Origin of the sequence: Hafnia psychrotolerans, from assembly GCF_014639435.1 — a bacterium.
GTDB classification, from domain to species: Bacteria; Pseudomonadota; Gammaproteobacteria; order Enterobacterales; family Enterobacteriaceae; genus Ewingella; species Ewingella psychrotolerans.
Window position 1 is genome coordinate 1 of sequence record NZ_BMFZ01000008.1, and the last position, 230,686, is coordinate 230,686.

Annotated in this window: 218 protein-coding genes, 1 tRNA gene, 2 other RNA genes, 2 pseudogenes and 1 other annotated feature (1 of these 224 cut by a window edge); of the genes and pseudogenes, 99 read left to right on the forward strand and 124 right to left on the reverse strand. The window is 49.9% G+C overall.

Going from position 1 to position 230,686, the window contains the following annotated elements; genetic code table 11:
- Together IEV89_RS14550 and IEV89_RS14555 are read left to right on the forward strand one after the other, a co-directional pair.
- A partial coding sequence (locus IEV89_RS14550; protein WP_188471404.1) for an integrase core domain-containing protein occupies positions 1-108 on the forward strand: 108 nt, incomplete at its 5' end.
- 255 nt (positions 109-363) lie between these two features.
- Entirely contained in the window at positions 364-687 is a 324-nt protein-coding gene (locus tag IEV89_RS14555) for a colicin V synthesis protein (RefSeq protein WP_188474256.1), read from the forward strand.
- Between the two features lie 387 nt (positions 688-1,074).
- Here IEV89_RS14555 and IEV89_RS14560 read toward each other — a convergent pair whose 3' ends face one another.
- The 12 genes from IEV89_RS14560 to IEV89_RS14615 form a co-directional block, all read right to left on the reverse strand.
- A complete protein-coding gene (locus IEV89_RS14560) occupies positions 1,075-1,506 on the reverse strand; it encodes a DcrB-related protein (protein ID WP_188474257.1) in 432 nt (143 codons plus the stop codon).
- A 49-nt stretch (positions 1,507-1,555) separates the two neighbouring features.
- On the reverse strand, positions 1,556-3,709 hold the full coding sequence (locus IEV89_RS14565) for a peptidase domain-containing ABC transporter (RefSeq protein WP_188474258.1): 2,154 nt from the start codon (positions 3,707-3,709) through the stop codon (positions 1,556-1,558).
- Between the two features lie 25 nt (positions 3,710-3,734).
- Positions 3,735-4,994 carry an HlyD family secretion protein gene (locus IEV89_RS14570; RefSeq protein ID WP_188474259.1) on the reverse strand — a complete coding sequence of 420 codons (1,260 nt, stop codon included), beginning with the start codon at positions 4,992-4,994 and terminating at the stop codon, positions 3,735-3,737.
- A gap of 15 nt (positions 4,995-5,009) precedes the next feature.
- Positions 5,010-6,329 (reverse strand): TolC family outer membrane protein, encoded by a 1,320-nt coding sequence (locus IEV89_RS14575; RefSeq protein ID WP_188474260.1) that lies wholly within the window; start codon positions 6,327-6,329, stop codon positions 5,010-5,012.
- A gap of 15 nt (positions 6,330-6,344) precedes the next feature.
- Positions 6,345-6,992 carry a helix-turn-helix transcriptional regulator gene (locus IEV89_RS14580; RefSeq protein ID WP_188474261.1) on the reverse strand — a complete coding sequence of 216 codons (648 nt, stop codon included), beginning with the start codon at positions 6,990-6,992 and terminating at the stop codon, positions 6,345-6,347.
- A 105-nt stretch (positions 6,993-7,097) separates the two neighbouring features.
- Positions 7,098-7,826: a fimbria/pilus periplasmic chaperone gene (locus IEV89_RS14585; protein WP_229746487.1), complete on the reverse strand. Its 729-nt coding sequence runs from the start codon at positions 7,824-7,826 to the stop codon at positions 7,098-7,100.
- Positions 7,792-9,138 carry a fimbrial usher protein StbD gene (stbD, locus tag IEV89_RS14590; RefSeq protein WP_188474262.1) on the reverse strand — a complete coding sequence of 449 codons (1,347 nt, stop codon included), beginning with the start codon at positions 9,136-9,138 and terminating at the stop codon, positions 7,792-7,794. The genes IEV89_RS14585 and stbD overlap by 35 nt, the downstream gene beginning before the upstream one ends.
- An 8-nt stretch (positions 9,139-9,146) precedes the next feature.
- Complete coding sequence (locus IEV89_RS14595; RefSeq protein ID WP_188474263.1) at positions 9,147-11,735, reverse strand: fimbrial outer membrane usher protein; 2,589 nt, start codon at positions 11,733-11,735, stop codon at positions 9,147-9,149.
- Positions 11,713-12,438: a fimbria/pilus periplasmic chaperone gene (locus tag IEV89_RS14600; protein WP_188474264.1), complete on the reverse strand. Its 726-nt coding sequence runs from the start codon at positions 12,436-12,438 to the stop codon at positions 11,713-11,715. The genes IEV89_RS14595 and IEV89_RS14600 overlap by 23 nt, the downstream gene beginning before the upstream one ends.
- Positions 12,439-12,557: 119 nt before the next feature.
- Positions 12,558-13,103, reverse strand: coding sequence for a fimbrial protein (locus IEV89_RS14605; protein ID WP_188474265.1), 546 nt, complete (start codon positions 13,101-13,103; stop codon positions 12,558-12,560).
- Between the two features lie 766 nt (positions 13,104-13,869).
- Positions 13,870-13,946 (reverse strand) — tRNA-Arg (locus IEV89_RS14610).
- Between the two features lie 146 nt (positions 13,947-14,092).
- The gene (locus IEV89_RS14615) at positions 14,093-15,004 is read right to left on the reverse strand and encodes an L-lactate dehydrogenase (protein ID WP_188474266.1); all 912 of its coding nucleotides are present in this window, start codon (positions 15,002-15,004) and stop codon (positions 14,093-14,095) included.
- A 178-nt stretch (positions 15,005-15,182) separates the two neighbouring features.
- Between IEV89_RS14615 and folD the strand changes: the two genes are divergently transcribed.
- Both folD and ybcJ read left to right on the forward strand, forming a co-directional pair.
- The gene (gene folD / locus IEV89_RS14620) at positions 15,183-16,049 is read left to right on the forward strand and encodes a bifunctional methylenetetrahydrofolate dehydrogenase/methenyltetrahydrofolate cyclohydrolase FolD (RefSeq protein WP_188474267.1); all 867 of its coding nucleotides are present in this window, start codon (positions 15,183-15,185) and stop codon (positions 16,047-16,049) included.
- A gap of 28 nt (positions 16,050-16,077) precedes the next feature.
- The gene (ybcJ, locus tag IEV89_RS14625) at positions 16,078-16,299 is read left to right on the forward strand and encodes a ribosome-associated protein YbcJ (protein WP_140470623.1); all 222 of its coding nucleotides are present in this window, start codon (positions 16,078-16,080) and stop codon (positions 16,297-16,299) included.
- An 82-nt stretch (positions 16,300-16,381) separates the two neighbouring features.
- Here the strand turns inward: ybcJ and cysS are convergent, their stop codons facing one another.
- Positions 16,382-17,773, reverse strand: a complete 1,392-nt coding sequence (gene cysS / locus IEV89_RS14630; RefSeq protein ID WP_188474268.1) for a cysteine--tRNA ligase — start codon at positions 17,771-17,773, stop codon at positions 16,382-16,384.
- A 194-nt stretch (positions 17,774-17,967) separates the two neighbouring features.
- Between cysS and ppiB the strand changes: the two genes are divergently transcribed.
- From ppiB to purK, 4 genes are all read left to right on the forward strand, one after another.
- Positions 17,968-18,462 carry a peptidylprolyl isomerase B gene (gene ppiB, locus IEV89_RS14635; RefSeq protein WP_188474269.1) on the forward strand — a complete coding sequence of 165 codons (495 nt, stop codon included), beginning with the start codon at positions 17,968-17,970 and terminating at the stop codon, positions 18,460-18,462.
- A gap of 10 nt (positions 18,463-18,472) precedes the next feature.
- Positions 18,473-19,195: a UDP-2,3-diacylglucosamine diphosphatase gene (locus IEV89_RS14640; protein WP_188474270.1), complete on the forward strand. Its 723-nt coding sequence runs from the start codon at positions 18,473-18,475 to the stop codon at positions 19,193-19,195.
- Between the two features lie 157 nt (positions 19,196-19,352).
- Positions 19,353-19,862, forward strand: a complete 510-nt coding sequence (gene purE, locus IEV89_RS14645) for a 5-(carboxyamino)imidazole ribonucleotide mutase (protein WP_188474271.1) — start codon at positions 19,353-19,355, stop codon at positions 19,860-19,862.
- Complete coding sequence (purK, locus tag IEV89_RS14650; RefSeq protein WP_188474272.1) at positions 19,859-20,926, forward strand: 5-(carboxyamino)imidazole ribonucleotide synthase; 1,068 nt, start codon at positions 19,859-19,861, stop codon at positions 20,924-20,926. The genes purE and purK overlap by 4 nt, the downstream gene beginning before the upstream one ends.
- Positions 20,927-21,104: 178 nt before the next feature.
- On the opposite strand, the gene ybbP is transcribed toward purK, so the two are convergent.
- Positions 21,105-23,537, reverse strand: coding sequence for a putative ABC transporter permease subunit YbbP (gene ybbP / locus IEV89_RS14655; RefSeq protein ID WP_188474471.1), 2,433 nt, complete (start codon positions 23,535-23,537; stop codon positions 21,105-21,107).
- Positions 23,534-24,220: a putative ABC transporter ATP-binding protein YbbA gene (gene ybbA / locus IEV89_RS14660; RefSeq protein WP_188474273.1), complete on the reverse strand. Its 687-nt coding sequence runs from the start codon at positions 24,218-24,220 to the stop codon at positions 23,534-23,536. The genes ybbP and ybbA overlap by 4 nt, the downstream gene beginning before the upstream one ends.
- On the opposite strand from ybbA, the gene tesA reads away from it, so the two are divergent.
- The 5 genes from tesA (at position 24,191) to IEV89_RS14685 (ending at position 28,197) form a co-directional block, all read left to right on the forward strand.
- Positions 24,191-24,862, forward strand: a complete 672-nt coding sequence (gene tesA, locus IEV89_RS14665; protein ID WP_188474470.1) for a multifunctional acyl-CoA thioesterase I/protease I/lysophospholipase L1 — start codon at positions 24,191-24,193, stop codon at positions 24,860-24,862. The two genes, ybbA and tesA, sit on opposite strands and share 30 nt — an antisense overlap.
- A 28-nt stretch (positions 24,863-24,890) precedes the next feature.
- Positions 24,891-25,667: an SDR family oxidoreductase gene (locus IEV89_RS14670; protein ID WP_188474274.1), complete on the forward strand. Its 777-nt coding sequence runs from the start codon at positions 24,891-24,893 to the stop codon at positions 25,665-25,667.
- A gap of 93 nt (positions 25,668-25,760) precedes the next feature.
- On the forward strand, positions 25,761-26,618 hold the full coding sequence (locus IEV89_RS14675; RefSeq protein ID WP_188474275.1) for a co-chaperone YbbN: 858 nt from the start codon (positions 25,761-25,763) through the stop codon (positions 26,616-26,618).
- Between the two features lie 215 nt (positions 26,619-26,833).
- The gene (locus IEV89_RS14680; protein ID WP_188474276.1) at positions 26,834-27,742 is read left to right on the forward strand and encodes an SPFH domain-containing protein; all 909 of its coding nucleotides are present in this window, start codon (positions 26,834-26,836) and stop codon (positions 27,740-27,742) included.
- Entirely contained in the window at positions 27,742-28,197 is a 456-nt protein-coding gene (locus IEV89_RS14685) for an NfeD family protein (protein WP_188474277.1), read from the forward strand. Before IEV89_RS14680 ends, IEV89_RS14685 begins: the two co-directional genes overlap by 1 nt.
- 283 nt (positions 28,198-28,480) lie before the next feature.
- Here IEV89_RS14685 and IEV89_RS14690 read toward each other — a convergent pair whose 3' ends face one another.
- From IEV89_RS14690 to IEV89_RS14710, 5 genes are all read right to left on the reverse strand, one after another.
- Positions 28,481-28,894 (reverse strand): PaaI family thioesterase, encoded by a 414-nt coding sequence (locus IEV89_RS14690; protein WP_188474278.1) that lies wholly within the window; start codon positions 28,892-28,894, stop codon positions 28,481-28,483.
- 141 nt (positions 28,895-29,035) lie between these two features.
- Positions 29,036-29,506: a NifB/NifX family molybdenum-iron cluster-binding protein gene (locus IEV89_RS14695; protein ID WP_188474279.1), complete on the reverse strand. Its 471-nt coding sequence runs from the start codon at positions 29,504-29,506 to the stop codon at positions 29,036-29,038.
- Positions 29,481-29,801: a DUF134 domain-containing protein gene (locus IEV89_RS14700; RefSeq protein ID WP_188474280.1), complete on the reverse strand. Its 321-nt coding sequence runs from the start codon at positions 29,799-29,801 to the stop codon at positions 29,481-29,483. The genes IEV89_RS14695 and IEV89_RS14700 overlap by 26 nt, the downstream gene beginning before the upstream one ends.
- Before the next feature lie 654 nt (positions 29,802-30,455).
- Positions 30,456-30,887: a Cu(I)-responsive transcriptional regulator gene (gene cueR, locus IEV89_RS14705; RefSeq protein ID WP_188474281.1), complete on the reverse strand. Its 432-nt coding sequence runs from the start codon at positions 30,885-30,887 to the stop codon at positions 30,456-30,458.
- 141 nt (positions 30,888-31,028) lie between these two features.
- Complete coding sequence (locus tag IEV89_RS14710; protein ID WP_229746488.1) at positions 31,029-31,634, reverse strand: ATP-dependent Clp protease proteolytic subunit; 606 nt, start codon at positions 31,632-31,634, stop codon at positions 31,029-31,031.
- Positions 31,635-31,966: 332 nt separating this feature from the next.
- On the opposite strand from IEV89_RS14710, the gene IEV89_RS14715 reads away from it, so the two are divergent.
- From IEV89_RS14715 to IEV89_RS14730, 4 genes are all read left to right on the forward strand, one after another.
- Positions 31,967-32,167, forward strand: coding sequence for a cation transporter (locus IEV89_RS14715; protein WP_188474283.1), 201 nt, complete (start codon positions 31,967-31,969; stop codon positions 32,165-32,167).
- A 124-nt stretch (positions 32,168-32,291) separates the two neighbouring features.
- Positions 32,292-33,095, forward strand: a complete 804-nt coding sequence (locus IEV89_RS14720; protein WP_188474284.1) for a TraB/GumN family protein — start codon at positions 32,292-32,294, stop codon at positions 33,093-33,095.
- A 363-nt stretch (positions 33,096-33,458) separates the two neighbouring features.
- On the forward strand, positions 33,459-33,938 hold the full coding sequence (gene ybaK, locus IEV89_RS14725; protein WP_188474285.1) for a Cys-tRNA(Pro)/Cys-tRNA(Cys) deacylase YbaK: 480 nt from the start codon (positions 33,459-33,461) through the stop codon (positions 33,936-33,938).
- A gap of 62 nt (positions 33,939-34,000) precedes the next feature.
- On the forward strand, positions 34,001-35,218 hold the full coding sequence (locus tag IEV89_RS14730; protein ID WP_188474286.1) for an MFS transporter: 1,218 nt from the start codon (positions 34,001-34,003) through the stop codon (positions 35,216-35,218).
- A gap of 181 nt (positions 35,219-35,399) precedes the next feature.
- Here the strand turns inward: IEV89_RS14730 and IEV89_RS14735 are convergent, their stop codons facing one another.
- The 7 genes from IEV89_RS14735 to IEV89_RS14765 form a co-directional block, all read right to left on the reverse strand.
- Positions 35,400-36,719 (reverse strand): inosine/guanosine kinase, encoded by a 1,320-nt coding sequence (locus tag IEV89_RS14735; protein WP_188474287.1) that lies wholly within the window; start codon positions 36,717-36,719, stop codon positions 35,400-35,402.
- Between the two features lie 44 nt (positions 36,720-36,763).
- Positions 36,764-37,726 carry a ferrochelatase gene (hemH, locus tag IEV89_RS14740; protein ID WP_188474288.1) on the reverse strand — a complete coding sequence of 321 codons (963 nt, stop codon included), beginning with the start codon at positions 37,724-37,726 and terminating at the stop codon, positions 36,764-36,766.
- A 233-nt stretch (positions 37,727-37,959) separates the two neighbouring features.
- Positions 37,960-38,604 (reverse strand): adenylate kinase, encoded by a 645-nt coding sequence (gene adk, locus IEV89_RS14745; protein WP_195826135.1) that lies wholly within the window; start codon positions 38,602-38,604, stop codon positions 37,960-37,962.
- Between the two features lie 103 nt (positions 38,605-38,707).
- On the reverse strand, positions 38,708-39,592 hold the full coding sequence (locus IEV89_RS14750) for a DMT family transporter (RefSeq protein WP_188474290.1): 885 nt from the start codon (positions 39,590-39,592) through the stop codon (positions 38,708-38,710).
- Positions 39,589-40,470 (reverse strand): DUF6024 family protein, encoded by an 882-nt coding sequence (locus tag IEV89_RS14755; RefSeq protein WP_188474291.1) that lies wholly within the window; start codon positions 40,468-40,470, stop codon positions 39,589-39,591. The genes IEV89_RS14750 and IEV89_RS14755 overlap by 4 nt, the downstream gene beginning before the upstream one ends.
- Positions 40,470-40,868, reverse strand: coding sequence for an NUDIX hydrolase (locus tag IEV89_RS14760; protein WP_188474292.1), 399 nt, complete (start codon positions 40,866-40,868; stop codon positions 40,470-40,472). Before IEV89_RS14760 ends, IEV89_RS14755 begins: the two co-directional genes overlap by 1 nt.
- Before the next feature lie 14 nt (positions 40,869-40,882).
- The gene (locus tag IEV89_RS14765; RefSeq protein WP_188474472.1) at positions 40,883-41,554 is read right to left on the reverse strand and encodes a hypothetical protein; all 672 of its coding nucleotides are present in this window, start codon (positions 41,552-41,554) and stop codon (positions 40,883-40,885) included.
- Positions 41,555-41,816: 262 nt separating this feature from the next.
- Between IEV89_RS14765 and IEV89_RS14770 the strand changes: the two genes are divergently transcribed.
- Complete coding sequence (locus tag IEV89_RS14770) at positions 41,817-42,689, forward strand: LysR substrate-binding domain-containing protein (RefSeq protein ID WP_188474293.1); 873 nt, start codon at positions 41,817-41,819, stop codon at positions 42,687-42,689.
- Between the two features lie 62 nt (positions 42,690-42,751).
- On the opposite strand, the gene htpG is transcribed toward IEV89_RS14770, so the two are convergent.
- The 4 genes from htpG to dnaX all read right to left on the reverse strand — a co-directional run bounded on the left by htpG (position 42,752) and on the right by dnaX (position 47,736).
- Complete coding sequence (gene htpG, locus IEV89_RS14775; RefSeq protein ID WP_188474473.1) at positions 42,752-44,620, reverse strand: molecular chaperone HtpG; 1,869 nt, start codon at positions 44,618-44,620, stop codon at positions 42,752-42,754.
- A 195-nt stretch (positions 44,621-44,815) separates the two neighbouring features.
- A complete protein-coding gene (gene recR / locus IEV89_RS14780; protein WP_188474294.1) occupies positions 44,816-45,421 on the reverse strand; it encodes a recombination mediator RecR in 606 nt (201 codons plus the stop codon).
- Positions 45,421-45,750 (reverse strand): YbaB/EbfC family nucleoid-associated protein, encoded by a 330-nt coding sequence (locus tag IEV89_RS14785; RefSeq protein WP_188474295.1) that lies wholly within the window; start codon positions 45,748-45,750, stop codon positions 45,421-45,423. The genes recR and IEV89_RS14785 overlap by 1 nt, the downstream gene beginning before the upstream one ends.
- Before the next feature lie 42 nt (positions 45,751-45,792).
- Complete coding sequence (gene dnaX, locus IEV89_RS14790) at positions 45,793-47,736, reverse strand: DNA polymerase III subunit gamma/tau (protein WP_188474296.1); 1,944 nt, start codon at positions 47,734-47,736, stop codon at positions 45,793-45,795.
- Positions 46,402-46,466: a sequence feature (DnaX frameshifting element), on the reverse strand. (Overlaps the previous gene by 65 nt.)
- Positions 47,737-48,056: 320 nt before the next feature.
- On the opposite strand from dnaX, the gene IEV89_RS14795 reads away from it, so the two are divergent.
- Positions 48,057-50,120: an alpha-amylase gene (locus IEV89_RS14795; protein ID WP_188474297.1), complete on the forward strand. Its 2,064-nt coding sequence runs from the start codon at positions 48,057-48,059 to the stop codon at positions 50,118-50,120.
- A gap of 49 nt (positions 50,121-50,169) precedes the next feature.
- On the opposite strand, the gene apt is transcribed toward IEV89_RS14795, so the two are convergent.
- Together apt and IEV89_RS14805 are read right to left on the reverse strand one after the other, a co-directional pair.
- Positions 50,170-50,721: an adenine phosphoribosyltransferase gene (gene apt, locus IEV89_RS14800; protein WP_188474298.1), complete on the reverse strand. Its 552-nt coding sequence runs from the start codon at positions 50,719-50,721 to the stop codon at positions 50,170-50,172.
- A 184-nt stretch (positions 50,722-50,905) separates the two neighbouring features.
- Complete coding sequence (locus IEV89_RS14805; RefSeq protein WP_188474299.1) at positions 50,906-51,274, reverse strand: DUF454 family protein; 369 nt, start codon at positions 51,272-51,274, stop codon at positions 50,906-50,908.
- A 143-nt stretch (positions 51,275-51,417) separates the two neighbouring features.
- Between IEV89_RS14805 and priC the strand changes: the two genes are divergently transcribed.
- Both priC and rsmS read left to right on the forward strand, forming a co-directional pair.
- Positions 51,418-51,954 (forward strand): primosomal replication protein PriC, encoded by a 537-nt coding sequence (priC, locus tag IEV89_RS14810; protein ID WP_188474300.1) that lies wholly within the window; start codon positions 51,418-51,420, stop codon positions 51,952-51,954.
- Between the two features lie 232 nt (positions 51,955-52,186).
- Positions 52,187-52,360 (forward strand): pleiotropic regulatory protein RsmS, encoded by a 174-nt coding sequence (gene rsmS, locus IEV89_RS14815; RefSeq protein WP_188474301.1) that lies wholly within the window; start codon positions 52,187-52,189, stop codon positions 52,358-52,360.
- Positions 52,361-52,444: 84 nt separating this feature from the next.
- Here rsmS and mscK read toward each other — a convergent pair whose 3' ends face one another.
- Complete coding sequence (gene mscK, locus IEV89_RS14820) at positions 52,445-55,855, reverse strand: mechanosensitive channel MscK (protein WP_188474302.1); 3,411 nt, start codon at positions 55,853-55,855, stop codon at positions 52,445-52,447.
- Positions 55,856-55,990: 135 nt separating this feature from the next.
- Complete coding sequence (acrR, locus tag IEV89_RS14825; protein ID WP_188474303.1) at positions 55,991-56,638, reverse strand: multidrug efflux transporter transcriptional repressor AcrR; 648 nt, start codon at positions 56,636-56,638, stop codon at positions 55,991-55,993.
- 141 nt (positions 56,639-56,779) lie between these two features.
- Between acrR and IEV89_RS14830 the strand changes: the two genes are divergently transcribed.
- From IEV89_RS14830 to ykgO, 4 genes are all read left to right on the forward strand, one after another.
- Entirely contained in the window at positions 56,780-57,970 is a 1,191-nt protein-coding gene (locus IEV89_RS14830) for an efflux RND transporter periplasmic adaptor subunit (protein ID WP_188474304.1), read from the forward strand.
- A gap of 17 nt (positions 57,971-57,987) precedes the next feature.
- Complete coding sequence (acrB, locus tag IEV89_RS14835; RefSeq protein ID WP_188474305.1) at positions 57,988-61,140, forward strand: multidrug efflux RND transporter permease subunit AcrB; 3,153 nt, start codon at positions 57,988-57,990, stop codon at positions 61,138-61,140.
- Between the two features lie 122 nt (positions 61,141-61,262).
- Positions 61,263-61,520: a type B 50S ribosomal protein L31 gene (locus IEV89_RS14840; protein WP_188474306.1), complete on the forward strand. Its 258-nt coding sequence runs from the start codon at positions 61,263-61,265 to the stop codon at positions 61,518-61,520.
- 21 nt (positions 61,521-61,541) lie between these two features.
- On the forward strand, positions 61,542-61,682 hold the full coding sequence (gene ykgO, locus IEV89_RS14845) for a type B 50S ribosomal protein L36 (protein WP_188474307.1): 141 nt from the start codon (positions 61,542-61,544) through the stop codon (positions 61,680-61,682).
- A 129-nt stretch (positions 61,683-61,811) separates the two neighbouring features.
- Here the strand turns inward: ykgO and IEV89_RS14850 are convergent, their stop codons facing one another.
- Genes IEV89_RS14850 through IEV89_RS14860 form a run of 3 tightly spaced genes read right to left on the reverse strand, consistent with a single transcriptional unit; the run spans position 61,812 to position 64,310 of the window.
- Positions 61,812-62,690: a metal ABC transporter substrate-binding protein gene (locus IEV89_RS14850; protein ID WP_188474308.1), complete on the reverse strand. Its 879-nt coding sequence runs from the start codon at positions 62,688-62,690 to the stop codon at positions 61,812-61,814.
- A 25-nt stretch (positions 62,691-62,715) separates the two neighbouring features.
- Positions 62,716-63,573, reverse strand: coding sequence for a metal ABC transporter permease (locus IEV89_RS14855; RefSeq protein WP_188474309.1), 858 nt, complete (start codon positions 63,571-63,573; stop codon positions 62,716-62,718).
- Positions 63,570-64,310 (reverse strand): metal ABC transporter ATP-binding protein, encoded by a 741-nt coding sequence (locus IEV89_RS14860; RefSeq protein WP_188474310.1) that lies wholly within the window; start codon positions 64,308-64,310, stop codon positions 63,570-63,572. Before IEV89_RS14860 ends, IEV89_RS14855 begins: the two co-directional genes overlap by 4 nt.
- A 271-nt stretch (positions 64,311-64,581) precedes the next feature.
- On the opposite strand from IEV89_RS14860, the gene IEV89_RS14865 reads away from it, so the two are divergent.
- From IEV89_RS14865 to IEV89_RS14875, 3 genes are all read left to right on the forward strand, one after another.
- The gene (locus IEV89_RS14865) at positions 64,582-64,851 is read left to right on the forward strand and encodes a hypothetical protein (protein WP_188474311.1); all 270 of its coding nucleotides are present in this window, start codon (positions 64,582-64,584) and stop codon (positions 64,849-64,851) included.
- A 447-nt stretch (positions 64,852-65,298) separates the two neighbouring features.
- Positions 65,299-65,667, forward strand: a complete 369-nt coding sequence (gene tomB / locus IEV89_RS14870; RefSeq protein ID WP_188474312.1) for an Hha toxicity modulator TomB — start codon at positions 65,299-65,301, stop codon at positions 65,665-65,667.
- Between the two features lie 47 nt (positions 65,668-65,714).
- On the forward strand, positions 65,715-65,918 hold the full coding sequence (locus IEV89_RS14875; RefSeq protein WP_188474474.1) for an HHA domain-containing protein: 204 nt from the start codon (positions 65,715-65,717) through the stop codon (positions 65,916-65,918).
- A gap of 415 nt (positions 65,919-66,333) precedes the next feature.
- On the opposite strand, the gene ffs is transcribed toward IEV89_RS14875, so the two are convergent.
- An RNA gene (gene ffs, locus IEV89_RS14880) (signal recognition particle sRNA small type) lies at positions 66,334-66,430 on the reverse strand.
- 207 nt (positions 66,431-66,637) lie between these two features.
- Between ffs and IEV89_RS14885 the strand changes: the two genes are divergently transcribed.
- Positions 66,638-66,952, forward strand: a complete 315-nt coding sequence (locus IEV89_RS14885; RefSeq protein ID WP_188474313.1) for an MGMT family protein — start codon at positions 66,638-66,640, stop codon at positions 66,950-66,952.
- 59 nt (positions 66,953-67,011) lie between these two features.
- Here IEV89_RS14885 and IEV89_RS14890 read toward each other — a convergent pair whose 3' ends face one another.
- Positions 67,012-67,602 (reverse strand): YbaY family lipoprotein, encoded by a 591-nt coding sequence (locus IEV89_RS14890; RefSeq protein WP_188474314.1) that lies wholly within the window; start codon positions 67,600-67,602, stop codon positions 67,012-67,014.
- A 252-nt stretch (positions 67,603-67,854) separates the two neighbouring features.
- Between IEV89_RS14890 and tesB the strand changes: the two genes are divergently transcribed.
- Complete coding sequence (gene tesB, locus IEV89_RS14895; protein WP_188474315.1) at positions 67,855-68,721, forward strand: acyl-CoA thioesterase II; 867 nt, start codon at positions 67,855-67,857, stop codon at positions 68,719-68,721.
- A gap of 109 nt (positions 68,722-68,830) precedes the next feature.
- Here the strand turns inward: tesB and amtB are convergent, their stop codons facing one another.
- The 5 genes from amtB to IEV89_RS14920 all read right to left on the reverse strand — a co-directional run bounded on the left by amtB (position 68,831) and on the right by IEV89_RS14920 (position 75,076).
- Positions 68,831-70,120: an ammonium transporter AmtB gene (amtB, locus tag IEV89_RS14900; RefSeq protein WP_188474316.1), complete on the reverse strand. Its 1,290-nt coding sequence runs from the start codon at positions 70,118-70,120 to the stop codon at positions 68,831-68,833.
- Positions 70,121-70,186: 66 nt separating this feature from the next.
- Complete coding sequence (gene glnK, locus IEV89_RS14905; protein ID WP_009639071.1) at positions 70,187-70,525, reverse strand: P-II family nitrogen regulator; 339 nt, start codon at positions 70,523-70,525, stop codon at positions 70,187-70,189.
- A 339-nt stretch (positions 70,526-70,864) separates the two neighbouring features.
- Positions 70,865-72,649 (reverse strand): SmdB family multidrug efflux ABC transporter permease/ATP-binding protein, encoded by a 1,785-nt coding sequence (locus IEV89_RS14910; protein WP_188474317.1) that lies wholly within the window; start codon positions 72,647-72,649, stop codon positions 70,865-70,867.
- Entirely contained in the window at positions 72,642-74,429 is a 1,788-nt protein-coding gene (locus tag IEV89_RS14915) for a SmdA family multidrug ABC transporter permease/ATP-binding protein (protein ID WP_188474318.1), read from the reverse strand. The genes IEV89_RS14910 and IEV89_RS14915 overlap by 8 nt, the downstream gene beginning before the upstream one ends.
- 191 nt (positions 74,430-74,620) lie before the next feature.
- Positions 74,621-75,076 carry an Lrp/AsnC family transcriptional regulator gene (locus IEV89_RS14920; RefSeq protein WP_188474319.1) on the reverse strand — a complete coding sequence of 152 codons (456 nt, stop codon included), beginning with the start codon at positions 75,074-75,076 and terminating at the stop codon, positions 74,621-74,623.
- Positions 75,077-75,196: 120 nt separating this feature from the next.
- Here IEV89_RS14920 and IEV89_RS14925 point away from each other — a divergent pair, with 120 nt between their 5' ends.
- Positions 75,197-76,240, forward strand: a complete 1,044-nt coding sequence (locus IEV89_RS14925) for a PLP-dependent cysteine synthase family protein (RefSeq protein ID WP_188474320.1) — start codon at positions 75,197-75,199, stop codon at positions 76,238-76,240.
- A 67-nt stretch (positions 76,241-76,307) separates the two neighbouring features.
- Here the strand turns inward: IEV89_RS14925 and IEV89_RS14930 are convergent, their stop codons facing one another.
- Together IEV89_RS14930 and cof are read right to left on the reverse strand one after the other, a co-directional pair.
- Complete coding sequence (locus tag IEV89_RS14930) at positions 76,308-77,417, reverse strand: YdcF family protein (protein ID WP_188474321.1); 1,110 nt, start codon at positions 77,415-77,417, stop codon at positions 76,308-76,310.
- A gap of 175 nt (positions 77,418-77,592) precedes the next feature.
- Positions 77,593-78,411, reverse strand: coding sequence for an HMP-PP phosphatase (cof, locus tag IEV89_RS14935; protein WP_188474475.1), 819 nt, complete (start codon positions 78,409-78,411; stop codon positions 77,593-77,595).
- A 233-nt stretch (positions 78,412-78,644) separates the two neighbouring features.
- Here cof and IEV89_RS14940 point away from each other — a divergent pair, with 233 nt between their 5' ends.
- Both IEV89_RS14940 and queC read left to right on the forward strand, forming a co-directional pair.
- The gene (locus IEV89_RS14940; protein WP_188474322.1) at positions 78,645-80,345 is read left to right on the forward strand and encodes an SgrR family transcriptional regulator; all 1,701 of its coding nucleotides are present in this window, start codon (positions 78,645-78,647) and stop codon (positions 80,343-80,345) included.
- Between the two features lie 89 nt (positions 80,346-80,434).
- A complete protein-coding gene (queC, locus tag IEV89_RS14945; RefSeq protein ID WP_188474323.1) occupies positions 80,435-81,133 on the forward strand; it encodes a 7-cyano-7-deazaguanine synthase QueC in 699 nt (232 codons plus the stop codon).
- Between the two features lie 87 nt (positions 81,134-81,220).
- On the opposite strand, the gene IEV89_RS14950 is transcribed toward queC, so the two are convergent.
- From IEV89_RS14950 to bolA, 9 genes are all read right to left on the reverse strand, one after another.
- On the reverse strand, positions 81,221-81,622 hold the full coding sequence (locus tag IEV89_RS14950) for a YbgC/FadM family acyl-CoA thioesterase (RefSeq protein WP_188474324.1): 402 nt from the start codon (positions 81,620-81,622) through the stop codon (positions 81,221-81,223).
- A 121-nt stretch (positions 81,623-81,743) separates the two neighbouring features.
- A complete protein-coding gene (locus IEV89_RS14955; RefSeq protein ID WP_188474325.1) occupies positions 81,744-82,130 on the reverse strand; it encodes a ComEA family DNA-binding protein in 387 nt (128 codons plus the stop codon).
- Positions 82,131-82,267: 137 nt separating this feature from the next.
- A complete protein-coding gene (gene ppiD, locus IEV89_RS14960; protein ID WP_188474326.1) occupies positions 82,268-84,148 on the reverse strand; it encodes a peptidylprolyl isomerase in 1,881 nt (626 codons plus the stop codon).
- Positions 84,149-84,317: 169 nt separating this feature from the next.
- Positions 84,318-84,593, reverse strand: coding sequence for a nucleoid-associated protein HU-beta (gene hupB / locus IEV89_RS14965; protein WP_140470871.1), 276 nt, complete (start codon positions 84,591-84,593; stop codon positions 84,318-84,320).
- A gap of 216 nt (positions 84,594-84,809) precedes the next feature.
- A complete protein-coding gene (gene lon / locus IEV89_RS14970; RefSeq protein ID WP_188474327.1) occupies positions 84,810-87,164 on the reverse strand; it encodes an endopeptidase La in 2,355 nt (784 codons plus the stop codon).
- A gap of 193 nt (positions 87,165-87,357) precedes the next feature.
- Positions 87,358-88,632, reverse strand: coding sequence for an ATP-dependent protease ATP-binding subunit ClpX (clpX, locus tag IEV89_RS14975; protein WP_188474328.1), 1,275 nt, complete (start codon positions 88,630-88,632; stop codon positions 87,358-87,360).
- A 194-nt stretch (positions 88,633-88,826) separates the two neighbouring features.
- Positions 88,827-89,450, reverse strand: a complete 624-nt coding sequence (clpP, locus tag IEV89_RS14980) for an ATP-dependent Clp endopeptidase proteolytic subunit ClpP (protein WP_188474329.1) — start codon at positions 89,448-89,450, stop codon at positions 88,827-88,829.
- A gap of 430 nt (positions 89,451-89,880) precedes the next feature.
- Positions 89,881-91,185 (reverse strand): trigger factor, encoded by a 1,305-nt coding sequence (gene tig / locus IEV89_RS14985; RefSeq protein ID WP_188474330.1) that lies wholly within the window; start codon positions 91,183-91,185, stop codon positions 89,881-89,883.
- Positions 91,186-91,634: 449 nt separating this feature from the next.
- Positions 91,635-91,949 (reverse strand): transcriptional regulator BolA, encoded by a 315-nt coding sequence (gene bolA, locus IEV89_RS14990; protein WP_188474331.1) that lies wholly within the window; start codon positions 91,947-91,949, stop codon positions 91,635-91,637.
- A 357-nt stretch (positions 91,950-92,306) separates the two neighbouring features.
- On the opposite strand from bolA, the gene IEV89_RS14995 reads away from it, so the two are divergent.
- From IEV89_RS14995 to IEV89_RS15030, 8 genes are all read left to right on the forward strand, one after another.
- Positions 92,307-92,885: a lipoprotein gene (locus tag IEV89_RS14995; RefSeq protein WP_188474332.1), complete on the forward strand. Its 579-nt coding sequence runs from the start codon at positions 92,307-92,309 to the stop codon at positions 92,883-92,885.
- A 172-nt stretch (positions 92,886-93,057) separates the two neighbouring features.
- The gene (ampG, locus tag IEV89_RS15000; protein ID WP_188474333.1) at positions 93,058-94,536 is read left to right on the forward strand and encodes a muropeptide MFS transporter AmpG; all 1,479 of its coding nucleotides are present in this window, start codon (positions 93,058-93,060) and stop codon (positions 94,534-94,536) included.
- Positions 94,537-95,090: 554 nt separating this feature from the next.
- Positions 95,091-96,044, forward strand: a complete 954-nt coding sequence (cyoA, locus tag IEV89_RS15005; protein WP_188474334.1) for a cytochrome o ubiquinol oxidase subunit II — start codon at positions 95,091-95,093, stop codon at positions 96,042-96,044.
- Positions 96,045-96,047: 3 nt separating this feature from the next.
- Positions 96,048-98,039 carry a cytochrome o ubiquinol oxidase subunit I gene (gene cyoB, locus IEV89_RS15010; RefSeq protein ID WP_188474335.1) on the forward strand — a complete coding sequence of 664 codons (1,992 nt, stop codon included), beginning with the start codon at positions 96,048-96,050 and terminating at the stop codon, positions 98,037-98,039.
- Entirely contained in the window at positions 98,029-98,646 is a 618-nt protein-coding gene (locus IEV89_RS15015; RefSeq protein WP_188474336.1) for a cytochrome o ubiquinol oxidase subunit III, read from the forward strand. The genes cyoB and IEV89_RS15015 overlap by 11 nt, the downstream gene beginning before the upstream one ends.
- Positions 98,643-98,975: a cytochrome o ubiquinol oxidase subunit IV gene (locus tag IEV89_RS15020; protein ID WP_188474337.1), complete on the forward strand. Its 333-nt coding sequence runs from the start codon at positions 98,643-98,645 to the stop codon at positions 98,973-98,975. The genes IEV89_RS15015 and IEV89_RS15020 overlap by 4 nt, the downstream gene beginning before the upstream one ends.
- An 18-nt stretch (positions 98,976-98,993) precedes the next feature.
- Positions 98,994-99,878 (forward strand): heme o synthase, encoded by an 885-nt coding sequence (gene cyoE / locus IEV89_RS15025; RefSeq protein ID WP_188474476.1) that lies wholly within the window; start codon positions 98,994-98,996, stop codon positions 99,876-99,878.
- A 189-nt stretch (positions 99,879-100,067) separates the two neighbouring features.
- A complete protein-coding gene (locus tag IEV89_RS15030; RefSeq protein WP_188474338.1) occupies positions 100,068-101,432 on the forward strand; it encodes an MFS transporter in 1,365 nt (454 codons plus the stop codon).
- A 67-nt stretch (positions 101,433-101,499) separates the two neighbouring features.
- On the opposite strand, the gene IEV89_RS15035 is transcribed toward IEV89_RS15030, so the two are convergent.
- Positions 101,500-101,991, reverse strand: coding sequence for a YajQ family cyclic di-GMP-binding protein (locus tag IEV89_RS15035; RefSeq protein WP_188474339.1), 492 nt, complete (start codon positions 101,989-101,991; stop codon positions 101,500-101,502).
- A gap of 259 nt (positions 101,992-102,250) precedes the next feature.
- On the opposite strand from IEV89_RS15035, the gene panE reads away from it, so the two are divergent.
- Both panE and yajL read left to right on the forward strand, forming a co-directional pair.
- Complete coding sequence (gene panE, locus IEV89_RS15040) at positions 102,251-103,162, forward strand: 2-dehydropantoate 2-reductase (RefSeq protein WP_188474340.1); 912 nt, start codon at positions 102,251-102,253, stop codon at positions 103,160-103,162.
- Positions 103,125-103,730, forward strand: coding sequence for a protein deglycase YajL (gene yajL, locus IEV89_RS15045; protein WP_188474341.1), 606 nt, complete (start codon positions 103,125-103,127; stop codon positions 103,728-103,730). The genes panE and yajL overlap by 38 nt, the downstream gene beginning before the upstream one ends.
- A gap of 41 nt (positions 103,731-103,771) precedes the next feature.
- Here the strand turns inward: yajL and IEV89_RS15050 are convergent, their stop codons facing one another.
- The gene (locus tag IEV89_RS15050; RefSeq protein ID WP_188474342.1) at positions 103,772-104,341 is read right to left on the reverse strand and encodes a DUF3251 domain-containing protein; all 570 of its coding nucleotides are present in this window, start codon (positions 104,339-104,341) and stop codon (positions 103,772-103,774) included.
- 204 nt (positions 104,342-104,545) lie between these two features.
- Between IEV89_RS15050 and nrdR the strand changes: the two genes are divergently transcribed.
- From nrdR to pgpA, 6 genes are all read left to right on the forward strand, one after another.
- A complete protein-coding gene (nrdR, locus tag IEV89_RS15055) occupies positions 104,546-104,995 on the forward strand; it encodes a transcriptional regulator NrdR (protein WP_188474343.1) in 450 nt (149 codons plus the stop codon).
- An 8-nt stretch (positions 104,996-105,003) separates the two neighbouring features.
- Complete coding sequence (gene ribD / locus IEV89_RS15060; RefSeq protein WP_188474344.1) at positions 105,004-106,128, forward strand: bifunctional diaminohydroxyphosphoribosylaminopyrimidine deaminase/5-amino-6-(5-phosphoribosylamino)uracil reductase RibD; 1,125 nt, start codon at positions 105,004-105,006, stop codon at positions 106,126-106,128.
- Positions 106,129-106,309: 181 nt separating this feature from the next.
- Positions 106,310-106,780, forward strand: a complete 471-nt coding sequence (gene ribH / locus IEV89_RS15065; protein WP_188474345.1) for a 6,7-dimethyl-8-ribityllumazine synthase — start codon at positions 106,310-106,312, stop codon at positions 106,778-106,780.
- Between the two features lie 20 nt (positions 106,781-106,800).
- Positions 106,801-107,217, forward strand: coding sequence for a transcription antitermination factor NusB (nusB, locus tag IEV89_RS15070; RefSeq protein WP_188474346.1), 417 nt, complete (start codon positions 106,801-106,803; stop codon positions 107,215-107,217).
- 192 nt (positions 107,218-107,409) lie between these two features.
- A complete protein-coding gene (thiL, locus tag IEV89_RS15075; RefSeq protein ID WP_188474347.1) occupies positions 107,410-108,396 on the forward strand; it encodes a thiamine-phosphate kinase in 987 nt (328 codons plus the stop codon).
- 77 nt (positions 108,397-108,473) lie between these two features.
- Positions 108,474-108,968: a phosphatidylglycerophosphatase A gene (gene pgpA / locus IEV89_RS15080; protein ID WP_188474477.1), complete on the forward strand. Its 495-nt coding sequence runs from the start codon at positions 108,474-108,476 to the stop codon at positions 108,966-108,968.
- Positions 108,969-109,045: 77 nt separating this feature from the next.
- On the opposite strand, the gene IEV89_RS15085 is transcribed toward pgpA, so the two are convergent.
- The 4 genes from IEV89_RS15085 to xseB all read right to left on the reverse strand — a co-directional run bounded on the left by IEV89_RS15085 (position 109,046) and on the right by xseB (position 113,241).
- A complete protein-coding gene (locus IEV89_RS15085; RefSeq protein ID WP_188474348.1) occupies positions 109,046-110,020 on the reverse strand; it encodes an aldo/keto reductase in 975 nt (324 codons plus the stop codon).
- Positions 110,021-110,180: 160 nt separating this feature from the next.
- Positions 110,181-112,043, reverse strand: a complete 1,863-nt coding sequence (dxs, locus tag IEV89_RS15090; RefSeq protein ID WP_188474349.1) for a 1-deoxy-D-xylulose-5-phosphate synthase — start codon at positions 112,041-112,043, stop codon at positions 110,181-110,183.
- A gap of 19 nt (positions 112,044-112,062) precedes the next feature.
- A complete protein-coding gene (gene ispA / locus IEV89_RS15095; RefSeq protein WP_188474350.1) occupies positions 112,063-112,992 on the reverse strand; it encodes a (2E,6E)-farnesyl diphosphate synthase in 930 nt (309 codons plus the stop codon).
- Between the two features lie 6 nt (positions 112,993-112,998).
- The gene (xseB, locus tag IEV89_RS15100; protein WP_188474351.1) at positions 112,999-113,241 is read right to left on the reverse strand and encodes an exodeoxyribonuclease VII small subunit; all 243 of its coding nucleotides are present in this window, start codon (positions 113,239-113,241) and stop codon (positions 112,999-113,001) included.
- Positions 113,242-113,540: 299 nt separating this feature from the next.
- Between xseB and thiI the strand changes: the two genes are divergently transcribed.
- A complete protein-coding gene (thiI, locus tag IEV89_RS15105; RefSeq protein WP_188474352.1) occupies positions 113,541-114,989 on the forward strand; it encodes a tRNA uracil 4-sulfurtransferase ThiI in 1,449 nt (482 codons plus the stop codon).
- Positions 114,990-115,073: 84 nt separating this feature from the next.
- On the opposite strand, the gene secF is transcribed toward thiI, so the two are convergent.
- The 5 genes from secF to queA form a co-directional block, all read right to left on the reverse strand.
- Positions 115,074-115,985: a protein translocase subunit SecF gene (gene secF / locus IEV89_RS15110; protein ID WP_229746495.1), complete on the reverse strand. Its 912-nt coding sequence runs from the start codon at positions 115,983-115,985 to the stop codon at positions 115,074-115,076.
- Between the two features lie 70 nt (positions 115,986-116,055).
- Positions 116,056-117,903, reverse strand: a complete 1,848-nt coding sequence (gene secD / locus IEV89_RS15115) for a protein translocase subunit SecD (protein ID WP_188474354.1) — start codon at positions 117,901-117,903, stop codon at positions 116,056-116,058.
- Between the two features lie 27 nt (positions 117,904-117,930).
- Positions 117,931-118,263 (reverse strand): preprotein translocase subunit YajC, encoded by a 333-nt coding sequence (gene yajC / locus IEV89_RS15120; RefSeq protein ID WP_140470712.1) that lies wholly within the window; start codon positions 118,261-118,263, stop codon positions 117,931-117,933.
- A 122-nt stretch (positions 118,264-118,385) separates the two neighbouring features.
- Complete coding sequence (tgt, locus tag IEV89_RS15125) at positions 118,386-119,510, reverse strand: tRNA guanosine(34) transglycosylase Tgt (protein ID WP_188474355.1); 1,125 nt, start codon at positions 119,508-119,510, stop codon at positions 118,386-118,388.
- 100 nt (positions 119,511-119,610) lie between these two features.
- Entirely contained in the window at positions 119,611-120,681 is a 1,071-nt protein-coding gene (queA, locus tag IEV89_RS15130; RefSeq protein WP_188474356.1) for a tRNA preQ1(34) S-adenosylmethionine ribosyltransferase-isomerase QueA, read from the reverse strand.
- Positions 120,682-120,816: 135 nt separating this feature from the next.
- Here queA and IEV89_RS15135 point away from each other — a divergent pair, with 135 nt between their 5' ends.
- From IEV89_RS15135 to ggt, 3 genes are all read left to right on the forward strand, one after another.
- Positions 120,817-121,398, forward strand: a complete 582-nt coding sequence (locus IEV89_RS15135) for an ACP phosphodiesterase (RefSeq protein ID WP_188474357.1) — start codon at positions 120,817-120,819, stop codon at positions 121,396-121,398.
- A gap of 207 nt (positions 121,399-121,605) precedes the next feature.
- On the forward strand, positions 121,606-122,208 hold the full coding sequence (locus IEV89_RS15140) for a peroxiredoxin C (protein WP_188474358.1): 603 nt from the start codon (positions 121,606-121,608) through the stop codon (positions 122,206-122,208).
- A gap of 299 nt (positions 122,209-122,507) precedes the next feature.
- Positions 122,508-124,271 carry a gamma-glutamyltransferase gene (ggt, locus tag IEV89_RS15145; RefSeq protein WP_188474359.1) on the forward strand — a complete coding sequence of 588 codons (1,764 nt, stop codon included), beginning with the start codon at positions 122,508-122,510 and terminating at the stop codon, positions 124,269-124,271.
- Positions 124,272-124,525: 254 nt separating this feature from the next.
- On the opposite strand, the gene proY is transcribed toward ggt, so the two are convergent.
- The 5 genes from proY to phoB form a co-directional block, all read right to left on the reverse strand.
- Positions 124,526-125,950 (reverse strand): proline-specific permease ProY, encoded by a 1,425-nt coding sequence (proY, locus tag IEV89_RS15150; protein ID WP_188474360.1) that lies wholly within the window; start codon positions 125,948-125,950, stop codon positions 124,526-124,528.
- Positions 125,951-126,097: 147 nt separating this feature from the next.
- Positions 126,098-127,417 carry a branched-chain amino acid transport system II carrier protein gene (gene brnQ, locus IEV89_RS15155; protein WP_188474361.1) on the reverse strand — a complete coding sequence of 440 codons (1,320 nt, stop codon included), beginning with the start codon at positions 127,415-127,417 and terminating at the stop codon, positions 126,098-126,100.
- 448 nt (positions 127,418-127,865) lie between these two features.
- Positions 127,866-128,969 (reverse strand): cobalamin-independent methionine synthase II family protein, encoded by a 1,104-nt coding sequence (locus IEV89_RS15160; RefSeq protein WP_188474362.1) that lies wholly within the window; start codon positions 128,967-128,969, stop codon positions 127,866-127,868.
- A 233-nt stretch (positions 128,970-129,202) separates the two neighbouring features.
- Complete coding sequence (gene phoR / locus IEV89_RS15165; protein ID WP_188474363.1) at positions 129,203-130,528, reverse strand: phosphate regulon sensor histidine kinase PhoR; 1,326 nt, start codon at positions 130,526-130,528, stop codon at positions 129,203-129,205.
- 22 nt (positions 130,529-130,550) lie between these two features.
- Positions 130,551-131,240, reverse strand: a complete 690-nt coding sequence (gene phoB, locus IEV89_RS15170) for a phosphate response regulator transcription factor PhoB (RefSeq protein WP_188474364.1) — start codon at positions 131,238-131,240, stop codon at positions 130,551-130,553.
- 239 nt (positions 131,241-131,479) lie between these two features.
- On the opposite strand from phoB, the gene sbcD reads away from it, so the two are divergent.
- Both sbcD and sbcC read left to right on the forward strand, forming a co-directional pair.
- Positions 131,480-132,718 (forward strand): exonuclease subunit SbcD, encoded by a 1,239-nt coding sequence (gene sbcD / locus IEV89_RS15175; protein WP_188474365.1) that lies wholly within the window; start codon positions 131,480-131,482, stop codon positions 132,716-132,718.
- Positions 132,715-135,960 (forward strand): exonuclease subunit SbcC, encoded by a 3,246-nt coding sequence (gene sbcC / locus IEV89_RS15180; RefSeq protein WP_188474366.1) that lies wholly within the window; start codon positions 132,715-132,717, stop codon positions 135,958-135,960. The genes sbcD and sbcC overlap by 4 nt, the downstream gene beginning before the upstream one ends.
- A gap of 6 nt (positions 135,961-135,966) precedes the next feature.
- Here sbcC and qhpR read toward each other — a convergent pair whose 3' ends face one another.
- Together qhpR and IEV89_RS15190 are read right to left on the reverse strand one after the other, a co-directional pair.
- Positions 135,967-137,061, reverse strand: coding sequence for an AraC-like transcriptional regulator QhpR (gene qhpR, locus IEV89_RS15185; RefSeq protein ID WP_188474367.1), 1,095 nt, complete (start codon positions 137,059-137,061; stop codon positions 135,967-135,969).
- Positions 137,062-137,210: 149 nt separating this feature from the next.
- On the reverse strand, positions 137,211-138,221 hold the full coding sequence (locus tag IEV89_RS15190; protein WP_188474368.1) for a phosphotransferase enzyme family protein: 1,011 nt from the start codon (positions 138,219-138,221) through the stop codon (positions 137,211-137,213).
- Positions 138,222-138,488: 267 nt separating this feature from the next.
- On the opposite strand from IEV89_RS15190, the gene IEV89_RS15195 reads away from it, so the two are divergent.
- Together IEV89_RS15195 and eat are read left to right on the forward strand one after the other, a co-directional pair.
- Positions 138,489-139,802, forward strand: a complete 1,314-nt coding sequence (locus IEV89_RS15195) for an aspartate aminotransferase family protein (RefSeq protein WP_188474369.1) — start codon at positions 138,489-138,491, stop codon at positions 139,800-139,802.
- Positions 139,803-139,834: 32 nt separating this feature from the next.
- Complete coding sequence (gene eat / locus IEV89_RS15200) at positions 139,835-141,199, forward strand: ethanolamine permease (RefSeq protein ID WP_188474478.1); 1,365 nt, start codon at positions 139,835-139,837, stop codon at positions 141,197-141,199.
- Between the two features lie 66 nt (positions 141,200-141,265).
- On the opposite strand, the gene mak is transcribed toward eat, so the two are convergent.
- The gene (gene mak, locus IEV89_RS15205; RefSeq protein ID WP_188474370.1) at positions 141,266-142,186 is read right to left on the reverse strand and encodes a fructokinase; all 921 of its coding nucleotides are present in this window, start codon (positions 142,184-142,186) and stop codon (positions 141,266-141,268) included.
- 176 nt (positions 142,187-142,362) lie between these two features.
- On the opposite strand from mak, the gene rdgC reads away from it, so the two are divergent.
- Positions 142,363-143,277, forward strand: a complete 915-nt coding sequence (rdgC, locus tag IEV89_RS15210; protein ID WP_188474371.1) for a recombination-associated protein RdgC — start codon at positions 142,363-142,365, stop codon at positions 143,275-143,277.
- Between the two features lie 94 nt (positions 143,278-143,371).
- Here the strand turns inward: rdgC and ppnP are convergent, their stop codons facing one another.
- The 9 genes from ppnP to IEV89_RS15255 form a co-directional block, all read right to left on the reverse strand.
- Positions 143,372-143,665 carry a pyrimidine/purine nucleoside phosphorylase gene (gene ppnP, locus IEV89_RS15215; RefSeq protein WP_188474372.1) on the reverse strand — a complete coding sequence of 98 codons (294 nt, stop codon included), beginning with the start codon at positions 143,663-143,665 and terminating at the stop codon, positions 143,372-143,374.
- A 241-nt stretch (positions 143,666-143,906) separates the two neighbouring features.
- Positions 143,907-144,584 (reverse strand): AroM family protein, encoded by a 678-nt coding sequence (locus IEV89_RS15220; RefSeq protein WP_188474373.1) that lies wholly within the window; start codon positions 144,582-144,584, stop codon positions 143,907-143,909.
- A gap of 5 nt (positions 144,585-144,589) precedes the next feature.
- A complete protein-coding gene (locus IEV89_RS15225) occupies positions 144,590-145,519 on the reverse strand; it encodes a DUF1177 domain-containing protein (protein WP_188474374.1) in 930 nt (309 codons plus the stop codon).
- Between the two features lie 165 nt (positions 145,520-145,684).
- Positions 145,685-147,265 carry an OPT/YSL family transporter gene (locus IEV89_RS15230; protein WP_188474375.1) on the reverse strand — a complete coding sequence of 527 codons (1,581 nt, stop codon included), beginning with the start codon at positions 147,263-147,265 and terminating at the stop codon, positions 145,685-145,687.
- Between the two features lie 95 nt (positions 147,266-147,360).
- A complete protein-coding gene (locus IEV89_RS15235) occupies positions 147,361-148,125 on the reverse strand; it encodes an IclR family transcriptional regulator (protein ID WP_188474376.1) in 765 nt (254 codons plus the stop codon).
- Between the two features lie 494 nt (positions 148,126-148,619).
- Positions 148,620-148,811, reverse strand: coding sequence for a YaiA family protein (locus IEV89_RS15240; RefSeq protein WP_188474377.1), 192 nt, complete (start codon positions 148,809-148,811; stop codon positions 148,620-148,622).
- Between the two features lie 159 nt (positions 148,812-148,970).
- Positions 148,971-149,495: a shikimate kinase AroL gene (gene aroL / locus IEV89_RS15245; RefSeq protein WP_188474378.1), complete on the reverse strand. Its 525-nt coding sequence runs from the start codon at positions 149,493-149,495 to the stop codon at positions 148,971-148,973.
- Between the two features lie 269 nt (positions 149,496-149,764).
- Positions 149,765-150,343, reverse strand: a complete 579-nt coding sequence (locus IEV89_RS15250; protein ID WP_188474379.1) for a class I SAM-dependent methyltransferase — start codon at positions 150,341-150,343, stop codon at positions 149,765-149,767.
- 285 nt (positions 150,344-150,628) lie between these two features.
- Positions 150,629-150,904, reverse strand: coding sequence for a YdgH/BhsA/McbA family protein (locus tag IEV89_RS15255; protein ID WP_188474380.1), 276 nt, complete (start codon positions 150,902-150,904; stop codon positions 150,629-150,631).
- Between the two features lie 320 nt (positions 150,905-151,224).
- Between IEV89_RS15255 and IEV89_RS15260 the strand changes: the two genes are divergently transcribed.
- The gene (locus tag IEV89_RS15260) at positions 151,225-152,145 is read left to right on the forward strand and encodes a DUF808 domain-containing protein (RefSeq protein WP_188474381.1); all 921 of its coding nucleotides are present in this window, start codon (positions 151,225-151,227) and stop codon (positions 152,143-152,145) included.
- 48 nt (positions 152,146-152,193) lie between these two features.
- Here the strand turns inward: IEV89_RS15260 and IEV89_RS15265 are convergent, their stop codons facing one another.
- Positions 152,194-152,964 (reverse strand): class I SAM-dependent methyltransferase, encoded by a 771-nt coding sequence (locus IEV89_RS15265; protein WP_188474382.1) that lies wholly within the window; start codon positions 152,962-152,964, stop codon positions 152,194-152,196.
- Between the two features lie 137 nt (positions 152,965-153,101).
- On the opposite strand from IEV89_RS15265, the gene IEV89_RS15270 reads away from it, so the two are divergent.
- From IEV89_RS15270 to sseA, 3 genes are all read left to right on the forward strand, one after another.
- Positions 153,102-153,893 carry a helix-turn-helix transcriptional regulator gene (locus IEV89_RS15270; RefSeq protein ID WP_188474383.1) on the forward strand — a complete coding sequence of 264 codons (792 nt, stop codon included), beginning with the start codon at positions 153,102-153,104 and terminating at the stop codon, positions 153,891-153,893.
- Between the two features lie 80 nt (positions 153,894-153,973).
- Positions 153,974-154,531 (forward strand): GNAT family N-acetyltransferase, encoded by a 558-nt coding sequence (locus IEV89_RS15275; RefSeq protein WP_229746489.1) that lies wholly within the window; start codon positions 153,974-153,976, stop codon positions 154,529-154,531.
- A 53-nt stretch (positions 154,532-154,584) separates the two neighbouring features.
- Positions 154,585-155,430 carry a 3-mercaptopyruvate sulfurtransferase gene (gene sseA / locus IEV89_RS15280; RefSeq protein ID WP_188474384.1) on the forward strand — a complete coding sequence of 282 codons (846 nt, stop codon included), beginning with the start codon at positions 154,585-154,587 and terminating at the stop codon, positions 155,428-155,430.
- Between the two features lie 82 nt (positions 155,431-155,512).
- Here the strand turns inward: sseA and agp are convergent, their stop codons facing one another.
- The 3 genes from agp to purL form a co-directional block, all read right to left on the reverse strand.
- Positions 155,513-156,808 carry a bifunctional glucose-1-phosphatase/inositol phosphatase gene (agp, locus tag IEV89_RS15285; protein ID WP_188474385.1) on the reverse strand — a complete coding sequence of 432 codons (1,296 nt, stop codon included), beginning with the start codon at positions 156,806-156,808 and terminating at the stop codon, positions 155,513-155,515.
- Between the two features lie 164 nt (positions 156,809-156,972).
- Positions 156,973-157,572, reverse strand: coding sequence for a lipid IV(A) palmitoyltransferase PagP (pagP, locus tag IEV89_RS15290; RefSeq protein ID WP_229746490.1), 600 nt, complete (start codon positions 157,570-157,572; stop codon positions 156,973-156,975).
- Positions 157,573-157,849: 277 nt separating this feature from the next.
- Entirely contained in the window at positions 157,850-161,743 is a 3,894-nt protein-coding gene (purL, locus tag IEV89_RS15295; RefSeq protein WP_188474481.1) for a phosphoribosylformylglycinamidine synthase, read from the reverse strand.
- Positions 161,744-162,019: 276 nt separating this feature from the next.
- Between purL and mltF the strand changes: the two genes are divergently transcribed.
- The gene (mltF, locus tag IEV89_RS15300; protein WP_188474386.1) at positions 162,020-163,486 is read left to right on the forward strand and encodes a membrane-bound lytic murein transglycosylase MltF; all 1,467 of its coding nucleotides are present in this window, start codon (positions 162,020-162,022) and stop codon (positions 163,484-163,486) included.
- A gap of 2 nt (positions 163,487-163,488) precedes the next feature.
- On the opposite strand, the gene tadA is transcribed toward mltF, so the two are convergent.
- The 4 genes from tadA to murQ all read right to left on the reverse strand — a co-directional run bounded on the left by tadA (position 163,489) and on the right by murQ (position 167,059).
- On the reverse strand, positions 163,489-164,007 hold the full coding sequence (gene tadA, locus IEV89_RS15305) for a tRNA adenosine(34) deaminase TadA (RefSeq protein WP_188474387.1): 519 nt from the start codon (positions 164,005-164,007) through the stop codon (positions 163,489-163,491).
- Between the two features lie 113 nt (positions 164,008-164,120).
- Entirely contained in the window at positions 164,121-164,759 is a 639-nt protein-coding gene (yfhb, locus tag IEV89_RS15310) for a phosphatidylglycerophosphatase C (protein ID WP_188474388.1), read from the reverse strand.
- Positions 164,760-164,763: 4 nt separating this feature from the next.
- Positions 164,764-166,128: a PTS transporter subunit EIIC gene (locus tag IEV89_RS15315; RefSeq protein ID WP_188474482.1), complete on the reverse strand. Its 1,365-nt coding sequence runs from the start codon at positions 166,126-166,128 to the stop codon at positions 164,764-164,766.
- 37 nt (positions 166,129-166,165) lie between these two features.
- Positions 166,166-167,059 (reverse strand): N-acetylmuramic acid 6-phosphate etherase, encoded by an 894-nt coding sequence (gene murQ, locus IEV89_RS15320; RefSeq protein WP_188474389.1) that lies wholly within the window; start codon positions 167,057-167,059, stop codon positions 166,166-166,168.
- 144 nt (positions 167,060-167,203) lie between these two features.
- On the opposite strand from murQ, the gene IEV89_RS15325 reads away from it, so the two are divergent.
- Both IEV89_RS15325 and IEV89_RS15330 read left to right on the forward strand, forming a co-directional pair.
- Positions 167,204-168,052 (forward strand): MurR/RpiR family transcriptional regulator, encoded by an 849-nt coding sequence (locus IEV89_RS15325; protein WP_188474390.1) that lies wholly within the window; start codon positions 167,204-167,206, stop codon positions 168,050-168,052.
- A 100-nt stretch (positions 168,053-168,152) separates the two neighbouring features.
- Positions 168,153-168,407 carry a YfhL family 4Fe-4S dicluster ferredoxin gene (locus IEV89_RS15330; RefSeq protein ID WP_188474391.1) on the forward strand — a complete coding sequence of 85 codons (255 nt, stop codon included), beginning with the start codon at positions 168,153-168,155 and terminating at the stop codon, positions 168,405-168,407.
- A 21-nt stretch (positions 168,408-168,428) separates the two neighbouring features.
- Here the strand turns inward: IEV89_RS15330 and acpS are convergent, their stop codons facing one another.
- The 7 genes from acpS to lepA form a co-directional block, all read right to left on the reverse strand.
- The gene (gene acpS / locus IEV89_RS15335; RefSeq protein ID WP_188474392.1) at positions 168,429-168,809 is read right to left on the reverse strand and encodes a holo-ACP synthase; all 381 of its coding nucleotides are present in this window, start codon (positions 168,807-168,809) and stop codon (positions 168,429-168,431) included.
- Positions 168,809-169,540, reverse strand: a complete 732-nt coding sequence (gene pdxJ / locus IEV89_RS15340) for a pyridoxine 5'-phosphate synthase (RefSeq protein WP_188474393.1) — start codon at positions 169,538-169,540, stop codon at positions 168,809-168,811. The genes acpS and pdxJ overlap by 1 nt, the downstream gene beginning before the upstream one ends.
- A 103-nt stretch (positions 169,541-169,643) precedes the next feature.
- Positions 169,644-170,372 carry a DNA repair protein RecO gene (gene recO, locus IEV89_RS15345; protein WP_188474394.1) on the reverse strand — a complete coding sequence of 243 codons (729 nt, stop codon included), beginning with the start codon at positions 170,370-170,372 and terminating at the stop codon, positions 169,644-169,646.
- Positions 170,373-170,383: 11 nt separating this feature from the next.
- Complete coding sequence (gene era / locus IEV89_RS15350) at positions 170,384-171,289, reverse strand: GTPase Era (RefSeq protein WP_188474395.1); 906 nt, start codon at positions 171,287-171,289, stop codon at positions 170,384-170,386.
- A complete protein-coding gene (gene rnc / locus IEV89_RS15355) occupies positions 171,286-171,966 on the reverse strand; it encodes a ribonuclease III (RefSeq protein WP_188474396.1) in 681 nt (226 codons plus the stop codon). Before rnc ends, era begins: the two co-directional genes overlap by 4 nt.
- Positions 171,967-172,185: 219 nt before the next feature.
- Positions 172,186-173,163 carry a signal peptidase I gene (lepB, locus tag IEV89_RS15360; RefSeq protein ID WP_188474397.1) on the reverse strand — a complete coding sequence of 326 codons (978 nt, stop codon included), beginning with the start codon at positions 173,161-173,163 and terminating at the stop codon, positions 172,186-172,188.
- A gap of 26 nt (positions 173,164-173,189) precedes the next feature.
- A complete protein-coding gene (gene lepA / locus IEV89_RS15365) occupies positions 173,190-174,989 on the reverse strand; it encodes a translation elongation factor 4 (RefSeq protein WP_188474398.1) in 1,800 nt (599 codons plus the stop codon).
- A gap of 394 nt (positions 174,990-175,383) precedes the next feature.
- Here lepA and IEV89_RS15370 point away from each other — a divergent pair, with 394 nt between their 5' ends.
- Entirely contained in the window at positions 175,384-176,205 is an 822-nt protein-coding gene (locus IEV89_RS15370) for a DUF6585 family protein (protein WP_188474399.1), read from the forward strand.
- A gap of 68 nt (positions 176,206-176,273) precedes the next feature.
- Here IEV89_RS15370 and rseC read toward each other — a convergent pair whose 3' ends face one another.
- Genes rseC through rpoE form a run of 4 tightly spaced genes read right to left on the reverse strand, consistent with a single transcriptional unit; the run spans position 176,274 to position 178,981 of the window.
- Positions 176,274-176,753 carry a SoxR-reducing system protein RseC gene (gene rseC / locus IEV89_RS15375; protein ID WP_188474400.1) on the reverse strand — a complete coding sequence of 160 codons (480 nt, stop codon included), beginning with the start codon at positions 176,751-176,753 and terminating at the stop codon, positions 176,274-176,276.
- A 21-nt stretch (positions 176,754-176,774) separates the two neighbouring features.
- Complete coding sequence (gene rseB / locus IEV89_RS15380; protein ID WP_188474401.1) at positions 176,775-177,725, reverse strand: sigma-E factor regulatory protein RseB; 951 nt, start codon at positions 177,723-177,725, stop codon at positions 176,775-176,777.
- Positions 177,725-178,375: an anti-sigma-E factor RseA gene (gene rseA / locus IEV89_RS15385; RefSeq protein WP_188474402.1), complete on the reverse strand. Its 651-nt coding sequence runs from the start codon at positions 178,373-178,375 to the stop codon at positions 177,725-177,727. Before rseA ends, rseB begins: the two co-directional genes overlap by 1 nt.
- A gap of 30 nt (positions 178,376-178,405) precedes the next feature.
- Complete coding sequence (gene rpoE, locus IEV89_RS15390; RefSeq protein ID WP_188474483.1) at positions 178,406-178,981, reverse strand: RNA polymerase sigma factor RpoE; 576 nt, start codon at positions 178,979-178,981, stop codon at positions 178,406-178,408.
- Between the two features lie 214 nt (positions 178,982-179,195).
- Here rpoE and nadB point away from each other — a divergent pair, with 214 nt between their 5' ends.
- Positions 179,196-180,797, forward strand: a complete 1,602-nt coding sequence (gene nadB, locus IEV89_RS15395) for an L-aspartate oxidase (protein ID WP_188474403.1) — start codon at positions 179,196-179,198, stop codon at positions 180,795-180,797.
- A 48-nt stretch (positions 180,798-180,845) separates the two neighbouring features.
- Here the strand turns inward: nadB and trmN are convergent, their stop codons facing one another.
- Complete coding sequence (gene trmN / locus IEV89_RS15400; RefSeq protein ID WP_188474484.1) at positions 180,846-181,613, reverse strand: tRNA(1)(Val) (adenine(37)-N(6))-methyltransferase TrmN; 768 nt, start codon at positions 181,611-181,613, stop codon at positions 180,846-180,848.
- 136 nt (positions 181,614-181,749) lie between these two features.
- Here trmN and srmB point away from each other — a divergent pair, with 136 nt between their 5' ends.
- Complete coding sequence (srmB, locus tag IEV89_RS15405) at positions 181,750-183,081, forward strand: ATP-dependent RNA helicase SrmB (RefSeq protein ID WP_188474404.1); 1,332 nt, start codon at positions 181,750-181,752, stop codon at positions 183,079-183,081.
- Between the two features lie 74 nt (positions 183,082-183,155).
- On the opposite strand, the gene grcA is transcribed toward srmB, so the two are convergent.
- Positions 183,156-183,539: an autonomous glycyl radical cofactor GrcA gene (gene grcA / locus IEV89_RS15410; protein WP_188474405.1), complete on the reverse strand. Its 384-nt coding sequence runs from the start codon at positions 183,537-183,539 to the stop codon at positions 183,156-183,158.
- Positions 183,540-183,887: 348 nt separating this feature from the next.
- Between grcA and ung the strand changes: the two genes are divergently transcribed.
- On the forward strand, positions 183,888-184,568 hold the full coding sequence (ung, locus tag IEV89_RS15415) for a uracil-DNA glycosylase (protein WP_188474406.1): 681 nt from the start codon (positions 183,888-183,890) through the stop codon (positions 184,566-184,568).
- 49 nt (positions 184,569-184,617) lie between these two features.
- Here the strand turns inward: ung and grpE are convergent, their stop codons facing one another.
- Entirely contained in the window at positions 184,618-185,205 is a 588-nt protein-coding gene (gene grpE, locus IEV89_RS15420; RefSeq protein WP_188474407.1) for a nucleotide exchange factor GrpE, read from the reverse strand.
- Positions 185,206-185,341: 136 nt separating this feature from the next.
- Here grpE and nadK point away from each other — a divergent pair, with 136 nt between their 5' ends.
- The 3 genes from nadK to bamE all read left to right on the forward strand — a co-directional run bounded on the left by nadK (position 185,342) and on the right by bamE (position 188,453).
- Positions 185,342-186,220: an NAD(+) kinase gene (gene nadK, locus IEV89_RS15425; RefSeq protein ID WP_188474408.1), complete on the forward strand. Its 879-nt coding sequence runs from the start codon at positions 185,342-185,344 to the stop codon at positions 186,218-186,220.
- Between the two features lie 114 nt (positions 186,221-186,334).
- Positions 186,335-187,996 (forward strand): DNA repair protein RecN, encoded by a 1,662-nt coding sequence (gene recN / locus IEV89_RS15430; RefSeq protein WP_188474409.1) that lies wholly within the window; start codon positions 186,335-186,337, stop codon positions 187,994-187,996.
- A gap of 112 nt (positions 187,997-188,108) precedes the next feature.
- A complete protein-coding gene (gene bamE, locus IEV89_RS15435; RefSeq protein WP_188474485.1) occupies positions 188,109-188,453 on the forward strand; it encodes an outer membrane protein assembly factor BamE in 345 nt (114 codons plus the stop codon).
- 78 nt (positions 188,454-188,531) lie between these two features.
- On the opposite strand, the gene IEV89_RS15440 is transcribed toward bamE, so the two are convergent.
- Positions 188,532-188,816, reverse strand: a complete 285-nt coding sequence (locus IEV89_RS15440) for an RnfH family protein (RefSeq protein WP_188474410.1) — start codon at positions 188,814-188,816, stop codon at positions 188,532-188,534.
- The gene (locus tag IEV89_RS15445; protein WP_188474411.1) at positions 188,809-189,243 is read right to left on the reverse strand and encodes a type II toxin-antitoxin system RatA family toxin; all 435 of its coding nucleotides are present in this window, start codon (positions 189,241-189,243) and stop codon (positions 188,809-188,811) included. The genes IEV89_RS15440 and IEV89_RS15445 overlap by 8 nt, the downstream gene beginning before the upstream one ends.
- A gap of 157 nt (positions 189,244-189,400) precedes the next feature.
- On the opposite strand from IEV89_RS15445, the gene smpB reads away from it, so the two are divergent.
- The 4 genes from smpB (at position 189,401) to IEV89_RS15465 (ending at position 194,909) form a co-directional block, all read left to right on the forward strand.
- Positions 189,401-189,883: an SsrA-binding protein SmpB gene (gene smpB / locus IEV89_RS15450; RefSeq protein ID WP_188474412.1), complete on the forward strand. Its 483-nt coding sequence runs from the start codon at positions 189,401-189,403 to the stop codon at positions 189,881-189,883.
- Between the two features lie 49 nt (positions 189,884-189,932).
- Positions 189,933-190,295: a transfer-messenger RNA gene (gene ssrA, locus IEV89_RS15455) on the forward strand.
- 193 nt (positions 190,296-190,488) lie between these two features.
- The gene (locus tag IEV89_RS15460; protein ID WP_188474413.1) at positions 190,489-191,688 is read left to right on the forward strand and encodes an integrase domain-containing protein; all 1,200 of its coding nucleotides are present in this window, start codon (positions 190,489-190,491) and stop codon (positions 191,686-191,688) included.
- On the forward strand, positions 191,688-194,909 hold the full coding sequence (locus tag IEV89_RS15465) for a P-loop NTPase fold protein (RefSeq protein ID WP_188474414.1): 3,222 nt from the start codon (positions 191,688-191,690) through the stop codon (positions 194,907-194,909). The genes IEV89_RS15460 and IEV89_RS15465 overlap by 1 nt, the downstream gene beginning before the upstream one ends.
- A 334-nt stretch (positions 194,910-195,243) precedes the next feature.
- Here the strand turns inward: IEV89_RS15465 and IEV89_RS15470 are convergent, their stop codons facing one another.
- Together IEV89_RS15470 and sid are read right to left on the reverse strand one after the other, a co-directional pair.
- Complete coding sequence (locus IEV89_RS15470) at positions 195,244-195,414, reverse strand: ogr/Delta-like zinc finger family protein (RefSeq protein WP_188474415.1); 171 nt, start codon at positions 195,412-195,414, stop codon at positions 195,244-195,246.
- Between the two features lie 7 nt (positions 195,415-195,421).
- Positions 195,422-196,141 carry a capsid size-determining scaffold Sid gene (gene sid, locus IEV89_RS15475; RefSeq protein ID WP_188474416.1) on the reverse strand — a complete coding sequence of 240 codons (720 nt, stop codon included), beginning with the start codon at positions 196,139-196,141 and terminating at the stop codon, positions 195,422-195,424.
- Positions 196,142-196,675: 534 nt separating this feature from the next.
- Between sid and IEV89_RS15480 the strand changes: the two genes are divergently transcribed.
- The 6 genes from IEV89_RS15480 to IEV89_RS15505 are packed head-to-tail and all read left to right on the forward strand — an operon-like array spanning position 196,676 to position 200,638.
- On the forward strand, positions 196,676-196,936 hold the full coding sequence (locus IEV89_RS15480) for a helix-turn-helix transcriptional regulator (RefSeq protein ID WP_188474417.1): 261 nt from the start codon (positions 196,676-196,678) through the stop codon (positions 196,934-196,936).
- Positions 196,933-197,163 (forward strand): hypothetical protein, encoded by a 231-nt coding sequence (locus IEV89_RS15485; protein ID WP_188474418.1) that lies wholly within the window; start codon positions 196,933-196,935, stop codon positions 197,161-197,163. The genes IEV89_RS15480 and IEV89_RS15485 overlap by 4 nt, the downstream gene beginning before the upstream one ends.
- 13 nt (positions 197,164-197,176) lie before the next feature.
- Positions 197,177-197,701, forward strand: coding sequence for a host cell division inhibitor Icd-like protein (locus IEV89_RS15490; RefSeq protein WP_188474419.1), 525 nt, complete (start codon positions 197,177-197,179; stop codon positions 197,699-197,701).
- Entirely contained in the window at positions 197,698-197,961 is a 264-nt protein-coding gene (locus tag IEV89_RS15495) for a hypothetical protein (RefSeq protein ID WP_188474420.1), read from the forward strand. The genes IEV89_RS15490 and IEV89_RS15495 overlap by 4 nt, the downstream gene beginning before the upstream one ends.
- Positions 197,958-198,299, forward strand: coding sequence for a DUF5375 family protein (locus tag IEV89_RS15500; RefSeq protein WP_188474421.1), 342 nt, complete (start codon positions 197,958-197,960; stop codon positions 198,297-198,299). Before IEV89_RS15495 ends, IEV89_RS15500 begins: the two co-directional genes overlap by 4 nt.
- Positions 198,300-198,310: 11 nt before the next feature.
- On the forward strand, positions 198,311-200,638 hold the full coding sequence (locus tag IEV89_RS15505; protein WP_188474422.1) for a primase-helicase zinc-binding domain-containing protein: 2,328 nt from the start codon (positions 198,311-198,313) through the stop codon (positions 200,636-200,638).
- A gap of 360 nt (positions 200,639-200,998) precedes the next feature.
- Here the strand turns inward: IEV89_RS15505 and IEV89_RS15510 are convergent, their stop codons facing one another.
- The 5 genes and pseudogenes from IEV89_RS15510 to IEV89_RS15530 all read right to left on the reverse strand — a co-directional run.
- Complete coding sequence (locus IEV89_RS15510) at positions 200,999-201,775, reverse strand: hypothetical protein (protein ID WP_188474423.1); 777 nt, start codon at positions 201,773-201,775, stop codon at positions 200,999-201,001.
- Positions 201,776-202,195: 420 nt separating this feature from the next.
- A complete protein-coding gene (locus tag IEV89_RS15515) occupies positions 202,196-202,663 on the reverse strand; it encodes a GNAT family N-acetyltransferase (RefSeq protein ID WP_188474424.1) in 468 nt (155 codons plus the stop codon).
- A gap of 1,378 nt (positions 202,664-204,041) precedes the next feature.
- Positions 204,042-205,049: a LacI family DNA-binding transcriptional regulator gene (locus IEV89_RS15520; protein WP_188474425.1), complete on the reverse strand. Its 1,008-nt coding sequence runs from the start codon at positions 205,047-205,049 to the stop codon at positions 204,042-204,044.
- Between the two features lie 64 nt (positions 205,050-205,113).
- Entirely contained in the window at positions 205,114-205,920 is an 807-nt protein-coding gene (locus IEV89_RS15525) for a tripartite tricarboxylate transporter permease (protein WP_229746491.1), read from the reverse strand.
- 16 nt (positions 205,921-205,936) lie between these two features.
- A pseudogene (locus IEV89_RS15530) lies at positions 205,937-206,665 on the reverse strand (signal transduction protein); the annotation flags it as partial.
- A 556-nt stretch (positions 206,666-207,221) separates the two neighbouring features.
- Between IEV89_RS15530 and IEV89_RS21965 the strand changes: the two are divergent.
- From IEV89_RS21965 to IEV89_RS15560, 6 genes are all read left to right on the forward strand, one after another.
- Positions 207,222-208,772 carry a methyl-accepting chemotaxis protein gene (locus tag IEV89_RS21965; protein WP_188474426.1) on the forward strand — a complete coding sequence of 517 codons (1,551 nt, stop codon included), beginning with the start codon at positions 207,222-207,224 and terminating at the stop codon, positions 208,770-208,772.
- A gap of 400 nt (positions 208,773-209,172) precedes the next feature.
- Positions 209,173-210,339 carry an iron-containing alcohol dehydrogenase gene (locus IEV89_RS15540; RefSeq protein ID WP_188474427.1) on the forward strand — a complete coding sequence of 389 codons (1,167 nt, stop codon included), beginning with the start codon at positions 209,173-209,175 and terminating at the stop codon, positions 210,337-210,339.
- A gap of 278 nt (positions 210,340-210,617) precedes the next feature.
- Positions 210,618-210,935, forward strand: a complete 318-nt coding sequence (locus IEV89_RS15545) for an ArsR/SmtB family transcription factor (RefSeq protein ID WP_188474428.1) — start codon at positions 210,618-210,620, stop codon at positions 210,933-210,935.
- Complete coding sequence (locus IEV89_RS15550) at positions 210,932-211,462, forward strand: rhodanese family protein (protein ID WP_188474429.1); 531 nt, start codon at positions 210,932-210,934, stop codon at positions 211,460-211,462. The genes IEV89_RS15545 and IEV89_RS15550 overlap by 4 nt, the downstream gene beginning before the upstream one ends.
- A gap of 48 nt (positions 211,463-211,510) precedes the next feature.
- A complete protein-coding gene (locus tag IEV89_RS15555) occupies positions 211,511-211,912 on the forward strand; it encodes a VOC family protein (protein WP_188474430.1) in 402 nt (133 codons plus the stop codon).
- 190 nt (positions 211,913-212,102) lie between these two features.
- On the forward strand, positions 212,103-212,807 hold the full coding sequence (locus IEV89_RS15560; RefSeq protein WP_188474431.1) for a GNAT family N-acetyltransferase: 705 nt from the start codon (positions 212,103-212,105) through the stop codon (positions 212,805-212,807).
- Positions 212,808-212,815: 8 nt separating this feature from the next.
- Here IEV89_RS15560 and IEV89_RS15565 read toward each other — a convergent pair whose 3' ends face one another.
- Both IEV89_RS15565 and ada read right to left on the reverse strand, forming a co-directional pair.
- Positions 212,816-213,370, reverse strand: a complete 555-nt coding sequence (locus tag IEV89_RS15565) for a GNAT family N-acetyltransferase (protein WP_229746492.1) — start codon at positions 213,368-213,370, stop codon at positions 212,816-212,818.
- 96 nt (positions 213,371-213,466) lie between these two features.
- Entirely contained in the window at positions 213,467-214,585 is a 1,119-nt protein-coding gene (ada, locus tag IEV89_RS15570; RefSeq protein ID WP_229746493.1) for a bifunctional DNA-binding transcriptional regulator/O6-methylguanine-DNA methyltransferase Ada, read from the reverse strand.
- A gap of 224 nt (positions 214,586-214,809) precedes the next feature.
- On the opposite strand from ada, the gene IEV89_RS15575 reads away from it, so the two are divergent.
- A complete protein-coding gene (locus IEV89_RS15575; RefSeq protein ID WP_188474433.1) occupies positions 214,810-215,286 on the forward strand; it encodes a GNAT family N-acetyltransferase in 477 nt (158 codons plus the stop codon).
- On the opposite strand, the gene IEV89_RS15580 is transcribed toward IEV89_RS15575, so the two are convergent.
- Complete coding sequence (locus IEV89_RS15580; protein ID WP_188474434.1) at positions 215,270-216,058, reverse strand: transporter substrate-binding domain-containing protein; 789 nt, start codon at positions 216,056-216,058, stop codon at positions 215,270-215,272. The two genes, IEV89_RS15575 and IEV89_RS15580, sit on opposite strands and share 17 nt — an antisense overlap.
- A 10-nt stretch (positions 216,059-216,068) precedes the next feature.
- A complete protein-coding gene (locus tag IEV89_RS15585) occupies positions 216,069-217,268 on the reverse strand; it encodes a M20 family metallopeptidase (protein WP_188474435.1) in 1,200 nt (399 codons plus the stop codon).
- A 197-nt stretch (positions 217,269-217,465) separates the two neighbouring features.
- Between IEV89_RS15585 and IEV89_RS15590 the strand changes: the two genes are divergently transcribed.
- Positions 217,466-218,335, forward strand: coding sequence for a LysR family transcriptional regulator (locus IEV89_RS15590; protein WP_188474436.1), 870 nt, complete (start codon positions 217,466-217,468; stop codon positions 218,333-218,335).
- A gap of 17 nt (positions 218,336-218,352) precedes the next feature.
- On the opposite strand, the gene IEV89_RS15595 is transcribed toward IEV89_RS15590, so the two are convergent.
- The gene (locus tag IEV89_RS15595; protein WP_188474437.1) at positions 218,353-219,234 is read right to left on the reverse strand and encodes a PhzF family phenazine biosynthesis protein; all 882 of its coding nucleotides are present in this window, start codon (positions 219,232-219,234) and stop codon (positions 218,353-218,355) included.
- 78 nt (positions 219,235-219,312) lie between these two features.
- On the opposite strand from IEV89_RS15595, the gene IEV89_RS15600 reads away from it, so the two are divergent.
- On the forward strand, positions 219,313-220,593 hold the full coding sequence (locus tag IEV89_RS15600; protein WP_188474438.1) for a lysine N(6)-hydroxylase/L-ornithine N(5)-oxygenase family protein: 1,281 nt from the start codon (positions 219,313-219,315) through the stop codon (positions 220,591-220,593).
- Here IEV89_RS15600 and IEV89_RS15605 read toward each other — a convergent pair.
- A complete protein-coding gene (locus IEV89_RS15605) occupies positions 220,590-221,123 on the reverse strand; it encodes a class IV adenylate cyclase (RefSeq protein ID WP_188474439.1) in 534 nt (177 codons plus the stop codon). The genes IEV89_RS15600 and IEV89_RS15605 overlap by 4 nt on opposite strands.
- A gap of 167 nt (positions 221,124-221,290) precedes the next feature.
- Between IEV89_RS15605 and pfkB the strand changes: the two genes are divergently transcribed.
- From pfkB to IEV89_RS15620, 3 genes and pseudogenes are all read left to right on the forward strand, one after another.
- Positions 221,291-222,250, forward strand: a complete 960-nt coding sequence (gene pfkB, locus IEV89_RS15610) for a 6-phosphofructokinase II (protein ID WP_188474440.1) — start codon at positions 221,291-221,293, stop codon at positions 222,248-222,250.
- A 159-nt stretch (positions 222,251-222,409) separates the two neighbouring features.
- Complete coding sequence (locus IEV89_RS15615) at positions 222,410-222,850, forward strand: DUF1198 domain-containing protein (protein WP_188474441.1); 441 nt, start codon at positions 222,410-222,412, stop codon at positions 222,848-222,850.
- 188 nt (positions 222,851-223,038) lie between these two features.
- Positions 223,039-223,173, forward strand: a pseudogene (locus IEV89_RS15620) (GyrI-like domain-containing protein); the annotation flags it as partial.
- A 54-nt stretch (positions 223,174-223,227) separates the two neighbouring features.
- Here IEV89_RS15620 and IEV89_RS15625 read toward each other — a convergent pair.
- The gene (locus IEV89_RS15625; protein ID WP_188474442.1) at positions 223,228-223,563 is read right to left on the reverse strand and encodes a DUF2002 family protein; all 336 of its coding nucleotides are present in this window, start codon (positions 223,561-223,563) and stop codon (positions 223,228-223,230) included.
- Positions 223,564-223,725: 162 nt separating this feature from the next.
- The gene (locus IEV89_RS15630; protein ID WP_188474443.1) at positions 223,726-224,925 is read right to left on the reverse strand and encodes an MFS transporter; all 1,200 of its coding nucleotides are present in this window, start codon (positions 224,923-224,925) and stop codon (positions 223,726-223,728) included.
- A gap of 279 nt (positions 224,926-225,204) precedes the next feature.
- On the opposite strand from IEV89_RS15630, the gene IEV89_RS15635 reads away from it, so the two are divergent.
- Complete coding sequence (locus tag IEV89_RS15635; protein WP_188474444.1) at positions 225,205-225,513, forward strand: ElaB/YgaM/YqjD family protein; 309 nt, start codon at positions 225,205-225,207, stop codon at positions 225,511-225,513.
- A gap of 111 nt (positions 225,514-225,624) precedes the next feature.
- On the opposite strand, the gene pdxR is transcribed toward IEV89_RS15635, so the two are convergent.
- Complete coding sequence (gene pdxR / locus IEV89_RS15640) at positions 225,625-227,097, reverse strand: MocR-like pyridoxine biosynthesis transcription factor PdxR (RefSeq protein WP_373283400.1); 1,473 nt, start codon at positions 227,095-227,097, stop codon at positions 225,625-225,627.
- A gap of 108 nt (positions 227,098-227,205) precedes the next feature.
- On the opposite strand from pdxR, the gene IEV89_RS15645 reads away from it, so the two are divergent.
- The 4 genes from IEV89_RS15645 to nrdE form a co-directional block, all read left to right on the forward strand.
- Complete coding sequence (locus tag IEV89_RS15645) at positions 227,206-227,637, forward strand: carboxymuconolactone decarboxylase family protein (RefSeq protein ID WP_188474446.1); 432 nt, start codon at positions 227,206-227,208, stop codon at positions 227,635-227,637.
- Positions 227,638-227,894: 257 nt separating this feature from the next.
- The gene (nrdH, locus tag IEV89_RS15650; RefSeq protein WP_188474447.1) at positions 227,895-228,140 is read left to right on the forward strand and encodes a glutaredoxin-like protein NrdH; all 246 of its coding nucleotides are present in this window, start codon (positions 227,895-227,897) and stop codon (positions 228,138-228,140) included.
- Between the two features lie 10 nt (positions 228,141-228,150).
- Complete coding sequence (gene nrdI, locus IEV89_RS15655) at positions 228,151-228,555, forward strand: class Ib ribonucleoside-diphosphate reductase assembly flavoprotein NrdI (RefSeq protein ID WP_188474448.1); 405 nt, start codon at positions 228,151-228,153, stop codon at positions 228,553-228,555.
- Positions 228,537-230,686, forward strand: partial view of a class 1b ribonucleoside-diphosphate reductase subunit alpha gene (gene nrdE, locus IEV89_RS15660; RefSeq protein ID WP_188474449.1) — the 5' portion only. Its footprint extends 13 nt past the window's final position; 2,150 of the gene's 2,163 nt are visible here — the first part of the coding sequence; it begins with the start codon at positions 228,537-228,539; the stop codon falls past the right edge of the window. Before nrdI ends, nrdE begins: the two co-directional genes overlap by 19 nt.

Genomic DNA, 230,686 nt, shown 5'->3' on the forward strand with positions numbered 1-230,686 from the left:
CGCGCAGAATATAACGAAGAACGTCCGCATAGCTCACTCGGTGATATGCCACCCGTTATCTATGCGAGGCAAAAACTGGCCGGAGATCCTCATTGGCGGTGGTACTAAAAACCGGAGGGACTACAAAAACACCTTCACTCCTTTCATGGTAGTTAACTACACATTAACTGTTGGATAAGTGTAACAAAGAAACATTGCAAGTACTTTAACTATCACTATAAAAATAGAAATTATTCTATATATTTTTTATTACTAAAAATGCAGAATAAAGCCATCGAAGTTACCAAGCAATAGGTATCCTTCGATTAACTAGAGTAAATTTTTATATTTTAAACACATGCAATATTTCAAAGGAGAGATTAAATGCGTGAACTAAACGTAATGGAAGTTGAAGCAGTTTCTGGTGCGGGTTTTTTAAGTTCGCTATCTAGCGCTATTTTAGCCGGCACTGTTTTTGCTGCTGGCGGTACATACATTGGTGGTGTTGGCGGTGGTTCAGGCGGTGGTTTTCTTGGGTTTGGTCTCTTTGGTGAAGCAGTAGGTGCAATCGCTGGCGGTATTCTGGGCGCTGCTACAGGCGCCGTTATGGGTGCAGCCTTGGGTTGGGATAATCCTGAGAGTATCAACAGCTTATCTACTCAGGTCATCACCAGTATTATTAACGGTAATTTTGCTGTAAGTGCATAATTAGTAATAAATGCAAGGGCTTTTTAGCCCTTGCATTTACCTTTCATAGAACCTCGTTATATTCCCCATACCTATCACGAATTAACTGATTTCTAGCAAAAAAAAACCTCCGAAAAACATATCTTTGACTGTATTTTTTAACCAACGAAATATTAAAATCAGTATAAAGATATCACCATGAACTCCCCACCAGAATTCCCCCCGCAATCATAATATAAAATTAAATAAGATAAATTAAAAAACCCACGCCAATTTCTATCTTGGAGTGGGTTAGTCGTTATTAAAACTCAGACACCAGGAGCTGTTCGTTAACTATTCCAGAGAAAATTAAATATTTACAATCTCTTTAATTACTTACTCATGTGGCTGCATGTATACCCCTTCAAATTAACTACCAGTTAATTTGAATTTCTTCACACAATTACGTAACCTATCAATTTGTTTTATCATGCTTTCCTCGTCGGGATAAACCGAAGTAAAGTTCATAATTGTATTGTCTTCAAGACATGATGCAAATGTTACCTGCCATACTCTCTGTCCATTCCCGGTAGTGAATGTAAATACAATTTGTATAGTAACTGCAAAAAGATCACGCTCATTAATCTCTTCCATTTTTACAAAATTGAATTGATTAAATATTTTTTGCGCATTATCTAGTTGTTGTGACATGTATGAAGAAAAAGTATGCCCCGAAGGCATACTATCGCGATTTATATTAATAGGCTGCCCCTGACTGAAAGAGATGATATTTATCGTTTGTACACGAATTTCTTCTTCGAAATCAAGTATACCTTCCAAGCAAATTAAACGATTGTTCATTTTTTCTCCTAATTAATAAATATGTGTGCAAATTGAGGCTTTGGCCAAGCTAAAGCACCGGATGTGAAGCGTTGACCAGTCTGATGAAATCATTTTTTGGTATTTCTGTTACGCTATTACGGCTTATCTGGATAATACGGTCCGCACTTAAAATAGTTTCCGGTCTGTGAGCAATAATAATTCGCGTTATTGCCATGTGCTTTATCGCCGCGTTGATGGCGCTTTCCCTTGCCACATCTAAATGACTGGTGGCTTCGTCAAGGATCAGAATTCGTGGTTTTCGGTACAATGCGCGCGCCAGAATGACACGCTGAACCTGGCCGCCGGACAGTGACGAACCCATGTCTCCAACCATGCTGTTGTATCCCATGGGCATCGCCATAATATCTTCGTGGATCTGCGCTATGCGTGCCACATTCTCTACATGATGGCGGTCGAGATCCGCATCAAAGAAGCTTATGTTGTCCATAATAGAACCAGCGAACAAAATATCGCTTTGCATGACGCTGCCAATAAGGTCGCGGTAGTGAGTCAAGCCCAGTTTGACGTGCTCGATATCATTGACGCAAAGCGTGCCTGAATCTGGTTTAAGCAACCCTAGCAAAAGCTTCGCCAACGTAGTCTTTCCCTGTCCAGAAGGACCTATAATGGCGACCGATTCGTCTGCCTTTATGGAAAGATTGAAATCAGTGAAGATAGCAGTATCGGTTTTCGAATAGCTGAAAGACAGATTGCGGATATCGAGTTTGATGGCCCCATGATCTTTCGGTAGAACCATGCGACTTTCCATATCCTGTTCTTTTTCTGTCAGCACAATGTCCGATATACGTTCCCCATGTAAGCGCAACATTTTGAATTCAATCAAAGCATTGATTAGCCCAGCTGATCGTGAAATAAACTGATCAGAAAACGAAATGAAGGCAATCAGCATCCCGCTGGTGAAATTTCCGTCCAGAACTTGAGACGCGGCCAGCCAAATCAGAACAATTTTACCTACGCCAGAAATGATGGACTGTAATGTGTTAAAACCAATAGAAAGTTTCTGCGTTGTGATGCCTTTGTTGGTTGATTCCACGGTTTCATTGGCAAAGGTAGAAACACGCAATTCCTGTTTGTTATTGAGCTTGATCGCCTGTACACCACGAATCGATTCCAGCAGCTGTGATTGAGCAATGGCCGACGCCATCAGCTGGTCTTCATTAGCCTGCCGGAAAGGCTCGAAGGATACCCAGCGTATTAGGGCATAGATCAGAAAAAGAGCGATCACAATAAAAGTCAGGCTCGAACTGTAAGTGAATATGACGGCTAACGTGACTAGTGACATCACGCCATCAAAAATTGAGGAGATAAAGCGACCGGTCAACGTACTTTGAATTGTGGAAATCGATCCGAAGCGGGACAAAATGTCCCCAACGTGACGCTCTTCAAAGTAGCTCAATGGCAGACCGAGCAAATGAGTACAGAGATTGCTCGACCATTGCACGCTGAGCAAGCTAGAAAACCAGGTCGTCACCCAGGAACGCAAGGCGCTGATAATGTTCTGAAACAGCGTGATGCTGATGAACGCTAGGCCTAGTAGCGCTAAAAGGTCACGATCCGAAGATACCAGCACTTGGTCTATCACCCACTGCATATAGAACGGCGAAATGATGCCGAAAAACTCCAGGGCCAGTGAAAGCAGGGCAACTTGCATGAAAGCCGAACCTATACCTGATACGTTGCGAATCAGGCGTAGCATTGAGATGTTTTTTTTCTCATCCTTTTGCTCAAAGGAGGCCGCAGGATAAAGTTCGAGTGCCACACCAGTAAAAGATCGAGAAACTTCAACTGTCGGCACGTTGCGTACACCGCGGGCCGGATCATGAATGATCGCTTTATTTCCCTTGATGCTTTTAAGCACAACAAAGTGATTCAGATCCCAGTGCAATATACACGGCAGACGCAACTTATCCATTTCATCGAGTTCAAGGCGTACGGCGCGGCAACTCATTCCCATATTTTGTGCAACGGACATAACATCAGAAAGCGTACTCCCCTTCAGGGATGTCGGGAATCGGTGGCGCAGGCTGACCATGTCAATGTGGTGGCCGAAATAACCTGCAATCATTCCCACGCAAGTCAAGCCACACTCTGCAGCCTGAGTCTGACGCAGCACTGGCAACTTCTGACGAAATGATAAATTTAATTTGTGCAAAAAATCCATGTTTAATCCAGGTAGCTATTTGAGTTCATAAAGAGGTCATTTTGCCAAGAGCATTTAGCGGCTCGAGTACCCATTCATATATATGTCGCTTGTCCACGATGAAATCGGCATCTACCCCACTGCCAGGCCTCAGATTGACTTGCTTGCCATACGCCTGAACGGATTGATGATCAATGGCCACTTTGACCTGATACATCGACTCCTTAATCTGACTATCACCGGTAATGGTCGATACTTCTTGTGGTGAAAGTGCTGACTTTGATATCTCAGTGACCGTGCCGTATTGCTGGCCAAACTTCTGCCACGGGAAAGACTGGTAGCGTAAAACCACACGTTGCCCCGGGCTTATAAACCCGATTGCACGGCTGCTGAGCATAATCCGCGCCTGCAAACGGGCGTTGTCCGGCAGGATGAGTGCGATAGTCTGGCCTGAACTGACGATTTGGCCCTGCTTGACGAGCACGGCGCTGACGGTGCCTTTTTCAGGGGCGCGCAAATCAATAGAGCGTCGTGATTCGTTTTCCACCATAGACTGCGTGATGTCGGAAAGCTTTTGCTGGATATCGTTCTTTTGTTGATAGTAGGTAATGGGTTGTTCACGTAACTGCTGCCGCGTTTGTGCCAACTGCTGGCGGACATCAATGCGCTGACGCGCGACTTCCTGCAAACGGACGCTGGCGTCAAGAGCGGTATTTTCCTGCTGTTCTACCTGCGTGTTGGAGGCGTAACCCTGTGTACGCATGGCCTTAATCTTGTCCAACTGCTTGTTAGCAAGCGTGATTTGCTGCGTCCGCTGGCGGTAAATTGTGTCCAGTTCAACCGACTGCTGTTTCAACAAAATTTCCTTTTCTTTCAGAGATTTCAAGGTCTCGTCGTTGAGCTGGTCAAGATTTAAAAGCTGATTTTTCAGGCCCTGTTGCTGAAGTTCTAGCTGGCTAGCAATCGCCTCGCGTGTCTGCCCATATCTTGTGGTAATTTCCGAAGAGATGGTGACGATATGGTCACTTTTATTTAAGCTGTCGCCTTCGTTGATAGGTAGGGCCATTACCCTGCCCGAACTCATGGCGGTAATATTCATCATCCCACCTTCCGGTACCAACACACCGCTGGCCGTTTCGCGTTTCGTGTAACTGCCAAAAATACAAAACGCAATGAGTACGGCTACCAGCACGCAGATTATTGTAAGGATCAGCCAGCGAAAGGGCGGGCTATACAGAGCGACGGAGCCGAGCACTTTTGTTTTCTTGGCATCCAGAGATTCCTTGCGAAATAAATCGTTATTCATGAGTCATATTCCCGGTCATGCTGCACCACAGCTAAAATTTTTCACTACTGAGTAATCGAGTGCACCGGTCGAGGAAGACAGTTTGACGACCGACTGGATCCACTTGTTTTGAGCCTGCGCAAGATCCTGAATAGCTTGGTAATACTCTTTCTCAGCATTAAAAACATCGATCAGCGTGCGCTGCCCAATCTCCCGTCCGTATCGCGTTGATGAAAGGCGTTTTTCCGATGAGCTGATGGCGCGCTTGTAAGCGTTAATACGCGCTTCATTGTTTTTTACGCCCGAAGCAGCCTGAATGGTCTGTTGCTCTGCTTTACGGCGCGCATCTATTAGCAAATCTTTGCTTTGTTCAAAACGGTGTGCAGCCTCAAGGCTCTGTGAAATCTGACTGCCGCCGGCAAACAGCGGAATAGAAACATTTAAGCCAAATGTGGTGTTGTCAGTTTTCGAAGTCGTACCGAACAGATCGTCGAGTGCATTACTGTTTTCCGCGCGGCTCCAGTTTTTACCGTAACCCGCCTGGAAAGTGACAACAGGAAGATGATTCGACGTTGCGGTGACTATATCCGTCTCACTCGCTTTCAAGGTTTGTATGGCGGCAAGGATATTGAGATTGTTCGCTACAGTTGCCCGCTTGAGCTTTTCAAGATCTAACGCTCCGGTAAAACGCAAGCAGCCCATGTCCTCTCCAGGAATACTTTGAGCGTCCAGACCCGTCAGTTGCCGGAACACCACGCTGGCATCATTAAGATCATTTTCCGCAGCTAAAACATCAGCCACTGATTTGTCATAGTTCGCCTGCGCTTCCGCTTCATCAAGATGTGTCCCGTCACCGAGTTCCAAAGCCTTGTGAGACTGCTTCAATTGAACATTGAAGGCTGCCTGAACCCGCTTACTGGTTTCGAGAACGCTGCGCTGATACAAGACGTCATACCAGGCTGTAACCACATCACTAATGAGTTTTTGTTGAGCAATCAGATAGTTCACATCGGCCAAATCACCGATGACGAGGGTTTTTTTCCAATCCGCATATTTAGATATGTCAAAGATCGGCTGTGTGACATTAAAGCTATAATTATGGCGTGTAACTCCTGCGGAATAAGTCGCATCCGGCTGGTCAGTTTTATTCCAGGCGCCATTGAGACTGATAACAGGTAGTAGTCCCGCGAACCCCTGATACTTTTTTTGGTTATCAGCATCATGCACGCTTCGTGCAGCATTGATTTCAGCATTATAGATATTCGCTGCAACAAGAGATTCTTGAAGCGATAAGGCGTAAGTATTGCTAGAGAATACCCCCCCCACAATAAGAGAGATGAATATTTTATTAAACATGGTGTTCCGAGAAATTTAATAGTCAAGAAATGTATTTTGATGTAAAAAACGCAATAGCTCACTTTCATTTTTGACATGAAGTTTATTCATCGCATTCCGTTTTTGAGTTGATATAGTACTCAATGCTCGGAATTTTTTTGATGCAATTTGTGAAAGGGAATACCCTTGGTTAACCAGGTTGATCACTTCCCACTCTTTTGGCGTCAGAACATCATTTTTTTGTTGCAAGTTCTTTTTTATCTCCATTGAAATATACGGTTTTTGATCTGGTGACATCATTACATTCATTAATCCTTTGATAAGTTCATTCGGCGTGTCATGAGAACTAATCAAGATATCCATTCCCGATTCGGCAATTTTCCTCAGTAAAATAGGTTTCATGTTCTTCGCAAAGAAGACGGTAATAGTATGTTTGTTTTCGCAAATTTCAGACAGCATCGCCCTAATTTCACTCTCCAGATAAAAACCGTCGAAAAGGCAGGATGAATTAATCATCACAATGTCCATTTTATTTTCTTTAACAGCTATTGTCAGTGATTCAGGGGTTGGAAAATGATGCAGCTGTAAATGGCTGAATTTCATTTCACGCTGAATATACGAAGCAATCAAATCATAGGACATATGATACTGATGAAAGTATGCGATATTCATTTTGGCTGGCATTATATTTATCATAGGCTATTTCAGATATATTAGGCTAGATAAGCCATTTAAAAAATACATTACACCCTGTCCATCAGGGTGATGGACAGGGACGTTTTTTAGTATTTATAAGTCCCGCTGGTATGTGGTTTGTTTGCCGAAATCATCAATTACTGACCAACTCACTTGTCTACTATTGCTCAAGGAAGTAACAGGAACCGTGGCAGAAGATTTCGGTGCTATCATTAAAGGTGTCAGCGAATTGCCTCCCAGACTGAGTCCGCCCAGCGTAAGATAGTACGGCGTAGGATTCTTTATCTGCAACGACCAGTCTTGGATCCCCACTTGTTTCAGCGCAAACTCTAGTAACCTACCGATGTTTTCTTCCGGCGCTTTCAGCCCGAAGGGGCGCACAAACACTTTCAATCGGATGCGAAGAGGTAAAATGACTTTCTTGTCTTCCGCACTGTCTGCCTGAGTGTTAGGTGGAATCTGATAAATATTCAACCAGTACACGCGTTCACGGTCAGACGGCATCTCCTGGCGGGAGAGGAGCATCACGCGCAGGTTGCGAGACTCCCCAGCGTCAAGTTTGAAGACCGGGGGTACGACGACAATTGGTGTACTGATACGATCTGGCGACGCAAGCGGGTCGTTATCATCACTCCAAACCTGAACCAGCGCGGGGGCCCGTTCGGAATTGACGAGTACCAGCGATTCCGCCGTGCTGTCTTCATTAAAAACTAAACGGCTCTGGGTACTGTTAACCACCGCCACGGAAAAGCTGGCATTCAGTAATAGTGCTGCCGCCAGTATGGGCTTACTGAAGACTGACAACGATCTGAGCTTGTGCATTAACTGATCCTGCTGCTGCCTGTAATCCCGGAAGCTGTTCCAGTGAAGCTGTAAACGTTCCACCATAAGCTTTACCGCCAGTTGACGTATCACCAGTGTTGCCCAGTAGATCGGCAAATCCGTACCATCCTGCAGCGTTACCTGTCCCAGTAGTCTCTTTCGATGAGAGCAGATTTAGCGCCGCTCCGGACGGAGAATACAAACGAATGCCGACACCGGAGGCCACGCCTTCCGTACCGTAGTGATCATCAAGTAGATAACTAATACCGCCTGAACTACTTTTAAGCCCCAGCGTGGAAGCCTGACTCAATGCCGTGGGCTGTGTCACCAGAAAACCCATCGCCACCGGCGCATTAGTGCTGCTGCTAGTTGTGCCGGAAATTGCTCCGGCATCGCATTCGATGGAGACATTGAACGAATTGGAACTGCTATTGCCGTTTCGCAAATCACCGACACTGATTGACGGTAACTGCACTACCTGATCAAAATCACTGACCTTGCACGTATTCCCGCGAATAATCGTGGTCGAACCGCCATACATGCTCCACACCGCCGAGGTCTCAAACGCTGAGGGCAAACTCGCGGTGGAACCTGTTTTCAGGTTCGTGTTCATGCCGTTTCCTTTGAAGACAACAAAGCCTTGAGGAGATAAGATCTGACTAAATGCGTCACGCGTGATAATAGCACCTGAGTTTATGTCGTTTGTTTTAACTAGCTCAAATGTTGCACTGCCGAAGGAGGACGCCGGAATATAAATGTGAGCCCCCACCGTGATGTAATCATCGTTAGTGAGCTTGCGTTCCTGCCATTGACCGGTGTAATACAGGCCGGTTTTCTGGTTGGTAATACGATAGGCGATACCCTGTGACGGTGTTGCATAACCACCTTCCACATCATTGACGGCATACCCGCCGTAAAAATTTCCACCAGCACCATAAAGTGCATACATTTCGTAAAGGGAATCAGCATCTGCCAGGTCACACTTGAAGACAATCTGGTTGGCGGAATACGGTACGTTCAGCGCCGTATCAATAAAGTTCAGGTTGGCGCTGGACAAAACGGTGCCGGCAGTCGCCAGTGACTGTGCCCCTGTTCCTATCGTGATCGTCCCGAAGGAAATCTTGGCAGCGGAATTGAAAAATCCCCCCCAATTTTTCGCAGTGTAGCCTGAATCAACCACGGCCTGAGGAATCGTAGAGTATGAGGAACCTATGCCGATGACTTTGAAGCAAGCTGCGTGAGCCCAAGACGAACAGGCCACCATGGTTGCAGTCACTAACCACGTTTTAAACTGAGTGATTGAAAATTTCATGATGATTCTCACTGTACGCAGGTGCCGTTTAAATGGATGAAATTACTGCCATCAGCTTTTTTCTGAGTAGGCATCTGATAATTTACGCGGCATGATTTGCCGGCTCCCCAGCGGATGAATAATGTACCGGAGGCATCCGGGAGACGTGCGTAAACCTGACCGTTCTGGCCCGCCATCCCAACATTGTTTCCATCGCGATCTTTGACATCAGCACCCATTGGTACCGGTGAGCCGTCTGGCATCATTACCGTAATCAGTGCCGGTACTCCGTTCAGTGTTTTGAAGGTAATTTTGGGCACTGAACCCAGCACCGGCACCACGCGCACGTTGCCGCCTTCCAGTTCAACGTCCTGATCCATGGAGTTGCCATCAATGCTGATGGTGTTGTAGCGATAAGGAGCCAGAGACGGCACGATGGCGTAGCCGAAGGCATCAATTTTCGCACCTTGGGCATTATTGACGCGGGCACCGGTGGCGCCTTTGGCCTCAACAAGCGCAAATGTATCACTTGCATAAGGGCCATAGGTCATACCGCCGCCATGTAGGGCCAATGTGCCAGAAGTGCCCAGTCCCATCTGATGATAATTATCACTGTGCGCATAAGAGGCCCGTATAGTCCCCATTCGTGTGCGTTCCTGAAGGTTAGTCCCCCAACGCACGTCATGATTCTTGCCTTCTTCTCTGTCGGAATACTGGTCGTGATTGGCATATAAGGAATAAGTAAAATCACTTTCCTGGCCTGCGGAACCGGAAAGAGTCGTCATCATCGAACGTGTATTTTTATCTTTCATCATGTCAAATGAGACGCTTGAACGAGAGTCGCGCCAGTCCAGAGGAACGGACAAACCGATTGAAATTACATTTTCGGTGTATTTCTGATAACGGCTGGAGTCGTAATCAGAATCATTCACGCTATAGACATTGCGGTTGCTCCAGCTAGAACGCTGGCGCCCGACGTTGATGTTGTAGCTGAGCTTCTTCCACATGTTGTTATATGACAGTTGCAGCTCAGAAACGCGCGAACGGTTATTATAGTAATCTGTGCTGCTGCCATTGAGTGAAAGCGTACCGTATTCGCTCATGTTCTGGCTTAGTGTTGCCATGAAACGGTTACGCTGTTTCAACGTATCAGAATAATAATTTGACCCGCCATTTTCCTGACGGCGTACGCCCAGCACATCTTGCAGGTCGCGGTAACCGGCGGTTGAATAGCGATATGCCGCCAGCACAATATTGGTGTTTGTTGAGAAAGTTTTGCTGTACGACGCCTCAGCTCGCCATCCGCTTTTCGACTGGTTGTTTTCCACTCGCGCATGTGACCAAGTGGTATTAAGGGATAACGCCCCGAGTTCTGATGCATAGACGCCACCGACCAGCAATGCCTGATAATCATTGGCAAAACGCGCACCAGTGTTTGACGTGATACTGTTATTGACCCCGTACTGAAGAACGCCCTCGGTAAAGGCATTTTGCACAGAGTAATAATTACGGACTTTACCGGCTGCAAATTGATAACTCAGATTACCAGGGCGCATAGAGCCAGGCACTGCAGCATAAGGCACGACGAAGAAAGACGACTTTCCATCAGCTTCAATTATCTGAACCTGTAAATCCCCTTGGCTGCGAGTATTGTAGAGGTCATCAATCAGGAACGGACCCGGCGGCACCTGTGTTTCATAAATGACGTTACCGGCCTGACGGATCAGAACCCGAGCATTAGTGCTCGCCACGCCACGCACTTCCGGGGCATAACCGAGTCTGCCCTGCGGCCACATCCGCTGATCGGTGGCAAGTTTCACTCCGTTAAAGGACATCGAACCAAACATTGAGCTGTCCGTATAGGTATCACCGACCATCAGTTCGCTGGAAATAGTTGGTAGCGGACGCTGCACCCAGGTACGCACTGCGTTCCATTTATAGTGATCGCCACCGGTGCTGCTTTCCATATAACGCAGATTGGCCTGATGGCGTAACTGCCACATGCCGAGGTTGCCCCCTGCGTTGATCATGCTCCACAAATAGTTGTAGTGAGAGTCACGCATAATGTTGCGTGTAAAACTGGTGTTGTGGCGTAAAAACACCAGCGGCGCACCGGCATCCCATTCCGATATAGGAATGAAGTCACGTGGCTGACGGTTCAGCAAAATCTGCGGAATTAAAACCGCCAAAGTCAGGGTTGATTGCTGAATTTTCCAGCTGCCCTGTTGGGTAATCTCCGAAAAATATACACACTGCTTCTGAGCACCTTTAAGAGACTGAGTTTTAAGCTGCAAAAGCTTTATCAAATCGCTGTCAAGACAAGGCTGTGCGCTTTTATCGTTCGCATTCTCCTTGCGGAACTCAACCGGAACCTGGCTTTTAATTTTTATCCCGTTCAGGCTGATATCAAGCGTCTGCGAACCTTCAGGAATAATGCTTTGGGTTTCGTTAAATTGATCAAGATCGATACTTTCTGCAAAATCTGAACCCGCGAGCAGATGACTGTCGAAGCGATAACCCTCGGCAAAAGCAGAGTGAGTGAATAACGATGCTCTAATCACACAAGAAAGTATTGCCAGGCGAAAAAACATATTCTTATTTTTGGATTGGATACTCATGGGTCACCACTGCTCCAAAGTCATTAACCAGACCGATTTCAATTCCCTGGGCCTTCTTACCGGTCACTTTTCCAGCGTTAAGAGTCACATCTTGCAGAGAAAAAGGTGCAATCATTGGTGCCTTACCTTTTGCATAAACTCCGTTCACTGCTACCGTGCTTAATGAGATATAAAAAGGTGAATTGTTGGTGATACGGATGTTATTGGATGTCACATTACTGAACGTCAGATAATCAAAAATCTTCTTCTTATTCGCTGCCAAACCAGCCGGACGGTAGAAAACCTTCAATCTATTTTTCATAATAATGATCATTTGGTTACCTTTATCACCGGCAATATTTGCCGGGGGTACTTGCAGAAAATTAAAATAAAAAATGGATTCTCTATCCTGAGGTAATGTTTTCCCTCCGGTAAAGAAGATACGTAAAACTTGTCCGTCTTTGGCTGCAATTCTGAATGTTGGCGGAGTGACTATAAACGGCGCTTTACCCGTTGTCGGTGTAGAGTTTTCATCACCGCTGTCAAACCAAGCCTGGATAACATAAGGGAATTCATCATTATTTCTCAACTGCACATCGACGGATTTTGCATCAGAAGAATAAATAACGCGAGAACCTGTCATCACGACACTCGCTGATGCACAAAATGAAATCCCTAGAGTTAATATAAATAAAAAAATGCTACGCCATTGTAAGCGGGACATAATATTCACCCGTTAAAATTATTATCTAACTTTTTTGGATAAGATTAAAAGGTCATCCCTGACCTTAGTTAATCTGAATAAATTATTCAGATAAGAAACATCCCTGACTCACAACAAAATTAGTTGTAGCTAACAGAGTATTGCATTGTTGACTCAACCGCACCGGCAGTTGCCTGACCAGTAGCAACATATTGTGCTGTATAAGTTGCTGAAGCAGAGCTTTCACCTGCAGCTACCGTCAGGTCACCGTCAGCAACGAACGGAGAAGAAAAGTCAATGGCTGTCGAGTTGGTATCCAAGATTTGAATATTTACGTTAGTTGCTGCATCAGTGGTTGCCACGTTACTCAGGTCGCCCGTGGTTGAAACGCTGTTACCTACGAATACGCTGGATACTTTTGTTGCAGCGTCAGTGCTGCCAGTACAACCCGACACACCAATATCGAAAGTTGCTTGACCCGCAGTTTGACCTGCTGTAGCCAGTGCAGTGGCATTAACACTTGGCAGTAGAACCAGTGGTTTAGCGCTATTACCATTGATAGTTACGGAACAGGTTTCTGACGTAACTTCGCCCTGGAAACTCATTGTATTATCAGAAAGTGCGAATGCTTGAGAAGCGAAAAGAACGGACATCGCTGTTACAGATAAGAAAGTTAACTTTTTCATTACAAAATACCCTATATTCCCTATAATTTATTCGTGCGAAAGTGATATTTCGCATTCCATTCCACTCTGATTATTAAGTTAAACCCGCCGAGTCTGGCTCTATAAGGGGGGGTTGAAATTAAACATCAAAAGCAGATGCAATAAAAGTAAGACACATATTGCCAAGTAACTTTACAATAATGACATGATATTATTTTAATGAATAAATATCATTAAATATGAAGTCGAATTCGGGGCTTTCACAGAGTGAAAAATGAGAGCGTTATTTTATATAAAATGCGCAAGTTAAGAAAACTTAACAATTCATTAAGATTAATAATGGATTACGCTTACTCCACCAGGTAATTGTGAAAGGCTTTATTGAATAAATAATATTGAGATAACAAAGTCTCCTGTCAGTCATTTTCTCAGACAATCCTTACACTGTCTGGCACGTTTGTACGCATCATTTGCCATTATGTCAGCGAACATCAATTGTTCAGCACCCTGTTGTAAGCTTTTCAGTTTGTGATTTTGAATTTTCATTTTGCTACGGGATATTGCTACAGGATGATGAGTACGGCGATCTGAACCTTATTGCATACAGATTGAGTTTCAATTTGGGATATCCCACTTCATTGAACCTGAGGATACTTTCATTTATTTATCCGCTATCTGCATGTGGATTTCAATGGGTATGGATAGCTGTTGAGATAATAGAATCTGGCTGAAAGCCTTAAAAATAGAGGGAGTAGTGGACTTTAGGGGATATGAAAAGAAGTAAGGGTGGTACGCCCTACAGGATTCGAACCTGTGACCTACGGCTTAGAAGGCCGTTGCTCTATCCAACTGAGCTAAGGGCGCATTGCAGTCCTGTTAGGGAGCGTTGCGGACTCGGATTATACGGGCAGGTCGCAATGAGTCAATGGCTTTCGAACTCACTGCTTAATGACTGAACGATTTGCTCACATTCTTTACTGCATCCGTTTTTACAGGGAGTCCGCGAAAACCTATTTCTCTGAATTGATGGCTGCCGTAATAACCCGTGCCGATGCCTGATAGGCGTTATTTTCATAGGCAGTCAGTTCAGGTTGCAGAGTTTGTACGATACCTCGCTTGCCGATCACCGCAGGCTGACCAATGTAGACCTTCAGTTTTTCGTCCCATGCTGAGACGGGATAAATCGTATTGGCATCTGACAAAATCGCATCGACTAAACGTGCGGCTGCCGTGGCAATGCCAAAACTGGTCCAGCCTTTGCCCTGCAGAATCTCCCAGCCGCCACCACGTACCGCGCTTTCCATCCTGGCCCAATCAACCACGCGGTCCCCGGCCAGTTCTGTCACTGGGCGACCACCCAGCGTGACGGTACTCCAGGCGACAAACTGTGATTCACCATGTTCGCCAAGCACATAGCCTGTAACGCTTTTCGGGTCTAAGTCGAAGAACTCACCCACTACGCGTTTCATGCGGGCAGTATCCAGAAGTGTGCCTGTGCCGAAAACCTGCTGATCCGGGAAGCCACTGGTTTGCTGAATTATCTGGGTTATCACGTCGCACGGGTTGGTGATGTTAAGGATAACCCCGCCAAAGCCACTGGCAATAATACGTGGCAACAGCGCACGGACCGCAGCGCGGGTCTCGGCCAGCTCTTCCAGTCGGTCTTCACGCAATAAGGTTTTAGGACCTACAGCCATGACGACGACATCTGCATCATGCAATTCGTTATAGTCGTTGGCGATAACATTAACCCGCGACGCGCTAAGTGCGGCCATATCACGCAGCTCCAACATCTGACTGGCTGCCTTCGCTTCATTTTCATCCAGCAAAACAATCACATCACACAATCCCTGCGTGACCAGCGAAAAGGCCACATCAGCACCGACATGGCCCGTGCCGATAATTCCCACTTTACGTGTCATCCCGCTTTCCTTATGTATTCGATTTGACGTTCTCCTAAAATAGCCCCATTCCATGCAAACTTCTGCGCAATCCCGCCGCTATTTTACGGACCAAAACAATTCAGCGCCTGACAGCGCGCGCTGCATCTGCCAAAATAGCGCATCCCCTGCATTTTTTAATTGATGGATTTAATCCCCGATGTCAGCAAAGATTATTGACGGTAAAACGATTGCGCAGCAGGTCAGAAATGAAGTTGCGGAAAAAGTAAAACAACGACTGGCTGACGGTAAGCGTGCGCCAGGCTTAGCTGTTGTCTTAGTCGGAGAGAACCCGGCCTCGCAGATTTATGTCGCCAGCAAGCGCCGCTCCTGCGAAGAAGTGGGCTTTCTGTCGCGCTCTTATGATTTGCCCGACACCACTTCCGAAGGCGAGCTGCTTAAGCTAATTGATGAACTGAACAGCGACGACGCCATCGACGGCATTCTGGTTCAGTTGCCGCTGCCTGCGGGCATCGATAACATCAAGGTTCTGGAACGTATTCACCCGGACAAAGATGTTGACGGCTTCCATCCTTATAATGTCGGCCGCCTGTGTCAACGTGCGCCGACTTTGCGCCCTTGCACTCCCCGCGGCATTGTGACGCTGCTGGAACGTTATGGTATCGACACCTTCGGCCTGAATGCCGTGGTGATTGGTGCGTCCAATATCGTGGGTCGCCCGATGAGTATGGAATTGCTGCTGGCCGGTTGTACTACCACCGTCACGCACCGTTTTACTAAAAACTTGCGTCACCATGTCGAAAACGCCGATCTGGTGGTGGTTGCCGTCGGTAAACCTGGGTTTATTCCCGGCGAATGGATTAAACCGGGCGCAATCGTAGTGGATGTCGGTATAAACCGTCTGGAAAGTGGTAAAGTTGTCGGCGATGTTGAATTTGATGCTGCCGCCGAGCGCGCTTCATTTATTACACCGGTGCCGGGCGGCGTAGGCCCGATGACGGTCGCGACGCTGATTCAAAATACCTTGCAAGCTTGCGAGGAATATCACGACATCAGCGCCAACTAAAAGTCAGTAACAAATAAGTCAGGAAACCATGGAAACTTTTTTTCTCGAAAAACACCCGCATGTTGAACTGTGCGACCTGCTCAAATTTATGGGCTGGTGTGAAAGCGGCGCAGCGGCTAAAGCCGTGATTGCCGAAGGTCAGGTGAAGGTCAACGGGCAGGTTGAAACCCGTAAACGTTGCAAAATCCTTGCTGACCAGCAAGTTGAATTCGCCAGCAGCAAACTGGTCGTCAAAGCCTCAGCCGAATAAACCGTCGGTTCTGAGCATAAAAAACGCGGAGGGGATTAACCCGACCGCGTTTTTTTATGACGTTTTTACAACACCAAACCGATCACTTACGACGCCACGTTGTACCTGAAGGGCCATCTTCCAGCACAATTCCCATCTCGTTTAAGCGATCGCGCGCTTTGTCCGCCATGCCCCAGTCTTTGCTGGCACGGGCGTCGTTACGCTGTTTGATCAGCGCTTCAACTTCAGCCACTTCGCTGTCGTCATCTGCTTGCGCGCCGGATTGCAGGAACTGTTCAGGGTCTTTCTCCAGCAGGCCCAGAACACTGCCCAATTTGCGCAGTTCAGCGGCTAACCCATTGGCGGCCTGCATATCTTCCACTTTCAGACGGTTGATATCGCGCGCCATGTCAAACAGAACCGAATAGGCTTCAGGCGTGTTGAAATCATCGTCCATTGCTTCACGAAAGCGTGCCACAAAGGTTTCACCACCGGCGGGGATAGCCTGCGCATCGGTACCGCGCAGCGCTGTGTACAGACGCTCAAGCGAGGTCCGCGCCAACTTGAGGTTCTCTTCACTGTAGTTCAGTTGGCTGCGGTAGTGGCCTGACATCAGGAAGTAGCGCACGCTCTCGGCATCGTAATATTTTAGGACGTCGCGCACGGTAAAGAAGTTATCCAGCGATTTGGACATCTTCTCGCGGTCGATCATCACCATGCCGGAATGCATCCAGGTATTGACGTAAGGGCCGTCATGGGCACAACTCGACTGAGCGATTTCATTTTCGTGATGCGGGAACATCAGATCAGAACCGCCACCATGAAGATCAAAATGTTCGCCAAGCTGCTTGCAGTTCATGGCTGAACATTCGATATGCCAGCCTGGACGCCCTTCGCCCCAAGGCGAGGTCCAGCTTGGTTCTCCTGGCTTGGACATTTTCCATAACACGAAGTCCATCGGGTTACGTTTTACATCGGCGGCCACTTCAACGCGCGCACCGGCCTGTAACTGATCCAGATCCTGGCGTGACAGTAGGCCGTAGTCCGGATCGCTTTCGACCCAGAACATCACGTCACCGTTGGAGGCGACGTAGGCATGATCGCGGTCGATCAGCTTTTGCACAATCTCGATGATTTCATGAATGTGGCCGGTAGCGCGGGGTTCGGCATCAGGAGGCAAGATCCCCAGCGCAGCAAAATCAATGTGCATTTCAGCGATCATACGATCAGTCAGCGCAGTAAAATCTTCGCCGTTCTCTGCCGCACGTTTAATGATTTTGTCGTCAATATCGGTGATATTACGCACATATTTCAGATCATAGCCCAGGTAACGCAGATAGCGTGATACCACGTCAAATGACACAAATGTGCGTCCATGTCCAATGTGACACAGGTCATAAACGGTGATCCCACACACGTACATACCGACTTTACCGGCATGAATTGGCTTGAATTCCTCTTTTTGGCGACTTAGGGTATTAAAAATCTTCAGCATCAGGCTATTCCGTGTTGGGCATTGAAAACGTCAATGACGCTCATAATATAACGAAAACGCATCTACCGAAACGGCATAAGCCGCTCAGTGTCCGAAACAGGCTGCTGACGCCTGCTTTTGAGTTATGGTATAAGAAAAGGCTATAGTAGCGGCTCACACTGAGAGCACACATCAACATAAGCAGGATGATTATTATGGTCACTTTACACACCAACCACGGCGACATCGTTATTAAAACTTTCGCGGACAAGGCACCGGTCACCGTCGAAAACTTCCTGAACTATTGCCGTAAGGGTTTCTACGACAACACCATTTTTCACCGTGTCATTAACGGTTTTATGATTCAGGGTGGCGGTTTTGAGCCAGGCATGAATCAGAAAAATACTGACGCACAAATCAAAAACGAAGCCAATAACGGTCTAAAAAACAACAAAGGCACGTTGGCGATGGCCCGTACCAATGACCCGCATTCTGCTACCGCACAGTTTTTCATCAACGTCAGCGACAACGATTTTCTTAACCACACCGGTGAAAATGAGCAAGGCTGGGGTTATTGCGTGTTTGCAGAAGTCACCGAGGGTCTGGACGTCGTTGAGAAAATCAAAGCTGTGAAAACGGGCCGTAGCGGTATGCACCAAGACGTTCCAAAAGAAGATGTTGTGATCCAAAGCGTTACTGTCAGCGAATAACTGACATTTAATGGCCACATTTTTTATCGCAGATATTCATCTTTGCGCACAGGAACCGGCAATTACTGCCGGTTTTCTGCGTTTTTTACGCGAAGATGCGCCGCAGGCTGATGCGCTGTACATCCTTGGGGATCTGTTTGAGGCCTGGATCGGCGACGACGATCCACAACCATTGCACGGCGACATCGCAGCAGCGCTGAATACCCTCCACCAGCAAGGCGTGCCCTGTTTTTTCATTCACGGTAACCGCGACTTTCTGGTTGGGCGACGTTTTGCCCGCGACAGCTCGATGCAGATTCTGCCGGAAACCAAATTGCTCCAACTCTATGGCCGACGGTTGCTGATTTTACACGGCGACACGCTTTGTACTGACGACATCGGTTATCAAAAATTCCGCAAGAAAGTGCGCAATCCGCTGATTCAGAAAATCTTCCTCGCCCTGCCGCTTAAATGGCGACTGTCCATTGCAGCCAGAATGCGCGCCGACAGTAAAGCGTCTAATCGCGGAAAGTCACTGGACGTCATGGACGTCAATCCGCAGGCGGTGATCAACGCGATGCAGGAGAATCGCGCCGAATGGATGATTCACGGTCATACCCATCGCCCCGCTATTCACGACGTGCCGCTAAACGGTAAGACCGGACACCGCGCAGTACTGGGAGCCTGGCATGAAGAAGGATCGATGATCACCGTCAGCGCCGACGGTATAGAGTTGGTGACCTTTCCGTTCTGATCTTCACCCCAAGCCGACTTCCCACACAAACCCTCTACGCAATCGTTTTCCTCGCTATGTGAGCATGATATGATTTGCGCCCTCTCCGCCAGAAAACCTCGGGGTAAGTTCTCCGAAAGTCTGGCGACGCTGGTTTAATCACAGGAGCTTTACAGACATGTCATCCAACGTTACCCCGGCAAAAATCGCCATCGTTATGGGGTCTAAAAGTGACTGGGCGACCATGCAGTTCGCCGCCGAGGTTCTCACAACGCTGAATATTCCTTTCCATGTCGAAGTTGTTTCCGCTCACCGCACGCCAGATAAACTGTTCAGTTTTGCCGAACAGGCGTCAGGAAACGGTTTAGATGTGATTATCGCAGGCGCGGGCGGCGCAGCCCATTTACCTGGCATGCTGGCAGCGAAAACGCTGGTGCCAGTGCTCGGCGTACCGGTACAAAGCGCAGCCCTAAGCGGTGTGGATAGCTTGTATTCTATCGTCCAGATGCCGCGCGGCATTCCAGTCGGTACGCTGGCTATCGGTAAAGCCGGTGCAGCGAATGCCGCCCTGCTGGCGGCACAGATTCTGGCGCTGCACGACGCAGAGATTGGCAAAAGTCTGGCGGCGTGGCGCAAGGCGCAAACGGATGAAGTGCTGAATAATCCCGATCCCCGGGAGGAAGCATGAAGCCAGTTTGCGTACTCGGTAACGGTCAGTTAGGCAGAATGCTGCGTCAGGCCGGAGAACCCTTAGGTATTGCCGTTTATCCGATCGGCCTTGATGCGGAACCTGAGGCGGTGCCTTTTCATCAGAGCGTGATCACCGCTGAGATTGAGCGCTGGCCAGAAACCGCACTGACACGCGAACTGGCGACGCATAAAGGCTTTGTGAACCGTGATATTTTCCCGCGTTTGGCCGACCGCCTGACGCAAAAACAGCTGCTCGACCAGCTCGGTCTGGCGACGGCACCGTGGCAATTACTGGCCGATGCCAGCGAGTGGCCGCCGCTCTTCGCTCAGCTCGGCGACCTGGCGATTGTGAAGCGCCGCGTCGGTGGTTACGATGGCCGTGGCCAGTGGCGCTTGCGTCCCGGCGAAGAAGACACCTTGCCGGAAGAGTGCTACGGCGAGTGTATCGTTGAACAGGGCATCAATTTTTCTGGCGAAGTATCACTGGTTGGCGCGCGTGGCCACGACGGCCAGACGGTGTTTTATCCGCTGACTCACAACCTGCATCAGGACGGTATTCTGCGCACCAGCGTCGCGCTACCCACGCAGGATGCCGCGCTGCAACAGCAGGCCGAAAGTATGTTGTCGACCATCCTCAATGAGCTGAATTATGTTGGCGTGATGGCGATGGAATGCTTTGTAGTCAGCGAAGGTTTACTGATCAATGAACTGGCACCGCGCGTCCACAACAGCGGGCACTGGACACAAAACGGTGCCTCCTACAGCCAGTTCGAGATGCATCTTCGCGCCATCCTCAATCTACCCTTGCCGAAACCGGTGGTCAGTACGCCGTCGGTAATGGTCAATCTGATCGGAACGGATATCTCAACCAAGTGGCTGAGTCTGCCGCTGGTGAATTTACACTGGTATCAGAAAGAGGTGCGTGAAGGCCGCAAGGTCGGCCATCTGAATCTGAATGACCCCAGCCCAACGTTACTGAAAGAGACGTTGAACGCTTTAGTCCCTATGCTGCCGCCAGAGTACAAAAGCGGTATCGAATGGGCGATGAGCAAACTCGTTTAATGTGTCCTGCGGCCGCCCAATTTGGGCGGCCGCTAACAGCCTTTTTCTTATTCCAATACACCCACTGTTTGCAAATTTACAGCAATACTGACGTCAAATTTTAGGGAAAGTGAAGTGATAGGTTCCCGGTGGAATGCCCAACACTTCGCATGCTTCCTGTATCTCTGGCGCACAAACATTATCCGTTATATCCCCGGAATAGCGCCCTTCCCCGCAGCAACCGCACCCCCATCCAACCGCCGCACAATGATAGCAGCAGCGCGCTGAACAGCGGCACCGACCACCACAGGACCAGATTTGGCTCCCACGGGAAATCGAATACCTTACGTTGCAGTATCCACAGTGAAGCTTCGGCACCGACGGCGGCAGCGATACCGGCAACCAGCCCCAGTACGGCGAACTCACACCACAGTGTGCTACGTAACAGTTTTTTACTGGCACCCAGCGTACGGTAGACGATCAACTCCTGACGACGCTGACGCATTCCCACCTGGATTTGCGCCAACAGCAATAAACCGCCGCACAGCATCACCAGAATCACCATCACTTCCAGCGCACGACTCACCTGCTGCAACACCTGTCCGACCTGTTCGAGTATGGTTCCGATGTCGAGCAGACTGAGCGTCGGGAACTGGCGGTTAAGCTGGGTAATCGTTTTTCCGTCACCATGATAACGGAAACTGGTCAGCCAGCTTTGCGGCTGGGCATCCAGCGCGCCCGGCGGGAAGATAAAGTAGAAATTGGGTCGCAGGCTGTCCCAGTCCACTTTACGCAGGCTGGAGATTTTGGCATTGAACTCTTGAGTATCACCGCTGAAGGTCAGCGTATCGCCGATTTTCACGCCAAGCCGCCCTGCCAGCCCGTCGTCTAACGAGACTTCACCCGCCTGCGGTGGCCCATTGCCCGCCACCAGTGGGTTGTGATCTGGCAATCCCTGCATCCAGGTCAAATTCAGCTCACGGTTGACGGCCTCACCGGCCGCGTCATCCGGTTTGATGATGTCGGTCGCATTTTGCTGGTTTATCTTGGTCAGTCTGACACGAACAATCGGGTAGAAGGTTTCCGGCTCAGTCTGATGCTGGCGCAGGAAGTCGGTCACCGGTGGCACCTGATCTTTGGTGATGTTCAGCAGGAAGTAGTTTGGGCTGTCCGGCGGCAACTGCTGCTCCCAGCGGTCGAGCAGATCGACACGCAGCACCAGCAACAAAGCGAGCAGCATAAATGACATGGAGAACGCCGCCAGTTGGCTGAGTGTCACCCATGGTTGGCGCACCAGACGGTTGATCGCCAGACGCAGCGGTAGCTTGCCAATGGTGACTCGCCGCAGCAGCAACAGACTGCCCCAGCCAATAGCACCGAGCAGCAGCGACAGCACGACCACACCGACCAGCAGTGACCACAGCAGCGTACTCCCGCCGACCAACGCCGCCAGCAGCCCCACCACAATCACCAGCATCACAGGAATAAACCAGCGCAGCGGCCAGACATTAGCCACCACGTCCTTACGCAAAACCCGCAGTGGCTGGGTGGCCAACAGCTGTTTGTAAGGCCGCGCCCCTACCAGCAGTGAAATCACCACCAGCGAACCCATCGACCAGACCCACGGCCAAATACCCGACGGTGGCAAGACCGCAGGTAACACTGGTACCAGCATTTTCATCAATAAGGCTTCAAACAGCAGCCCAATGATACTGCCACACACCGCCGCCAGCAGCAGCACAGATAACCACTGGCCGATGATCAGCCTTTGCAGCGCTTTTTTACCGGCACCGAGGGTTTTGAGTACCGCCACTAAGTCGTAGCGGCTGCGGCAGTAATGCCCCATAGCGACGGCGACAGCGGCGATTGACAGCATCAGTGTCAGCAATGCGGACAGCAACAAGAACTGTTGAGAACGTTGCAGAGATTTGCCCAGCGCCCCTTCCGAATCATCCATGCCGTACCAGCGTTGGTCAGGTCTCAGCAGCCCTTTAATGGCATCGCCGTAAGCTTTAATGTTTTCCGGTGTTCCGGCAAACATATAACGGTAAGTGACGCGACTACCGGGCTGGATCGCGCCAGTTTTTGGCACGTCAACCAGGTTCATAATCACACGCGGCGCGGTTTGGAACGGGTTAAAACCCGAGTCCGGCTCTTGAATAATTTCACCGGCAATTTTCAGCGTGGCATCACCGATCTCAAGATTGTCACCCACTTTGACGTTCAGCAGCGCCATTAAGCGTGGCGCGGCCAGCACCGTGCCGGGCTCAGGCTTAACGCCCGGCGGCTGGGTTTGCAAGTTACCATACAGCGGATAAACCAGATCCGTGGCTTTCACATCCGCCAACTGCGGGGTGTCTCCGGCAAAGGTCATGGTCATAAAGCTCAACTGGCGGCTGACTTTCAACCCCTGAGCCCCGGCGTCCTGCAGCCAGGCATCAGTGATCGGGCGGGCGGAGCGCAGCACACGGTCGGCGGCAATAAAGTCGCGGCTTTGCTGACTTAGCCCTTTTTCCATCCGATCACTGATGCTACCAAGTGCCAGAACGCATGACACTGCCAGCGTCAGCGCCAACCAGACAATCAGCAGTGACGGTTGTCGCCACTCACGCCAGAACCAGCGCCAGATCATGCTTCCTCCCATAATTTTCCATCACGCAGACGCAGGCGACGCTGACAGAGAGCCGCCAGTTGTTCATCATGGGTGACCAAAATCAGCGTAGTGCCAGCGTCCCGGTTGAGCGAGAAAAGCAGATCAACGATGCGCTCACCGGTGGTGCGGTCCAAATTACCCGTCGGTTCATCGGCGAACAGCAATTTGGGTTTGCCAATGAATGCACGGGCCAGCGCGACACGCTGCTGTTCACCGCCTGAGAGCTGCGCAGGCAGATGATGCTGACGTTCGCCCAACCCCAGCTGTTGCAGCAACTGCACGGCCTGCGCGCGGCTGCTGGCGTCAGATTCGCCACGCAGCAGAGCAGGAAGCTGGACGTTTTCCAGCGCGTTCAGCGTCGGCACCAGCATAAAGGATTGAAAGACAAAACCGACGTTTCTGGCTCGCAGCGCGGCGCGCCCTTCTTCGTCCATGTTGGTCAGCGACTGTCCCAGCAGTTTTACATCGCCTCCGGTACCGTCATCAAGACCAGCGAGGATCCCAAGCAGCGTTGATTTACCCGAACCGGACTCGCCAATCAGCGCGATAGTTTGCGCCGGTTTGACAACCAGCTCCACACCGGAGAGGATAGTTAGCTGACTTTCACCCTGGCCGACGTATTTACTAAGATGATGAACTTCAAGAACGTTTCCCGCTGGCATCTTCCTTTCCTTTTACTTGTATCAATGCTGGTCACTACGGCAGCGAGTTTCCGGGCCGCTGCGGCTGAGAACTTGCTGATTATAGGTGATAGTCTAAGCGCGGTTTACCGCCTGCCTATCGACAGTTCATGGCCATCTCTGCTCAATAAAAAGTGGCAGGATGAGAAGGGTAAGCCGAGCATTGTTAATGCCAGCATCAGCGGTGATACCGCCGAACAGGGGCTGACACGGCTACCAGCGCTGCTGAAACAGCATCATCCGCGCTGGGTGTTAATTGAACTCGGGGCCAACGACGGTTTGCGCGGTTTTGCGCCATCGGGCATTTCTCAGACGCTGACCCAGATAATAAAATTAGTGAAACAGGCTGACGCTCAACCTTTGCTAATGCAAATCCGCCTGCCTCCGAACTATGGCCGCCGTTATACTGAAGCGTTTTATGCGATTTACCCTGCGCTGGCAAAGCAAAACAATATTCCGCTGGTGCCCTTCTTTATGGAGCAGGTTGCGCTGAAACCGGAATGGATGCAGGACGACGGTTTACATCCCGCCCAGGCCGCCCAGTCATTTATCGCCGACTGGATGGCGGACAAACTGGCACCGTTAGTCAAACCGGACCAAACTCTAAGTAAACCACAGTCCTGAAAAATAGGGGCTTCTGACAGGTAAAGTTATGCAAAAAGCAGTATTGATCACCGGCTGCTCCAGCGGTATTGGCTTGGTCGCCGCACAGGATTTACGTAACCGGGGTTACCGCGTCCTGGCTGCCTGCCGTAAAATGCAGGATATTGAAAACCTGCGTCAGTTGGGCTTTGAAACCATTGAGCTGGATCTGGATGACAAACAGAGCGTAGCCCGCGCCGCAGCTGAAGTGTTGACACTGACTGGCAACCGCCTTTACGGTCTGTTCAACAATGCCGGTTACGGTGTTTACGGCCCGCTGCATACGGTCAGCCGTGAACAATTCGAGCAACAATTTTCCAGCAACTTATTCGGCACCCACCAGCTAACACAGTTGCTTTTACCGGCCATGCTGGCGCACGGCGAAGGCCGCATTATTCAAACCAGCTCGGTGATGGGACTGGTCAGCACGCCGGGCCGAGGCGCTTATGCCGCCAGCAAGTATGCACTGGAGGCCTGGTCTGACACGCTGCGCATGGAGCTGCACGGCACCGGCATTCAGGTCAGCCTGATTGAACCAGGGCCGCTAAGCAGTAATTTCACCCAAAACGTGAATCAGTCACAAGCCGATAAACCGGTTAACAATCCCGGTATTGCCCAGCGTTTTACCCTCAAACCAGAGGCAGTATTGCCAAAATTGCACCATGCTTTAGAAAGTCGACAAGCCCGTCTGCGCTATCCCGTCACCTTGGTCGCTCACGCATTGTCGATACTTAAACGCCTGTTGCCCGGCCGCCTGCTAGATAAATTGCTGCGTGGTAATAGTTAACGCCACGGTTTCTGGGGGTTGAAGCGACAAAAGCTGCCCCCATTTAAACCTATATACTCATACCGTTGCGTCAGAAATAAGAGAACCTAATTCATGCTTGCACAACCTTCAATTATCAATATCAACGAAACCAACCTGCACCAGACGCTGGAACAATCCATGTCGCTGCCGGTGATGTTCTATTTCTGGTCTGAGCGCAGCCAGCACTGCCTGGAACTCGGGCCGATCCTCGATCGACTGGCGGCTGAATATGCCGGACAGCTGATCCTGGCCAAAGTCGACTGTGATGCAGAACCGGCCATCGCCCAACAATTTGGCCTGCGCTCCATTCCCGCGGTGTACTTGTTTAAAGACGGCCAGCCGGTGGACGGTTTCCAGGGACCGCAGCCAGAAGAAACGATCCGTGAACTGCTGCATAAAGTCCTGCCGAAAGAAGAAGAACTGAAAGTCGCTCAGGCGCAGGAATTGATTGAAGCCGGCGATCTCACCGCCGCTCTGCCGCTGCTGAAAGAGGCATGGCAGTTGAGTCATCAGCGCAGCGACATCGGCCTAATGCTGGCGGACGTCCAGATTCAACTTAACCGTAGCGAAGATGCAGAAGCGGTGCTGGCAACCATTCCTTTGCAGGATAAAGACTCCCGCTATCAGGGTCTGGTGGCGCAAATCGAGTTACTGAAACAGGCAGCCGATACTCCGGAGATCCAGCAACTGCAGCAGCAATTACTACAGGAGCCAGAGAACATCGAACTGGCAGTTAAACTCAGCCTGCAACTCCACGCAGTCGGGCGTAATGAAGAGGCATTGGAACTGCTGATGGTTCCGCTAAAGAAAGATCTCGGCGCGGCCAACGGTACAGCCCGCAAAACGCTGATGGATATTCTCGCTGCCCTAGGCACCGGAGATGCGCTGGCAGCTAAATACCGCCGCCAGCTTTACTCACTGCTATACTGACTCTCCAGCGGCGGTTCCTCACTGAACCGCCGCGTTGTTTTCTTTCACACCGTATTATTTCCCCTCGCTGAACTATCCTTAATCAATACGACTTCGGGTCGAACTGTGCGACAATCCCGCTGAGCAAAGTCTGTCCTTTTGCTTACTGGAATATGTTTTTTCTGCAAAATATGCAGAAAAACGCCCAGGACATCGAATTACAGGAGTTCCATATCATGCTTACCGTTATTCCCATCCTTATTGTTCTCGCACTGCTGGTCGTATTTGCCGGTGTCAAAATTGTGCCACAGGGCTTTCAGTGGACTGTCGAGCGGTTTGGCCGTTACACCAAAACGCTCATGCCGGGCCTGAATCTGGTGATACCTTTTGTTGACCGCGTAGGCCGCAAAATCAACATGATGGAGCAAGTGCTGGATATCCCTTCTCAGGAAATCATCTCTCGTGACAACGCCAATGTTGCCATTGATGCCGTATGCTTTATCCAGGTGATCGATCCTGCACGTGCCGCGTATGAAGTCAGTAACCTGGAGCAGGCCATTGTTAACCTGACCATGACGAACTTCCGTACCGTACTGGGCTCGATGGAACTCGACGAAATGCTTTCTCAGCGCGATAACATCAACGCCCGCCTACTGCACATTGTCGATGAAGCGACCAACCCGTGGGGCGTGAAGATCACCCGTATTGAGATTCGTGACGTGCGTCCCCCCGCTGAACTGATCTCTGCGATGAACGCACAGATGAAAGCTGAACGTACCAAGCGTGCTGATATTCTGGAAGCCGAAGGTGTGCGTCAGTCCGCTATTTTGCGTGCGGAGGGTGAAAAGCAGTCACAAATCCTAAAGGCTGAAGGTGAGCGTCAATCCGCATTTTTACAGGCTGAAGCCCGCGAGCGTGCGGCCGAAGCCGAAGCCCAGGCCACTAAAATGGTTTCTGAAGCCATCGAGGCTGGCAACGTTCAGGCGATCAACTACTTTGTGGCGCAGAAATATACCGATGCACTGACCAAAATTGGCTCAGCTAACAATAGCAAAGTGATCATGATGCCACTGGATGCCAGCAGCCTGATGGGCTCGATTGGCGGTATCGCTGAATTACTGAAAGAAACCAAAGGCGGCAAATAATGCTGCAACAGCTTATAGCAAGCCCGCACCTTTTCTGGTTGTCACTCGGCGGCCTGTTGCTGGCAGCTGAACTGCTCGGTGCGAGCGGTTATTTGCTGTGGAGTGGTATTGCAGCCGCGTTGGTGGGTTTGCTGACTTGGGTGCTGCCACTATCGTGGGAATGGCAAGGCCTGTGCTTTGCTGTGCTAACCATGGTGGCCGCATGGCTGTGGTGGCGGTGGCTTAGCCGTCGACAGCAATCCGATCCGCAGAACAGTTCACTCAACCAGCGCGGGCAGCAGATGGTGGGTATGCACGCGACTGTGCTTGAACCCATGAGTAACGGCTACAGCCGAGTACGTATTGGCGACAGCACCTGGCGAATCACCAGCACCGCACGATTAAACGTCGGTGATGACGTGGTGATCACTCACGTCGAAGGTATTACTTTGCGGGTCGAACCCACAAAAAGATAACAGACTAACGCTGCTGCGCTTTCAATGACGGGGCAATTCGCCTCTTCATTTCCCGGCTAAGACGCCCCAACGTCAGCAGTCGTTGATAGATCTCTTGCAGTTCTCCGATGTGCCGCGCAATCTCGGCGGCCTTATCCAGTCATCGGCACTTTGCTGTTCGTACTGTGGTGCTCAGAATGGTGGAATAACACCACCCATCCTGAGACTCCTCCCGCAAAAAGCCAGCTTGATTTGGTCTTTTATTCAGGTAAACAGTGTCTTGCCAACCCTGTGGTATGTTCTCTTAGGCTGGAACGATGAATTTGGCAGAAGCTCGTGCCACTTGCTGTTGTTCATTAGTTAACCAAGCCTCAAGTTGATAGAATCCCCGACGCTGTCCGAGTAGCCTGGCAAACACCCTGAGGTGCTGGCCCACTCTTATGGGGCAAATAAACCGAACGGTTAATTCAGCTGTCAGCGCCTCAATTCCCTGCATAAACAAGCAATGTGTCATCGCTGCATCGAGTAAAGTGCTCGTCATGCCGCCATGCAAAAGACCTTTATAGCCTTGGTGCTTCTGATCCACCACATAGGATGCACCTACGGATCCATCCAGTTGTTGTGAGAATAACAGTTCCAACGAATCAGGATTGTTGTCGCGCGATCCACACACCATACAATGAGTATGGTGCTTTCTGGCATTGAGATAAATGCTCATACATTCCTACTTAGCCTACTTAGCGGCCAGCTCACACTACCTACCGCCTTCTGTTTTCGACTCAGCGGAGACTCCCTTCACCGCACCCGGTACCTGTCTCACATGCATCTTGTCAGAGGCAATAGTACATGCGAAATCTACTCAGGAACGACAGCAGTGACCTTTTCCCTCATGAGGCTGAATACCTGACTGGCAACAAAGCTTCTCAGAAACGTTCCCTTCAGCACCACAACCACCGCAGGATTTATTTTTCGCTTCGTGCTTCAATGATTGGCGACCCTGGCTGGCTTGATGAAGCTGCACAAACCCATTGGTAAGCGGGTCATGCAGTGTGTTCACCGAAAGACTGGTGCAATCAGTCTGATACACAGCAAACTGGCCTGTTAATAATTTTCCAAGCATCCGCTCACCAATATTACGAACAACAACCTGGTTAACCTTCTGCTCAGACAGCAAGTCGATCATTTTCTTTTTACCTGCACAACTCGCTTCTCGTGCGGGATTCTCAACACGATTGATCTCAACGCCTCGCTCATCCAGAAAGACCAAACAGCTGGCTTTGGTAAAATGATTTGCGACTCGATCATTATTCATTGGAATGGCAGTGATCATATTTTTTAACTCCGTCGTCCTCAAGGTGCATCATTAGCGCTTTGCCCTGTGTGAGGCAGTCCACAACCTTAAAACGGGCTGCTTTCAGGACATTGGCTAGCGTCTGCCGGGAAACCCCCATTTCCAAAGCCGCTTCTTGCTGCTGCATACCCAGTAAATCGACTAAGCGCAATGCCTCAAACTCATCTTCATTAAGACAAACCTGCTCAAGTTGGCTCATTGGCCGGCCGTTAGGTTTGAAACAACTCTCTGCAGGATGGCCACAGATGTTACGTGGAATCTTGGGTCTCGCCATGGGAGCTCCTTATTGGCATATGCTATATATACTCTCTCTCTATAGCGTATGCAATGTAGACTCACCGTGCTGTGAAGTGAGGAATGCCATCATTGGCCTAATCTCTCGTTCAGACACAGATGAATATCTATATATAGATAGTTGTAAGTTCAATATGGTGAGTTTCAAATGCTTCCTGCGTTACTCTAATAGCATTCGGGCATTGATGATTTTTATATTTTAAGCATTACTGATGAATTTTAAGTGTTTACCAACCTCATTTAACCTGGCAATGGCATGATGTCTCTTCGGAATTTTGGTATATAATTTAACCAACTGAAGATAAGAGTGAAAGGAAATTAAAATGTTATCCATGACGTTAAGGAGGAGTACATCTAATAAACTTTTATCTTTTTGGCGATTCAATTTGGCTATTTTAATTTTACTGCTTTCTTTCTTTAGCGTGGTGGTCACTGCCGTTAATTGGTTCGTGGCCATATATACTGTTCAAAAGAACACACTGGAAGTTTCCACTTTAAGTTCAAATCTTGCATATTGGTAGAAATAGAGTTTCTGTTTGTCGACATGTTAATTGATTTTTAAGTTGCGAAATTTTAAGTTGCGAAATATTGTAGGCAGCGCTTTACCATAGAGCTCAAAATAGCTAAATGTCTTCTAACGCTGCTGCGCTTTCAATAATGATGAAGAGGAGGAATGGCAACCGCCGCTGAGATTGTCGATGATGGGACAATTCGCGCCTTCATCTCCCGGGCAAGACTCCGCCAGCGTCATCAGGCGTTGATGCATTTCTTTCAGCTCTTCGATGTGCCGTGCTATCTCGGCGGCCTTCTTAAGCGTCCGCGCTTTGACATCCGCACTGTGGCGATCAGGGTTGTGGAATAACGCTACCAGTTCCTGACACTCTTCCAGCGAAAAACCCACCAGTCGAGCCTGGCGCAGTAAGGTCAGTTCTTCGATATGTTTGGGGGCATAACTACGATAGCCGTTCCCGCTTCGCATCGGCACGGTGATCAGTCCTTTTTCCTCATAGAAACGGATCGCTTTGCTGGTCAGCCCGGTTTTTTTTGCCACATCGCTGATATTCATTCTGCCCTTTAACAACCTTCACTTTGATGGAAGGTTTATCCTACAGTAGGAAACGGGAAAGGCCAACCGATCAGAACAATACGCGTGATTTGTTGCTGCATTGTCTTTTAAAGATTTTATTGAAAAAGAAATTAAACGTTATTATTTACTATTTCCATCATAAATATAATAGGCGGCATCGGTTCGCTCTATTTTTTCTGTTTCACCCGTTGCGAGACCTATCGCCAGCGCTTCTTTGTTATTTAAAATCTCATGCGCATCTTCACTGTAAGTTATTTTATCTATTTGAGCGTCGGTTAAATTGGTACATTGCCGATAAGTCTTCTTGAACATATCCCTGTAAATTTTTAGCCTCTCGACTGCTTGATCGATATTTACTTCTGAGGAATTATTTAAGGAGTGACCTAATTTAGGCGCGTGAAGTAAAAAGGTTGTATCATCCATGATTAGTCTGTTTTTTGCGCCACAAAAAATCATCGTTGCAGAGGATTCAACACTAGATAGATTGACTGTGGTTATCGGAATGGGTGAGTCCTTAACTAACTTAAGTCCAATTTTACCGCTATCCATATCACCACCACTACTGTTTATGTAGAGGTAGATGAGCTGAGTAGATTTGTACTTTTGCTCTATCTCATCGATCACGTTAGCCAGAGAAATTATTTTATTTTCCGTAATCGCGCCCGTGTAAAATATTTTAACTAACTTTATATTTTCCGGGGAAGTCGCGTTAATAACCTTACTCATTCCCGCGTCAGCATGGATACTTAGGAGTAACATAACAGGCATTATAAAATATATGAATTTCATCTCAATGCATCCCATTAGAAAAGATGAGAAGATATATATCACATTATAAATATGACTAGCATTAATATAATTTTTAGTTTCAACTTTATTGTTTTTGATACATCTATGAACTTTTTATTTCACCCAATGGTACACGGCATAGTACTCCGCATCTGGATATTTTATATCAGCATAATATTTAGTTGACCTTCACCTGAGAGGAAGGTTTATCCTGCTTACTGAATCTAAAAAAGCCAACCTGCCACAACAATAATGATGAGGGCAACACCATGACGACCACTATTTTGAATCTTGAAGGTTTAACCTGCGGACATTGCGTGGCTTCCACCCGCAAAGCACTGGAAGCCGTTCCCGGCACCACGCAGGTTGACGTAGAACTGAGCAAAGCCGTGGTACAAAGTTCTGCCAGTAGCCAGCAGTTAATTGATGCGGTTGAAGAAGCCGGGTATCACGCCGAACTGGCATCCTGACCGACGGCCAGCCAAAGCAGACCTTTTGTTGACGCTACAGCAGAAAAATCAAGACTTTCCCCCTGTTCGCTGAACCGATGACGCGCTAGCATGTCCCTTCTTTCATTGACAGAGACAACGCCATATGGGACATATTTTTTACCAGCTTGCCCGCTGGCTGGGTCTGCTTTCGCCCGCTGAATATCACTATCCGGCCATCGACATTCAGCTTTCCGGTGATAGACATCTGCATCTGGTGGGCAGTATTCACATGGGCACGATGGACATGCAACCGCTGCCTGAGATCTTGCTTAAACGGCTTTCCCAGGCCGATGCGTTGATTGTCGAAGCTGACATCAGCGGCACCGACTCCCCCTTTGGTCAGACCGATGACCTCTCCCCACTCGCCGAAAGACTGACCGAACAGCAACACCAGCAGGTCGAGAGTTTGTGCGATGAACTTGGTACCTCGGTGCATAGTATGGACCGGCTACCTTGCTGGCAGGTGGCGCTTATGTTGCAGGCCGGACAGGCTCAGCGTCTGGGATTACGTGGCGAATACGGCATTGACTATCAGTTGCTACAAGCTGCACGAGGAAAGCAGAAAGAAGTGATTGAACTCGAAGGCCCGCAAGAGCAACTGGCCCTGTTGCAACAGCTACCGGAAAACGGCCGCACACTGCTCGAAGATACCCTAACCCACTGGCACACCAACGCGCGCCTGCTGCAAACAATGATCAGCTGGTGGCTGGAATCTCAACCAAGCCAGGCAATGGAACCGTTGCCCAATACATTCAGCAATGAGTTGTATGATGTGTTAATGCACCAACGTAATCAGCGCTGGAAACAGCAACTGAACGCCCTGCCACCAGGGAAATACGTGGTGGCGGTCGGTGCATTGCATCTTTATGGCGAAGGCAATCTGCCGGATCTGTTATCCAATAAGTGACGAGGGTGAGTGAACGAAGTCAGCGCAGAGGCAGCTCGAAGAATAAATTGAATAAAAAAATGGCCAATATTTCTATTGGCCAGTCAAAGAGAAATTTCTTTTATTAGTTATAGCTTCAGCGCCACCCCTTCTCAGGGCACAGCGCCGGCGCCCTTAGGTTAGCAATCTGTACTGGGTCTTGGCAACACTCATTCATTGGACTACTATTTAAGCCAGTTCAATAAAGCCCCTTTATTGTTTACTATCAGAAGATTGAGCAGGGTTATTATTTTCCTATTGATTAAGTCATCGTAGTCGCCGGAAACTCTTCGCGGCGAAAGAAACGGTGGCTTTTTTATTGGGATCTTTTATCAGAGGTCAGCCATGACACCCGCAGTTAATTTATTGGAAAAAAACCAGGTCGCCTTCAGCCTCCACCACTATGAACACAGTAGTGATGAAACCAATTTCGGCGATGAAGTGGTCAAAAAACTCGGGCTGGATGCACATCAGGTTTATAAAACGTTATTGGTTGCGCTTAACGGTGATGCCAAAAAACTGGCCGTCGCCGTGACGCCGGTTGCCACCCAGTTGGACCTGAAAAAAGTCGCCAAAGCGCTGGGGGCCAAAAAAGCTGATATGGCAGACCCACAGTTGGCCCAACGGGTGACCGGATATCTGGTGGGTGGGATAAGCCCTCTCGGGCAAAAAAAACTGCTGCCAACGGTGATCGACAGCCCCGCGCAGGACTTTGCCACCATTTTTGTATCCGGCGGTAAACGCGGGCTTGATATTGAACTGGCCGCCAGCGATCTTTGTAGCCTGCTACGCGGAAAGTTTGCTGACATCGCAAAAATCGACTGACTCATTCCGCTATCTTCGTCAAAAACCGACAACAACCTACAACAAGAAGAAAGGCCGCTTGAATGACCGACCGTACTGATATTCCCGCTCCGCCGCCGATGAGCGCAGCGAAACGCACTGCTTTCTCTATTCTGGCTGCCATCAGCGTCTCGCATCTGCTTAATGACATGATCCAGTCACTGATACTCGCGATTTATCCGCTGCTGCAAAATGAGTTCTCCCTCAGCTTTACGCAGATTGGCATGATCACGTTGACTTATCAGATCACCGCCTCGCTGTTACAACCGCTGATTGGTTATTATACGGATAAACATCCGCAGCCTTACTCTCTGCCTATTGGGATGGGCTTCACGCTATCCGGTCTGTTGCTGTTGTCGGTTGCGCAAAGCTTCCCACTGGTGCTGCTGGCCGCGGCGCTGGTCGGTACCGGTTCATCAATATTCCATCCTGAATCCTCTCGCGTGGCACGCATGGCCTCTGGCGGACGCCATGGGCTGGCCCAGTCGGTATTCCAGGTCGGTGGCAACTTCGGCAGTTCGCTCGGCCCCTTACTGGCAGCGCTGATTATTGCGCCTTACGGTAAAGGCAACGTGGCCTGGTTCTCGCTGGCAGCGCTGCTGGGGATTGTGGTGTTGCTGCAAGTCAGCAAGTGGTATCGCCAGCAACAGCAGATCATCAAAAAACGTGGACCGGCCCCAAATAATGTAACGGTGCTACCACGCCAAACGGTGGTGCTGTCGATGGGTATTTTGTTGGTGCTGGTGTTCTCAAAATATTTCTATCTAACCAGTCTGAGCAGTTATTACACCTTCTACTTGATCCATAAATTCGGTGTGTCGATTCAGAATGCGCAGATCCACCTGTTCGTGTTTCTGTTCGCCGTGGCAGCGGGTACCATCATTGGCGGACCTGTTGGCGACAAGATTGGCCGCAAATATGTGATTTGGGCTTCGATCCTCGGCGTTGCCCCCTTCACGCTGCTGCTCCCTCATGCCAACCTCATGTGGACCAGCATATTGAGTGTGATTATTGGGGTGATTCTTGCGTCAGCGTTCTCGGCCATCTTGGTCTTCGCACAAGAGCTTATCCCCGGTAAAGTCGGCATGGTGTCCGGGCTGTTTTTCGGTTTGGCGTTTGGTATGGGGGGGATTGGCGCAGCCGTATTGGGCTATGTCGCGGACCGCACCAGCATTGAGCTGGTCTATCAGATCTGCGCCTTCCTGCCGCTCCTCGGTATTCTGACGGCCTTCCTGCCGAATCTCGAACAAAAGCAGTCTTGAAATTTCTGCCTCCTGCTGCCGGTATTACATTATCGGCAGCATCATGCTACGCCTTTTGGTTTATACCTATCTCTACGTGAGACCCGAGCAACTGCGGGTCTCTGGTCGGTGTGGGCCGACACGCCCACGACTTTGACCTTGAACTTAAACTAAAAACGCGTTTGGGGCCGCCCCAACAAACTCATCTCTCCCAGTATGACTCCTCAAGACTATCTTCCCTCTCCGGTAACCCACGTGTTAAGCGTGGCGAATGCTGATTTAACACCTGATAACTGACCCGATTGGCGTATTTACACACCTGCGCCAACGACGAATAGGTGAGATATTCGCGGGAATGTTTGCTCGAGTTCGGCACACTGCTGCGGTGGAAACCGTTGGCAGCAATGTCGTGTAACAGCGCAGAGAGTGCGCCATCCCCAGCCCCGTTGGTATTCATGATCTTCTCCGGCCCACCCATATAGGGCGCGATATGCGAATAGATCTTCAGCGGTGTTTGGCAGCTTTCACGGCGCATTGCGCGGCTGAATTCATACAAGTTAAACTCTGCAATCGCACCCGGTAACAGAGGATGCTGTGTGGTTCGTTTGAATTCTTCTTCGGTATAGCTGGCCATAAACAGCCCGTTTGGCCCAGCAGTGCAGAGTACTAAATCGACCCAATCCAGTGCTTTGTCGGCCGCCATTAGCGGGTCTTTCAGGCCGGTCAGCGCGAAGCCTTCATCTTCATTCATCGCCAGAATCGAGACGTTATCGCGGATGAAATCACGCCACGCCTGCGGATTTTCTGCGATCACAAACTGTGTTCCCAGCGTCAGCACCACCGGCACCTGATATTTTTTAGCGTAGGCGATGGCCTGCATCGTGGCTTCGGGCATGGGTTCACCTTCGCCGCTACGCAGCAGGTAAGAGGTCAACACCAGCGCCGAGGCTCCGGCGATCACCTCTTCAGGTACGCTTTCCTGACGCAGGTTATTCATATGGCCCGGACTGATAGCAAAGGTGCGTTCGCCGCTGTCACTTATCAGGGTAAAACAGCGGCCAATCGCGCCATCAACGCCCTGCAAATAGTTGAGATCAACGCGGCTGGAGGTGTTGCACAAATAGCGATAAGCGTAACTGCCAATCTGCACATGGCTGCACATCACGCCAAGCAACACTGAGCGGTCATCCGCTAGCACCGAATAATTATGCAAGGTATTGCCGATGGTGCCGCCAGCAAACTGATGCGTGATCAGCAATTTTTCCATCAACTCCTGATAAAGCGCTTCGGCGGTATCATCATCAATAACGCTCGACTCACCGGCTTTGAGCCCGTAACGCGTAACGAAATGTTCATCCACCTTGGCTTCGATATCCACCATCGTCTGGTCAATACCCACAATATAAGATGCCCCCGCTTCGCTTTCCGGCTGCATGTGTTGCAGCATCGAATCACGTAATAGCGGGTCACGCGCGCTAACAGGGAAGTAGTGTTTTGACTTACGTTTACCAGGAAATTTCATTGCTACTCTCTGTGGATCATAAGAACGCTGGGGATCAAAAGACGTTAAAAATGTTGCGTCACTAATTGTTGCAACAGATCAATATGCTCAGGCTGATCGTTGAGCGCATCGATATAGTCAAAGCGTTCACCGCCAGCGTGCATAAAGATCTCGCGGTTCTCTTCTTTTATCTCTTCAAGCGTCTCCAGACAATCGGAGGCGAAACCCGGGCATATGATCTGAATATTTTTGATGCCCTGCGCCGGTAAGCCTTTCAGGGTTTCATCGGTGTAAGGCGTCAGCCACGGCTCACGACCAAAACGCGACTGGAAGGTCAGCATAATTTTACCGGCGGGCAGACCGAGAGCATCCGTCAGGGCTTGTGCCGTGTCATTACAGCGCTGCTCATAGTCATCACCCTGCGCAACAAAGCGTTTAGGGATGCCATGAAAAGAGAGGATCAGGCGGTCAGGCTCACCATGTTTGGCAAAAGAGCGCAGCACAGTGGATTTCAGCGCAGAGATATAAGCCGGATGTTCTGCATAGTCACGGATAAAACTGATCGACGGTAAACGGCGTTTATCTTTCAGCACGCGCGCTACGCCATCAAATACAGCAGCACTGGTAGAACAGGAGTATTGCGGATACAGCGGCAACACCACCATTTTGGTGACGCCCTGCGCCAGTAATTTCCCAATGGCATCCTGCATGCTCGGATTACCGTAGCTCATTGCCAGTTCAACCGGCGTGCCAGGCAGGCGTTCAGCCAGCGCTTTTTGCTGACGGCGGCTAAAGACCATCAGCGGCGAACCGTCCTCCATCCAGACAGATTTGTACAGTTTGGACACCCGTGTTGAACGCAGAGGCAAAATAACCCCATATAAAATAGGCAACCAAATCAATCGGTTGACGTCAACAACGCGAATATCACTTAAAAATTCAGCCAGATACTTTTTTACGGCCTGCGGCGTAGGGGCTTCGGGAGTACCGAGATTGACCAGTAACACACCGAATTTCGTCTGCATCATACTGAATTTCCTAAATTAATGTGGCCAATAGGCCAGAAGGGTACGAAGCTGCCCAAGAGTGCTTCGTCGTAACAATCTATATTGTAACTAAATTGTCTGGGATCGGAACCGATAACAGCCAATGGCAGGAGTAATCAATACGAGTAACGCGTGGGGAAATAATGGAGAATTAAAAGTAACAAAGGCGACCAGAGTCGCCTTGAATTCAAATAATAACACTAAATATGAATAAATTAGCCCAAGATAGCGGCGAGTTCCTGACGAATTTCGTCAACTTTCTGTGTGCCATCGATGCGCACGTATTTAGTGTTACCCGCTTCTGCTTCTTTGCTGTAGTAAGAGATCAAAGGTTCTGTCAACTCGTGGTATTCCACCAGACGCTTACGCACGGTTTCTTCCTGATCGTCTTTACGGGTGATCAGGTCTTCACCAGTCACATCATCTTTACCTTCAACTTTTGCAGGGTTGAATTTGATGTGATACACCCGCCCAGAGCCAGGGTGTACGCGACGGCCAACGATGCGATCAACGATCAATTCGTCAGGCACGTCAAATTCCAGAACATAATCCACTTGGATATCAGCGTCTTTCATCGCATCAGCCTGTGGAATAGTGCGCGGGAAGCCATCCAGTAGAAAACCTTTACGGCAGTCTTCTTGCTGAATACGCTCTTTTACCAGTGCGATCACTAACTCGTCGGTTACCAGTTTCCCGGCGTCCATAATTTCTTTCGCTTTCTTGCCGAGTTCACTTCCGGCTTTCACAGCTGCGCGCAACATATCACCGGTGGAAATCTGCGGAATGCCATATTTCTCGATGATGAATTGAGCCTGTGTACCTTTACCAGCGCCAGGAGCGCCCAGCAGAATGATACGCATTGCGTAAATCCCCTTGCATGTAATTTTTATTAAAACGCAAAAAACGACCAACCATACCATTCTGTACGCCCTTCCTCAAGGAAGGGACATTGCGCTAAGCGGCTCAGGCCAATGCTTCCTGTCGTTTTACTCGCCATGTTTGCGACACCACGGCCAACACGATAATGCATCCACCAATGATGGCCTGCAACGTCGGCGCTTCGTGCAAAAAAAGGTAGATCCACAGCGGTGCCAGCGCAGTTTCCAACAGTAAAAATAGCCCGGCGTTAACGGGTGAAACAAAGCGCGTGGAGAGTGAAATCAGCCCCATCGCCAACGGCATAATCACTGCGCCTTCAACGGCCACCCACAGCCACTGATAATGCGTGAGCGTCTGAACGTCATGCAGCACGCTACCACCGGTAAAGGCGATCACGCAGGCCGAGGCCAGCACGCCACCAAGAGAAGGTAAACCGACGGTACCCTTTTCAACTTTTGAGGCGAAGATAAAGGCCAGCGCCATCGACACAGCGGTCGCCAGGGCAAAATAGTTGGCCATCGGATCATATCCTTCCGAGCGCCCGGTCATGACAATAGCCACACCCAGCATTCCGGCAATGGCGGCCATCATCAAAGTTTTGTCAAATTTGGTGCCAAAGAACAGTCGCGAAATAATGGCGGAAACAAAGGGTGTCGAGGAGATGATCACCAACACAGTGGCGACGCTACCGCGATTCAGTGCGTTAACAAAACAGGCCGACGCGACGCAGAAAAATAGCGTAGATAGCGCGTTCTGCCGAGTGATCCAAGGCACACCTAGCACTTTGCGGCTTTTAGGCCACAGCAAATAGACCACCACCACCAGCCCCCACATAAAGAGGCCACGCAACATCACGATCATCCACGAGTTATCAATGTTCATCAGGCGGATAAATACCGAGTCTGTACTCAGAATTATTCCGCCGAGAATACCGATAAGATTGCCGTTAACGGGGGTAGATTTACTCATTTTTGACTCCAGAGTCGGGCTAAATCGTCAATCACACTTCCCGTATGATCAATGTGTTGTGAACGGCTGCCCCGTGTCCAACGAGATATGCGCAGAGTTTGGGAATGCTCAAAATAACTGCCATCGATTTGCTTGACTTTACGCAGTTGCTCTTCTGAAAGCGTTGTCACGGGGAAGCAGACAAACGGCAAGCCGGAAGCACTGACCGAAGTCAGACGCAGCCCGTTGGCCAGTGGCAGGTCGATCTTTTCAATGCTGGCCACGTTATACGGTTGCCAGGCCGGGCTATCCATAACGTCAATGGCCTCCTGCAATGGTCGCTGCGATACGGTAGCTCCCTCGAATAGGCGCAGTTCACTGCGAAATAAGCAGCTGTAATGCTCGGTACGCACGGCAATGATTGACAGCCCGACGGCGACCGATGCATGTTTATGCAACGGTGCGAGGAAAATCGAGCTGTTGCTGACCAGCTCGTCATGCAGGGCGGTCGCGAAGCTGTGTGACGCATCCACCACCGCTTTGCCTTCACTGCATTTAATATTGCTGATCACGCCAGTGTAAGGATTGACGTGCGTGACGATATTGACGCCGCTGTTTTGCGCTGTGACATCGCCGGGCGTCTGATTGGAAAACAACAGTTCTATCGGCTGATAGTGACGATGCTGACCCAGTTGTAACGTCAACTGATGCTTGTGCAGCAAGTGGGACAGCATGGCTAAACCGACGCGCACCGACTGCACCAGAAAGATATCGTAACCTTCAAGCCGATAGGCCGTCGTCAGCTTGTCGCGCAGCACTTCCCGCAGCCGGTTAACTTCCCTGTAATAGTGGTCACCATGCTGTAACTGCAAGGCGGGAGCCAGAGATGAAGGATCCATCAATCGATCAACTCACGCTGGTACAGTAACGGCAGGACGTTGTCTCTAAACACGGATCCCACTCCCACTTCGCAAGGCGGCTTGCGGTAATTCACCCAAGCTATTTCAGCGATCTCGGCGCTCGCGACCGGTTGCCCAACCACTTCCACTTGATACACATGATTTTCAATCGCGACTTTTTCAAATTCCGCTATGCCGTGGAATAACCCCAGCGGGGTGATTTTTGCGGTATCAACGTTGAGTTCTTCTTTCAATTCACGCTTCAGACAACTGATGTGATCTTCGCCGGTGAGGGGTTTTCCACCGGGGGAAATGAAGATATCAGTGCCGCGTTTGCGCGTAAGTAATAATGCGCGGTCACGGATGATCACCGCCGAACATTTGATAATAGTTTGCATCGCAATACCCTTAATTACGCCGCAGCATGCGCCGCAGTTCTTGGCCCAAGAGTCAGTGTTTCACCTGAAAGAAATTTGACGATATTCAACGCCAGCGGCGTTTTTTCATTCAGGTAAGCCAGAATGGTTTCATCACTCGGCGTCGAGAAGCTGTCACCGAAGATACTCACGCCTTCCAGGGATTTCGTTGAGATACCTAATTGCAGTAGACGATATTTCACGTCATCGGCTGACTGGGCAAACTCATAAATTGGCGAACGGTATTGAATGTCGAACTGATCCATCAGGTTCACCAGAAAATCTTTCGCCACCTGGCGCTGCTCCGGGAATTCCTGCTGATAGTGGGTGATACCGTCGTTGATGATGCTAATGTCGTTGCGGCGGCAGAAATCTACCAGATGGGCATGAATCGCCAGTTTTTCGCCGAGCAAAACCAGATTTTTACGGTGACGCAGAATATCGCTTTCGATATTTTCAATCGCGATGGAGCGGAAAGTCCCGCTAATATCTTCCACGGTATGTGCCACCACTAATTCGCCAAAGCGGTTACGTAATTCCTCGACCCGGTGCGCCAGAATGCCACGATGCAGTGAACAACCGCTGTTGGCCGAATAGAGATGAACAGGGATTCCCTGTAACATTAAATAACATGCTGACAGGGTACTATCCCGGCCGCCGGTAAACATAACGAGCTGTGTCTTAGGCACAGAGGAAGCTGCGGAAGTCGTTTTATCAGAAAGTGAATTGTTCATAGTCATCCTTATTTTTTATAGACATAACCAGCGAGCAAGCCGCAGACTGGCGCATCTACTGAATAGTATTCAGTAATATTACAGCGCCTATTGGAGAGATGTGCTTCGGAACAAGGTCGAGACTAATGGGTTTTTTCCACGCAAGAAAATGATATAAACAGACATCGAAGTTGAATTAATCTAACAAGGTGGGAGCATGGCTGACTTACCTGCACTGCGCGCACTGCACTATTTCAAGCAGGCTGCGCTGTTCGAAAGTTTTAGTCTGGCGGCGGAATCATTGAATGTGACGCACAGTGCAGTGAGTCATCAGATAAAAAATCTGGAAAGCTGGTTGGGAACAGCACTATTTAAACGCGCAGCCGGGCGGGTATATTTAACCCGTGATGGAGAGAAATTAAAAAAATGCTGCGATCAAGCGTTCAGTGAACTAGAAACGACCTGTCGCGAAATAAAAGCACGGCAGGAAAATAACTTAATTATTTCCTGCGCCCCGAGTTTTCTGGCGCAGTGGTTAATTCCACGCATCAGCCGCTTTTCAGAACGCTATGAAAATATCGTTCTGACCTTTCAAACACATACTGATGTGCAGCAAATACGTGAACAGCGCACCGATATTTTGATTAAAAGTAATGAGCAGCAACTCACCAGCGAGATTGAATCAACACTGATCACCGTCGATTATATCGGCCCGGTATGCTCACCCGGTTTTCGTCACCGCTTCACTTATCAGACGGATTTTTCCACTCTGCCACTGCTGCACGCCGACACCAAGATCAACGCATGGCAAGAGTGGGCAAAAAAAACCAATGCCAAAGGCGATTTCGCGGCGGGTAAACATTTCGACAATTTAACGCTGGCCATTCAAGCGGCCAAAAACGGGCTGGGGATCATCATGACGCCACAGATCCTGGTGAAGAAAGAGTTACAGGAAGGCACCGTGATTGCCCCCCTTGGTTTTGCCGAAGTCGACCGAGCTACTTATATGCTGGTGAAAAATACCCGCAGCCATGAGCCCGAGATCACCACGTTTCGCAACTGGTTACTGGAGGAAGCCAGCCACGGGTAGCAGACAAAAAAAAGCCCCGTCAGAAGACAGGGCTGAGTTTCAGATTTTATTTCGCGGGCGATTTACGCTTGTAAAAGTTGGTTCATACGACGAATAAACAGGTTTGGATCTTCCAGCGTTCCGCGTTCAGCAAACAGTGCCTGATCGAGCAGTAGCTCAACCCACTCGCTAAATTGCGCGTCGTCGGCAACGTCTGAAGCACGTTTCACCAATGCGTGATCCGGGTTCAGTTCGAAGATATATTTCACTTCAGGCGCATCCTGACCAGCAGCAGCAAACAGTTTTGCCATCTGGGTGGTCATCTCGTCAGCGCCAGTCGTCACGATGGCCGGTGTATCGGTCAGACGATGCGTCAGGCGCACGTCTTTCACGCGGTCAGCCAGCAGTGCTTTAACGCGTTCTACAAACGGCTCCAGCGCCTTCTCGGCTTCTTTCTTCTCTTCGTTCTCTTCGTCTGCCAGTTTATCCAGCGAGTCGTCAGCTTTGCTGACTGACTGGAACACTTTGCCGTCGAATTCGGTCAGGTAGCTCATCATCCACTCGTCGATACGATCGGATAACAGCAGGACTTCAATGCCTTTTTTGCGGAACAGTTCCAGATGCGGGCTGCTCTTCGCGGCGGCGTAGCTGTCAGCCGTGATGTAGTAAATCTTGTCCTGACCTTCTACCATGCTGGCAACGTACTCTTCCAGCGACAGGGTTTGTGCGCTGTTGTCGTTACGGGTGCTGGCGAAGCGCAGCAGCTTGGCAATCGTGTCTTTATTCGCGCCATCTTCTGCCGGGCCTTCTTTGAGGACCAGACCGAATTGCTGCCAGAATTGCAGGTATTTTTCGTTGTCATCTTTCGCCAGTTTTTCCAGCATCTGCAATACGCGTTTAGTCAGCGCACTGCGCAGGTTCTGGGTAATACGACTGTCTTGCAAAATTTCACGCGACACGTTCAGTGGCAGATCGTTGGAATCTATCAAGCCACGCACAAAGCGCAGGTAGTTCGGCATGAACTGCTCGGCTTCATCCATAATGAAGACGCGTTGGACGTAGAGCTTCAGGCCATGTTTGTGATCGCGGTTCCACATATCCCAAGGTGCCTGCGAAGGAATGTACAACAGGCTGGTGTATTCCTGTTTACCTTCAACGCGGTTGTGGCTCCAGCTCAGCGGATCACTGAAGTCATGGGAGATGTGTTTGTAGAATTCAACATACTCTTCGTCAGTCACTTCCGCTTTGCCGCGGGTCCACAGAGCCTGAGCCTTGTTGATCTGTTCCCAGGTGACGGTGTCGTCTTCTTCGTTACGGGTTTCCACTTCTACCGGCAACGCAATGTGGTCGGAATATTTGCTTATGATCGAACGTACACGCCAATCATCGAGGAACTCGTCCTGATCTTCACGCAGGTGCAGGGTAATTTCAGTGCCGCGTTCCGCTTTTTCAATATCGGCCAGGGTGTATTCACCTTCACCGGCAGATTCCCAGAATACGCCTTCTTCCGGCGCTGCGCCTGCAGCACGTGTGCGCACAGTGACTTTATCAGCCACGATAAATGCCGAATAGAAACCCACACCAAATTGACCGATCAGCTGGCTGTCTTTTGCCTGATCAGAACCGACAGATTGCAGGAAGGCTTTAGTGCCGGATTTGGCGATGGTACCGAGGTTATCGATCACTTCGTCACGGCTCATACCAATGCCGTTATCGCTCAATGTTAGGGTGCGTTTTTCTTTGTCAAATGCCAGACGGACATGCAGCTCGCCATCGCCTTCATAAAGCTCCGGTTTGGAAAGCGCGCGAAAGCGCAGCTTATCGGCAGCATCCGAGGCATTGGAAATCAGCTCACGCAGAAAAATTTCTTTGTTGGAGTAGAGCGAGTGGATCATCAGATGCAACAGCTGTTTAACTTCAGACTGGAATCCGCGGGTTTCTTGTCCTTTCATACTCATCAAATTACCTCAATCACGCTGTTTGATTTTTCATTACATTGGAAAGCCCGGCCTTACGGCAGCAAGCTGACCTAAAAGTAAAACGCTGAGGAGTAGATGGGGATAGTCAGGGATTAATTCAAGAGGAAATAGCGGGTTTGACGGAAAAGTGAGCCGACGCGCAAAAAATAACGCGCCGTAACAATCAATTCAGAACTTGAAAGGATGACGTCCCGCCAGAGAGTGCGACAGCGTGGTGCCGTCAACCATCTCCAGCTCGCCGCCTACCGGCACACCATGGGCGATTCGGCTGGCCATGACGCCATATTGGCCGCACATTTCAGCGATGTAATTTGCCGTCGCATCCCCTTCAACCGTCGGATTGGTCGCCAGAATCACTTCTTTCATGCTTTCGCTTGCCAGACGATGCTCAAGGCGGTCCAGACCGATGTCATCAGGACCAATGCCGTCCATAGGAGACAGATGGCCCATCAGTACGAAGTAACGGCCGGAGAACTGACCGGTTTGTTCTACCGCATGAATATCTGCAGGGCTTTCTACCACGCAGATCTGGCCGTTTTCTTTACGCCGTGGGTTGGCGCAAATGGTACAGATTTCCTGTTCGGTGAAAGTCCGGCAATCGCCGCAGTGGCCGATTTCAGACATCGCACGGGTTAATGACTGCGCCAGCCGCATTCCGCCGCTGCGATCGCGCTGCAACAGCTGGAATGCCATACGCTGCGCTGATTTCGGGCCAACGCCCGGCAGGCAACGCAACGCCTCCATTAATGATTCAAGGAGAGGGCTGGTTTGCATTAGAAAGGCATCTTAAAGCCAGGTGGCAATTGCATGCCGCCTGACACATTAGCCATTTTCTCTTTCTGGGTTTCGTCGATGCGACGCGCAGCATCATTGAACGCGGCAGCGATCAAATCTTCCAGCATGTCTTTGTCATCAGCCAGTAGGCTTGGATCGATCTCAACGCGACGTACGTTGTGTGCACCGTTGATAGTAATTTTCACCAGGCCAGCGCCTGATTCACCCGTCACTTCCAACAGCGCGATTTCTGCCTGAGCCTGTTGCATTTTTTCCTGCATTTGCTGGGCCTGTTTCATCAGGTTACCAATGCCGCCTTTTCCAAACATAATCATCTCTCTTTGCGTCGGGCCGCAGGGTAATTGCGGCGTTTAAACGGGGCGAATACTCTCTTCATCCAGCTCTGCGTCGAAGAACCTGCGCAGGGTTTGGATGTTGTTATCCGCAATAATCGACTGACGCGCCTGCGCCAGTTTTTCTTCATAAATGCTCTGCCGCCACTCTAATGGCGTTTTGACCGCCAGATTATCATCTTCCAGCACGGTCAATTCAACCGGCAACTGATGCAAAACTGACAGAGCCTCTGCCAGCATCTTTTGTGCCGACGGTGAATTCAGATGGCGCTGTGAGGTGCGCAAGTGAAGACAAACTTTGCCGGGTTCCGGCTGTTCACGCCAGGCGTTGAGCGCCAGTTGCTGCACCAGTTTTGGCATCACCATCTGGTTAATTTCAGCCGCCCATGCATCCCGCTCGGTGGCTTCAATGGCCAGCCGTGCTGCCAGTTCCGGCGATTTCTCATGCTCAAGTGCGGTACGCAGCATTTTAGGCGTGGCGACCGGTTCTGGTGCTTCCTCCGGCTCATTCACCGTTTTCCAGCGGTAAGCTTCTTCCTTAACCGGCTTCTCTGATGGTTTCTCTTTCAGGGCACTGGCCTGCGTTTGCACACGCTCAGTCACTGAGGCGAGGCGCTCCAGTGCTGAGTTTGCCGGCCGCGCTTTTCCTGGCGCCGCCGGCTCAGCTTTTTTTGGATTGGTATTTCCCTGCTGTCTGAGTAACTGCGTTCGCGCTTGCAAAAGCTGGGCTGTGGCATCCGGCATTCCCGGCTGCGCCCCTTCCTGCGGTGGTGGGTTTTCTTGCTGAACGGTTCTCGCTGGCTGCGGTTCTGCCGGAGCAATAAAGGCTTGAGGGGCTGCCACCTGACCAGGCGTTTTCAGTTCAGCAATGAACACTTTGGGGTGGAAAGCCAGTGCGCGCAGCAGCGTCATCTCGACCCCCATTCGCTTGTCCGGCGCATACGTCAGCTCTTTGCGGCCTACCAGCAGAGTTTGGTAATAGAGCTGTACATCAACGGGCGGGATAACCCGGGCCAGCTCACGCAAGCGCTGCTCAATGGCGGCGTAATGGTTATCAAGCACCGTCGGCAATAGTTGCACCATGGCAATACGATGCAACAGAGCGAGCGTCTCTATCAGCAGGTTTTCCCAGTCAACGCCACGCGAGGCGGCCTGTTCAACTTGCGCCATCATCTGCGCACCATCAGCACTGACCAGCGCTTCAAGTACCGCCAATGGTTGTTCGTCGTCCAGCGTACCGAGCATTTGCGCGACGGTTTCGGTGGTCACAGCACCCTGCCCCATCGCGATAGCCTGGTCTGTGAGGCTTAAACCATCACGCATACTGCCGTCGGCAGCGCGCGCCAGCAACTGTAGGGAGCGGGGTTCGCTGGTGATTTGCTCGGCGGTTAACACTCGCTCAAGCTGATTGCGGATCTGTTCGACATCCAGGGCTTTCAAATGGAATTGCAGGCAACGGGAGAGAATGGTCACCGGCAGCTTTTGCGGGTCGGTGGTTGCCAGCAGGAATTTAACGTGCGAAGGCGGCTCTTCCAGCGTTTTCAACAGCGCATTGAAGCTGTGGCGCGAGAGCATGTGCACTTCGTCAATCAGATAAACTTTGAAACGACCACGCGCCGGGGCGTACTGAACGTTGTCCAGCAGTTCGCGAGTATCTTCAACTTTGGTACGGGAGGCCGCATCGATTTCAATCAGGTCAACAAAACGACCCTGTTCGATTTCACGACAGTTATCGCATACACCACAAGGCGTGGAGGTGATACCGGTTTCGCAGTTCAGCCCTTTAGCCAGTAGGCGCGCAATAGACGTTTTACCCACACCGCGGGTACCGGAAAACAAATAAGCGTGATGGATGCGCCCGAGCGACAGGCCATTAGCCAGTGCGGTCAGCACATGTTCCTGTCCGACGACGTCGGCAAAAGTTTGGGGGCGCCACTTACGGGCAAGAACCTGATAGCTCATTAATACTTCATCGTTGATTTATAATGAATAATTTGACGATACATGAAAATACATCGTTTAACCCGTCTTTCTGCGCTGATCTGCTAAACGGAGACTGAAGGTCTCAGCATAATAGTGTCACCACCAGACTGCCACTTCTTAGTGTATCAGCACGGTCACTATCATTCCTATTACTTTACTTTTGCGGACTTCATCGCAGGTTCTCCCCCTTCGTTCTCATCCTGAGATTTACTTCGCAGGGATGAGGGGGATTTGCCCACGCTGATTACACTGAATCAATCCCTAACCTAATAATGCTTCCTCCCCCGCTAAGGAGAATCATGAAACGCCTGACACTGCCGCTGTTACTGCTAGTTTCACCCGCCGCACAGGCGAGCTGGACGATACAAGGTTTTCCTGATTTTTCTGAAGCCTCAAGCGGAATATTCACCAGCAGCGCTACGCTACCCAAAGGCCAGCGCACACTGGAACTGAATCAGGATAATCAATGCTGGCAACCGGCCGACGACGTAAAACTTAACGTAATGCTGTCTCTGCAACCTTGCGAAAACAAAACACCCGTTACCTGGCGCCAGTTCCGCGCGGGCGATTATCAGGCACGGATCGACACCCGCAGCGGAACGCCAACACTTCAGTTGAGCCTGAAAACGGTGCAGGAAGCAGCCGCAGCGGTGGAAAAAACCTGTCCGCGCTGGGATGGAAAAGCGCTCACGGTTGATGTCTCTGGCACTTTTTCTGAGGGTGAAACTGTTCGCGATTTTTATTCCAGCCAGAGCACACAGGTCACGAATGGTCACATCACAATGATGCCCGATCCGGCAAGCGGTGGCTTGCTGTTACTCGAATCATCGGAGCATAAAACGCCGTCCATGTTCAGTTGGAAAAACGCTACGGTGTATTTTGTGCTGACAGATCGTTTCGAAAACGGCAATCCGGATAACGATCATCGCTACGGGCGTCACAACGACGGCTTGCAAGAAATCGGGACGTTTCACGGTGGCGATCTCGCCGGGTTAACGGAAAAGCTGGATTATCTGCAACAGTTAGGCGTCAACGCACTGTGGATCAGCTCCCCACTGGAGCAAATCCACGGCTGGGTTGGCGGCGGAACTCAAGGTGACTTTCCACATTATGCTTACCACGGTTATTACACGCTGGACTGGACAAAACTCGACGCCAATATGGGCACCAAAGAGGAATTACATACGCTCGTCAATAAAGCACACAAACGCGGGATCCTCATTCTGTTTGACGTAGTGGTGAACCACACCGGTTACGCCACGCTGGCGGATATGCAGGCGTTCCATTTTGGGTCGTTGTATCTGAAAGGCAATGAGATCGAAAAAATCCTCGGCAAGCACTGGACCGACTGGAAACCCGGACGTGGCCAGAACTGGCACAGTTTCAATGACTATATCAATTTCGGAGATAAAGACGGCTGGAGCGCGTGGTGGGGGGAAAAATGGATCCGCACCGACATTGGCGATTACGACTCACCGGGTTATGACGATCTGACCATGTCGCTGGCTTTCCTGCCGGATATTAAAACCGAGTCCACCCAAGCCAGCAGCCTGCCCGTTTTCTATCGCAACAAACCCGATACCGCCGCCAGGGAGATTCCCGGTGCCACACCGCGCGACTATCTGGTCACCTGGCTCAGCCAGTGGGTGCGGGATTACGGTATAGACGGCTTTCGCGTGGATACCGCTAAACACGTGGAAAAACCAACGCTGGCATTACTCAAAGCCCGTTCAGTCGAAGCCCTGAAACAATGGAAAGCCGCCAATCCTTTACAGGCGCTGGATGACGCACCGTTCTGGATGACCGGCGAAGCCTGGGGCCACGGCGTGATGAAAAGCGATTACTACGCCAATGGCTTTGACGCGATGATCAACTTTGATTTCCAGGATCAGGCCGCCGCCGCACTGAGCTGTTTCGCCAGTATCGACGCAACTTATCAGCAAATGGCTGAGAAAATGCAGGATTTCAACGTACTGAGTTATCTCTCCTCACACGATACACGGCTGTTTTTCGCTGCCGATGCCAAAGGCTCCCTGCCTTTACAACAACGTGCTGCAGATTTGTTACTGTTGGCACCCGGAGCGGTACAGATTTACTACGGCGATGAAAGCGGACGCCCGTTTGGCCCAACGGGATCGGATCCTTTACAGGGCACGCGTTCCGACATGAACTGGAGTGAGCTGACCGGTGCGAAGCAAAAGTTGCTGACCCACTGGCAAAAACTGGGAAAATTCAGGGAACGACATATTGCGGTAGGAGCCGGAATTCAGACAACACAGCATCAGACTGAATATTACGCATTCAGCCGCCAGAAAGGTGACGATAAAATAATGGTGGTTTGGGCCGGGGAGCCAAGGAAATAGCACAAGAATAAAATGGCCTCGCTTTAACCGCGAGGCCATTTCACATCAATCAATGCCCGTCGAAAGAAACCAGGCTATAGCAGTGGATGTTCAGATCGTTCAGGCGTTTTTCACCGCCCAATTCGGGGAGATTGATGATAAAAGCGGCATCAGTCACTTCACCACCAAGACGGCGGATCAATTTCGCCGTCGCTTCAATCGTGCCGCCAGTTGCCAGCAGATCGTCAATCACCAGAATTTTTTCACCCGGTTGGATCGCATCAACGTGAATTTCCAGGCTATCAGTGCCGTATTCCAGATCGTAGGTTTCGCTGATGGTGTCACGCGGTAATTTGCCCGGCTTGCGCACAGGAACAAACCCTACACCCAGCACCAAAGCAACCGGTGCACCAAACAGGAAACCACGTGCTTCGGTGCCGACCACTTTGGTCACACCCGCATTACGGTAACGATCGGCCAGTAATTTAATGCTCTCGGCGTAAGCTTTTGGATCTTCCAGTAAGCTGGTGACGTCACGAAACAGTATGCCTGGCTTAGGATAGTCAGGGATGGTTTTAATACTGTCTTTAATAAACTGTAGCTGCTGTGCGGTAGCGGTCATAATGTCATTGCCTGATATAGCTGCTGTTCATACTTAAACGCGGGCGGTCAAATGTCCCCCGCCATGCCCTGTATAAAGCATGTCGTTTAAGGAAGGAAATTGGGAGCGCACCGACGTACGAGATGCCCAAATCTATGCAAAGCCACCCTAAAAAGCAACCCGCAGCCGAATATGATCGCCTGTTTTATTGCTTAAGGTCAACCACCGGCAGACGCCACATCATAATGAGCAAGGCAATCATCATGCAAAGCAGCAGGATACGTATCCAGCCAATCGGGACAAAATAGATCGAAACGGCGAATGTCGCGATGATCATTACGACGGCTTTGCTTTTAGCACCCGGCGGTAAAGCACGATGCTCCTGCCAGTGACGCAGATAGCCACCGAACCATGAGCGGTAAAGCAGCCAGTAATGAAAACGCGGTGACGAACGGGCAAAACACCAGGCAGCCAGCAGCAGAAACGGCGTGGTTGGCAACAAAGGCAATACCACGCCGAGAGTGGCAAGTAATACGGCTAGCCAGCCGATAATCATCAGTAACAGACGCTTCATTCCACTCCCAGCAGAAACGGCCAAACGCATCGCCTGGCAAGAGAAAGTAGTGTAAACAAGTGTGCTGCTACTGCCAAATCCTGCATAGCTTGTTTCTGGTGGTATACCGGTTAAGCTGGGCACGTCGATATCGGAGAAACCCTGTGAGCACTGAACAAATATTACATGCCCTCAACCAGCAGATTGAAACACTGGCGAGCGAAATTGAACCTATCGGCCATATTTCTGCCCAGCAGGCCCGCTTCGACGTGGCGCTTTTTGCCACCAAAGGGACACGGCTGCGAGACTATCTGGCAGAGATTCGTCTGAACCTTAGCCAACTACATCAGATGGTTAAGGAGAAACGTCAGGCTCAGGTCGCCTTTGTGGCCGAGCGTCTGATTTCTCAGATAACGGCCCTGCAGCGAGAACTTGCCACTCAGGCTCTTCGCAAAAACAATCAAACGCCAGAGCGAAAAAGTCATGATAATTACACCCGATTGTCTGAACATCAGCAGTTTGAGCGACGTTTGATTACAATGATTCAGGACAGGGAGAGCACGCTGGGCCAGCTCGCTACTTTCAGCGATCAGCAGCGCGTGCAAAAAGAGCTGGCGGCGCTGGAAGGGCGGCTGATGCGATGCAGACAGGCTCTGGCAAAAATAGAGCGTCAGATTGAGCGACAGGAAAACGGATTTTGAATGTTTATCACAATTTTTGAAAACAAGGGGTCAGACGCTGACATTTATATCTATAATCAGTTTCCTAATCTGACTCATTACTCTTTCCAAATAATGTGTTAAATGGTGCTTAATAAGTCGCGTAAACCCACTTCGGGTTGGCTTCGGATCCTGTGACATCAGGTGTTTGTTCTACCAAGCTGCATAAAACGCAGGATCTTAATATCTCACACTACAATGAATGTTGGCTTCCATGTCTGTTGAAAATGCGCCACCCGAGCTACAGCTCGCTGTTGATTTAATCTACTTGCTTGAGTGCAATGAAGTTGCGCCTGAGACGGCCTTGGCTGCGCTCGAGATCGTCCGCCGAGACTTCCAGGAAAAGCTCAGCGGAAGAAAAAACACACTTTCAATCAGCTATTGGTAGTTTACGTATTTATCGCCTTTACGCCCCGTTGCCGGGGCTTAACATTCAGGATGTGTACATAATATTCCCTGGAGATAGATGGCGTTAACTCTGCACCGGCATTATCGCATCAGGTTCATCGCCCGGCTGGCGCAACGTGCGTTTCACTTCCTGCACTTCGTCATCCCCACTCTGTTTATGCAAGTAAACCTCAAGCTGATTAAACGCGATATTAATGCCATTTTCCCGGCAAAGTTTGTCAATGCTGCGGTTCAGTTCATCCACCGTATAACTGCGATCACCCAATTCGCGCACGTATAAACGCAATTCATGATCAAGCGTGCTGGCACCAAAATTGAGGAAAAACACTTGGGGTGCAGGATCGCTCATCACTCGCGGATTATCGTGGGCTGCCTGCAGCAGAATCTCTTTCACTTTTTCCAGATCTGAACCGTAGGCCACACCGATTTTGATCAGCACTCGCGTGACGGTGTCCGTCAGAGACCAGTTGATCAACCGTTCTGTGACAAAGGCTTTATTCGGAATGATCACTTCTTTGCGATCGAAATCAGTAATGGTCGTCGCACGGATGCGAATACGACTGACTGAACCAGAATACGTGCCAATAGTGATGGTATCGCCGATACGCACCGGACGTTCAAACAAAATGATCAAGCCTGATACAAAGTTGGCGAAGATTTCTTGCAAGCCAAAACCCAACCCCACCGACAGTGCAGCCACCAGCCACTGAAGTTTGTCCCAGGAAACGCCCAACGAACCGAGTACCGTGATAGTCCCTATCACGGTGATCGAGTAACTGAGAATCGTCGTGATAGCGTAAGACGCTCCCTGCCGCAGTTGCAGCCGAGAGAGCACCAGCACTTCCAGCAACCCGGGTAAGTTTCGCGTCATGATGTACGCCACGATAATAGCGACAAATGACAGTAAGAGGTTGCCGAGGGTCACCGTCTGTTGCACCACAGTCCCCGCCACATTACTCGAGTAGTGCCACAGACTGATGCTGTCGAGATAAGAGATCACCGTCAGTAAGTCAGACCAAATCCAGTAGAATACCGAAGCAAAGACAAAGAACAGCGCCATCGTCGTCAGGCGCAGGGATTGTTGGTTGATTTGATCCAGTCCCAGCGGTTGCTCTTCGATAGCTTCACTGCCTTCAGCGCCCTCTTTGGCGCTATTACTTTGCCTACGTGCCAGCGCACGTCGGTAGGCCAGGCGGCGAGCAGCAACGCTTAAACCACGCAACGCGGTCTGGTAGGTGAAGTTCCACAAGATGAGTAAATAGAGGCTGTCTATCCAACGCCCAGCCAGACGCAAGGTCGTGTAGAAATACCCGGCCAGCATCAAGCCAATCAAAAACAGCGGCGCAAGAGCAATGGCGGTCACAATCGCGAGACGCACGGTGTGGGAGTCTTTCTCACGCCAGGCGTCGCGGCAGATAGGGAAAACCAGCACCGCCAGCACGGCCAACGTCAGTAAAACCACTACTTGTCCAATAATATCATCCACCAGTCCCAACGGGGCCTTCTCCCCCCCAACGGACCAAAAAATCAGCGGAACAATCACCAGACTTAAACGCACCACGGAGCGGCGATAATGTTCGCAACGCTTAGCAGGCGTATTGAAATGATGCTCGCTCACGCCATTGGGCTTAAGTAAGCGGTAACAGAAACCCATGACCAGCAGGAAGACTGCAAGCCTCTGGGACAGTGTCCATAGGAAATCACTGAGTTGAATTTCGCACCGTGAGAACCAGTAGCCGATGCCCAGAACCAGCAACGTCAGTGGTAATGTATTGAGTAACGTAAGCAACAATGCGCGTGGCGTGTGCAACTGAGTATCGCGCTTTAATTGCCCCACATCCTTGTTGAGGTTATCGAGATGCCGGTCAATGGATTTGCGTCGCCATAGCAACAACAAAATTGTCACCAAAAGAGGAATGGTAACCGGTAACGAGTGCAGTGCACCCATCATCAGTTCACCCGGGGGGATACTGATATGCAAACCGCTCAGTTGCGTTTTAATCTCTTCTGGCAAAGATTTAATGAACTCCCAATCCATAGGCTTATTGCTGTTAACCCAGAAAATCTGCTGCGTCAGAGTTTGCGTCAGCGACTCATTAATACTCGTCAACTGCTGCTGATTGATTTGCAGATTAATCGCCAGAGAAAGCTGGTTACCGAGCTGTTTGTTGAGCTGGTCGAGCAGTTCACGACGCATGTCGACAATCTGCTCAAGCGCATCGTTGACGTCAGCGCTGACCTTCTCTTTGCTATTTTTCACCACACCCTGGATATAGGTATCCCCCTGGAATAAGGCATCACGCTGCTGGTTAATGGTGAATTGATCAAGGCGAAGATCGGCGATGAGGGAACTCATATCCGTGATAAGACCGGGCGGCGGAGTTGTATTTTGCTGCTGCTGATAAAGAATACGAGACAGTAACAAACTCCCCTTGAGCACGCTGACCTGCTCTTTAAGGTCGTGTTCGGCCTGTGATGAACGGTCAAGCCAGTTTTTGACCGTAATGTTCTTCTGTACCAATTGATTGCCCTCTTCAGTGGCGGCAATCAGGCGCTGGCTTAGCGTACGGTTAATTCCCAGCTCTTGCGCCACCAACGGATCATTTTGAATACTTGAAGTGTCATCTGGCGTTTGCGCCTCTTTCGCCGTGCGCTCTGATAACGTTAATCGCTTACCGTTGATCACCTGCTGGAAAAGCTGCGCCACACGCTCCAGTTGGTTGATGTGGGCATTAGTAAAATCACGCTGTTTTTGCAACAAATCCTGTAAGGTGGTATTAGCTTCCAGACTTTTACGCAGGAAGTCTATCTGTGCATTTAGCAGCGCCTGCTGGGTTATCAGCATGGTCTGCTGCGTCGCTCTCAGATTTTCCTGGCTTGGCACCAATCCATTGAGCTGATTGCGGATTTTCTGCAGACCCTGAGAATAAGTGTACATCGCACTCTGTACGCGCTCAGGCTGCGTTTGTAATGAAATAAGCTGAGTGTTGAAGGTTGAAAGATCATCTTGCGATGACTGAAGATCATCGAGCATGTCATTAAGGCGGTTTTCCAGTTGATGCAGTGAAAGCGCGGAAAGGGACTCCTGAGTAACGCCGTCATTACCACCATTTTTCAGCTTTTCCAACCCGTCAGTAGCCGCTCGCAATTTAACTGGCGCTTCAGTGACCTGCTTTTTCAGCTGCGCAGCATCCTGCTTGATACGATCCAGCGCATCAAGATATTCGAGGGTATGGATCAAATCCTGTTGGGACAGTTTATCGACAGGGGTCAGACTCTTCTGTTTATTCAATGAGTCGAGTTGGTTCTGCACTTCATTGCGGGTCGGCAGATCGTTGTTGATGCTTGCACTGGCTGGAAAAATCGTCAAAGCCGACAGAGAGATCGCCAGCACAAATGCCACTACACGCCATAAGGTTAGTGGAAAAAGAGAAAACCACGACGTGGACAACAACGCAGAAAATCGGCTATGCATGAGTTAACTTTATGTCAGAAGAGAGGGAATGATATTAACACTACAATAACAGAGGACCCAGAGCCAAAATGCCGAAAAAGCATGTCAGAGTAAAACGAACGACGGGGTGAAAATGAGGGGGAACTTAGCCAGAAATCAAAGGGCTTCTTTGGAAAGTAAAAGACTCGGGCATAATTGCAGCATTTCTATATAAGTATCAATAAATTGAGCAGCCTTGCTTTCCAAATCAAAGCTTTCGGGAACAAATAGCCAGTTCTCCATCAGCCCGGTCAAATAGGCCCGTAAGATTATTGCGGCCTGCCGAGGGTGAAGATCTCTTGGCAATTGTTCAGCCTCAATGCAGCGCTGCAGAAGACGCTCCACTTTACCATAGCCTTCCATGTACAGCGCTTTACGCGCGTCATGGACTGAGGTCATCTCGCCAACAAATTCACATTTGTGAAATATAATTTCCATCAATGCTTTGCGACGATGATCCGTTACTGTGGCCCGTAAAATATAAATCAGTATCTCACGCAATATGCACAGTGGATTATTGGGGAATTTTGTCTGATACTCTATTTCAAGATCATATATTTGGGATTCGCATTGTTCCCAGACGCCATTAAACAGCTCCACTTTATTCTTGAAATGCCAGTAGATTGCGCCTCGGGATACACCTGCTGCATTAGCAATATCGGTCAATGAAGTAGAAGCCACTCCGCGTGCAGAGAATTCCCATATTGCGGCATTAAGAATCTGCTGTCGGGTTTCAAGTGCCTGTAATTTGGTTTTTCGTGCCATGGGGTTATCTTTTGGAGGCGTTTGATTTACATACATTCTGGAATGTATGTAACATAGCACGCACATATTAAAAGCGCAGCAATGGGTTTTAAAGCTTGTGATCCATTGGACAATTTGAAATCGGACACTTGAGGTTTATTTATGAACATAAACAGAGGGTTAACGCCTCTGGCGGTAGTTCTGTTGCTTTCCGGAAGCTTAGCACTTACAGGATGTAATGATAAAGAAGCTCAAAAGGGTGCGCCGAAAGCGCCAGAAGTCGGCGTTGTCACGCTAAAATCTGCGCCTTTGAATGTTACTACTGAGCTTCCCGGTCGTACCGCCTCCTTCCGAATCGCTGAAGTCCGCCCACAAGTCACCGGGATTATCCTTAAACGTAACTTCGTTGAAGGTAGTGACATTAAAGCTGGCATGTCCTTGTATCAAATTGATCCGGCCACCTATCAAGCTGCCTATGACAGCGCTAAAGGCGATCTGGTTAAAGCTCAGGCTAATGCTCAGGTTTCTCGCGTCACACTGAACCGCTACAAGGCGTTGCTGGGCACCAATTACATCAGTAAACAAGATTACGACACGGCCTTCTCTACCGCAGCTCAGGCTGACGCAAGTGTCGTCGCGGCTAAAGCTGCTGTTGAATCTGCCCGTATCAATCTGGCATACACTAAAGTGACCTCACCTATTTCAGGCCGTATCGGCAAATCTGCGGTTACCGAAGGCGCGTTGGTTACCAATGGTCAGGCTGATGCGTTGGCGACGGTACAACAACTCGACCCTATCTATGTCGACGTTACTCAGTCCAGCAATGATTTCCTGCGTCTGAAACAGGAACTGGCTGATGGCTCAATTAAACAAGCCAACGGTAAAGCCCAGGTTAAATTGCTGTTAGATAACAATAGTGAATATTCACAAGCAGGCACATTGGAATTCTCTGATGTTACCGTTGACGAAACCACCGGCTCTATTACGTTACGTGCCGTCTTCCCTAACCCGAAAGATGATCTGCTGCCAGGTATGTTCGTTCGTGCCCGTCTGGACGAAGGTGTAAATGAAAATGCACTGCTGGTTCCTCAGCAAGGTATCACCCGTAACCCACGCGGCGACGCGACGGCCATGGTTGTTGGCGCAGATAATAAAGTTGAACTTCGCACAGTAACCACTACGCAAGCAATCGGAGACAAATGGGTTGTTACTGCGGGTCTGAAATCAGGTGACAAAATCATCGTGACCGGATTGCAGAAAATCAAGCCAGGCGTGCAGGTTAATGCGCAGGAAGTCGATCAAAACGCAGCGGATCAGAAACAAGCTGCACCTGATACAGCGCCGAAGTCTTAATTAGGAGCCGGTAATTCATGGCTAAGTTTTTTATAGATCGCCCGATATTTGCGTGGGTTATCGCCATCATCATCATGTTGGCAGGCGGGTTGGCAATGCTGAAGTTGCCAATCGCACAGTATCCGACTATTGCACCTCCGGCTATTCAGATAAGTGCAACTTATCCGGGTGCCGATGCGCAAACGGTTCAGGATACCGTGACCCAGGTTATTGAACAGAACATGAACGGTATCGATAACATGATGTACATGTCATCGACCAGTGACTCCTCGGGTACCGTTCAAATAACCCTGACTTTTGCCTCCGGCACCGATGCGGATATTGCACAAGTACAGGTGCAGAACAAACTGCAGTTGGCGACGCCATTGCTGCCGCAGGAAGTTCAGCAGCAGGGTATTTCGGTTCAGAAATCGAGTAGCAGCTTCCTGATGGTAGCCGGCTTTATTTCCACCAACGGTTCAATGAATCAGGAGGATATTGCCGACTATGTGGGTTCTAACATTAAAGACCCAATCAGTCGTACCAACGGTGTAGGTGATGTTCAGCTGTTCGGTGCCCAGTACGCGATGCGTATCTGGATGGACCCGCACAAACTGAATAATTTCCAGCTGACACCGGTTGATGTTATCAGTGCGATTAAAGTTCAGAACAACCAGATTGCAGCAGGTCAGCTTGGTGGTACTCCGCCAGTTCCCGGCCAGCAGTTGAATTCATCTATCGTGGCGCAGACGCGTCTGAAATCTGCAGATGAATTCGGTAAAATCATTCTGAAAGTCAACGCCGATGGTTCGCAGGTTCGGTTGAAAGATGTCGCGAAAATCGAACTTGGTGGTGAAAGCTACGATGTTGTTGCTCGTTACAACGGACAGCCGGCATCCGGTTTGGGTATTAAACTCGCCACGGGGGCTAACGCACTTGATACCGCATCATCAGTCAAGGCAACGCTGGCTAAGCTTCAGCCGTTCTTCCCGGCGGGCTTAAAAGTTGTTTACCCCTATGACACTACGCCGTTCGTTCAAATCTCGATTAAAGAGGTCGCGAAAACACTCTTCGAAGCCATCCTTCTGGTCTTCCTGGTGATGTTCTTGTTCCTGCAAAACTTCCGCGCAACGTTGATCCCAACAATTGCCGTTCCGGTTGTTCTGTTAGGTACCTTTGCGATTCTCGCCGCATTTGGTTATTCGATAAATACCCTGACGATGTTCGGGATGGTGCTTGCCATAGGCTTGTTGGTCGATGACGCCATCGTGGTGGTAGAGAACGTTGAACGTGTCATGGCAGAAGAAGGGCTACCGCCCAAAGAAGCCACCAAGAAGTCGATGGAGCAGATCCAAGGCGCACTGGTCGGTATCGCGATGGTACTGTCAGCGGTATTTATTCCGATGGCATTCTTTGGTGGTTCAACCGGTGTTATCTACCGTCAGTTCTCCATTACTATCGTTTCGGCGATGGTGCTGTCAGTACTGGTGGCGATGATCCTGACGCCAGCACTTTGTGCAACCATGCTCAAACCTATTGCCAAGGGTGAGCACGACGATAAAAAAGGCTTCTTCGGCTGGTTTAACAAAAAATTCGATCAAAGCACACACCACTACACTGACAGCATAGGTAATATTCTGCAGAGTACTGGCCGTTATCTGGTGATTTATCTGCTGATCGTTGTCGGTATGGCATTGCTCTTTATCCGACTGCCAACCTCCTTCCTGCCGGAAGAAGACCAGGGCGTATTCCTGACCATGGCGCAGTTGCCAGCAGGTGCGACTCAGGAACGTACGCAGAAAGTGCTCGATGATGTCAGCAACTATTATCTGACGAAAGAAAAAGCCAACGTGAACTCCGTGTTTACCATTAACGGATTTGGTTTCGCAGGTCGTGGGCAGAACACCGGGCTGGCGTTTATTAGCCTGAAAGACTGGTCCGAACGCAGCGGCGCAGAAAATAAAGTTCCGGCGATTTCCGGCCGTGCGATGCAGTATTTCAGTACCATAAAAGATGCTCTGGTATTCGCGTTCAACCTTCCGGCAATTGTAGAATTGGGTAACGCTACCGGTTTTGACTTTCAGCTGATTGATCAGGCCAACCTTGGTCATGACAAGCTGACTCAGGCTCGTAACCAACTCTTGGGTATGGTTGCTCAACATCCTGATTTACTGTCGCAGGTACGCCCTAACGGTCTGGAAGATACACCACAGTTCAAGCTTGAAATTGACCAGGAGAAAGCCAGCGCGCTAGGTGTCTCATTGTCTGATATCAACACCACGCTGGGTGCCTCTATCGGTGGTAGTTACGTCAATGACTTCATTGATCGCGGGCGTGTGAAGAAAGTGTATGTTCAGGCAGAAAACAAATATCGCATGCTGCCAAGAGACATCGACAACCTGTTTGTCCGCGGTAGTTCCGGTCAAATGGTGCCGTTCTCTGCTTTCTCTACGTCAAAGTGGGAATACGGTTCTCCTCGTCTGGAGCGTTACAACGGTCTGCCATCAATGGAAATTCTGGGTCAGCCAGCGCCGGGTAAAAGCAGCGGTGCTGCCATGGTGATGATGGAATCTCTGGCTTCAAAACTGCCAAGTGGTATCGGTTATGACTGGACAGGCCTCTCCTATCAGGAACGGTTATCCGGTAATCAGGCTCCAGCGTTGTACGCCATCTCACTGATTGTCGTCTTCCTGTGTCTGGCAGCGTTGTATGAAAGCTGGTCAATACCGTTCTCTGTCATGCTGGTTGTTCCACTGGGTGTGGTTGGAGCATTGATTGCAGCGACCATGCGCGGTCTGAGCAATGACGTTTACTTCCAGGTTGGTCTGTTGACCACCATTGGGCTATCGGCGAAGAACGCAATTTTGATTGTTGAGTTCGCCAAAGACCTGATGGACAAGGAAGGAAAGGGCCTGATCGAGGCAACGTTAGAAGCGGTGCGCATGCGTTTACGTCCAATCCTGATGACATCTCTGGCCTTCATCTTGGGTGTTATGCCACTCGTTATCAGTAGCGGTGCCGGTTCCGGCGCCCAGAACGCAGTAGGTACCGGTGTTATGGGCGGTATGATCACTGCGACGCTATTGGCAATCTTCTTCGTTCCAATCTTCTTTGTGGTCGTTCGCCGCCGCTTTAGCAAGAAGAGTGATGACGTCGAGCATACCCATACGACAGAGCATCGAAATCCGTAATTGATTCACTAACACCCTTCAAGGCCGCGCAAGCGGCCTTTTTTATGCCTGAAGAAACTTGAACCAGCAATAAAACCGGTGCATAATATTGTTATAGTATAACATAACAGTCAAGGGTCATAATGAAAGCCAATATCCATCCGGTCTATCGTACTGTGGTATTCCACGACACGAGCGCTAACGAATATTTTAAAGTGGGGTCAACTATCAAAACTGACCGCACTATCGAACTAGAAGGATCTACCTTCCCGTATATCACTATCGAAATCTCTTCGGCCTCGCACCCGTATTACACCGGTAAACAGAAAGAGTATTCAAAAGAAGGAAGTACCGCGCGCTTCAATCAGCGTTTCGGCAGCTTCCTGAATAAGACGAAGTAACAGATTCTTAAGGAGTATCAGATGCAGGTATTGAGTTCATTACGTTCTGCTAAAAATCGTCATCCGGATTGCAGAGTCGTGCGCCGTAAAGGCCGTCTTTATGTGATTTGTAAAACTAATCCGCGGTTTAAAGCGGTGCAGGGTAAGAAGAAAAAACGCTAAGCAACTCCCCTCTTCTGCTGACGTTCAAATAGAAAAGCCCCGACGCTTGCCCGACGGGGCTTTTTATTTACTGCCGAAATGATGAGAAACACCTTTCCACCCTCGAGCATGGAAAGGTGATATAGAGCATTACTTCATACTGGCTACAATTGACTCCACGTTATGTTTGAACGCTTTCTCATACGTTGTTGCCGGGCCTTTAGGGCCTGAAAGTGCCTCAGGATAAAGTTCACCGCCCGCTTGAGCACCGGTAGCCGCCGCGATCTGTTTTACCAGACGAGGATCAGTCTGATTCTCAATGAAATAGGTTTTCACTTTCTCTTCTTTGATCTGTTTGATCAGAGAAGCAACACCGCTGGCGCTGGCTTCAGATTCGGTTGAGAACCCCACTGGAGCCATAAAAGTCACATTATACTCGCGGCCAAAGTAGCCAAAAGCATCATGACTGGTTAGCACTTTGCGATTCGCCTGTGGAATACCATTAAATTCTGACTTGGCCCATTCATCCAGTTTTTTGAGTTGTTCGATATAAGCACCGCCGCGCTTACGGAAATAATTGGCATCTTCTGGATCGGCGACAATCAACGCATTCATCACATTAGTGGCATAAATGACGCCATTAGCCATGCTGTTCCAGGCATGCGGATCGGTGATTTCTTTACCATCATCCACCATTTGGCGCGAATTTACTCCATCCGAAGCGGTGACCACCTTGCCTTTATAGCCAGAGGCTGATACCAAGCGGTCGATCCACCCTTCCAGACCCAGGCCACTCAAAAAAACCACATCAGAAGCATTGATCGCTTTACTGTCTTTTGGCGAGGGCTCAAAGCTGTGTGGATCACCGTTCGGGCCCACCAGACTAGTGACCTTCACATGCTCGCCCCCCACTTGGTGAACGATATCGCCTAAAATTGAAAAACTGGCTACAGCATTGACAGTTTTAGCCATTGCCAGCGGGCTCGACAGCAGGGCAGCTACTGCCAGAGCAACAGGTAAACGTTTCATCATTTCTCCTTTCTTGTGGTACTGCTTAACGACGCGATGCGGTTAACATGCCGCCCCGCGATCCAAATAATACTGAGATAAAGAAAATAATACTGGCACTGAGAACAATCGCTGGACCGGCTGGCAGTGACGCGTAATAAGACCATACAAGGCCGACCAGACTACTGATAATACCAATCACCACGGCACTCAGAAGGGTATGTGGCAGATCCCGTGCCCAAAAACGTGCACTGGCCGCAGGTAACATCATCAGGCCGACAGACATGAGAGTGCCGAGGATTTGGAAGCCGGCCACCAGGTTGATCACCACCAGCGCCAGAAAAATTCCATGTATTGCTGCCAGCCATTTACCGGCACTAACACGCAGGAACAATGAGTCGAAAGACTCAATCACCAGCGCACGATAAATCGCCGCCAGCACGAGCAGTGAACCACTGGCAATGATGCCAACCATGATGATAGCTGACGAATCGATCGCCAAAATCGAACCGAAAAGTACATGCAGTAAATCCACACTAGAACCGCGTAATGACACCAGCGTCACTCCAAGGGCCAAAGAACCCAGATAAAATCCGGCGAAGCTGGCATCCTCTTTCAATTCAGTCCGGCGGCTTACTAGTCCGGAAAGCATAGCCACAGCTAAGCCGGCGATAAATCCGCCAATCCCCATGGCAACCAATGACATTCCAGAAATTAAATAGCCAATTGCTGCGCCGGGTAATACTGCATGTGATAAAGCATCACCCACCAGACTCATACGTCGTAACAACAGAAAAACGCCGAGCGGTGTAGCACTGATGGACAGCGCCAGGCAGGCAATAAGCGCACGACGCATGAAGCCGAACTCAATAAAAGGATCGGCAAGTAAATGAAAAAGCATCATAACGCAGTGACCCCAGCAGTAAGGCTAAAGGTATCTGCGGAAACGCAGGCATGCATCCGATTAGGAAAATGATTGAGCACATCATTCGCTGTTCCCCAAATATTTCGCTCTGCGCTGAGATACAAAACCTGCGGAAAATGGCGTACTACCATTGAAATATCATGAAGTACTGCAATTATCGTTTTTCCCTCACGGTGCCATTGAGCAATGACTTTCAGCAAAAGCTCAATAGTCTGACTGTCAATACCCGTGAACGGCTCATCCAGCATGATTAGCGGAGCCTGCTGGATCAGCAGCCGCGCAAACAGAGTACGCTGTAGCTGCCCACCAGAAAGATCCCCAACTCGAGAATTCGCCATCGCGCTCATGCCAACCGTACTGAGAGCTTGAGCTACCCGCTCTGCTGACTGGCAACTGATGCCCCTAAAGAGTCCACTTTGTGGCCAACACCCCATGGCAACCAGATCAAAAACGCTAATAGGAAACGTACGGTCTAGTTCGGCTTGCTGCGGTAAATACGCCATACGTGGCAGCTTTCGACCCCCACCTTCCGCACTAAAAATAAGTTTGCCTGCGACTGCAGCTTGTAAACCGGCCAGGGTTTTCAATAAGGTGGACTTACCGGCGCCATTCGCACCGATAATCGCAGTCAGCGAACCTGTGGTAAAGCACCCATCCAGAGGCATAGCCACAGCATGTCGGTCATAGCCGACAGAAAGTTGTTTAACTGAAATCATGGCAATGAAATGGCCCAATAAACCCCACCCCAAAGCAGCGCCAGAAGAATAACAATGGCACCACAGCGGGCAAGTGCAGAGAGAGTAAATAGTGTGTTATGCATGGCGACCTCTTTTTTCGTTACATTATAACATCACAATAGTTAGCCATATACAACATTCTAAGTTGTAACTTTCTATTTTTGAGGCTATTAACTGATGCTAAAAGACTCACGCTCTATAGCAGTGAGTTCAGGTTTCACTCTCTTAGTGCCCGTAAAGGTAATCAAATATGAACTTAAAACAAAAAAAACTTATACATCATGCAGATAAAAAAATTGCTGTACAAAAAAATCCCAACACAGGACACATTTTCAAAAAAATATGCAATACTATAATTGAGTATCTTAGAGAGGGAGATAGAATGAAGAGACTAATCCCTTATGAAAATAATGGAAAAGACCTTTCCATATCATATTTACAACATCTTATTGATGCCCCTCTTTCAGATATTGAAGAGCTTTTAGTGAGTAATTTGTGTTATTACTCTACAAATGTGTAATATATACTAGATTTGTTGAAGATGATGTCGAGTGAGGCTATTGCTACTGGTACGTATTCAATGAGTTATCAGTTTAAATGTAGCGCTTCCCATGGATGCTTTGCCATTAATGTTGAAGAAACTGCTGCCGAGAGTGCGACATTTAAAGTGAAAAATCATGCGTTCGGATTTGATATCATAGATACTGAGCGTTCTGCTACAGCTCAGAAATTGTAAATTTTAGTAATATATTTGTGCAGTTTTAGTAAAATGAAATTCATTAAACCTGTTACCAATCTAATATAGTCTTTTCCAACGTATAAATGTTTATTGTGGTTGAGTAACAAACGATGTTTTAGCGAGTCGTCCAATGTATCTTGTAGTATACAGTTATCCATAAGCCATCAGGTTATGCTGTTACTCACTTAGTGCTATCAACACCGAATAAGCCATTACGGAGGGGATGATATGGATGAGTACTCGCCTAAGGGACATGATATAGCGCAGTTGCGGTTCCTCAATGAAAATCTTTATGATGAAGGGATTGCCACACTGGGAGACAGCCATCACGGCTGGGTTAACGACCCAACATCCGCGATGAATCTGCAATTGAACGAACTTATCGAGCACATTGCATCATTTGTGATGAGCTTTAAAATAAAATATCCTGATGATACTCATCTGAGCGATTTGGTAGAGGAGTATCTAGACGATACCTACACTTTGTTCAGTAATTATGGGATTAATGATTCTGATTTACGTCAATGGCAAAAAACCAAAAAACGATTATTCAGAATATTCTCAGGCGAGTACGTCTGTACCCTAATGAAAACTTAAGAAATACTTTACCCGCAGTATTTGAGATTAATAACGAAAAGGCCATGATGAACAAAATCGACTATTTGATGCGTTTAAGAAAATGCACCACAATTGATACACTAGAGCGCGTCATTGAGAAAAATAAGTACGAACTTTCCGACGATGAGCTGGAGTTGTTTTACTCCGCAGCTGATCATCGCCTTGCTGAGCTAACGATGAATAAGCTTTTTGACAAAGTTCCTGTCGCTGTTTGGAAGTTCGTACGTTAACTTTTTCAGAATATCTTGATTGGGCCGGTAATATAATCGGCCCGATGTTTATTATTCTTAAAAACTTATCCCACGTTCTCCATCGTGTACCTTATTGACAATTTTCTCCACCTTTCCTTAATTTTTGCCTGAAAATCTGTAATAAAAATTGGAATACCGCTCTGCTTGCACAGATCATAAAAGATAAGACTTTTCAGCCGCTTAAAGCCATCGAAGAAATCTGCCGCGCTTGTGATGCCAGTCAGCTAGGGTTATACATTTTGGCTATTCTACTCGCGCATTATTTAACCAAGCGGGTACATCACTAACGTCGAAAGGGGTGCGGTGAAGGTGCTTTTTTATAAGTGCAGAAAAATGATAAAAGAAAACTCAGGAAAGAGAATAAATAAAAAAGGTCAGGCAGAAATGGTGGAGGCCCTGCCAGCTACATCCCGGCACACACGACGCCTGCTGCGGCTGCTTCCTTCCGGACCTGACCGAGTTAACAAGTTAGTGTTGCGGGAGAACCAACAGAGCCTCCATTGTCATTACTGGCTCCGCTTATCTGCATAAGAAAAGTGAAGCGGCTTGCATTATCAGGGATGACAGTTCCAAAAGCAAGGTAACCGCCGACGACCGTTGTTTTCTTATACAATCTCTCCACCCCAACCAGCCCGGAAAGAAGCTTTATGGGATTAGGGTTTACGGCATAATGGGCAATCATCACTGAGGAGCCAGCCATGTCGGAGTCAGAGAGAGATACTTTTCGTCAGCGTGTTTACCAGATAATCGCAGCCATTCCTGCGGGACAGGTCACTACCTATGGCAACGTGGCGCAACTCGCCGGCTCACCACGCGCTGCACGCCAAGTGGGAGGCATACTCAGAAAATTGCCTGAAGGCAGTTCTCTGCCCTGGCACCGGGTAATTAACCGTCATGGTGAAATATCCCAACAAGGTGAGGATTTCAAACGTCAGCGCCAGGCTTTGTTATCAGAAGGCATTATGTTCGAAAACGGACGCATTGATCTGAAGAAACATGGCTGGAGGTGGTGATGACCGCCATAAAAAAACACCGCAATGGCGGTGTTTTTAACGTTAGCTAAACCGGAGAATTAATACATCGGCTGAGTTGACGCTGGGCTAACCGAGGTCGGAGCCATGGTATTTGGTGAGGCTCCAAGCCCCGGCTCATTTGGGTTACTCATTGGGCCTAACCCGGCTGGCTTGGTCGTAACCGGTACTGAAGCGACAGGCACCAACTGCAGGTCAGCACGAGTTCCCTGACCACGGTTGACGACTTCTTTTACTGAATCAGTGATGAACGTCATCTGACCATTCACCGTCACCGCCGCACTAAGGATGACTCGGGCATTCGGCTGAATATCCTGAGGGTTGTACGGCAGAATAAAGGTAAAGGGTGCCTGTTTCCCCCCGGTACGCGCAACGTTCTGTGAAATCACGCGGGATGGGGCGTCAGACATGGAGGCATCAGACAGAGTAACTGTCAGCACAGCATCTGGCGGCAAAGCAATTCGCTGAGAAATATTCACGGTACCCGATACGTTAGGGCCAGTGATTGCCGGACCGGACGGGCTGGCCGACGTATTGGCAGGAGCTTCCTGCGCGGGCATAGTGTGTTGCGAAGCGCAACCGGCCAGTGTGAGAGACAGCGCGGTTCCACCTACAATCTGCCAAAGCTTCATTGATCGTACTCCTTTTTATTATTCGCTTGTCGACAAGCTCTAATAAACGCCGACTATGAATAGTGGCTTTAACCACCTTACTCATTAATCATGGCACAAAAGTCTGGAACTTTCCTGCCGACAGCTAAATTCAGCTTCTGAACACTGTTTTTTTTTACTATTATGAAAGAGATAACTCACCGCCTCTCCTGCCGTAGTTGATTTATCAGGGTTCTCCGCCCCGTCAGGAGACCAACTTTCATGAGGCCACCTATGAGTCAGGCACTGCAAAACTTACTGGATCTGCTTGATCTGGAAAAAATCGAAGAAGGGTTGTTTCGTGGCCAGAGTGAAGATCTTGGCCTGCGCCAAGTCTTCGGTGGTCAAGTTGTCGGGCAGGCGCTGTATGCGGCCAAACAAACCGTACCCAGTGAGCGCGGGATCCACTCCTTCCACAGCTATTTTTTACGTCCCGGAGACAGCAGTAAACCGATCATTTATGATGTGGAAATTCTGCGCGATGGCAACAGTTTCAGCGCCCGCCGCGTCAAAGCCGTACAAAATGGCAAACCTATTTTCTATATGACCGCATCGTTCCAGAGCCAGGAAGAAGGTTTTGAACATCAGAACACCATGCCGGATGTACCGCCGCCAGAGTCGCTTATGTCTGAATCAGATATCGCCAAAAACCTGGCACATCTGATACCGGAAAAAGTACGGGAGAAGTTCATCGGCCAGAAACCCATCGAAATGCGCCCGGTAAAATTCTATAACCCACTCAGGGGAACCGTGGAAGAACCGAATCGCGCAGTATGGTTCCGCGCTAATGGGGTAATGCCTGATGATTTGCGTATTCACCAGTATTTACTGGGTTATGCATCAGATTTCAATTTCCTGCCCACGGCATTACAACCTCACGGTATCGGCTTCCTTGAACCGGATATGCAGGTCGCTACCATCGATCATTCTATGTGGTTCCACCGTCCATTCCGTATGGATGACTGGCTGCTCTATGCCGTCGAAAGTACCTCAGCCTCTGGTGCGCGCGGTTTTGTCCGAGGCCAATTCTATACCCGCGATGGCGTACTTATTGCCTCAACAGTTCAGGAAGGCGTGATCCGCAAAAGAAAATCTGAGTAATCAAAAGTTGCTATAAAAAAAGGGGCGATATTGTTATCGCCCCTTTTCACATTCACCAGTATTTATATATTTGTTATGAAGTTAGAAAGCCCCTTCATTTAAAATCCTATCACTGGTTGTAGGCATTCTCTCCGTGGCTGTTCACGTCCAGACCTTCGCGTTCCTGTTCTTCAGGGACACGCAGACCGACCAGCATATCTGCCACTTTGAAAGCGATAAAGGCGACAACACCAGACCATACCAGCGTAACGCCGACGCTTAATAGCTGAATCCAAACCTGATGACCCATGGTCACGCCTTCTGCGTAGCCTACGCCGCCCAGAGAACTGGAAGTGAATACGCCTGTTAGAATACAACCCACAATACCGCACACGCCGTGCACACCAAATACATCACAGGTATCATCCACATTCAGCCATTTTTTCAGAGTAACGACACCCCAAAGACCGGCAACACCACCGACCAGACCGATAACTAATGCACCACCAACACCGACCGTACCGCATGCCGGGGTGATAGCAACCAGACCCGCGATCGCACCAGAGCTTGCGCCCAGCAGAGAAGGCTTACCACGCACCATCCACTCAACCAAGGTCCAGGAAAGGATGGCACCCGCGGTAGCCATCACCGTGTTCAGGAAAGCCAGTGCAGCTATAGAGCTTGCCGCACTTGCTGAACCGGCGTTGAAACCAAACCAGCCAACATACAGAATCGATGCACCCGTGAAGACCATTGGCAGGTTGTGTGGTTTGAACGCTTCTTTACCGAAACCTGCGCGTTTGCCCAGCATATAAGCACCGACCAGACCCGCGATAGCGGCATTGATGTGAACCACTGTGCCACCGGCAAAGTCCAACGCACCGTCAGCAGCCAGGAAACCACCCGCCCATACCATGTGTGCAATCGGCAGATAAGAGAAGGTCAACCAAATCACAGTGAAAATAAGGACTGCAGCAAAACGAACACGCTCTGCCAGACCACCCACGATCAGTGCAACCGTGATGCAAGCAAATGAGCACTGGAAGGCCACATGGATCATCTGCGAGAAGGTGCCGGTGACGGAATCCAAACCAATGCCTTTGAGCATCGCGTTACCAAACCCACCGAAGAAGGCATTGCCTTCGCTGAAGGCCAGACTGTAGCCATACAGCATCCAGAGTACGCAGACCAAAGCAAAAGTAACGATAACCTGTGTCAGCATCGACAACACGTTTTTAGAACGCAGCAAGCCGCCGTAGAACAACGCTACACCGGGAACCGTCATGAAGAGTACTAATGCGGTACAAATCATCATAAAGGCATTATCAGCACCGTTTGCCACTGCTGGAGCCGCTGCCATGGCGAGTGATGGCAACATGGCTACAGAACCGAGTCCCATCATCGAAAGAAGTTTTTTCATTATTAACCCACCCCTGTTTCTCTAAGCTGTTGTTCTAAATTATGATCGAAAGTCGTGAGTCCGAAATTACAGTGCTGCTTCGTCGGTTTCGCCGGTACGGATGCGAATAACGCGTTGCAATTCAGCAACAAAAATTTTGCCATCACCGATCTTGCCGGTGTAGGCCGCTTTGCTTATCACATCGATGACTTCATCAAGTTGATCATCGGCAATCGCAATATCTATTTTGACTTTTGGCAGGAAATTAACGCTGTACTCCGCACCACGGTACAACTCCGCGTGTCCCTTCTGACGACCAAACCCTTTAACTTCGGTCACGGTCAGCCCTTGGATTCCTACAGCAGACAGCGCTTCGCGCACGTCTTCCAGCTTGAAAGGTTTGATCACCACAGTAACCAGCTTCATTTTGCCACTCCTCGAATTAAGAGCTTGTCGCGAGGGGATTCGCGCCCGATACGCAAGTAATAAAGCAAAGGCTGTGCCAGAGTTGTTTTCTTCAGTTGATTACTTTATTAACCGCATAGCAGCGGCATTTTAAGAATAATCGCCAGAAGGGAAAAACCAGGTGGTGCAAAAAGGTTGAGGAGAAACGCACCATAAAAGTGCATGACGCTTTTTTTCAGTGCATTACAGTAGGAATGGAAAAGGAGGATGCGATAAGGCGGTGCATTGAACAACCAACCCGCAAAAAGTGGGTAAAATAAAAGGCGGAAACCGCCTTCAAGACGGTTCCAGATTTTGATTTTAACTGTTCTCAGTTACCGGGATCTCATGCTGGCCAGAAGCTAACTCTTCACCCACCAACTGCAACTGATACATTTGATAATATCGACCTTTTTCGGCCAGAAGCTGCTGATGGTTACCCTGCTCGACCGCCTGACCACGATGCAAAACCAGAATGTTGTCAGCATCGACAATCGTCGATAAACGGTGGGCAATCACCACCAGCGTAGTATGTCGCCTGATGGAGCGAAGCGCGCGTTGGATCGCTTGTTCCGTGCCGGAGTCAATATTGGCGGTTGCCTCGTCAAGGATCAAAATTTCCGGGGCTTGCACCAGAACACGTGCCATTGCCAATAATTGTTTCTGTCCAACTGACAGATTATTCCCCTGCTCACCGAGGCGGGTATATATGCCGTCCGGCATCGCTCTCACCAACGGCGCAAGCTGAACAGTTTCCAGTGCATGCCAAACCTGCTCCTCGTCAATATCGCGACCTAACGTCACATTGACATACACCGACTCAGCCAGAACCACCGGATCCTGCTGAACCATAGCAATGCCTTTTCGCAGAGAGGTGTGAGATAGCTCAGAGAGAAGGCGCCCGTCCACCCGGATCTCGCCATGCGTGATTGGGTAGTAGCCCATCAATAAATTCGCCAACGTGCTTTTGCCACTACCAGTATGCCCCACCAACGCAGCAAAACCACGCGAAGGCACCTGGAGGCCGATATTCTCCAGCACCCATTTGTCCGCGTTGTAGGCAAAACTCAGATCTCGAATATCAATCTTCCCGCTGGCCAGTGGTTTAACATCTTCACCATACTGCTGCTGCGCGCGGTCCATAAGCTCAAAAATACGTTCACCGGCCACCACCGCTTGCTGAAAGATCGACTGCTGCGAGGTGAGCGCAATCAGCGGCTCGTTCAGTCGCCCGAGATAGTTAATAAAGGCGTACAGCACGCCGACACCAATGGAGCCCTCTGCGCTGAATCCAAACAGTAATAAAAGGCCGCACAGCACCAGAGAGGCAAACAAGCTCAGCAATGGCCGTAATAAAAAACCTTCCATTTTCAGTGTCTGCATACGGGCAAAGTAATGCGACTGGCTGGCCTTTGCCAGACGATCGCCGAAACGCTTCTGTTGGCGGAATTGCTGAATCACGCCCATGCCGTTAATCACTTCATTGAAACCATCATTGATATCCGCCAGATAGCTGCGCACCCGGCGCACAATCGGTGTGCTGTAGACCTGATAGATGGCCATCACGATAAATACTGCCGGGAAAATACAGATAGCGATAGATGCGAGCCGCCAGTCGAGGCTGTACATCGCCACTAGCATTGCGCCTATCAGCGCCATACTGCGCAATACCGTTGAGACTACCGTGACATAAAGATCACGAATCACTTCAGTATCATTGGTAACGCGAGAGATTAACTGCCCCACTGGCTGGGTATCGAAGGCGCTGAGAGGCTGACGTAGTGCCGCATCCATGACGTCAGTTCTCAACCGCTGCACCACGCCAACGGCTGCACGATTAAATAGCAACGCCTGAAAGTAGTGCAATCCGGCAGCCAGAAATTGCAGCAAAATAAAGGTAATCGCCAGCAGACTGACCATCCCGAGCGGCAACATGCCTTTAGCGACGTAGTTATCGATAAAGAAACTGATGAGAATAGGACCGAGCACCTCGGCCGCTGCTGCCACCCACAGCATGATCACCGCTATCGACAATGGCTTACGGTAGGTCTTGCCATAACTGAGCAACCGTTTCAGCGTTGGCCAGCTTTTCTGAATTTTAATCATCTTTATTTTCTACCAAAACCTGTGAAAGCTTTTCTGCCGGGACATCGTCTAGTGCGGCTTCCAGCTGTTGATAGCGGTACATATCACGATACCAGCCGGGTTGTGAGGACAGATGGTTATGATCGCCACGCTGAGTCACCGTCCCGCTGCTAAACACCAGAATTTCGCTGGCTTCGGTCAGTGCCGACAGGCGATGGGCGCTGATGATCACGGTACGATCACTGCCCCACTCACGTAAGTTGTGCAAAATTTGATGCTCGGTACGACCATCCACGGCAGACAGCGCATCATCGAGGATCAGGATTTCCGCCTGTAACAGCAGCGCTCGGGCAATCGAAATTCGTTGCTTCTGCCCACCTGAAAGCATGACGCCTCGCTCTCCGACTTCAGTTTCATAACCTTGTGGCAGACGCAGAATGTCGTCGTGAACGCTGGCTAAACGCGCTGCGGTCTCAATCTCTGCCTGCGTTGCTTCAGGGCGACCGAGAGCGATATTTTGTGCGACTGTGTCAGAAAACAAGAAGGGTGTCTGGCTGACAACGGCCATACGACCACGCCAGTCATCAAGCCGGATCGTTTTCAGTGACATACCGTTATAGTGAATATCGCCCTGGGTCACATCAAACTGGCGTTGAATCAGCCCGAGTAAGGTACTTTTCCCCGAACCCGTTGGCCCACATAACCCCAACATCTGGCCGGGACGCAGTGTGAAGCCCACCGAATGCAGCGCCGGCTGGTTGTTTTCGGGGTAATGGAAGTCGTCAATATGCACCTCAAGTCTGGCGCGTCCAGCAGGCAGCGGCGTTTCACCGTCAACGACGCTTGGTGCTTCCTCTAATAAACTGCGGATCCGGCTGTAAGCCGCGCTACCACGTTCAACAATATTGAACATCCAGGCCAGCGCCAGCATCGGCCAGATCATCAGCCCGAGGTACATAACAAAACTGGTCAGTTGGCCGAGCGTCAGGTGCCCGTTAACGACCATCCAACTCCCCCCCCCGATAGCCAGCAGGTTAGCCATCCCGATAGCGACATAAATCGTCGGGTCGAAACGGGCATCAACACGTGCGACACGCATATTTTTAACGCCGGTATCTGCGGCGACGTCTGCAAATTGGGAGGACTGATGGTTTTCCAGACCGAAAGCCTTGATCATGCGGATACTGGTCAAGCTCTCCTGTGCCTGATCGTTTAAGGAGGAGAACGCCGCTTGCGCTGTTTTGAAACGCTGATGGAGCTGGTCACCATAACGTTTGATAACCATTGCCATAATTGGCATGGGTACCAGAGATAATAGGGTCAGCTCCCAGCTGATTTGTATGGCCATGACGATCAGTACTGCAAGCCCCATCACCATCGAATCAACCAGCGTCAGCACGCCTTCACCCGCGGCGAAGACCACACGATCCACGTCATTGGTGGCGCGGGCAATCAGATCACCAGTACGATGACGCAAATAAAAGGCAGGATGCTGGCGACTGAGCTGCTTAAAGAAGCTCTGCCGCAGTTCTACGGCCAGCTGATAGGATGCCCCGAACAACAGGACTCGCCAGACATAGCGCAACAGATAAACCACAATTGCCGTTACCAGCATCAGTCCGAGCCAGCCGAATAACACGGTTGAAGTCATCTGTTTTGAGGTCACACCATCAATGATGATCCCCACCAGTTTTGGCGGCAGTAACTGCAAAATAGCGATCACAATCAGCAGAGCAACGGCACCGAGATAACGTCGCCATTCGCGGCGGAAATACCAACCTAGTTGAGCAAACAATCTCACGCAGAGTTATCCATTTGTTGATGACCAACATATTGGCCGTCTAAAACACAAAGTCGTTTTTATTATCGAACCACCACCAGAATAACACTGTTAACACGCCATTCTGATGAAACTTTTTGCTGAAACATTGCATAACCACTCAACCTCAATGACGTTACAGCAAGACAGTAGTCGCAGAGGTCCCGATGTCCTTATAATGGTAATGCAGTCGTGGATTTAATACGTTCCATCGCAAAACTCGAGGTCACGTCGATCAAGCCCGAAACGCCGTTCACCAGACGTTTGTAAAAATTGTCGTAACTTTTCATATCGGCCACCTGCACCTGGAGTAGATAATCGTACTCCCCCGCCATGCGGTAAAAGCTCAGCACCTCGGGCAATGCCGCCACCTGACTGACAAAATTTTGATACCAGTCGCTGCTGTGATGCTGGGTCTTAATCAGCACAAACGCCGTCAGGCTTAGTCCCAGTTTTTCGTTATCCAGCAACGCAACTCGACCCCGAATAATGCCCTCATCTTCCATCCGTTTCAGACGTTTCCAGCAAGGCGTGGTCGTCAGATTGACTGCCTCTGCCAGCACGGTGATCGACTGAGTGCAGTCTTCTTGCAACATCGCCAATAGCTTGCGATCTATTTTATCTACCATTTCACCTCCTTGGAGAAAAATATTCTCTTTTTGATGTCACTCATGGGTTAAATAGTAACTTATTTCTCTGTTGAATACGTTAACCTAAACATAATCAAAATCTTTGCTACGGACCTTAACATGACCAATGCCTGGGTGAATCACGCCATTAAAGAGATCGACGCCGACTTTCAGCGTTCTGCCGATACCCATCTGATACGTCTTAGCTTGGCGGATTTCCCCGGTATTGCGCTCTACTTGAAAGATGAAAGCACGCATCCGTCAGGCAGTCTGAAACACCGCCTGGCACGCTCGCTGTTTCTGTACGGATTATGCAATGGTTGGATCCGGGAAAACACCCCGATCATTGAAGCCTCTTCAGGCAGCACCGCCGTTTCTGAAGCCTATTTTGCCCGTCTGCTCGGCCTGCCGTTTATCGCCGTGATGCCGTCATGTACCGCACCGCGTAAGATTCAGCAAATCGAATTTTACGGTGGGCGCTGCCATTTTGTAGAAAACTCAGGTCAGATTTATGCCGCGTCGGAACAACTGGCCCGGGAAATGAACGGCCATTATATGGATCAGTTCACTTACGCAGAGCGCGCGACTGATTGGCGCGGGAACAACAGCATTGCCGACAGCATTTTCCGCCAGATGTCTCTAGAACCGCATCCGGTACCGCGTTATCTGGTGATGAGTGCCGGTACTGGCGGTACCTCAGCTACGCTTGGCCGCTATATCCGTTATAAAGGGCACCAGACTGAACTGGTGGTGGTTGACCCTGAAAACTCGGTATTCTATGACTACTTTCTACAGCGCGATCCTTCTGTGACCGCACAATGCAGTAGCAAGATTGAAGGGATTGGCCGCCCGCGCGCAGAGCCATCATTTATTCCCAGCGTGATCGATAGCATGATCCCCGTTCCCGATGCCGCCAGTATTGCTACCCTGCGCTGGCTGGAAGGAATTTTGGGCCGCAAGGTCGGTGCTTCAACTGGCACCAATATGTGGGGCGCACTTCAGTTGGCAAAGCAGATGCGGGACAAAGGTGAAACAGGCTCGATCGTCACTTTGCTGTGCGACAGTGGTGAACGGTATTTAAACACCTATTTCAATGATGAGTGGATCGCAGCGAATATCGGCGACATCAGCCATTATAGCGAGCAGCTAGCCGGCGTGCGCTGAGGGCAGATCAGAAGTAAAAAAGGCGGCAAAACCGCCTTTCTCTTCCCTTTGACAGTGCTGATTTATATTAACGCTCTTCAAGCGGATAGCTGCGGAAACTCCACAGTCCCATGGTTTTCAGCGCATCGCGGTAAATCCCCTGTCTATCCCCGTCAGAGACTTTTTGGAGTTCAGCCAAAGGCTTATCAATAGCCGCAACCGAGACAAAACGGATATCACGCGGACCGGTTTCCCAACTGGCGATAGTGAACAGGGCCTGAGCACGGCGCACATGACTACCAGAACTAACAACCACCGCATTTTTGATGCGATGTTTGGCCAGCGCATAGCGGCTGAATAACGCGTTTTCAACCGTCGAGCGGGCAAAGTTATCCTGATAAATACGCTTGCTATCGATGCCCTTACTCACCAGCCATTGCGACATCAGCTTACCTTCCGTCTGGTGGCTTTGCGGCACGCCGCCAGTGACAACAATCATTGCGTCGGGCAACTGTTTGGCGAGTTCCAGCGTTTTATCCAACCGTTGGATCAGCACTTTGTTCATCGAACCATCAGGATCGAGCGCATAACCTAAGGTGATAATCGCGGTAGGACCGGTGAACGATTTGGCGACGTCGGCAGGTAAGGCGTCACGAAGCGGCATCAATGTGACCTCATCAATCACCGCAAAGACTTTTTTCAGTTGATCTGCACGGCCAAGATTAAGCTTTTTGAGTTCAGCCATTTGCGACTCTACGGCGGTAGTATTGCCTTTGTAACGCTGCCACGCGGCGATATAACTGTGGGCATCGACGTCATCTGGCGCGATGTCCAGGATCTGCTGATACAACATAAGAGCCTTATTGACATTTCGATTGTAAATGTACGCACTGGCGGTGCTAAAGAGTAAGTCAGCACGATAGGGTTCCAGTTTACTCGCCTGCTCAAGACGATCGGCAACAATTTCCATGTTGGTGGGCAGTTTGCCGGTAAAACCTGCATCAGAAACCCGGGCTGGAGATTTAAAAGCAGTCAACGCGTCTTGGATCAGAAAGTCGACGGTCTGACGCTCGGAAATGTATTGTTGATAATCAGCCTGAGGCTGAAGCGTAGTTATGGCCCTGGCGGACACATTGACAGAAATGAACAAAGTTAAAGCAAGTGCAATACGGGTTACCCCATGAGTAGCGATCATCATTTTATCCTTAACGGGTGAACTACCTGTCGGGACTATAGATAAAAGCAAGGTTGAGTAATAGACAGACAGGGTCAGATCGACGAACTATATGAAAACCATATGTCAATTTTGTGACAGAGATGCGTGCAACAGAAAAAAGCCGGGACAGATAGCCCGGCTGGCTGAAATAACCTTATTATTCGGGGGAATAGGTGAGGTGTGGTGAATGCAGCCAATGTTGTAAAAAGTGGGACACGGCCTGGTTTTGGCAATGACCAATAATTTGCAGGTGGGGAGAGTGTTGTTTCAATACGGGCAACGCATTACCCATGACCAGCCCCATGCCGACATTTTCCAGCATTTCGCGGTCGTTCATCGCATCACCAAAAGCCATACATTCGGACATATCAATATTCAGACCGGCCGTCAGCAATGCAAGCGCACTGCCTTTGTTGCTGCCAGCTGGCATGATATCCAGACAATCGGCGGCAGAGAAACAGAGGTCAACGCGCGAACCAAAATGCGCCTCAATAGACGGCACCAACTGGAGAAGAACATCATGCGGAGCGGTGAAGCACACTTTGCTGTTACCGGTGACGGGGAGCGTGGACAGCTCGTGTAGCTGGTAGCGAAAACCGCTGAACTCATGCGGTACCAACAGTTGCGGATCATCATGATCGGTAAACCAGCCGTCATCACGAAAAACATGCACGCTGGCAGACGTATTCCAATTTGTACTCAATAGTTCTTCAGCGCAATCCGCCGGCAAATCAGTAGCATGCAGACGGTACCCGGCCAAATCATGAATGCGGGTGCCGTTGCCAGTGATCAAATACCCTTTCAGATCCAGATTAGCCAGAATCGTTTTCATTTCAAGGTAATGTCGGCCTGTCGCAAAAGTCAACGTCATGGGTTGTTCAGCCAGTTGGCGCAGGGTAGACAGTGTTTTCTCACCTAACCGGTGATCAGGCATTAACAACGTGCCATCCATATCAAATGCAGCCAGACGGAACATAAAACCTCGCAATAGCAGATAAAGCAGCATGAAAAGAGTTTCTTGTCTGGCTGCCCAGGAGAAAGTTAACGGTGTAAGTATGCAGCGGTATTTACGGAAGTAATAGTGAACAGTTTATAAATAGTGTTCCGGATTTAGATCACATTACACCCTTCTGCCTGATGTGACCGTCATGCAGCTTCGATATGCTGGCCACCCTATGGCAAACTTTCTTCAGGTGTTGCGAATTTTCTATGCGATTACAAAACCGCCTCAATCAGTATCAACGACTGTATGTGAAAGTGGGTGATCAGCCTTCGGCATTAAGAGTGGCTGATCTGGCCAAAATATTCGTTTGCAGTGAACGTCATACCCGAACCTTACTGGCACAGTTCCAAGATGCAGGCTGGATAAGCTGGCAATCGCAGGTGGGTCGAGGAAAACGTGCTTCGATTCAATGCCTGACATCGCCGGAAAGTTTGCGCGAGTCCTATTTGCAACAGCTATTGAAAAATGGTGATCACTCGGCAGCTTTGCAACTCAGCGAAATGGACCCCAAACATCTTACGGTTCTACTGACTCCGCATCTCGGCGGACAGTGGCAGGCCGATGCACCGACGCTGCGCATTCCCTATTACCGCACTATGCAGCCCCTGGATCCGCAAACCCTGACCGGTCGTGCAGAACAACATCTTGCGCATACACTGCATGCAGGGCTGACGCGTTTTATCACCGGTGAGCCACTTCCTCAACCGGATCTTGCGCATCACTGGCAGATCAGTAATAACGGTAAAATCTGGCGCTTCTTCTTGCGTAGCCAACTTTATTGGCACAATGGCGAACCCGTGACCGCAGGACAGCTATGCGCACGCTTTGAAGTACTACGGCAGTCGCCGCGCAGCAGACAAAGTCTTGCGACAGTGACCAACCTCAGCCAGCCTCATGCCCTCTGTCTGCAATTCGATTTGCAAATACCGGATTACTGGCTGGCACACCGTCTGGCTGATCTCAATTGTCTATTGTCGCATCCTGATGACCCACTTTGCGGAGCCGGGCCGTTTCGTCTGGCAAGTTTTGCCCCAGAATTGGTTCGCCTGGAGCAACACACCTACTACCACTTACAACATCCTTTCCTGGCCGCAATTGAATTTTGGATCACACCACAACTTTTCACGAAAAAAGATAAAATCAGTTGCCAGCACCCGGTACGAATAATGCTAGGTGAAGAAGATGAACTGGTAGACGTAAAGCCGGTGAAACGCATGACTAGTCTCGGTTTTTGCTATATTGCGGCCAACCTACGGCGCGGAAATTTATCCTCGCAACAGGCACAGAAGATCATAATGATCATTCAGCGATCCGGTCTACTGAGCAGGCTCCCCATTGACCACGATCTGGTTAAACCCAGCAAAGAGATGTTGCCTGAATGGCCGATCCCCGAACACCCTATGTCGCAGGTGACCTTGCCGAAAAAACTAAAATTAGTTTTCCACCCGCCCATTGAACTTGAATTCGTGGCCGAGGCGCTGAAATCCTGCCTGGCCGATGAGGCCTGCGAATTAGAGGCCATCTATCATCCTGGCCGTTTATGGGACAGTGAAGAGTCGATAAATTCTGCCGACCTGCTGCTAGGCGATCGCTTAATTGGCGAGGCTCCGGAAGCGACACTGGAAAACTGGCTGCGCCAGGATCCGCTCTGGCCTGGTATTCTCAGTGATCAAGATCTTCAGGAGCAGCTCAATCGCCTGCATTCTATTCAGCAAATTCCGCTGGCCAATAAAAGAGCAGAGGAGCTGAGAGATCATTTTTATCGCCTGATGAAACGTGGGATCATCACGCCGCTGTTTAACTATCAATATCAGGTTAGCGCGCCGCCTCGCGTCAATGGAGTACAGCTTACAGCGTGGGGATGGTTTGATTTTTGTCAGGCGTGGATCCCGCCGCCACTGCCCTAACCTTTTATATCAAGCCAAAGGGCAGTACCATAGACGGGATTTTTTCTGTCAGCACATCTGGCATAGGTCTGAGTAAAACAGGTAAATACATGAAAAGAGCAGTGGTGGTTTTTAGCGGTGGTCAGGACTCAACAACCTGCCTGATTCAGGCATTGACGCAATATGATGAAGTACATTGCATCACCTTCGATTATGGTCAACGACATCGCGCAGAGATCGACATTGCCCGCAAACTTTCTGTAGCGTTAGGCGCCAAAGCCCACAAGGTGCTGGATGTCGGTCTGCTGAACGAACTGGCCGTGAGCAGCCTGACCCGTGACAATATTCCTGTCCCCGCTTTCGGTGAGGAGTCTGACAACGGGCTCCCGAGCACCTTTGTTCCAGGCCGAAATATTTTATTCCTTACATTAGCGGCGATCTATGCCTACCAGATTCAGGCCGAAGCCGTGATCACTGGCGTATGTGAAACCGATTTCTCCGGCTATCCGGATTGCCGCGACGAATTCGTCAAAGCACTTAACCATGCAGTTTCATTGGGTATAGCCCGCGAAATACGCTTTGAAACACCGCTCATGTGGTTGAACAAAGCTGAAACCTGGGCACTGGCCGATTATTATCAGCAACTGGAGCTTGTACGCCACCAAACGCTCACCTGCTATAACGGTATCGCTGGTGATGGCTGTGGCGACTGCGCGGCCTGTCATTTGCGTGCTAATGGTCTACATCAGTACCAGCAGGATAAAATTGCCGTGAATGCCAGCCTGAAAAAGAAAATCGGACAGCTTTAATTTTAAGAAATGGGTGACCGGATTTGATGCTTCACATCCGGCCCATCACTTCTCTTCTATTCACGTTCTCATTATTTCAACCTACGTTTAGTGATCTTTAAGTTCCAGCTCACGTAATCTTTCAAGCAATTCACCTTCAAGCGGCAAGGCTTTTTGTGTCCGTAAATCGATACATACAAAAGTCAGGGTTGCATCGGCAACCATATCCCCGTCTCTTGTTATCACCTGCTCTATGACACCGCTGCGGCCATTGATCTGCTGTAGGCTACTGTCAATGCGTAATAGGTCGCCTAGCGTAGCCGGCTTGCGATAGTTGATATTAATATTGACCACAATGAACGCGATGTTGTTGGCACTCATCCATTTAAAACCACTCTTGTTATCGAGCCACTCCCAACGAGCGGATTCTAAAAACTCAAGATAACGGGCATTATTAACATGTTGATAGACGTCGATATGAAAACCACGAACCGTAATGAACGTATGCATAATCTCTTCGGTGCTCCTGAAAAATAAGGGTCAGGTAAGATATCTGTACTGGTCAGATGTCTTGAAAGATTAGCAGAAGAAAATGGCGATAACCTTTATCAGGTCATCGCCGGGACATCCGTCACAGTTTCAGACGGTCCTTGTTACGTTCGAACAGCGCAGCACCAATTCCCGGTACTTCCTGCAACTGATCAATAGCGGTGAATGGCCCTAACTCATCGCGATACCGGATGATCGCCTGCCCCTTCTTAAGCCCTACGCCGTTCATTACTTGTGCAAAATCTTCTGCCGTTGCAGTATTGACATTAACCCTGGCGTCATCCGTAGTCATGGCCTGCTCTTTTTTAGCCACAGACGTTCCCACTTTATTTGTCGGTGCCTGAGCGACTGCCGACGTCGCGGTTGCGACCTGATTCACGCTCATTGGCGCGGCCTGAAGCATGACCGGGAGAGTAGATAGCCCCAAAGCCAGGGCCAGTGAAAGTGAAGTAATGCCTAATTTTTTCATGCTGTATCCTCCATGTGTTTTCAGCATGAACAGAATGCAGTAAGTTTTATCAAGCGACAATTGGCAGATTAAAAATGTGGAAAAGGCCGCGAAAGCGGCCTTTGGAAGTTGCAACACGTTGCATTGTTTTGCGACGTTTATTGGTTTTGTGCGGCAGAACCCAATTTGATCTTGGCTTCCTGACGCAGATTGGTCAGCAATGCATCGAAGGTCACGTTGGACGAAGACTGCTGCAGTTGCTGCTCAAAGCGTGCAGTTTCGGTATCGGGTAGTTGGCCCGGATTAACCGCAGTTAGCTCAACAAGCACACTGTTACCTTTATCATCCTGAGATAAACCATAAACTGGCTGGTCTTTTTGCGGATGAGGCAAAGCATAAACGTTTTGTTCAAATGCAGAAGGTTGCTGAGTACGCTGTATTTTCTGCACATCGCCAAAACTCAGACCCGCAGCTTTTAAGGCTTCATCGCCTTTACCCGCTTTAAGCGCTGTCAGCAGTTTCTCACCCTCCATACGCGCCTGGTCTTCTGCTTTCTCGCGTTTCACTAATGTCATCACTTGCTCTTTAACGTCAGCAAAAGGCTTAAAGCCTTCGGCTTTGTGCGCATCAACGCGGAGAACAAAGGCACGGTCACCATCAACAGTGATAATGTCTGAATTGCTGCCCGGTGAACCGTCCTGACCAATCAAGCCACCTTCGAAGATAGCCTGCACAACCGGTTTAAAGTTAAGAGCTGCGGGGATCTGTTGCTGAGTAAACCAATCAGTATGTGTTGCTTTTACACCGGCAACGTCTTCAGCTGAGGCTAAAGACTCATTATCATTGGTAGCCGCTTCGCTGACCTTCTGCTGCAAGGCATAATACGCATCAACAGCTTTCTCAAGTTTAAGCTTATCAACGATGCTGTCATGCACTTGAGCTATCGGTTTGATTTGCTCAGGTTGAATGTCTTCGAGACGTAAAATGAAGAAGCTATTGTCAGATTTAATCACACCAGAAACCTGACCTTTGGTGGTCAAATTGGCGCTTTTAAATTCAGGCAGCGTTGTTTCAGGTTCAACCCAATCCATCAGACCGCCCTGCTTTCCGCTCAGCTTATCAATAGACTTGGTTTTAGCCAGTTCAGCAAAATCAGCGCCTTTCTTCAGCTCAGCGGCGACGGCATCCGCATCAGCCTGTGTTTTGAGGACGATAACCCGATAACGACGACGCTCAGGCTGACCAAATTCGCTCTTGTGTTGATCATAGTACGCCGTGACGTCAGCATCAGTGACGTTTGACTTCCCTTGCATCGACGCTGCATCCATTTCGATATAGCTGACTTTTACCTGCTCGGGGGAGACAAAGCTATTCTTGTGCTGATCGTAGAAAGCCTGTGCTTCGCTGTCGCTGACCTGTTGTTTCGCAGCCAGAGCCGCAGTATCGAGAGTCGCCGTACGAACGTCACGTTCCTGCAGAAGTAATTCAGACATGGCTTTGGTTTCAGTCGGTAAAATGAAATCTGATGTCCCGAAAGCCTGCGCCAATTGCTGACTGACCAACTGCTGTTTCATCAATTTAGCAAAATTGTCTGCGCTGTAACCCATACCCTGGATGCTTTGCAGATATTTGGCATTATCGAAACGGCCATCAGTCTGGAATTGTGGGGTTGCCAGGATAGCGTCTTTAATTTGTTGGTCACTGACGGTAATGCCCAGCTTCTTGGAATACTGATCGAGCAACGTGACATCAATCAGATTATTTAGGGATTCCTGACGCAATTGCTGCATATAGCCTTCGCTACCTGCCAGCGCAGAGAATTGATCTCCGAGCTGTTGCTGCAGTCGGCTACGCTGGCTTTGTACCGCTTCCTCCAACTGCGAACGCCCTATTTCCTGACCATTCACTTTCGCTGCATAGTCGCCTGAACCGCCGATCAGGTAGTCGCCTACCCCTGTCAAAATAAAAGACAGAATAATCAGGGCCAGAATGATTTTGAGCACGACGTTGTTGGAAGCCGCGCGTAAATTGTCCATCATAGTGAGGCAACACTCCGCTGTAATAAAAAAAGCGCATCGATTCCGATGCGCCTTGTATCTTACCTTACCAACCCGTTGGCGTCAGGTTATTGTTTAACAACCAGACCTGGGAATGAAAAGCACTATACTGGCTTTTGTCTCGCAGGTTTGACGCCTGACCTGCAGGTAATTAACCGTTGACTGCGTCTTTCAACGCTTTACCCGCACGGAAACCAGGCACTTTTGCCGCAGCAATGCTGATTTCTTTACCGGTCTGTGGGTTACGGCCTGTGCGAGCAGAACGCTCACGAACCGAGAAAGTACCAAAGCCAACCAAAGCAACTTCTTCCCCAGATTTCAAGGTGTCGGTTACCGATCCAAGTACTGCATCCAATACACGTCCAGCAGCCGCTTTAGAAATATCAGCACCGGCGGCAATTTTGTCGATCAGTTGTGACTTATTCACTCTATTAATCCCCTCTAGAAATTCTATCGTCACGTCGCATTTTCCCTGCGAATATGACAGCCCAGCAGTTATATCAAGCCTGTCAGGGCTATGCAAGCGGCTGAAAGCAGCCTCAAACTTTCTGACAGCTGTCTAACTTAACGACACAAAAAAAGGCTGGCAAGTGAGATTTCACTTACCAGCCCGAGTTTTATTTAACTGTGACGGTTATGATCACTATTTTACTGCAACCGGTAACGCACCGAAGGCCGGATTTTGCAGCGCAAAATTCAACACATCATCAATGCGCTTCACCGGATGAATCTCAAGATCACCTAACACGTTAGCAGGAATCTCTTCCAGATCACGTTTGTTGTCATCCGGTATCAGCACCACTTTGATACCACCGCGGTGGGCTGCCAGCAGCTTCTCTTTCAGACCACCGATTGGCAGAACCAAGCCACGCAAGGTAATTTCCCCAGTCATGGCAACGTCCGCACGTACCGGATTACCGGTCAGGCAGGATACGAGTGCAGTGCACATCGCGATACCCGCACTCGGACCATCTTTTGGCGTTGCCCCTTCCGGTACGTGAACGTGAATGTCACGTTTTTCGTAAAAGTCAGGGTTGATACCCAGTTTGTCCGCACGAGCACGCACCACGGTCAGCGCTGCCTGGATAGACTCCTGCATGACCTCGCCTAAAGAGCCAGTATAGGTCAGCTTGCCCTTACCAGGAACACAGGCTGTTTCGATGGTCAACAGTTCACCGCCGACTTCAGTCCAGGCTAAACCGGTCACCTGACCTACGCGGTTTTCGGTATCAGCGCGGCCGTAATCAACCTTCTGTACGCCGAGGAAATCTTTCAGGTTATCCCCGTTAATTTCAATGTGCTTGAGGGTTTTATCCATCAGCAATTGTTTAACGGCTTTACGACACAATTTAGACAGTTCGCGTTCCAGACTACGCACACCCGCTTCTCGGGTGTAAAAGCGAATAATTCCGATAATGGCGCTGTCGTCGATCGTCAATTCGCTTTTTTTCAGAGCATTACGCTCAATCTGCTTCGGCATCAGATGCTGTTTGGCAATGTTCAGCTTTTCATCTTCGGTGTAACCAGACAGACGAATCACTTCCATACGATCCAAAAGTGGTGCCGGAATGTTCATTGAGTTAGACGTCGCCACAAACATCACATCAGACAGATCGTAGTCAACTTCCAGATAGTGGTCGTTAAACGCCACATTCTGCTCTGGATCCAGCACTTCCAGCAGTGCGGAAGCGGGATCGCCACGCATGTCAGAAGACATTTTATCGATCTCATCCAACAGGAACAGCGGGTTTTTAACCCCAACTTTCGCCATTTTCTGAATCATCTTACCTGGCATAGAGCCGATGTAAGTGCGGCGATGACCGCGGATTTCCGCTTCATCACGCACACCACCCAGCGCCATACGCACATATTCACGGCCTGTTGCACGTGCAATAGACTGCCCGAGAGAGGTTTTACCCACACCCGGAGGCCCAACCAGGCAGAGGATCGGACCTTTAATTTTGCTGACGCGTGTCTGCACTGCAAGATATTCAAGAATACGGTCTTTGACACGTTCCAGGCCAAAGTGATCAGAATCGAGAACTTCCTGCGCTTTACGCAGATCTTTCTTCACTTTGCTGCGGGCATTCCACGGTACCTGAAGCATCCAGTCGATATAACCACGAACGACGGTGGCTTCAGCAGACATCGGTGACATCATTTTCAGCTTTTGCAGTTCAGCTTCGGTTTTTTCACGCGCTTCTTTCGGCATTTTCGCCGCTTCGATTTTGCGTTTCAGCGCTTCATGTTCGTCAGGCGTATCATCCATTTCACCCAGCTCTTTCTGAATGGCTTTCATTTGCTCATTCAGATAGTACTCGCGCTGGCTCTTTTCCATCTGTTTCTTGACACGGTTGCGGATGCGCTTCTCAACCTGTAACAGGTCGATCTCCGACTCCATCATCGCCATCAGATATTCCAGACGTTCGGTAATATCAAACATTTCTAGCACAGACTGTTTATCTGCAAGTTTCAATGGCATATGTGCAGCAATGGTGTCAGCCAGACGGGCTGCATCCTCAATGCTGTTAAGCGAAGTGAGCACTTCCGGTGGGATTTTTTTATTCAGTTTGATATAGCCTTCAAACTGATTAATGGCGGTACGAACCAGAACTTCTTGTTCCCGCTCATCCACGGCCGGTGAATCAAGGTATTCGGCCTGAGCAGCAAAGTGCTCGCCGCTATCAGACAGCGTGGTAATGTGCGCACGCTGTAAACCTTCAACCAGAACTTTCACGGTACCGTCAGGCAGTTTCAGCATCTGTAATATGGAGGCAACGGTGCCTACAGAGAAGAGATCGTTAACACCCGGCTCATCGGTAGATGCTTCTTTCTGCGCTACCAGCATGATTTTTTTGTCGTGATCCATCGCAGCTTCAAGGCAGCGAATCGATTTCTCCCTGCCAACAAACAACGGGATCACCATGTGCGGATAAACCACCACGTCGCGCAAGGGCAAGACGGGGATTTCTATGCGTTCGGAACGCTCAGGGTTCATAGAGCTCTCTCTTAGTTTAGCTTCCGCCAGGTTAAGGAAATCTCGTGAAACACGAGTCAAACGGGTTTCAGCAAGTCGTTATTTGAGTATATGGGGATGAATATCTGACATTCAACGACAAGAATGTGAGTAAAAAAAAATGGGGGACAAAATCCCCCATTTTCTTCACTAACCTTATGGAACAGTTGGCTAATTATTCGCCAGATGCCTGTTGCGCTTCAGGTTTTCCATAAATCATCAGCGGTTCTGACTGGCCCGAAATAACGGAGTCGTCAATAACCACTTTCTCTACGCTGTCTAGTGATGGCAGGTCATACATGGTATCCAACAGTGCGCCTTCAACAATCGAACGCAAACCGCGAGCACCCGTTTTACGCGCCATCGCTTTTTTGGCGATAGCGACTAACGCTTCATCACGGAATTCTAGCTCAACGCCTTCCAGATTGAACAATGCCTGATATTGCTTAGTCAGGGCATTTTTCGGCTCTTTCAGTATCTGGATCAATGCGTCTTCGCTCAGTTCACTTAGGGTAGCGACGACGGGCAGACGACCGATAAATTCTGGAATTAGACCAAATTTAATCAAATCTTCTGGTTCAGCCTGAGCCAACAACTGGCCTTCGGTTGCTTTTTCAGACTTACCCTTCACTTCTGCACCAAAACCAATGCCGGTACCGGTGTTAATACGCTGACCAATCACCTTATCCAGACCAGCGAATGCGCCTCCACAGATGAACAGGATCTTAGAAGTATCAACCTGCAGGAACTCCTGCTGAGGATGCTTACGTCCACCCTGAGGTGGAACTGCCGCAACGGTACCTTCAATAAGTTTAAGTAACGCTTGCTGAACACCTTCACCGGACACATCACGTGTGATCGATGGGTTATCAGACTTACGGGAGATCTTATCGATTTCATCGATATAAACGATCCCACGCTGCGCTTTTTGTACGTCATAGTCACATTTCTGCAGCAGTTTCTGGATGATATTTTCCACATCTTCACCCACGTAACCGGCTTCAGTCAGGGTGGTGGCATCAGCCATAGTGAATGGCACATCAAGGAAACGCGCAAGCGTCTCAGCCAACAACGTTTTACCGCTACCCGTTGGCCCAATCAGCAGAATGTTGCTCTTACCTAATTCGATACCATTAGTGGTATCGCCATTACGCAAGCGTTTATAGTGATTATAAACCGCCACAGCCAGAACCTTTTTAGCCGGTTCCTGCCCGATGACATAGTCATCCAGGTGCTGACGAATTTCATGGGGAGTCGGCAATGCACTGCGTTCGCGGTGCGGAGCAACTTCTTTAATCTCTTCGCGAATAATGTCGTTACATAGATCGACACACTCATCGCAGATATACACTGACGGCCCGGCAATCAGCTTACGCACTTCATGCTGGCTTTTGCCGCAGAAAGAGCAGTACAGCAGCTTTCCTGAACCGTCTTTGCGCTTATCTGTCATCAGTAAACCTCTTCTTTAGTCTCTGTTCCGCAGAACACGCGGCACGGGCATGTTAATCGCTGCCGTATCGACGGCGGGTGGTTGCTATGTCGGTACTGAGCCAAACGCAGTGCTCACATTAAAAACCTGCGTGCCAACCTGCGTTGCCTTTGCATGACTTAACTATAGACCATCAGCCCGGCAGATTTAACCCGTCAGACGCGATGGGAAAATACCGAGTCAACCAATCCATACTCTACAGACTCATCCGCTGACAAGAAACGGTCACGCTCGGTGTCACGTTCAATTTCTTCCAGTGACTTACCCGTATGTTTCGCCATCAGCTCATTCATCCGAGATTTCACTTTCAGGATCTCTTTGGCGTGAATTTCAATATCTGTCGCCTGCCCCTGGAAACCGCCCAGCGGCTGGTGAATCATCACCCGTGAGTTTGGCAAACAGAAACGCTTACCTTTCGCCCCAGCGGTTAACAGGAACGCGCCCATTGAGCAGGCCTGGCCCATACAGATGGTGCTGACGTCCGGTTTGATAAACTGCATGGTGTCATAAATAGACATCCCAGCAGTGATAACGCCACCTGGAGAGTTAATGTACAGGAAGATGTCTTTTTCAGGACTCTCGGCTTCAAGGAACAACATTTGAGCCACAATCAGGTTAGCCATATGGTCTTCAACCTGACCCGTCATGAAAATAATACGTTCCTTCAGCAGACGGGAGTATATGTCGTAAGAACGCTCTCCCCTTGAAGTCTGCTCCACAACCATGGGTACCAGAGCCATGTTCGGTGCAAATCGTTCTTGTTCACTATTGTATGACATAACCGTCTCCTAATAGAATTCTCTTTGGCGCTAGTTAAACCGATTCTACTTGAGATAAGCTTTGATGACTATGCTCAAGCGGCCAAGTCGCCGTTTACACAGCTGACGGTTGTTATCAGTCAGAATTTAACAACAAAGTACTCTGCATTTATAGTTAACAATTGGGGGAATAAGCCCCCTTTTTCAAGTCCGTAGCGAGATTTCTTTTCGAGCAGATACATTTTCTTCATCCTGCTCCCGCGAAAAATGTCACTCATCTTCAGCCAGTCAACCGCTGCTCCGCATACAGTTTATTCAACCCATCTGCGTAAATATAGTGCAAAAACAACGGCAAAAAAGATAAATGTCATGCATCGACCATAAAAAAACCCGCAGTAAAAACTGCGGGTTTTATTCTGAGCTTATGAAAAGTCAGCAATATGTAATATTGTTATGCAGGTTGCGTCTGGTTCATCAATTCAGTAAAGGTAGTGGCTTTCTCAGTCACTTTCGCTTTAGACAACAGAGTCTCGACCGCTTGTTCTTCCAGTGCGACGTTACGCATGTTGTTCATCAGCTCTTTATTTTTGCTATAGAACTCAACAACTTCAGAAGGATCTTCGTACGCAGAAGCCATTTCTTCGATCAACGCTTTAACGCGTTCTTCGTCAGCTTTAAGTTCGTGCTGGCTGATCACTTCACCCAACAGCAAACCAACAACTACGCGACGCTTAGCCTGCTCTTCGAACAGCTCACGCGGTAATTCCAGCGCTTGCTTTTCATCACCGCCAAAACGTTGTGCAGCCTGACGACGCAGAACATCAACTTCACCGTCAATCAGTGCTGCTGGAACGTCGATGTCATTGGCATTAACCAGACCGTCGATTGCCTGAGTTTTGATGCGGTTACGGACAGCACCTTTCAACTCACGTTCCATGTTTTTACGCACTTCAGCACGCAAACCTTCAATAGAACCATCAGCAACGCCGAAACGTTTAATGAATTCAGGCGTCAGTTCTGGCAGCTCACGCTCTTCAACTTTCTTCAGGGTAATGGCGAATTTAGCCGATTTACCTTTCAGATTTTCAGCGTGGTAATCTTCTGGGAAGTTTACGTCGATAGTGAATTCTTCACCGGCTTTGTGACCCAACAGGCCATCTTCGAAGCCTGGGATCATGCGGCCCTGGCCCATTGCCAGAACGAAATCAGAGGCTTTGCCGCCCTCGAATTCTTCACCGTCGATAGAACCGGAGAAATCAACAGTAACGCGATCTTCTGCTGTTACTGCAGCGTCGGTTTCTTTCCAGTCAGCTTGTTGCTTGCGCAGAGTTTCTAACATGGTGTCAACATCGGCATCGTTAACTTCAACGACAGGTTTCTCAACTTCGATGTTTTCCAGATCTTTCAGCTCAACTTCTGGGTACACTTCGAATTCAACGGTATAGTTGAAATCTTCGCCCAGTTTGTATTCACCCGGCACATAGTTAGGCGCGCCAGCTGGATTGATTTTTTCTTTGATGATGGCGTCAACGAAGTTGCGCTGCATCAGATCACCCAGGACGTCCTGACGAACAGAAGCACCGTAACGCTGCTCGATGATATGTTTTGGTACTTTGCCCTTGCGGAAGCCGTCAATACGTACTTTTTTAGATACGTTGACCAGTTCGCTGCTCACTGCTTTTTCAATGCTGTCAGCAGGAACAGTAATCGTTACACGGCGCCCAAGGCCTTGAGTGGTTTCAACAGAAACTTGCATCTTGTTACCTCAAAAAAATTACAGTGCTCGGTCAACTCCAGAAGTCGTTCTCAAGATGAGAAGCGTGGAAAAGAACGAACTTACCTTGAAAACGACTTCTAAGAACCGGGACAGTCCTCTATAAGGACGTAGCCCTGTATTCGAAAGCGTCCCGAACCCATTCCGGAAAAATAAGACGCGACATTATAGCGGCGCATAGTCGGCGAGTCGAGGCCGGTAATCTGCTGCGTCGGAGGAAAAATCGCTGCGCGGTCGATCCCTCTAAAAATAGCGTCGAAGCAGAGGCTTAAACGACCCCATCGCCTATCAGTCAGTTATCTTTTTCGACTAAAAACAGAAACGGCCCTCAGGCCGTTTCAAAAATCGCTGTTACTAATACCGCATCTTGTGGAGAAAGTCCCACGTGATACTAAGATCTTTGTGGTTTTTGTGAATGGGATCCAGCCTTCTCAGGCCAGAGTTCCGGCACCACGACAAGCCGGTGAAGCCAGTACCGTATCCTGTAAACCTTCCCACTCTTTCTGCGTATAAGTATGTAGCGCCAGAGCGTGAACGCTGCCTTCGAGCTCAACAGACAGCGCGCTATAAATAGCGCGATGACGTGCCAAGAAACGTTCACCCACAAACTTATCGGACACCAATACCACTTTGAAATGGCTCTCTGATCCTACGGGTACATTGTGACGATGACTTTCATCCGTCACTTCCAGGTACGCAGGTTCAAACGTTGCAACTAATTTTGCTTCTATTTGCTCGCGAATCATAGCAATCTCCTTACGCCGCTTTAGCAAAGAACTGCGCCCTATGGGAACATCTGTCAGGTATAAGGATAGCGGCTTTGCGACTTATTAATACGTTACAGAAATAAAATTTCTGTGGTGATTGATAGAAAAGGCAATCAGTTTGTCTTACTCAATGATATTTAGCCAACATTCTGCCAATTGAGTAAAATCATTGAATATCAATAAGTCAGTTTGGTCTACTTAGTTAGATGTAGGCAAATATTGTTTTTCCATACACTCAGGACTTCCCCCATAAAAAGGCGATGTTATGATGTGCTAACTTTGCGTAACCCGTCCCATTTTGCCTCTTCAATCAGATGCACTCATTGAGAAATTAATATGTTGAAAAAAATCATTTTCCCTGTACTGGCCCTATTAATGCTTGCCGGTTGTGCCACCAGCACTAACACACTGAATATTTCACCAAAAATCTCATTACCGACTCAAGACCCTACCCTACAAGGTATCACTATTAGCATCAACGGTGCCGATCAGCGTCAGGATCAGGCACTGGCTAAAGTGAACCGTGATGGGCAGCTGGTATCCCTGACACCTTCAAGGGATCTGCGTTTCCTCCTACAAGAGTCACTGGAAAAACAGATGACCGCACGGGGTTATATGATTGGTGCAGATGGTGCAGTCGATCTGCAAATCGTCGTCAATAATCTGTTCGCTGATGTGCAGGAAGGCAATTTGCGTTACAACATCACCACCAAGGCTGATATTTCTATCATTGCCACCGCGAAAAATGGTAACAAACAGGTCAAGAACTACCGCTCAACCTACAATGTTCAGGGAGCATTCACTGCGTCTAACACCAAAATTACCAATGCGGTGAATAGCACGCTGGGTGATGTCATCAACGATATGGCGCAAGACACCAGCATCAGTAATTTTATCAAGGCCAACGCCCGATAATTGCGCCGTTTTTTGCTGATAAATCCCTTCTGCCCGGCGCTGTCGGGCAGAGTTTTTTCCTCTCCCTCAGCGCTGAAATTTCACGTTGTACTAATCCCTCCTTTATTATCTCCCTGCATCCTTTATTATGCCCATGCGCCACTCTTTCACCGGCCTGCGGGAACATATTTACATGGTAAGTCAGTACTTCAAGATTTTCACACAACGTAACACTCTGATCCTACTGCTGCTGGGTTTTGCGTCCGGCTTACCTCTTGCCTTAACATCCGGTACGCTTCAGGCCTGGATGACAGTGGAAAACGTCGATTTAAGAACCATTGGTATCTTCTCTCTGGTTGGGCAAGCTTACGTTTTTAAATTCCTTTGGTCGCCGATGATGGACCGCTACACTCCCTCTTTCTTTGGTCGCCGCCGGGGATGGCTCATTCTCACGCAACTGCTTCTGGTCGTCGCTATTTTTGCCATGGGCTTCATGGATCCCTCTAAAGAACTGTTCTGGCTGGCCTCATTAGCTGTGCTCATTGCATTTGCATCGGCCTCCCAGGATATCGTTTTTGATGCCTATAAAACTGACTTGCTACCTTCGGCGGAACGAGGCAATGGTGCTGCGGTATCGGTACTAGGCTACCGTCTGGCAATGCTGGTCTCCGGCGGATTAGCACTCTGGATAGCCGACCATTATCTTGGCTGGCAACATATGTACTGGCTGATGGCTGGGCTGATGCTGATTGGTGTCGTCGCCACTACCATGGCCCCAGAGCCTGATGTCGGCGAACCCGCACCCAGTTCGATAGAAATCGCCGTCATCGCCCCGCTGAAAGACTTTTTCGGGCGTAATAATGCCTGGCTGATTCTGCTTTTGATCGTCATGTATAAAATGGGCGATGCTTTTGCCGGTAGTCTCAGCACCACATTTTTGATTCGCGGCGTTGGTTTTGATGCCGGGGAAGTCGGGCTGGTAAATAAGACCCTCGGTTTGCTGGCAACCATCATTGGTGCGCTTTATGGCGGTATGCTTATGCAGCGACTGAGCCTGTTCCGCGCCCTAATGCTTTTTGGCATCTTGCAGGGCGTCTCGAATGCCGGATACTGGATTTTAGCCGTCACTGACAAACACCTTTATTCCATGGGCACAGCGATTTTTTTCGAAAATCTGTGCGGTGGTATGGGCACGGCGGCCTTTGTCGCCCTGCTGATGACGTTGTGTAACCGCTCTTTCTCAGCCACCCAGTTTGCCCTGCTCTCTGCGCTTTCTGCTGTCGGACGAGTCTATGTCGGCCCGATTGCCGCATGGTTTGTTGAAGCACACGGCTGGCCGCTGTTCTACCTATTTTCTATCGTCGCAGCGGTTCCTGGTTTAATTCTGCTCGCCATTTGCCGCCAGACGTTGGAATACACCCAAAAGACCGATCAGTTTTTACCTCGCATTGATTTTGCTACCAGCTACCATCTGGCGCTGCGTTTGCTGTTAGCTGGCTGTTTATTGCTGGTAACCTGGTTGGTTATTCTGACGAGTAATGGATTAGGGTGGACAAGCTGGAGCACACTGCCAGAGCGCTTGGTTGAACTCGGCGCATTGATTTGTCTGGCCGGGATCGTGCTTGGCAGTACCTTAGATTTTCTGGCGTTGCGGCGTCAAAATGTGGTTTGACGCCTATTCGGTTAAAATTAAGGAATAGGCATCACTGCTGTGCGCATCACAGTCTGGCCTGATGTTCCTTGCCGGACAGTTGAAGGCATTTTGAGCCGTTTTAACGCTAGCTCACAAAATTTAGCATTGTTATCAGGATAGTAAATTGCGGCCATTTTCCCTGCGCTGAGATAAGTTTTCCGCAATAAATAATATTTAATAAGTTACATTATCTTTCAAATACACTTTTTTTTTACCTGATTTTATTTTTCAAAATCACCATATCTATACATTGCGTTAACATTAATTAAACTTACCATGAACATTAAACTTCGCGTTACCTCACCCTCTTGACTGCTATACCTTGTTTTTACTCACCATAGTCAAAGCGCGCACTGCAACATATTGTTGACATTGATAAATTATCACTCTCCGTGACATCTGTGACTTCGTTAACATAATGTGGCAACGGCCTGCTGACACTTCCTTAAGCGTGTTTACAGTACTGCAACCTTCCCGTAAAATGCCCGCACACATGGAGCGACAATAGAGCCCTAGTTTATTGAGGTCGTTAGATGAGACTTAAGAAATACAATAAAAGTATTGGGATGTTGTCCTTATTTGCATCTGCGTTAATGTTAAGCGGCTGCAATACGGCATTGATGGATCCCAAAGGAGCAATTGGACTTGAGCAGAGAACGCTGATACTGACCGCAATCGGATTAATGCTGATCGTGGTTATACCAGTTATTATCATGGCCTTTGCCTTTGCCTGGAAGTATCGTGCTTCTAACACAAATGCTAAGTACAGCCCGAACTGGTCCCATTCTAATAAAATCGAAGCTGTGGTTTGGACTGTGCCGATTATCATTATTGCCATCCTGGCAACGATAACCTGGAAAACCACTCACTCGCTTGATCCGTTCAAGCCTATCGTATCTGACCAAAAACCGATGACGGTTGAAGTCGTTTCTCTGGACTGGAAATGGTTGTTCATTTATCCAGAACAGGGCATCGCCACTGTTAACGAATTGGTTATTCCTAAAGATGTTCCGGTTCAGTTCAAAGTCACCTCTGACTCTGTCATGAACTCGTTCTTTATCCCTCAGTTAGGCGGACAGATTTACGCAATGGCGGGTATGCAGACTCAGTTGCATTTGATTGCAAATGAAGCGGGTACCTATAAAGGCATCTCGGCAAGCTACAGTGGCCGTGGTTTCTCTGGCATGAAGTTCAACGCAATTGCGACCCCAACCCGTGATGATTTCGACGCTTGGGTTGCAAAAGTGAAGGCTTCACCAAAACAGCTGGCTACCACTGACGACTTCAACAAACTGGCTGCTCAGAGTATTGATAACCCCGTTGAATACTTTGCCAGCGTAAAACCTAATTTGTTCAAAGAGATCATTGGCAAATTTATGGGTGATATGAACATGCACAAAGGCCAGACGATGCCAATGCCAGCGGGCACTGACATGAAAGGCATGGACATGGGCGATCATGCTCACGCAGCCGGAGCCGAGGAATAAACGATGTTCGGAAAATTAACGCTTGATTCGATTCCGTTTCATGAACCGATTGTCATGGTCACCGTTGCCGCGATAATTCTTGGTGGTTTGGCTGTTGTAGCTGCGCTCACCTATTTCGGCAAATGGAAATATTTGTGGACCGAATGGCTAACGTCAGTCGACCACAAAAAAATTGGTATCATGTACATTGTCGTTGCCTTCGTCATGCTTCTGCGTGGTTTTGCAGATGCCATCATGATGCGTAGCCAACAGGTACTTGCTTCCGCAGGTGAACCGGGCTTCCTGCCACCTCATCACTACGACCAAATCTTTACCGCGCACGGTGTGATCATGATTTTCTTCATGGCGATGCCTTTCGTTATCGGTCTGATGAACGTGGTTGTACCGCTACAAATTGGTGCTCGCGACGTTGCGTTCCCATTCCTGAACAACATCAGTTTCTGGTTCACCGCCGCTGCTGTGGTTTTGATCAACATCTCTTTGGGTGTTGGCGAATTCGCACAGACCGGCTGGCTGGCCTATCCTCCGTTGTCAGGTAAAGAGTACAGTCCGGGGGTCGGGGTCGATTACTGGATATGGAGTCTACAGATATCCGGTATTGGTACCTTACTGACCGGTGTTAACTTCTTCGCCACCATCCTCAAGATGCGTGCGCCTGGTATGCCGCTGATGAAAATGCCGGTATTTACCTGGGCTGCACTTTGTACCAACGTCCTGATTATCGTGTCGTTCCCAATTCTGACTGTAACCGTTGCGTTGCTGACCTTGGATCGCTATCTGGGTACCCATTTCTTTACCAATGATATGGGCGGCAACATGATGATGTACATCAACCTGATTTGGGCCTGGGGCCATCCGGAAGTGTATATCTTGGTTCTGCCAGTGTTTGGTGTGTTCTCGGAAGTTACCGCGACCTTCTCTAAAAAACGTCTGTTCGGTTATACCTCACTGGTGTGGGCAACCATCGCCATTACCGTGCTGTCATTCGTTGTTTGGCTACACCACTTCTTTACCATGGGTTCCGGCGCCAACGTCAACGCCTTCTTCGGCATCATGACAATGATCATTTCTATCCCAACCGGGGTAAAAATATTCAACTGGCTGTTCACCATGTACCAGGGTCGCATCACGCTAAACGCAGCGATGTTGTGGACTGTCGGTTTCATCATCACCTTCTCTGTTGGTGGTATGACTGGCGTTCTGCTAGCGGTTCCAGGCGCAGACTTCGTGCTGCACAACAGCTTGTTCCTGATTGCTCACTTCCATAACGTAATCATTGGCGGTGTGGTGTTCGGTTGCTTCGCTGGTCTGACTTACTGGTTCCCTAAATCATTCGGCTTCACGCTGAATGAAAAATGGGGTGTGCGCTCATTCTGGTTCTGGATCATTGGCTTCTTTGTTGCCTTTATGCCGCTCTATATTCTGGGCTTCATGGGCATGACACGTCGCCTCAGCCAGAATATCGATCCTGAGTTCCACCCGTTGCTGGTGGTTGCAGCTTGCGGAGCAGCGTTGATTGCTATGGGTATCCTGTGTCAGTTGATCATGATCTTCGTGAGTGTTCGTGATCGCGAGCAAAACCGTGATCTGACCGGTGACCCATGGGGTGCACGTACTCTGGAATGGTCAACTTCTTCTCCTCCTCCGTTCTACAACTTTGCTGTCGTGCCGCAAATTCACGACCGCGATGCGTTCTGGGATATGAAAGAGAAAGGCGAAGCTTATGTTAAACCAGCTAAATATGAAGAAATTCATATGCCACGCAACAGCGGCATGGGTTTCGTCATCGCCATGCTCAGCTTGGTCTGCGGTTTCGCATTAATCTGGGACATCTGGTGGTTGGCGCTCGTGGCCTTCATCGGCATCGTTGTATCCTGGATTGTAAAAAGCTTCGATGAAGATGTTGATTACTACGTGTCGGTTGAAGAAATCGAACGTATTGAGAAGCAACATTTTGAACAAATCAGCAAAGCAGGCGTGAAACATGGCAACTGATACCCTGACTAACCACGACACAGCCCATGCAGAGCATGGGCACCATGATGCAGGTGAAACCAAAGTCTTCGGCTTCTGGATCTACCTGATGAGTGACTGCATCCTGTTTGCGAGTTTGTTCGCAACGTATGCAGTCTTGGTGCACGGAACAGCTGGCGGCCCAACAGGTAAAGACATTTTCGAACTGCCGTTCGTTTTGGTCGAAACCTTCTTCCTGCTGTTCAGTAGTATCACTTATGGCATGGCGATGCTGGGCATGGCAAAAGGCAGCGTGAAAGCCGTTAATGGCTGGCTGTTCCTGACCTTCCTGTTCGGTTTAGGCTTCATCTGTATGGAGTTATATGAATTCCATCATCTGATCAAAGAAGGCTTTGGGCCGGATCGCAGTGGTTTCCTGTCAGGCTTCTTTGCGCTGGTTGCTACCCACGGTATCCACGTTACTTGTGGTCTGATCTGGATCGCCGTAATGATGATTCAAGTGAGCCGCCGTGGTCTGACCGCCGTTAACCAAACCCGTCTGATGTGTCTGAGTCTGTTCTGGCACTTCCTGGACGTCGTTTGGATTTGTGTGTTTACCGTTGTATATCTGATGGGGGTATTGGGATGAGTCATTCTGTAACTTCCCATGGCGGCGCAAGCCACGGCAGCGTGAAGTCATACCTGATTGGCTTCATTCTGTCAGTTATCCTGACGGTTATCCCGTTTGCCATGGTGATGAGCGACACCGCTTCGCATTCGCTGATCATTGGCACCGTGGTAGCATCTGCGATCATCCAGATCGTAGTCCATCTGGTGTGCTTCCTGCACTTAAGTACTGCGTCGGAAGCACGTTGGAATCTGGTGGCATTTCTGTTCACCGCTGTGATTATCTTTATCGTCGTTGTGGGCTCATTGTGGATTATGTATAACCTCAACCTCAATATGATGGTCAGTTAAAGAGCCGAGCTGCACGTGATGATTAAGCAATACCTGCAAGTAACGAAACCAGGAATTATTTTCGGCAACTTAATTTCTGTCATCGGGGGATTTCTCCTTGCTGCCAAAGGCAACATAGACTTCCCACTCTTTCTCGCCACTTTGGTGGGCGTTTCGCTGGTTGTCGCATCAGGTTGTGTATTTAACAACTTCATCGACCGCGACATCGACCGGATCATGGAAAGAACGAAGAACAGGGCCCTGGTAAAAGGACTGATTCCGCCGAAAACAACCCTGGTTTACGCCACTATTCTGGGTATTGTGGGCTTTGCGTTGTTGTATATCGGTGCTAATCCGCTGGCCATGTGGCTGGCAGTGATGGGCTTTGTGATTTATGTCGGCGTTTACAGCCTGTACATGAAACGCAACTCGGTATACGGCACGTTGATCGGCAGCTTATCGGGCGCAGCGCCCCCGGTCATTGGTTATTGTGCCGTTTCCGGCCAGTTTGATACCGGTGCGCTGATCCTGCTTCTGATCTTCAGCCTGTGGCAGATGCCGCACTCGTACGCGATTGCCATCTTCCGCTTTAAAGATTATCAGGCAGCTGGCATCCCTGTTCTGCCGGTCGTGAAAGGCATTTCCGTCGCCAAGCATCATATTACCGTCTACATTCTGGCATTTATGATTGCCACATTGATGCTGACACTGAGCGGTTACGCAGGCTATAAATACCTGATCGTCGCTGGCGCAGTCAGTATTTGGTGGCTGGGTATGGCGCTGAAAGGTTACAAAGCCGAAAACGATATCGTCTGGGCGAGAAAGCTGTTTGGATTCTCCATCATCACGATCATGTCGCTAAGCTTTATGATGTCTGTGGATTTTAATTCAGCACCAACATCAATGTTAACCTACGTTTGGTAATGTGAGCGGGTAGCCTAACGCACTGTCATTCAGCGAGATAACGAGCACATCGAAAGGCCAGTAGCGATACTGGCCTTTTCTTTTGCGCCGCGGCTAGGGATCACCCCGTAATATCTGCTAAAGATCCATCGTTTTACCCACACTGGCTAAAGGCACTACAATGTCGGATTGTAATTTTGAGGTAGTCATGTGAACGACAACCAAATGACCCCACAGGAAAGCCGGGCGACATGGGGACTAGGAACCGTTTTCTCCTTACGCATGCTCGGTATGTTTATGGTTCTACCTGTCCTGACCACTTACGGTATGGCGCTGTCCGGTGCTACCGAAACCCTTATCGGCATTGCTATTGGCATCTACGGCCTGGCTCAGGCCATCTTTCAAATACCTTTCGGCCTGCTGTCTGACCGCGTGGGCCGCAAGCCGCTGATCGTTTTTGGTCTAATTATCTTCTGTATTGGCAGTGTGGTGGCAGCCTCCACAGAATCTATCTGGGGTGTGATCATTGGCCGCGCGATGCAGGGTTCAGGGGCGATTGCCGCCGCCGTAATGGCATTGCTTTCTGATCTGACACGCGAACAGAACCGCACCAAAGCCATGGCGTTCATTGGCATCAGTTTTGGGGTGACTTTCGCTATTGCCATGGTGCTCGGCCCGATCATCACCCATGCATGGGGATTGCACGCTCTGTTCTGGGCGATTACGGTACTGACATTGCTTGCCATCGTGATCACGCTTTTGGTGGTCCCCTCTCCTGCAACGCATCTACTCAACCGTGAATCGAGCATGGTTAAAGGGGGCTTTGGCAAAGTACTCTCCAATGGCAAGCTGCTGAAACTAAACTTTGGCATTATGTGTTTGCATATCCTGCTGATGTCGAGTTTCGTGGTGCTGCCCCAGGTTATGGAGCTTGCGGGTTTCCCTCCCAGTGAACATTGGCGCGTCTATCTGGTTACCATGTTGGTGTCGTTCGTCGCTGTTATTCCGGTCATCATCTATGCTGAGAAAAAACGCCGCATGAAGCAGGTTTTCATGGGCTGCGTTGCGGTTCTTCTGCTGGCTGAACTGGTGTTGTGGTACGCCGGTTTGCATTTCTGGGGGATAATTGCCGGTATTCAGCTATTCTTCCTGGCTTTTAACGTGATGGAAGCGATTTTGCCGTCTCTTATCAGCAAAGAATCCCCTGCCGGTTACAAAGGGACTGCGATGGGCATTTACTCCACCAGCCAATTTATTGGGGTTGCCATCGGCGGCAGTTTGGGCGGTTATATTTACGGCAACGTCGGCGCCGGTGCCGTCTTCCTGATTTGCGCCGCTATTGCCACTGTCTGGCTGCTACTCAGTGCAACGATGACAGAGCCACCTTATGTCAGTAGCCTGCGGATCACACTCTCTGAGCTGGCCGTTAAAGATTCCGCGCTCGAAGCCAATATCAAAGCCCTGCCAGGCGTATCAGAAGCGGTGGTTGTTCCTGAGGAACTGAGTGCTTATGTGAAAGTCGATACTAAACAGACCAATCGACAAACATTAGAACAACTGGTTGCTGCCGTCTGACGGCATAGCCAATGAATAAAAAGGACGCTAACCTCAGCGTCCTTTTTTCATTTATAGGGTAGCAAAATCAGTCGCGGAAATTTTTGAACTGGAATGGCTGGCCCAGATCACCACCACGCACCAGCGCCATCACCGCCTGTAAATCATCACGCGCTTTGCCTGTCACGCGAACTTCCTCACCCTGGACCTGCGCCTGTACTTTTATTTTGCTGTCTTTGATCAGTTTAACGATCTTCTTGGCCAGCATGGCTTCAATACCAGAATGCAGTTTGGCGGTAACACTGTAAGTTTTACCGCTGTGCTCCATCTGCTCAGGCACATCAAGTGATCCACCTTCAATCCCACGTTTTGCCAGTTTTTCGCGCAAGATATCCACCAGTTGGCTAACCTGAAAATCAGATTCGCTGGCAGCCTTGATCGACTCGTCCTTTTCGTTAAGCTCGAAACTGGCAGAAACATTGCGAAAATCCCAGCGAGTGGTCAGTTCACGGCTGGCATTATCGACCGCGTTGCGGACTTCCTGCATGTCTATTTCGGAAACAATGTCGAATGACGGCATAATCGCTTCTCCCTGGGGTATTAACCCATGTCGTTATGATGATAAGTCGTTTGATGGCGTGCATAATACCGCCTTCGCCCTTTTATGCCAAAAACAAGCCACAACGATTTGCCGATAGAAGCCCAAACAGACAATAAAACCCCAAAAAAATGTGACACACTGCACAAACAGCTATGCTGAAAAATACAAATAAGAAACAAATAAGCAACATTAAATTCGATTTACTGAGTGCGTTCGATTCAATTACTCAGGAGGAATAATGAAGATCACAGTACTTGGCTGCGGTGCTTTAGGGCAGCTTTGGCTTTCAGCCCTATATGAGCAAGGCCATGATGTTCAGGGTTGGATCCGCATTCAACAGCCTTTTGTTGCCGTTAACGTTATTACGCCCGATGGCAACGCTTTTAACCGCAACCTTCCTACTAATGATCCGCAACATTTAGCCGAAAGCGAACTGCTTCTGGTTACGCTCAAAGCATGGCAAGTCTCAGGCGCAGTCAGCGCATTGATGCCTAAGCTCAATAACAATTGCACCTTGCTGCTGCTGAACAACGGCATGGGTGCGGTAGAGGAGTTACCGGTCAACCGTTTCCCCATTTTACAAGGTGCGACAACCCATGCCGCCCGCCATGAGGGCAATTCAATTACCCATGTGGCCAGCGGCGTAACACATATTGGTCCCGCTTCTGCGCGCGGTGCGGCGGCAAGCCATTTGGCTGATATTTTGCACAACGCTCTGCCTGACGTCGCCTGGCACGATAACATCTATCCTTCCCTGTGGAATAAGCTGGCGGTTAACTGCGTGATTAATCCGCTTACCGCAGTGCATAACTGTACCAATGGCGAGCTTATTGCTTACCCGAATGAAATCGAAAAGATCTGCGCGGAAGTCGCTGACATTATGGCCATTGAAGGTTATGAGACTCACGCAGAGTCTCTGCTGAGTTATATCTATCAGGTGATTGACACCACCTCGGCCAATCATTCGTCCATGTTGCAAGACATCCGTAATCAACGTCATACCGAAGTTGACTATATTACGGGTTATATTATTCGCCGCGCACGTAAGCACGGACTATCCATACCGGTGAATATGCGCTTATTTGAGATGATTAAAAGAAAGGAAAATGACTATGAGCGTTTCAGTTCTGGTCTGCCTGGCACCTGGTAGTGAAGAGATCGAAGCAGTAACCGCCATCGATTTACTGGTCCGCGCGGGTGTCACCGTAACGACAGCCAGCGTCGCGGGTGACGGCAATCTGGAGATCCGCTGCTCACGCGGGGTTCGCATTTTGGCGGATGCCGCACTCGTTGACGTGGCAGACAATCATTTTGATGCCCTTGTCTTGCCCGGTGGCATTAAAGGTGCGGAGTGTTTCCGAGATAGCCCACTGCTGGTCGAAACGATCCGTCAGACGCATTTTGCCGGAAAGATTGTGGCCGCTATCTGTGCCGCCCCGGCACTGGTGCTGGAGTACCATGACCTGTTCCCGATTGCCAACATGACCGGTTTTCCTACGCTAAAAGATAACATTTCACCGTCAAAATGGTCCGACCGGCGGGTCATGCACGATCCGCGCGTCAATCTGCTGACCAGCCAAGGGCCGGGCAGCGCAATGGAATTCACGCTTAAATTGATTGAACTGCTGCTTGGCAGACCTAAAGCTGCCGAAATCGCAGCACAGCTGGTCATGTCACCGGGGATTTATAATTTTACCGATGAAGGCGCACGTGAATAACCGCCGCCTCTTTTTGCCTCTATAAATCCGCATAAAAAGCATTATTGGGCTGTTGCCGGCACTTGCTGGACAGGCTCAGGGACAGCAATATGATGCAAACGGATAAAACCCAGTGTTTCAAGGCGGATATTACGGAAACTGACGTCGAGTGTTTGCTCCGCGCTCGGCAAGAGGGTTGGTGAACTCATGAGCTTCTGCGTCTGCATATCCACGGTTAAAGGCTTACCCGTTACCGGATCCAACTGTCCCCAGTCCAACGATGCGGTGAACATCGGCAATGGTTGGCCCGAGATGTTCTTGATATGCAAAATACCCTGAACACCGTTGGTGTCAGAAACCAGATTGGTCAGAGAAACGTTAAGTGCGCCAATCTCGCCTTTCAGCACCGCTGCACTTTTGGCCGCAGGAAGAAGATACAAACCGTCGGTAGACTGGCGGTTTAGTGTCGTTTGTTGTTCGAGCGCGCTGGCTAAATCAGTCAAACGACCTAATTTTTGATTCAATTGGCCGACTTCGGATTTCAATTCCGGTAATTGCGGATTTTTCTGAGCGCAACCTGTCACTGTCAGCAGGGCTGAAACTGCAAGTGTGGCGAAAAAATATCTTTTCATTTCAGTGAGTTCCTTTTCCTCTACCCTTTCATTTCTCATCAGCCAAGGCATCTAAAGTCATACTGCGGCTGGGGTGAATGCCTTAGTGACACTCTCGCGGGTGGCTAAGTTTAACCCAATGCCAGCCAAAGTAGCGACAGCCTTTGTTGTCGTGCCACTTCGCGCTAAACTAGGGGCCAATCGGGTCCGCCATCAGGAAGTGCTATGCATTGCCCATTTTGTGCTGCTGTTGATACGAAAGTCATCGATTCCCGCTTGGTCGGTGATGGGTCACAAGTTCGGCGTCGCCGACAATGTGTGGTATGCCATGAACGCTTTACCACATTTGAAGTGGCTGAACTGGTGATGCCACGGGTCATTAAAAGTAATGAAGTTCGTGAACCCTTCAATGAAGATAAGCTGCGCAGCGGTTTCCTGAAAGCTCTGGAAAAACGGCCTGTGAGTTCTGACAATGTTGAAACTGCCATCAGCCATATTAAGTCGCAGCTACGCGCCACTGGCGAGCGGGAAGTCCCCGCTAAGATGATCGGTAATCTGGTGATGGATGCGCTCAAAGGGCTGGATAAAGTCGCATACATTCGTTTTGCTTCGGTTTACCGCAGCTTTGAAGATATCCGTGAATTCGGCGAAGAAATCGCCCGCCTGCAGGATTGAGGACCGTTATGCTCGTTGAACAGTTACACGCCGATGAGAAATACATGGCGCGCGCATTTGAACTTGCCCGACTTGGCCGTTTCACAACGATGCCCAATCCTAATGTCGGATGTGTGATTGTCCGTGATGGGGAGATTGTCGGAGAAGGCTACCATCTGCGCGCGGGGGAACCTCACGCAGAAGTCCATGCATTGCGCATGGCGGGTGACCGGGCTCAAGGTGCCACCGCTTTCGTCACGCTAGAGCCTTGCAGTCATCATGGCCGTACGCCTCCCTGTGCTGATGCGTTAGTGGCTGCGGGCGTCACACGGGTTGTTGCCTCTATGCAGGACCCTAATCCGGAAGTGGCGGGACGCGGACTTTACCGCCTCAGACAAGCGGGTATTGATGTCAGTCATGGGCTGATGCACAGCGAGGCCGAAGCGACCAATCTTGGTTTTCTCAAGCGCATGCGTACGGGTTTTCCTTATGTACAATTGAAAATGGCGGCTTCACTTGATGGCCGCACGGCGATGGCATCGGGTGAAAGCCAGTGGATCACCTCCTCCGCCGCACGCGCTGACGTACAGAATTTTCGCGCTCAAAGCTCGGCGATCCTTAGTTCCAGCGCCACGGTGCTGGCAGATAACCCGTCTCTTAATGTGCGCTGGAGCGAACTCGATAGCAGTACCCAAAGTATTTATCCGCACGAGAATCTGCGCCAGCCGCTACGTATTATTATCGACAGCCAAAACCGCGTGACACCGCAGCATAAGCTGGTCAATCAGCCAGGTGATACCTGGCTGGCACGTTTGCAGGTTGATGCAATGATCTGGCCGGAATCGACTCAGCAATGGGTGGTACCAGGGCGTGACAATCGTGTCGATCTCGTCCTGATGATGATGATGCTGGCTAAGCGCCAGGTGAATTCTATTTGGGTTGAAGCCGGTGCCGAACTTGCTGGTGCCCTTCTGCAGGCCGGTCTGGTCGATGAGCTGATCATTTATATGGCACCGAAATTACTCGGGGACAGCGGGCGGGCGCTCTGTATGCTGCCAGGTTTGCAAAGTCTCCGCGATGCGCCAGAATTCACTTTCAGCGATGTGCGCCAGGTCGGGCCTGATTTACGCCTGCGTATGAAACCGTCAAACTGACGTGATACCTCATCGTTAGCTGACAAGTATGTCCTCCATATGCAATATCCCTTTGTCTGGCATGGGTTAATAAATCGCATGTCCAGACATGCGAATAATATGATAGAATCCGCCCCCCTGCGGCTGGGCCAGGCTGGGGTTGTTAAAAGCTATACTCTTGAACCCAATTAAAGGAAAACCTATGAACGTTATCGAAGGTGTTGTCGCCACACCGAACGCGCGCGTAGCAATCGCTATTGCCCGTTTCAACAATTTTATCAACGACAGCCTGCTTTCCGGCGCGATCGATGCATTGAAACGAATTGGTCAGGTTAGCGACGACAACATCACTGTTGTGTGGGTCCCTGGCGCTTATGAACTGCCTTTGGCTACCCGTGCACTGGCGAACACCGGCAAATACGATGCCGTGATCGCACTGGGTACCGTCATCCGTGGGGGCACTGCCCATTTCGAATTCGTTGCGGGTGAATGTAGCTCTGGCCTGTCCAGTGTTGCCATGAGCAGCGAAATCCCGGTTGCGTTTGGTGTGCTGACGACTGAAAGTATTGAGCAAGCCATTGAACGTGCGGGGACAAAAGCCGGTAATAAAGGCGCTGAAGCTGCCCTGACCGCGCTTGAAATGATTAATGTTATCAAGGCTATTAAGGCCTGAATCTAGTTAAGGGGAAATCCGTGAAACCTGCTGCTCGTCGCCGCGCCCGTGAATGTGCCGTACAGGCAATTTACTCCTGGCAGTTGTCGAAAAATGACATCGCCGATGTTGAATTAGAATTCTTGACTGAGCAGGATGTCAAAGATGTCGACATCACCTATTTCCGCGAGTTACTGACTGGTGTTGCCACCAATGCTGAGAAACTTGATGCGCTGATGGCTCCGTACCTCTCCCGTCAACTCGAAGAACTCGGTCAGGTGGAAAGAGCGATTTTGCGTCTGGCGCTGTTCGAGCTAAGCAAACGTCAGGATGTCCCGTACAAAGTCGCTATCAACGAAGCGATCGAATTGGCGAAAACCTTCGGTGCAGAAGACAGTCACAAATTTGTGAACGGCGTGCTGGATAAAGCTGGCCCACACATTCGCACTAAGAAGTAACTGAAAGTCTGTTAGTCATGCAATTCGTTGATAATGATGAGACATTATGTTGTTTAACATGGGCGTTGACTAACCTGTTAAGGCCGGATATCCGGCCTTAATTCATTCTATCTCTCCCTCATTCTTCAGGTTGCCGACGTGTAGGCATCAAGCATCCCGAATGATGTGGGTGACACGATCTGGAATTGTACTATGGCATGCGGCGAATTTGATTTAATAGCGCGCTATTTTAACCGGTATCGAACCACACGCCGGGATGTACAGTTAGGCATTGGCGACGATTGCGCCCTGCTGACTGTTGCGGAAAAGCAGCTATTGGCAGTAAGTACCGATACCCTGGTAGAAGGCATTCATTTTCTCAAGACCATTGATCCGGCTGACCTTGGCTACAAGGCGCTGGCGGTGAACCTTAGCGATCTGGCTGCGATGGGAGCCGATCCTGCCTGGGTTTCTTTGGCGCTGACCTTACCAGAAGTCAATACTGACTGGCTTGAAGCCTTCAGTGACAGCCTGTTTGAACAATTAAACTATTACGGCATGCAGCTAATCGGCGGTGATACTACCCGCGGACCGCTCAGCATGACCCTGACTATTCAGGGATTGATTCCCATGGATCGCGCACTAACGCGTGCTGGTGCGCACGTTGGTGACTGGCTCTTCGTCACCGGGTCATTGGGTGACAGCGCTGCCGGCCTGGCGATTTTGCTCAAACAGCTGGAAGTCAGCGATGAACAGCACCGTCAGGTCCTGCTACAACGCCATTTGCGTCCGATGCCGCGTATTCTGCAAGGTCAGGCACTGCGCGATCTCGCCACTTCTGCTATTGATATCTCTGATGGGCTGATTGCGGATCTGCAACACATTCTTACCGCCAGTGGCTGTGGCGTTCGTCTTGATCTTGACGCGCTGCCGCTATCAGACTCCCTGCTCGCCAGTGTCGACAAAGAACAGGCGTTGAAATGGGCGCTGACCGGTGGCGAAGATTATGAACTCTGCTTTACCGTTCCGGAAATCAACCGTGGCGCGCTAGATGTCGCACTAAGCCATCTGGGTGTCGATGTTACCTGTATCGGCCAGATAGCTCCGCTTTCCGAAGGCATGAAGTTTATGCGTTCAGGCGCACCGGTTGAACTGGACTGGCACGGGTTTGATCACTTTGCTGCAGGAGAAAGCGTGTGACGAACGAACAAAAACCTATCGGACATAAAAAGCGACCGGCAAATTACAAAGGTAAAACCGGCGACCACGTTCAAGACATGGCGGCGGCGAAAAAACGTCTGAATTTACGCAACCCATGGCATTTACTGGCCACTGGTTTTGGCAGTGGTCTGTTTCCTGTAGGCCCCGGTACGGCAGGTTCTATTGCCGCCATTCCTTTTTGGATACTGCTGACCTATCTGCCATGGCAGCTCTATTCGCTGGTGGTGATGTTCAGTATCTGCATCGGCGTCTATCTTTGTCGTCAGACCGCCAGAGATATGCGCGTGCACGATCATGGCAGCATTGTTTGGGACGAGTTCGTTGGGATGTGGATCACTCTGATGGCATTACCGACCAATGACTGGCAGTGGGTGCTGGCCGGCTTCGTCATTTTCCGAATTCTGGATATCTGGAAACCCTGGCCAATCCGCTGGTTTGACCGCAACGTTCAGGGCGGTATGGGAATTATGATTGATGACGTAGTGGCAGGTATTATCGCCGCGGGGGTTATCTTTCTTATCGGTCATCACTGGCCGCTCGGCCTGTTCTGATCTCCGTTGGATGATGAAAAAAAAGCGCTGACGTGTGACGTCCAGCGCTTTTTTTATCTATGCCCGGTTGAAACCCGTTATTGGAAACCGGTCGCCGCGTGTGGCTGGTAGGCCATTTCCAGTTCGGCGATCTCTTCCATCGACAGTGTTACCTGCAATGCTGCAATTGCGTCATCAAGATGCTCGGTGCGCGAAACGCCGATGATAGGCGCGGTGACCACCGGCTTAGCGAGCAACCAGGCTAGCGCTATCTGAGCGCGGGGCACGTTGTGATCTTCGGCTACTTTGGCAACACGCTCAGCAATTTTCGCATCAGCGACGTCGGTGGCGTCATAGAGTTGGCCGGCAAATTTGTCAGAGACCGAACGGGCCGTTGTTTCTCCCCATGGACGGGTTAATTTACCACGTGCCAGCGGACTCCATGGCAGCACCGCGATATTTTCATGCAGGCAAAGCGGATGCATCTCATGTTCCTCTTCACGCTGGATCAAGTTGTATTGATCTTGCATCGAAACAAATTGTGCCCAGCCATGTTGCGCGGAGACTTCCAGTGCCTGTTCGAACTGATGAGCATGCATGGATGAGGCTCCGATATAGCGTGCTTTCCCGGCTTTCACGACGTCATTGAGTGCTTCCAGCGTTTCTTCTATTGGTGTCTCGTAATCCCAACGGTGTATTTGCAGTAGGTCAACATAGTCCATGCCGAGGCGCGTCAGGCTGTCATCAATGGATTGCATAATGGAAGCACGAGACAGGCCAGGCTTGAGGCCAGTGACCGCGTGATACACTTTCGTCGCGACGATAACATTGTCCCGTTGGGCGAAATCGCGTAGCGCACGTCCCACAATCTCTTCACTGCTGCCGTCGGAATAGCTGTTGGCGGTATCAAAGAAGTTAATGCCGGCATCCAGGGCTTGTTTAATTATCGGGCGACTGCTCTCTTCTGGCAGCGTCCAGGCGTGGGTTCCACGATCCGGTTCACCAAAGGTCATGCAGCCGAGACACAAGCGCGATACCTTAAGATCTGTTTTTCCGAAGGTAATAAATTGCATCACTCCTCCTGATTTTTATTCTCGTCAGTGAAAAAGTTAAATACTTAGCACGCTATAACTGTAGTTCACGATAAAGCAAAAGTGGGGGATGACGAAAAAGAAGAGGAAAATCCCTCCTTTTGCTGACAGAGGGATTTTCTAATGAGGTCAGTATGTTGGGTCAGGCTAACCAGTCGGTGATTTGACGCTCAATACCGGCGGCATCTAAGCCTAAATCACTGCGAATTTCATCCTGCGTTCCCTGAGAAACAAAGTGGTCCGGCAGGCCGATGTTAAGTACCGGCAGCATCATACGTTTTGACATCAATAATTCGTTTATGCCACTGCCCGCACCGCCCATGATGGCATTCTCCTCCAGCGTCACCAGCACGTCATAGCGGGTTGCTAATTCTAGCACCAACGCGTCATCAAGAGGTTTAACGAAACGCATATCGACCAGGGTCGCGTTGAGCTTCTCAGCCACAATTTGAGCTTCAGGCAGTAAAGTCCCGAAGTTGAGAATGGCGATTTTCTCGCCTTCACGCCGCACAATACCTTTGCCCATTGGCAGAGAAGCCAGAGGTTCACAGGTTGCGCCCGTTCCACTGCCGCGCGGGTAGCGCACCGCAACCGGCCCACCTTGATAATGATAACCGGTGTGCAGCATCTGGCGGCATTCGTTTTCATCACTCGGCGTCATGATGATCATATTCGGGATACAGCGCATGAACGACAGATCAAACGCGCCCTGATGAGTCTGCCCGTCGGCGCCCACGATCCCACCACGATCGATGGCAAACAGCACCGGCAAATTCTGGATCGCCACATCATGGATCAACTGATCATAAGCACGTTGCAAGAACGTCGAATAAATCGCGACAACCGGCTTATAACCACCAATGGCCAGACCGGCGGCAAACGTCACCGCATGCTGCTCAGCAATGGCGACATCAAAATATTGCTGCGGGTATTCACGCGAGAAACGCACCATGCCAGAACCTTCACGCATGGCTGGCGTTACCGCCATCAGTTTGCTGTCTTTGGCGGCCGTCTCACATAACCAATCGCCGAAGATTTTCGAGTAGGTTGGCAAACCTTCTTTGCTTTTTGGTAACGTGCCCAGAGCTGGGTCAAATTTTGGCACCGCATGCCAGCTGATCGGATCTTTTTCGGCGGGCGCGTAGCCTTTGCCTTTCTTGGTCATAATGTGTAACAGCTGCGGCCCTTTTAGGTCGCGCATGTTTTTCAGCATCTGTACCAGTGCCAGCACATCATGGCCGTCAACCGGACCAATATAATTAAAACCGAGCTCTTCAAACAGCGTACCTGGCACCATCATGCCTTTGAGATGCTCTTCGGTACGGCGTACCAGCTCTTTAATTGGCGGAATACCAGACAGCACTTTCTTACCGCCTTCACGCAGGCGCGAGTAAAGCTGACCGGAAAGCAGTTGGGCCAAATGATTATTAAGCGCACCAACGTTTTCGGAAATCGACATTTCATTATCGTTGAGCACAACCAGCATGTCGGACTTGATATCCCCTGCATGGTTCATGGCTTCGAAAGCCATACCGGCGGTGATAGCACCATCGCCAATCACACAGATCGTACGGCGCCCTTTACCTTCGCGCTCGGCCGCAACGGCCATGCCTAAGCCGGCACTGATTGAGGTTGAAGAGTGGCCTACAGAAAGTGTGTCGAATTCACTTTCACCGCGCCACGGAAACGGATGCAAACCGCCTTTCTGGCGGATAGTGGAAATTTTGTCACGACGGCCAGTCAATATCTTATGGGGATAAGCTTGATGGCCGACATCCCACACCAGATGATCAAAGGGTGTGTTATAGACGTAATGCATCGCGACAGTCAGTTCAACCGTCCCCAGTCCAGAGGCAAAATGTCCGCTAGACTGACTGACGCTGGCCAGCAGATATTGGCGAAGTTCGTCACAGAGCTTGGGCAGGCTCTCTTTTGGCAGCGAGCGGAGTTCTTCAGGGTTCTCCGCCAACGCCAGTGTAGGGTATTTGGCTAGTTCAAAACTCATGAGTTGCTCATAGTAAGTATTAATTATCGCGCTCAATAACGAAGCTGGCTAAGGCGAGAAGCGGCGCAGTATTGTAGGAAAGCGCAGCCAACTGCTCTAATGCAGAGACGGCTTCCTGATGTAAATCTCTGGCTTTCGCCTGCGCGCCGGCAAGTCCCAATAGAGCCGGATAGGTACTTTTGCCGAGCTGCTGGTCGGCTCCCTGACGCTTACCGAGTTTTTCGGTATCGCCGATGACATCTAGGATGTCATCCTGCACCTGGAAGGCCAGGCCAATGGCTTGCGAATAGCAATCCAGTAAGGGCAGCGCTGCACGGCCTGCTTCTCCTGCTGCCAGCGCGCCCAAGCGAACGGCGGCACGAATCAGTGCTCCGGTTTTGTGGCGATGAATTTGCTCCAGCGCCTGTAAATTGATTTGCTGCCCTTCTGCTGCCAGATCTAACGCTTGACCGGCACACATGCCGGCCACGCCGCTGGCTGAAGCCAGTTCGGAGATCATCGACAGGCGATCCTGCATACGGACATCAGCCATCGAAGCATCGGCGAGCAGTGTAAAAGCTAGCGTTTGCAAGGCATCACCGGCCAGGATCGCATTGGCTTCGCCAAATTTGATGTGACAGGTGGGCTGGCCGCGACGCAAATCGTCGTCGTCCATCGCCGGAAGATCATCGTGGATCAAAGAATAGGCATGAATACATTCAATCGCCGCTGCCGGAGCATCCAGATTACTCAGATCCAGACCGAACATCTCCCCGGTAGAATAGACCAGATAAGGTCGAAGGCGTTTGCCGCCAAGCAACGCACCGTGGCGCATAGCGCCGAGCAGCGGAGTATCCAGGAAAGGTTGAGCATCGATGTATGACGTCAGCGCATGGTCTACCCGATTTTGTAGCACCCGGAGCTGGCGGTTGAAATCGATGGCTTCGGCCTGTTGCTCAATATCAGCCATAACAGATCACTCAGAGTCTGGGGTAAAAGGTGTCAGTGCAGCGTCATTGTCACTGTCGAGCAGGATCTGTACGCGTTGCTCCGCCTGTTGTAATTTTTGTTGCCCCTGACGGGCTAGCTGTACACCGTTTTCGAATTCGTTCAACGCCTCTTCCAACGGTAATTCACCCGATTCCAGGCGAGCAACAATCTGTTCCAGTTCGGCCAGTGCGGTTTCAAAATTAGCAGGTGGTGCAGCTTTTTTCGGCATAATTCTCTTTCAAACTTGTTGGATCAGATGGACGGAGCCGCCATGCGTCGTTGTCATGCTAAGCAACACTCCGGTTAAAATTTCGAGTCGACTTGACATCCGACATGTGGTTTTGCGGGCAGAATACTCAGTTTAGGTGATATACTTCGCGCCGCTACTGTTTTTGTTCAGTCAAAAAGCATTGTTAAGCCTCAAGCCCGGTCAAAAATACGTTGGGCTTAACAATAATAGCAACAGGCTCTTTGAATCGGATTCAGCCACTGACTTCCCCTAATTCTCACCGCTAACAAAAGACTGCCATGAAGTTTATCATTAAATTGTTCCCAGAAATCACCATCAAGAGTCAATCTGTGCGTTTGCGCTTCATTAAGATCCTCGCAAGTAGCATTCGTAACATCGTGAAGCCCCATGACGAGACCCTCGCGGTGGTTCGCCACTGGGATCATATCGAAGTTCGCAGCAAAGACGAAAGCAAACACGATTTGATCATCGAATTACTGTGTCGCATTCCCGGTATCCGTCATGTTGAAGAGGTGGAAGATCGTCCTTATACAGACGTCCACAACATCTTTGAGCAGGCGCTGGAAGCCTACCGTTCTGAAGTAGAAGGCAAAACCTTCTGTGTGCGCGTAAAACGTCGCGGCAAACACACTTTCAGCTCCGGTGAGGTTGAGCGCTACGTTGGCGGTGGTTTGAATCAGCATATTGAGTCGGCGAAAGTCAATCTGACCTCGCCTGAAGTGACGGTGAAGCTGGAAATTAACGATGACCAGTTGGTTCTGATCAAGAGCCGTCATGAAGGTCAGGGCGGTTATCCGATAGGCACACAGGAAGACGTGATGTCGCTGATTTCAGGTGGTTTCGACTCTGGCGTGTCAAGTTATATGCTAATGCGTCGCGGCTGTCGCGTGCACTACTGCTTCTTTAATCTCGGCGGATCGGCCCATGAGATTGGCGTTAAGCAGGTAGCCTACTACCTGTGGAACCGTTTTGGCAGCTCGCATAAAGTGCGCTTTATCGCCATCGATTTTGAGCCCGTGGTAGGCGAAATTCTCGAAAAAGTCGAAGACGGTCAGATGGGCGTGGTGCTGAAACGTATGATGGTACGGGCGGCGTCGCAAATCGCTGAACGCTACGGTGTGCAAGCGTTAGTCACCGGCGAAGCATTGGGACAGGTTTCCAGCCAGACGCTGACTAACCTGCGTTTGATCGACAATGCTTCCGATACTCTGATCCTGCGTCCGCTGATCTCACATGATAAAGAACACATCATCAAGATAGCTCGCGAGATTGGCACCGAAGACTTTGCCAAAACCATGCCGGAATATTGCGGTGTGATTTCTAAAAGTCCGACCGTGAAGGCGGTAAAAGCCAAAATCGAGGCCGAAGAACAGATGTTTGACTTCGCGGTGCTCGACAAAGTTGTCAGCGAAGCTCAGAACTATGATATTCGCCACATCGCCGAAGAAACCGCTAAAGAAGTGGCTGAAGTAGAAACCGTGGCAGAGTTTGCCTCTACTGACGTTTTGCTGGATATCCGCGCACCAGACGAAGTCGATGACAAGCCGTTGGCGCTGGAAAATGTACAAGTCGTCGTCTTGCCCTTCTACAAACTCAGTGCACAGTTTCCATTACTCGACCAGACTAAAACCTACCTGTTGTACTGCGAGCGCGGCGTAATGAGTCGGCTACAGGCTCTTTATCTGATCGAACAAGGCTTCAAAAATATCAAAGTTTATCGTCCGTAACTTCTGCAGATCTGAACCGACGTTCTCTTTGAATTAAAAAAGCCCCGCAATGCGGGGCTTTTTAGTGACTAACATCAAGACAACTTAAGGCAGAATCGAAGGCTGATCTGCACCTTCTTTTTCCACTTTTTGCTGCAACATGTGTTCACGCTTCATGCCCAGTTTCAGAGCCAGCGCGGACGCCACGTAGATAGACGACACAGTACCAATTGACACACCGATCAACATGGTCAGTGAGAAGCCTTCCAGCAACGCACCACCAAAGATATAGAGCATCAGTACCACCATCAGCGTGGTCGCTGAGGTCATAATGGTACGGCTTAACGTCTGGGTCAGGGACACGTTCATGATTTCGTAAGAGTTACCGCGACGAATTTTGCGGAAGTTCTCACGAATACGGTCCGATACCACAATGGAGTCATTCAGCGAGTAGCCAATAACCGACATCAGGGACGCGATGATAGTCAGGTCAACTTCGATCCTGAACAATGACAATACGCCCATGGTGATGATGACGTCATGCGCCAGTGCGATAACCGCACCCAGCGCCAGTCGCCATTCAAACCGGAAACCGACATACACCAGGATAGAGATCAGCGCCATCAGCAGCGCCATACCGCCAGCCTGTGCTAAATCGCTACCCACACTCGGACCGACAAACTCGATGCGTTTTACGGACGCATTTTTGTCAATATCGGCGTTGATAAGGCCAATGACTTTATTACCCAGTTCCTGACCTGCAGCGCCGGTCGCCGGTGGCAGACGGACGATAACGTCACGGCTGCTGCCGAAGTTTTGCACCACTGGATCAGAGAACCCGGCTTTATCCATCGCTGAACGTATATCATCGAGGTTGGCGGGTTTATCAAGGCTAATTTCAATTACCGTACCACCGGTAAAATCGAGGCCCCAGTTAAACCCGCGAACGCCTATGATAGCGATTGATGCTATCAACAACATGCCCGAAATGACGAAGGCTACGTTGTCCCAGCGCATAAAGTCGATGACTTTACGACCATAGTTCAGTTGTTCAACAGTATATTGTTGCTGTGCCACAACGCACTCCTCAGATAGACAGCTTTTTAATGCGTTTGCCGCCGTAAAGCAGGTTGACGATGGCACGAGTTCCGACGATCGACGTAAACATAGAAGTTGCTACACCGATAGCCGTGGTGATAGCGAAGCCTTTTATCGAACCGGTACCCACCGCATAAAGAATAATCGCCGTGATCAGGGTTGTAATGTTGGCATCAATGATACTGGAGAACGCACCTTTATAGCCTTCATGGATCGCCTGCTGAACTGAACGTCCGTTCCGCAGCTCTTCCTTAATACGCTCATTGATCAATACGTTGGCATCAACTGCAACCGCCAGCGTTAACACGATACCTGCAATACCTGGCATGGTCAGTGTAGCCCCAGGCAACAGGGACATCACGCCAACAATGAGGATCAGGTTAGCAACCAGCGCAGTCGTCGCAATCAAGCCGAATTTACGGTACCAAACCACCATAAACACGATTGATGCCACCAGGCCCCACAAGCAAGCTTCCAGACCTTGGGTGATGTTCTGCATACCCAGAGTTGGGCCGATGGTACGTTCTTCAACAATCTGAATTGGCGCGATCAACGCACCCGCACGCAACAGCAGAGAAAGCTGGCGGGCTTCATTCGGATCGTTAACCCCGGTAATACGGAAGTTGTTGCCCAAGCGTGACTGAATCGTCGCCACGTTGATCACTTCTTCCTGCTTAGCCAGAATCGAACGGCCGTTAGCATCTTTCTTACCGCTGTCTTTGTACTCCACAAACAGGGTAGCCATCGGTTTACCGATGTTGTCCTTCGTGAAGTTAGACATGGCGTTACCGCCTGCGCTGTCGAGGGAGATGTTGACCTGCGGCTGGTTGTATTCGTCCATATTGGACGTTGAGTCAGTGATATGGTCACCGGTCAGGATCACGCGTTTGTACAAAACAACCGGGCGGCCCTCACGGGTATATTTCACTTCGCTGTCACCGGGCACGTGGCCCGATGCTGCAGCAGTGGCATCAACGTTGGTGTTAACCAGACGGAATTCCAACGTGGCTGTCGCGCCCAAAATTTCTTTGGCGCGTGCAGTATCCTGAATACCCGGCAGTTCAACCACAATACGGTCAGAGCCCTGACGCTGTACCAATGGCTCGGCCACACCTAACTGGTTTACACGGTTACGCAAAATATTAATGTTTTGCTGAACAGCGTATTCACGAGCTTCACTCAGACGCGCATCAGTCATGACAACACGTGCAGCATTATCGCCGCTGGAGTTGATGACTAAATCACGGTGACGTGGGGAAAGATAGCTGACGGCTTTGTCGCGGGTCGCGGCATCACGGAAACGGATTTCGACACCATAGTTGTCGATTTTACGTACCGTGGCGTAAGGAATATTTTTCTCGCGCAGATCGCTGCGCATGCTGTCCATGGTCTGCTCTTGTAGCTTGCCCAATGCGGTATCCATGTCAACTTCCATAAGGAAGTGCACGCCACCACGAAGGTCAAGACCGAGCTTCATCGGCTCAGCACCCAGCATGCTTAACCATCGCGGCGTTGCCGGCGCTAAGTTAAGTGCAATAACAAACTTGTCGCCCAGTGCGCTGGTGAGGGCTTCGCGTGCGCGCAGCTGTACATCAGTGTCTTTAAAGCGAGCAAGAATCTGACCATTTTCGAGGACAATCGACTTGCTCTGAATCTTGTCTTGATCTAATGCGTTTTTGACTTGGTCCAGCGTTGCAACACTGGCGTCGGAGCCCCGAGCGCCAGTAATTTGAACAGCCGGATCCTCACCATAAAGGTTGGGAAGTGCATATAGCAGACCGACGATGACCACAGCGATCAGCATCAGATACTTCCACAAAGGATAACGGTTTAACACGGCAGTTCCCTTCGGGAAAATCGAAAATTAAAGAGCCTTCATCGTACCTTTCGGCAGAACGGCAGCCACGAAGTCACGCTTGATCATCACTTCCGTGGTGTCATTCAGCGCGATAACAACGTAACCGGTTTCGGCTACTTTGCTTACGCGACCGATCAGACCACCTGTGGTCATCACTTCGTCACCTTTACCGATGGAGTCCATCAGTTTTTTGTGTTCTTTAGAGCGTTTCTGTTGCGGGCGCAGGATCATGAAATAGAAAATCAGACCAAAGACCACCAGCATGATGACCAGAGAGTAAGGACTTCCCTGTGACGGTGCGCCGGAAGCTGCGACTGCATCGGAAATGAAAAGACTCATTTAAATTCCCTCATTGTTGTTATGAAACATAACGATAAGCCGTTTGTTTCTATTGAATCGACTCGTTTAAAAGTGTCGCCAAAATAGCGACGCCAGGCAAATCATGAAAATATTATTTTCAATCAAAAGTTTAAAGGCGGAACTTCTTTACCTTTACGCTCGTAAAACTCTTTCACAAACAGCTCTAATTTACCCTCTTCAATAGCCAGGCGTAAACCTGCCATCAAACGCTGATAATAACGCAGATTATGAATGGTATTGAGCCGCGCACCCAGTATTTCGTTGCAACGGTCGAGATGATGCAAGTAGGCACGACTGTAATTGCGACAAGTGTAACAATCGCAATGCTCATCGAGTGTCGTTGTGTCGTCTTTATACTTGGCATTCCGGATTTTCACGATGCCGTCAGTGACGAATAGATGACCATTCCGCGCATTCCGCGTTGGCATAACACAGTCAAACATATCCACGCCGCGGCGCACACCTTCAACCAAATCCTCCGGCTTGCCGACGCCCATCAGATAACGCGGTTTGTCTTCCGGAATCTGCGGACAGACATGTTCCAGAATACGGTGCATGTCCTCTTTTGGCTCACCTACCGCCAAGCCGCCCACAGCGTAACCATCAAAGCCAATATCCACCAGCCCTTTTAATGATACATCTCGTAAATCTTCGTAAACGCTGCCCTGGATGATCCCGAACAAAGCATTCTTATTATTCAATTCGTTGAAGCGGTCGCGGCTGCGTTTCGCCCAGCGAAGTGACATCTCCATCGAACTTTTGGCGTAATCCCAATCAGCAGGATATGGCGTACATTCGTCGAAGATCATCACAATGTCAGAACCGAGATCGTTTTGGATCTCCATCGACTTCTCGGGGCTGAGGAACACCGGATCGCCGTTGATCGGATTACGGAAATGCACGCCCTCTTCTTTGATTTTACGCATCGCGCCCAGACTAAAGACCTGGAAGCCGCCTGAGTCAGTGAGGATCGGGCCATGCCAGTTCATGAAATCATGCAAGTCACCGTGTAGCTTCATAATTTCCTGGCCCGGACGCAGCCACAGATGGAAAGTATTGCCGAGCAGGATCTGCGCGCCAGTCTCTTTCACTTCTTCCGGCGTCATGCCTTTTACCGTGCCGTAAGTCCCCACAGGCATGAATGCCGGGGTTTCTACCACGCCACGTTCAAAAACCAAACGTCCGCGACGAGCGCGGCCATCGGTGGAGCTTAATTCATACTTCACATTGCCTCCAGCATCAGAGAAACAGTCTGATGAGGTTACTCCGCGTCACTGTGCGCGGAAAAATAAAGCCCGAGTGCACCGAGTGCGCCCAGGCCGCTAATCACTGGCTGACCGCTTCAAGCGGTGCCAGAAGGTTACGATTGATGAACATGGCATCGCCGTAGCTAAAGAAACGGTACTGTTCTGCCACCGCTTGTTGGTAAGCGTTCATGGTGTTTTTATATCCAGCGAAAGCGGAAACCAGCATGATCAGCGTCGATTCAGGTAGGTGGAAATTGGTGATGAGGGAATCAATCACCTGATAATGGTAGCCAGGATAAATGAAGATCTTGGTATCGCCAAAGAATGGCGCAATCAGCGCATCTTCGCTGGCTTTCGCTGCACTTTCCAGCGAGCGTACCGATGTCGTACCCACCGCCACCACTTTATTGCCACGCGCCTTACACGCTAATACAGCATCAACCACGTCCTGTGGAACTTCAGCATATTCAGCATGCATGACATGTTCTTCGATCGTTTCCACCCGTACCGGTTGGAACGTGCCTGCGCCCACATGCAGCGTGACGAAAGCAAACTCAACTCCCTTCTCTTTGAGCGCGTCCATCAGCGGTTGGTCGAAATGCAAACCGGCGGTCGGCGCGGCAACGGCACCCAGACGTTCGCTATAAACCGTCTGATACAACTCACGGTCAGCCTGCTCATCCGGGCGGTCAATATAAGGCGGTAACGGCATATGACCGATTTCATCAAGCAGAGTAAAGACGTCGCGATCTTCATTAAATTCGAGTTCGAATAACGTATCGTGGCGCGCCACCATCGTGGCTTTGATATTTTCGTTATCGCCTAACAGCAGTTCTGCACCTGGTTTGGGCGATTTTGACGCACGGACGTGCGCCAGAATGCGTTTTGAATCCAATACGCGTTCGACTAATACTTCAATCTTACCGCCGCTGGCTTTACGGCCAAATACACGGGCGGGGATCACTCGGGTGTTGTTAAACACCAGCAGATCACCCGCATCGAGTTTGTCGAGCAAGTCAGTGAAAATGCCGTGAGTCAACTCACCGGTCGGACCATCCAGAGACAACAAACGGCAGCCGCTGCGCTGGGTTTGCGGATAGCGGGCAATCAGGGACTCAGGGAGTTCAAAAGAAAAATCGGCAACACGCATGGCTTTTCACTTCACTTAACGGACAAAAACAGGCGGGTTAGTCTAGTGGTACGGGCCTTTGGCTGCAAGCTTATGCCGCAATTAAGACGCCCGCAGGCATGTCTTTTATCATGTTTATAGCACTATAATGCCGCAATGAATTTTTTAGCTCACCTCCATCTGGCCTCGCTGGCCGACAGTTCGCTGCTGGGTAACCTGCTGGCCGACTTCGTTCGTGGCAATCCTGACGGCCTTTATTCTGACAATATTGTCAGCGGGATCCGCATGCATCGTCGGGTTGATGTCATGACCGACAGCTTGCCGGAAGTCAAAATCGCCCGTGAATATTTTCGTCAGGAGTTCCGCCGCGTAGCGCCTATTACACTTGATGTGGTCTGGGATCACTTCCTTTCCCTCCACTGGGAAACGCTGGTGCCTGATATTTCGCTGGAAGATTTTATCGCCCAGTGCCAGCAGGAAATTGAACCGCAACTCATCGGTATGCCAGAACGTTTTCAGAACCTGAATGCTTGGCTATGGCCGGAGCGCTGGATGCAACGTTATGCCGCGCTGCCGTTTATTGGCAAGGTATTAGCAGGGATGGCGTCCAGGCGACCAAAACTCAGCGCACTGGAAGGCTCTTTCCACGATCTTGAGCTGAACTATGACGCTCTCGAACAGCTTTTTTGGCAGTTTTACCCTCAGATGATGCAGCAGGCGAAAAACCGGCAGCTTTAACCCTTTCATATAAAGCGTGAAATACAACACGAATCAATGTAACTCGAGTTGTTAGCCATGGCTTGAATTGAGATCCGCCTCACAAACTGATAGCCAGATACTATCTGATTGATTGGTCTGATGGGGTTTATTCGCTTTCCCCCAGCCCTTATACTAGCTATCGACTTATACATCCTATCCACTTACCTATTATAAACAGGAGTACTTATGGTCCTGGTAACTCGTCCAGCCCCTGATTTCACCGCAGCAGCAGTACTCGGCAGTGGTGAAGTTGTTGAAAACTTCAACTTTAAAAAACACACTGCTGGCAAACCAGCTGTGATCTTCTTCTGGCCAATGGACTTCACCTTTGTATGTCCTTCTGAACTGATCGCTTTCGATCATCGTTACGAAGAGTTTCAGAAACGTGGCGTAGAAGTTGTTGGTGTTTCTTTCGACTCCGAATTCGTTCATAACGCATGGCGTAAAACTCCGGTTGAGAAAGGCGGCATCGGTGAAGTGAAATACGCGATGGTTGCTGATATCAAGCGCGAAATTCAAAAAGCTTACGGTATCGAACATCCGGAAGCTGGCGTTGCACTGCGCGGTTCTTTCCTGATCGATAAAGCCGGTGTGGTTCGCCACCAGGTTGTTAACGACCTGCCTCTGGGCCGTAATATCGATGAAATGCTGCGTATGGTTGACGCGCTGCAATTCCACGAAGAGCACGGCGAAGTGTGCCCAGCTCAGTGGGAAAAAGGCAAAGAAGGTATGGGCGCATCCCCGGATGGCGTAGCTAAATACCTGTCTGAAAACGCGTCAAAACTGTAATTCTTTACAGAAGCAGCGCAATCACGGTCAGCCTCCTTGTTGGCCGTTTTTTTGACTTCATTTTTGTTAGTTAATCGTTATCTTCACATTTTCGCAACAAACTCCTGCCCGTCTCATCTCATTCCCGCTACGCTCACTAGATTCCTTTTCCCTGGTCAAATGACCTTATGGAAAACTGGCCTGTGCTTTGCATAATTTTACACAGGCGAAGGGAATACAATCGCCGTCAAAAAAACGTTATCACACAAGAACCTGAAAGTTCTGCAACCAAAATGACAGGGTATTAAACAGGAGTTTATATGTTAGTAAGTCCATGGAAAAAATCACTCATCGCATTGGTAATGCTATCAAGCTTCCCGTTGTATGCAGCCTCCAATCCCGCGGTAGAATCCAAAAACGGCATGGTGGTGACGTCACAATACCTGGCCTCGCAGGTGGGTGTGGAAGTTCTGAAAATGGGTGGGAACGCCATTGATGCGGCCGTCGCAGTAGGGTATGCGCAGGCCGTGGTTAACCCTTGCTGCGGTAACATAGGGGGTGGCGGCTTTATGACCGTCCATCTGGCTGACGGTAAAGATACCTTCATCAACTTCCGTGAAACCGCACCGGCTGCGGCCAGCGCCAACATGTATCTCGACGCGGACGGCAGAGTGAAAAAAGATGCCAGTTTATATGGTTATCTGGCCTCCGGCGTTCCCGGCACCGTGCTTGGCATGGATACCGTGCAACGTGAGTACGGTAAACTGACCCGCAAACAGGTGATGGCACCGGCCATTAAACTGGCCCGTCAGGGCTTTGTCCTGACCCGTGCCGATACCGACATCCTTGATACCACCGTCAAACGTTTTAAACAGGACCCAGAAGCTGCCCGCATTTTCCTGCGCAAAGATGGCACTGCCCTGCAACCGGGCGACAAATTGGTGCAAAAGGATCTGGCGAACACGCTGGAAGCGATATCACAGCATGGCCCGGACGCTTTCTATAAAGGCAAAATTCCGCAGGCGGTTGAAGCGGCATCGAAAAAAGGCGGCGGTATTCTCACCGCTGCCGACTTTGCCAATTACAAAGTCACCGAAATGGCCCCAATCACCTGTAGTTACCGTGGCTATAAATTTGTTTCAGCGCCACCGCCAAGTTCCGGCGGCGTGACAATGTGTGAAATCCTAAATATTGTCGAAGGCTATGATATGAAAAGCATGGGCTTCAACTCCGCCGCTTCCATTCATTACTTAACCGAAGCGATGCGCCACGCCTATATGGACCGCAATACCTATCTGGGCGACCCGGAATTCGTTAAAAATCCGATCGACCGTCTGGTTAGCAAAAGCTATGCCGCAGAAATTCGCAAAAAAATTGAAACAGACAAAGCCACGCCATCGACTCAGGTTCAACCCGGCATGGAACCCCATGAAAAACCGGAAACCACGCATTACTCTATCGTCGACAAAATGGGTAACGCCGTCTCCACCACTTATACCGTTAATGGTCGCTTTGGTTCCGTGGTTATTGCACCTGGCACGGGCTTCTTCCTCAATGACGAAATGGATGATTTTACCGTAAAAGTTGGCGAAAAAAATCTCTATGGTCTGGTACAAGGCAGCCGAAATTCTATCGCCCCCGGTAAGCGCCCACTCTCCTCCATGAGCCCGAGTTTAGTGACCAAAGATGGCAAAATCTTTATGGTTCTCGGTTCTCCTGGCGGTTCACGCATCATCACCATTACGCTGCAAACGGCGCTTAATGTGATTGATCACGGGATGCCGCCACAGGAGGCCGTAGATGCACCACGCATTCATCATCAGTGGTTACCGGACGAAGTCTATTACGAGCAACGCGGCGTCTCAGCTGACAGCCTGAACATTCTGGCGAAGATGGGATACAAGATGGTCGAACAAACCCCGTGGGGTGCGGCAGAGCTGATTTTGGTCGGGTTACCGGGAGCAGCAGGCGTAACGTCCGCTAACTCAGGCAATGACTCGGCGGTATCCGGGAAAGTACGTGAAGGTTATCTATACGGTGCGAATGATGTCCGACGCCCGGCGGGGGCAGCCATCGGTTATTAACCAGGCATCCTTTGAGCGGTCTCGCCGCTGGCTGCCATCATTCCCCCTTAGCACGGTGTAAGTTCCGGGTGGTGACTGAGTGGCAGCGTTACTCGCCAGAGCCTCGCCCCGTTGGGGCCAGCCCAAGAGCGGTTCAAAGGCGAAAGCCAGGGTGATACCGCTCGAATGATTTGTGTTAATAGTCTCTGCAAATCAAAAGCCCCCGCTATCTTCCGATGTCGGGGGCTTTTCTTTGACGGAAGGTAAGTGCTTGCTTACGCTTTGCTGCTCAGCACCAATGCTTCTTTCTTACGATCGTTACGCAGCTTAAACGCATAACCGATCAGCAACACCGCCACCCATACCAGACCCACATACAGCGATATGCGAGTATCAGGGAAATAGCCGATCAGGCCAATGATAAACACCAGGAATATGATGCCGAATACAGAGGTATACACGCCACCACGTAAAGGAAATTCCAGCTCATTAACTTGCTGTTGACTTAGTTTTCGGCGAAAACCAATCTGTGAGAATAGGATCATAATCCACACCCAGACAGTCGCGAACGTCGCCAGAGACGCAATCACCAGGAATACGCTCGACGGCATGATGTAATTGAGATAAACCGCAATCAGCAACGCGCCCATCATCACCAAAACCGTGACCCAGGGTGTCCCCAGACGTGACACTTTGCTGAACATTTTAGGTGCCTGTCCCTGTTTTGCCATCCCGTGCAGCATACGGCCAACACCGAACACATCACTGTTAATCGCAGAAAGAGAGGCGGTAATGACAACGAAATTGAGAATACCTGCTGCGGCGGTGATGCCCATATGCTGGAAAGTCAGCACAAACGGGCTGCCCTGCGTTCCCACCTGATTCCACGGGAAAATCGACATAATCACAAACAGTGTCCCTACGTAGAACACCAAAATACGCAGCGGAACGGAATTAATTGCTTTAGGAATCGACTTCTTCGGATCCTCAGCTTCGCCGGCAGTAATACCAATGATTTCAATACCGCCGTAGGCAAACATCACCAGTTGCAACGACATAATCGTGCCCATGATACCCTGACTGAAGAATCCGCCATGACTCCACAAATTGTGGATCCCGGTCGCCTGCCCGCCGTTGCCAATGCCCCAGAAAATAATGCCAAAGCCCGCCACAATCATAATGATGATAGTCAGCACTTTGAAGAAGGAGAACCAGAACTCCAGCTCACCGAAAACCTTGACACTCACCAGGTTGATGGCACCAATGATCAGCACCACGCTGAGTACCCAGGTCCACTGTGGAACATCCGGGAACCAGACTCCCATATAGATGCCAAACGCCGTCACATCGGCAATCGCCACAATCAAGATTTCAAAACAGTAGGTCCAGCCGGTGATGTAACCTGCCATCGGTCCGAGATAATCCTGCGCATAACGCGAAAAGGAACCACTCTGAGGATTATTAACCGACATTTCACCCAAGGCGCGCATGATGATGAACGCGATAATCCCACCGACGATGTACGCCAGCAGAACGCTGGGACCAGCCATTCTTATTGCTTCAGCCGAACCATAAAACAATCCTGTCCCGATGGCCGAACCGAGGGCCATGAAACGGATATGTCGCGTGGTCAAACCGCGCTTTAGCTTCGTCGATGGCAGGTCTTTCTCAACTGACGTTTGTTCAACTGATTGCTGCATGTGAATTAATCCAATGTCTATTTTCATCAAAAATGATGAGGGGCTTTACTCCGACCAATGAAAAAGCCACGGGAGGTCTCCCGTGGCCTGTTTGGCGAAAACCAATTATATGATCTAAACATTACTTGCGTGAAGCATCAATGCCAATCACTGGTGTACGGTAACGCTGCGTTGGCCGCTGATTTTGTCATAGACCCCGACCAGCACCAGCATCACCAGTGAAGGCGGTAACCATGCCAACCCCTGCGCAGAGAGCGGAAGATGCGAAGTCCAGGCGGGCATAAAGTCAACCAATGCGGACGCTTTGACGCCGTCAAGGATGCCAAACACTAAACTCACCAGCATAACCGGTGCCACAATACGGGTGGTGTTATTCCACCAGCGCAATGTGAAGCTCAGGACCACCAGCACGATGCACGGCGGGTAAATCGCCGTCAGGACCGGAATGGAAATCTGAATGAGATGGCTGAGGCCGAGATTCGATACCAACATTGAGAACAGCCCCAGAATAAAGACCAGCGACTTATACGATAACGGCAGATATTGTGCGAAAAACTCGGCGCAAGCACATGTCAGGCCAACCGCAGTGACCATGCAGGCAACGAAGATCAGGGCTGCCAGAAAGAAGCTACCGACACCGCCGAAGGTATGTTCGACATAGGCATGCAGGATCACGGCACCGTTAGCCGCGTCCGGCACCAGTGAAGCGCTGTTTTTACCCAGTTTAAACAGGCTCAGGTAAACCAGCATCAGGCCCGCACCCGCAATCAAACCCGCCAGCACAGTATAACGGGTCAGTAATTTTGCATCGGTCACGCCACGTGAACGCGCCGCATTGACAATGACAATACCAAAGACCATGGCACCCAGGGTATCCATGGTCAGATAGCCATTCACAAATCCGGCGGAGAATGGCACCGTCTGATAGGCTTCGGTCGCAGGAATACTCTGCCCCGCTGGCCACAACACGGCGGCAATACCCAGCACACCCAGTGCAACAATTTTCAACGGCGCAAGGAAATGGCCCACGGTATCCAGCAATCTTCCCGGATAGAGCGAGATACCGATCACTAACGCAAAATAGAGCACGCTATAAATGAACAGCGGCAAAGGACCATCACCGGTCAATGGTGCAATACCGACTTCGAAAGAAACCGTCGCGGTACGCGGCGTAGCGAATAGCGGCCCAACAGCCAGGTAGCAGACTGTCGCGAGCAGTAAACCGGCCGCTCGGCCAATCGGTGTGCTCAGGGCATCAATGCCACCACCGACGCGTGCCAGTGCAATGACTGTGATGACAGGAAGGCCAACCGCCGTCGCCATAAAGCCGGCAGCAGCCCACCAGACTTCATGTCCTGCCTGTAAACCGACCATCGGAGGGAAAATGATGTTCCCGGCACCGACGAATAAAGCGAAGGTCATAAAACCCAGCGCCAAAATATCTTTGCTTGCTAAACGAGTACTCATGATAGATGTCGCGATACCTGTTCAAATGAATAAAAGTAACCGGTGCTGCCACCCTAACTTTCGTCATGAAGAGAATACCGTCAGGTACGCACGGTCATTAACGCCAATGTGAGGACAAAAAGGAGCTTAAAACACCTGATGATATGCAGATAAAAATGTTGTTATATTCAGGGAGCATTGAGCGACAGCGGGGCTAAGGTAAACGTTTGTAGCGTGAAAAGGCAAGCCATGATCCAAAAAGCAGAGTCTTCAACCATATAATAAGTAAAAAGCAGTAAATACCACTAAATAAGAGTTAAAACCCATCACATCATATGTCTAATTTATAAACTAACAAAGCACAAGATATGTGCAAGTGATGCTAAAAGTGCGCAAAACCACCAGATTAAGGTCATTTCACGCACGTTTATAAAGTGTTAATGGAGGGTTAACCTGCTTATTTTTCTGATCACCAAATACGTGCAGCGATATCCACAACCCGTTTCAGTTTTTCCCACTGTTGCGCTTCGGTCAGGCTATTGCCTTCTTCTGTTGACGCAAAACCGCACTGCGGGCTGAGGCAAATCTGGTTGATATCAAGGAATTCGGCCGCTTCCGCCAGACGGCTTTCTACCGTTTTCACTGGCTCAAGTTCGCCTGATTTGGTGGTGATCAAGCCCAGCACCGCCTGCTGATGACCCGGTTTGATGAAACGTAAAGGTTCAAATCCACCGGAACGTTCATTGTCATACTCCAGGAAGAAAGCATCAACATTCACGCCGCCAAACAGAATCTCTGCCACCGGCTCATAACCTCCTTCGGAGATCCAGGTGGAACGGAAATTACCACGACATACGTGCAGGCCAATCACCAAATCATCCGGCTTACCGGCAATGGCTTTATTAAGCACATCAGCATAAGTCCGCGCCAACACGTCAGGCGAATCACCTCGTTCACGGATCTGCCGCTTCTGATCTTCGGAACACAAGTAAGCCCACACGGTGTCATCAAGTTGCAAATAGCGGCAACCTGCGTCATAAAACGCCTGGATAGCATCACGGTAAACCTGTGCCAGATCGTCAAAGTACTGGGCTAGATCGGGATAGACCTCTTTACTGATCGCATCACGACCGCCACGGAAATGCATCACACTCGGGCTGGGAATGGTCATTTTGGGCGTAGCATCACCACTGATGCTTTTCAGAAAACGGAAATCCTCCAGCATGGGGTGATCGCTAAACCTGAGCTTGCCGGTGACTTTGATACTACGCGCTTTGGTCTGTACACCGTTGAATTGGATCCCCTGCACTGCATCGTAGCCTTCCACGCCGTCTAGCCCTTCGAAGAAATCGAAATGCCACCAGGCACGGCGAAACTCGCCATCAGTCACGACGTGCAAACCGGCTTCCTTTTGCAGCTCAACCACGCGGCGAATCTCGTTATCTTCTATCGCACGCAACTGGCCGGCATCAATCTCACCGGCCTGAAACTGCTTGCGCGCCTGTTTAATTGCCGCCGGGCGTAAAAAACTGCCAACGGTATCAGCACGGAATGGAGCGGTTGTACGTTGCATGAAAATCTCCTGAATGGGCACCCCGCCGCAGGCGAAGAGCAATGATTTACAAAGTGAATAATCACCCAAAGTTACGAAAAGCCATCTGGATGGCTAAAATAATTTGAGTCATCCTGTCATGCAATGGTTTCAGCAACAAACGAGGAATTTTCATGGGACGTGAAGGAAATTCATGTCAGAGATGGGATTCTTACCGAGGTCAATAGAAGGCTGCCCCGCGGCAGCTTTCTATGTTAATCCGGATGCTTAACTCGGCTTTTGTTAAGTTGACCGACAGGAACAATCAGCCGTTGCGGCAAAGTGAACATAAAGCGGGTGCCGGTACCCACCTCACTGATGATATCCAGCTTGGCGCTGTGATGGCTGAGAGCATGTTTAACGATCGCCAGCCCCAGACCACTGCCACCGGTCTGACGCGAACGGGCCTTGTCCACGCGATAGAAACGCTCAGTCAGACGCGGCAAATGTTGCGGTGCAATACCCGGCCCGTTATCACTGACCTGAAACTGCGCACCCAGAGGCGTTTGCTGCCAACTGACTTCAATCCGGGTACCTGCTGGCGTGTGGTTGACGGAGTTGTAGACCAGATTCGACACCGCGCTGCGCAGCTGATCTTCATTGCCAAACACCTGCAACTTGTCATTCACGCGAAACACAATCTCATGGCGACCGCTGCTTAGCGTCTGCACTTCCCGTTCAAGCATGCCCAGCATCAGTGGCATATCCACCCGCTCATTAAGATCGATGTTAGTCGCCGCCTCGATACGTGACAACGTCAGCAGTTGCTTCACCAGTCCGTCCATGCGGCGGGTCTGTTCCTGCATAGTATCCAACGCCTTGGTGCGGAAAGGCTCTTCCAGTTTGGCGTCTTCCATCATCTCGAGATACCCCTGCAACACCGTCAAGGGTGTGCGAAGTTCATGGCTAACATTGGCGAAGAAGTTACGCCGGGCACCTTCGAGCTGCCGCATCTGGGTCACATCGCGCGCAACCATCAGCAACTGCCCTTCCGAATAGGGCATGACGCGGAATTCAACATAGTGATCGTTATTGAGTTGCAAATTCAATGCATGGTCAAATTCGCGGGCCTGTACCCAGGCGCGGAATTCAGGGTAGCGCAGCAGATTAAAAATATGCTGCCCATTATCTTCCGGCCAGCGAAAGCCGAGCAGTTCCTGCGCCAGACGATTACACCAGAAAATATTCCCTTCTTCGGTTGCCAATACGACCGCATCGGGCAGGGATTCGGCACCACTGCGAAAACGTTTAATCAGTTGCCCGAGTTCGCGCCGCCGGCGTCGGTTACGCATTTGCATCTGGTTGAGGCCATAAAACAGCGGCTCCCAGCTCCAGCGGCCATTTGGCGGAGTGATACTGCGATCGAGCCAGAGCCAGTGAGAGAGTTTAAGCTGGTTATAGTAATTCCAGCCTAATGCTGCCAAAAGCGATGCAAAAAGTAACCATCCTAAATGGCCGAAGAAAATTCCGATGACGAGTGCTGGCAGGCAAAACAGAAACAGTTCACCGGCCAGCCGCTTCCAGGACAAACGTTCTAACACGCAGATTCTCCGCTGTGGCGACTTAGTAGCGCGTTGAGAAACGGTAACCCGTTCCACGCACGGTTTGAATCATACGATCGTGCCCGCTGCTTTCCAACGCTTTGCGCAGGCGACGAATATGGACGTCCACCGTGCGGTCTTCTACATACACGTTAGTGCCCCAAACATTATTGAGCAACTGTTCGCGGCTGTAAACGCGTTCTGAATGCGTCATAAAGAAGTGCAGCAATTTAAATTCTGTTGGTCCCATGTCGAGCGCCTGCTCGTTAGCCATCACGCGGTGTGAGGACGGGTCGAGGATCAGGCCCTGCATGTCGATGACGTCTTCTACTGCCATCGGAGAAATGCGGCGCATCACGGCTTTAATACGCGCTACCAGCTCTTTCGGTGAGAAGGGTTTGGTAATGTAGTCATCAGCCCCCACTTCCAGCCCGCGCACCCGGTCTTCTTCTTCGCCGCGTGCCGTTAGCATCATGACAGGAATCTCACGCGTTAAAGCTTCGCGTTTGAGATGCTTGATAAACTGAATGCCGGAACCGCCCGGTAGCATCCAGTCGAGCAAGATAAGCTCAGGGAAAGGTTCAATCAAGCGGGCAATAGCCGAGTCAAAATCTTCCGCTTCAATTGCCTGATAGCCATTCTGTTCCAGTACGAAGCAGACCATTTCACGGATCGGAGCTTCATCTTCAACCACTAATATACGTCTAGCCATCGTAGGTCCTGCCAATAGGTTAGCGATCAATTGTTTGATTGCGGAGGCATTATGCGTCAGTTTTGTGACGCTTTTATGACTAAAAAGCATGAAACAAACCGGCAAGTGAACTTAATGTCGTTAAGCCTTCATTATTACGTCATGCCACTGAAACGCGGATAATTTAACTGGGACAGTCGCCCCCGCTGATGTTTATACTTTGCGGCAATACCTCCGGCACACTTCACCACGGGAGTTTCATGCGCCTGATCCACACCTCAGACTGGCATCTTGGTCAATATTTTTTCACTAAAAGCCGCGCCGCCGAACATCAGGCATTTTTGCGCTGGCTGACGGAGCAGGTGGAAAATCACCAGGTTGACGCGGTGATTGTCGCCGGAGACATTTTTGATACCGGCTCGCCACCGAGCTATGCGCGTGAATTGTATAACCGCTTTGTGGTGGAGTTACAACAGACCGGCTGTCAACTGATTGTGCTGGCTGGAAATCATGACTCCGTCGCCACACTCAATGAATCACGCGAACTGCTCTCCTGCCTCAATACGAGAGTCATCGCTACTGTCGGTGAGGATTTAGCGCAACAAATTTTAGTACTGAATCAGCGGGATGGCACGCCTGGCGCGGTGCTGTGTGCCATTCCATTCCTGCGACCACGCGATCTCATCGCCAGTCAGGCCGGGCAGTCCGGCAGCGATAAGCAACTGGCATTACAAGAAGCCATTGCCGCGCACTACGACGCGCTGTACCAAGCCGCACAGGCCGAGCGTGAACGCCTCGGTGTGCCGTTGCCGATCATCGCTACCGGCCATCTTACCACCGTCGGCGTCACGACCTCAGACTCAGTACGCGACATCTATATCGGTACGCTCGACGCTTTCCCCGCGCAGGCTTTCCCGCCGGTTGATTACGTGGCGCTCGGTCATATCCACCGCGCCCAGTGCGTGGCCAAAACCGAACACATCCGCTATAGCGGCTCACCGATCGCCCTGAGCTTTGACGAACTGAGCAAAGTAAAAAGCGTCTACTTACTTGATTTCGATGGCGCGACGCTTAATTCCATCGACACGCTGGACATTCCGCAGTTTCAACCGATGAAGATGATTAAAGGCACATTGGCTGACATCGAGCAGCAGTTAAAACAGTTTGCTGGCACCGATACCAGCAAGCCGGTATGGCTCGATATTGAAGTCGCCACTCAGGATTACCTCAGTGATATCCAAAGACGCATTCAGGCACTGACCACGGAACTTCCGGTGGAAGTGGTGTTGCTGCGCCGCAGCAAAGAACAACGCATTAACAGTATCGAACAGCAGGAAAAAGAAACCCTCAGCGAACTGACCGTCAGCGAGGTGTTTGAACGGCGTCTGGCCCAGGAGCCGGATCCCGATGAACCGCGTCAGGCACGGATGCGCACGCTGTTCACGCAGGTTGTTGAGCAGGTCACCAGCGGTCAGATCGCGGAGGACAGCGCACAATGAAAATTCTCAGCCTGCGTTTAAAAAACCTGAACTCGCTGGAAGGCGAATGGAAAATCGACTTCACCGCCGAACCCTTTGCCAGCAACGGCTTATTTGCCATTACCGGCCCAACCGGCGCGGGTAAAACCACCCTGCTCGATGCCATTTGTCTGGCGCTGTATCACCAAACACCGCGCCTGAACGTTTCGCCGACGCAAAATGAACTGATGACCCGCCACACAGCAGAATCGCTGGCCGAGGTAGAGTTCGAAGTAAAAGGCATTGGCTACCGCGCTTTCTGGAGTCAGCGGCGGGCTAAAAATTCGCCGGACGGCAATTTGCAGGCGCCAAAAGTGGAGCTGGCATTATTAGCCGACGGTAAAATTTTGGCTGACAAAGTGCGCGATAAACTCGACGCCATTGCCCAACTGACCGGGCTGGACTTCGGCCGTTTCACCAAATCAATGATGCTGTCGCAGGGACAGTTTGCCGCTTTCCTCAATGCCGACGCCAACGATCGCGCCGAATTGCTGGAAGAACTGACTGGCACTGAGATTTACGGTCATCTGTCAGAACAGGTATTCGAGCAACATAAACAAGCGAAGCATCAGCTCGACGGTTTGCACCAGCGCATGGCCGGTATTGAACTGCTGAGCGCAGAACAGCGGCAGACATTGGAAACAGAGCTGAGCGAGCTGAATGCTCAGGAGATCAGCCTCAGCCAGCAGGCACAACAACGCCGGCTGGACCTCAACTGGCTGCAACAGTGGCAACAGATACAACAAAAACAGCGGCACTCCCAGCAACAGTTGGCAGCGGCAGAACAGCAAACCGTTCAGGCCGCGCCGCAACTCCAACAACTCGCGCGCAGTGAACCGGCAGAAAAGCTGCGTTCGCGACTCATCGATCGCCAACGCTGCCAAAAAGAGACGCAGGAACTCCAACAACGGATCGCGCACCTGGTTCAGCAGCAGGAACACCAGTTGGCGCAGATGACGCCGCTAAATCAGGTGCTGGAACAGGCACAGATTGCACGCCAGAAACAAGCCGAAGAACAGCGCCAGCAAGAAAAACGGATAGATCAAATTATTCCGCTGGATGGCGAAATCACCCAATGCCGCAAAACACTGGCTGAAACACAGCAGTTGCTCAACGACTTACAGAAACAAGCCGGGGAGCAGAGCGCGACGCTTCAGCAAATGACCACTGAGCGTCAGAAACTGGATCAACAAAGTCGCCAGCATCAGACCCAACAGACCGCGCTGACCGATGCGCTGAACACCGTACAGCAACACCAGACAGACCTGGAAAAACAGCATCCGCTGACAGCATTGAAGAAACGGCAGGCCGAACTGGCACAGCTGCGGCCAGTGCGACAACAGCTGTTTTCTCTCGTGCAAATTTTCCCACAACTGCACCAGCGCGTGCAGCAACAGCACAAAGATTTTGCGCAGTATCAGACACAACTGGCTGACGAAGAACAACGGCTTGGTGCGATCCGCCTGCAATGTCAGAAACAGCTCGAGCATCTGAACGACGTCAAGGCACTGCATAAACAGGAAGTGCTGATCGTCAGTCTCGAAACCGAACGCGCCAACCTGCAAAACGGCAAAGCCTGCCCGTTATGTGGTTCAACATCGCATCCGGCGATTGAACATTATCAGGAGGTCAAACCTTCTGATACGGCGCAGCGCGTCGAGAAAATGCAGCTTGAATTCGATGCAGTCAAAGCCAGCGGTATCGAGCTGGCGGCAAAAATAAAAAGCCTGAAAGAACAGCAAACGCGTCTGCAAACGCAACGGGAACAGGACCAGCAACAACTGAATGCGCATATCGAAAACTGGCAACAGCTCAGTGCGCCGCTAAATCTGACATTTACGCTACATGACACCAGCGACATCACACAATGGCTGACCGCTCGCGATGAGGAAGAGCAGCATTCTCAGACGCTGATCAGCCAGCACGAACAACTGTCACGAGCGCTGCAACAGGCCAAAGATGCGCTGAATGACGCCCTGAATACACAGCAAAAAGTGCAGCAACAAAGTGCCTTGCTGACCGAACGCATTACCCTACTGGAAGAGACGCAGGCGAAATCTCAGCAACAGCTCGGGCGGTGGCAAAAGCAACGGGAGGAAGGGGAAAAATCCCTTTCTGAGCTGAATGCCAAACGCCTCGAACTGTTCGGCGACCGTCAGGTAACTCAGGTTCGCGAACACTTGCATCAGCAACAGCAGGCGGCAGAAAAAGCGGTCAGTGATGCTCAGGTCGCTCTGCATAAAGCGCAGGAACAGCGCGATCAGCTTGCCGGTCAGTTTGCCAATACGCAGCAACAACAAGTGCAGGCCACAACACGGCTGACGCAGGCGGAACAGGACTGGCAACGGGCGCTGAACGCCAGCGGATTTGCGGATGAAGAGGCAGTGAAACTGGCGCTGCTCGACGACACGCTGCGTCAGCAACTTCAGCAACGTAAAGAACATCTGCAACAACAACTGGCACAGGCACAGGCATTACTGACTGATGCCAACCAACAGCTTGAAAAACATCGTCTTGCCCGCCCTATTCATCTCAGTGAAACCGCAAGCGACCTGACTCAACTCACCACCGAACAGGATGCACTGACGCAGCAGCTAAAAGGGTTACAGCAGCGTCTTGGCGAAGTGAATAATCAGTTGAAGTTCGATCAAGAACGTCACAGCGGGCAACAGGCGCTGATCGCTCAGATTGCGCTGGCACAGCTTACCTGTGATGACTGGGGCTATCTCAACCAGATGATCGGCTCCAGCGACGGCGCGAAATTCCGCAAGTTTGCGCAGGGCCTGACGCTGGATCATCTGGTCTATTTAGCCAATAAACAGCTGGCGAAGCTACATGGTCGCTATCTGTTACAGCGCAAGACCAGTGATGCGCTGGAGTTACAGGTCGTGGATACCTGGCAGGCTGACGCCGTGCGCGACACCCGCACACTGTCCGGCGGCGAGAGTTTCCTGGTCAGTCTGGCGCTAGCACTGGCATTGTCCGATCTGGTCAGTGATAAAACCCGTATTGATTCGCTGTTCCTTGACGAAGGTTTTGGCACCCTCGACGCCGATACACTCGACACCGCACTCGATGCCCTCGACAGTCTGAATGCTTCAGGAAAAACCATTGGCGTTATCAGCCATGTCGAAGCGATGAAAGACCGCATTCCGGTGCAGATCAAAGTGACGAAAGTGAATGGCTTAGGCATAAGCCGCCTGAGCAGTCAGTTTAAAGTCTGATCGCGTCTAATGACCGGCCGCCAACCCTGTCTGCCGCCATTGACGCGGGCTGACACCGAACCAGCGGCGGAAAGCGCGTGAAAAAGCGCTAACTTCGGAATACCCTAGCAGCAACGCCATTTCAGAAATCGGCAATTGCTGCTGTTGCAGGTAGTGGGTCGCCAGTTCGCAACGAATTTTATCCACCAGTTGAGTGAACGTCAGGCTATGTTCACGTAGGCGGCGTTGTAACGAACTCGGTGACATGCCCATTTTATCGGCCACCTCATCCAGCGCCGGTTCCCCGCGCAACAACGCCTGCCGCACCCGCGAACGGGCGTTGTCCACCACTGATTGTTGTGCCGGGGCATCAGCATTCAGGCGGCGGATAGCGTCCTGCATCACCAGTAACAGCGTCTGGTCACGTTCAGGCATGGTGCGCTGTAAATCACGTTTGGGGATCAGCAACGAGTTGTACGGCTGGTCAAAGTAGACGGGCGCATCAAAGGCTTTGCAGTGCTCGTGCCACTGCTGCGGGCGCGGATGTTCAAAATGCACTTCGCGCGGTGTCCAGCTTTTGCCCAACCCGTGACGTAATAAGTTGAGGATCATGCCCAGCGTCAGTTCGGCGTCCTGCCGCTTGCACAAAATACTGCCGTGACGGACCTGATAGTCGAAGCGGTAATGATCGCCTTTATCAACCAGACGGGTCAGCGTGTTGTGCTGATGGAAAGGAAAGGCATTCACGACATTCTGAATCGCCGCTTCTACCGTGGTTGAGCACAGCCCAATATAGCCAATCAAGCCTAATGACTGCGGTTTGAACTGCTTGCCGTAGTGTAAACCGAAATTATCACAGCCCGACTGAACAGCAGCTTCCTCTAATACCTGACAATAATTAGTCAACCCGAGACTTAGCGTCGGCTGTTGCAATAATTCGGGATCGATACGGCAAATGCCCAGCACGCGGTCGACATCTGCCCCTTTAGAAATAATAAATTCGCTCAACCCTGAGGCGGCGGCAGCCAGGACACCACGATTAGAGGTGCCCTGCTGATCCAGCGCCCGTCTCAGGCCAGGTTGAAGCCCAATGGGCGACTGAAGTAAAGGTTCAGTGTGCATGCTCTTTCACTCCATCACACAAACAGGTGAAAGGTTTCTGCAATTTTCATACCAGCGTTGAAAAAATGATAAACCGAATAATGACAGCCACTTAGTACGGCACAGAACCTTACGACAGCCCGTTACGCACGAAATACGTGCACTCTGCCTCAGGCCAGCACCTGCCCGGCGCGCACTGTCGCCAGATAATCGCGGCACAGACGCAGGCTTTCAGCTTCCCAGTGATCTCCCAAACTTTGCGCCATTTCGGTCGTGGCATGTGAGCCACGCCAGGCCAGGAGTTGAATGCGACGCTGGACGATCATTGTTGGGATCACGGCCAGATCGGACTCGCTCAGCGGACAGAGGGTCTGATAACCACGTAGCCAGTGCTCGACCCACTCTGCCGCACGGGGATGATGCTCAACAAAGCTGATTGCCGCCGCTGCGTCGTGCATATACCACCCCATCCCGCAGTCATCAAAGTCGATCACCCGCGTTTCACCTTCATGCAGCAGTAAATTAGTCAGACGTAAATCTGCATGAATCAAGCCATAACGTTGAGCACTCTTGCCGTAGTCATGTAACACACGGCGGATCTGCGTCAGCGTTTCCTCAATCAACGGAAAGTCCCGCTCACTGATGCCTGGCGCATCCTGCCAGCGGCCCCAGTGACCTTGCGAACCAACCATAGTGTCATGATCCCAGACAATGCGGCGAAAACTGGCAGGAGGTACCCAACGCTGGCTGTGCTGATGTAAACGCGCGGTAACTTCTCCCAGTTGCGCAAAAGCGCGCGGGTCAACATCAGTTGTTGGCATGTTGCCGTCAATCCAGTGAAACATCACTACGTTGCGGTTTTCTGTGGCGCTGACAGGTAACGTTTGCACGCGCTGGCCATCCATCCCCGTCAAGGGTTCGGGCACCACGATACCGGTATCGCGCAGCGCATCCAGCCACGCCAGCTCACTCTCTATTTCATCACGTTGATGGTAATCCCCGCGGTGGATCCGTAGCGCAAAGCGCAAACCATCGGCGCCACGCACCATAAAGGTGGCGTTTTCAGAACGGCATAACAACGAGATCTGGCCGTGAAAGGCCGCTGGGTAGCGCTGCAATGCTTCGCTGGCAAGCTTATTCAGGCTGGCTTGGTCGAGGGTATCAGACTGTTTGGCATTCATGGGTTTCACTCCGGCAGGTGGTGATGGCTCACTTCAATGAGCCTCCAGAATGAAAGCCGCCCACATTTAGCGCTTGACCCGAAAGTAGCAAATGTTGACAGCAGGACACGCTCGGGTCGACGAACATGAGAACTTGACCGCAGAGCACGGCGATCAGGGTGTTGGTGTCAAGTTTTGCCACCGAACCGGGCGCATTATCAAAAAACGTTCAGCGCCGGACCGTCCGGTAATGAAGACCACAACACAGCCCGCCAGGAGATGATGACCATGTTGAAAACCAATGCTTTTGATGCTGCTACCAGCGGTAATATTCCGGCTGAAAGTGTAGCGATGATCGAACGTCGCCGCCGCCTGCTCGGCCCGGCCTATCAGCTGTTTTATAAGAACCCAGTGCATCTGGTACGTGGTGAAGGCGTCTGGGTTTACGACGCTGAAGGCCGCCGTTATCTGGATGTTTACAACAACGTGCCGTCAGTGGGGCATTGCCACCCACACGTGTTGGAAGCGCTGGTGCGTCAGGCTTCAACCCTCAATACCCATACCCGTTATCTGCATGAAAATGTGCTGAACTTCGCCGAGAAGTTGCTCAGTACCATGCCTGCTGAATTAAGCCAGGTGATGTTCACCTGCACTGGCAGCGAAGCCAACGATCTGGCGCTGCGTATTGCTGAAGATTTTACCGGCGGTACCGGCGTTATCGTGACGGAATTCAGTTATCACGGTATGACCAAAGCCATTGCAGGCTTATCCGCATCCATGGGGCCTTATGTCAAAGTCAACGGGGATGCACGGGTCATTCCAGCCCCGATTCACCATCCGGCGGATCCGGCGCAAGTAGGCAAGAAATTTGCCAATGATATCCGCGCCGCACTGGCCGATATGCGACGCCACGGTATTAAGCCGGCGGCGCTAATGATTGATACGTTTTTCACCAGCGATGGAGGTTTCTTCGATCCGGCAGGTTTCTTGCAAGAAGCTATCGATGTGGTGCATGACGCCGGCGCGTTATACATCGCCGACGAAGTACAACCGGGTTATGGCCGCTCCGGTGAACATTGGTGGGGATTCCAGCGACACGGTGTGCTGCCGGACATCGTGTCGCTGGGTAAGCCAATGGGCAACGGTCATCCAATGGCCGGCATTACCATTCAGCCGCATATCCTTGAGCGTTTCGGCAATGAGTCGAGTTATTTCAACACATTCGGAGGCAACACGGTGTCATCCGCCGTCGGGCTGGCGGTGCTGGAAGTGATTGAACAGGAGAACCTCATTCCAAGCGTTGGCCGCGCAGGGAAAGCCATTCTTGAGGGCATCAGCGCCCTGGCAGAACGCTTCCCGGCGATTGGCAGCGTGCGTGGTGCCGGGCTGTTTGTCAGTGTTGATTTTATGACCGCTGATGGTGCACCGGACTCCATCACTGCACTGGCGGTGGTCAATGCACTACGTGAGGAAGGTGTATTGATCGGTGCGTCTGGCCCTCACGCTAATATTTTGAAAATTCGCCCGCCGCTAGTGTTCACCGCAGAACACAGCCAGATTCTGGTCAGCGCGCTGGAAAACGTCTTAAGCAAAATGTTCTGACATTCCCTTTTATCTGGTTTCAGGAGAGCATGATGACATCACAACTTAAACCGACGCTCGGCACGCTACATTTATGGGCGATTGCCGTCGGGCTGGTGATTTCCGGTGAATATTTTGGCTGGAGCTACGGCTGGGGCGTAGCAGGGACTCTGGGGTTTCTGGTCACCACCTTGCTGGTCGCGACCATGTACACCTGCTTTATTTTCAGTTTTACCGAGCTGACAACCGCCATTCCTCACGCTGGCGGACCTTTTGCCTATAGTCGCCGCGCCTTCGGGGAAACCGGCGGGTTAATTGCCGGGATGGCAACGCTGATTGAATTTGTGTTTGCGCCTCCCGCTATTGCTCTGGCGATCGGGGCTTATCTGAATGTGCAATTTCCTGACCTTAATCCGAAAGCCGCCGCAGTCGGTGCCTATGTCGTGTTTATGGGGCTAAACATTTTAGGCGTCAAGCTGGCGGCCGTGTTTGAACTGGTGGTCACCGTGCTGGCGGTTCTTGAACTGCTGGTGTTTATGGGCGTGGTCGCGCCAGGGTTCAGCGTGAGTAATTTTGTTCTCAATGGCTGGGCCGGTGGTGATCATTTCGGTATGTCGGCGTTCTCTGGCATTTTTGCCGCCATTCCCTTTGCTATCTGGTTTTTCCTGGCTATTGAGGGCGCAGCGATGGCCGCCGAAGAGGCCAAGGATCCCAAACGCACCATTCCTAAAGCCTATATCAGCGGTATTCTGACGCTGGTGGTGTTAGCCCTCGGCGTGATGGTGATGGCGGGAGGTGCCGGCGACTGGAGTAAGCTCTCCAATATCAATGATCCGCTGCCACAAGCGATGAAGATGGTGGTCGGTGAGAATTCCGGCTGGATGCACATGCTGGTGTGGATTGGTCTGTTCGGCCTGGTTGCCAGCTTCCACGGTATTATTCTGGGTTACTCACGTCAGTTCTTTGCGCTGGCGCGCGCCGGTTATCTGCCAGCCGGTCTGGCGAAATTATCACGTTATCAGACGCCACACCGTGCGATTCTAATGGGTGGTGTCATTGGTATTGCGGCAATTTTCAGCGACGGTTTAATCAATTTGCAAGGCATGTCGCTGACGGCTGCGATGATCACCATGGCGGTATTTGGTGCCATCGTCATGTACTTAATGAGCATGCTGAGCCTGTTTCGGTTACGTAAGATTGCGCCAGAAATGGAGCGCAGCTTCCGCGCTCCAGGCTACCCGGTGGTGCCTGCCATCGCGCTGATTTTAGCGGCAGTGTGTCTGGTGGCAATGGTGTGGTTCAACCTGGTGATTGCCGGCGTATTCGTGCTGTTTATGGCCTGCGGTTATCTCTACTTCATGGCCACTAAAGTGCAACGCGGTAATGCACCAAAAGATTTAATGCTGGAAGGCGAGTAACAACAACGGTCTGTGTGAACCCTCACGCAGACCGCTTTTTATGAGAAGAGAGGAAAAAAGGACAAATTAAAGGGAAAACCGACCTTGCGGCCATAACCACGCAGCACCGCGTACACCGCTGGAGTCGCCGTGGGTTGCTTTGAGGATGGGCGTTTCGCATTCACCGCCGAATACCCACTGTTTCAACAACAACGGGACTGTCTGATAAAGGCGGTCGACGTTGCTCATACCACCGCCGAAGACAATCACATCGGGATCGAGAATATTCACCACGTTTGCCAATGCCTTCGCTAAACGACGCTCATAGCGGCCAAGCGCCAGCTCGGCGACGGGATCGCCCTCATCGGCCAGTATCACGATTTCCGCGCCTTTTCGGCGTTGGGTTGAGAGACGAAAATAATCCTCCTCAAAACCGGTACCGGAGCAGAAGGTCTCCACACAGCCAGACTTACCGCAATAACAGGGAACTTCTTGTGCAAAACGGATTTCGTCTTCGTCAGCCCAGGGCAGTGGATTATGGCCCCACTCTCCGGCATTACCGTTTCCCCCAGCATGGGCTTTCGCCTCAAAAGCAATACCGGAGCCACAGCCGGTACCAATGATCACCGCAAACACCGTTTTTCTTCCTGCGCCTGAGCCATCGGTTGCTTCGGATACTGCGAGGCAGTTAGCATCGTTGGCAATGCGAACTTCGCGGCCCAGCAGTGTGGCGAGATCCTCGTCTAATTGCTGGCCGTTCAGCCACACCGAGTTCGAATTTTTCACCTTACCGGTAAACGGAGAAAGCGTACCGGGGATCCCCAGCCCCACGCTGCCGCGATGGCCAGTGGCTTTTTCGGCATCCAGCACCAGCCCTTCAATGGCTTTCAGGGTCTTTTCGTAATCGTTGCGTGGGGTGTTTACCCGCTTGCGGAACAGCTCATGGCCTTCATCCGACAACGCGATCACTTCAATTTTTGTTCCACCTAAATCAATGCCAATTCGCACAGGCGCCTCTCTTGTTTTATGTCTGTGGTTCCGAGTGTTCAGGTTAATGAATGTAGGGCCCAACGGCGAGTCTGCGGGAAGATTTCCTAACGACGCACGTCGTTCAATTCGGTATCATGCCGCCCTGCATTCGATAAATCAGCGTACCACGCGTACGCACGGACAGGGATAACATCATGTTATGGTTTAAAAATTTGTTGGTCTACCGTTTGAGCCGTGAAGTCTCTTTGTCTGCTGACGAGATGGAAAAGCAGTTAAGCGCCTTCACTTTTACGCCTTGCGGTAGTCAGGACATGGCGAAGACCGGTTGGGTCTCGCCAATGGGTTCTCACGGCGGTGACGCGCTAACGCACTCACATAATGGCCAGATCTTGCTGTGCGTTCGTCAGGAACAGAAGATTCTGCCTTCTCCGGTTATTAAGCAGGAGTTGCAGACTAAAATCGACCAGATCGAAGGCGAACAGCATCGTAAACTGAAAAAGACCGAAAAAGATTCGCTGAAAGATGAAGTTTTGCATACATTGATGCCCCGCGCATTCAGCCGTTTCAGCCAGACTTATATGTGGATCGACACCGTTAACGATTTGATCATGGTCGATGCTGCCAGCGCCAAAAAAGCCGAAGACATGCTGGCATTACTGCGCAAAAGCCTGGGTTCGCTGCCTGTCGTTCCGCTGACGATGGAAAGCCCGATTGAACTGACGCTGACTGAATGGGTGCGTTCTGGCGTAACACCGGCCGGTTTTACCTTGCAGGATGAAGCTGAGCTGAAAGCCATTCTCGAAGAAGGTGGCGTGATCCGCTGCAAGAAACAAGCACTGGTCAGTGACGAAATCGCCACACATATCGAAAACGGTAAGCTGGTGACTAAACTGGCCGTCGACTGGCAGGAACGTATCGCCGTCGTGCTGGCCGATGACGGCAGCATTAAGCGCCTGAAATTTAGCGATGTGCTCCGCGAACAAAATGACGATATCGACAGGGATGACTTCGCGCAGCGTTTCGATGCAGACTTCATTCTGATGACCGGTGAGATTGCCGCCCTGATCAAAAATCTGGTGGAAGCACTGGGCGGTGAAGCACAGCGTTAATATTGCAACGCTGCTTCAGCGAGTACGATAAATGATGAAAGGACGCCTCGGCGTCCTTTCATCATTTATATTGCTACAAGCCAGCGGTAATACATTATTTCGTCAGGTATTTGCACAGGTAAGCCGTCGCTTCAACCACTTGCAAGTTGAACTCGCTTTGTCCCGGCACATAGAATTTTTCACCCGGCATAAACACCTGCCAGTCTGGCGAACCCGGTATTAACACCTTCAGAGAACCCAGTAAAACGGTCATCTCTTCAGGTTTATCGGTACTGAAGGTGTACTCTCCCTTTTCCATCACACCGACGCTGGCAGGACAACCTGCGCTGTCGCTGTCAAAACCAATCGACTTTACCTTTCCTGCAAAATACTCATTATTTTTCAACATAGATTGGCCCTTGGCGATAAGTTTCAGAAACTCCATATTAGGGGCAGAAAAGGGGTGCTGTCACTGATTATTGTTGGTTTTTGGGCGACACCCAAAGCATGCCACAAAGGCAAGATACTGATTTGATTTTATCGGGTGGCGGTGCCATTCTGGACAGTTGCGATGGCACTTTTTCATCCGCAGGCTGTACGCAGCAAAAAGGCCTGAGATTCAGGCCTTTTTAGATCTTGCCACAACAACCTCAGACAATCAGTTCTGCGGCCAATTTTGCCACCAGCACGTTAGAGAGCAAAACCGGAATACCCAGTTTGCTTTGCAGCAAATCCCTGTGCTGACGATGGTAGCCGATGCAGTCGAGCACCACGACCTGCGCGCCCTTCCCTTCCAATGCCAACGCTGCCTCAGTCAGTTTTTCCTCATCGGCCATGTAAGGGCTGGCAACGGCAAAACAAGGCGCTTTCGGCAGCCTCGACCACTTAATGGCCTGCTCCGCTATCTGTGACTCCACAGGCACCACAATACCGACCTGATGTGTGCCAACGATGGCGCCGATCAGTGGAGGAATAATGCGGTCCGGCTCAAGTAACATGGCGTTTTTAGCCTGCAGGCTATGAAAAACGCCGGTGCACAACAGCAGAATCGTTTCGCAACCCAGGGCTTCCAGCCAGTCGATCTTCTCTTGCAAACCCTGTTCTACACTGCGCGAACCCAGGGTTACCTGCGTTCCGTCCAGCAAGCGCGACACCAACCGAGGTTCATCCACTCCGGGTGAATAACGCTGCTCAATTTGCTGCAACGTCATGCCGTCGAGTAGGCCAATGTGGGTCACCGATTCTTCGGGAAGATATTCCAACAACAACGGCATAATGTCGCAGCGTGGAGCCTGACCGATGGTTAAGGTCGCAAAGGATGTCATCATAGTGATCATTTCCGGCTTTGCAGGTGGCGCAAGCTTCCGTACAGCGACAACAACAATTGATATTCGTCGGCATCAAAAAACTTACAGGTGCCGCGCCCAAACTCTTTCGCCACTTCGACAGCAAATTTTGCCACCAGCGCGATGTCAACTTCATGGCTTGCCCCCGTTCCACAGCCAGGCACCACTGATTCGGCGGTGATAGCGACCCCCACAACAGGTACGTCAGTGGCCGTGGAGGGTTGCAGAATGCTGTTCAGATGGTGAACGCCATTACCATAAGGCGTAATGTCCTGCGTGGTGATTGGGAAGGTTACCGCGGGTTTGCCGGTGGTCATCTCCATGATGCGCAGCAGGTCTTCGGAGACCCGCAGGATATAACCCTCTTTTACCGTCGGCGAGATGGCGAAACCTTTGTGATTGATGATGCGGTTACCTTTGGTGGTATCAATAGACAAAATCGCGTCTACGCCTTCAACCACTTCATTCTCATTCATGGTGACATCGTCGATAGGCGAGTCCATAAAATCAACCGGATCATGCGGTCGAGTTGGCGCACTGGGGCAGATGTGAGTCGTGATAATTACATCACCGTCAAGAACATCGCCTTTACGTTGCATATCAGCCAGCTTGAGTGCGCTGGTGACCGCTGCAATAGCACCATCGGCATCGGAAACGACGCCGATACGCGTAGGACGCGCACCAATCCCACCCAGACGGCCAATAATACCGAGCGTCGGGGCATTACCGCCACCACGTTTCCCTTGGCTGCCTGGAACGGTGATACGAACAAAATCAGTACCGCCTTTCGGGCCCTCGGCTCGATGGGTTGTGGCGGTGACATCGGGATAGCCAGCAAATAAGTCCACGACTTCCTGACCGCTGACGTAAGCACTGTCGATCACGTCGAACACGATCAACGTCTGTTGCAAACTCATTATGTTTTCCTCTTAAAACATCGCGGCAGGCACTCAGGGAGCGCACCAACCAAAACTGCCGCGAGGTAGGCTCAGCTTTTCATTTCAGCTTTTCATTACAGAAGAGCATGAATGATCAGTCTATTTTTTACTTATGGCTATAAAAGCCCTGGTGTTGACGCAGTATTACTTGGTTTTGGAACTGAAAATCGAGTTAAAGAAGCTGTACAGCGCGTCACCGGCAATAAAGCCAGCGGCCAGAATCTCCATGGGCGTACGACCTCTCTCACCCCAAATACGAATGATGATAATGCGCAGTACAATACCGGTGATTACGGCCCAACCGGCCATGACGCTATTGATCAACAGGCCGGTCGCCAGCAGAACGCCCAATTGGCGCTTCGGCCCACCGATGAGCTGGATAAGCGCCCCCGGAATGGCCCAGATCATCAGGCTATATGCGATGCCCGGCTGGGCACCCGCCTGGATAGTTTTGGCATACACGCGGGCAACCGGCGGGACCAGATCCTGAGCGAAATAACCGATGTGCGCGAACCATACCACCGGGATAGCGATCACAAAGGCGATCAGCGCAGCAAACAGCTGGATACGTCGCCCGATAAGCTCTGCCTGAAAATCTTTACCATAACCGCGCAGGATAAATCCGGCTTTCAGATCAAAGCCCATATCAGCAAAGGCCGGGCCCGTCGCAGCAGTAAAGCCCGTGAGCACACAAAGTGCCAGCGGCGGGAAGCCAATCAAGATACCGACGATCAGTGTGATTAACGCCACGGCGAAAGCCGGGAACCAGCCCGAGTGCATCGCGGCGATGCCAACAATCAGTTCATGGAAGAAGGCGGCAAAAGCAGCGTACGCAATGAAGGCGACCAACATGCCGATCGACATTTCACTGTACAAACCCGTCGCCAGTGCCAGCAACGCGGCGATAACAATATACCCCACGGCCCCCAACCCAAGTGCTTTACGCGCCTCGCTAGCAGGTTGGCTGTAATTGACTTTGGCATCGGCGTTTTTCGCCCGCACCACCTGAATGACCTGAATGAGCGAAACCAGCCCAGCGCCCACCATCATCCCGTGCGGAATATACATCGCACTGAGATCTAAACCGGCAATCGGCTGCGCATAGGCGCGGATCAACAGGCCGATACCAAACATACTTAATGCCCAAATATTACCGATGAACGCTGTACCAAAGGCCGCCATCGGGATTTTGAGCATCGCACCACCCAGCCCAATCACCACACCGACCACCAGTAACCAGGCCTGACGTCCGCCCTTATCACCGGCTTTAATGGCTTCAGCTGCGGCAACACCCGGTGGCCACGCATTGCTGGCTGGGAACACTTTGGTATCGAACAAACGGTAAAGCAGATAGGCATCGAGCAACATAGCGACGGAAACACCGATAAACATCGGTAAAATCAGTTGCGGCTGCCCCATCACATAAGGAATAGCAATCGGCATCAGCAAACTATTGGCAGCGCCAAAGGTGGCAGAGGAGATCACTGTTTGGGCCAGATTCTGAATATGTATCGAGCGATAGCGCTGGAAAACTTGCATGGGAATACGCGCCAGCAGCATGGCAAATAGCGCACCGATAATAGATGTATTTGGCGTAACACCCAATGTAGTGATCAACTGCACGCCGATGATTGCACCCAAAATAGAGAGCAAAATCATGACAAATAGCGTACCAATATCCCTGAGCGGATTTTGCTTATTATTCTGAAAATCATGTGCTGACATAACTGCCCCTGAGGTTGGCGCAAATCAATGCGTTATTTTTCACGCCTGAGAGTCAATTGACTCTCATTGGCGAACAGTCGCGGTGCGGTATCGGTCTATTGCCAATACTCATCACCTAATTTTTCAGCGAGCTGCTGAGTAACGGCGAGCAGACCCTCTTTAATTCCAGCGGGGATATCCTGACCTTCCTGCGGCGAAGGAAACGATAAACACAATCCCAGCAGTTCGTTACGGTGCTTATTAGTAATACTGGTGGCTAATGTACTGATACCTTGCAATGTTTCATTGCAGGCATGCGACACGCCGCTTTCCCGGATTGGTGCAAGTCGGGCTAATAAAGCCTCTAAAGTTTGCGGCGAATTCAACGACTTGACTCGATAATCCGTGCCAAAGCGCAAAATAACGTTTTCGTCTGTATAACGCGCCAGGATGGCTCTCCCGATGGCGGTTTCATGTGCCGGAAGCAGGCTACCCGCCGGCGTTACCACCTGCAAGTAGGTGCGTCCGGGGAACATGCGCATCACCATGATGTCTCGCCCGGTCAACATTGAGATATAGCCAGTGCACTGGGTTAACTGCCCAAGCTGCGCCATAAAAGGTGATGCTATATCGACCAACGGCGCCGAAAGATAATGACTGGCGACGGACAGAATGAGCTTCCCAATATGATATGAACGGCTATCCGGATCCCGCTCCAGTAAACCCTGGCTTTCCATGGTCATGAGTAAACGTGACGCCGTGCTTTTCGGTAATTTTAAATGTTCCACTACATCACTGAATGACAAGCCGGAATTGCTTTGTCCGCTCAACTGCCGGGAAAACAATTGTAATACCGCAGAGGCGTTTTCTAGTGTGCTCATAAGCAGGGTTCCGATATGTGGAACTCAGTTCCTGATTGATTAAGTAAAATTTAAGGCTGAAAACGGTCGGGGTCAAGTTGTTTATTTTTTGTCTAACAGAAGACACGGAGAAGATAGGCTTTATGATCAAAAAACACCTATTTTTGGCATGGGTGCGTGCAATTACATCGAGTATTATGAGAGTTTCACACCGAATATCAGCATAAAATACTGCTTAATTCATCTGTCAAAGATTATGCAGAATATAGAGGGCAACAGAGGCTTCAATAATAACAATTGAGAGGGCACCAAGAGCAGGCATCAGGCGTTTGTGGTCGGATAAGAAAGTGGTCAGATACTTCATGGCAAGATCCGCAGCACGCATTAAATTGATAACTTGAGTGATTATTTTACGCTCAAGGATTCTCTCATGCAATGCAGAGCGTTGATACGGGTGGTCATTACCGCTTAAGTCAAACGGAAACGGCCACCATCGACCACGCCAGGGAGTCCAATTAACTGATGTCTTGATTTTCGTAGCGCCGTTTGGCGTCAAGTGCTTCGCTCTCGGTTTCGTGTTCGCTAATCAGCGAATCAGGTTTGGGATGGTCGGCTCGCAGTTCGTACCAGGTTTCCGTTTTACCTGGCTCACCCTTTTTAACCGGAACAATATCGGCAGTACGTGGATAGGGAGGCTGACTCGGCATAAAAACTCCTTGGCTGAGGGAAATAGATAAACACTTAATGGTTTAAGTATAGACACTCAGCAGCAACGCCTTGCAAAGGCGTGGGTCGGAAGCCTCTGAAAAGCAAAACGGACCATAAAGGCCCGCTCTCTCACCGCGCAGTCTAGATCAAGATTAAGCTTATCTCGCGATGGGCAGCCTCAGCGCATCAAGAATTGCGTCGACGACCTGGGCAGGCGCATGTGCGCCATCAACCACGATATGCGCTGCGGCCTGATACATGGCTTCTCGCTCATTAAGGACTTCCAGCATCTCTTCAGTGATGGGTTTGCCTGTCAGCGTTGGCCGCTGATCTTCCAACGGTGACGCTTGCAGACGATGCGCCAGAGTCGATGCCGGGGAGCGCAGATAAATAACTGTGCCGACGCGGCGCATAAAATCACGATTATGCTCAGCCAAAACCACACCGCCACCGGTCGCGACGACGGTCAGCGCTGAACTGATGCTTTCGAGTGTCTCAGTCTCACGGCGGCGGAAACCTTCCCAACCTTCCTGCTCAACGATTTCAGCGACACTGAGCTTAGATGTTTGCAACAGATGACTATCGGTATCGACAAATTTATAGCTCAGCGCAGTAGCCAGCGCACTGCCCACCGTGGTTTTACCTGCGCCGCGGGCGCCTATCATGAAAATGGGTTGAGTCATTACCGCTGTCCTTAATCCTTGGATGCTTGGTTTATTAGCTGAATGAAAAGTCTTAATCATCTGATAAACATCAATAAAAATCTTAGTCTCAAAAAAACAGTACAACAAAAAAGCTTCATCAACAGGTTTCAATCGCCCGCCGGTGAAGCCTTAGCTCGGTACTGCCCTGATGCTAATAATAGTCTTATTTAAGGGCATGATACTGATAAATACCTGTGGTGCAATGGCTCGCCAAAGTCTACGCGATAAAAGGTAAACAAACTGCGATTTCAGCGCGGTTTACAGACGTACACCAGCGCGGGAGGGAAATTCTTCACTACGCGGATTTTCTTCCATGTAAAATAGCGTGACAACATTTTCTCTGACAGGTGGCTATACTGAAACTGCACCATCACACCGCCACTGGCTTTCAATCTTTGCTGCGCTTTTTGCAAGATTTTCATGCTGATACGTGTGGGTATCGACAACAGTGGCAGGCAGGAGAAAATGGCGTCGAAATCGCCGTCGAGATGTTCAGCAGAATGCGCCATCACCTGTAAACGCGGGTCGTTAATTTGATTCAATTTATGAACAAAACCGGACTGAATCTCGAAAGCCTGCAGTTGAGCATCCACCCGCATGTTGGCAAGAATGCGTTTAGTTAATACACCGTCAGCAGAACCAAGCTCTGCGATTTTCAGCGAGTTAGCCCAGTCAATCTGACCAAGCATCGCGCGGCATAACCAGGGTGAAGATGGCATCAATGTGCCCATCGTACGTGGTGACGAGATAAAATTCTGCAAGTAGTAAAACTGATTCTGTAATGAGACTTTGGTGTTTTTGATAGTCAGTCTTGTGGCATTTAACATTTTTTATAACCCCTGGGGAAGTAGACCACTATCACATGAAAAAATTCTTAAGAAATAATTATTCAGGCTTATTTATTCCCTTATAAGAGTTAATTATTTACTTGAAATGAGAATAGTCTCTATTTTGTTTTGTTATATTTATTATTAATAGATGTTTTGTAAGAAAATATTGAAGATTCAGGCGGGTAGAGAGTGAATGGGAACGCAATAAAATAACCGGCATCAGAAAACTGAGCCGGCTATTAGCAATAAATCGAATAAGTACCGGTTCCCCGGCAGCGGCGCTTAACGATACAGTTGCACGCTAGCACGTTCAAGGCTGGAGTCGCCCGGTGCGCTCATTCCAATGATACGATAGTGGCTTGCACCTTTTTCGGCCGCTTGGTCATTAAGCTGTTCTTTGATACTGCCAGGCGCCCCACTCATCTGACTAACAGTGACGACACCCAATGGCTGGTAATTACCGCTGTCAGCCTGTGTCGCGGTTATCTGAGTCGCTGCCAGAGCCGAAAAAGACGCGGTAGTAATAATGGCTGCTGCTAGAATCGGTAAGATTTTCATAATGTGCACCTTCTGCTGTATTGAACGCTGTTTGATTTCTGTTCTAAAACAATTAAGTTTGCGGATGTTCTCCGTTGCAATAATTATCTACCAGCGAGTGCAAGGAGACGTAATGCGCCGTAAAAATGTTTAATCTTTGTGGCGGGAATAAGGAGAGAGTGAAAGTAAAAATTTCAGCGTCAGAAAATGCAGGGAATTAAGAAGTTTTTGATGAATGTTTAAGATGGCTATTACCGCTAAATCAGTAGATTGCACAAATCGACGCCCAGTAGCAATCACTGTTATGATTCTTTTTATTTACCACAGAAGGAAGTTAATTTATGGCTGGAACCAGCCTCCTGGCATTGATCGATGATATCGCATCGATTCTTGATGATGTAGCCGCCATGAGCAAAGTGGCGGCCAAGAAAACCGCCAGCGTTTTGGGTGACGATCTGGCTCTTAATGCGCAACAAGTCAGCGGAGTGAAAGCCGATCGTGAATTACCGATCGTCTGGTCTGTCGCTAAAGGCTCGTTAATTAATAAAGCTATTTTAGTGCCGCTGGCACTGTTGATCAGCGCCTTTGCATCGTGGGCAATCACACCGTTGTTGATGATCGGTGGCGCTTATTTATGTTACGAAGGCTTCGAGAAGGTTGCACATAAGCTATTGCATGGCAAAGAACAAGCTCATGAAAAACCCGAGGCCTCGCCCGAAGTGAAATCCGCCGGGGACATCGCTAAAGTCGAAAAAGAGAAAATTAAAGGCGCGGTGCGTACCGATTTTATTCTTTCTGCTGAGATCATCGTGATTTCTCTCGGCACCGTGGCCGCCGCGCCATTTCTGAGCCAAGTGACCGTCATGGTATTGATTGCTGTGGTGATGACCCTCGGGGTATACGGGCTGGTTGCAGCGATAGTCAAAATTGACGATGCCGGTTTATATCTGAGCAAATTGAACGGCGAAAGCGGCTTTATGCAGGCGGTACGAAAATTTGGCGAGCTGATCGTCAATGCTGCGCCATGGTTAATGAAAACGCTGTCCGTGGTCGGTACATTTGCGATGTTTTTGGTCGGTGGCAGCATTATCAGCCACGGTCTGCCGTTTATGCATAGCCTGATCGAAGTACTTAATCATGGACATCAGGGGTTGGTTAACACGCTGATCACCGGTGTTACCGATCTGGTGGTTGGCCTGATTGTCGGCGCACTGGTGCTGGCAGTGGTGATGCTCGGCCAGAAGATCTTCGGTAAAAAATAGTGGCGACAGGGCGCAGCATTGATTCAACGCTGCGCCCCGGACGCGCCTTTAGGGTTTATTGGCCACAATCATCGCCAGATCGGCAGTAAAGGAGCCATCTGGCTGGATGTCAAAATGCTGAACCACATCATCCGGCATGACTTTTTGCAGTTCACGTATCGCCCCCACAAAGTGTTCCGGGGTGCGCATTCTCGCCACCCAACTGCTGAACTCCAGTACCAGGCGTCCGCGGGTCAGCGTCTCTATCACTAACCCTGCCTCGGTGAATAAACTCAGCCACTGACCCGGCGCATAATTGTGAACGTGCGAAGTATCGCGCAGCTTCTCCACCGTTTGGAGATAAATATCCAGCAGCGGATGGCCGGGCGATGCCACATCCATCATGATGATTTTTCCACTCGGCTTCAGCACGCGGCGGGCTTCGCGCAGCGCCTGACCGACATCATGCCAGTGATGTGCCGAATAGCGGCTGATGATCACATCAGCACTGTTGGCAGCAAATGGCAGCGATTCCGCGACACCTTGTTGCACCTCGATATTATTCAGGCCTTTGTCTTTTGCCGTCTGCATCACCACGTCGAGCATCTGCGAAGACAAATCATAGGCGATCACTTTGTTCACCACCGATGCGGCGACAAAACTGGCATGACCCGCGCCGCAGCCTAAATCGATCACCAACGCATCAGGATGGGGTTGCAGCAGCATCGCCAACTGTTGTAAATCCTCTCCCTGAGAATGCACGGTGCTGGTCAGGTAGTCCTGCGCCTGAGAACCGAATTGCTTATCTACCGCCTGGCGGTGACTGTTTTTGCTCATCATAATTTATCCCCGTCATATTGTTATTTTTTGGCCGGGCAGGGTTGCCCGCGAAGCCACTATAACCACGCCCCTATACGGGTACAATATGAGCAATTATACTAGTATTAATACCACCCTTCTGACGCGTTATAAGGCCTATGAATAACAACAGTGACTCTCTGAATGGCCCTAAAGCCCTTGGCGCTTTTTTACGCGCCCATCGCGAACGAACGCCGCCACAGGCTGTGGGGTTGCCAACCTCGCCGCGTCGTCGTACCAGCGGATTGCGCCGCGAGGAGCTCGCGCAAATCAGCGGTATCAGCACAACCTGGTACACCTGGATCGAGCAAGGGCGCGATGTATCAATATCCGCCGCAACACTAGACCGGCTGGCGATAGCGCTGCATATGCAAGTCGCTGCCAGGGAATACTTGTTCAGCCTTGCCGGCGTGAAAGACCCGCTGGCACGCCCGGCGGACAACGACATGGATAAGGCAGTGGGTGACTGTGTTCATCAACTCGCCTGCCCCAGCTATCTCCTGGACAGCGCCTGGAATGTGTTGGCATGGAACTCACCGGCGGAGCAGCTTTTTGCGGGCTGGCTGGGGGTCGATCCGCAACCTAATCTGCTACGATTTATGTTCCTGCATCCATTAGCGACACGTTTAGTGATCAACTGGTCACAGCGGGCAAAACGCGTAGTGGCTGAATTTCGCGCTGAGACCGGACACTATGCCCACTCAGATATCATCCGCCAGTGGGTGATGACATTATGTAATGAAAGTGAAGCGTTTAATCTATGGTGGACACAACAAGAGGTGCTAGGCCGTGAAGGGGGAGAGCGGCGCTTCCAACATCCGATACGCGGTGAAATTGCCTACCGTCAGCAAACCTTTTCCCCCGCAGGCCATGCTGAGTTCAAACTGGTGATGCTGGTTGAACAGGTCTAATTGACAGCCAACCAGCAGATGTGTGAGGCTGAATTGGCGATCAAAATGAAGATGTGTTTAACGCAGATGATCAGGACATTATGATGATAATTCGTCAGCTGTATCAGGACAGTCATACCGAAATCCGCATCGCGACTGAATCAGAAGCTGCACTGCATTTAGAGGCGATCCAGGCCTCGGTGGCAGAGATCGGCGCGTGGGAAAGCTGGTGCAACGATCGCTATCAGCTCGAAGACAGCCGCAAATATCTGATCGACTCAGAGCAAAAGCGCCATCGTGGCGTCGAATTCAATTTTTGCCTGTTTGATCGGGCCAGCGGCCAACTGATTGGCTCAGTCGGCGTTAACCGCATCAATCAGGAGTATAAGTTCGCCAACATCGGTTACTGGATCCGTACCGGTTTCACTGGCCGCTCGCTGGCGCCACTGGCTGTCCACGCGGCGGCACGCTTTGCATTCGACGAACTGGCCCTGACCCGCCTGGAGATTGTCGCGATGGAAGGCAATCACCGCAGTTGCCGCGTGGCTGAAAAAGCCGGTGCCGTAGCCGAAGGTCTTCACCGCAACCGCCTTTATTATCGCGGAAAGCCCAAAAACGCCTGGGTTTACTCACTCATTCCAGACGATTTATCGGCCTGACTGCGGGATCAGTTTTAACCACGACCCTACACAATCTGAATAAGGCACTGAACATGACCTCTTCTGTACACATTGTCTCCACCGACTGGCTGGCAAAAAACCTTAACTCGCCTGACGTCGTCATCATTGACTGTCGCAAATCAAAACCGGGTATCACTCCGCCAATAGATTTTCACAGCAAATACAGTGAAGCGCACATCCCTGGCGCGATTTATGTTGAAGTCGACAGCATTTCAGATTGCAGCACCGGCTTGCCGCATATGATGCCAACCGCTGAAGAATTCTCCGCATCAATGGGCCGCCTCGGTATCGCTGACACACAAACTATCATTCTTTATGACGAAGGCGATTTATTCTCCGCACCGCGCGTCTGGTGGATGCTCACCAGCTTTGGTGCCAAAACAGTTCGTGTGCTGGACGGTGGATTTAATGCCTGGAAAGCGGAAGGACACCCGACGCAGAGTGGCGACATTGCCCGTGTGCCAAGCACCTTCAATGCCAGACTGGTCCGTCCGGTGGTGGTAACGTCCAGGCAGGTACTAGACTCTTTAGGCACAGTGCAAATCATTGATGCGCGCTCGCTGGGCCGTTTCAACGCTGAGCAGCCTGAACCACGTCCAGGTCTGCACGGCGGTCATATTCCTGGCAGCCTCAGCGTACCGTTCACCGAACTGACGGAAAATGGCCACCTGAAGTCACCGCAAGCATTAAAGGCGACATTCGAGAGGCTGGGCGTTGAATTGAATAAGCCGGTGATCACGACCTGTGGCTCCGGTGTCACCGCCGCAGCGCTGGCGTTCGGGTTGGACTCACTGGGTGTAGAAGAAGTGATGTTGTACGACGGTTCGTGGGCTGAGTGGGGTAATATAGACGAAGACTATCCGATCGAAACGCACTGAAGAATACGCGGGCCTATCTACCAGAAATCCTTTCTGCGCAGAATCCCCTGCGCAGAAAGAAAAGAAGCACCTAACCCACAGACTAGCCTTGCAGGTCTTTATGCAGCGCCTGAGTGAATTTATCCATCGGGCAGAAACCTTGGTTATCGATTTCACAGCCTTCAATTTGCAGGGTGACGTGCTGTGGCGGATTTTTCAAACTCAGTGCGGTGTTATTGCGGATCTGTTTCGCCGTCGGATAAACATATTCAATCTTCATCAAGTCTTTATTAGCTTTCGCATCATGCCAGCGCTGGAATACTACCGCACCGCTGATCGGCGTGCGTTCATACTGACCTGGCAAAGTGTAATCTTTGGTTTTCAGTGCTGCCAGTAAAGAAGCAATGTTGGAGTCATGTCCGACCAACAGGGCTAACCTGGCTTGTTGTGCTGACTGTTGATCTGCCGATTTCGCCTCCCCCTTATTCAGCGCCCCGGAAATGAACGTTAGCAGAGGTTTCGCCGCATTGGCCGCGATCGCAGGTGAGCCGAACAGCGTCTCATGGTAGAGGTTTTTAATGGTTTCCAGTTTCGTCCACTGCTCTGGCGTAGTGATCTGCCCCCAAGCGACCTCTTTCATCGGGAAGCCTTCATAATACTGCAGCATAAAGGCATCAGTGGCGCCCGTTGCCATACGTAAAGGCCCGGTGATACCCGGTTCTTTACCCTGACTGAGGACAACACTCGACGGTTGGGAGGCCAAATCACACTGCTTATCCTGCTTACACCGCTTGGAATTCTGATAATCCATCACTTTTTGTAGCAGCAGATAGTTCGGTTTTAAGCGCTGATTCAGGCCATCAAGGCCGTCCTTGCCCGCGTGCTGATTAATAGACTTGAGCGCATCCGCTTTGAATTTTTCGTTCACGTCGGCAGTAATAATCGGGTTAAACACTGGATCCATTTTGCCAATTTCAACCCGATTAACCACTCGCACATCACAGCCCAGGAATGCGCCGGTCACGAAGTGCTTCGCAGTATCAATTGTACGTGGCAGGCTGTTTGCGTAGGCAAAAACTTGCCCGCCAGTCGGACATTGCGCCGCAGGGAGTACTTGATTTTTCGCCAACCATGCACGGAAATACTGGCCCATATGTTCTTCAACTTTGCCGCCTTTAGGGGTCAGCAGCCCACCTTCTGTTTGCCATTTTGGCCAGGTGTATGGGGTCGACTCGGCCAGGACATCACCGTAGTTCACCAGTGGCGCCCTGATACCATGACGACTCATAACCAGAACCTGTTGCAGTTCAAGGGACGTGTTGGCAGCAAAAGAAGGGGCTGACATTGGCAGCAGGCAAGCTAACGCCGTCAGTGCAAAAGCGCGATGTACAGTTTTCACGTGTTAATCCTCTTAATTTTCCATGGTATAGACATCCACCGCGCCTCAATCTTTCCAACAGATTGATTCCAGCGGTGAATTTCCAGCATAGGAGAATATGTGATGGCAGAGAGGGATCAAGCTCACATCAAAACGCTAATAATGACGCTTTTATGACAGTCATGTCAGAACTGATAGCGCAGCCAGGCAAAAAACACATTCCCATTATTGTAGGTGCCGGGGATATACGTGGCCTGAAAACTCAGCTTGTCATAACTTATAGAAGCCAAAGGCAGCACTAAAGGGATAGGAATATAAGAGTAATCGTCACGCGCAGTGACAGCCGCGGTGTATCCCAGTCCCAGGCGGAAATTCTTATCCTGCGCAGGTTGCCATATTTTTTCATAACCATAGCCACCGATAGGTTCCCATTTATTATGGGAGTCTTTGAAGGCCATGAAATAGAGACCGTGCCAGTCGCCATTTTCATCATAACGGGAAATGCCATATCCTCCGCCCCAAGGGCGCTCGTTATAGCTGTCCGTTTTCTTTTTGTCATAGGTCAGGCGGTTATGCCAGGTGATGACCGGTAGGTAAATATCTTTATTGGGTGAGTCATTCCATGTGGCGGAAACGTCATTTATCCACGAGTCCCACCACCCCATAAAACCGGGTCGCGCTGTTGTCTGTGCCGATAACGTACTTTCAGAACTGGCGAAAGCAGGCAAAATCCAAACACTGGATAATATCAATACCCAGGTAATATTCTTTTTTAAAATAAACACTTAATATCATGCTCCCTATGTTATGGAGCTATAGTACCAATTTTCACTTAAATAAGTTTTAAAACCCTCAGAGCCAATTTGTAAGAAAATATTCAATGCTCTATTTTTTAGGAATATCCACTTACTATCGGGAAAATGCTTAGCGTTAACATGCAAGGGAAATGAATGTTCTGATATATTGACTGGCGACTGCCTGCAACTTATATACCGTCGTCAGACAATGATAAAAAAATCCGGAGCCCAACTGCACTCCGGATTTTTATCACTCACCCCAACATCAGCCGAGCTGTTTACGCGCATTGCGGAACATGCGCATCCACGGGCTGTCTTCGCCCCACTCTTCAGGATGCCAGGAGTTACTGACGGTACGGAATACACGCTCAGGGTGAGGCATCATCACGGTCACACGACCTGATAGGTTAGTGACAGCAGTAATACCATTAGGTGAACCGTTAGGGTTAGCCGGATAGTCTTCTGTCACGCGACCGCTATTATCGACAAAACGCAGTGCGATCAGATTGGCATGTTCAAGCTGAGACAGATGCACCGCATCGCGGACTTCCACATGACCTTCACCATGTGATACCGCGATGGGCATCCGTGACCCGACCATTCCCTGCATGAGCAACGACGGGCTGGCGGTGACTTCCACCAGGCTGAAACGTGCTTCAAAGCGGTCAGACAGGTTACGCACAAAGCGCGGCCAATGTTCTGCGCCCGGAATCAGCTCTTTCAGGTTGGACATCATCTGGCAACCATTACACACACCGAGCGCCAGCGTTTGGGGACGATGGAAAAAGTCTTCGAACTCATCGCGCACGCGATCGTTGAACAGCACTGACTTAGCCCAGCCTTCTCCCGCGCCCAATACATCACCATAAGAGAAGCCGCCGCACGCTACCAGCGAGTGGAACGCCTGCAAGTCGCGGCGACCACTCAACAAGTCACTCATATGAACATCTACCGCATCGAAGCCCGCACGATGGAAAGCGGCAGCCATTTCAAGATGGGAGTTAACGCCCTGCTCACGCAGCACAGCGACTTTCGGGCGCACACCTTTAACAATATAAGGGGCTGCCACATCATCATCGGGAGCAAAGCTCAGTTTAACATTCAGACCCGGATCACGATCGTGGGTCTTGGCTTCATGCTCCTGATCGGCACACTCAGGATTGTCGCGCAAACGCTGCATCTGCCAGGTGGTTTCGGCCCACCAGGTACGCAAAGTTGTACGGCTTTCGCTATACACCGGTTTGTCACCGTGAGTAATGATAAAGCGATCGCCCACGTCGACACTGCCCAGATAATGCGTACATTCAGCCAGACCAAATTTCGTCAGCGTCTGCTCGACGTCAGCACGGTCTTCGGCACGCACCTGAACAACAGCGCCCAGCTCTTCATTAAACAACGCCGCCAGCCGGTCTTTGCCTAATGCAGCAATATCAACCGTCAGGCCACAGTGACCGGCAAATGCCATCTCGGCCAGTGTCACTAACAGACCGCCATCAGAGCGGTCGTGGTAAGCCAGCAGTTTACGATCGGCAACCAGCGCCTGCATGGCGTTGAAGAAGCCGCCCAGTTGTTCTGCACTGCGTACATCTGCCGGTTTATCACCCAGTTGGCGATAGACCTGTGCTAACGCCGTGGCGCCTAAGGCGTTGTGGCCGCAGCCGAGATCCACCAGCAGTAACGCCGTTTCTCCCTTGTCGGTTCGCAATTGCGGCGTCACCGTGCTGCGCACATCTTCGACACGGGCAAAAGCGGTGATCACCAAAGAAAGTGGCGAGGTCATTTCACGCGCTTCGTTACCTTCCTGCCAACGCGTTTTCATCGACATAGAATCTTTGCCGACGGGAATGGTAATCCCCAGCGCAGGACAGAGTTCTTCACCGACCGCTTTGACCGCCGCGTAAAGGCCCGCATCTTCACCCGGATGACCGGCAGCAGACATCCAGTTAGCTGACAATTTCACGCGTTTCAGGTTACCAATTTCGACCGCAGCCAGATTCGTCAGTGCTTCACCGACGGCCATACGGCCCGAGGCGGCAAAATCCAGCAAAGCGATGGGTGCACGTTCGCCCAGTGACATGGCTTCACCATGGTAGCTGTCGAGGCTGGCGGTAGTAACCGCACAGTCAGCTACCGGGATTTGCCACGGACCGACCATCTGGTCCCGCGCAACCATACCGGTTACGGTGCGGTCACCGATAGTGATCAGGAAGGTTTTTTCCGCCACAGCAGGCAGATGCATCACGCGTTTTACTGCGTCGGTAAGCTGAATATTTTCTGCATTAAGGCTGTCACCCACCGCTTTCAGCGTAGTGACATCGCGGGTCATCTTCGGCGTTTTACCCAGCAACACATCCAGCGGCATGTCGATCGGCTGATTGTCGAAATGACGGTCTTCCAGAGAAAGGTGCATTTCCTCGGTCGCTTCGCCGATCACGGCGTAAGGTGCGCGCTCACGTTTACAGATAGCATCAAACTCAGCCAATTGAGCAGGAGAAACTGCCAGTACGTAGCGCTCCTGCGACTCGTTACACCACACTTCCAGCGGGCTCATACCCGGCTCGTCGTTCAGAATGTCACGCAGTTGGAAGCGGCCGCCACGGTTACCGTCGCTGACCAGTTCAGGCATCGCGTTAGACAAACCGCCTGCACCTACGTCGTGAATAAACAGAATGGGGTTGGCTTCACCCCGCTCCCAGCAGCGGTCGATCACTTCCTGACAACGACGCTCCATTTCCGGGTTATCGCGCTGTACCGAGGCGAAATCCAGATCGGCATCAGACTGACCGGAAGCCATAGAAGAAGCTGCACCGCCGCCCAGACCGATATTCATCGCCGGGCCGCCAAGCACAATCAGTTTCGCGCCAACGGTGATCTCGCCTTTTTGCACGTGATCAGCGCGGATATTGCCGATCCCCCCCGCTAGCATGATGGGTTTGTGATAACCGCGAAGCTCAGGGCCGTTGTGGCTGTTGACGTTTTCTTCGTAGGTACGGAAGTAACCTAGCAGCGCCGGGCGTCCAAATTCGTTATTGAACGCAGCACCGCCCAGCGGGCCGTCGGTCATGATCTCCAGCGCAGTGACGATACGGTCTGGCTTGCCGAAATTTTCTTCCCACGGTTGTTCAAAACCCGGAATTCGCAGATTAGATACGGAGAAGCCCACCAGCCCGGCTTTAGGTTTAGCTCCGCGACCAGTAGCACCTTCGTCACGGATTTCGCCGCCTGAACCGGTTGCGGCACCCGGCCACGGAGAGATGGCGGTCGGGTGATTATGGGTTTCCACTTTCATCAGAATATGCGCCTGCTCCTGATGAAAATCATACAGACCATCGGCCGCATTGGCGTAAAAACGCCCAACCTGCGAACCTTCCATCACGGCAGCATTGTCTTTATAAGCTGACAGAACGTGATCCGGCGTCTGCTCAAACGTGTTTTTGATCATCTTAAACAGCGATTTTGGCTGCTCCTGACCGTCGATTACCCAGTCAGCGTTGAAAATTTTATGGCGGCAGTGCTCGGAATTAGCCTGCGCAAACATATACAGCTCGATATCGGTCGGGTTGCGCCCCAGCGACGTAAAAGCGTCCATCAGATAATCGATTTCATCCTGCGCCAGTGCCAGGCCCAGTTTATTATTGGCGGCTTCCAGCGCGCTACGGCCTTCGCCGTGAATATCAACCGACTGAACGGGTGCAGGTTGATGGTGGGCAAACAGTGCCTGAGCCTCTTCCATGTGGTCGAACAGGGTTTCCATCATGCGGTCATGCAGCAATCCGCCTAACTGCGCCCACTGCTCGTCAGTCAGCGTTGGGGCCAGAATGTAAAACGCCAGACCACGTTCCAGACGTAACACCTGAGATAACCCGCAGTTATGTGCAATATCTGTCGCTTTAGAAGACCAGGGGGAGATCGTGCCTGGACGTGGAGTCACCAGCAATAAGCGACCTTCGGGAGCGTGTTCAGCAAGTGAAGGACCGTATTTAAGAAGTCGTCCTAATTTGGTTTTTTCATCCAGGCTCAGCGGAGCGCTGACGTCGGCAAAGTGTACATATTCTGCGTAAATATCACTGACCGGAAGGTGGGCATCCTGACAGCGGGACAATAATTTGCTAATGCGAAAAGCCGACAAAGCGGGCGAACCACGCAGTATTTCCATAATCACAGATCTCTCGTCTTCGAAGCGACTGATCACAGTGCTTCATTGGGCGCAACAGGGGGGAAACGCCGGCTATTATAAAGAAAGCCTGAGCGCGACGAAACCGTTTGCGCTGTGAATATTCATATTAACTAAAAAGCTTATTTATTGAGTGGTTATTATGAATAAAGTTGCAGCCTGTCGCTTTGTTGAGCAAAATGCTTCGGCACTGGGAATATAACCATAGTAATGACAGAGCTTAAACTCACAAAAATAATAGCGCCGTAGAGAGATAACTATTTGACGCGCATAAAATTAAATTATTTTCTGGTCGGTCTTGCCGCCCTGCTGCTGGCATTGGCTTTATGGCCAACAATTCCATGGCATCGGGGTGAAGGCGATCAACTGGAACAGATAAAATCCAGTGGAGAATTACGCGTTAGCACGCTTAATTCTCCACTGACTTTTTTCAACAGCCCCAACGGCAGTGCCGGATTCGACTACGAATTGGCAAAGCGTTTTGCTGATTACCTTGGTGTGACACTGGTCATGTCACCCTATAACAACGTCCACGCAATGTTCAACGGCCTGGACAGCAATCAAGCTGACATGCTGGCGTCAGGCCTGATCTACAACGCTGAGCGCCTGAAAAATTACCGTACCGGGCCTGAATACTATTCGGTATCACAACAGTTGTTGTATCGCCAGGGTTCGGTGCGCCCAAAAACCTTGGCTGATGTCAAAGGAGAGCTCCTTGTCTCTTCAGGCACCGCGCACGTAGGTGCGCTACAGGCTGCGAGTACAAAATTCCCTAATTTACACTGGAGCGAAACCGACAAGCTCTCCCCCCGTGATTTATTGCAGCAAGTTGCGGAGGGCAAACTGGATTACACACTGGGCGATTCTGTTACCGTCGCGCTAATGCAGCGGGTTTATCCACGGTTAGCGGTGGCATTTAACGTGACTGCCGATGAACCCGTCACCTGGTACTTCAGTAAAAAAGCCGATGATGACAGTCTGTATGCTGCCATGCTGGACTTCTTTAGCCAGATTTCCGAAGACGGCACGCTGGAAAAGCTGGAGGAGAAATACCTTGGGCACGTCGGGGAATTCGATTACGTAGATACACGAACTTTCCTCAAAGCGATCGACACCACCCTGCCAGCACTGCAACCGCTGTTTATGAAATATGCTGGTGATATTGATTGGCGTTTGCTGGCGGCGATATCTTATCAGGAGTCACACTGGGATCCGCTGGCAACATCTCCGACCGGCGTGCGCGGTCTGATGATGCTGACGCGCGCCACGGCTTCAGGTCTGGATGTCGATGACCGAACGGATTCAGAGCAAAGTATTCAGGGCGGCGCACTCTACCTATCACGCCTGATGGATAAAATGCCCCCGACAATCTCTAAGGATGAAAGGATCTGGTTTGCTTTGGCGGCTTACAATATGGGTTACGGTCACATGCTTGATGCTCGCAAACTCACGGCCGATCAGAAAGGCGACCCTGACAGCTGGCTAGATGTGAAGCAGCGTTTGCCGATGCTCAACCAGAAGCGTTATTTCAGCCGAACTACTTATGGTTATGCGCGTGGAACGCAGGCCTACAAATATGTCGAGAATATCCGGCGCTATCAGTTAAGTCTGGTGGGCTATCTGATGGAAAAAGAGAAAAAGCAGGCGCAGGAAGCCGCGATGCAGGCTCAGTTGGGAGCCGGGTATCCTGCTGTGGATTCGTCGCAGGCGCTGGCATCTGCGCCATAAAATCAGGCGTCAACGGCGGGGCCATCTGCTTCGCGCTGCGCTAATTTGAGGGCTTTGTGTTGGCTGCGACGCTGACGGAAAAAGGAACTCAACATGGCTGAGCAGTCATCCGCCAGAATACCTGACGTGATCTGCACCTGATGATTCATTCCCGGATGACCTAAAATATCCAATAGCGATCCTGCTGCGCCGGTTTTATGATCCGCCGCACCATAAACAACCCGCCGAATACGTGCATGGATCATCGCACCAGCGCACATCACGCAGGGTTCCAGCGTAACGTATAACGTGGCATTCAGCAGACGATAATTCTGTATTGTTTGGCCGCCCTGTTGCAATGCCATGATTTCAGCGTGGGCCGTGGGATCATGATGGCCGATGAGCCGATTCCAGCCTTCGCCAATCACTTGATTGTCCAGTACCAGCACGGCGCCCACCGGCACTTCACCTTCTTCCTGTGCCTTAAGGGCCAGATTCAATGCATAACGCATCCAATCTTCATCACTGTATTGCTCTGCCACTTTCACCTCATCGCGGTTGCTTCGGCGGCCATTATAGCGTTCTCATCATACGTAACCCAACCGCTGACGGAGCAAGTGAGAAATTCATGCGTTGAAAAGCCCGAAAAAGAACTTCATTCGAGCTGCTGTAGTTCGCCTTGTTTACTCACGCGAAAGCGGTGCTCGCAGAAGAACAACAATGGGTTATCCTGTTTACTGTCGCTATAACCACTGTAGAGTTTTAAAGGCGAACCAATACGCTGTTCAAGTTGCACCACTTTCTCTTCGCCCAGACAGCGCAACGGTAACACCCAACCGCCGCGACCTCTTGCGATACGGCTTCCCACCAGGTGAACTTTGGGCAGAAAAGGGGAAGCGTTATACACTTGCTGTACCAAATTTTCCGGTGAACCCGTGATCAACCACACTTCAGCATCGTGGTTTTCGATATAGTCTCGTAAACGCATTTGCACCACGGGAAAAACCACGACTTTTTGGCGAAACACATTAACAAAACGCAGTTCGAGATCTTTAAGTTTGGCCTCACGGTGACCAAAGGTGATCGACCACAGCAACAAACTCATCGGCCAGCGTGCCGCACGCCCGTGTATCAGCATTCCCAGCCCCACAACCGGCAAAAGCGGCACCACTAACAGGAGATTTTGCGGCATCCGCCACAGCAGAAACCGCATAAAGCTACCGAACAAATCCTGCTGGTGAAGTGTTCCATCCAGGTCAAAAAAAACTACTCGTCGATCCGCCGTCGCGCTCAATGCGTTACTCCTCGGGATCGTTGAACCCCATTATCCAGGTAAAAATAAAACCGGCTATTACGGTAATCAATATCCCCGCCAGGTACAACATCACTTTTCCGGAGACAATCGTCAGTGCCAGCGGTAAACCCGAGATCCCAAAGGTGATCACCGTGGCGACTTTCCAGTAACAGATGAGCGCACCACCAACCGCACCGCCCAGGCATGCACCAATGAAAGGTCGACCGAGCGGCAGTGTCACCCCGAAAATCAGTGGCTCGCCGATGCCGAGGATCCCTACCGGCAGCGCACCTTTGATCACTTTTTTCAACCTTGGATTACGCGTTTTTAAGTAGACGGCGATCGCTGCGCCCACCTGCCCGACACCTGCCATCGCTAAAATAGGCAGTAACGGATTGGAACCGTGCGCCTGAATCAGTTCGACGTGGATAGGCACTAACCCCTGATGTAACCCAGACAACACCAACGGTAGGAAGAATCCGGCCAGAACCGCGCCCACCAACAGACCGCCTTTATCGATCGCTATATTTACACCGTGAGCAATAGCGTCCGAAATAATGCCACCCAGCGGCTGAAGGATCACAATGGCCAGCGTGGCGGTGATAAGGGTAGTGATCAGCGGGTTGAGGATCAGCTCAATAGATTCCGGCAGCCATTGGCGCAGGCGTTTTTCCAGCCAACACATCAGCGCAACCACCAGCAGTACGGCAATCACACCGCCGCGACCGGGCTGGAGTGTTTCGCCGAATAAGGTAATTTGTTCCAGTGCCGGGCTGGAAAGAATACCAGCCATTACGCCGCCCATCGCCTGCGAGCCACCGAACACTCTTGCGGCGTTCACGCCGACCAGAATATTCATGATGGCAAACACCGCACCGCCGAATACCGCCAGTAGCCCGAGAATATTCGGATAGTCCGTCGCAATCGAGCCGGCGATGTCAGGCCGTTTGAGCAGATTAATGATGCCCATGATCAGGCCAGAGGCGATAAATGCAGGGATAAGCGGAATAAAGATATTAGCGAGCTGGCGCAGCGCCCCGCTCATGGGTGCAGAGTATTTCGCTTTCGCCTGAGCTTTATTGCGGGAAATGGTATCGGTTGGCGGGCTGTTTTCTCCACCAACCATCAACACGCGCATGGCATCAACCACTTTGGCTGCAGCACCGGGACCGACAATAAACTGATGCTGTTCACCCTGCTTGATGTAACCCTTGATACCCGTCAGGGTTTTGATACCAGACAGATCGAGCTGCTGCTCATCGTGAACTTCAACCCGCACACGCGTCATACAGTTTTCCAGCTTGCTGATATTACCTTCGCCGCCCACACGTTGCAGAATTTGCGTTGCCAGCAGTTCGGTTTTATTGATTGCTGTCGCCATGCTATTCCCCTTTTTCAATAAGGCATCAACACGCCAGAGCGGCGCGCAGGAAGCCATGATGGATACTCAAGCGCTGGACAGCCTCTTCGGCAGTGATCTGGCTGAGTAGCATGAGAATGGCCGGTTTTACTTCACATTCTGTTTGTGCCAGCGCGGCTTCTGCATCGGCACGCGCTGCACCGGTGGCTTCCACCACGATGCGACAGGCGCGATCCACCAGTTTGACGTTGGTGGCTTTCACATCAACCATCAGGTTCTGGTACACCTTGCCGGTTTTCACCATCGCTCCGGTAGAGATCATATTCAGTATTAGTTTCTGTGCAGTACCCGATTTCATGCGGGTAGAGCCGGTCAAGGCTTCCGGACCCACTACCGGGGAAATCGCCACTTTCGCTTCATGCGCAATAGGGGAATCCGGGTTGCAGGAGATGGCTACCGTGGCGCAGCCGATCTGGCTGGCATAGCGCAATGCACCGATAACATAAGGCGTGCGGCCCGATGCCGCGAGACCCACCACGGTATCAGCAGCGGTAAGCTGAATATTTTGTAGGTCAGCGACGCCCAGTGCCTCACTGTCTTCCGCACCTTCGACGGCTTTGAGCAACGCGCCTGGCCCACCAGCAATTAGGCCGATCACCATGCTGTGTGGTACACCAAATGTTGGTGGACATTCCGATGCATCCAGCACACCGAGGCGTCCACTGGTGCCAGCGCCCAGATAAATCAGGCGACCTCCGGCTTTGAAAGAGGCTGCCGCCATATCGACAGCCTGCGCCACTTGCGGCAAAATCACGCGAATGGCTTCCGGGACTTTACTGTCTTCATGGTTAAAAGCGGCCACCATTTCAAGCGTAGACATCTTGTCAAGGTTCATTGTTGCCGGGTTGCGGCTTTCGGAAACCAGAGTTCCTAAGTTCATAACGTTACCTCGTGAATTTTTAATTCATAATTATAAATAGATATTTGAATATTTTATTCTTAAAGGCGAGAAATATTTGCTACTTTAGATAACATAATTGTTAATTCGTGATGTGTGCAGGTACCGAGACGAGGAACCCTGAAAATGAGCAGCATGATCCGTATACGCCAGATCTACCCGACACTGGCGCAAAATGACCGCAGGTTGGCGGACTTTCTGCTGGAACATCCTGAGCAAGCACGCCATCTAAGCTCACAAAAGCTGGCGGAACTGGCTGGGGTCAGCCAGTCTGGCGTCGTGAAGTTTGCCCAAAAGTTAGGATATAAAGGTTTTCCTGCCCTGAAACTGGCAATGAGTGAAGCGCTGGCGTTACCACAAAATCAGTCGGCGGTGACAGTGCATAACCAGATCATAAGCACCGACAGTTTACTGGTGGTTGGCGAAAAGTTACTGGCGGAGAAGCAGTCTGCGCTGCGAGCCACACTGGACATCAACAGCGAGCAGCGGCTGCAACAGGCACTCGTGATGCTGGTTGGAGCGCATAAAATCATCCTGACTGGCATCGGAGCATCAGGCCTGGTGGCGAAGGATTTGGCGTATAAGCTGCTGAAGATTGGGCTGACAGCCATTGCTGAGTCGGACACACATGTGTTGCTGGCAACGGTTCAGGCACTGTCAGAAAACGATTTACTGCTGGCTATTTCCTTTAGCGGTGAGCGACGAGAGATTAATCTGGCGGCGGATGTCGCACGTCAAAGTGGCGCCAGGGTACTGGCACTGACCGGGTTTTCACCCAACTCGCTCCAGCAACAGGCTGACCATTGTCTTTATACGGTGGCGGAGTTACCCGCAACGCGTGGCGCCGCAGTTTCTGCCACCACGGCGCAATATTCACTGACCGACCTGCTGTTTATGGCCCTCATTCAGCAGGACACGGTCCATGCGCCGGAAAGGATCAAACATAGCGAGGAGTTGGTAAAAAAGCTGGTTTGATCCGGATCACTTCAGGGGAGGATCGATAACGTGAAAAAACGCGGTGATAGCCAACTCTGCTATACTGTGCGGCCGGATTATTGCTAACACGAGAGAGATTATGGCCCTGCTTATCACACACAAATGCATCAATTGCGACATGTGCGAGCCGGAATGTCCGAATCAGGCCATCTCGATGGGCGCGGAAATTTACGAGATTGACAGCAACCGTTGCACCGAGTGCATCGGCCATTATGATAAACCGACCTGCCAGAGCGTCTGCCCGATCGATAACACCATCATCCTTGATCCCCAGCACAGCGAAACCAACGAGCAGTTATGGGATAAATTTGTGGTCATGCATCACGCCGTTTAGCTTAACGGCGTGATGACAGCATCAACTCTCGATGATAACCGTGGCGCAGGCATAACGCCGCTCATCAGCCAGCGTAACGTGTACTGATTTAACGCCTAACTCTTCAGCCATCTGCGCAGCACGGTCGTGAAATATTAATCCGGGCTTTCCCAATGGATCGTTTATCACTTCGAACTGTTCAAACGCCAGACCGTTACGAATGCCGGTGCCTAATGCTTTCGCCGCAGCTTCTTTCACAGCAAAACGCTTCGCCAAAAACCGCACCGGCTGTTGATGATGCTGATAGAGCAACCACTCGTTGGCACAAAGAATACGTTTCGCCAGTCGGTCACCGCTGCGTTCAACCACGGCTTCGATACGCGTGATTTCTACAATATCAGTGCCAAGTCCGAGGATCGCCATTACCGGCGGGCTTCACGCATCAGCGCTTTCATTTCACGCACGGCGCCCGACAAACCATCCATCACCGCTTGCCCAATGATAGCGTGGCCGATATTCAATTCATGCATTTCCGGTAACGCGGCAATCGGCTGCACGTTGTGATAAGTCAGGCCATGGCCTGCGTTCACTTTCAAACCTTTGCCCGCTGCATAGGCCGCAGCCTGTTTAATACGATCAAGTTCAACCCGACGCTCAAGATCATTTTTCGCATCGGCATAAGCGCCGGTATGGATCTCAATGTAAGGTGCGCCAACAGCCACTGCGGCGTCGATCTGGCGCATATCTGCATCGATAAACAACGAAACCAAAATACCCGCCTCGCTTAAACGGGAGACAGCCACGGTCATTTTGTCTATCTGACCAGCAACATCCAGACCCCCTTCAGTCGTCACCTCTTCGCGTTTCTCAGGCACCAGGCAGCAGAAATGTGGTTCAATTTCGCAGGCAATACCTACCATTTCATCGGTCACCGCCATTTCGAGATTCATACGCGTTTGGATGGTCTGACGCAGCAAACGAACGTCGCGGTCAGTGATATGGCGACGATCTTCACGCAGGTGAACGGTAATACCGTCAGCACCCGCTTGTTCAGCAATAAACGCTGCCTGCACCGGATCCGGGTAAGCCGTACCGCGCGCATTGCGCAGTGTTGCGATGTGATCGATGTTAACGCCCAACAGCAATTCAGACATAACAGCTCCAGGTTTTAGAATGGATTGACTTAAGAATGGATCAAAAATGCAATTTCCTCAGTTTACACCTTACGGCACTGTGGGGTGTAGCCCGGAGGATAAATTAGCTCTCAGCAGGTGTGTCGGGCTTTTTGACGAAAAACTGGCGGAAGAGTTCACGGCTTTTAAGGGGCTTGCCGCCAAGATAAGGTTTTAGCGCCATGCGGGTGAAACGTTTGGCGGCTCGCAGAGTGAGCGCATCAGGGAACTCCCGGCTGGCCAGCGCTTTAAGGTCACGGCCTGTGAAACTGGTATTATCGATAACCAGACTAGCAATAAATCCTTTTTCTTCACGATAACGGTATGTCATGGTGTCGCTGACGTCTTCCCCACTCCCCGCACAATGTAGGAAATCCACCCCATAACCAAGATGACTGAGCAAAGCCAGTTCGAACTGACGCAGAGGTTGTTCGGGTGAACCGCTGGCTCCCGCTAAATTTTGCAAACAGTTGAGGTAATCGAAAAACAGCGAAGAGTAGTTAGTCTCTTGTTCAAGGACGCGAGAAACCAACTCGTTGACGTAGAGGCCGCTGTAGAGCATTGAACCAGAAAGGGGAAGTGCCAGGGAAACCGGTTCGGCATTGCGCAGCGTTTTTACTTCTCCCCGCCCGCTCCAGCGGACTAATAAAGGCGTAAAAGGCTGCAAGCAGCCTTTTAAATTTGAGCGACGACCGCGCGCCCCTTTTGCAAGAATACGCACCCGCCCTTGTCCTTCAGTGAACAAATCCAGCATTAAGCTGGTTTCACTGTAAGGTCGCCCATGCAAAACAAATGCGCGTTGCCAGCCTTCCATAGGCGAGGACCTTATAAGTCGTCGGTATAACCCAAGCTGCGCAGTGCACGTTCGTCATCTGCCCAACCGGATTTAACCTTGACCCACAGCTCAAGATGGACTTTTGCTTCGAACATATTTTCCATGTCCTGACGTGCCTCGATACCAATGGTTTTAATCTTCGAACCTTTGTTACCGATCACCATTTTCTTCTGGCCTTCACGTTCCACCAAGATCAGGCCATTGATGTCGTAACCACCGCGCGCATTGGTCACGAAACGTTCGATTTCTACGGTAACCGAGTACGGCAGCTCTTCACCTAAGAAACGCATCAGTTTTTCACGGATGATTTCAGAAGCCATAAAACGCTGTGAACGGTCAGTGATGTAATCTTCCGGGAAGTGATGAACCGCTTCAGGCAAGCGCTGACGAACAATACTCGCGAGGGTATCAATGTTGATACCTTTCTCAGCAGACATTGGTACGATGTCGATGAAGTTCATCTGCTCACTGAGGAACTGTAAGTGTGGCAATAACTTCGATTTGTCAGTGACATTGTCGATTTTGTTGATAGCCAGCAGGACCGGAGCTTTACTGTCGCGCAATTTATTGACGACCATTTCGTCGTCAGGCGTCCAATGGGTACCTTCAACCACGAAAATCACCAGCTCTACATCGCCGATAGAACTGCTGGCAGCACGGTTCATCAGACGGTTAATCGCCCGTTTCTCTTCAATATGTAACCCTGGAGTATCAACGTAGATAGCCTGATAAGGGCCTTCAGTATGGATACCCATAATACGGTGACGGGTTGTTTGTGGTTTCCGCGAAGTAATGGAGATTTTTTGCCCCAGTAATTCGTTCAGCAAGGTAGATTTGCCAACGTTCGGACGACCCACGATGGCTACAAAACCACAATAATTCTTTTCTTCGCTCATTCAAGCTCCAGCTGTATCAACGCTTGTTCCGCTGCCGCCTGCTCGGCTTTTCTGCGGCTTGACCCGGTTCCAACAACCGGTTGACTCAAGCCACTGACCTGGCAGTGGATAGTAAACTCCTGATCGTGCGCTTCACCGCGAACCTGCACCACCAGATAAGAAGGCAACGGCAGATGGCGGCCCTGTAAAAACTCCTGCAAGCGGGTTTTAGGATCTTTCTGCTTATCACCTGGACTGATTTCGTCAAGGCGGCTGCGATACCATTCGAGAATCAATCTCTCGACATTTTGGATATCACTATCTATAAATATGCCGCCAATGAGCGCCTCCACCGTATCCGCAAGAATAGATTCGCGGCGGAAACCCCCGCTTTTCAATTCTCCTGGGCCTAAACGTAAACATTCGCCAAGATCAAACTCACGCGCCATTTCTGCCAAGGTATTGCCACGTACCAGCGTCGCCCGCATGCGGCTCATGTCGCCTTCATCAACGCGAGGAAAACGTTGGTAGAGCGCATTGGCGATAACATAACTAAGGATGGAGTCACCCAGGAATTCTAACCGCTCATTATGTTTGCTGCTGGCGCTGCGGTGAGTCAGTGCCTGCAATAAGAGCTCCTGCTGTTGAAAAGTGTAGCCCAGCTTCCGCTGAAGCCTATTTATTACGATGGGATTCATGAGTTACCAATAGATCAAGAATGCGTCAAAAACTTCAGCATACGGAACAGGCCTGCTTTGCCTAAACAAATCCAAAGCTGTTTCGTTTGCAGTGGCTCCCTCCGTTCTTCTCTCTTTTTAAATAAAGAAGTAAAAACGAATGAGAGCCAACTTTTATCGCTCGAAAGGGTATTCTACAACGGGTGGAAATATAATGCTGCGGAAATAGCCGGCATTATATTAGTGAAGTCCACCAATACGGCTCAGGCGTACGCCCGTTGGCCACTCACCTTCCTGCTTTTTAAAACTCATCCAAATACCGGATGCGCGGCCGACCAGATTTTTCTCCGGCACAAAACCCCAGTAACGGCTATCAGCGCTGTTATCACGGTTATCGCCCATCATGAAGTAATGACCGGCCGGAACAACCCAGGTGCCCATAGGCTGACCCGGTTGCTGATAGTAAGCACCAAGCTGATCACGCGCACCAGGAACAGTCAGAATACGGTGCGTCACGTTGCCCAGCGTTTCCTGACGTTCAAGCAGACGAACGCCATCTTGCGGCACGCTGGCCGAAGGGGGAATTTCAAAGAAACCGTTGCTGGCTTCGCTGCCAGACGACTGACCGAAGGTCTGTACGAAGTCACTCGCATGACCTGTATCATAGGTCACTGCCAGCGCAGTATTGCAATTCTTTCCGCTATTACAGGCGGGTTGAACGGTAACTTCCTTACTGAAAGGGTTATAAGTCACGCGGTCACCCGGCATACCGACTAAACGTTTGATGTAATCCAGACTTGGATTTAGCGGATATTTAAACACCACAACATCGCCACGTTTAGGTTCACCCGTTGGGATAAGTTTGGTTTGCGTGATCGGATCTTTCAGGCCGTAAGCATATTTCTCCACCACAATGAAATCGCCAATCAGCAGCGTCGGCATCATCGAACCGGATGGAATTTGGAAAGGTTCGTAAATAAACGAACGAATCACGAACACCACCAGCAATACCGGGAAAACAGAGGCACAGGTTTCAACCCAGCCAGGTTGTTTAGCCGCTTTATGCAAGGTTTTCTCATCAACCGCACCCGCAGTTTCAACTTTCAGTCTGGCAATTTTTTCCCGACGAGCGGGAGCAAACTTGAAACGGTCCAAGCACCAGATAATCCCGGAAACCAGCGTTGCAATCGCCAGAATCAGGGCAAACATGTTAGCCATGCATACTCCTACAATTTATCGAGGGCTTATTTGCCGTCTTTACCAACATGGAGAATAGCCAGGAACGCTTCTTGCGGTAGCTCGACATTGCCCACCTGCTTCATGCGCTTCTTACCATCTTTCTGTTTCTGCAACAGTTTCTTCTTACGGCTCACATCGCCACCGTAACATTTTGCCAATACGTTTTTACGCAATTGCTTCACAGTGGCACGCGCAATGATATGAGCACCAATAGCGGCCTGAATGGCGATATCAAACTGTTGACGTGGGATAAGCTCCTGCATTTTTTCAACGAGCTGACGCCCACGGGACTGCGAATTACCACGGTGAGTGATCAGTGCCAGCGCATCGACACGCTCGCCGTTGATCAATACGTCAACACGCACCATGTCTGAGGCCTGGAAGCGTTTAAAATTATAATCCAGCGAAGCATAACCCCGTGACGTTGACTTCAGACGGTCAAAGAAGTCGAGTACCACTTCTGCCATTGGGATTTCATAGGTCAGCGCGACCTGATTACCGTGATAAACCATGTTGGTCTGAGTGCCACGCTTTTCGATACAGAGCGTGATAACGCTGCCCAGATATTCCTGCGGCATCAACATGTGACACTCAGCAATAGGCTCACGCAGCTCTTCGATATTATTCAGTGCTGGCAACTTAGACGGGCTATCAACGTAGATGGTTTCTTTGCTGGTCGTCTCAACTTCGTAAACCACCGTCGGTGCCGTGGTGATCAGATCCAGATCGTATTCACGCTCCAGACGCTCCTGAATGATCTCCATGTGCAGCAGACCCAAAAAACCACAGCGGAAGCCGAAGCCCAGTGCAGTAGAACTTTCTGGTTCGTAGAACAGGGAGGCATCGTTCAGGCTGAGTTTACCAAGCGCATCACGGAAGTTTTCGTAATCATCGGAACTGACCGGGAACAAACCGGCATAGACCTGCGGTTTTACTTTCTTAAAACCAGGCAGCGCTTTATCAGCCGGGTGGCGTGACTGAGTGAGCGTATCGCCTACTGGCGCACCGAGGATGTCTTTAATCGCACAAACCAGCCAGCCAACTTCGCCGCAGCCCAACGAATCACGATCGACACGTTTAGGTGTGAAGATACCAAGTCGATCAGCGTTATAAACCTGACCGGTACTCATCACTTTGATTTTGTCGCCCTTTTTCATGGTGCCGTTCTTAATACGGACCAGAGAAACGACGCCAAGATAGTTATCAAACCAAGAGTCAATAATCAGCGCCTGCAATGGTGCTTCAGGATCACCCACTGGCGGCGGAATATCGCGCACCAGACGTTCCAAAATATCAGGTACGCCAACACCGGTTTTAGCCGAACAGCGCACGGCATCTGTTGCATCAATACCCACGATGTCTTCAATCTCCTGTGCAGCGCGATCAGGATCGGCGGCTGGCAGGTCGATTTTATTAAGAACGGGTACCACTTCCAGATTCATTTCCATGGCGGTGTAACAGTTTGCCAGAGTCTGGGCTTCAACCCCCTGACCAGCATCGACCACTAACAGCGCACCTTCACAGGCGGCGAGTGAACGTGAAACTTCATAAGAGAAGTCGACGTGGCCGGGTGTATCAATGAAATTTAGGTGGTAGATCTCGCCATCTTTAGCTTTATAGTCCAGCGTCACACTCTGGGCTTTGATGGTGATCCCTCGCTCGCGTTCCAGATCCATTGAGTCAAGAACTTGCGCTTCCATTTCACGATCGGACAAGCCGCCGCAGATTTGAATAATACGGTCGGACAGCGTCGACTTGCCGTGGTCAATGTGGGCGATGATGGAAAAATTTCTTATGTTCTTCATTATAAAGATTTTCTACCTTGGTATTTCTGAATCATTCGCCATAACAACACAGCGACGGTTTGTAGGTTGGCTGTCTTTCGCCTAAGTCGCAGCATTCTACATGTGGGGACCGCGAAAACCTAGCCTCCCCGCCACCTAACTGAGCATTATGCCTATCTTCCCATGACGAAATGCAGTGGCGAATGCAATAAGTTGTAAGTAAGTCTTCCTGATGACCGTCCCTGTCCCGTAGCACTACTCATTGAGTGACAAGACTTTAGGAAAATGCTCATTTACTCACCAGCGAAATAAACTTTAAATAGCTGTTATAAAAGAATTTATTTCGAGTCTATTTCAGTTTCTTTGAGTGCTTGTTTCACCTTACTTTTCTCAATACGGTCACAAGGTTAGCATCATGATCAATGAAGGACGGTTGCTCAGTCAGCATGGCTTTGCCAAAGCCAATTCCTGGATCACTATGATTCTTGCTGCGCTATTAATGGTAGGAGGTGCAATAGAGTTCGTATTCCTTCTTGCTTTGGGAAGAACGGGGAACGATGGACTGCATATTATTACACTGACGGCTATTTTCAGTGTTGGCTTAGGCGTCACTTTATTCCTTCTCCGGCACTACACCAAACCTAAACAAATTTATCAATTACATGAAAATGGCATATTGGTGATTAACGAAAGTGACAAAAAAAATCGTTTTATCCCTTTTGAAAGAATAACGGAGATATACCGTTACAGAACCGGTAAATATACCCGAAAAATATTAGACACAATGGCTTTTCGCGAAGGAAATGATAAATACTGGCATCGAATCCCCGCCAATATCACCCATGCAGAAAGGCTGATTGAAGTCATAAAGAATGAACAACTGATGTCGCGTGGCCCGCAGGCGTTATCTATTCTGGCTAACGATGGGAGTTTTTCGTTCACATATTTAGCAGCATCAACGTCCAAGCTTCAGCACTTATTCAGAAGTAATCTATTGATGCTAAACGAAAAGAAAATAAGACTCAGTGCACGCTTTATTACGTCGGATGAGGGGCTATGTATACCTGTTGAAGATATACACTATATTAGCGGGGGAAGTAACAGCCAGATGATCCGTCTACTGGATAGCCATGGACGCATTCTTTTCTCCATACTTTATACATCGTTACTCAGCGCCGACCTGTTTATCGCTCTTATTGAGCATATGATCCAAAACCGCATCCCGATAAGGGATTAATATAGATTTGGCGACAGATGAATGAAGGTAAAATAGATTTTGCTGGCAATAAATAGACAGGGAGACACTTAGGAAGATATCTGAGGTTTTTCATTCTGGAAACGCAATGCATCGGGTGGCAGACCAATTTGTAAAATAACAGGCTGATAACCTGACTGATTTTCAAGTCTGGAAGCTAAAATTCGTGCAGCTAAAAAACCCAGCCCACCTCCCGCGATAGCGCCAATGACTGAATATAAGTCCCCTTGAGTGAGCCATTGCAATAGCCCACCTCCGAGAATCACCCCCAATAACGGCGTCATGTAAACCAGAAAAGCTGAATATAAAAGACTACCTTCATTGATGCCCAACTCAACTTTTTGGCCGGGTTGAAGTTCTTGCGCGACATTGATCCGAAGATGATGTTCAGTTTGCGGGCCAAGCTCATTGAGTACGCGCGCGCCGCAGCCAGATCGCGAATGACAGCTGCTACACCCGGCCTGCGTTTCGCAACGAAGCTTTGCAATACCATCTTGCCACGAAATGACGGTAGCCCACTCTTTCATCATCTTGATTACCCTACCTTTATTTTACTTCGCATCGAAAACAACGCTATCAGCAATTCTCTTCGCGGTTGAAGGCGGTAGTTCGCCCACAACGGTAATTTCATTAGCATTGCGGATCTCTGTCTGCACAGTTCTACGCCCTTGCCTGACTAACTGCTCAGCAGGTGGGTTGGTGGTGGTATTCACGTTGACAGAGAAACTGAATAGTCCATCAGAATAGAGCCGTGATTCTATCGCGACCGGCATATTAGGCAAGTGTCTGCGACTACTGGCCACTTCAGTCACGCCATCAGGTAACCATTTAGGCTGCCAATTAAATTTGGTTTGCTCCCCGGCGGGTACTGAAAGCACCGGCGGTAATGATGCTTTCTCTAATTTCACCAAAGAGGCTTTCACTGCGTTATCAGCAACGAAGGAGATGATACGAAATTGCTCCAGAGTCTCGCCGTCACGATCTTGCAAATCGACCCGAAGAGGTAACTTAGTGGTTTCATCAATCCATATAACATAGCTGAAACGTGTGCTATCGCGCGATACAACCCTAATGACCTGGCTTAACCGATCAACCACCCGCGCTCTGCCAACGGAAATAAAGTCATAATACTTTGCCAGTCGGGCAAAATCGCTGAACACCAGTGTCGGCAAAGAATCAACGATATGATCGCCATTCAAAGTGAAAGGCTGCAGACCGGTTTCGAAATAACTGATGTCTTTGCCGCGTTGAACAATTTCACGACGAGGTCCGTCCATGAGGACTAACTGCGCGAGAGGGATATCGTTGGAAAGGGCATGACGATAGCGATAGGAATCTATTCCCTGCTTCGTGATGCTGATAAAGCCGATTTCATAATTTAATGACTGGCTCGCCTTACTCATCTCTTGCAATAGTGCCTCGGGCGTGGGTTCCGCCAAGGCAGTCATTGGAGTAAGCAGACTGCCAGTCAGTAAACAAAAGACAAACCAAATTTGCTTCATTACTGCGCTTGCATTCCTAAAGACTGATTTCCGGGTACCTGAACAGCAGCCTGCTGCGGTGTAATAGATTCCAACTGAAGCTTATCAGAATGCAATCTGCGCTGCAGTTCATAATCCTGCAAAATGGCGTTAATACGTTTACGTTGTTCCTGGACATTTTGCTGACCATTCAGTGACGTACTGTCGCTGTTTGGGACACCAAAACTTACCGGTGACGCTTTACCCATCATCGGCAACGTATTAAACGCAGGCGTTTCTGGCGCAACACCGGATGCATCTGGCTGGTTGTAGTGCTGCACACCGGCAATCACGGCAAGGGAAACACAGGCTGCAACGCCGACCTGAGTCAGTTGGCTAGCCCATGGGCGAACTTTATGCCAGAACGGCATTTTTTCCCACACATTAGGGCGCGGTTGAGATTCAGGAATGGCACCAGGGACCAACTTAGCAGGTTCATTCGCTAATGCAGCCGCTACACGATCTGCGATATCCAGATGCACAACATTTCCCATATCACCGCGCATGGTGTCGCGGATCAAGTGATAACTCTGCCAGCTTTGCTGAAGCGTTTTATCTTCCGAAAGCGAACTCAGCAATTCGGAATCTAAGACTTCACCATCCATCAGAGCGGAAAGCTTTTCTTTCTGCATGTCTAAGTACCCTTCCTGTGTCCGCTATTGTTAGCGCTGAATCAGCGGTTGAACTTTATTATCAATTGCTTCCCTAGCGCGGAAAATACGAGACCTGACCGTGCCAACGGGGCAATCCATGATGGACGCTATTTCTTCGTAGCTCATCCCATCTAACTCCCTCAAGGTTATCGCCATGCGAAGATCTTCAGGAAGTGCTTCAATAGTACGGAAAACTATCTGTCTTAATTCTTCTGACAACATCAAGTTCTCAGGGTTCGAAATTTCTTTTAATGCTCCGCCACTTTCGAAGTTTTCGGCATCGCTGGCATCCACATCACTGGCTGGCGGGCGGCGCCCTTGAGCCACTAAATAATTTTTCGCTGTGTTGACCGCAATACGGTACAACCACGTGTAAAAAGCACTATCGCCTCGAAATGAATCCAGTGCACGATATGCCTTAATAAATGATTCCTGAACCACATCAGGCACATCGCCTTGTGGTACATAGCGGGAAACCAAGCTCGCTACTTTATGCTGGTAACGGATAACCAGTAAATTGAACGATTTCTGATCACCCTTCTGGACCCGCTCAACCAGAACCTGATCGGCTAACTGCTCGCTCATTCGAGGTAAAATCTCCCCAAAACCATCTCCTCGCATAAAGTCGTACTGCCAGCTGCCATGATTATATTCCTGAGCAAGTACTGCTTGGAGTTCACATGAAACATTAAGTTCCACATCGCCATTGTTTTTTATATTGAAGTCTTAAGTCCGTGGCTTTTGCCAGGATGTTTAGGCTAACATGAATTTCCCTCTTCTTCTGCAAACATCATACGTTATGCAACCTTCATCTGAATTTGTCAGCGATGTATTGATTATTGGGAGTGGTGCTGCCGGATTGTCTTTGGCTTTACGACTTGCAGACCATTGTACTGTTACTGTACTCAGCAAAGGACCTTTAAACGAAGGCTCAACCTTCTACGCTCAGGGAGGCATCGCCGCTGTGTTTGATGAGCAAGACAGCATAGCATCTCACGTAGACGACACACTTATCGCTGGTGCCGGATTATGCGATAAAGAAGCTGTTGAATTCATCGCAGGAAATGCGCGCCACTGTGTGCAGTGGTTGATTGACCAGGGCGTTCTGTTTGACACCGAAACAAACGCCAGCTCGGAGGAACGTTATCACCTGACTCGTGAAGGCGGCCACAGCCATCGGCGCATACTGCATGCTGCTGATGCAACGGGTAAAGCAGTTGAGACCACGCTAGTAGGCAAAGCAAGACAACACCCGAATATTTACGTGAAGGAGCGCTATAACGCCGTTGACCTGATCACATCCAGCAAAATCGGTTTGGCAGGAACGCAACGCGTGGTAGGTGCCTATGTTTGGAACCGCGAGAAAGAACATGTAGAAACGCTGCGAGCAAAAGCGGTGATCCTCGCCACTGGCGGCGCGGCAAAAGTGTATCAGTACACCACGAACCCCGATATTTCTTCAGGGGACGGCATTGCGATGGCTTGGCGCGCTGGCTGCCGTGTCGCTAATCTGGAATTCAATCAATTCCATCCCACTTGTTTATACCATCCGCAGGCAAGAAATTTCCTGCTTACTGAAGCGCTGCGCGGCGAAGGTGCCTTCCTCAAACGCCCAGATGGCAGTCGTTTTATGCCAGATTTCGATCAGCGCGGCGAGTTAGCTCCGCGTGACGTTGTGGCGCGCGCTATTGACCATGAAATGAAGCGGCTTGGCGCAGACTGCATGTATCTTGATATCAGTCATCGCCCGCCCGAATTCATCATGCAGCATTTCCCGATGATCTATGAAAAGCTGATGTCGCTGGGGGTTGATCTCACAAAAGAGGCGATACCTATCGTCCCTGCTGCCCACTATACCTGTGGCGGCGTGATGGTTGACCAGCATGGCCGCACCGATCTGGATGGTCTATATGCTATTGGTGAAGTGAGCTATACCGGCTTGCATGGCGCTAACCGTCTGGCATCAAACTCCCTGTTGGAGTGTCTGGTGTATGGCTGGTCAGCGGCCGAAGACATCATCAAACGCCTGCCGCACGCTAAGCTGGCAAAGCACGTTCCTCAATGGGATGAAAGTCGGGTCGACAATTCCGATGAACAGGTTGTGATTCAACATAACTGGCATGAACTCCGCCTGTTTATGTGGGACTACGTGGGCATTGTACGTACGACCAAGCGACTGGAGCGCGCACTGCGCCGTATCAATACCCTGCAGCAGGAAATTGATGAGTACTATGCCAACTTCCGTATTTCCAACAACCTGCTGGAATTGCGCAATCTGGTTCAGGTTGCTGAATTAATTGTCCGCAGTGCTATGGAACGCAAAGAAAGTCGTGGATTGCACTTCACGCTCGATTACCCTGAGCAGCTAGAAAACCCGCAGCCAACCATCCTTCAACCATAAGTCCATACCTAAACAGTGCGAGGGACCGCATTGTTTTAAGCCTACTCTTTAATAATTCAGATAGAAGTCTGCAATCAGCGCACGAAATGCCGGGCTGTATACTCCTTCCCTTTCACGTAAATCCAATTCCTGAAAATCAAATTCAGCAGGCTGACGTGATAGAGTCAGCAGCAACCTGTTCAGCGCTTTGCCTGGGCGATCGCGCACCGCGAGTCGGCGGACCGTAAACCATCCTTGCTGATGGGCGTTGCATTCCAGCGTCACACCTAACTCATAAGGCAGTACAACGCAAAATACTCCCTGAGGCATTAGTAGCTTTTCGGCACACTGCAACAACGCGGAGTGGGTGAGTGTTTGGGTATAACGCGCCGTATTACGCGCTTCGTCGCGACAGGCAACAGCAGATTCAAAATAAGGAGGGTTACTGACGATTAAATCGTAATGGGCCGGATGCGTTTGTGCGACGACATTGATATCCTGAGCAAAGATATTGAGACGTTCCGTCCAAGGTGAACTCTGAAAATTTTCTTTCGCCTGATCCGCTGCGGGAAGATCTAATTCAACAGCATCAATAGCAACAGCCGCAGAAGTACGCTGCGCCAGCATAAGAGCAATCAGACCACTGCCAGAACCGATGTCCAGAATACGCGATGCCTGTTCTACTGGAGCCCAAGCGCCCAGTAAGACGCCATCAGTGCCCACTTTCATCGCGCATCGATCATGGGCAACAAAAAACTGCTTAAAAGTAAAACCATTACGCCGTAAAGGCTGACTCACACTGACGTCTTTCACCACATTATTCACCGTTAAAACCATCAGCGAGACGGTCTGATATTCAAAACTGTCGTAGCATAAGGCAAACATCTGCCAAGGAAAAGCGGTGGTAACCGCTTAAATAGGTGAAGATCGCGTCTAACACGTCTATAATCGGCGCCCCAAGTAGAGGTAGACCATGACTGTAACCAATTTTTCCGAACTCGAACTCGATGAACGCCTTTTAAACGCCCTGAGCGAAAAAGGTTATACCCGCCCGACTGTCATTCAGGCAGAGGCAATTCCGCCTGCAATGGACGGACGCGATGTGTTGGGTTCGGCTCCTACCGGCACCGGCAAAACAGCCGCTTTCCTGTTGCCTGCATTGCAGCATTTGCTGGATTTCCCGCGTAAGAAATCGGGTCCACCACGAATTCTAATCCTCACGCCAACGCGTGAATTAGCCATGCAAGTTGCCGACCAGGCTCGCGAACTGGCTAAGCACACCGATCTGGATATCGCGACGATCACCGGCGGTGTGGCATATATGAACCATGCCGAAGTATTCAGTGAGAATCAGGATATCGTCGTTGCGACAACCGGCCGTTTGCTGCAGTACATCAAGGAAGAAAACTTCGATTGCCGCGCGATCGAAACGCTGATCCTTGACGAAGCTGACCGCATGCTGGACATGGGTTTTGCTCAGGATATCGAAACCATTTCTGCTGAAGCCCGCTGGAGGAAACAGACGTTGCTGTTCTCTGCAACGCTGGAAGGTGAAGCCATTCGCGAATTCGCCGAGCGCATTCTGACTGAACCGGTAGAAATCGAAGCCGATCCTTCACGCCGCGAACGCAAAAAAATTCTGCAATGGTACTATCGCGTCGATGATGTTGCGCACAAGACCAAGATGCTGATCCATTTGCTCAAGCAGGAAGACGTCACCAAATCAGTGATCTTCGTGCGTAAGCGTGAACGTGTGCATGAACTGGTGGCCTGGCTGCGTGAAGCCGGGATCAACTCCTGCTACCTCGAAGGCGAAATGGTACAGGTCAAGCGCACAGAAGCGGTGAAGCGTATGGTTGAGGACCGCGTTAACGTGCTGGTTGCTACCGATATCGCCGCCCGTGGCCTGGATATCAACGACATCAGCCACGTCTTTAACTTCGACCTGCCGCTGACTGCCGATACCTATCTGCACCGCATTGGTCGTACTGGTCGTATGGGCCGTAAAGGCACCGCAATTTCGTTTGTTGAAGCACATGACCATCTGTTGCTGGGTAAAATCGGCCGTTATCTCAATGAGCCGTTAAAACCCCGCGTCATTGATGAACTGCGTGCGAAAACCAAAGCACCAAGTGAAAAGACCACCGGTAAACCATCCAAAAAAGTACTGGCGAAGCGTAAAGAAAAGCAAAAAGAAGCTCAGGTCAAGTCTAAGGTGAAAGTGAAAGTACGTCACCGTGACAGTAAAAACGTGGGCAAACGCCGAGTTAAAACCGAAACTGAAACCAAAGATTCCTCTAAATAATCTGCTGATTTCATTAATAAAAAACCGCCTTTCGGCGGTTTTTTTACATCGTACATCTAGTTCTTCCCAGACCCTTACAGGCTTTCGGTGAAAGTACGGGTGATCACATCGCGTTGCTGTTCTGGAGTCAGGGAATTAAAACGCACCGCATAACCCGATACACGAATGGTTAGCTGCGGATATTTTTCCGGATGCTTAACCGCATCTTCCAGAGTTTCACGACGCATCACGTTAACGTTTAGGTGCTGGCCACCTTCAACGCGAACGGTAGGCTGGAACTCCATCGGAACTTCGCGGTATTCGATCTGACCCAGATCACTCACTGCAACGATTTGATCTTCATCAAAACCAGCTTTAGCACAAACGCAGCGTGCTTCAGCTTTCTCATCATCAAGCAGCCAAAAAGAGTTTTTCAGCGCTTCATTGTTGGCTTTAGTAATTTGGATTCCGGTGATCATGTATTGCCTCCGTTAATGACTACGAAACTGAGATTTTTAACATGACTGTCGTACAAAACTAACGCCAGTCTTCTGTTCCTGATATCAGGTATAACAGTTGAAGACCCCGCATTCTTTGATAAATATCAACTTTAAACCTGTGGGTATTCTGGTTGGTCGGCAAATTAATGTTTTATATCAATTTTTACTGGTCAAAACTTTCAATTTAATTTGTAAAATATCAATTATTTTTGTACTCAAAACACACTGTGCGAGCCGTTTCTACAATCATTGCGCCGCATGGTTTCACTGCTATGCGCTTGCAGGTAAGCTAACGCGATTGAAATGATAGGAAAAAGGAGCGCGTTAATGTCGACCACTCTCACCTGGCATGACGTTATTGGTGCCGAAAAAGAACAGCCCTACTTCGTTGACACCCTGAAGTACGTCGCCAGTGAACGCGCTGCCGGCAAAATTATTTATCCGCCACAGAGTGATGTCTTTAGTGCTTTCCGCTCAACAGAACTCTCTGATGTCAAAGTCGTGATCCTGGGTCAGGACCCTTACCATGGCCCCAATCAGGCTCATGGCCTCTCCTTCTCCGTACGTCCCGGCATCCCTGCGCCACCTTCTCTGGTGAATATTTACAAAGAGCTGGCGACGGATATTCCCGGCTTCGAGCGCCCTGCGCACGGCTATCTGCAAAGCTGGGCCGATCAAGGCATATTGCTGCTTAACACAGTATTAACGGTGGAAGCCGGTCAGGCACATTCCCATGCAAAATTAGGTTGGGAGACATTCACGGACAAAGTCATCGCCGCACTCAATGAGCATCGCGATGGGGTCATTTTTCTGCTGTGGGGATCTCATGCGCAGAAAAAAGGCAATTTTATTGATGCTCAACGCCATCATGTCCTTAAAGCACCCCATCCTTCACCACTGTCAGCCCACCGCGGTTTTTTGGGTTGTAAACACTTTTCCGCCACCAATACTCTTCTCGATAAACAAGGTTTAACCCCCATAAACTGGACGCCGGTGCTACCCACTTAAAATAGAAAAGGCATCCCGCAGGATGCCTTTTTATCAGATCACAACGGGATCAAGCTTTAGCTTTAGATACCGCGACCATGGCGGGACGAAGCAGACGTCCATTCAGTCTGTAACCTTTCTGCATCACCATCATCACGTGGTTCGGCTCAAGATCTTCCGATTCCATCAGCGTCATAGCCTGATGCAGTTCTGGGTTAAATGGGACGTGAACATCGCTCACGACCTCCATACCAAACTTGCTTACCGCATCCAGAAGGGATTTCAGTGTCAACTCCACACCTTCAATCATACCAGCCAGTTCGGCATTGGACTTATCAGCCAGATCCAGCGCACGTTCCAGGTTGTCGATCACAGGCAACAATTCGCTGGAGAACTTTTCCAGGGCGAATTTATGCGCTTTCTCAATGTCCATTTCAGTGCGGCGGCGAATATTTTCCACTTCCGCCTTGGCACGCAACAGACTATCGCGTTCGCGCTGCTGAGCATCGTTCAATTGGGCTTCAAGTTCTGCAATACGCTCGTCACGCGGATCAACGACTTCTGCCACCTCAGTTTCCGCTTCCGTATGCAGCGCTTGTTCCTGACTTAACTCATCCGGGACTTGCTCGTTAGGCGTTTTATGTTCTTTACTACTCATGAATTTCTCCGCGTTTTTAGCATTAATCTTGATACTGGGCTTATTATGGGGATCAAAACCACCGTTTCAAGGTTTGCTTTCAAAGGTTCGGATATTATGCAGGCGTTAAAAAAGCTTCCTGAGGATAACCACAGCGATGAATAAAAAATTTGAGTGCATAGGCATTGTCGGCCATCCACGCCATCCTTCCGCGCTCGCTACCCATGAAATGCTTTATCACTGGTTAATCTCGAAAGGTTACGAGGTCGTCGTTGAACGCCAGGTCGCTGAGGACCTTAAACTTGAAGGTGCGCAAACCGGTAGTCTAGCCGATATCGGGAAAAAAGCCGACCTGGCTGTAGTCGTCGGTGGTGATGGTAATATGCTCGGCGCAGCGCGTGTTCTGGCGCGCTATGACATTAAAGTCATCGGCATCAACCGTGGAAACCTTGGTTTTCTGACCGATCTCGATCCGGACAATGCCCTGCAGCAACTTGATGATGTCCTGAAAGGGGAATATCTCAGCGAACAACGCTTTCTTCTGGAAGCCATGGTGCGCTGCGAAGATCGCCAGTGTCGGATAAGCACAGCCATTAACGAGGTGGTTCTCCACCCCGGAAAAGTGGCACATATGATTGAATTTGAAGTTTATATCGATGAAAAATTCGCTTTTTCCCAGCGCTCCGATGGATTGATCATCTCCACCCCAACAGGTTCTACGGCATATTCATTATCCGGAGGCGGCCCGATTCTAACCCCAACACTGGATGCAATCGCGCTGGTGCCGATGTTCCCGCACACATTGTCAGCCCGCCCGCTGGTCATTAACAGCAGCAGCACCATTTGCCTGAAGTTTTCCCACATCAGCAACGACCTGGAAATCAGCTGTGATAGCCAGATAGCGCTGCCGATTCAGCAGGGAGAAGAGGTGTTGATCCGCCGCAGCGAGTATCATCTGAATCTAATACATCCTAAAGATTACAGCTACTTCAACACATTAAGCACTAAGCTCGGCTGGTCGAAAAAACTGTTCTGATAAGCGATGCTTCACAGAATACTAAAAAATAGTGCATCGGAGGCTTTACTGTATATAAAACCAGTTTATACTGTATGTAATTACAGGTCTGTTTTTATGTACAGGAAGGTGATCATGCTGGCGCAATTAACTATCAGTAACTTTGCCATTGTTCGTGAGTTAGACATCGATTTTCACCGCGGTTTGACGGCTATCACTGGCGAAACCGGTGCAGGTAAATCTATTGCGATTGACGCGCTGGGTCTATGCCTTGGCAGCCGTGCTGATGGCAGCACCGTACGCCTTGGCGCAGCACGCGCCGATATTTGTGCCCGCTTCACTTTGGCCGATACGCCTTCCGCAAAACAGTGGCTGGCGGATAACCAATTGGATGAAGGTAATGATTGCCTGCTGCGCCGAACCATCAGTGCTGACGGTCGCTCGCGCGGCTTTATCAACGGCACGCCTGTCCCGCTCTCTCAATTACGGGAAGTCGGCCATCACCTGATACAAATCCACGGCCAGCATGCTCACCAGCTTCTGCTCAAACCCGAGCATCAAAAACAACTCCTGGATGCCTACGCTGATCAGCCAGTACTGCTGTCACAAATGCGTCAGGCCTATCAGAACTGGCACTACAGCTGTCGACAACTGGCACAATACCAGCAACAAGTAACCGAGCGCGAAGCGCGCCGCCAACTGTTGCAGTACCATCTCAAAGAACTGAATGAATTCTCGCCACAGGCAGGAGAATACGAACAGATCGATGAGGAGTACAAACGTCTGGCGAACAGCGGGCAACTCCTTTCATTAAGCCAGAGTGCGCTTTGCCTGCTAGCCGATGGCGATGATCAAAACATTATGAGCCTTTTGTATACCGCTAAAAATCATCTGGTTGAACTGGTTGAGCTCGACAGCAAAATGAATGATCTGATCGTTATGCTTGACGATGCCTCCATCCAAATCAGTGAAGCAAGCGACGAGCTTCGCCACTACGGCGAACGGCTTGAGATGGACCCTAATCGTCTGTTCGAACTGGAGCAACGCCTGTCGCGCCAGATGAGCCTGGCCAAAAAACACCGTGTATCTGCTGAAGAGTTGCCGGAATTACACCGCCAACTACTGGAAGAACAACAAATGCTGGATGATCACGAAATGAATCAGGCCGAACTGAGCGAAACCGTGAATCTGCATTATCTTCAGGCATTAAATATCGCCGAGCAGCTCCATGACAAGCGGCAGTTTTTCGCCGATGAACTGACTCGCCTCATCACTGAAAGCATGCAAGCACTCTCCATGCCACACGGTAAATTCAGGATTCAGGTGCAGTTCATGCCAGAGCATTTAAGTCAGGAAGGCGCAGACCGCTTAGAGTTCCAGGTCACCACCAACCCAGGCCAGCCGTTGCAGGCACTAGCTAAGGTTGCTTCAGGCGGTGAGCTTTCGCGAATCGCCTTGGCGATTCAGGTGATCACCGCACAAAAAATGGAAACTCCGGCACTGATTTTTGATGAAGTGGATGTTGGTATCAGTGGTCCAACTGCGGCCATTGTCGGTAAACTCCTGCGTCAGTTAGGTGAATCCACTCAGGTCATGTGCGTTACGCATTTACCGCAGGTGGCTGGCTGCGGTCATCAACATTATTACGTCAGCAAAGAGACAGATGGCGAAGTGACAGAAACACGGATGAACCGGCTCGATAAAAAGGCCAGATTGCAGGAGCTAGCCCGCCTGCTGGGTGGCAGCGAAGTGACGCGAAATACGCTGGCGAACGCAAAAGAGCTGCTGGCAGCGTGAAAATGTCAACTTTTTTACAGTTCTGCGGTCATACAGGTGCCCAGCAAAGGTTTCAAACTGATGAAAGGTCTATTATCATCGGCATCTTATGCCCTAAAGGAATGTAATGACTATGCGCTGTAAAACGCTAACTGCCGCCGCAATAACTCTTGTAATGCTGACTGCGGGCTGCTCCACACTGGAAAAGGTGGTTTATCGGCCTGACATCAATCAGGGGAACTATCTCACTCCTGCTGATGTACAAAAAATTCATACCGGTATGACCAAGCAACAAGTTGCTTATATTCTTGGCACACCTATGCTGCATGACCCGTTCGGCAATAACACTTGGTACTACGTTTTTCGTGAACAGCCAGGTCATCAAGACGTAAAACAGCAGACACTAACCCTGACCTTTAATGGAGCAGGTACGTTAACGAACATTGATAACAAGCTGAAATTAGACAGTAAGAATTAATTTCCCGTAGGGTGTGGTGATGGCAACAAGCAGCCAGCACTCATACTCAGGGTAAAAAAATAAGGCGCCTTAAGCGCCTTATTTTTTGGAACGTTCAGCACGCAATCGCCGAAGTTCTTTCGGGTCAGCAATCAGAGGACGGTAAATTTCAATACGATCGCCATCATCTGGAATGTCTGACAGTTTCACTGGCCGACTATAAACGCCAACCTTATTCGTTGTCAGATCAATGTCTGTTCGTATCTCCAGTAAACCTGAAGCCTGAATAGCCTGTTCGACGGTGCTTCCTGCTTCCAGCTTAACCGTACGCAGATACTGGCGTTCAGGCAGCGCGTAAACAACCTCAACGCAGATCTCAGGCAATGTAAACCTCTTTGGCGCGCAGAGTGAAAGCCTGAACCATGCTGCCGGCCAGTTCTTTGAAAATCTTACCGAATGCCAGCTCAATCAATTTATTAGTAAATTCAAAATCTAGATTAAGCTCAACCTTGCAGGCCTCAGAACTGAGTGCGATGAAATTCCAACCTCCCATTAACTTACGAAATGGGCCATCCACTAATTGCATATCAATACGCTGGTTACTGATCAGCATATTTCGCGTAGTGAAGGTTTTACTAATGCCTGCCTTGGAAACATCTACGGCGGCAATCATAGAATCCGGACTTTGTTCTAAAATGCGGCTACCGGTACAACCCGGTAAAAATTGCGGATAAGCATCAACATCGTTTACTAAGTTGTACATCTGCTCCACGCTGAACGGCACAAGCGCAGAACGACTTATCTGTGGCATATCATTTTCCATGTGTCATAAATCGTACGAATCATACCATTTATCGACCATGGGGCAAAAAACTACCTGACCAGGTGGGTAACAAAGACCAAAATCCTCAGGCTGTTGACCGGTAGGGATTTCATTCGTCAACGCTTACAGTATAATAAGTATCACTATGACAAATAAAAAAGCACATAAACCCGGTTCCGCAACCATTGCGATGAACAAACGCGCTCGCCATGAATTCTTCATCGAAGAGGAGATCGAGGCGGGGCTTGCTTTGCAAGGTTGGGAAGTCAAATCGATGCGCGCAGGCAAAGCAAACATCACTGACAGCTATGTCACCTTCAGGGATGGAGAAGCCTATCTCTTTGGCGCGACTATCCAGCCTTTAAGTGTTGCATCCAGCCACGTTGTCTGCGATCCAACGCGCACCCGTAAATTACTGCTCAACAAACGTGAGCTAGAAACGTTGTTCGGCAAAGTCAATCGTGACGGCTACACCATTGTTGCGCTTTCCATGTATTGGAAGAATGCCTGGAGCAAAGTCAAAATTGGTCTGGCTAAGGGTAAGAAAGAGCACGACAAGCGAGACAACATTAAAGATCGCGAATGGAAAGTAGATAAAGCTCGGATCATGAAGAACGCAAACCGCTAAGCTACTGGCTTAGCGTACCTATTTTCTGATATAGTGTACGACAGTACTTGGGGCTGATTCTGGATTCGACGGGATTTGCGAAGCCCAAGGAGCATGCCGAGGGGCGGTTGGCCTCGTTAAAAGCCGCAAAAAAATAGTTGCAAACGACGAAAACTACGCACTAGCAGCTTAATAACCTGCTTAGAGCCCTCTCTCCCTAGCCTCCGCTCTTAGGACGGGGAATTAGAGAGGTCAAACCAAAAGAGATCGCGTGGACACCTTGCCTGGGGTGAAAGCGTTAAATCCAATCAGGATAGTTTGTTAGTGGCGTGTCTGTCCGCAGCTAACCGGCGAATGTAATGACTAGACTAAGCATGTAGTGCCGACGGTGTAGTAATTTCGGACGGGGGTTCAAATCCCCCCAGCTCCACCAAATTATGATCCGGTTATTACCAGATAAGTCCGGAGAAGTCCTGAAAGCCCGCATCCCTCCTAGGTTTGCGGGCTTTTTTGTGTCTGTAGTAGTCCGAGGAGATCCGCCTGAAACCGGAGTCTATTGGTATACGAATTGGTATACGCTAAGATGTATACCAATAAACGTATACCAATTAAGGGAAGATCCTTGCATGGCGCGGACTACACGCCCCCTCACCCACACCGAAGTACAAAAAGCTAAAGCCCTCGACAAAGACCTCACCCTGCACGATGGTGACGGACTCTTTTTGTTAGTCAAAACCACCGGCAAGAAAATTTGGCGTTTCCGCTACCAACTTCCCAACAGTAACAAACGCACCATGATCAGCCTCGGTGCTTACCCTGCCCTCTCCCTTGCCGATGCCAGAGAGATTCGCGCTGAGAAGTTAGCGATGTTAGTCCGTAGAATAGATCCGCAGGCAAGTGCTGAAGAAGAGGCGGAGAAGCTCCAGATTGCTCAGGAAAGCATTTTCGTGAATGTAGCGCGTAAATGGTTCGAGCTGAAAGAAAGTCGCGTTAGCGCGGACCATGCTAAGGATATCTGGCGTTCTATCGAAAAGGACATTTTACCCAGCATCGAAAACGTTCCTGTTCACGAGCTTAAAGCGCGCACCCTGATTCAAGTATTAGAACCAATTAAAGCACGCGGAGCATTAGAGACTGTCAGGCGGTTAGTACAACGCATAAACGAGATAATGATTCACGCGGTTAATGTCGGGTTAATTGACGCCAACCCAGCCTCAGGTATTGGCAATGCTTTCGAACGCCCAAAGAAGCAGCATATGCCCACCATACGGCCCGAAGAACTGCCTAAATTGATGCGCACCATTTCGATGAGCAACTTATCTATACCAACCCGCTGCCTTCTTGAATGGCAGTTACTGACGCTAATACGCCCTGCAGAAGCATCGGCAACAGCCTGGTCAGAGATTGATATAGAGAATAAGCAGTGGTGTATTCCAGCAGAACGGATGAAGGCGAAACGCGAGCATATCGTTCCTCTGTCAGAACAAGCCTTAGAGCTGCTGGCAATCATGCGCCCAATCAGTGGTAATCGTCAGTACGTATTTCCTAGTCGCAATGACCCACGCAAGCCCATGAACAGCCAAACAGCTAATGCAGCTTTAAAGCGCATTGGTTATGGTGGAAAATTAGTCGCACATGGTTTAAGGTCAATTGCGAGCACAGCATTAAATGAACAAGGCTTTAGCAGCGATGTTATTGAAGCTGCTCTTGCACATTCTGTACAGGGTGAAGTAAGAAAAGCTTATAACAGGAGCACATATTTGAAACAAAGATGCAGCCTTATGGATTGGTGGGGCAAAAAAATAAAAAATAGTTATGGAGCTTAATGATGACTTTAATTTTACACACAGAAGCACCATCTTTAGAAGATATTATTGATGGTAACAGCCATCAAAATATAGCAAATCAAATTGCAGCGGCATTAGCACTTGATGATATAAACATCATTGGCATTGATGGGCCGCTAGGCTCTGGAAAATCAACTGTAATAAAATTACTTGAGAAAGATCTTGCAAGTGATGAATTTCAATTCATTAATTTTGACGCGGAGATTTATCAGCAAGGCTCAACGAAAAAAGCCTTAATAACAAAAATATTTGACGGGATTTTACCTAAAACTCCTTCTAGCCTCAAAGGGAAACTACAAGAATACAAAGATGAAGCTCTCGGGAATAATATCACCTATAGGAAAACACAGGATAGTGCTATTAGTTCTTGGTCTGTCATATTCATTGCATCGTTATTTATTTGCAGCCAATCAATAAGACCAATGCATGCCGAATGGTCAAAGCTACCTGAAGAAATAAATCACTTATTAGGGTGGGTGTTAGTAGCGCTCGTAGCATCCCCTATAGTTATTGTACTTTGCTTCTTATTTGCGTCGACTAGAAATAAGTCATTAAAAATTGGTAATTTGATAAAAAGAAATACCGTTGATATCATCACTGAAAAGATGTTAATTTCAAAAGAAGTAGGAAGCATTGAATTACATAAAGCCATAAGTGGCTTTAAGGAATGCATTCCTCCTGGCTTGAAGTTCCTTCTAATAATAGACAATTTAGATAGAATATCTCCTGAGAAAGTTAAAGAAATATGGAGCGACATTGAACTTATAAGTAACTCATCAGAAAAAAGGCTAAAACTTATAATCCCTTACTCGTCAGAGCATGTTGCAAAATCATTATCTAGCGATCCATATGAGGGAAAAGAATACATCTCAAAAAGAATACCAATTAGTTTTCAAATCCCCCCTATTCTTTCTGCTGGTTGGCGAAATGTATTTTCAAATTATTGGAAAACAAGTTTCCCTCATGATACAGAGAATCTTCATCATGACACATCTGAACTTATAGAGATCTGGCTACCGAAGAGTTACCAACCAGTAACACCTCGTTATTTAAAAAAACTCATTAATGACATACAAATAATATCATCCTCTACACCTTTCCCTGTTAAAAACATAGTTTGCGCATATTATATACTTACAACAAGACAGAACGAGACTCCTTTTAATCATTTGCTTATTGAAAATTTCGAGAGTAATACCATTGAAGAACAATCAAAGGATAAATTTAAAAAAAGCATAAGAAAGTTACAGAGGATTTATGGAAATAATCGACAACAATGGATTGATGAACTTCTATGTATCAATTATCAAACTAGTGCATCATTAGCGCAAGGTGAATTGATTGACGAACCTCTGAAAATTGCTTTAATACAGGCAGATGCAGATGAACTTTCAAAGATATCTGACATGTTCGGATTTCTTTCTGCATGGCGAAAGATCATTGATACAACCGACCCTACTGACTGGTTTGTAACTCTTTCCAAAATGTCCAACGAGAAAAATGAAATCGTTAAGGAGATCCTTCCTGAAGTAATTAAATCTTTAGATACATTAGATGATACGCCAACTTCGACAATTGAAAATGAGAATTTCCTTCCGTCCATTATTACATTAAAAGAAAATGGATTTGAAATTCATGGTCAATATATAGAAAAAATAACCAGTAAAATCTCTGATGAAATCTTAAATTATGTATCTTTAGATGATAATTCTTTGTTGAACTTAGGGATGCATAGTAGTGAAATTCAGTTGTCTTTATTAAGATGCGAACTAATATCAAAATTAATAGAAAAAAATATTTTAAAAGAAGTATACCCATTACCTACCTCCGTCTTCTATATATTAAACCTCAAAGACAAATCTAATGACTTCCCAAATTTGGAAATTTCAAGCTACAGATTGAAAGCTGATGATTTAATATATGGGTTACGATACTCCTTTATGAATGGAATTAACATTCGGCTCACTGAGAGTGATATTGATAAACATGCTATTCTACAAAACCCAGCCGTCTTGGATGTTATTCAAAACACCCCTACCGAAGGCTTAGATGTAGTATATTCTAATTTTGTAAACTCTTCGACTGTTTCTAGCTTACTCTCCTTCGAGTTATTAGTTCTTTATCCTTCGTGGCATACTACCAATTTAACCCCTTATTACACTCGACTTTTCGCCTCGGCTATAGACTGGAAAAATGAGTGCATTGCACATTTCATAGCTCAAATGATTGCTTCACAAACCATTAGTTCTATTGAAATGTACAAAAATAACATTTCTGATACTAATATCTTTACCAATAACTTATCTTGCTATTTAAAATACATTCCTGAGTTTTCAAAAATAACCTCAGCCCTAACGCTTGAAATACTCAATGAATACCTCACCCCTGCTTTGGATGTTCTGTGTGAGCAAAAATCCCTTCAGATAAATAATGTAGATGATATAATTAAAAAATCCTTTTCCACTTTAAATAAATATCTAGGCCATAAGTTTATAGAGCAATTCACAAAGGACAATGAAAACCTATTATCTGAAAGAATAGAAGCGGAATGGATTAAAAACATCGATTCATCTCTAATAGACTTTATAATTAACAAAGAAGAACCAGACCAGTTGTCTAACTCATTAATTTATAGCTTTGAGTCTGAAATAGAAACCCAAGACGACTTTAACAAAGTTTCAAAAGAATCCTTGGGTGTTCATTCGAAAATTGTGAGCTATGCATTTAATAATGGGTATAACTTGTCTTTAATTAAAGATTTCATAACACCATTTTATAATGATTTCAATGTAGAGTTACTAGATACTAAGATGCCTCGCATGATGTTTGATACATTAAATGATGATGATAAAAGTATAACACTGAGAAATCTTTCTGATTTGATTTATATGCGCGGAATAGATGTCAAGAGACAAATTTTATTATTAAAGCACTTTAACGATATTCTAATTTATAATGATGAGGATGAAAGTACACGCTCAGGTTCACGTTCGATAACGAGACTTTTTGATCACATTGAAAGCTATCCATTCATAGTATCTTGGTTAGATATACAAAATATCAATTTCAACAAGTGGAATCATGATGATAAGAGGCATGTTGTTGAAATTATCGCCAATAACGTTCTCCAATTCCCTACATTAGGAGAGAAAAACCCTGTCAAAACTAAATTACGAGAATTGAAAAGCCAAGAGGAATAGCTATCACTCTTTTCTACGCGGCTCTACGCGGCGCGCGCGCAATGTTACCCGCCTGCCCGCTCCTGACTTAGCTCACTGGTTTTGATGCATGAAGTAAAGCCTCTGAAAGCCAGTGTAGCAAGGGATTAGAGCCATTTTTAGCACTCCAGATTGCATGCAAAACCATGCACCCTATGCATGCACAGCTCATTAAATGCGGCTAGCCAGAGAAAAGGCGTCATAAGAACAAAAAGATTGCTGAAGCAACGTAAAAAGCCGCCTCAAGATGAAGCGGCTAATGATGAACTCAAAACAGAGAATGGGAAGCAGGCCATAGTCCTACGTCATTAACCTTTCAGTACATACAGGTATCTCTTTTTATTACCTTGATTATGCTTTCAAGCGTTTTAAAAGCACACGAACAGTCGAGGTTTGTGCATTGGTAATAGGCTTCTTTCGTTTGCTCTGTAATATACCGGCTGGTGCGAATATGTGCCGCAGAACGGCACAAAGGACAGCGCATCATAAGATAATTACTTTTTCTGGCGCTGTTTTTTTATTTCATTAAGCTCTTGACAAAGTTGTTGCTGTTTTATCGGGCTATTCATTAGCGCCATATCGACACCGACCAAGCTTGGATAATAAAGACCTATTTTCTCCAATACCGGTTCGATTTCCATATCAAACTGACACTGTTTTGCTACTTCGGTTAATTTGTTGCCGATAAGCCCACTGACGACTTTTTCAGGCTCTATGTAATATTCTGATTGCGCCTCTAGGGTGGTCGCCATCGACAGTGCGTGTAGTTTTAGCTTAATCGCCCGAATCAGACTTGGACTAAGATTCTTTAATGCCTGTGACCACTGATATTCAGCATAAGTAACAAAAGCATGCTTGTGCGCGCCAAGCAGCTTTTTGGCTGTCCGTGCGCAGCCTAACATTTCCGTTTTCTGCTCCAGCTCCAAATCATTAATTAGATCAGCAAATTCTTTAGCCAGTTCCATTTGGCTGATCCGCTGGCTGTGTTCATTTTTGAGTTCTTCGGTCATCTCTCCACGCAAGTTACGAAACCGAGTTCGCCAGTTTGTTTCGGCTTCTTTACTTTGCTCCTGCGCCTGATCCCTTTCTTTCGTACAGCGCGATATGGCTTCGCTGATGTCATTCAGTCTTAACATGCATCCGGCATGGGCAACTTTGGCCCCATCGAAAGCATTGATGGCGTTATTTACATCCTGGGATAGTGAGTGATTCATGAGGGGTTGTCTCCGGTATGTTTAAGATGAATCTATTGTGCGGAGGCTGACACAACATTTCTATTGAATGGCTCTTGCTGGTCGCTGGTACAACAGCCTCAAACGTACTCCACCTAACCAATAGCTACATTTTAGTTATAGAAATACTGTTCACTACTATTCACTTAAAAATAAAAATCATATAAATCATTAAATTAACCAGTGAACACTTATTTAAAAACTCATCACCAACTATTCACAAGTGTTCATTGCTAAGAAAACGACCTTTCTTTGGCCAGCCTGATATTGACTGTTTATTCCGATTAATAGCCACAACATCAATCGATTATGCCGATGACCCGATTTGCCAATATTACTCAATAGTACTCAATGTTATCCAATGCTCCCATTTGATTAAAAAGCAGGCAAAAAACCTTAAGCGTTAGGCAACATCGCCTTGTTGCTACCCTGAAAGAAATTCACATAATAGGGCGCTACTTAACGAAACCACCGGAACTGGACAGATTCAGCCGGACTCAAAAAAGAGGTAGCACCATGCTTTCCATCGCTCAAAATACTCCCCCAGCATCATACTCAGTCATGCCGCCAGCGTTTCCCCGTGACCGCTTTATGCGACTGCCGGAAGTCATCCATACCACCGGCCTGTCCCGGTCAACCATTTATGATTTGATCAGTCGCCAGCAGTTTCCCGCTCAGATCTCTCTCGGTGGTAAGAACGTTGCATGGCTGGCCTCAGAGATTGATAGCTGGATGAATGACCGTATCGCAGCACGCGTTCAGGGGACGGTTCAATGATTTCTCTGTCTGTCGGTCATCATAATATCCAGCTCAATACACAAGAGGCGGCCTATCTAGCTGAAGGCCTGATGGCTGCCGCCTGCGGCAGAAAGAACCCTTTGCCTGCGTTTACCAGCAATACCCTGGGCGTGTTATCCGTAACAGCCGAAAGCGTTAGTTCAGGGGATTATCCGCACTTCCGATCAAATCCGCAGCAGTCTGATCACGTCCTGACCGATTGCTAAGATGGAAAGGCTCATGCACCAAAAAAGGCTTTTCTCTGGCAAGCGGCTGGTCTATAGTTTTTGGGCTGTCGCAAAATCGGCAGCCGGGCGTGGAAACCCGAGCAACTCAATGGCGACACAACACGCGCCAGGCGTGTTTTTTTATGTCGTAGCCTTAGCGCACCTATTATTTGCACAGTGGTTTCTAAATCACTGTGATTATCAAACAATGGTAGCTCAGGCGGGGCAGCCTTCGGGCTGGCCGGTAGTCATTGAGGCCGGTATTTCCACCCCCGTCTGGGCTACCACCCATAAGCGTGGAAACTTCGGTGGTAGCAATAACCATTACTCAATGGAGGCTGCCACTATGGCTACAACCCTCACCACCACACCCCCGAAATTTACGTTCCTGTTTGCTGCCGTTCGCCGCGCTGAACCTAAAGCGCGTATCTGTATGCTACGTTTTGTCGCAGATAACGAACACACTGCCCGCCAACTACTGTCCCGCGATTACGTGCTGTGTTTTGCCGGTCGTTTGCCAGTACCGGAGGCCATATGAACAGACTCGCTTCCTACTATTTTCCTAATACGCATTACCCTATCCCCCATGCCGATTTTCTGCGCTTACAACATGCCCACAATGTCGGGGTCATGTTCCTCGACATGCTGGACACACAGGACTCTCTGGGTCATAAGCCTGACACAAATCAACTAGCCTCGATGGCCTCTGTTGTCGCCCTTCTGACTGACCAACTCGGCAAAGTCGTCGATACCTGCGAATCAAAAATGGGAATACAGCCGGAGGACACCTGCAAATGATCACCACCCAACAATCATGCCTGCCGGTTGAAGTACTCACGGCCCTTTATCGCCGCGCTCTGGCACAGGCTTATCTCGATGCCTGCGCCTCTCATGGTCTTGAAATCGGCTACACGCTTGATGAACTGCAAATGGCTATCGCGGCAGAAGTCGAAAATTACTATGTCGGTCAGCACGGCCCGAGGGTTGGCATGGATATGGCCTGCGCCATGCTCCGCGATATGGTTCAGCCGGACATTCTGGTCGCGAAACCCCGCCTGACGATGCTCGGTGAATCCATGATGGACGAGCTGTGCCATCAACACATTGCATCCACCCCGAATACAACGCTGCACTGATGGAGGCGCACATGACACAACTTACCGTTTCAAACACCGTTAGCGCAGCAAAGGGCCGCTGGCCTCAACTTCTGCCACTGCTGGGTATCGACGTTGCCATTAATGGCCATCACTCGCCCTGCCCGCTATGTGGCGGTAAAGACCGTTTTCGTTTTGATAATCTGGCAGGAAGAGGAACATGGGTCTGTAACCAATGTGGGGCCGGTGACGGGCTAACCTTGGTAGAAAAAGCATTAGCGGTGAATACAAAAGACGCCGCCGGTAAGGTGGCAGCTATTCTGAGCAATGAGCAAACCGTTCTGTCGCCGGTTGAGCATCCTGTGAATACTCAGGAAAAAGAGGCCGCCCGTAGCAAAGCGATTGAGAGAGCCAAAGAACTAATCAGATCAGCCTGTAAACAGACAGGTAATGCCTATCTCACGACAAAAGCATGGTCCGATAAAGACGTACTCACTTTGCAAGGGGAAGGATTGCGGATCGCCGGCATTAACTACGCCTCAGGTGATTTACTGATACCGCTGACTGATCTGTCCGGCAATGTGCTTAATGTCCAACTCATTAACGCTGAGGGTATCAAACGCATGTTAGCTGGCGGTCAAGTTAAAGGGGCTTGCCATCATTTTGCAGGTAAAGAGAACGCCGTTATATGGCTTACCGAAGGTTACGCTACCGGCCTGACCGTGCATGAACTGACAGGCGAAACGGTATACGTGGCGCTCAGCGCCAATAACTTTCCCTATCTGGCACAGCTCCTGCACGATAAGTATCCCGATGCCATGCTGCTGATGGCAGCCGATAATGACGAGAATGGAACGGGCCAGAGGAAAGCTGAAGAAGCCGCCAGCCTGACCGCTGGCAAGATAGCACTGCCGTTTATTACCGGCGACTGGAATGACGTGTTTATGCAGGAGGGTCGCACAGGAACCCTGGAACAGCTCAGGGCATTTGCCAAACCTGAAGCCAAAAGTCCTTTTGAAACACTCAGTGATGCAGACTTGAAATCCATGAGCGTCAGTGAAAAAGCGGAATTACTGATCGCGCATAATAACTACCAACTCGCCGTTTCACTGATAGGTGATGATTTGTGCCGCTATGAGAAAGGCGCATGGAAAATATTGCCACACAGCGTATTTAGTCGAGAGATTGCCGCCTTGTTTCAGAAAATCCGCGCGCCTTTCTCAGCGCCGGGTATCAGCGGCATTATCGACACGCTTAAATTAATGGTGCCGCAAATGGGCAAACCGCCGCGACGACTGATTGGTTTTCGCAACGGCGTATTTGATACCGTCACAGGTCAATTTGGGCCACACCTTCCAACCCACTGGCTGCTTAACGTGAACAATGTCGATTTCACCCAACCTAAAGCAGGCGAAAACCTTGCTGATCATGCACCAAACTTCTGGCGTTGGCTGACGCGGGCAGCGGGTGGCAGTGAGGAGAAACAAGCGCGTATTTTGGCGGCCCTGTTCATGGTGCTGGCGAACCGCTATGACTGGCAGTTGTTCCTTGAAATCACCGGGCCAGGCGGCAGCGGAAAAAGTGTCATGTCCGCTATCGGCACCTTTCTGGCAGGGATTCATAACACCGTGTCTGCCGGTATCCTGACGCTGGAGTCGGCCCGTGAGCGGGCATCAATCGTAGGATATTCATTTATCCTGTTGCCTGATCAGGAAAAGTGGAGCGGTGACGGCGCAGGCATCAAGGCCATCACCGGCGGCGATGCGGTAGCCATTGATCCGAAATACCGAGATGCGTACTCCACACATATTCCGGCAGTCATTATGGCGTCGAACAACAACCCGATGCAGTTTAGCGACCGCAGCGGCGGCGTATCCCGCAGACGTGTGATCATCACTTTCCCCGAGGTGATACCCGCCAATGAGCGAGATCCACAACTGATAGAGAAAATAGGTCAGGAGCTGGCCGTCATTGTTCGCCACCTGATGCAACGCTTTGCCGTTCCCAGTGATGCCCGCGAGCTGTTACAGGCGCAGCAAAATTCCGATGAAGCATTGGAGATAAAACGCAGCGCCGATCCGTTGGTAGATTTCTGCGGTTACCTGCTGGCAGTCAGCACGCCAAACGGTCTTTATATCGGCAATGCCAACATTGTTCCGGCAAACCCACGCAAGTATCTGTATCACGCCTACCTGTCATTTATGGAAGCGCGAGGGCATCAGCGCACAATGAACCTGACAGCCTTTGGTCGGGCCGTGCCACAGACGCTGAGAGAATATGAGATTGAGCTTTTGAAGCGTAAGACCAATCAGGGGATGCAAACCAACCTGATATTAAGTGAGGACTGCGAGGCGGATTGGTTGCCGAGGTGCGGAACTTAAACAAACCTCAACAGAAACCGGCTCAGGCCGGTTTTTTTAGGTCTGAACTGGCAACTGGTCACTTTTAAGTGACCAGTTATGGATAGTTTAGAACAAACCAGCCACCACCTAACTACATGAAATTAAATACAAAAATCGCAAAAGTGAACAGTGTGACCAGTTTTATCCATAAATCTTTTATTACGCTAAATTTATGACTTTCGAGTGTATATTTGGTTAACTTGATCGAACGGCATTACATACTTTTTTACCAAAGTACATCTGTCTTATCGGAACGGATATGCAATTCCCCCTCCAATACAACCATTTTAATATCAGTTAGTTACTTAAGTTGGGGGGGGCGTTTTTGTTAGATTTGACCTAAAACCCATAATCATCATTTGCTGAGACGCATCCGTTAAGGCTGATTCCAACAGTGCAATGACTCAAACTCATTGCACTAAACGTTGCCCAGTCCACATTATTAAAGCTAATGTTTAGCTCTTTACTATTGCCCTTTAATCTAACACCTCTAAATAACATATCTATTTCTTCAACAACGAGTCCAGTAGGTGGAATTAACTTTATTCTGAGAAAAATGTCCCTCAGTTTCCTTCTAAAAACAATCACTGAACCTTCAGATTCAACATCCCAACTACCAGCACTAACAGAAAATTCATTATCCTCAATCCTTAAAGACTCTCTACCTAAGCTATCTGTAAATATGCCTGACAGACGCACTGGCTCCCCTTCATTTTCTGGAGGCAAAACAGATAACAATGGGATGTTATTTACCGTGATGAGATGCTTGCAATCGTAAAATTCAACGCCTGCAAACTGAATTCTTATTGGGTCAGTATGAAAATCGAAACTCTCATGTGCAAAACCTTTTTCTAGGCACTTAGGTAATTTATTTGCTCTCGCGACGGTTTCTGCTGACAATCTGTTCCTCGCCCTTTTTTGATTACACTGAGAACAAAGAAGCGTCATACCTTCAGCCAGATGTTCTTCTGCATCAACAAAATCAGGATCGAAGTGTTCATAGTCATAAAAAGCCAATCCGCAGATGACACATCCAAAACCACAACGTTTTCTTATTTCCCTTTTCACATCAGCAGGAATGGTGCGTGTAAGTCCATGCTTATTCTTCTTTGTCATAATATTTTTCTTTGCTAGGAGGAGCGAGGGTCAACAGTACGAAACCGTATGATAAGAGAACAAAATCCGTCTGAAAAAATCGAATATTAGAAATCAGTGTCCGTGAGAATTACCGCGCCCAATTTGAGCTGAATACTAGTCTGTAAGGTCATCAACAGTGATTGACTAACAATGAATAGCCCCTGCTTGCGATGGCTAAGTCTTACAGAATTGGCGTTGTATGCAACAGAGAAATCACTATCAAAATTGGCATTGGTATACGTTTAGGTATACGCCACAAATCTGAATTCAGAATTAATCATTATAAACATAAAGTTATCCATTTCCCTCAACTTCCCCCAGCCGTTAAAAATAGGGGGATTACCGTACACATTAATATGACTCAAGAAATCTTTGTTCCGGGAGCAGTTTTAGTAACCACTACAGCTTTTTGCTCATAAAGACGGTCGTTCCACCTTTGAGCGGTTCATGTCTATCGATTTCATATCCGAGCACCCCATATAATGCGATGTTCGCCTCAAACGCCTCGTTCGTCTGCAGGCGAATTTCCCCAAGGTTGGCTTGAGCTGCCTTACTTTCAACATGTGCCAGCAATGTACGGCCGATTCCAATTCCTTGCCGGTGGGGATGTACCGCAACATTTTCGATCCAAAGATGATCGGCCTGGAGCCATGTTTCGATCAGGCCGACCACTTCCCCTGCGACAATGGCGAGGTCAATGTCATGCTCACGGACTGCCTTATTAAAATCGGCCATCATCGGAGTTGGTTCACGACCAATGACCGAAATCCATTTGGAATAGGCCGCACGCACTATTTCACGCACCAATTTCGCTTCGTTTTCTTCCGCACGGCGCACCGAAAGGGCGACCTCAAGCGATTTTTTCATATAAACTCCTCGAAGCTCAGTTGCCATTAACATGTGCAAAATAGCAGCTTTGCGACGAGTTAACACCAGATTGGGATTGTCAGTATCCCACCAAAACAGCCCATGCACATTTAGAGATCAACTGCCATCCCTGCATGCGTCATTTTGTTCAATGCACGGCTCATGGCCACCTAGCCTCACCGACTTAGGCATCGTAGTCACGCCACGTAAGGCACACACCAAACTCTTGTTTAACCGGGTAGGGTTGATAACGAGATGGGACATCTCGGCGCACGAGGTTCTTTTGAAAGGGAGACAGACGGACTTAGCGCTTCTGCTAACACAAGAGTAATCTGGGCAACGAAGCGGGAGTTTCATTAACTAAAGATCCCTGAGCAACCCGCAGTGTCTGGTGAAATACCCATTTGGGCACCGGTAAAGGGGAAGTAGCTCACTGAAAAGCTCCCATGAAGCGGTTTTGGGCTCGTCGTACCAGGACCGATTCATCGGTCCTGGTACGACGAGCACCGATTAATATGTGCTTTGTTGTTGACTGTGAAATGGGTCAGTTTGAACTGTTGTTTTGCCACTTCAACTACGCCTCTGTTAACACATGTTTTTCAATCTCCATATATGGTTATTTCTGTTTTTTATTTTAAAAAAAAGCCAAGGTAATACCAAAGATATTAATATCAAAAGCGGAGCTAAAAACACAAGAAACTTAACAGCATTCGGATCTTGCGAAATGAATAGCATTATAAGTGCTGAAATTAATACAAAGACAACTCTTAAATATGAAATTAATTTTCTCGTTCGACTGTTAATATACCCTTTAATCATTTCAGCGCCGCAACTAAAGCATTTCGCTGGGTCAGTTTTTAATTTACTATTACAAAACCCGCATACAGAACCATCGTTAATATGTTTACCTTTCATAAAAACACCTATTTCTCTGCTGTGTATAAAATTCATTATATTTTCTAATGAATTAAGTAAAACCATTAGTTCTATTGATGGTTAATCCATCTTTGGATTCTATTCTATAGAGATATTTTGAAAATTAGCAAGGAGAGTTTTTATTAACCATAAGATATTTTTTCAATCATACCGCTCTGCATTTGTAATTATTCCGTAAACTAAGCTAATTCTTACTTCGATATATAGTGTTTAACGGTCATACAGACGGAACAGTGGATTTATAAATACAATGTAGTGCTAAGCCTTATCCGGTCGGTTATCGTCACCTTTGCCATAAGCGTGTTTCTTTACTGAATGTGTCTGTTCGCAAAATGAACACCTTAGATTCAGTTTGGGCCATCATACTGACTGCATGGACAACAGAACGCATCACAGATGCATACGTAACGGTAGGAACCTATGCAGGGATACTCTTTCTATATCAGGTTGATTTTCTCTGTCGAAAGATCAGTTCTGCTTTTGCTGTCGTACTACGTTCAGAGACAGAACCTTCCAACTTCCCGACCATCAACTGACAGGCTTTCTCGACGAGTTGTTTCTCATTCTGGCGCATCGACCAGATATTATTTGCCAGAAAACTCAGCATAATATTGTCATCAAATGTACCAATATTTATATCGTTCGGGATATAACCGTAACGTTCACGCAAGACACTCAACGCACCTTGTAATACCGGCAGCGAAGAGGCGATAAAATTTTGTGGCCAGTAATGGTGGCGATCAATGAATTGTGCCATCAAGTTTGCGCCATCACTGATACGGTTATGTTCTGCATACGTAATATCAGTGTCAGGTACGGTAATACCCTGTTCTGCCATTGCTCGGTGAAAGCCACTGAGGCGGTCGATTATCGTTGGCGAGTTGGGATCTGCCACAAAGAAATGTACTGATTTAGCGGTATGTTCCAGCAATGCTCGGGTAAGTCGATACCCGCTATCGCTGTTGTCAGTCGTCACGCAGGTGGCATTTTTAATAGCGAAATCTCGGTCCAGAAACACCAGTGCTTTTTTACGATGTTTTAAATGATGAGCCTGACAGCCAGCCTCCGTAGAAGCGATAAAAATACCATCGACGTTGCGTTCTTCCAGCGACTTCACTAGCAAATTTTCATAGCGAGCATCCCCGTTAGAGCAACTGATCATCAACTGATAACCTAACTCCCGGCACGAAGCCTCCAGTTGTTCCGCCAGTGCAGAAAAGAACGGGTTTGACAGTCTGGGGATCACCAAGCCGAATATGTTGCTTTTGTTCAGTTTCAGGCTGCGAGCAGTGAGATTAATGGTATAGCTGTGCTGTTTGACGTATTGGTTTATTTTCTCTTGTGTTGCCAGACTAAGACGGTATTTATTCGCGTTACCATTGAGTACCGCACGTACCGTTGTGATTGAAACCCCTAAGTCCTTTGCGATTTCATCAACTGTTTTTGCCATCGAAATACATTCCTTTTAGGTGAAATAGCCGGGCCATGGCTGAGTCGACCCGGTTTACTAACATCTAGCTTAGCTGTTTACGCCATAACGCCTTGAGACGTGGCCCGATAATAGGTAACAAAAGCGTCACCAAAGCGATGCTTAGAAAAACAGCGCACACCGGACGCGTCAAGAAAATAGAGGGATCCCCTTCTGAAATGACCAGCGCACGACGAAAATTTGATTCCGCCATCGGCCCCAGAATAATACCAATCACAATGGGCGACATGGAGAAATCGAGCTTAATCATGATGTATGCCAGGATCCCGGCCCCCATCATCACAAAAACGTCGGTCATGTCATGGTTAACTGAGTAGGCACCGACGGAACAGAGTGCAAAAATGATCGGTACCAGAACACGGCGCGGTACATTCATCACTTTTGCAAACAGTCGCATCCCTAAGAACCCCATGATGCCCATGAAGATATTGGCCGCAAGCAGCCCGATGAATATGGCATTAACTTCCACCGGATGATCGGTAAAAAGTTGTGGTCCTAGCGCCAGTCCCTGAACCATAAATGCGCCCATAATAATGGCGGTTGCCCCATCACCGGGAATGCCCAGAGTCATTAACGGAACCATGGCGCCACCCGCGACAGCATTGGCTCCCGCCTCTGGGGCAGAAACGCCTTCTGGTGAACCCTGACCAAATTCCTCAGGATGCTTTGACCACCGTTTGGCTTCATTGTAGGCAATAAAAGACGCAATATCGCCGCCCGTTCCTGGTATAGCGCCAATTCCCGTACCGATCACGGATGAGCGGAGATAAGTCGGCAACACACGTTTTAAATCTTTCCATGTTGGCAGGATGCGGTGGATCCTACTTTGCATTTTATGTACCACGCCAGATATCCACTTCGTTAATGCAAGGAATAGGCTGACCCTCGCAAATGATATTGCCGTGCTCATCTGGAATCGGAAAACGGGTGCTGGAGCCGATGGCTCCCTCTGCAAAATCAGAGGCCGCACAGCTGTCTTTCAACCCTTGCTGATATTGCACCCCCACCGCAGACAACCCGAAACGTTGCACAAATCTCGCCATCGCAATCATCATGGCGCATTGCTCTTTCACCTGCTCACGGGTGAGCTCGGTTTCACTGTTTTGGCCGAAACGAAAATCGACACCTTGGTCGATATACCATTGCAGACACTCTTCACGCAGAGCATCCGGTATTTTCGCCATTTCCACTAACAGCGCCGACTGAGACAGTGACTCAATCGGCATACCAATATTCACCATCGCCTGCTGCGGGAAAACGCCGTTGATCATTCCCATGCAGAAGGTATCAAACAGGCCAATAATTTCTTTGTTGTGCAGAATAAACTCGCCCACATTGCGACCCAGTTGGCCCGCTTCGGTGGCCATTACCGGATGAGTTGCCGGTATTGCGTGCAGATACTCCACGGAGTGTTGCAGTGAGCCGTAACGCAGCCAGGTTTTCAAACCGTCGATAAACAGCTCATCATCAAAATTCTCTGACCATAAGCGTGAATACGTTTTACCCAGACTGGTTAGCGATCCCGCCAGACACAGCATGCCCACCAGCCCCGGCCAGGTGCAGTCGAAGTTTGCCAGGAATTCATTAGCACTTGGTACTGCTGCTGATCCTGATACATCTGCAAATACACCGGGTATTTCGCTTCGTGGAAGGCCTGGTGCATCTTATTGGGTTCGATAGTGCGATCCTGCCCGAACACTGGCCGATCCAACCTCCACGCCGATGAATAACGGTTCCATTTCGATCTCTTTAATTTATTGCTGCGTCGAGAAAGCATCATGTTCAAGGGATGGGTTAAAAACAACTCAATATTGTTTGAATTGTGATCAATACGGCAAAAGTCAATAAGTACTTAGTCATAAATAAATCATTAACTCATTGTAAAATAAAATGAATTAAGATTAGGCGGATTTAAGAAAAACCCAGCAGAGGATCGCTTGAAGAAAGCTGTTTTGCAGGCTTGTTGAATAAATCGGACTTTTAATCGTTATCAGGACCTGAGCAGCAGAAATAAACCTCTGGCCAACGTCTATTCCAATGCTGATATAGGGGGGAGTCTTTTTGTAAATTATTCATTCTTCCCCTTGTGCTGCCGATACTCTGAGTTCAAACAATTAGAATGAGCCTGCACCTATGAAATTATCCACACGACTTATTACGGGTTTTACAGCAATGATCATTTTGCTGCTGATCACCGCTTCCGCAAGCCTGTACGGCTTGGGAAAAATGCAAGACCAGCTCCATGTGATCGTAAACGTGAACCAGAATGAGACTCAGTTTGTCGTCGCCATGACGGCCACCGTGAGTGACCGGGCTATTGCTGTCAGGAACCTGGCATTGCTCACTAATCAGGACGACCTGAATAAAGAGTGGGCAAGGTTCGTGACACAATCGGAAATCTACAGTAAAAACAAGAGAATGCTTAAAGAGTTATTCGACCAGGAGCCGGCAACGACAGAAACTGAAATTCAGCTAATGTCCTTAATAGAAAAAAATGAAGTGGCGGCCATGCCGGCACTGACCAAAGCCGCTCAGTTGGGTAAAAATAATAATCGACAGGAAGCCACAAGGATTTTGCTGGAAGAGGCAAGACCGCTGCAGAGAGAGTGGCTGGGCAATCTGAATAAACTGACAGATTTTGAAAACGCACTCAATGTGCAAGCAGGTAGTGAAGCCCAGCAAACCTTCTCTGGTGTTTTCAAGCTATTAATCTTGCTGACCATTATTTCAATCATATGTGGCGGCGCACTGGCTTTCCTTATTACCCGCAGCGTTCTCAGACAATTGGGTGGCGAACCCGCACTTGCTCAGTCAATAACCTCCGCGATTGCCTCAGGAGACTTGAGCAAGGACATTGTACTTTCTGAAAAAGACACCAGCAGCCTGATCTTTTCGCTGAGTGTGATGCAAGGGCGTCTCAGAAATATTGTGAGTGATATCAAACAGTCGGCAGATTCAATTTCACTGGCGTCAGATGAAATCGCTCAGGGAAATACCGAATTATCAGCAAGAACGGAACAGCAGGCGGCGGCGCTGCAGGAAACGGCAGCAAGCATGGAGGAACTGACATCGACAGTGAAACTCAACACTGAAAATGCCGCTGAGGCGACCCAAAGTGCCAAACTCACCTCTCAGAAAACAGATCAGGGAGGCAGCTCAGTGAAAAAAATGATTTCCATGATGGGCAGCATCTCCGGGAGTTCAACGAAGGTTGCTGAAATTATTAAGGTTATTGAAAGCATTGCTTTCCAGACCAATATTCTTGCGCTTAACGCAGCAGTAGAAGCCGCCCGTGCTGGTGAACAGGGACGCGGCTTTGCCGTCGTCGCGGGTGAGGTTCGCACACTCGCACAGCGAAGCTCTGTGGCAGCCAAAGAGATTAAACAGTTAATCGATGAATCGGTGGGCTTTGTCAAAGAGGGAACCGTTGTGGCGAACGATACCGGCAAGGTTATTGAAGACATTATTCAATCAATTAATGACGTGTCGACCGTGATGAGTGAAATTTCACTGGCATCAGGAGAGCAGAGTCAGGGCATCATGCAGGTAAATGTGGCGGTTAGCCAAATGGAGAGTGTGACGCAACAAAACGCCTCGCTGGTAGAGGAAGCCTCCGCGGCAACACAAGCGCTTGCTGATCAGGCTCGTAACCTGAAACAGATGGTTCAAGTGTTTATTGTCTAACGTTCAAGAGGCGCCAGATTTTAGGTCTGTCGCCTCTTCCTACGAGACTTACTCTGCCTAAAGTGATTTTAGGCAGTCTTCAAATCACCGCCGCTCTCCAGTCTAAAACCCCCGCAGAATATGAGCAGGAATAGTCTCAGCACCGCTAATATGCCTGGATCACTGGAGCAATTCACACGCCATACGATAAACCTTATCTTTTGTGAGGTGTTTCACAAACGTTATGTGGTTTTACTATATGATTCCACCAGACAATGCTTGCTACATCAGCGCAGGTATTGAACGCATTACAATGTTTACGTGTCTTTAAATTTATATTCCGTAATTATCATTATATTTATTATCGAGAGAATATATGTTAACTGACACATAAATCGCCAATTAAAACAAGAGGGGAAATATGTCAACTTATTATTTTTTACCTACAAGAAATATTTTTGGTGAAGGTAGCGTACAAGAAGCGGGCGATTTAGCGAAGACGTTAAAGGCGAAAAAAATACTCATTGTTACCGATAAATTTCTGGCTCAAAGTGGTATGGCAGAAAAAATTGCCGACATTTATAAAAAAGCTGGAATTAGTACACATATTTTCGGTGGTGCAGAGCCTAACCCAACAGATAGAAATATTGCAGACGGGATTAAAGCCTACCATGATAATGGCTGCGACTCGATAGTCTCTCTTGGCGGTGGGTCGTCACACGACTGTGCCAAAGGTATTGGCTTGGTCGCCTCTAACGGTGGGGATATTAAGGATTTTGAAGGCGTTGATAAATCCAGTAACGATATGATTCCATTAATGGCAATTAATACCACTGCCGGTACAGCCTCTGAAATCACCCGTTTTTGTATTATCACGGACAGTGAACGTAAAGTTAAGATGGCTATCATCGACTGGCGTGTCACACCACAAATTTCGATTAATGATCCTGAGTTAATGGTGGGCATGCCGCCGTCATTAACCGCAGCAACAGGAATGGATGCATTAACTCATGCCATCGAAGCCTATGTTTCGACCATGGCAAATCCGCTTACAGATGCCTCAGCGTTAAAAGCAATAGAAATGATCACTCAATATTTACCGAAGGCTGTTGCTAATGGTGAATATATGAAAGCCAGAAGCAATATGGCTTATGCTCAATATTTGGCCGGTATCGCATTTAATAACGCCTCCTTGGGTTATGTACACGCCATGGCTCACCAACTGGGTGGTTTTTATAATTTACCGCATGGTGTTTGCAATGCCATTCTATTACCTTACGTTTCGTCATTTAACTTAATGAGCAATCTCAATCGCTTCAAGGATATTGCTAAAGCCATGGGAGAAAATGTAACGGGTCTTTCAGCTGATGAGGCTGCGGTTAAAGCGATCAAAGCTATCCAAAGGTTAAGCCAACAAGTGGGGATTCCCCACGATCTGAAAAGTCTGGGTGTTAAACCTGAAGATTTTGCTGTTATGGCAGAGAACGCTAAAAAAGATGTCTGCCAACTTACCAACCCCCGTAAAGCAACGAAAGAGCAGGTCATTGAGCTGTTCAGAAAGGCTTATGAAGGCGAACCTGCGATATAATATTGGGCGATCAAGTCCAATGACACAGGCTATAGCCAAGTCCGCATCTTAAGTGAGATGCCGGATGAAGGTATCCTGTAAATAAAAACGTTGCCTGAGATATTACCCATTCAGGCGACTATTTTGTCCAAATCTGGTGCATTCAGCCAACCTCAACTCCCGCTCAAACAGCCAAATCCTCACGCGAATAATTAATCTGCAATCTTTTTGTTGCACTACGGCATGACATCAATTAGTTTAGATTTTTCTAAACTTAGAAAACACTAAACTAATGAGCCATGACAGACACTGAACTAAACCTGTTGCAAGAAAGTGCCACTTTGGCATCAAAACTTCTTAAATCGATGAGTAATGCTAACCGGCTACTGATCCTTTGCATGCTGGTTGACTCACCGGGTACGTCGGCTGGCGACCTAAGTCATTTGACGGGATTAAGCCCTTCAGCCACCTCTCAGCACTTGGCCAGGATGAAAGATGAAGGCTTAATTGAATGTGCCAGAGAGGGGCAAAAAATGAACTATTTCATCAAAAACGTCGCCGTTAAAACACTGATCAGCACATTAAGGGACATTTACTGCCCTGAGGATTTCAAATGATACCTAAATCCGTTACGCCTATCGAAGCAAAAGCACTCATAGAGCTTGGAGCCGTTCTGGTGGATATTCGCGAGCCCGCTGAGTTTCTGCGTGAACATATCCCTGGTGCTATCTCATGTCCTGTATCAGACATGATTGCAGGAAAAGGCATTGAAGGTTTATCGGCGACGCAGCCGGTTATTTTTCACTGTCTGGCCGGGTCGCGCACGACCCAAAATGCTGACGTTCTCACCAAAGCGGCTCGCGCGTCCTCTGTGCTGTTACTCACGGGAGGCATTAACGCCTGGAAAAGCGCAAACCTCCCTACCCTCGAAGATAAAAGGCAACCGCTCCCTATCATGCGGCAAGTCCAGATTGCCGCGGGTATCCTGATCCTCATAGGTATCGTGCTGGGATATACCCTGGATAAAAACTTCTTTTTACTCTCTGGATTCGTCGGGGCAGGATTGCTCTTTGCTGGCCTGAGTGGCTGGTGCGGCATGGCCATATTGCTTGCAAAAATGCCATGGAACCGATTGAAGGATTAAAGATTGGGCTAACGCACTTCCCTACTGCTTTTTAGATGAGGAATCAGAATGTTTTCCCACCTTTGCATCGGCGTAAACGATTTTGATCGGGCATTTGTTTTTTATTCGACAATCGCCCGTATTCTGGGTCTGGAACTCAAATTCAGCGACAGTGAACGGGCCTGGGCAGGCTGGCAAACGCCAAACATACCGCGGCCGATATTACTGATTAACAAACCGCTGGACGGTCAATCAGCGACAGCTGGAAACGGCCAAATGGTGGCGTTCCTGGCCGAAAACCGTGCGCAGGTTGAGCATATTTATCGCGCAGCACTTGAGCATGGTGCCAGCTGCGAAGGCCCGCCAGGGTTGCGTCCGCATTATCATGAACACTATTTTGGCGCTTATTTCCGCGATCCTGATGGCAATAAACTCTGCATTTGTTGCCATCAGCCAGAGCCAGCCGGTTAAACCCTATTTCAGCTAACGCCCATCGTGCGGTGTCATGCCGCTGTACAGGCTATTGTGAGAGAGAAAATCCGTCTCTTTCGCTGCGCAGAAAGGCGTTAACCTTAAGACCCGCATACTTCAGGTTGCAGCGTTATCACGCTTCTGATTTTATAGGGACTATTTCACTGGCGAAATGGAAACGGAATCAGACATGACAACGCTCAATCACTTTGGTCAACCGATAGGTGACGCTCTGCCCGACTGGAAACCACGCGAACGCCCCCAGTCTATCCCGCTCGATGGCCGTTTTTGCCGGCTTGAACCGCTGGATACTGCGCTTCACAGTCAGGCTCTCTTCTCCGCCTGGCACAGCATAGAGGACAACCGCGACTGGACCTATTTCTCTACCGAGCGCCCGGCAACACAGGCAGAGTGTGATTCACTGCTCACCCGCAATGCAGCAAGTCAGGATCCGCTGTTTTTTGCCGTTGTCGATAACGCGACCCAGCGCGCAATGGGCAGTGTTGCGCTGATGCGTATTGATCCGGTAAACGGCGTGGCTGAAATTGGTTGGGTGAATTGGTCGCCGCTAATGAAACGCTCGTGCCATGGAACTGAAGCGATCTTCTTACTATTGAAATACCTGTTTGACGATTTGCAGTACCGTCGCTGCGAATGGAAGTGCCACTTTATGAACATCGCATCCAATGCGGCGGCGAAAAGATTCGGCTTTCAGTTTGAGGGGACATTCCGTCAGGTGATCGTTAACAAAGGGCACAACCGTGATACCTGCTGGTATTCGATGCTGGATAACGAATGGCCACAGCGCAAACCGGCGTTCGAACAGTGGCTAAGTGCAGAGAATTTTGATGCCGAAGGCCAGCAGAAGCAACGTCTGGAAGCCTTCAGAGCCTAACAAGAGCCTTAGCGGCGCTGCGGTTTTAGCGAGGTAGACAGCAACTGGTCGATATCATCCCAGGCGTAAATAACATTTTTGGAAAGCCATAGTGGGCCGGAATCTGTATAGCGTCCGCCCTCTTTGCCACCCAACGCCGTATAGAAGTGAATAGCGGGGAAATTATCTTCGACGACTCCCAGACCTACGCCAGTGAAGCCGCTATTTTTCAGTCGCTGAGCTATCTCAGTCAGCAGGCAGCGTCCAATTCCCTGACGCGCAAACTGCGTGTCGACATACAACAGTTTTATTTCGGCCAGTTTACCGAACTCAACGTTTCCCGACGTTGAGGCCAAGGTGAATCCAGCCAATTCACCGTTAATCTCAGCCAGCAAGACATACTGTTGGTCTGCCGGGTGCGCAAACTTATCCTGCCAGAACGCCAGACGGCGGGTTTCATCGAGCGCAGCAAAGGCGTCGGCTGGGGCAAGTTTACGGTAGGTTTCACGCCAGACAGCCACGTGTAAACGGGCCAGTTCAGCGGCGTCAGAGGGTTTGGCATCTCGGATGGTTAGCGTAGTCACAGGAAATATCCTTAAATTTAGCGGGTTAGCTTTTACCTGGGGTGATGATTCCGCCAGTATAACGCCCGCCATAGGCTTTCCCGCAGTGAGCAATTATTATTTATTTTCTGTCTTTTCCTCTTGTGCCAGTAACGCCCTTTTGCGTTCGACACCCCAGCGATAACCCGCAATCTGCCCATCATTTTTTACCACCCGATGGCAGGGAATCGCCACTGCCAGAAGGTTGGCGGCGCACGCCCCAGCAACGGCACGAACCGATTTCGGCGCGCCAATTTTCTGTGCAATCTGCGAATAGCTGGCCGTAGTACCGAGCGGGATTTCACGTAATGCCTGCCAGACACGCTGTTGAAATGCGGTGCCGCGAATGTCCAAAGGCAAACCCAACCCTTTTTGTGGCGCATCGACGAAACCGATGATGGTCGCCATTCGCTGTTCAAAATCGGGGTCAGCGCCCTGTAAAACAGCGTGGTGGAAGCTGTCCTGCAACTGCTGAACCAGTCGTTCCGGCTCATCACCCAACAAAATGGCACAGATCCCCCGCGCGCTTTCGGCCACGAGAATGCTGCCTAAAGAGCACTTCCCGACAGCAAACCAGACCTCAATACCACGGCCGCCAGATCTGAAGGCTTTTGGCGTCATGCCCAGCGCAACAGCAGTATTTTCGTAAAATCGCCCGTCCGAACCATAGCCTGAGCGGTAAATCGCCTCAGTAACCGGCATATTTTCCCGCAAGGTCTCGCGCATACGACGGATACGCAGCGCCAGTGCATACTCTTTCGGCGTGACTCCAGTTTGGGCTTTGAATAAGCGATGAAAGTGATAAGGGCTGATGCCCACCGCAGCGGCAAGATCATTGAGTGTAATGACACACTCTGATTGCTCAATGAGGCGGCAGGCTCGTTCAACTTGCTGAGTATGGTGCTGCGCCAGCGAGATCAACCCCTGACGGCAGCGCTTGCAGGGACGGAAACCTGCCTGTTCTGCTGCCTCGGCATCGGAAAAAAATATCACGTTTTTAGGATTGGGCTGCCGAGATGGGCACGATGGTGCGCAATAAATGCCGGTCGTTTTCACCGCATAAACAAACTGGCCATCGGCGGCAGCATTACAATCCACCACCGCCTGCCAACGTGGATCATTCTGTGTGTCTGGCGGGGTATTGGCGGGACAAGTTTGATTGGACAGAGCAGTCACTGGCATAATTTTCGCTGACATCGCTGAACCTCTTAGGTTTTCGGTGGGTTGAACCACAGCCTATCTTGCCCACTGTTTCGCTACCCTCCGGCTCTTGCTTTCTCATTCTGCATCAGCGTCGAACTGACGTCATTAGAAGACAAAAGATATTCACCCCAACCATGCTGAAACCGGCCCAGCCCTTGCGTTCACAGATATTCATCACTATAAATCGTAGATTGTTCACACAATCCTGAGTGAGTTTTATGTCCCTGACTATTATCCCGGTTGCATTGACTGATCCCAAGCTGAAGGCGCTAGTCACCGAACTCGACCATTACCAGTCTGCACTCTACCCCAATGGCAGTGATTACAGTATGCCGCTGGAAGTCATGGCGAACTCGGTCACCTACCCTGTTCTGGCCGTAACCGAGGGACAACCCGTGGGCTGCGCCTGCCTCTACCTGGGTAATGATGGGATTGCGGAAATCAAACGGGTCTATGTTGCGCCCAATGGACGCGGAAAAGGCGTGGCCTCCAGACTCATTCACTCTCTGGAGGACCACATTAAGGCATTGAAGATTACAGCGGTATATCTTGAAACCGGTATCCACCAGCATGACGCCATCGGGTTATACAAGAAACATGGCTTCAGCCTTACCGGGCCATTTGGCCATTATGCCAATGACCCGCTGAGCGTCTTTATGGTGAAAACTTTCTCCCCGGCTATTGCGGGCGCTTAACCGCCATTTCCAGTGGACCGAAATAGTGGGTTTTGATTTTTTCCCAGGTACCGTCGGCAATAATTTTCGCCAGCCCCTCATTGATCAGCTTTTTGGTTTTGTCGTCGCCCTGGCGCAGACCGTAGGCGGAACCAATACTAAACAGCTTATCATCACGTACTTCAGGTCCAGTCAGGGCGAAATCTTTACCTTCCGGTTTATTGAGGAAACCAAATGTCACTGCCACACCAGGGCTGAGTGACGCGTCCAGACGACCAGCGATCAAATCTTGATAAATCGTATCCTGATCAGCATAAGCCACCACATCCACCCCTTTTGGCAACCAGAACGTATTAGCATACATTTCCTGAATCGAACCTTGCTGCACCGCGACGTGCTTGCCCTTTAGAGACTCCGCCGTTGGTTGTAATGGACTGCCTTTGCGTGCCACCAGCTTGGTCGGAATATGGAAAACAAAGTCGCTGAAGTCGATCACTTTACGCCGCTTTTCCGTCGCGCCCTGCGGCGAGATAAAATCGACTTTCTTGGCCATCAGTGAAGGGATTTCGGCGTCAAAGCTGCTGACCACAAACTCACACTTGACCTTCATCTCTTTGCAGATGGCATTAGTAATATCAATTTCGAAACCGCTCGGCGTGCCATTGGCGTCACGGTACTGGAAAGGTGGGAATGCCAAATCTGCACCTACGCGTAGGGTTTCGCCTTCAGCGCGCGCCATAGAACTGCTCACCATCAAGCCGAATGCGGCCAAAACCAGTGTTCTCTTGATCATTATTGTTCTCTCATTCACAGGGGTTATTTTGCGACTGCCAGGATAAAAACTCTTCCCGTACCGCATGCAGCATGTCGGGGTTTTGACACAAGTCGACGGCGGTCATTGCCAGTGCTTTTGCCGCCAACAACATAGTGTCCAGACCAGCCGCAGAACCGGCTGCTTCGGCAAATTCGGGGGTATGAGGCAAGACATCCCCGATACGTAGATAGGGGTGAATTGCCGCGGTTATCTGGCTGACATTGCCAATATCGGACGAACCAATACCACCGTTGAGCGGGGGCGGAAACACGGCCACACCGAGGGTCTCCAGGTTTTGCTGGAAGTACCCAGCTAGCGTCAGGTTGTTATTGCGCTCGGCGTATGTCAGTCCTTCCTCAATCTCCAACCGCGCACCACTCATGTCTGCCGCCCCCTGCGCAACGGCGAAGACTTTGTTTTTCACCACGGTCAGTCCGCCGACGGTGTTGGCGCGCATGAGAAATTTAGCTTCTGCATAAGCCGGAATAATATTCATGGCGCTGCCGCCATCCGTAATAATGCCGTGGACACGCACGTCGTCGGTGAACAGCTGACGCAACGCGTTAAGGCCGACGAACGTGTTGATCACAGCGTCCAACGCACTGATACCATTCTGCGGGGCTGAGGCCGCATGGGCCGCTTTACCGAAGAATTTGAAAGTAGCATCAACACAGGCCAGACCGCCGCGCGTTACCATCGTTTTATCTCGCGGGTGGAACATCATCACGGCGTCCACTTGGTCGAAAAATCCTTTTTCGGCCAGAATAATTTTGCCTCCGCCCTCCTCCTCTGCAGGTGTACCTATCACTTCTAACTTACCGGTTATCGCCGGGAAACCAGCCTTTAACGCCAGTGCAGCAGCGACCGACGCGGTGCCGATCAGGTTATGACCACAAGCGTGGCCCAAACTTTCCAGCGCGTCATATTCAGCCAGCAGCGCGATGGTCGGGCCGGGCTTGCCACTGTCGAAGGTGGCGCGAAATGCCGTCGGCAGCCCGCCAATCTGTTCTTCTATTTCAAAACCAGCGGCCCGCAAAGGGGCTATCAGCATTGCCGACGACTTTACCTCTTCAAAACTTAGCTCAGGATTGGCATGAATCGTCAGCGCCAACGCAGTGAACTGCGCCGCTTGATGATCAACACAGTCGATCACCTGCTTTTTGTGATCCTTGGTAGTGCAAAAAGACATATTTGTTTTCCTACTCTGATGCAAACCAAAAAATATTTTCGCCTGAACGGGTAACCAGGGCATAAGAGCTCTCATTAATTCCCTAGGAATAGGGCTTTTAAAGGATTTGGTCAAATTCAGGCTTTTTATCTGTTGTGCTTTATGCGCAAAAATTATTTTATGGATATAAGTTTTTACACCCAACACTGAGGGACGAAATGAACGAGAAAGACTGGCTCATCCTGCGCGCCGTCTGGCAGCACAAAAATATTACCCGTGCCGCCGAGCAGCTTTATACCTCGCAACCGGCGCTGAGCTATCGCCTGCGGCAGATGGAACGCAAGCTGGCGATCCGTCTATTTGTTGACGGGCAGAAAGGGTTAGTGTTCAGCGCGCAGGGGGAATATTTAGCCCAGCACGCGCTGACCGTATTGCGAGATCTACAGCAGCTAAAAATTACGCTTCACAGTATGGATCAAGGGCAGCAAGGCGAAATTTCTCTCGGCGTGTCGAGCAATTATGCAGCGTATCGCCTGCCGGCTTTATTGAGTCAATTCCGTCAGTCACATCCTGGGATCCGTGTGAACCTGATGAGTGGTTTCAGCGAGGAGATATTCCAGAAGCTGCTGCGTAATGAGATTGATATGGCGCTGGTTAAAGATGACTTTAACTGGAAAGAGGGTAAGCATTTGGTTGAAGAGGATGACTATTTTCTGGTAAACCGGCAGGATTTTGATTTCGCACTGCTACCCCAGATGCCACAAATAAAGATCCATCACGGTGCGCACGTTACGCAATTAATTGAGCGTTGGTGGAACGCCAATTTCTCCCATGCGCCCAATATTGCCATGGAAGTGGATAAACTAGAAATCTGTCTGGCGATGGTGGAACATGGCCTCGGTTACGCCATTGTTGCCACCTATTTACCGCTGGCGGAGCATTTGTATCGCCGCCCCATAAGCGTTGACGGGCAGACGGTAAAAAACTGCACTTGGCTGCTGCACCGTCACACTCTGAATACCTCGCCGGTGATGCAAGCGTTTATTCATCTGTTGCAAACGGCGCAGCACGGCGAAATCAGCAGCTGATGCTCAAAGACCGAGAGCTACAGCGTCAAGGTTCCATCGATCAACGTGCAGGTATGACCACCAATCCATGGCTCACCGTCTATATACTCTACCGCCACGCGGCCTTCGCGCTGGCGCAAGGTTCCCTGCCGTACCTGATAGCCCTTTTCGGTTTTTTCGCCATCGGGGAAACCTTGCATTTTTAACACTCTGGCCAGACAGGCATTGGCACTACCGGTGACGGGATCTTCAGTCAGCACACCCTGCTCGACCAGTAGCGCCCGCACTTCATAGTCCGCCGGCCCGCCCTGTTCGTGACAACCATAGATCGCCAGACCGTGAACCCCAGCCTGATGAATCAGTTCTTCAAGTGCCAGCGCATCGGCCTTAACATCCAGACAGGCTTGAGCACTTTGCATGCGTACGACCAGCCAGCCCAGCCCCATGCTTACCGCCATCGGTGCGATGTCTTCCTGACGCTTTGCGTAGTTCAGTGCTTTATCGAGCAAAGGCAGATGTTGAACCGCCAGCGGATTCATACTCGCTGGCGGTGCACAAAATGCCAGCCCACCGTCGTCGAGCATGTTGACCGGTACCAAACCAACACCGCACTGCTGAATAAGAAATCCCGGACGTTTGGGCTGTAAACCGGCTTCCAGTAAAGCATGCGCAGTGCCGAGAGTGGGGTGTCCGGCAAACGGGAATTCGGTATCTGGCGTAAAAATACGCACACGGTAGTCTGCTGTCGGGTCCGTTGGCTGCAGGACAAAAGTGGTTTCAGAAAGATTAGTCCAGCGTGCCATGGCGCTCATCTGCTCGTCACTGAGTGAGTCAGCATCAAAGATAACGGCCAGCGGATTCCCTTTGAGAGGGACAGACGAAAAAACATCAACTTGTTTAAAACGGCGCGTTTGTGTCATGAAAGATCCTATTTAAAATCCGCTTTTAGAGTGTTGTTCTATGATTAAGAAATCATAACGGTAATGGGAATTTAAATCATGTCGGTAGTAGATTTGATTGGTGTGGGGATCGGTCCATTTAACTTGAGTCTGGCCGCGATGGCGAAAGATACGGGAAAAATTGAGAGTGCTTTTTTCGACGCAAACAAAGAGTTCAGTTGGCATCCGGGTATGCTATTACCCACGGCAACCATGCAGACTTATGTCTTACAAGATCTGGTCACGACTGTCGCTCCGCGCAGTGAATTTTCGTTTATCAATTATCTGGTTGAACAGAAGAAAATTTATCGTTTTTTGGCCACCGAGCAGCTCATTATCAGCCGCGACGAGTTCTCCGATTATCTACGCTGGGCCTGCAAACGCATTGATCGCCTGTATTTCTCACAACCGGTTGATGCGATAGATTTTGATGACGCAAAGCAGGAGTTCGTCGTGCATACCCAGAAAGGCGAGCATCGTGCGCGCAATATTTGCCTGGGTACTGGCCATGCACCCTGGGTCCCTAAATCGGCCCGTTCCGCAATGGGTAAACACTGTTTTCACGCATCGGAAATGGCGTTGCGTGACCCCGACTTTACGGGCAAACAGGTGATGGTGATCGGCGGCGGGCAAAGCGGTGCGGACATTATTCTTAATGCTCTGGATAACCACTGGGGAGCGTTCGCCGGGTTGAGCTGGTTGTCACGCAGACCAAACTTCCAACCGCTGGATGAGTCAATTTTTACCAACGAGTATTTTACACCGGAGTACGTTAATTATTTCTATACTCTGCCGGACGAAATCCGCGAACAGGAGATTAAAACGCAGAAACTGCCCTCCGATGGCATCAGCTATCACACGCTGGACGCGATTTATCAGCGGCTCTATCATCGTTTTGACGTGCTGCATCAGCCACGTGATGTGCGTTTATTACCGCACCGCACGCTGGACAATATCTCCCAGAAAACTGACGGTAGCTTCCGGTTACAGGCGCTGCACGGACTGGATCATTGCGAAGAGCATTTTGAGGCCGATATTATCGTTCTGGCAACGGGCTACCGTCCCGGCTTGCCGGATTATCTGGAGCCACTACTGGACCGAATCCCCTACGATCGCGAGCAACATCTACCCCTGCGCCCAAATTTCAATCTGGAATGGGAAGGCCCGGCGAATAACCGCATTTACGCGGTCAACGCCGGGATCCACAGCCACGGTAGCGCTGAAGGGCAACTGACGCTAACAGCCTGGCGTTCGGCTAAGATCCTCAATCATCTGCTCGGTCAAGATCACTACGATCTCACTCCCGGCCCGTCGCTGGTACAGTGGTGGAGCGGCGACTAGTCTGAAGAGGAACGTTTCCCTTTCGCGTTAAGTAAATCCACATAGGCTTGATCGACTAATTCCTGGCGGTCTATGTGCAATTTTTCCAGTAAATCTTCAGCAATGGCAATGCCTTGCTCCAGGGTTTGTTGCTCATCCAACATCACTTCAAATTCCACGTAATCTCCCAACCCCTTCACCCGGTCAAGGTGCAAACGTGTTTGGCCGAGCATAAACAAAGTACGCTGCTTGATGACCCGCCCTGCGGCACCATAGGCGAGCGTCAATGTGTGGCGTAACCCCTCGGGATCAGCCGTTTCAGTCAGCGTATAGAAACTGGGTTTGGGGCCGGACTTATCTGGGCGCTGATAGAAGATCAGTTCACCGCGATCGACCGCCAGGGTACGTAGTTTAAGGCGACCATGTGGACAGATGAAGAACGTATCATCCTGATCGATAAGATCTGGCAACCCTTCGGCCAGTACGCCTATTTTTTCGTACATCGCTGAAAAGTCATCGATTCTGGCTTTTATCTCAATATTTCTGGCCATACTATCTCCTTACGCCTGTCCAATGAATCCGGTGTTTTACCCTATCATCATGACGCGATAGTGACACAGGCAGATTTGATCTGGGACGCTTAAATGATGAACAAATGAACCGCAGGTTTCGTCAAGTGCTAGGCTGAGGATCTGGTTTATTACTTGAGGGAACGCCCATGATTAAGAACGCTGAAACACACATTGTCACGCTGACGCTTGCGCCTTCATTAGACAGCGCTACCATCACGCCGAAAATTTATCCCGAAGGCAAATTGCGCTGTTCCGCACCGATATTTGAACCCGGCGGCGGAGGTATCAACGTCGCGCGGGCCATCGTGCATCTTGGCGGAAAAGCAACAGCATTGTTCCCAATAGGCGGACCAACGGGTACTCATCTGGCAGAGTTGCTGGAGCAAGAAGGCATCAATACCGAGACGCTGGAAACCCTTGACTGGACCCGCCAGAACTTACACGTACACGCTGAGAATACCGGCGAGCAGTACCGCTTTGTCATGCCGGGTGCGAAGCTCACTGGCGAAGAATTTGACTCGCTGAGCCTCAAAGTGACCCGACTTCCTGCTGGGACCATTCTGGTTGTCAGCGGCAGTTTACCCCCCGGCACGGAAGTGGCTGCGCTCACCGAACTGCTGCATAAAGCCCAATTGGCTGGATTGCACTGTATTCTCGACAGCTCTGGTGATGCGCTGGCTGAGGGACTGAAGCTGGGCGGGCTGGCGCTGGTCAAACCTAACCAGAATGAGCTGGCGCAACTGGTAGGTCATCAGTTGGAAAAACCGGACGATGTACTCAATGCTGCGCGGCAGATCATTCGTGAAGGCGGCGCTCAACGTGTGGTGGTTTCCCTCGGGCCACAAGGTGCGCTGGCAGTCGATGCTGAACATGTCTATCAGGTAACCCCACCGCCGGTGAAAAAAATGAGTACCGTAGGTGCAGGTGACAGTATGGTCGGTGCGATGACGCTGAAGCTGGCCGCAGGCGCAGACCTGCTCGATATTGTGCGTTATGGTGTCGCGGCTGGCAGCGCAGCGACACTGCACATCGGAACCCGTTTGTGCTCGCACACCGACACTCAGGGAATTTATGAGTACCTTTGCCAACAGACAGCTGTTCATTAGTTTGATTGAGGGATCCTTCGCGCCCCGCGATCAGTCGGGGTGCAAATTCTACACATTTCACCTTAGGCTTTTGAGGTGATAACCCTATAAACTCGCTGCATCGGGTGTTGTACACACCTTTCCCGTCACGCCAGATTAGGCCGGAGGCCAACGTCCAGAATGATATGGATTATGCTTGCAGCAATTGTTGTGGTTTTCATCGTAGGGTATTGGTTCATGACAGCAGACACCCGCAAGGCCAATGATTCCCTTGCCAGCTTGTTGAAAATTAAGCCAATGTATATTGATTCCATGCTGTTGGAAATGGGCGAACGCCAAAGCAGGATGTTTATACGCTCAATTAGTGGAGGCTACGCTGAGGAGATCCGCAAAGCCGCCTATGTGGTATTTATCTATCACACTTTCATTAAAGATGCGTCCGAGGAAAATGTCGTCAAGTGGCGTGAAGTTTTGCTCCGCGCGCATCTTTCGCCACAACTCACCAGCGAACATGCCGAACTGGCGCTGTTCTATTTTTCCGATCTGGATATCGAGCCTTTCGAGCTTGCCCAGTTCCGCCGCCAGTACAACGAAACCTATAACCAGATCCATCTGGTTTGAGTTGGCACATTGTGACCGCGTTAAACTGAAATGGCCCTGTTTGGGCCGTTTTCTTTTCCGTCCCACAAAGAGCAAGCTCAGTCAGGAAATAAGCTAACTCCACAGGCAAAGTAAAGGTCTTGAAGAGAGGGAAAATGAGCAGCGATAAAGACGATCTTTATGCACGCCGTTTTAAACGGGTGTTTGCCTATAAGTATCGCCAGTGGTTACCACAAAGTGGTGAAGAATTACGGGATTTTCCGGTCTATTTCCGCTATCTGCAACTTGATGAGCCACTCCCCGAGCACGCACAACAAACAGATATTCTATTGCCACTAAAGTAATAAAAGCAGGAAGACAGAGAAGAACAGCGCTGAGGGATCAGCGCTGTGGGCATTTTACCGGAAAACATTTTCCAGATAACTGGCCAAGATCTGACGTGAACTAAAGCCATGACATATGCCGTAATAGGCTTCGTTATCACTGGCAACATCCAGCGGGAAACGGGTATAAACCTGGCTGCTGCGGCAGGTGGCTGTTGGATGTGCAAAACGCTCACTGCGCTCTTTCAGCGCCGGGTGAATAACCAGGGCAGTCCGACCAAACCGCGCTTCCCGGTTCACATAAACGTAATGCTCGCCCCGGCAGTAGCCGTAAGCTCTATCATCAACAAAATCGCGCTCAAATCCTGAATTTTCTAATACACGAGCTACTTCATCTGGCCGTAAATACATGGTTGCTCCTCGCTTCTTTAACCGCAAGGGACCTTAACGTATTCAAACTTATGAATAACGTTTTTATGCTTAGATGAACCATATTTAAGAATTATCTAACCTATATAAGATAAATTTCCGGCTGTTATGCACTAAGTGACATCAGAGATACTCAGGCACCACTCACCTTTGAGGATCACGGCTGCATTGTTGAATTTTATATAAGCGCAGCGTCAGTAACCATGCCAGCACGACCATAATGGCGGCGGCCAAATAGATAGAAGGCGTTCCAGCGTGAGCAATCAGCAATCCCGCCACCGGTCCGGTTAAGCCGAGGCCAAGATCGAGGAATGCAGAATACATGCCCAGTGCCGTTCCCTGATTTTGGGGCGGTACCTGTTTCACCGCTTCAACGCCCAAAGCAGGGAAAATCAACGAGAAACCGCAACCGGTCAGAAATGCACCGAACTGAACAATATGGGGATCGCTGCCCTGCCAAATCATCAATAAGCCAATTGCCTCGAAAACAAAGGAGAACAGCGAAACCCGCAGCCCGCCGAAGCGATTAATTGTATTGGCAAAGACCAGACGCGCGCCGACAAAACCCAGGCTGAATAGCGTGAGCGTGAAGGCCGCGCCGCTCCAGTTTTTATCGGCATAAAAGAGAGTAATAAAGGTCGCGATCACGCCAAAACCAATGGTGCCCAACCCCAACCCCAGCCCATGCAACCAGATACGCCCAACCACCGATTTAAAAGCGATACGTTTACCCGTGCTAACCGAGATTGCCGCTTTTCGGGTAGCGAGCCAGACCGCGATGGCGACGCAAACCACAATCAATACCGCCACGCCCATCAGACCAAAATAGGCGTTTAACAGCACGCCAAGTGGTGCGCCCATCGCCATCGCGCCATAGGTTGCCACACCATTCCATGAGATCACTCGCGCGGTATGCAGCGCGCCGACCGCACCAATGCCCCACAGCGTCGTCCCGGTACTGGCAAAACTTTCACCCACCCCGAGAAAGCCTCGCCCGACACAGAGCAACAATAAACTGACCAGCGGATGATTCGCGAATATAAAAGCCAGTGCATAAAACAGACCGCTTATCCCACAACAGCTCAAGCCGAAGATCACCACTTTTTTCGGCCCCAGCTGATCCGAGTAACGCCCGGCATGCGGACGACTGACCAGCGTTGCGAAATACTGCACGCTGATAATCAGCCCCGCCAGAACGGAGTTATACCCGAGGTGGTTATGCACAAACCCTGGCAATACAGCCAGCGGCAAGCCGATCGTCAGGTAACAGACGAAGGTAAACGTCATAAATGACAGGATGCGTTTATTCAATTGCAGATTGGAGCGCAGCGTACTTAGCGACATGGACGAATCCGGACCGAGATCACAGTTTAAGAGACTAACAGCATAGACAGGTTTGCCTGCCGAAGGAATGTCAAAACCCGGATATATGTCGTTGCCTGTAAATCTATACATACTTACAGAAAAATCTGATCTACGTCACGCCAACCCGTGCCACGCCTGAGTTAGCCAGACAGTCACAACGACTAATAAGGGCTAAAATAGCGGACATTTTGACTAAGGAAGCTCGCCTTATAACATTTTGGGCTATGCTTTAAGGACAGTTCAAACAAGGAGAGGCACATGTTTAAGAAATCAGAAAAAGTCGAACGCGACATTGATCAGGACGTTACTCTGCTGGCCGATACCCTCGATGAGGTGCTTCAGTCATCGGGTGCCAAGACGAAAGATGAGCTGGAAAAAATTCGCGGTAAAGCGGAAGGCGTATTACGCGATGCCCGCGCACGATTCAATAATTCTGGCAGCATTAAGCAACATGCCCGCGATGCTGCTGACCAAGCGACCAGCTACGTGAAAGACAATCCGTGGCATGGCGTGGGTGTCGGTGCAGCCGTAGGTATCGTACTCGGCGTGCTGCTGGGACGTCGTTAACACGTTCTTGTAAGCAAGGTGCTATTTTCCTGTGTCGGGTACCAGCACCTAAGCGGAGGTTCCATTCCCTCATTAATCCGCTTTGACGACGGGGCCATTTGGCCCCGTTTTCTATGGTTTTGATCCGACAATCCGTGATCCCCCCAAAATCTCACCCAAACGCTGGCATAAATGCTGCGCCTGTTGTGGTGACACAATATTCGGAAAGCCCATCAACACACCGTTGGGCCGCAATGTATCATCCCGTTCGCGGCGTAAAACCTGCCAGTCCGACAGCGCCTGTATTGCCAGCCCCTGTTCGCGCGCCAATTGGGCAATCAGCGCATCATCCAGCGACGGGTTCAGTTTGGTACATAGCTGGATCCCGCCAACCTGATGACTCACCCGCAGCACTTCCGTTGGAAAAACCGCCGTCAATGCCTGTACGAGATAGCCACGCCGCTCTGCGTAAAGTTGACGCATACGCTTCAGATGCCGGTAAAAATGCCCTTGATCGATGAATTCAGCGATGCTTTCTTGTAACAAAGGCGGCGTGCTGCAAATTCGCAGCGAGCAATCGCCCTCAATTTTATCCACCAGGCTCTCCGGCACGACCACGTACCCACAACGCAACGCCGGGAACATCACTTTGCTGAACGTGCCGGCATAAATCACACGATCCTGTGTATCCAGGCTTTTCAGCGAAGGCAGCGGCTGGCCGTGATAGCGGAATTCACTGTCATAATCATCTTCAATGATCCACGCTTGCTGTTTTTCCGCCCAGTCCAGCAACGCCATGCGGCGAGACAGACTCATGGTCACGCCGGTCGGGCTTTGATGTGCGGGCGTCACCACCGCAAAGCGCGCATACGGATGTTGACTGACTGCTTGCGGAATGTTCATGCCCTCTTCATCAACATTCACTGCCATGGGCACAGCGCCCGCCGCGCGGAAAAAAGCCTGCGTTACCGGATAACCGGGATCTTCCAGCCATACGCCGTCACCCGGTGTTAACAGGCTACCGATGATGAGATCCAAAACAGGCACATAGCCACCGCAGATAAAAATCTGTTCGGGGCGGCAGGTGAAACCACGGGAAAGTTGCAGGTAGCGCGCAATAGCATGGCGCAGCGTCTCAACGCCGGTCAGCGGCGGATGGCCCAAATCATTCAGGTCAGTATGGCGGGTTTGCCGCGACACAATGCGCGACCAGATAGCCCGGGGAAAGGCATCCAGCGCAGGTAAACCGAGCTGAAAAGGCAGTGAGGAGACCGCAGGCAGCATCGGGTTGACTGGCCTGCGGGTTTTGGTTTCGTGAACCGGAGCAAACACGGGCGCGGATAAGCTTTCCGGCGCGCTCACCACGGTTCCCGCCTGGCCACGGCTTTGTAAAAAACCCTCTGCCGTCAGTAGGCTATAAGCATTTTCAATGGTGGCGCGCGCCACGCCGAGTTCGCTGGCCAGCGCCCGCACCGAAGGAACGCGGCTGCCACGTTTTAGCTGCCCTTCCATGATGGCCTGTTTCACCCGCTGATAGATTTGTCGGTAAAGCGGTACCTTTCGCTGCGGATCGAGGTGAAAAGAGAGAGGGAAGCGGCTCATCATGACCTGCTTAAATAGACACTTTATGGCTCTTTAGTATAGACCATGCGCGACGTAGATTAGTACTCATTGAGGCGCGCTGTGCGTCCATCTTTCAACCGGGGAATCACTATGACTACGCTTCGCCTGCCTTACTACTCGCTGTCCGCGTCCATCATTGAGCCAATGAGAGTGGCGCTTGGCGCACTGGAAAAGGGTCCGCTGGATAACCTGATCATCGAGCTGGTGTTCCTGCGCGTTTCGCAGATCAACGGCTGTGCCTACTGTCTGGATATGCACTCAAAGGCGCTGCGCAAAATGGACGAACCGCAGACCAAACTGGATCAGCTGGCGGGCTGGCGCGTGAGTCATGCGTATTCTGAGCGCGAACGTGCGGCGCTGGCATGGGCGGAATCGGTGACTTGGGTTGCGGCGACGGGTGCACCGGACAACGCATATGAGCCGCTAAAAGCGCAGTTCAGCGAGGTGGAAATTTCCGATCTAACCTTCGCGATCGCTCTGATGAATGCGTTTAACCGTCTGGCAGTCGGAATGCGCCAGTAATCGCATTGTTGATTTATTGAACGTGAAAAAAATTTCGTCCTACAGCCCGCATCCTGCGGGCTTTGTCATTTTTGCAATAAGCAATTTCGAAATATCTACATATTGTGTGGTTGAATATTTAAATCACCACATCTAGTATTAAACGCATCGGGGCGCCACCAGCGTTTCGGAACTCGTCGCCCCTTTAATGCTGAAGCCATCGCCACAGCGACTGGGCAAAACCGTCTCTGATTTCTTTACAGATGGAAATACGAATCATGAGCATTATTATTTACAGCAAACCAGACTGTGTCCAGTGCAATGCGACCTACCGTGCATTAGATAAACACGGCATCGCCTATGAAGTGATCGATTTAACTCAGGATGCGCAGGCGCTCGGTCAGGTCCGTGCGATGGGGTATCAGCAGGTGCCGGTGATTGTCGCCGGTGACGATCACTGGTCCGGTTTCCGCCCGGACAAAATCAGCGCTCTGCGCCAGCTTCAGCTCCAGAACGCGTTCTGAGGATCGGCGGATGAATCCGTTGGTCTATTTTTCCAGCAGTTCAGAAAACACGCATCGCTTCGTCGGCAGAACCGGATTGCCGGCGATCCGCATCCCGATTGACCGTCAGCCTGAAAAATTGCGCGTCACCTTACCGTACATTCTGGTGGTGCCGAGCTACGGCGGCGGATCGGCCAAAGGCGCGGTACCGACGCAGGTGATCCGTTTTCTGAACGATGAACATAACCGTTCACTCATCCGCGGCGTTATCGCCGCCGGGAATACCAATTTCGGCGCAGCGTATTGCATAGCCGGTGACATCATCGCCCAGAAGTGTCAGGTGCCTTACCTGTACCGCTTTGAATTGCTGGGTACGCCGGAAGACGTTGCAAAGGTCACACAGGGAGTTACTGAATTTTGGCAACGACAGAACTGAATCTCACCGAGGCGGACACGTCCAGCCCTGATTATCACGCGCTCAACGCCATGTTGAATCTGTTCGATGCCGAAGGCCGCATCCAGTTTGACAAAGACCGGCTGGCCGCACGTCAGTATTTTCTGCAACACGTCAATCAGAATACGGTGTTTTTCCACAATCTGGCGGAGAAACTGCGCTATCTGGTGGAGGAAGGCTATTACGAAGCCGCCGTGTTGGATCAATACGCTTTCGATGACATTAAGGCGTTATTCAAACAGGCATACGCCAAAAAATTCCGTTTCCAGACCTTTCTGGGCGCATTCAAGTATTACACCAGCTACACGCTGAAAACTTTCGATGGCAAACGCTATCTTGAACGTTATGAAGACCGCGTGTGCATGGTGGCGCTGACGCTGGCGCGCGGCGACATTCAGCTCGCCGGGCATTTCGTGGATGAGATCATTTCCGGCCGCTTTCAGCCTGCGACGCCGACATTCCTCAACTGTGGTAAAAAACAGCGCGGCGAACTGGTCTCCTGTTTCCTGCTGCGCATTGAAGACAACATGGAATCCATTGGCCGGTCGGTGAACTCGGCGCTGCAACTGTCCAAACGCGGCGGCGGCGTGGCGTTTATGCTGACTAACATCCGTGAAGTCGGTGCGCCGATTAAGCGCATCGAAAACCAGTCCTCCGGCGTGATCCCGATCATGAAGATGCTGGAGGATGCGTTCTCTTACGCCAACCAGCTGGGTGCGCGTCAGGGCGCAGGCGCGGTGTATCTGAACGCGCATCATCCCGACATCCTGCGTTTCCTCGATACCAAGCGTGAGAATGCCGACGAGAAAATCCGCATCAAAACGCTATCGCTTGGTGTGGTTATCCCTGATATCACCTTCGAGCTGGCGAAAAACAACGAAGACATGTACCTGTTCTCGCCGTACCACGTCGAGAAAGTCTACGGCGTACCGATGTCTGAAATCAGCATCACCGAGAAATACCGCGAGATGGTGAATGACAAGCGCATTCACAAAAGCAAAATCAACGCACGTGAGTTCTTCCAGGTGCTGGCGGAGATTCAGTTTGAATCCGGTTATCCGTACATGATGTTTGAAGATACGGTCAACCGCGCCAATCCGATCAAAGGTCGCATCAACATGAGCAACCTGTGTTCGGAAATCTTGCAGGTGAACGCCCCGACGGTGTACGGCGAAGATTTGTCGTATCAGCAGGTCGGTAAAGACATTTCCTGTAATCTCGGCTCACTGAATATCGCCTCGGCGATGGATTCGCCGGACTTCGGTAACACGGTGGAAATGGCGGTGCGGGCGCTGACGGCGGTCTCTGACATGAGCCACATCCGCTCGGTGCCGTCGATCGATCAGGGGAATCAGGATTCTCACGCCATCGGCCTCGGTCAGATGAACCTGCACGGCTATCTGTGCCGCGAGCGGATTTATTACGGTTCCGCAGAAGGTCTGGATTTCACCAACATCTATTTCTGCACCGTGGCGTTTCACGCGATCCGTGCTTCGAACCAGATTGCCATCGAACGCCAGCAATCCTTTAAAGGCTTTGCGGAGTCGAGCTACGCCAGCGGTACCTATTTCGACAAATATATCGATGATACGCAGGCAGAGAAATGGCAGCCGAAAACCGGACGCGTGCGCGAGCTGTTTAGCGACGCCAGGATCGCTATTCCGACCCGCGCAGACTGGGCAGAACTGAAAGCCTCGGTGATGCAGCACGGGCTGTATAACCAGAACTTGCAGGCGGTGCCGCCGACCGGTTCGATTTCGTATATCAATAACTCGACCTCGAGTATTCACCCGATCGTCTCCCGCGTGGAAATCCGCAAAGAGGGCAAAATTGGCCGCGTGTATTATCCGGCGGCGTTTATGACCAATGACAATCTGGATTACTACCAGGATGCCTACGAAATCGGCCCGGAAAAGATTATTGATACCTACGCCGAAGCCACGCAGCACGTCGATCAGGGCTTGTCGCTGACGCTGTTCTTCCGCGATACCGCCACCACCCGCGACATCAACAAAGCGCAGATTTATGCCTGGCGTAAAGGCATCAAAACCATTTATTACATCCGTCTGCGTCAAATGGCGCTGGCAGGCACCGAAGTTCAGGGCTGCGTGTC

What these genes read in the sequence shown, in the direction of transcription:
- ykgO (WP_188474307.1), top strand. Translation starts at nt 61,542, where the DNA reads ATGCAGGTATTGAGTTCATTACGTTCTGCTAAAAATCGTCATCCGGAT.
- IEV89_RS14920 (WP_188474319.1), bottom strand. Translation starts at nt 75,076, where the DNA reads ATGGTAGATAAAATAGATCGCAAGCTATTGGCGATGTTGCAAGAAGAC.
- cysS (WP_188474268.1), bottom strand. Translation starts at nt 17,773, where the DNA reads ATGCTGAAGATTTTTAATACCCTAAGTCGCCAAAAAGAGGAATTCAAG.
- recN (WP_188474409.1), top strand. Translation starts at nt 186,335, where the DNA reads ATGCTGGCGCAATTAACTATCAGTAACTTTGCCATTGTTCGTGAGTTA.
- ppiB (WP_188474269.1), top strand. Translation starts at nt 17,968, where the DNA reads ATGGTCACTTTACACACCAACCACGGCGACATCGTTATTAAAACTTTC.
- amtB (WP_188474316.1), bottom strand. Translation starts at nt 70,120, where the DNA reads ATGAAAAAACTTCTTTCGATGATGGGACTCGGTTCTGTAGCCATGTTG.
- IEV89_RS15270 (WP_188474383.1), top strand. Translation starts at nt 153,102, where the DNA reads ATGAATAACAACAGTGACTCTCTGAATGGCCCTAAAGCCCTTGGCGCT.
- ung (WP_188474406.1), top strand. Translation starts at nt 183,888, where the DNA reads ATGTCGACCACTCTCACCTGGCATGACGTTATTGGTGCCGAAAAAGAA.
- IEV89_RS14850 (WP_188474308.1), bottom strand. Translation starts at nt 62,690, where the DNA reads ATGAAACGTTTACCTGTTGCTCTGGCAGTAGCTGCCCTGCTGTCGAGC.
- ispA (WP_188474350.1), bottom strand. Translation starts at nt 112,992, where the DNA reads ATGGCTGATATTGAGCAACAGGCCGAAGCCATCGATTTCAACCGCCAG.
- rsmS (WP_188474301.1), top strand. Translation starts at nt 52,187, where the DNA reads ATGTCTGTTGAAAATGCGCCACCCGAGCTACAGCTCGCTGTTGATTTA.
- IEV89_RS14575 (WP_188474260.1), bottom strand. Translation starts at nt 6,329, where the DNA reads ATGTTTAATAAAATATTCATCTCTCTTATTGTGGGGGGGGTATTCTCT.
- mscK (WP_188474302.1), bottom strand. Translation starts at nt 55,855, where the DNA reads ATGCATAGCCGATTTTCTGCGTTGTTGTCCACGTCGTGGTTTTCTCTT.
- IEV89_RS15330 (WP_188474391.1), top strand. Translation starts at nt 168,153, where the DNA reads ATGGCCCTGCTTATCACACACAAATGCATCAATTGCGACATGTGCGAG.
- IEV89_RS14765 (WP_188474472.1), bottom strand. Translation starts at nt 41,554, where the DNA reads ATGTTTACCGGCGGCCGGGATAGTACCCTGTCAGCATGTTATTTAATG.
- IEV89_RS14955 (WP_188474325.1), bottom strand. Translation starts at nt 82,130, where the DNA reads ATGAAAAAATTAGGCATTACTTCACTTTCACTGGCCCTGGCTTTGGGG.
- IEV89_RS14875 (WP_188474474.1), top strand. Translation starts at nt 65,715, where the DNA reads ATGAACAAAATCGACTATTTGATGCGTTTAAGAAAATGCACCACAATT.
- IEV89_RS14670 (WP_188474274.1), top strand. Translation starts at nt 24,891, where the DNA reads ATGCAAAAAGCAGTATTGATCACCGGCTGCTCCAGCGGTATTGGCTTG.
- IEV89_RS14840 (WP_188474306.1), top strand. Translation starts at nt 61,263, where the DNA reads ATGAAAGCCAATATCCATCCGGTCTATCGTACTGTGGTATTCCACGAC.
- IEV89_RS14940 (WP_188474322.1), top strand. Translation starts at nt 78,645, where the DNA reads ATGCGATTACAAAACCGCCTCAATCAGTATCAACGACTGTATGTGAAA.
- IEV89_RS14925 (WP_188474320.1), top strand. Translation starts at nt 75,197, where the DNA reads ATGACCAATGCCTGGGTGAATCACGCCATTAAAGAGATCGACGCCGAC.
- folD (WP_188474267.1), top strand. Translation starts at nt 15,183, where the DNA reads ATGTCAGCAAAGATTATTGACGGTAAAACGATTGCGCAGCAGGTCAGA.
- rseB (WP_188474401.1), bottom strand. Translation starts at nt 177,725, where the DNA reads ATGAAGCAAATTTGGTTTGTCTTTTGTTTACTGACTGGCAGTCTGCTT.
- yajL (WP_188474341.1), top strand. Translation starts at nt 103,125, where the DNA reads ATGAGCGTTTCAGTTCTGGTCTGCCTGGCACCTGGTAGTGAAGAGATC.
- IEV89_RS15275 (WP_229746489.1), top strand. Translation starts at nt 153,974, where the DNA reads ATGATGATAATTCGTCAGCTGTATCAGGACAGTCATACCGAAATCCGC.
- ggt (WP_188474359.1), top strand. Translation starts at nt 122,508, where the DNA reads ATGTTAGTAAGTCCATGGAAAAAATCACTCATCGCATTGGTAATGCTA.
- murQ (WP_188474389.1), bottom strand. Translation starts at nt 167,059, where the DNA reads ATGAACTTAGGAACTCTGGTTTCCGAAAGCCGCAACCCGGCAACAATG.
- IEV89_RS14695 (WP_188474279.1), bottom strand. Translation starts at nt 29,506, where the DNA reads ATGATCACTGCCATTCCAATGAATAATGATCGAGTCGCAAATCATTTT.
- IEV89_RS15255 (WP_188474380.1), bottom strand. Translation starts at nt 150,904, where the DNA reads ATGAAAATCTTACCGATTCTAGCAGCAGCCATTATTACTACCGCGTCT.
- IEV89_RS15625 (WP_188474442.1), bottom strand. Translation starts at nt 223,563, where the DNA reads ATGTATTTACGGCCAGATGAAGTAGCTCGTGTATTAGAAAATTCAGGA.
- IEV89_RS15465 (WP_188474414.1), top strand. Translation starts at nt 191,688, where the DNA reads ATGATGACTTTAATTTTACACACAGAAGCACCATCTTTAGAAGATATT.
- IEV89_RS14785 (WP_188474295.1), bottom strand. Translation starts at nt 45,750, where the DNA reads ATGTTTGGAAAAGGCGGCATTGGTAACCTGATGAAACAGGCCCAGCAA.
- rdgC (WP_188474371.1), top strand. Translation starts at nt 142,363, where the DNA reads ATGTTATGGTTTAAAAATTTGTTGGTCTACCGTTTGAGCCGTGAAGTC.
- bamE (WP_188474485.1), top strand. Translation starts at nt 188,109, where the DNA reads ATGCGCTGTAAAACGCTAACTGCCGCCGCAATAACTCTTGTAATGCTG.
- IEV89_RS15500 (WP_188474421.1), top strand. Translation starts at nt 197,958, where the DNA reads ATGATCACCACCCAACAATCATGCCTGCCGGTTGAAGTACTCACGGCC.
- IEV89_RS14700 (WP_188474280.1), bottom strand. Translation starts at nt 29,801, where the DNA reads ATGGCGAGACCCAAGATTCCACGTAACATCTGTGGCCATCCTGCAGAG.
- lon (WP_188474327.1), bottom strand. Translation starts at nt 87,164, where the DNA reads ATGAACCCTGAGCGTTCCGAACGCATAGAAATCCCCGTCTTGCCCTTG.
- IEV89_RS15445 (WP_188474411.1), bottom strand. Translation starts at nt 189,243, where the DNA reads ATGCCACAGATAAGTCGTTCTGCGCTTGTGCCGTTCAGCGTGGAGCAG.
- IEV89_RS14585 (WP_229746487.1), bottom strand. Translation starts at nt 7,826, where the DNA reads ATGCACAAGCTCAGATCGTTGTCAGTCTTCAGTAAGCCCATACTGGCG.
- IEV89_RS14715 (WP_188474283.1), top strand. Translation starts at nt 31,967, where the DNA reads ATGACGACCACTATTTTGAATCTTGAAGGTTTAACCTGCGGACATTGC.
- IEV89_RS14560 (WP_188474257.1), bottom strand. Translation starts at nt 1,506, where the DNA reads ATGAACAATCGTTTAATTTGCTTGGAAGGTATACTTGATTTCGAAGAA.
- IEV89_RS14865 (WP_188474311.1), top strand. Translation starts at nt 64,582, where the DNA reads ATGAACTTAAAACAAAAAAAACTTATACATCATGCAGATAAAAAAATT.
- dxs (WP_188474349.1), bottom strand. Translation starts at nt 112,043, where the DNA reads ATGAGTTTTGAACTAGCCAAATACCCTACACTGGCGTTGGCGGAGAAC.
- cyoB (WP_188474335.1), top strand. Translation starts at nt 96,048, where the DNA reads ATGTTCGGAAAATTAACGCTTGATTCGATTCCGTTTCATGAACCGATT.
- IEV89_RS14690 (WP_188474278.1), bottom strand. Translation starts at nt 28,894, where the DNA reads ATGAGCATTTATCTCAATGCCAGAAAGCACCATACTCATTGTATGGTG.
- IEV89_RS15250 (WP_188474379.1), bottom strand. Translation starts at nt 150,343, where the DNA reads ATGTTAAATGCCACAAGACTGACTATCAAAAACACCAAAGTCTCATTA.
- IEV89_RS15605 (WP_188474439.1), bottom strand. Translation starts at nt 221,123, where the DNA reads ATGGCCAGAAATATTGAGATAAAAGCCAGAATCGATGACTTTTCAGCG.
- aroL (WP_188474378.1), bottom strand. Translation starts at nt 149,495, where the DNA reads ATGACTCAACCCATTTTCATGATAGGCGCCCGCGGCGCAGGTAAAACC.
- IEV89_RS14570 (WP_188474259.1), bottom strand. Translation starts at nt 4,994, where the DNA reads ATGAATAACGATTTATTTCGCAAGGAATCTCTGGATGCCAAGAAAACA.
- IEV89_RS15580 (WP_188474434.1), bottom strand. Translation starts at nt 216,058, where the DNA reads ATGATCAAGAGAACACTGGTTTTGGCCGCATTCGGCTTGATGGTGAGC.
- IEV89_RS14600 (WP_188474264.1), bottom strand. Translation starts at nt 12,438, where the DNA reads ATGTCCCGCTTACAATGGCGTAGCATTTTTTTATTTATATTAACTCTA.
- trmN (WP_188474484.1), bottom strand. Translation starts at nt 181,613, where the DNA reads ATGGTTTTAACGGTGAATAATGTGGTGAAAGACGTCAGTGTGAGTCAG.
- rnc (WP_188474396.1), bottom strand. Translation starts at nt 171,966, where the DNA reads ATGAATCCCATCGTAATAAATAGGCTTCAGCGGAAGCTGGGCTACACT.
- IEV89_RS14855 (WP_188474309.1), bottom strand. Translation starts at nt 63,573, where the DNA reads ATGATGCTTTTTCATTTACTTGCCGATCCTTTTATTGAGTTCGGCTTC.
- IEV89_RS14565 (WP_188474258.1), bottom strand. Translation starts at nt 3,709, where the DNA reads ATGGATTTTTTGCACAAATTAAATTTATCATTTCGTCAGAAGTTGCCA.
- IEV89_RS15495 (WP_188474420.1), top strand. Translation starts at nt 197,698, where the DNA reads ATGAACAGACTCGCTTCCTACTATTTTCCTAATACGCATTACCCTATC.
- thiI (WP_188474352.1), top strand. Translation starts at nt 113,541, where the DNA reads ATGAAGTTTATCATTAAATTGTTCCCAGAAATCACCATCAAGAGTCAA.
- IEV89_RS15560 (WP_188474431.1), top strand. Translation starts at nt 212,103, where the DNA reads ATGACAACGCTCAATCACTTTGGTCAACCGATAGGTGACGCTCTGCCC.
- IEV89_RS15195 (WP_188474369.1), top strand. Translation starts at nt 138,489, where the DNA reads ATGTTGAAAACCAATGCTTTTGATGCTGCTACCAGCGGTAATATTCCG.
- IEV89_RS15515 (WP_188474424.1), bottom strand. Translation starts at nt 202,663, where the DNA reads ATGAAAAAATCGCTTGAGGTCGCCCTTTCGGTGCGCCGTGCGGAAGAA.
- IEV89_RS15485 (WP_188474418.1), top strand. Translation starts at nt 196,933, where the DNA reads ATGATTTCTCTGTCTGTCGGTCATCATAATATCCAGCTCAATACACAA.
- tesB (WP_188474315.1), top strand. Translation starts at nt 67,855, where the DNA reads ATGAGTCAGGCACTGCAAAACTTACTGGATCTGCTTGATCTGGAAAAA.
- IEV89_RS15050 (WP_188474342.1), bottom strand. Translation starts at nt 104,341, where the DNA reads ATGAAAAGATATTTTTTCGCCACACTTGCAGTTTCAGCCCTGCTGACA.
- IEV89_RS15585 (WP_188474435.1), bottom strand. Translation starts at nt 217,268, where the DNA reads ATGTCTTTTTGCACTACCAAGGATCACAAAAAGCAGGTGATCGACTGT.
- sbcC (WP_188474366.1), top strand. Translation starts at nt 132,715, where the DNA reads ATGAAAATTCTCAGCCTGCGTTTAAAAAACCTGAACTCGCTGGAAGGC.
- smpB (WP_188474412.1), top strand. Translation starts at nt 189,401, where the DNA reads ATGACAAATAAAAAAGCACATAAACCCGGTTCCGCAACCATTGCGATG.
- sseA (WP_188474384.1), top strand. Translation starts at nt 154,585, where the DNA reads ATGACCTCTTCTGTACACATTGTCTCCACCGACTGGCTGGCAAAAAAC.
- IEV89_RS15265 (WP_188474382.1), bottom strand. Translation starts at nt 152,964, where the DNA reads ATGATGAGCAAAAACAGTCACCGCCAGGCGGTAGATAAGCAATTCGGT.
- acrB (WP_188474305.1), top strand. Translation starts at nt 57,988, where the DNA reads ATGGCTAAGTTTTTTATAGATCGCCCGATATTTGCGTGGGTTATCGCC.
- IEV89_RS15470 (WP_188474415.1), bottom strand. Translation starts at nt 195,414, where the DNA reads ATGATGCGCTGTCCTTTGTGCCGTTCTGCGGCACATATTCGCACCAGC.
- IEV89_RS15510 (WP_188474423.1), bottom strand. Translation starts at nt 201,775, where the DNA reads ATGACAAAGAAGAATAAGCATGGACTTACACGCACCATTCCTGCTGAT.
- IEV89_RS14950 (WP_188474324.1), bottom strand. Translation starts at nt 81,622, where the DNA reads ATGCATACGTTCATTACGGTTCGTGGTTTTCATATCGACGTCTATCAA.
- cueR (WP_188474281.1), bottom strand. Translation starts at nt 30,887, where the DNA reads ATGAATATCAGCGATGTGGCAAAAAAAACCGGGCTGACCAGCAAAGCG.
- IEV89_RS15140 (WP_188474358.1), top strand. Translation starts at nt 121,606, where the DNA reads ATGGTCCTGGTAACTCGTCCAGCCCCTGATTTCACCGCAGCAGCAGTA.
- IEV89_RS15595 (WP_188474437.1), bottom strand. Translation starts at nt 219,234, where the DNA reads ATGACACAAACGCGCCGTTTTAAACAAGTTGATGTTTTTTCGTCTGTC.
- tomB (WP_188474312.1), top strand. Translation starts at nt 65,299, where the DNA reads ATGGATGAGTACTCGCCTAAGGGACATGATATAGCGCAGTTGCGGTTC.
- IEV89_RS14595 (WP_188474263.1), bottom strand. Translation starts at nt 11,735, where the DNA reads ATGAGTATCCAATCCAAAAATAAGAATATGTTTTTTCGCCTGGCAATA.
- IEV89_RS14755 (WP_188474291.1), bottom strand. Translation starts at nt 40,470, where the DNA reads ATGGATCCTTCATCTCTGGCTCCCGCCTTGCAGTTACAGCATGGTGAC.
- IEV89_RS14735 (WP_188474287.1), bottom strand. Translation starts at nt 36,719, where the DNA reads ATGAAATTTCCTGGTAAACGTAAGTCAAAACACTACTTCCCTGTTAGC.
- thiL (WP_188474347.1), top strand. Translation starts at nt 107,410, where the DNA reads ATGGCATGCGGCGAATTTGATTTAATAGCGCGCTATTTTAACCGGTAT.
- htpG (WP_188474473.1), bottom strand. Translation starts at nt 44,620, where the DNA reads ATGAAAGGACAAGAAACCCGCGGATTCCAGTCTGAAGTTAAACAGCTG.
- eat (WP_188474478.1), top strand. Translation starts at nt 139,835, where the DNA reads ATGACATCACAACTTAAACCGACGCTCGGCACGCTACATTTATGGGCG.
- IEV89_RS14615 (WP_188474266.1), bottom strand. Translation starts at nt 15,004, where the DNA reads ATGACACGTAAAGTGGGAATTATCGGCACGGGCCATGTCGGTGCTGAT.
- pdxR (WP_373283400.1), bottom strand. Translation starts at nt 227,097, where the DNA reads ATGATGAGCCGCTTCCCTCTCTCTTTTCACCTCGATCCGCAGCGAAAG.
- acrR (WP_188474303.1), bottom strand. Translation starts at nt 56,638, where the DNA reads ATGGCACGAAAAACCAAATTACAGGCACTTGAAACCCGACAGCAGATT.
- tesA (WP_188474470.1), top strand. Translation starts at nt 24,191, where the DNA reads ATGAACTTCAAGAACGTTTCCCGCTGGCATCTTCCTTTCCTTTTACTT.
- dnaX (WP_188474296.1), bottom strand. Translation starts at nt 47,736, where the DNA reads ATGAGCTATCAGGTTCTTGCCCGTAAGTGGCGCCCCCAAACTTTTGCC.
- IEV89_RS15235 (WP_188474376.1), bottom strand. Translation starts at nt 148,125, where the DNA reads ATGAGCACACTAGAAAACGCCTCTGCGGTATTACAATTGTTTTCCCGG.
- ribD (WP_188474344.1), top strand. Translation starts at nt 105,004, where the DNA reads ATGCTCGTTGAACAGTTACACGCCGATGAGAAATACATGGCGCGCGCA.
- ybbA (WP_188474273.1), bottom strand. Translation starts at nt 24,220, where the DNA reads ATGCCAGCGGGAAACGTTCTTGAAGTTCATCATCTTAGTAAATACGTC.
- queC (WP_188474323.1), top strand. Translation starts at nt 80,435, where the DNA reads ATGAAAAGAGCAGTGGTGGTTTTTAGCGGTGGTCAGGACTCAACAACC.
- IEV89_RS15225 (WP_188474374.1), bottom strand. Translation starts at nt 145,519, where the DNA reads ATGAGTTTGCAACAGACGTTGATCGTGTTCGACGTGATCGACAGTGCT.
- IEV89_RS14580 (WP_188474261.1), bottom strand. Translation starts at nt 6,992, where the DNA reads ATGCCAGCCAAAATGAATATCGCATACTTTCATCAGTATCATATGTCC.
- rseC (WP_188474400.1), bottom strand. Translation starts at nt 176,753, where the DNA reads ATGATGAAAGAGTGGGCTACCGTCATTTCGTGGCAAGATGGTATTGCA.
- IEV89_RS14685 (WP_188474277.1), top strand. Translation starts at nt 27,742, where the DNA reads ATGCTGCAACAGCTTATAGCAAGCCCGCACCTTTTCTGGTTGTCACTC.
- IEV89_RS14760 (WP_188474292.1), bottom strand. Translation starts at nt 40,868, where the DNA reads ATGCAAACTATTATCAAATGTTCGGCGGTGATCATCCGTGACCGCGCA.
- IEV89_RS15575 (WP_188474433.1), top strand. Translation starts at nt 214,810, where the DNA reads ATGTCCCTGACTATTATCCCGGTTGCATTGACTGATCCCAAGCTGAAG.
- IEV89_RS15525 (WP_229746491.1), bottom strand. Translation starts at nt 205,920, where the DNA reads ATGCAAAGTAGGATCCACCGCATCCTGCCAACATGGAAAGATTTAAAA.
- IEV89_RS14860 (WP_188474310.1), bottom strand. Translation starts at nt 64,310, where the DNA reads ATGATTTCAGTTAAACAACTTTCTGTCGGCTATGACCGACATGCTGTG.
- era (WP_188474395.1), bottom strand. Translation starts at nt 171,289, where the DNA reads ATGAGCGAAGAAAAGAATTATTGTGGTTTTGTAGCCATCGTGGGTCGT.
- acpS (WP_188474392.1), bottom strand. Translation starts at nt 168,809, where the DNA reads ATGGCGATCCTCGGACTTGGCACTGATATTGTAGAAATCACGCGTATC.
- IEV89_RS14710 (WP_229746488.1), bottom strand. Translation starts at nt 31,634, where the DNA reads ATGAGTAAGGTTATTAACGCGACTTCCCCGGAAAATATAAAGTTAGTT.
- ada (WP_229746493.1), bottom strand. Translation starts at nt 214,585, where the DNA reads ATGTCAGCGAAAATTATGCCAGTGACTGCTCTGTCCAATCAAACTTGT.
- IEV89_RS14795 (WP_188474297.1), top strand. Translation starts at nt 48,057, where the DNA reads ATGAAACGCCTGACACTGCCGCTGTTACTGCTAGTTTCACCCGCCGCA.
- panE (WP_188474340.1), top strand. Translation starts at nt 102,251, where the DNA reads ATGAAGATCACAGTACTTGGCTGCGGTGCTTTAGGGCAGCTTTGGCTT.
- IEV89_RS14890 (WP_188474314.1), bottom strand. Translation starts at nt 67,602, where the DNA reads ATGAAGCTTTGGCAGATTGTAGGTGGAACCGCGCTGTCTCTCACACTG.
- IEV89_RS14730 (WP_188474286.1), top strand. Translation starts at nt 34,001, where the DNA reads ATGACCGACCGTACTGATATTCCCGCTCCGCCGCCGATGAGCGCAGCG.
- IEV89_RS15545 (WP_188474428.1), top strand. Translation starts at nt 210,618, where the DNA reads ATGACAGACACTGAACTAAACCTGTTGCAAGAAAGTGCCACTTTGGCA.
- IEV89_RS15630 (WP_188474443.1), bottom strand. Translation starts at nt 224,925, where the DNA reads ATGTCGCTAAGTACGCTGCGCTCCAATCTGCAATTGAATAAACGCATC.
- IEV89_RS14640 (WP_188474270.1), top strand. Translation starts at nt 18,473, where the DNA reads ATGGCCACATTTTTTATCGCAGATATTCATCTTTGCGCACAGGAACCG.
- IEV89_RS14995 (WP_188474332.1), top strand. Translation starts at nt 92,307, where the DNA reads ATGTTGAAAAAAATCATTTTCCCTGTACTGGCCCTATTAATGCTTGCC.
- adk (WP_195826135.1), bottom strand. Translation starts at nt 38,604, where the DNA reads ATGCGTATCATTCTGCTGGGCGCTCCTGGCGCTGGTAAAGGTACACAG.
- ampG (WP_188474333.1), top strand. Translation starts at nt 93,058, where the DNA reads ATGGTAAGTCAGTACTTCAAGATTTTCACACAACGTAACACTCTGATC.
- tig (WP_188474330.1), bottom strand. Translation starts at nt 91,185, where the DNA reads ATGCAAGTTTCTGTTGAAACCACTCAAGGCCTTGGGCGCCGTGTAACG.
- IEV89_RS15480 (WP_188474417.1), top strand. Translation starts at nt 196,676, where the DNA reads ATGCTTTCCATCGCTCAAAATACTCCCCCAGCATCATACTCAGTCATG.
- IEV89_RS15590 (WP_188474436.1), top strand. Translation starts at nt 217,466, where the DNA reads ATGAACGAGAAAGACTGGCTCATCCTGCGCGCCGTCTGGCAGCACAAA.
- cof (WP_188474475.1), bottom strand. Translation starts at nt 78,411, where the DNA reads ATGTTCCGTCTGGCTGCATTTGATATGGATGGCACGTTGTTAATGCCT.
- IEV89_RS14680 (WP_188474276.1), top strand. Translation starts at nt 26,834, where the DNA reads ATGCTTACCGTTATTCCCATCCTTATTGTTCTCGCACTGCTGGTCGTA.
- IEV89_RS15085 (WP_188474348.1), bottom strand. Translation starts at nt 110,020, where the DNA reads ATGCAATTTATTACCTTCGGAAAAACAGATCTTAAGGTATCGCGCTTG.
- ppiD (WP_188474326.1), bottom strand. Translation starts at nt 84,148, where the DNA reads ATGATGGACAATTTACGCGCGGCTTCCAACAACGTCGTGCTCAAAATC.
- ribH (WP_188474345.1), top strand. Translation starts at nt 106,310, where the DNA reads ATGAACGTTATCGAAGGTGTTGTCGCCACACCGAACGCGCGCGTAGCA.
- IEV89_RS14885 (WP_188474313.1), top strand. Translation starts at nt 66,638, where the DNA reads ATGTCGGAGTCAGAGAGAGATACTTTTCGTCAGCGTGTTTACCAGATA.
- IEV89_RS15645 (WP_188474446.1), top strand. Translation starts at nt 227,206, where the DNA reads ATGACTACGCTTCGCCTGCCTTACTACTCGCTGTCCGCGTCCATCATT.
- lepA (WP_188474398.1), bottom strand. Translation starts at nt 174,989, where the DNA reads ATGAAGAACATAAGAAATTTTTCCATCATCGCCCACATTGACCACGGC.
- IEV89_RS15135 (WP_188474357.1), top strand. Translation starts at nt 120,817, where the DNA reads ATGAATTTTTTAGCTCACCTCCATCTGGCCTCGCTGGCCGACAGTTCG.
- cyoE (WP_188474476.1), top strand. Translation starts at nt 98,994, where the DNA reads ATGATTAAGCAATACCTGCAAGTAACGAAACCAGGAATTATTTTCGGC.
- IEV89_RS14770 (WP_188474293.1), top strand. Translation starts at nt 41,817, where the DNA reads ATGGCTGACTTACCTGCACTGCGCGCACTGCACTATTTCAAGCAGGCT.
- IEV89_RS15555 (WP_188474430.1), top strand. Translation starts at nt 211,511, where the DNA reads ATGTTTTCCCACCTTTGCATCGGCGTAAACGATTTTGATCGGGCATTT.
- bolA (WP_188474331.1), bottom strand. Translation starts at nt 91,949, where the DNA reads ATGATTCGCGAGCAAATAGAAGCAAAATTAGTTGCAACGTTTGAACCT.
- IEV89_RS15520 (WP_188474425.1), bottom strand. Translation starts at nt 205,049, where the DNA reads ATGGCAAAAACAGTTGATGAAATCGCAAAGGACTTAGGGGTTTCAATC.
- IEV89_RS15505 (WP_188474422.1), top strand. Translation starts at nt 198,311, where the DNA reads ATGACACAACTTACCGTTTCAAACACCGTTAGCGCAGCAAAGGGCCGC.
- IEV89_RS14750 (WP_188474290.1), bottom strand. Translation starts at nt 39,592, where the DNA reads ATGAGTAAATCTACCCCCGTTAACGGCAATCTTATCGGTATTCTCGGC.
- hemH (WP_188474288.1), bottom strand. Translation starts at nt 37,726, where the DNA reads ATGATGCAGACGAAATTCGGTGTGTTACTGGTCAATCTCGGTACTCCC.
- IEV89_RS15015 (WP_188474336.1), top strand. Translation starts at nt 98,029, where the DNA reads ATGGCAACTGATACCCTGACTAACCACGACACAGCCCATGCAGAGCAT.
- ybbP (WP_188474471.1), bottom strand. Translation starts at nt 23,537, where the DNA reads ATGATCTGGCGCTGGTTCTGGCGTGAGTGGCGACAACCGTCACTGCTG.
- proY (WP_188474360.1), bottom strand. Translation starts at nt 125,950, where the DNA reads ATGCAGCAATCAGTTGAACAAACGTCAGTTGAGAAAGACCTGCCATCG.
- IEV89_RS15615 (WP_188474441.1), top strand. Translation starts at nt 222,410, where the DNA reads ATGATATGGATTATGCTTGCAGCAATTGTTGTGGTTTTCATCGTAGGG.
- xseB (WP_188474351.1), bottom strand. Translation starts at nt 113,241, where the DNA reads ATGCCGAAAAAAGCTGCACCACCTGCTAATTTTGAAACCGCACTGGCC.
- recO (WP_188474394.1), bottom strand. Translation starts at nt 170,372, where the DNA reads ATGGAAGGCTGGCAACGCGCATTTGTTTTGCATGGGCGACCTTACAGT.
- pgpA (WP_188474477.1), top strand. Translation starts at nt 108,474, where the DNA reads ATGGCGGCGGCGAAAAAACGTCTGAATTTACGCAACCCATGGCATTTA.
- IEV89_RS15635 (WP_188474444.1), top strand. Translation starts at nt 225,205, where the DNA reads ATGTTTAAGAAATCAGAAAAAGTCGAACGCGACATTGATCAGGACGTT.
- recR (WP_188474294.1), bottom strand. Translation starts at nt 45,421, where the DNA reads ATGCAAACCAGCCCTCTCCTTGAATCATTAATGGAGGCGTTGCGTTGC.
- secF (WP_229746495.1), bottom strand. Translation starts at nt 115,985, where the DNA reads ATGCGCTGGGACAACGTAGCCTTCGTCATTTCGGGCATGTTGTTGATA.
- ppnP (WP_188474372.1), bottom strand. Translation starts at nt 143,665, where the DNA reads ATGTTGAAAAATAATGAGTATTTTGCAGGAAAGGTAAAGTCGATTGGT.
- apt (WP_188474298.1), bottom strand. Translation starts at nt 50,721, where the DNA reads ATGACCGCTACCGCACAGCAGCTACAGTTTATTAAAGACAGTATTAAA.
- IEV89_RS15240 (WP_188474377.1), bottom strand. Translation starts at nt 148,811, where the DNA reads ATGCCGAGTCAGCCTCCCTATCCACGTACTGCCGATATTGTTCCGGTT.
- IEV89_RS15490 (WP_188474419.1), top strand. Translation starts at nt 197,177, where the DNA reads ATGCACCAAAAAAGGCTTTTCTCTGGCAAGCGGCTGGTCTATAGTTTT.
- sbcD (WP_188474365.1), top strand. Translation starts at nt 131,480, where the DNA reads ATGCGCCTGATCCACACCTCAGACTGGCATCTTGGTCAATATTTTTTC.
- nrdI (WP_188474448.1), top strand. Translation starts at nt 228,151, where the DNA reads ATGAATCCGTTGGTCTATTTTTCCAGCAGTTCAGAAAACACGCATCGC.
- IEV89_RS15540 (WP_188474427.1), top strand. Translation starts at nt 209,173, where the DNA reads ATGTCAACTTATTATTTTTTACCTACAAGAAATATTTTTGGTGAAGGT.
- IEV89_RS14930 (WP_188474321.1), bottom strand. Translation starts at nt 77,417, where the DNA reads ATGATGATCGCTACTCATGGGGTAACCCGTATTGCACTTGCTTTAACT.
- rpoE (WP_188474483.1), bottom strand. Translation starts at nt 178,981, where the DNA reads ATGAGCGAGCAGTTAGCCGATCAGGTTCTGGTTGAGCGGGTCCAGAAG.
- clpX (WP_188474328.1), bottom strand. Translation starts at nt 88,632, where the DNA reads ATGACAGATAAGCGCAAAGACGGTTCAGGAAAGCTGCTGTACTGCTCT.
- srmB (WP_188474404.1), top strand. Translation starts at nt 181,750, where the DNA reads ATGACTGTAACCAATTTTTCCGAACTCGAACTCGATGAACGCCTTTTA.
- purK (WP_188474272.1), top strand. Translation starts at nt 19,859, where the DNA reads ATGAAGCCAGTTTGCGTACTCGGTAACGGTCAGTTAGGCAGAATGCTG.
- grpE (WP_188474407.1), bottom strand. Translation starts at nt 185,205, where the DNA reads ATGAGTAGTAAAGAACATAAAACGCCTAACGAGCAAGTCCCGGATGAG.
- nrdH (WP_188474447.1), top strand. Translation starts at nt 227,895, where the DNA reads ATGAGCATTATTATTTACAGCAAACCAGACTGTGTCCAGTGCAATGCG.
- glnK (WP_009639071.1), bottom strand. Translation starts at nt 70,525, where the DNA reads ATGAAGCTGGTTACTGTGGTGATCAAACCTTTCAAGCTGGAAGACGTG.
- clpP (WP_188474329.1), bottom strand. Translation starts at nt 89,450, where the DNA reads ATGTCATACAATAGTGAACAAGAACGATTTGCACCGAACATGGCTCTG.
- ybcJ (WP_140470623.1), top strand. Translation starts at nt 16,078, where the DNA reads ATGGAAACTTTTTTTCTCGAAAAACACCCGCATGTTGAACTGTGCGAC.
- nrdR (WP_188474343.1), top strand. Translation starts at nt 104,546, where the DNA reads ATGCATTGCCCATTTTGTGCTGCTGTTGATACGAAAGTCATCGATTCC.
- IEV89_RS14830 (WP_188474304.1), top strand. Translation starts at nt 56,780, where the DNA reads ATGAACATAAACAGAGGGTTAACGCCTCTGGCGGTAGTTCTGTTGCTT.
- ybaK (WP_188474285.1), top strand. Translation starts at nt 33,459, where the DNA reads ATGACACCCGCAGTTAATTTATTGGAAAAAAACCAGGTCGCCTTCAGC.
- IEV89_RS15160 (WP_188474362.1), bottom strand. Translation starts at nt 128,969, where the DNA reads ATGCAACGTACAACCGCTCCATTCCGTGCTGATACCGTTGGCAGTTTT.
- pdxJ (WP_188474393.1), bottom strand. Translation starts at nt 169,540, where the DNA reads ATGTCTGAATTGCTGTTGGGCGTTAACATCGATCACATCGCAACACTG.
- IEV89_RS14910 (WP_188474317.1), bottom strand. Translation starts at nt 72,649, where the DNA reads ATGATTAAAATTCAGAAAAGCTGGCCAACGCTGAAACGGTTGCTCAGT.
- brnQ (WP_188474361.1), bottom strand. Translation starts at nt 127,417, where the DNA reads ATGAGTACTCGTTTAGCAAGCAAAGATATTTTGGCGCTGGGTTTTATG.
- IEV89_RS15325 (WP_188474390.1), top strand. Translation starts at nt 167,204, where the DNA reads ATGAGCAGCATGATCCGTATACGCCAGATCTACCCGACACTGGCGCAA.
- IEV89_RS15020 (WP_188474337.1), top strand. Translation starts at nt 98,643, where the DNA reads ATGAGTCATTCTGTAACTTCCCATGGCGGCGCAAGCCACGGCAGCGTG.
- IEV89_RS15260 (WP_188474381.1), top strand. Translation starts at nt 151,225, where the DNA reads ATGGCTGGAACCAGCCTCCTGGCATTGATCGATGATATCGCATCGATT.
- nadB (WP_188474403.1), top strand. Translation starts at nt 179,196, where the DNA reads ATGCAACCTTCATCTGAATTTGTCAGCGATGTATTGATTATTGGGAGT.
- cyoA (WP_188474334.1), top strand. Translation starts at nt 95,091, where the DNA reads ATGAGACTTAAGAAATACAATAAAAGTATTGGGATGTTGTCCTTATTT.
- pfkB (WP_188474440.1), top strand. Translation starts at nt 221,291, where the DNA reads ATGATTAAGAACGCTGAAACACACATTGTCACGCTGACGCTTGCGCCT.
- yajC (WP_140470712.1), bottom strand. Translation starts at nt 118,263, where the DNA reads ATGAGTCTTTTCATTTCCGATGCAGTCGCAGCTTCCGGCGCACCGTCA.
- nadK (WP_188474408.1), top strand. Translation starts at nt 185,342, where the DNA reads ATGAATAAAAAATTTGAGTGCATAGGCATTGTCGGCCATCCACGCCAT.
- IEV89_RS15600 (WP_188474438.1), top strand. Translation starts at nt 219,313, where the DNA reads ATGTCGGTAGTAGATTTGATTGGTGTGGGGATCGGTCCATTTAACTTG.
- IEV89_RS15370 (WP_188474399.1), top strand. Translation starts at nt 175,384, where the DNA reads ATGATCAATGAAGGACGGTTGCTCAGTCAGCATGGCTTTGCCAAAGCC.
- IEV89_RS15460 (WP_188474413.1), top strand. Translation starts at nt 190,489, where the DNA reads ATGGCGCGGACTACACGCCCCCTCACCCACACCGAAGTACAAAAAGCT.
- rseA (WP_188474402.1), bottom strand. Translation starts at nt 178,375, where the DNA reads ATGCAGAAAGAAAAGCTTTCCGCTCTGATGGATGGTGAAGTCTTAGAT.
- IEV89_RS15230 (WP_188474375.1), bottom strand. Translation starts at nt 147,265, where the DNA reads ATGTCAGCACATGATTTTCAGAATAATAAGCAAAATCCGCTCAGGGAT.
- IEV89_RS14555 (WP_188474256.1), top strand. Translation starts at nt 364, where the DNA reads ATGCGTGAACTAAACGTAATGGAAGTTGAAGCAGTTTCTGGTGCGGGT.
- lepB (WP_188474397.1), bottom strand. Translation starts at nt 173,163, where the DNA reads ATGGCTAACATGTTTGCCCTGATTCTGGCGATTGCAACGCTGGTTTCC.
- IEV89_RS15035 (WP_188474339.1), bottom strand. Translation starts at nt 101,991, where the DNA reads ATGCCGTCATTCGACATTGTTTCCGAAATAGACATGCAGGAAGTCCGC.
- IEV89_RS15190 (WP_188474368.1), bottom strand. Translation starts at nt 138,221, where the DNA reads ATGAATGCCAAACAGTCTGATACCCTCGACCAAGCCAGCCTGAATAAG.
- IEV89_RS21965 (WP_188474426.1), top strand. Translation starts at nt 207,222, where the DNA reads ATGAAATTATCCACACGACTTATTACGGGTTTTACAGCAATGATCATT.
- phoB (WP_188474364.1), bottom strand. Translation starts at nt 131,240, where the DNA reads ATGGCTAGACGTATATTAGTGGTTGAAGATGAAGCTCCGATCCGTGAA.
- IEV89_RS14605 (WP_188474265.1), bottom strand. Translation starts at nt 13,103, where the DNA reads ATGAAAAAGTTAACTTTCTTATCTGTAACAGCGATGTCCGTTCTTTTC.
- qhpR (WP_188474367.1), bottom strand. Translation starts at nt 137,061, where the DNA reads ATGCACACTGAACCTTTACTTCAGTCGCCCATTGGGCTTCAACCTGGC.
- IEV89_RS15550 (WP_188474429.1), top strand. Translation starts at nt 210,932, where the DNA reads ATGATACCTAAATCCGTTACGCCTATCGAAGCAAAAGCACTCATAGAG.
- queA (WP_188474356.1), bottom strand. Translation starts at nt 120,681, where the DNA reads ATGCGTGTTGCCGATTTTTCTTTTGAACTCCCTGAGTCCCTGATTGCC.
- IEV89_RS14805 (WP_188474299.1), bottom strand. Translation starts at nt 51,274, where the DNA reads ATGAAGCGTCTGTTACTGATGATTATCGGCTGGCTAGCCGTATTACTT.
- IEV89_RS14675 (WP_188474275.1), top strand. Translation starts at nt 25,761, where the DNA reads ATGCTTGCACAACCTTCAATTATCAATATCAACGAAACCAACCTGCAC.
- IEV89_RS14720 (WP_188474284.1), top strand. Translation starts at nt 32,292, where the DNA reads ATGGGACATATTTTTTACCAGCTTGCCCGCTGGCTGGGTCTGCTTTCG.
- IEV89_RS15220 (WP_188474373.1), bottom strand. Translation starts at nt 144,584, where the DNA reads ATGATGACATCCTTTGCGACCTTAACCATCGGTCAGGCTCCACGCTGC.
- stbD (WP_188474262.1), bottom strand. Translation starts at nt 9,138, where the DNA reads ATGAAATTTTCAATCACTCAGTTTAAAACGTGGTTAGTGACTGCAACC.
- grcA (WP_188474405.1), bottom strand. Translation starts at nt 183,539, where the DNA reads ATGATCACCGGAATCCAAATTACTAAAGCCAACAATGAAGCGCTGAAA.
- purE (WP_188474271.1), top strand. Translation starts at nt 19,353, where the DNA reads ATGTCATCCAACGTTACCCCGGCAAAAATCGCCATCGTTATGGGGTCT.
- sid (WP_188474416.1), bottom strand. Translation starts at nt 196,141, where the DNA reads ATGAATCACTCACTATCCCAGGATGTAAATAACGCCATCAATGCTTTC.